The sequence below is a fragment of the Dyadobacter tibetensis Y620-1 genome (assembly GCF_000566685.1).
In the GTDB taxonomy this organism is placed as follows: Bacteria; Bacteroidota; Bacteroidia; order Cytophagales; family Spirosomataceae; genus Dyadobacter; species Dyadobacter tibetensis.
In genome coordinates this window covers 1-230,686 of sequence record NZ_AZQN01000003.1, presented here as the reverse complement: position 1 = coordinate 230,686, position 230,686 = coordinate 1, and the positions used below count along the sequence as shown (strand labels likewise).

Annotated in this window: 196 protein-coding genes and 1 tRNA gene (1 of these 197 cut by a window edge); 115 read left to right on the top strand and 82 right to left on the bottom strand. The window is 44.3% G+C overall.

From position 1 onward, the window contains the following. Nucleotides 1–1,436 carry the 5' portion of a sensor histidine kinase gene (locus X939_RS0108025; protein WP_025762744.1) on the bottom strand. The gene continues 361 nt to the left of window position 1, outside the view, so the window shows 1,436 of its 1,797 coding nt (coding positions 1–1,436); it begins with the start codon at nt 1,434–1,436; its stop codon lies beyond the left edge, outside the window. A 199-nt stretch (nt 1,437–1,635) separates the two neighbouring features. On the opposite strand from X939_RS0108025, the gene X939_RS22940 reads away from it, so the two are divergent. From X939_RS22940 to X939_RS0107950, 15 genes are all read left to right on the top strand, one after another. Continuing rightward, nucleotides 1,636–2,445, top strand: a complete 810-nt coding sequence (locus X939_RS22940; protein WP_025762743.1) for a T9SS type A sorting domain-containing protein — start codon at nt 1,636–1,638, stop codon at nt 2,443–2,445. A gap of 155 nt (nt 2,446–2,600) precedes the next feature. Then, complete coding sequence (locus tag X939_RS0108015) at nt 2,601–3,167, top strand: adenylate kinase (protein ID WP_025762742.1); 567 nt, start codon at nt 2,601–2,603, stop codon at nt 3,165–3,167. 33 nt (nt 3,168–3,200) lie between these two features. Then, nucleotides 3,201–4,205, top strand: a complete 1,005-nt coding sequence (gene obgE, locus X939_RS0108010; protein WP_025762741.1) for a GTPase ObgE — start codon at nt 3,201–3,203, stop codon at nt 4,203–4,205. A gap of 85 nt (nt 4,206–4,290) precedes the next feature. Beyond that, complete coding sequence (locus tag X939_RS0108005; protein WP_025762740.1) at nt 4,291–7,488, top strand: T9SS type A sorting domain-containing protein; 3,198 nt, start codon at nt 4,291–4,293, stop codon at nt 7,486–7,488. Between the two features lie 155 nt (nt 7,489–7,643). Continuing rightward, nucleotides 7,644–9,770 carry a T9SS type A sorting domain-containing protein gene (locus X939_RS0108000; RefSeq protein ID WP_025762739.1) on the top strand — a complete coding sequence of 709 codons (2,127 nt, stop codon included), beginning with the start codon at nt 7,644–7,646 and terminating at the stop codon, nt 9,768–9,770. 197 nt (nt 9,771–9,967) lie between these two features. Continuing rightward, nucleotides 9,968–10,342, top strand: coding sequence for an NADH-quinone oxidoreductase subunit A (locus X939_RS0107995; RefSeq protein ID WP_025762738.1), 375 nt, complete (start codon nt 9,968–9,970; stop codon nt 10,340–10,342). Between the two features lie 31 nt (nt 10,343–10,373). After that, the gene (locus X939_RS0107990) at nt 10,374–10,916 is read left to right on the top strand and encodes an NADH-quinone oxidoreductase subunit B (protein ID WP_025762737.1); all 543 of its coding nucleotides are present in this window, start codon (nt 10,374–10,376) and stop codon (nt 10,914–10,916) included. 5 nt (nt 10,917–10,921) lie between these two features. Further along, the gene (locus tag X939_RS0107985) at nt 10,922–11,422 is read left to right on the top strand and encodes an NADH-quinone oxidoreductase subunit C (RefSeq protein ID WP_025762736.1); all 501 of its coding nucleotides are present in this window, start codon (nt 10,922–10,924) and stop codon (nt 11,420–11,422) included. A 23-nt stretch (nt 11,423–11,445) separates the two neighbouring features. Further along, nucleotides 11,446–12,672 carry an NADH dehydrogenase (quinone) subunit D gene (gene nuoD / locus X939_RS0107980; protein ID WP_025762735.1) on the top strand — a complete coding sequence of 409 codons (1,227 nt, stop codon included), beginning with the start codon at nt 11,446–11,448 and terminating at the stop codon, nt 12,670–12,672. 58 nt (nt 12,673–12,730) lie between these two features. Further along, on the top strand, nt 12,731–13,228 hold the full coding sequence (gene nuoE / locus X939_RS0107975) for an NADH-quinone oxidoreductase subunit NuoE (protein WP_025762734.1): 498 nt from the start codon (nt 12,731–12,733) through the stop codon (nt 13,226–13,228). Nucleotides 13,229–13,260: 32 nt separating this feature from the next. Then, nucleotides 13,261–14,601, top strand: a complete 1,341-nt coding sequence (nuoF, locus tag X939_RS0107970) for an NADH-quinone oxidoreductase subunit NuoF (RefSeq protein WP_025762733.1) — start codon at nt 13,261–13,263, stop codon at nt 14,599–14,601. 108 nt (nt 14,602–14,709) lie between these two features. Continuing rightward, nucleotides 14,710–15,825 carry an NADH-quinone oxidoreductase subunit G gene (locus X939_RS0107965; RefSeq protein WP_025762732.1) on the top strand — a complete coding sequence of 372 codons (1,116 nt, stop codon included), beginning with the start codon at nt 14,710–14,712 and terminating at the stop codon, nt 15,823–15,825. A gap of 41 nt (nt 15,826–15,866) precedes the next feature. Beyond that, nucleotides 15,867–16,946: an NADH-quinone oxidoreductase subunit NuoH gene (nuoH, locus tag X939_RS0107960; protein ID WP_025762731.1), complete on the top strand. Its 1,080-nt coding sequence runs from the start codon at nt 15,867–15,869 to the stop codon at nt 16,944–16,946. Nucleotides 16,947–17,049: 103 nt separating this feature from the next. After that, on the top strand, nt 17,050–17,643 hold the full coding sequence (locus X939_RS0107955; protein ID WP_025762730.1) for a NuoI/complex I 23 kDa subunit family protein: 594 nt from the start codon (nt 17,050–17,052) through the stop codon (nt 17,641–17,643). A 42-nt stretch (nt 17,644–17,685) separates the two neighbouring features. Then, nucleotides 17,686–18,204 carry an NADH-quinone oxidoreductase subunit J family protein gene (locus X939_RS0107950; RefSeq protein ID WP_025762729.1) on the top strand — a complete coding sequence of 173 codons (519 nt, stop codon included), beginning with the start codon at nt 17,686–17,688 and terminating at the stop codon, nt 18,202–18,204. Between the two features lie 274 nt (nt 18,205–18,478). Here X939_RS0107950 and X939_RS0107945 read toward each other — a convergent pair whose 3' ends face one another. The 4 genes from X939_RS0107945 to X939_RS0107930 all read right to left on the bottom strand — a co-directional run bounded on the left by X939_RS0107945 (nt 18,479) and on the right by X939_RS0107930 (nt 24,595). Beyond that, complete coding sequence (locus X939_RS0107945; protein WP_025762728.1) at nt 18,479–19,795, bottom strand: DASH family cryptochrome; 1,317 nt, start codon at nt 19,793–19,795, stop codon at nt 18,479–18,481. 195 nt (nt 19,796–19,990) lie between these two features. Then, nucleotides 19,991–22,882, bottom strand: a complete 2,892-nt coding sequence (gcvP, locus tag X939_RS0107940; RefSeq protein WP_025762727.1) for an aminomethyl-transferring glycine dehydrogenase — start codon at nt 22,880–22,882, stop codon at nt 19,991–19,993. Between the two features lie 195 nt (nt 22,883–23,077). Further along, nucleotides 23,078–23,293: a hypothetical protein gene (locus X939_RS0107935; protein WP_025762726.1), complete on the bottom strand. Its 216-nt coding sequence runs from the start codon at nt 23,291–23,293 to the stop codon at nt 23,078–23,080. 45 nt (nt 23,294–23,338) lie between these two features. Beyond that, the gene (locus X939_RS0107930; RefSeq protein WP_025762725.1) at nt 23,339–24,595 is read right to left on the bottom strand and encodes a metallophosphoesterase; all 1,257 of its coding nucleotides are present in this window, start codon (nt 24,593–24,595) and stop codon (nt 23,339–23,341) included. Between the two features lie 159 nt (nt 24,596–24,754). Here X939_RS0107930 and X939_RS0107925 point away from each other — a divergent pair, with 159 nt between their 5' ends. Continuing rightward, complete coding sequence (locus X939_RS0107925) at nt 24,755–24,973, top strand: hypothetical protein (RefSeq protein ID WP_025762724.1); 219 nt, start codon at nt 24,755–24,757, stop codon at nt 24,971–24,973. A gap of 11 nt (nt 24,974–24,984) precedes the next feature. Here the strand turns inward: X939_RS0107925 and X939_RS0107920 are convergent, their stop codons facing one another. Continuing rightward, entirely contained in the window at nt 24,985–25,536 is a 552-nt protein-coding gene (locus X939_RS0107920) for a YqgE/AlgH family protein (protein ID WP_025762723.1), read from the bottom strand. Between the two features lie 136 nt (nt 25,537–25,672). Here X939_RS0107920 and X939_RS0107915 point away from each other — a divergent pair, with 136 nt between their 5' ends. After that, nucleotides 25,673–26,191 carry a gamma carbonic anhydrase family protein gene (locus X939_RS0107915; RefSeq protein WP_025762722.1) on the top strand — a complete coding sequence of 173 codons (519 nt, stop codon included), beginning with the start codon at nt 25,673–25,675 and terminating at the stop codon, nt 26,189–26,191. A 39-nt stretch (nt 26,192–26,230) separates the two neighbouring features. Here X939_RS0107915 and X939_RS0107910 read toward each other — a convergent pair whose 3' ends face one another. Then, on the bottom strand, nt 26,231–26,860 hold the full coding sequence (locus X939_RS0107910; RefSeq protein ID WP_025762721.1) for a DedA family protein: 630 nt from the start codon (nt 26,858–26,860) through the stop codon (nt 26,231–26,233). A 52-nt stretch (nt 26,861–26,912) separates the two neighbouring features. Further along, nucleotides 26,913–28,784 (bottom strand): ABC-F family ATP-binding cassette domain-containing protein, encoded by a 1,872-nt coding sequence (locus X939_RS0107905; protein WP_025762720.1) that lies wholly within the window; start codon nt 28,782–28,784, stop codon nt 26,913–26,915. Between the two features lie 133 nt (nt 28,785–28,917). Between X939_RS0107905 and X939_RS0107900 the strand changes: the two genes are divergently transcribed. From X939_RS0107900 to X939_RS0107890, 3 genes are all read left to right on the top strand, one after another. Beyond that, nucleotides 28,918–29,904 (top strand): formylglycine-generating enzyme family protein, encoded by a 987-nt coding sequence (locus tag X939_RS0107900; RefSeq protein ID WP_025762719.1) that lies wholly within the window; start codon nt 28,918–28,920, stop codon nt 29,902–29,904. A 29-nt stretch (nt 29,905–29,933) separates the two neighbouring features. Next, complete coding sequence (locus tag X939_RS0107895; protein ID WP_025762718.1) at nt 29,934–31,277, top strand: Gfo/Idh/MocA family oxidoreductase; 1,344 nt, start codon at nt 29,934–29,936, stop codon at nt 31,275–31,277. Nucleotides 31,278–31,367: 90 nt separating this feature from the next. Continuing rightward, nucleotides 31,368–31,559 carry a hypothetical protein gene (locus X939_RS0107890; protein WP_025762717.1) on the top strand — a complete coding sequence of 64 codons (192 nt, stop codon included), beginning with the start codon at nt 31,368–31,370 and terminating at the stop codon, nt 31,557–31,559. Here the strand turns inward: X939_RS0107890 and aroC are convergent, their stop codons facing one another. Further along, on the bottom strand, nt 31,560–32,651 hold the full coding sequence (gene aroC, locus X939_RS0107885; protein WP_025762716.1) for a chorismate synthase: 1,092 nt from the start codon (nt 32,649–32,651) through the stop codon (nt 31,560–31,562). Nucleotides 32,652–32,656: 5 nt separating this feature from the next. Beyond that, on the bottom strand, nt 32,657–34,051 hold the full coding sequence (locus X939_RS0107880; protein WP_025762715.1) for a BatD family protein: 1,395 nt from the start codon (nt 34,049–34,051) through the stop codon (nt 32,657–32,659). Nucleotides 34,052–34,164: 113 nt separating this feature from the next. Between X939_RS0107880 and X939_RS22190 the strand changes: the two genes are divergently transcribed. Continuing rightward, a complete protein-coding gene (locus X939_RS22190; protein ID WP_044198818.1) occupies nt 34,165–34,359 on the top strand; it encodes a hypothetical protein in 195 nt (64 codons plus the stop codon). Nucleotides 34,360–34,437: 78 nt separating this feature from the next. On the opposite strand, the gene X939_RS0107870 is transcribed toward X939_RS22190, so the two are convergent. The 7 genes from X939_RS0107870 to X939_RS0107840 form a co-directional block, all read right to left on the bottom strand. After that, nucleotides 34,438–36,144, bottom strand: a complete 1,707-nt coding sequence (locus X939_RS0107870; protein ID WP_052353443.1) for a tetratricopeptide repeat protein — start codon at nt 36,142–36,144, stop codon at nt 34,438–34,440. Between the two features lie 92 nt (nt 36,145–36,236). Further along, the gene (locus X939_RS0107865; protein WP_198034379.1) at nt 36,237–37,184 is read right to left on the bottom strand and encodes a substrate-binding domain-containing protein; all 948 of its coding nucleotides are present in this window, start codon (nt 37,182–37,184) and stop codon (nt 36,237–36,239) included. 12 nt (nt 37,185–37,196) lie between these two features. Next, nucleotides 37,197–37,409: a hypothetical protein gene (locus X939_RS0107860; RefSeq protein WP_025762712.1), complete on the bottom strand. Its 213-nt coding sequence runs from the start codon at nt 37,407–37,409 to the stop codon at nt 37,197–37,199. A gap of 2 nt (nt 37,410–37,411) precedes the next feature. Continuing rightward, nucleotides 37,412–38,236 (bottom strand): energy transducer TonB, encoded by an 825-nt coding sequence (locus tag X939_RS0107855; RefSeq protein WP_025762711.1) that lies wholly within the window; start codon nt 38,234–38,236, stop codon nt 37,412–37,414. 36 nt (nt 38,237–38,272) lie between these two features. Further along, on the bottom strand, nt 38,273–38,851 hold the full coding sequence (locus X939_RS0107850; protein ID WP_025762710.1) for an ExbD/TolR family protein: 579 nt from the start codon (nt 38,849–38,851) through the stop codon (nt 38,273–38,275). A gap of 27 nt (nt 38,852–38,878) precedes the next feature. Beyond that, complete coding sequence (locus tag X939_RS0107845) at nt 38,879–39,508, bottom strand: ExbD/TolR family protein (RefSeq protein ID WP_025762709.1); 630 nt, start codon at nt 39,506–39,508, stop codon at nt 38,879–38,881. Nucleotides 39,509–39,567: 59 nt separating this feature from the next. Continuing rightward, nucleotides 39,568–40,407: a MotA/TolQ/ExbB proton channel family protein gene (locus X939_RS0107840; RefSeq protein ID WP_025762708.1), complete on the bottom strand. Its 840-nt coding sequence runs from the start codon at nt 40,405–40,407 to the stop codon at nt 39,568–39,570. Between the two features lie 578 nt (nt 40,408–40,985). Here X939_RS0107840 and gatC point away from each other — a divergent pair. Further along, nucleotides 40,986–41,273 (top strand): Asp-tRNA(Asn)/Glu-tRNA(Gln) amidotransferase subunit GatC, encoded by a 288-nt coding sequence (gene gatC, locus X939_RS0107835; RefSeq protein ID WP_025762707.1) that lies wholly within the window; start codon nt 40,986–40,988, stop codon nt 41,271–41,273. 10 nt (nt 41,274–41,283) lie between these two features. Here gatC and X939_RS0107830 read toward each other — a convergent pair whose 3' ends face one another. The 3 genes from X939_RS0107830 to ruvX form a co-directional block, all read right to left on the bottom strand. After that, on the bottom strand, nt 41,284–42,075 hold the full coding sequence (locus X939_RS0107830) for an amidohydrolase (RefSeq protein WP_025762706.1): 792 nt from the start codon (nt 42,073–42,075) through the stop codon (nt 41,284–41,286). 75 nt (nt 42,076–42,150) lie between these two features. After that, nucleotides 42,151–42,738 (bottom strand): peptide deformylase, encoded by a 588-nt coding sequence (gene def / locus X939_RS0107825; protein ID WP_025762705.1) that lies wholly within the window; start codon nt 42,736–42,738, stop codon nt 42,151–42,153. A 44-nt stretch (nt 42,739–42,782) separates the two neighbouring features. After that, the gene (ruvX, locus tag X939_RS0107820; protein ID WP_025762704.1) at nt 42,783–43,196 is read right to left on the bottom strand and encodes a Holliday junction resolvase RuvX; all 414 of its coding nucleotides are present in this window, start codon (nt 43,194–43,196) and stop codon (nt 42,783–42,785) included. A 190-nt stretch (nt 43,197–43,386) separates the two neighbouring features. On the opposite strand from ruvX, the gene recJ reads away from it, so the two are divergent. Further along, a complete protein-coding gene (gene recJ / locus X939_RS0107815) occupies nt 43,387–45,108 on the top strand; it encodes a single-stranded-DNA-specific exonuclease RecJ (RefSeq protein WP_025762703.1) in 1,722 nt (573 codons plus the stop codon). 21 nt (nt 45,109–45,129) lie between these two features. Then, the gene (lptB, locus tag X939_RS0107810; RefSeq protein WP_025762702.1) at nt 45,130–45,861 is read left to right on the top strand and encodes an LPS export ABC transporter ATP-binding protein; all 732 of its coding nucleotides are present in this window, start codon (nt 45,130–45,132) and stop codon (nt 45,859–45,861) included. A gap of 91 nt (nt 45,862–45,952) precedes the next feature. Here the strand turns inward: lptB and X939_RS0107805 are convergent, their stop codons facing one another. After that, the gene (locus tag X939_RS0107805; protein WP_025762701.1) at nt 45,953–46,336 is read right to left on the bottom strand and encodes a helix-turn-helix domain-containing protein; all 384 of its coding nucleotides are present in this window, start codon (nt 46,334–46,336) and stop codon (nt 45,953–45,955) included. Nucleotides 46,337–46,702: 366 nt separating this feature from the next. Here X939_RS0107805 and X939_RS23590 point away from each other — a divergent pair, with 366 nt between their 5' ends. The 13 genes from X939_RS23590 to X939_RS0107715 all read left to right on the top strand — a co-directional run bounded on the left by X939_RS23590 (nt 46,703) and on the right by X939_RS0107715 (nt 62,313). Beyond that, complete coding sequence (locus X939_RS23590) at nt 46,703–46,927, top strand: hypothetical protein (protein ID WP_131694725.1); 225 nt, start codon at nt 46,703–46,705, stop codon at nt 46,925–46,927. 107 nt (nt 46,928–47,034) lie between these two features. Next, the gene (locus X939_RS0107800) at nt 47,035–47,694 is read left to right on the top strand and encodes a hypothetical protein (protein WP_025762700.1); all 660 of its coding nucleotides are present in this window, start codon (nt 47,035–47,037) and stop codon (nt 47,692–47,694) included. A 470-nt stretch (nt 47,695–48,164) separates the two neighbouring features. Beyond that, the gene (locus X939_RS0107790) at nt 48,165–48,893 is read left to right on the top strand and encodes a hypothetical protein (RefSeq protein WP_131694726.1); all 729 of its coding nucleotides are present in this window, start codon (nt 48,165–48,167) and stop codon (nt 48,891–48,893) included. Between the two features lie 17 nt (nt 48,894–48,910). Next, nucleotides 48,911–50,140: a TlpA family protein disulfide reductase gene (locus tag X939_RS0107785; protein ID WP_025762697.1), complete on the top strand. Its 1,230-nt coding sequence runs from the start codon at nt 48,911–48,913 to the stop codon at nt 50,138–50,140. A gap of 100 nt (nt 50,141–50,240) precedes the next feature. Further along, nucleotides 50,241–51,059, top strand: coding sequence for a glycosyltransferase (locus X939_RS0107780; protein WP_025762696.1), 819 nt, complete (start codon nt 50,241–50,243; stop codon nt 51,057–51,059). A 62-nt stretch (nt 51,060–51,121) separates the two neighbouring features. Then, nucleotides 51,122–51,940: a glycosyltransferase gene (locus tag X939_RS0107775; protein ID WP_198034378.1), complete on the top strand. Its 819-nt coding sequence runs from the start codon at nt 51,122–51,124 to the stop codon at nt 51,938–51,940. Nucleotides 51,941–52,103: 163 nt separating this feature from the next. Further along, nucleotides 52,104–54,599 (top strand): peptidase domain-containing ABC transporter, encoded by a 2,496-nt coding sequence (locus X939_RS0107770; RefSeq protein WP_025762694.1) that lies wholly within the window; start codon nt 52,104–52,106, stop codon nt 54,597–54,599. Nucleotides 54,600–54,704: 105 nt separating this feature from the next. Next, nucleotides 54,705–54,932, top strand: coding sequence for a hypothetical protein (locus X939_RS0107765; RefSeq protein ID WP_025762693.1), 228 nt, complete (start codon nt 54,705–54,707; stop codon nt 54,930–54,932). A gap of 140 nt (nt 54,933–55,072) precedes the next feature. After that, nucleotides 55,073–56,443: a TlpA family protein disulfide reductase gene (locus tag X939_RS22935; protein ID WP_025762692.1), complete on the top strand. Its 1,371-nt coding sequence runs from the start codon at nt 55,073–55,075 to the stop codon at nt 56,441–56,443. A gap of 616 nt (nt 56,444–57,059) precedes the next feature. Then, complete coding sequence (locus tag X939_RS22180) at nt 57,060–58,235, top strand: HlyD family efflux transporter periplasmic adaptor subunit (RefSeq protein ID WP_198034377.1); 1,176 nt, start codon at nt 57,060–57,062, stop codon at nt 58,233–58,235. Between the two features lie 602 nt (nt 58,236–58,837). Continuing rightward, a complete protein-coding gene (locus tag X939_RS0107740) occupies nt 58,838–59,293 on the top strand; it encodes a hypothetical protein (protein ID WP_025762690.1) in 456 nt (151 codons plus the stop codon). Between the two features lie 678 nt (nt 59,294–59,971). Further along, on the top strand, nt 59,972–61,306 hold the full coding sequence (locus X939_RS0107725) for a WG repeat-containing protein (RefSeq protein ID WP_044198813.1): 1,335 nt from the start codon (nt 59,972–59,974) through the stop codon (nt 61,304–61,306). 434 nt (nt 61,307–61,740) lie between these two features. After that, nucleotides 61,741–62,313, top strand: a complete 573-nt coding sequence (locus X939_RS0107715) for a TMEM175 family protein (RefSeq protein ID WP_229236028.1) — start codon at nt 61,741–61,743, stop codon at nt 62,311–62,313. Between the two features lie 37 nt (nt 62,314–62,350). Here the strand turns inward: X939_RS0107715 and X939_RS22170 are convergent, their stop codons facing one another. The 3 genes from X939_RS22170 to recO form a co-directional block, all read right to left on the bottom strand. Beyond that, on the bottom strand, nt 62,351–65,059 hold the full coding sequence (locus X939_RS22170) for a T9SS type A sorting domain-containing protein (RefSeq protein ID WP_025762685.1): 2,709 nt from the start codon (nt 65,057–65,059) through the stop codon (nt 62,351–62,353). Between the two features lie 433 nt (nt 65,060–65,492). Further along, nucleotides 65,493–66,197, bottom strand: a complete 705-nt coding sequence (locus X939_RS0107705) for a hypothetical protein (RefSeq protein WP_025762684.1) — start codon at nt 66,195–66,197, stop codon at nt 65,493–65,495. Nucleotides 66,198–66,264: 67 nt separating this feature from the next. After that, nucleotides 66,265–66,960, bottom strand: a complete 696-nt coding sequence (recO, locus tag X939_RS0107700; protein WP_025762683.1) for a DNA repair protein RecO — start codon at nt 66,958–66,960, stop codon at nt 66,265–66,267. 308 nt (nt 66,961–67,268) lie between these two features. Between recO and X939_RS0107695 the strand changes: the two genes are divergently transcribed. Continuing rightward, entirely contained in the window at nt 67,269–69,161 is a 1,893-nt protein-coding gene (locus X939_RS0107695) for an amidophosphoribosyltransferase (RefSeq protein WP_025762682.1), read from the top strand. A gap of 156 nt (nt 69,162–69,317) precedes the next feature. Continuing rightward, nucleotides 69,318–70,904, top strand: coding sequence for a bacillithiol biosynthesis cysteine-adding enzyme BshC (gene bshC / locus X939_RS0107690; RefSeq protein ID WP_229236027.1), 1,587 nt, complete (start codon nt 69,318–69,320; stop codon nt 70,902–70,904). Between the two features lies 1 nt (nt 70,905). On the opposite strand, the gene X939_RS0107685 is transcribed toward bshC, so the two are convergent. From X939_RS0107685 to X939_RS0107675, 3 genes are read right to left on the bottom strand one after another with little or no spacing between them, the layout of a single operon-like run. Continuing rightward, a complete protein-coding gene (locus X939_RS0107685) occupies nt 70,906–71,949 on the bottom strand; it encodes a hypothetical protein (RefSeq protein WP_131694727.1) in 1,044 nt (347 codons plus the stop codon). Beyond that, the gene (locus X939_RS0107680; RefSeq protein WP_025762679.1) at nt 71,909–72,511 is read right to left on the bottom strand and encodes a hypothetical protein; all 603 of its coding nucleotides are present in this window, start codon (nt 72,509–72,511) and stop codon (nt 71,909–71,911) included. The genes X939_RS0107685 and X939_RS0107680 overlap by 41 nt, the downstream gene beginning before the upstream one ends. A gap of 48 nt (nt 72,512–72,559) precedes the next feature. Further along, a complete protein-coding gene (locus X939_RS0107675; protein WP_025762678.1) occupies nt 72,560–73,120 on the bottom strand; it encodes an RNA polymerase sigma factor in 561 nt (186 codons plus the stop codon). Nucleotides 73,121–73,309: 189 nt separating this feature from the next. Here X939_RS0107675 and X939_RS0107670 point away from each other — a divergent pair, with 189 nt between their 5' ends. Then, complete coding sequence (locus tag X939_RS0107670; protein WP_025762677.1) at nt 73,310–74,536, top strand: 4-hydroxy-3-methylbut-2-enyl diphosphate reductase; 1,227 nt, start codon at nt 73,310–73,312, stop codon at nt 74,534–74,536. 51 nt (nt 74,537–74,587) lie between these two features. Here X939_RS0107670 and X939_RS0107665 read toward each other — a convergent pair whose 3' ends face one another. The 11 genes from X939_RS0107665 to X939_RS22165 form a co-directional block, all read right to left on the bottom strand. Then, the gene (locus X939_RS0107665; protein WP_025762676.1) at nt 74,588–75,241 is read right to left on the bottom strand and encodes an SDR family oxidoreductase; all 654 of its coding nucleotides are present in this window, start codon (nt 75,239–75,241) and stop codon (nt 74,588–74,590) included. A gap of 587 nt (nt 75,242–75,828) precedes the next feature. Further along, nucleotides 75,829–76,275, bottom strand: coding sequence for a DMT family transporter (locus X939_RS0107660; protein ID WP_025762675.1), 447 nt, complete (start codon nt 76,273–76,275; stop codon nt 75,829–75,831). Between the two features lie 36 nt (nt 76,276–76,311). Beyond that, a complete protein-coding gene (gene nuoK / locus X939_RS0107655; RefSeq protein ID WP_025762674.1) occupies nt 76,312–76,623 on the bottom strand; it encodes an NADH-quinone oxidoreductase subunit NuoK in 312 nt (103 codons plus the stop codon). Beyond that, nucleotides 76,616–77,140 carry an NADH-quinone oxidoreductase subunit J family protein gene (locus X939_RS0107650; RefSeq protein ID WP_025762673.1) on the bottom strand — a complete coding sequence of 175 codons (525 nt, stop codon included), beginning with the start codon at nt 77,138–77,140 and terminating at the stop codon, nt 76,616–76,618. The genes nuoK (X939_RS0107655) and X939_RS0107650 overlap by 8 nt, the downstream gene beginning before the upstream one ends. Before the next feature lie 24 nt (nt 77,141–77,164). After that, entirely contained in the window at nt 77,165–78,760 is a 1,596-nt protein-coding gene (locus X939_RS0107645) for a 4Fe-4S binding protein (RefSeq protein WP_025762672.1), read from the bottom strand. A 94-nt stretch (nt 78,761–78,854) separates the two neighbouring features. Continuing rightward, a complete protein-coding gene (locus X939_RS0107640) occupies nt 78,855–79,469 on the bottom strand; it encodes a thioredoxin family protein (RefSeq protein WP_025762671.1) in 615 nt (204 codons plus the stop codon). A 66-nt stretch (nt 79,470–79,535) separates the two neighbouring features. After that, nucleotides 79,536–79,991, bottom strand: coding sequence for a methylglyoxal synthase (locus X939_RS0107635; RefSeq protein ID WP_025762670.1), 456 nt, complete (start codon nt 79,989–79,991; stop codon nt 79,536–79,538). A gap of 38 nt (nt 79,992–80,029) precedes the next feature. Next, nucleotides 80,030–81,274 carry a glycosyltransferase family 4 protein gene (locus X939_RS0107630; RefSeq protein ID WP_025762669.1) on the bottom strand — a complete coding sequence of 415 codons (1,245 nt, stop codon included), beginning with the start codon at nt 81,272–81,274 and terminating at the stop codon, nt 80,030–80,032. 33 nt (nt 81,275–81,307) lie between these two features. Next, on the bottom strand, nt 81,308–83,188 hold the full coding sequence (locus X939_RS0107625) for a heparinase II/III family protein (RefSeq protein ID WP_198034376.1): 1,881 nt from the start codon (nt 83,186–83,188) through the stop codon (nt 81,308–81,310). A gap of 43 nt (nt 83,189–83,231) precedes the next feature. Next, the gene (locus tag X939_RS0107620; RefSeq protein WP_025762667.1) at nt 83,232–85,355 is read right to left on the bottom strand and encodes a bi-domain-containing oxidoreductase; all 2,124 of its coding nucleotides are present in this window, start codon (nt 85,353–85,355) and stop codon (nt 83,232–83,234) included. 164 nt (nt 85,356–85,519) lie between these two features. Next, nucleotides 85,520–85,858: a DUF6686 family protein gene (locus tag X939_RS22165; protein WP_044198983.1), complete on the bottom strand. Its 339-nt coding sequence runs from the start codon at nt 85,856–85,858 to the stop codon at nt 85,520–85,522. A 185-nt stretch (nt 85,859–86,043) separates the two neighbouring features. Here X939_RS22165 and dctA point away from each other — a divergent pair, with 185 nt between their 5' ends. The 7 genes from dctA (at nt 86,044) to X939_RS0107580 (ending at nt 96,155) form a co-directional block, all read left to right on the top strand. After that, complete coding sequence (gene dctA / locus X939_RS0107610; RefSeq protein ID WP_044198980.1) at nt 86,044–87,315, top strand: C4-dicarboxylate transporter DctA; 1,272 nt, start codon at nt 86,044–86,046, stop codon at nt 87,313–87,315. 99 nt (nt 87,316–87,414) lie between these two features. After that, a complete protein-coding gene (locus X939_RS0107605) occupies nt 87,415–89,148 on the top strand; it encodes a M3 family oligoendopeptidase (protein WP_025762664.1) in 1,734 nt (577 codons plus the stop codon). Between the two features lie 76 nt (nt 89,149–89,224). After that, nucleotides 89,225–89,476, top strand: coding sequence for a hypothetical protein (locus X939_RS0107600; RefSeq protein ID WP_025762663.1), 252 nt, complete (start codon nt 89,225–89,227; stop codon nt 89,474–89,476). A 302-nt stretch (nt 89,477–89,778) separates the two neighbouring features. Next, nucleotides 89,779–90,738 carry a hypothetical protein gene (locus X939_RS0107595; RefSeq protein ID WP_025762662.1) on the top strand — a complete coding sequence of 320 codons (960 nt, stop codon included), beginning with the start codon at nt 89,779–89,781 and terminating at the stop codon, nt 90,736–90,738. Nucleotides 90,739–90,856: 118 nt separating this feature from the next. Continuing rightward, nucleotides 90,857–91,699: a universal stress protein gene (locus X939_RS0107590; RefSeq protein WP_025762661.1), complete on the top strand. Its 843-nt coding sequence runs from the start codon at nt 90,857–90,859 to the stop codon at nt 91,697–91,699. A 216-nt stretch (nt 91,700–91,915) separates the two neighbouring features. Then, entirely contained in the window at nt 91,916–94,681 is a 2,766-nt protein-coding gene (locus tag X939_RS22160; RefSeq protein ID WP_025762660.1) for a chitobiase/beta-hexosaminidase C-terminal domain-containing protein, read from the top strand. Further along, nucleotides 94,647–96,155: a sulfatase family protein gene (locus X939_RS0107580; RefSeq protein ID WP_229236026.1), complete on the top strand. Its 1,509-nt coding sequence runs from the start codon at nt 94,647–94,649 to the stop codon at nt 96,153–96,155. The genes X939_RS22160 and X939_RS0107580 overlap by 35 nt, the downstream gene beginning before the upstream one ends. A 132-nt stretch (nt 96,156–96,287) precedes the next feature. Here the strand turns inward: X939_RS0107580 and X939_RS0107575 are convergent, their stop codons facing one another. Together X939_RS0107575 and hpt are read right to left on the bottom strand one after the other, a co-directional pair. After that, nucleotides 96,288–97,688 carry an MBL fold metallo-hydrolase RNA specificity domain-containing protein gene (locus X939_RS0107575; protein ID WP_025762658.1) on the bottom strand — a complete coding sequence of 467 codons (1,401 nt, stop codon included), beginning with the start codon at nt 97,686–97,688 and terminating at the stop codon, nt 96,288–96,290. A 240-nt stretch (nt 97,689–97,928) separates the two neighbouring features. Then, the gene (gene hpt / locus X939_RS0107570; RefSeq protein WP_025762657.1) at nt 97,929–98,474 is read right to left on the bottom strand and encodes a hypoxanthine phosphoribosyltransferase; all 546 of its coding nucleotides are present in this window, start codon (nt 98,472–98,474) and stop codon (nt 97,929–97,931) included. A 109-nt stretch (nt 98,475–98,583) separates the two neighbouring features. Between hpt and X939_RS0107565 the strand changes: the two genes are divergently transcribed. Then, nucleotides 98,584–99,873: a tetratricopeptide repeat protein gene (locus tag X939_RS0107565; protein WP_025762656.1), complete on the top strand. Its 1,290-nt coding sequence runs from the start codon at nt 98,584–98,586 to the stop codon at nt 99,871–99,873. Between the two features lie 49 nt (nt 99,874–99,922). Here X939_RS0107565 and X939_RS0107560 read toward each other — a convergent pair whose 3' ends face one another. Both X939_RS0107560 and plsY read right to left on the bottom strand, forming a co-directional pair. Next, nucleotides 99,923–101,284 carry a dipeptidase gene (locus X939_RS0107560; protein ID WP_025762655.1) on the bottom strand — a complete coding sequence of 454 codons (1,362 nt, stop codon included), beginning with the start codon at nt 101,282–101,284 and terminating at the stop codon, nt 99,923–99,925. 95 nt (nt 101,285–101,379) lie between these two features. Then, nucleotides 101,380–102,027, bottom strand: coding sequence for a glycerol-3-phosphate 1-O-acyltransferase PlsY (gene plsY / locus X939_RS0107555; RefSeq protein ID WP_025762654.1), 648 nt, complete (start codon nt 102,025–102,027; stop codon nt 101,380–101,382). A 482-nt stretch (nt 102,028–102,509) separates the two neighbouring features. On the opposite strand from plsY, the gene X939_RS0107550 reads away from it, so the two are divergent. Further along, a complete protein-coding gene (locus X939_RS0107550) occupies nt 102,510–103,538 on the top strand; it encodes a glycosyltransferase family 9 protein (protein ID WP_025762653.1) in 1,029 nt (342 codons plus the stop codon). 358 nt (nt 103,539–103,896) lie between these two features. Here X939_RS0107550 and X939_RS0107540 read toward each other — a convergent pair. The 3 genes from X939_RS0107540 to X939_RS22155 form a co-directional block, all read right to left on the bottom strand. After that, nucleotides 103,897–103,967, bottom strand: a tRNA-Gln gene (locus tag X939_RS0107540). Between the two features lie 65 nt (nt 103,968–104,032). After that, entirely contained in the window at nt 104,033–104,911 is an 879-nt protein-coding gene (fabD, locus tag X939_RS0107535; RefSeq protein ID WP_025762651.1) for an ACP S-malonyltransferase, read from the bottom strand. 118 nt (nt 104,912–105,029) lie between these two features. Continuing rightward, entirely contained in the window at nt 105,030–107,867 is a 2,838-nt protein-coding gene (locus X939_RS22155) for a T9SS type B sorting domain-containing protein (RefSeq protein ID WP_229236025.1), read from the bottom strand. A gap of 616 nt (nt 107,868–108,483) precedes the next feature. On the opposite strand from X939_RS22155, the gene X939_RS0107525 reads away from it, so the two are divergent. The 3 genes from X939_RS0107525 (at nt 108,484) to X939_RS0107515 (ending at nt 112,096) form a co-directional block, all read left to right on the top strand. Beyond that, nucleotides 108,484–109,155 carry a succinate dehydrogenase cytochrome b subunit gene (locus X939_RS0107525; RefSeq protein ID WP_025762650.1) on the top strand — a complete coding sequence of 224 codons (672 nt, stop codon included), beginning with the start codon at nt 108,484–108,486 and terminating at the stop codon, nt 109,153–109,155. Between the two features lie 104 nt (nt 109,156–109,259). Next, nucleotides 109,260–111,248, top strand: coding sequence for a fumarate reductase/succinate dehydrogenase flavoprotein subunit (locus X939_RS0107520; RefSeq protein WP_025762649.1), 1,989 nt, complete (start codon nt 109,260–109,262; stop codon nt 111,246–111,248). Between the two features lie 95 nt (nt 111,249–111,343). Beyond that, nucleotides 111,344–112,096, top strand: coding sequence for a succinate dehydrogenase/fumarate reductase iron-sulfur subunit (locus tag X939_RS0107515; protein WP_198034401.1), 753 nt, complete (start codon nt 111,344–111,346; stop codon nt 112,094–112,096). Nucleotides 112,097–112,179: 83 nt separating this feature from the next. Here X939_RS0107515 and X939_RS0107510 read toward each other — a convergent pair whose 3' ends face one another. The 5 genes from X939_RS0107510 to X939_RS0107490 form a co-directional block, all read right to left on the bottom strand. Next, on the bottom strand, nt 112,180–112,548 hold the full coding sequence (locus X939_RS0107510) for a DUF1801 domain-containing protein (RefSeq protein WP_025762647.1): 369 nt from the start codon (nt 112,546–112,548) through the stop codon (nt 112,180–112,182). Between the two features lie 74 nt (nt 112,549–112,622). Continuing rightward, on the bottom strand, nt 112,623–113,243 hold the full coding sequence (locus X939_RS0107505; RefSeq protein ID WP_025762646.1) for an OmpH/Skp family outer membrane protein: 621 nt from the start codon (nt 113,241–113,243) through the stop codon (nt 112,623–112,625). A 390-nt stretch (nt 113,244–113,633) separates the two neighbouring features. Beyond that, entirely contained in the window at nt 113,634–113,993 is a 360-nt protein-coding gene (locus tag X939_RS0107500) for a hypothetical protein (protein WP_044198807.1), read from the bottom strand. A gap of 1 nt (nt 113,994) precedes the next feature. Then, nucleotides 113,995–116,451 carry a penicillin acylase family protein gene (locus X939_RS0107495; protein WP_025762644.1) on the bottom strand — a complete coding sequence of 819 codons (2,457 nt, stop codon included), beginning with the start codon at nt 116,449–116,451 and terminating at the stop codon, nt 113,995–113,997. Between the two features lie 45 nt (nt 116,452–116,496). Then, entirely contained in the window at nt 116,497–117,228 is a 732-nt protein-coding gene (locus tag X939_RS0107490; RefSeq protein ID WP_025762643.1) for a copper homeostasis protein CutC, read from the bottom strand. Nucleotides 117,229–117,744: 516 nt separating this feature from the next. Between X939_RS0107490 and X939_RS0107480 the strand changes: the two genes are divergently transcribed. Both X939_RS0107480 and X939_RS0107475 read left to right on the top strand, forming a co-directional pair. Next, the gene (locus X939_RS0107480) at nt 117,745–117,966 is read left to right on the top strand and encodes a DUF2795 domain-containing protein (RefSeq protein ID WP_025762642.1); all 222 of its coding nucleotides are present in this window, start codon (nt 117,745–117,747) and stop codon (nt 117,964–117,966) included. A gap of 195 nt (nt 117,967–118,161) precedes the next feature. Further along, nucleotides 118,162–118,812: an AlbA family DNA-binding domain-containing protein gene (locus X939_RS0107475; protein WP_025762641.1), complete on the top strand. Its 651-nt coding sequence runs from the start codon at nt 118,162–118,164 to the stop codon at nt 118,810–118,812. Between the two features lie 47 nt (nt 118,813–118,859). Here the strand turns inward: X939_RS0107475 and X939_RS0107470 are convergent, their stop codons facing one another. Together X939_RS0107470 and X939_RS0107465 are read right to left on the bottom strand one after the other, a co-directional pair. Then, entirely contained in the window at nt 118,860–119,210 is a 351-nt protein-coding gene (locus X939_RS0107470; protein WP_025762640.1) for a DUF3127 domain-containing protein, read from the bottom strand. Between the two features lie 82 nt (nt 119,211–119,292). Continuing rightward, nucleotides 119,293–120,432, bottom strand: a complete 1,140-nt coding sequence (locus X939_RS0107465) for a cystathionine gamma-synthase (RefSeq protein ID WP_025762639.1) — start codon at nt 120,430–120,432, stop codon at nt 119,293–119,295. 144 nt (nt 120,433–120,576) lie between these two features. Between X939_RS0107465 and X939_RS0107460 the strand changes: the two genes are divergently transcribed. From X939_RS0107460 to X939_RS0107440, 5 genes are all read left to right on the top strand, one after another. Beyond that, on the top strand, nt 120,577–121,263 hold the full coding sequence (locus X939_RS0107460; RefSeq protein ID WP_229236024.1) for a VTT domain-containing protein: 687 nt from the start codon (nt 120,577–120,579) through the stop codon (nt 121,261–121,263). 126 nt (nt 121,264–121,389) lie between these two features. Further along, the gene (locus X939_RS0107455) at nt 121,390–122,973 is read left to right on the top strand and encodes a sodium:solute symporter family protein (RefSeq protein ID WP_025762637.1); all 1,584 of its coding nucleotides are present in this window, start codon (nt 121,390–121,392) and stop codon (nt 122,971–122,973) included. 40 nt (nt 122,974–123,013) lie between these two features. Beyond that, a complete protein-coding gene (locus X939_RS0107450) occupies nt 123,014–123,976 on the top strand; it encodes a dihydrodipicolinate synthase family protein (RefSeq protein ID WP_025762636.1) in 963 nt (320 codons plus the stop codon). Between the two features lie 116 nt (nt 123,977–124,092). Further along, nucleotides 124,093–124,647, top strand: a complete 555-nt coding sequence (locus X939_RS0107445) for an RNA polymerase sigma factor (protein WP_025762635.1) — start codon at nt 124,093–124,095, stop codon at nt 124,645–124,647. 82 nt (nt 124,648–124,729) lie between these two features. Then, nucleotides 124,730–125,602 (top strand): AraC family transcriptional regulator, encoded by an 873-nt coding sequence (locus tag X939_RS0107440; protein WP_025762634.1) that lies wholly within the window; start codon nt 124,730–124,732, stop codon nt 125,600–125,602. On the opposite strand, the gene X939_RS0107435 is transcribed toward X939_RS0107440, so the two are convergent. Then, a complete protein-coding gene (locus tag X939_RS0107435; protein ID WP_374754294.1) occupies nt 125,603–126,031 on the bottom strand; it encodes a DoxX family protein in 429 nt (142 codons plus the stop codon). 224 nt (nt 126,032–126,255) lie between these two features. After that, nucleotides 126,256–127,719, bottom strand: a complete 1,464-nt coding sequence (locus tag X939_RS0107430) for a pseudouridine synthase (protein ID WP_025762632.1) — start codon at nt 127,717–127,719, stop codon at nt 126,256–126,258. Between the two features lie 284 nt (nt 127,720–128,003). Here X939_RS0107430 and X939_RS0107425 point away from each other — a divergent pair, with 284 nt between their 5' ends. Beyond that, on the top strand, nt 128,004–129,953 hold the full coding sequence (locus X939_RS0107425; protein ID WP_044198804.1) for an acetoacetate--CoA ligase: 1,950 nt from the start codon (nt 128,004–128,006) through the stop codon (nt 129,951–129,953). A 159-nt stretch (nt 129,954–130,112) separates the two neighbouring features. On the opposite strand, the gene X939_RS0107420 is transcribed toward X939_RS0107425, so the two are convergent. Then, nucleotides 130,113–130,745, bottom strand: coding sequence for a hypothetical protein (locus X939_RS0107420; RefSeq protein ID WP_025762630.1), 633 nt, complete (start codon nt 130,743–130,745; stop codon nt 130,113–130,115). Nucleotides 130,746–131,040: 295 nt separating this feature from the next. Then, on the bottom strand, nt 131,041–131,634 hold the full coding sequence (locus tag X939_RS0107415) for a Crp/Fnr family transcriptional regulator (protein WP_025762629.1): 594 nt from the start codon (nt 131,632–131,634) through the stop codon (nt 131,041–131,043). Nucleotides 131,635–132,381: 747 nt separating this feature from the next. Here X939_RS0107415 and X939_RS0107405 point away from each other — a divergent pair. The 4 genes from X939_RS0107405 (at nt 132,382) to X939_RS0107390 (ending at nt 136,842) form a co-directional block, all read left to right on the top strand. Continuing rightward, nucleotides 132,382–134,076, top strand: coding sequence for a S41 family peptidase (locus X939_RS0107405; protein WP_025762627.1), 1,695 nt, complete (start codon nt 132,382–132,384; stop codon nt 134,074–134,076). A 20-nt stretch (nt 134,077–134,096) separates the two neighbouring features. Further along, a complete protein-coding gene (locus tag X939_RS0107400; RefSeq protein ID WP_025762626.1) occupies nt 134,097–134,849 on the top strand; it encodes an SDR family NAD(P)-dependent oxidoreductase in 753 nt (250 codons plus the stop codon). 72 nt (nt 134,850–134,921) lie between these two features. Next, a complete protein-coding gene (locus X939_RS0107395) occupies nt 134,922–135,584 on the top strand; it encodes a FadR/GntR family transcriptional regulator (protein ID WP_044198800.1) in 663 nt (220 codons plus the stop codon). Between the two features lie 25 nt (nt 135,585–135,609). Next, on the top strand, nt 135,610–136,842 hold the full coding sequence (locus X939_RS0107390) for an MFS transporter (protein ID WP_025762624.1): 1,233 nt from the start codon (nt 135,610–135,612) through the stop codon (nt 136,840–136,842). A gap of 92 nt (nt 136,843–136,934) precedes the next feature. Here the strand turns inward: X939_RS0107390 and X939_RS0107385 are convergent, their stop codons facing one another. Continuing rightward, complete coding sequence (locus tag X939_RS0107385) at nt 136,935–139,496, bottom strand: zinc-dependent metalloprotease (protein WP_025762623.1); 2,562 nt, start codon at nt 139,494–139,496, stop codon at nt 136,935–136,937. A gap of 101 nt (nt 139,497–139,597) precedes the next feature. Next, complete coding sequence (locus tag X939_RS0107380) at nt 139,598–140,533, bottom strand: Ppx/GppA phosphatase family protein (protein ID WP_025762622.1); 936 nt, start codon at nt 140,531–140,533, stop codon at nt 139,598–139,600. A gap of 158 nt (nt 140,534–140,691) precedes the next feature. Here X939_RS0107380 and rpsU point away from each other — a divergent pair, with 158 nt between their 5' ends. The 10 genes from rpsU to X939_RS0107325 all read left to right on the top strand — a co-directional run bounded on the left by rpsU (nt 140,692) and on the right by X939_RS0107325 (nt 152,407). Beyond that, complete coding sequence (gene rpsU, locus X939_RS0107375) at nt 140,692–140,886, top strand: 30S ribosomal protein S21 (RefSeq protein WP_025762621.1); 195 nt, start codon at nt 140,692–140,694, stop codon at nt 140,884–140,886. 108 nt (nt 140,887–140,994) lie between these two features. Continuing rightward, nucleotides 140,995–141,867, top strand: a complete 873-nt coding sequence (locus X939_RS0107370) for a tyrosine-type recombinase/integrase (protein WP_025762620.1) — start codon at nt 140,995–140,997, stop codon at nt 141,865–141,867. A gap of 66 nt (nt 141,868–141,933) precedes the next feature. Further along, entirely contained in the window at nt 141,934–144,519 is a 2,586-nt protein-coding gene (locus X939_RS0107365) for a phosphoenolpyruvate carboxylase (protein WP_025762619.1), read from the top strand. A 229-nt stretch (nt 144,520–144,748) separates the two neighbouring features. Beyond that, the gene (locus X939_RS0107355; RefSeq protein ID WP_025762618.1) at nt 144,749–145,204 is read left to right on the top strand and encodes a MarR family winged helix-turn-helix transcriptional regulator; all 456 of its coding nucleotides are present in this window, start codon (nt 144,749–144,751) and stop codon (nt 145,202–145,204) included. A gap of 258 nt (nt 145,205–145,462) precedes the next feature. Further along, nucleotides 145,463–146,194, top strand: coding sequence for an SIMPL domain-containing protein (locus X939_RS0107350; RefSeq protein ID WP_025762617.1), 732 nt, complete (start codon nt 145,463–145,465; stop codon nt 146,192–146,194). A gap of 195 nt (nt 146,195–146,389) precedes the next feature. After that, nucleotides 146,390–146,716 carry a YtxH domain-containing protein gene (locus X939_RS0107345; RefSeq protein ID WP_025762616.1) on the top strand — a complete coding sequence of 109 codons (327 nt, stop codon included), beginning with the start codon at nt 146,390–146,392 and terminating at the stop codon, nt 146,714–146,716. Between the two features lie 312 nt (nt 146,717–147,028). Next, on the top strand, nt 147,029–149,842 hold the full coding sequence (locus X939_RS22930; RefSeq protein WP_025762615.1) for a response regulator: 2,814 nt from the start codon (nt 147,029–147,031) through the stop codon (nt 149,840–149,842). A 210-nt stretch (nt 149,843–150,052) separates the two neighbouring features. Then, the gene (locus X939_RS0107335; protein ID WP_025762614.1) at nt 150,053–150,814 is read left to right on the top strand and encodes a hypothetical protein; all 762 of its coding nucleotides are present in this window, start codon (nt 150,053–150,055) and stop codon (nt 150,812–150,814) included. A gap of 108 nt (nt 150,815–150,922) precedes the next feature. Beyond that, nucleotides 150,923–151,441 (top strand): phage tail protein, encoded by a 519-nt coding sequence (locus X939_RS0107330; protein ID WP_025762613.1) that lies wholly within the window; start codon nt 150,923–150,925, stop codon nt 151,439–151,441. A 30-nt stretch (nt 151,442–151,471) separates the two neighbouring features. Further along, on the top strand, nt 151,472–152,407 hold the full coding sequence (locus tag X939_RS0107325; RefSeq protein ID WP_025762612.1) for a T9SS type A sorting domain-containing protein: 936 nt from the start codon (nt 151,472–151,474) through the stop codon (nt 152,405–152,407). Here the strand turns inward: X939_RS0107325 and X939_RS0107320 are convergent. Further along, entirely contained in the window at nt 152,404–153,936 is a 1,533-nt protein-coding gene (locus X939_RS0107320) for a DNA recombination protein RmuC (RefSeq protein WP_025762611.1), read from the bottom strand. The two genes, X939_RS0107325 and X939_RS0107320, sit on opposite strands and share 4 nt — an antisense overlap. A gap of 62 nt (nt 153,937–153,998) precedes the next feature. Further along, nucleotides 153,999–155,171: a cytochrome-c peroxidase gene (locus X939_RS0107315; RefSeq protein WP_084299438.1), complete on the bottom strand. Its 1,173-nt coding sequence runs from the start codon at nt 155,169–155,171 to the stop codon at nt 153,999–154,001. Between the two features lie 364 nt (nt 155,172–155,535). Here X939_RS0107315 and X939_RS0107310 point away from each other — a divergent pair, with 364 nt between their 5' ends. Continuing rightward, nucleotides 155,536–156,141, top strand: coding sequence for a TetR/AcrR family transcriptional regulator (locus tag X939_RS0107310; protein WP_025762609.1), 606 nt, complete (start codon nt 155,536–155,538; stop codon nt 156,139–156,141). A gap of 205 nt (nt 156,142–156,346) precedes the next feature. Next, on the top strand, nt 156,347–157,849 hold the full coding sequence (locus tag X939_RS0107305) for a lipopolysaccharide biosynthesis protein (RefSeq protein WP_025762608.1): 1,503 nt from the start codon (nt 156,347–156,349) through the stop codon (nt 157,847–157,849). 9 nt (nt 157,850–157,858) lie between these two features. On the opposite strand, the gene X939_RS0107300 is transcribed toward X939_RS0107305, so the two are convergent. After that, nucleotides 157,859–158,605, bottom strand: coding sequence for an ABC transporter ATP-binding protein (locus X939_RS0107300; RefSeq protein WP_025762607.1), 747 nt, complete (start codon nt 158,603–158,605; stop codon nt 157,859–157,861). Between the two features lie 21 nt (nt 158,606–158,626). Then, entirely contained in the window at nt 158,627–159,355 is a 729-nt protein-coding gene (locus tag X939_RS0107295) for an MlaE family ABC transporter permease (protein WP_025762606.1), read from the bottom strand. Nucleotides 159,356–159,417: 62 nt separating this feature from the next. On the opposite strand from X939_RS0107295, the gene X939_RS0107290 reads away from it, so the two are divergent. The 3 genes from X939_RS0107290 to X939_RS0107280 all read left to right on the top strand — a co-directional run bounded on the left by X939_RS0107290 (nt 159,418) and on the right by X939_RS0107280 (nt 163,424). Then, a complete protein-coding gene (locus X939_RS0107290) occupies nt 159,418–160,128 on the top strand; it encodes an SDR family oxidoreductase (protein WP_025762605.1) in 711 nt (236 codons plus the stop codon). A gap of 75 nt (nt 160,129–160,203) precedes the next feature. After that, the gene (locus X939_RS0107285) at nt 160,204–161,112 is read left to right on the top strand and encodes an ROK family protein (protein WP_025762604.1); all 909 of its coding nucleotides are present in this window, start codon (nt 160,204–160,206) and stop codon (nt 161,110–161,112) included. 278 nt (nt 161,113–161,390) lie between these two features. Then, a complete protein-coding gene (locus X939_RS0107280) occupies nt 161,391–163,424 on the top strand; it encodes a sialate O-acetylesterase (protein ID WP_025762603.1) in 2,034 nt (677 codons plus the stop codon). A gap of 10 nt (nt 163,425–163,434) precedes the next feature. On the opposite strand, the gene murB is transcribed toward X939_RS0107280, so the two are convergent. Then, complete coding sequence (gene murB / locus X939_RS0107275) at nt 163,435–164,442, bottom strand: UDP-N-acetylmuramate dehydrogenase (RefSeq protein WP_044198796.1); 1,008 nt, start codon at nt 164,440–164,442, stop codon at nt 163,435–163,437. 121 nt (nt 164,443–164,563) lie between these two features. Here murB and X939_RS22925 point away from each other — a divergent pair, with 121 nt between their 5' ends. Both X939_RS22925 and gmd read left to right on the top strand, forming a co-directional pair. Continuing rightward, nucleotides 164,564–165,130 carry an SPOR domain-containing protein gene (locus tag X939_RS22925; protein ID WP_025762601.1) on the top strand — a complete coding sequence of 189 codons (567 nt, stop codon included), beginning with the start codon at nt 164,564–164,566 and terminating at the stop codon, nt 165,128–165,130. A 34-nt stretch (nt 165,131–165,164) separates the two neighbouring features. Then, the gene (gene gmd, locus X939_RS0107265; RefSeq protein WP_025762600.1) at nt 165,165–166,277 is read left to right on the top strand and encodes a GDP-mannose 4,6-dehydratase; all 1,113 of its coding nucleotides are present in this window, start codon (nt 165,165–165,167) and stop codon (nt 166,275–166,277) included. A gap of 87 nt (nt 166,278–166,364) precedes the next feature. Here the strand turns inward: gmd and X939_RS0107260 are convergent, their stop codons facing one another. Further along, entirely contained in the window at nt 166,365–166,808 is a 444-nt protein-coding gene (locus X939_RS0107260; RefSeq protein WP_044198795.1) for a thioredoxin family protein, read from the bottom strand. 317 nt (nt 166,809–167,125) lie between these two features. Here X939_RS0107260 and yihA point away from each other — a divergent pair, with 317 nt between their 5' ends. The 5 genes from yihA to X939_RS0107235 all read left to right on the top strand — a co-directional run bounded on the left by yihA (nt 167,126) and on the right by X939_RS0107235 (nt 171,311). Beyond that, nucleotides 167,126–167,734, top strand: coding sequence for a ribosome biogenesis GTP-binding protein YihA/YsxC (gene yihA / locus X939_RS0107255; RefSeq protein ID WP_025762598.1), 609 nt, complete (start codon nt 167,126–167,128; stop codon nt 167,732–167,734). Between the two features lie 164 nt (nt 167,735–167,898). Continuing rightward, entirely contained in the window at nt 167,899–168,369 is a 471-nt protein-coding gene (locus tag X939_RS0107250; RefSeq protein WP_052353424.1) for a DUF5606 family protein, read from the top strand. Nucleotides 168,370–168,444: 75 nt separating this feature from the next. Continuing rightward, nucleotides 168,445–169,104: a deoxyribose-phosphate aldolase gene (gene deoC, locus X939_RS0107245; RefSeq protein ID WP_025762596.1), complete on the top strand. Its 660-nt coding sequence runs from the start codon at nt 168,445–168,447 to the stop codon at nt 169,102–169,104. Next, a complete protein-coding gene (locus X939_RS0107240) occupies nt 169,101–170,228 on the top strand; it encodes a glycosyltransferase (protein ID WP_025762595.1) in 1,128 nt (375 codons plus the stop codon). The genes deoC and X939_RS0107240 overlap by 4 nt, the downstream gene beginning before the upstream one ends. A gap of 138 nt (nt 170,229–170,366) precedes the next feature. After that, complete coding sequence (locus tag X939_RS0107235; RefSeq protein ID WP_025762594.1) at nt 170,367–171,311, top strand: 3-oxoacyl-ACP synthase III family protein; 945 nt, start codon at nt 170,367–170,369, stop codon at nt 171,309–171,311. Nucleotides 171,312–171,366: 55 nt separating this feature from the next. Here the strand turns inward: X939_RS0107235 and X939_RS0107230 are convergent, their stop codons facing one another. Continuing rightward, nucleotides 171,367–173,361: a M1 family metallopeptidase gene (locus X939_RS0107230; protein WP_025762593.1), complete on the bottom strand. Its 1,995-nt coding sequence runs from the start codon at nt 173,359–173,361 to the stop codon at nt 171,367–171,369. A 137-nt stretch (nt 173,362–173,498) separates the two neighbouring features. Between X939_RS0107230 and meaB the strand changes: the two genes are divergently transcribed. Continuing rightward, the gene (gene meaB / locus X939_RS0107225) at nt 173,499–174,491 is read left to right on the top strand and encodes a methylmalonyl Co-A mutase-associated GTPase MeaB (protein WP_025762592.1); all 993 of its coding nucleotides are present in this window, start codon (nt 173,499–173,501) and stop codon (nt 174,489–174,491) included. A gap of 95 nt (nt 174,492–174,586) precedes the next feature. After that, nucleotides 174,587–175,063: a lipocalin family protein gene (locus X939_RS0107220; protein ID WP_025762591.1), complete on the top strand. Its 477-nt coding sequence runs from the start codon at nt 174,587–174,589 to the stop codon at nt 175,061–175,063. A gap of 32 nt (nt 175,064–175,095) precedes the next feature. On the opposite strand, the gene X939_RS0107215 is transcribed toward X939_RS0107220, so the two are convergent. Continuing rightward, a complete protein-coding gene (locus X939_RS0107215; RefSeq protein ID WP_025762590.1) occupies nt 175,096–175,530 on the bottom strand; it encodes a YybH family protein in 435 nt (144 codons plus the stop codon). A gap of 211 nt (nt 175,531–175,741) precedes the next feature. On the opposite strand from X939_RS0107215, the gene X939_RS0107205 reads away from it, so the two are divergent. After that, nucleotides 175,742–176,620: a diacylglycerol/lipid kinase family protein gene (locus tag X939_RS0107205; protein ID WP_044198792.1), complete on the top strand. Its 879-nt coding sequence runs from the start codon at nt 175,742–175,744 to the stop codon at nt 176,618–176,620. A gap of 25 nt (nt 176,621–176,645) precedes the next feature. After that, complete coding sequence (locus X939_RS0107200; RefSeq protein WP_025762588.1) at nt 176,646–176,981, top strand: translation initiation factor; 336 nt, start codon at nt 176,646–176,648, stop codon at nt 176,979–176,981. A gap of 77 nt (nt 176,982–177,058) precedes the next feature. Here X939_RS0107200 and X939_RS0107195 read toward each other — a convergent pair whose 3' ends face one another. Next, nucleotides 177,059–177,532: a DUF8785 domain-containing protein gene (locus X939_RS0107195; RefSeq protein ID WP_025762587.1), complete on the bottom strand. Its 474-nt coding sequence runs from the start codon at nt 177,530–177,532 to the stop codon at nt 177,059–177,061. A 66-nt stretch (nt 177,533–177,598) separates the two neighbouring features. Further along, nucleotides 177,599–178,840, bottom strand: coding sequence for an ABC transporter permease (locus X939_RS0107190; protein WP_025762586.1), 1,242 nt, complete (start codon nt 178,838–178,840; stop codon nt 177,599–177,601). A gap of 224 nt (nt 178,841–179,064) precedes the next feature. On the opposite strand from X939_RS0107190, the gene ggt reads away from it, so the two are divergent. Further along, the gene (gene ggt, locus X939_RS0107185) at nt 179,065–180,834 is read left to right on the top strand and encodes a gamma-glutamyltransferase (RefSeq protein ID WP_025762585.1); all 1,770 of its coding nucleotides are present in this window, start codon (nt 179,065–179,067) and stop codon (nt 180,832–180,834) included. 127 nt (nt 180,835–180,961) lie between these two features. Then, nucleotides 180,962–182,764: a response regulator gene (locus X939_RS22140; protein ID WP_025762584.1), complete on the top strand. Its 1,803-nt coding sequence runs from the start codon at nt 180,962–180,964 to the stop codon at nt 182,762–182,764. Between the two features lie 11 nt (nt 182,765–182,775). Here the strand turns inward: X939_RS22140 and X939_RS0107175 are convergent, their stop codons facing one another. The 3 genes from X939_RS0107175 to X939_RS0107165 form a co-directional block, all read right to left on the bottom strand. Then, on the bottom strand, nt 182,776–187,437 hold the full coding sequence (locus X939_RS0107175) for a hypothetical protein (protein ID WP_025762583.1): 4,662 nt from the start codon (nt 187,435–187,437) through the stop codon (nt 182,776–182,778). A 72-nt stretch (nt 187,438–187,509) separates the two neighbouring features. Further along, nucleotides 187,510–188,343, bottom strand: a complete 834-nt coding sequence (gene prmA, locus X939_RS0107170; protein WP_025762582.1) for a 50S ribosomal protein L11 methyltransferase — start codon at nt 188,341–188,343, stop codon at nt 187,510–187,512. 153 nt (nt 188,344–188,496) lie between these two features. Then, a complete protein-coding gene (locus X939_RS0107165; RefSeq protein WP_025762581.1) occupies nt 188,497–190,311 on the bottom strand; it encodes a glycosyltransferase family protein in 1,815 nt (604 codons plus the stop codon). A gap of 228 nt (nt 190,312–190,539) precedes the next feature. On the opposite strand from X939_RS0107165, the gene X939_RS0107160 reads away from it, so the two are divergent. Beyond that, nucleotides 190,540–192,108 (top strand): glycoside hydrolase family 10-like protein, encoded by a 1,569-nt coding sequence (locus X939_RS0107160; protein ID WP_025762580.1) that lies wholly within the window; start codon nt 190,540–190,542, stop codon nt 192,106–192,108. A 76-nt stretch (nt 192,109–192,184) separates the two neighbouring features. After that, nucleotides 192,185–193,402 (top strand): NADH-quinone oxidoreductase subunit D, encoded by a 1,218-nt coding sequence (locus X939_RS0107155; RefSeq protein WP_025762579.1) that lies wholly within the window; start codon nt 192,185–192,187, stop codon nt 193,400–193,402. A 61-nt stretch (nt 193,403–193,463) separates the two neighbouring features. Here X939_RS0107155 and X939_RS0107150 read toward each other — a convergent pair whose 3' ends face one another. The 8 genes from X939_RS0107150 to X939_RS0107115 all read right to left on the bottom strand — a co-directional run bounded on the left by X939_RS0107150 (nt 193,464) and on the right by X939_RS0107115 (nt 201,483). Then, complete coding sequence (locus X939_RS0107150; protein ID WP_025762578.1) at nt 193,464–194,858, bottom strand: NAD(P)(+) transhydrogenase (Re/Si-specific) subunit beta; 1,395 nt, start codon at nt 194,856–194,858, stop codon at nt 193,464–193,466. Between the two features lie 38 nt (nt 194,859–194,896). Then, nucleotides 194,897–195,178 carry an NAD(P) transhydrogenase subunit alpha part 2 gene (locus tag X939_RS0107145; protein WP_044198955.1) on the bottom strand — a complete coding sequence of 94 codons (282 nt, stop codon included), beginning with the start codon at nt 195,176–195,178 and terminating at the stop codon, nt 194,897–194,899. 53 nt (nt 195,179–195,231) lie between these two features. Continuing rightward, nucleotides 195,232–196,374: a Re/Si-specific NAD(P)(+) transhydrogenase subunit alpha gene (locus X939_RS0107140; protein ID WP_229236023.1), complete on the bottom strand. Its 1,143-nt coding sequence runs from the start codon at nt 196,372–196,374 to the stop codon at nt 195,232–195,234. Between the two features lie 223 nt (nt 196,375–196,597). After that, nucleotides 196,598–198,130 (bottom strand): Do family serine endopeptidase, encoded by a 1,533-nt coding sequence (locus tag X939_RS0107135; protein ID WP_025762575.1) that lies wholly within the window; start codon nt 198,128–198,130, stop codon nt 196,598–196,600. Nucleotides 198,131–198,380: 250 nt separating this feature from the next. Beyond that, nucleotides 198,381–198,812: an Hsp20/alpha crystallin family protein gene (locus X939_RS0107130; protein ID WP_025762574.1), complete on the bottom strand. Its 432-nt coding sequence runs from the start codon at nt 198,810–198,812 to the stop codon at nt 198,381–198,383. Between the two features lie 377 nt (nt 198,813–199,189). Then, nucleotides 199,190–199,936, bottom strand: a complete 747-nt coding sequence (gene rnc, locus X939_RS0107125; RefSeq protein WP_025762573.1) for a ribonuclease III — start codon at nt 199,934–199,936, stop codon at nt 199,190–199,192. Between the two features lie 13 nt (nt 199,937–199,949). After that, complete coding sequence (gene fabF / locus X939_RS0107120; protein WP_025762572.1) at nt 199,950–201,203, bottom strand: beta-ketoacyl-ACP synthase II; 1,254 nt, start codon at nt 201,201–201,203, stop codon at nt 199,950–199,952. Nucleotides 201,204–201,246: 43 nt separating this feature from the next. Beyond that, complete coding sequence (locus tag X939_RS0107115; RefSeq protein ID WP_025762571.1) at nt 201,247–201,483, bottom strand: acyl carrier protein; 237 nt, start codon at nt 201,481–201,483, stop codon at nt 201,247–201,249. A 229-nt stretch (nt 201,484–201,712) separates the two neighbouring features. Between X939_RS0107115 and kdsA the strand changes: the two genes are divergently transcribed. The 5 genes from kdsA to X939_RS0107085 all read left to right on the top strand — a co-directional run bounded on the left by kdsA (nt 201,713) and on the right by X939_RS0107085 (nt 206,706). After that, complete coding sequence (kdsA, locus tag X939_RS0107105; RefSeq protein ID WP_025762570.1) at nt 201,713–202,525, top strand: 3-deoxy-8-phosphooctulonate synthase; 813 nt, start codon at nt 201,713–201,715, stop codon at nt 202,523–202,525. Continuing rightward, nucleotides 202,522–203,223, top strand: a complete 702-nt coding sequence (locus tag X939_RS0107100) for a phosphatase PAP2 family protein (RefSeq protein WP_025762569.1) — start codon at nt 202,522–202,524, stop codon at nt 203,221–203,223. The genes kdsA and X939_RS0107100 overlap by 4 nt, the downstream gene beginning before the upstream one ends. 74 nt (nt 203,224–203,297) lie before the next feature. After that, entirely contained in the window at nt 203,298–203,759 is a 462-nt protein-coding gene (locus tag X939_RS0107095; protein WP_084299356.1) for a GyrI-like domain-containing protein, read from the top strand. 11 nt (nt 203,760–203,770) lie between these two features. Further along, nucleotides 203,771–204,307 (top strand): DNA-3-methyladenine glycosylase I, encoded by a 537-nt coding sequence (locus X939_RS0107090; RefSeq protein ID WP_025762567.1) that lies wholly within the window; start codon nt 203,771–203,773, stop codon nt 204,305–204,307. Between the two features lie 215 nt (nt 204,308–204,522). Further along, nucleotides 204,523–206,706, top strand: a complete 2,184-nt coding sequence (locus X939_RS0107085; protein WP_025762566.1) for an ArnT family glycosyltransferase — start codon at nt 204,523–204,525, stop codon at nt 206,704–206,706. 1,043 nt (nt 206,707–207,749) lie between these two features. Here X939_RS0107085 and X939_RS0107075 read toward each other — a convergent pair. Both X939_RS0107075 and X939_RS0107070 read right to left on the bottom strand, forming a co-directional pair. Further along, a complete protein-coding gene (locus tag X939_RS0107075; RefSeq protein ID WP_229236022.1) occupies nt 207,750–208,508 on the bottom strand; it encodes a glycerophosphodiester phosphodiesterase family protein in 759 nt (252 codons plus the stop codon). 581 nt (nt 208,509–209,089) lie between these two features. Next, nucleotides 209,090–210,007, bottom strand: coding sequence for a PfkB family carbohydrate kinase (locus X939_RS0107070; protein ID WP_025762563.1), 918 nt, complete (start codon nt 210,005–210,007; stop codon nt 209,090–209,092). Nucleotides 210,008–210,289: 282 nt separating this feature from the next. Between X939_RS0107070 and cysS the strand changes: the two genes are divergently transcribed. The 11 genes from cysS to X939_RS22135 all read left to right on the top strand — a co-directional run bounded on the left by cysS (nt 210,290) and on the right by X939_RS22135 (nt 223,076). Then, entirely contained in the window at nt 210,290–211,792 is a 1,503-nt protein-coding gene (gene cysS, locus X939_RS0107065) for a cysteine--tRNA ligase (RefSeq protein WP_025762562.1), read from the top strand. Between the two features lie 5 nt (nt 211,793–211,797). Further along, nucleotides 211,798–212,322 (top strand): DUF192 domain-containing protein, encoded by a 525-nt coding sequence (locus tag X939_RS0107060; protein ID WP_025762561.1) that lies wholly within the window; start codon nt 211,798–211,800, stop codon nt 212,320–212,322. Further along, nucleotides 212,306–213,331 carry a M28 family peptidase gene (locus tag X939_RS0107055; protein WP_025762560.1) on the top strand — a complete coding sequence of 342 codons (1,026 nt, stop codon included), beginning with the start codon at nt 212,306–212,308 and terminating at the stop codon, nt 213,329–213,331. The genes X939_RS0107060 and X939_RS0107055 overlap by 17 nt, the downstream gene beginning before the upstream one ends. Nucleotides 213,332–213,343: 12 nt before the next feature. Next, a complete protein-coding gene (locus X939_RS0107050; RefSeq protein ID WP_025762559.1) occupies nt 213,344–213,568 on the top strand; it encodes a DUF2905 domain-containing protein in 225 nt (74 codons plus the stop codon). A gap of 290 nt (nt 213,569–213,858) precedes the next feature. Further along, a complete protein-coding gene (gene glpK / locus X939_RS0107045; protein ID WP_025762558.1) occupies nt 213,859–215,358 on the top strand; it encodes a glycerol kinase GlpK in 1,500 nt (499 codons plus the stop codon). A gap of 132 nt (nt 215,359–215,490) precedes the next feature. Beyond that, the gene (locus X939_RS0107040) at nt 215,491–216,312 is read left to right on the top strand and encodes a 3'-5' exonuclease (protein WP_025762557.1); all 822 of its coding nucleotides are present in this window, start codon (nt 215,491–215,493) and stop codon (nt 216,310–216,312) included. A 147-nt stretch (nt 216,313–216,459) separates the two neighbouring features. Continuing rightward, nucleotides 216,460–216,813, top strand: a complete 354-nt coding sequence (nuoK, locus tag X939_RS0107035; RefSeq protein ID WP_025762556.1) for an NADH-quinone oxidoreductase subunit NuoK — start codon at nt 216,460–216,462, stop codon at nt 216,811–216,813. Nucleotides 216,814–216,916: 103 nt separating this feature from the next. Continuing rightward, entirely contained in the window at nt 216,917–218,833 is a 1,917-nt protein-coding gene (nuoL, locus tag X939_RS0107030; protein WP_025762555.1) for an NADH-quinone oxidoreductase subunit L, read from the top strand. A 48-nt stretch (nt 218,834–218,881) separates the two neighbouring features. Then, a complete protein-coding gene (locus X939_RS0107025) occupies nt 218,882–220,327 on the top strand; it encodes a complex I subunit 4 family protein (protein ID WP_025762554.1) in 1,446 nt (481 codons plus the stop codon). 50 nt (nt 220,328–220,377) lie between these two features. Next, complete coding sequence (locus X939_RS0107020; RefSeq protein WP_025762553.1) at nt 220,378–221,775, top strand: NADH-quinone oxidoreductase subunit N; 1,398 nt, start codon at nt 220,378–220,380, stop codon at nt 221,773–221,775. 149 nt (nt 221,776–221,924) lie between these two features. Continuing rightward, the gene (locus X939_RS22135) at nt 221,925–223,076 is read left to right on the top strand and encodes a UDP-N-acetylglucosamine 4,6-dehydratase family protein (protein ID WP_025762552.1); all 1,152 of its coding nucleotides are present in this window, start codon (nt 221,925–221,927) and stop codon (nt 223,074–223,076) included. An 80-nt stretch (nt 223,077–223,156) separates the two neighbouring features. Here the strand turns inward: X939_RS22135 and X939_RS0107010 are convergent, their stop codons facing one another. Further along, nucleotides 223,157–223,942 (bottom strand): L-fucose dehydrogenase, encoded by a 786-nt coding sequence (locus X939_RS0107010; protein ID WP_025762551.1) that lies wholly within the window; start codon nt 223,940–223,942, stop codon nt 223,157–223,159. 412 nt (nt 223,943–224,354) lie between these two features. Between X939_RS0107010 and X939_RS0107005 the strand changes: the two genes are divergently transcribed. The 5 genes from X939_RS0107005 to X939_RS0106985 all read left to right on the top strand — a co-directional run bounded on the left by X939_RS0107005 (nt 224,355) and on the right by X939_RS0106985 (nt 229,088). Then, entirely contained in the window at nt 224,355–225,128 is a 774-nt protein-coding gene (locus X939_RS0107005; RefSeq protein ID WP_025762550.1) for an alpha/beta fold hydrolase, read from the top strand. A 112-nt stretch (nt 225,129–225,240) separates the two neighbouring features. Beyond that, nucleotides 225,241–225,906, top strand: a complete 666-nt coding sequence (locus X939_RS0107000; RefSeq protein ID WP_025762549.1) for a CBS domain-containing protein — start codon at nt 225,241–225,243, stop codon at nt 225,904–225,906. Nucleotides 225,907–226,015: 109 nt separating this feature from the next. After that, a complete protein-coding gene (locus X939_RS0106995) occupies nt 226,016–226,891 on the top strand; it encodes an NAD kinase (RefSeq protein WP_025762548.1) in 876 nt (291 codons plus the stop codon). Between the two features lie 69 nt (nt 226,892–226,960). Next, complete coding sequence (locus tag X939_RS0106990; protein WP_025762547.1) at nt 226,961–227,971, top strand: dipeptide epimerase; 1,011 nt, start codon at nt 226,961–226,963, stop codon at nt 227,969–227,971. Nucleotides 227,972–227,978: 7 nt separating this feature from the next. Next, nucleotides 227,979–229,088 carry a PLP-dependent aminotransferase family protein gene (locus X939_RS0106985; RefSeq protein ID WP_025762546.1) on the top strand — a complete coding sequence of 370 codons (1,110 nt, stop codon included), beginning with the start codon at nt 227,979–227,981 and terminating at the stop codon, nt 229,086–229,088. Nucleotides 229,089–230,686: the final 1,598 nt, after the last annotated feature.

The window sequence follows — 230,686 nt, the reverse complement described above, 5'->3', positions numbered from 1 at the left end:
GCTTCCAAACTCAGATTTACAACTCCATTTTTTCTTTCGATCTGCATCGACAAGCTATTGAGCGCCTGGGTAAGCAACTCCTGCACCGAAACATGCTCCATGTTGAGTTTCACCTCCCCCTTGTCCAGCATGGCCATTTGCAAAACCTTCTCAACATGAATGCCCAACCGTTTGTTTTCTTCTTGAATAATACCCAGGTACCTCCCCATTCTGGATTCAGCAGGAGTAGGTGCCTGTCCTTCCACGTTTTCATGCGCCATGTCCACAGCCAGGCCTATGGTAGAAATAGGCGTTTTGAGTTCATGGGTCATATTATTGATAAAGTCGGTTTTGATATCCGACATTTTCTTTTGACGAATAATAGTGGACACAGCCATATAGAAACAGGCCATGACGATTAATATTAATGCTCCGGAACCTCCAAAAAGCATCCCCATATTGCTAAGTATATATTTCTCCTGATCGGGGAAGTAGACCATCAACATGTTCTGGCTAGGTGCCATTTCATTTGGGAACAGGGCAGCTTTATACGACCTAGCCTGCCATTCCGGTGCATTCATTTGGGTGGTCGCCAGAACGAAATCCTTAGGGTCTGCATTTTGAACGGCAAATTCGAAGGGAATGTCAATTCCATTCTCTCGAAATTCCTTTCGCAATAGTGTATCTAAAAGAAAGCGATTAACACGCTCCTGAATAGGCCTTTTGGTATACATCAAATCCTGCATGACTTCGCGGAGTAGGCCCACCCGATCGGGCTCTATTGTCGGGTGGCTAGTAAGAGGCAAGGCAGAAGCCTTTTTTTTCAATGGCTTATTCCTCGTGGCAGATTCTGAACTTCGTTGCTGCCTAAGGGCAGGAGTAGGCTCCTTTTCCTTTCCTGCGAAGGCATCCGAAAATGCCTTTCCCAACTTGCGCTCATCATCCATTCGTCGCCGGACAAATTCGTCCATACCTGCAGCGCCAAATCGCTGGGCCTGGAAAAATTCATCCATAATTTGTTGCTGGAACTCGGCCAGGATTCTAAAATTTGGGCTGAGCACGTCGGTGGGTACCGACTCAGTGACGATCTCATAATGAATCTCCTCCCCATGAGGCCCCATAATAACCTTATACTTGGCACCCGGTTGAGGGTCCGTTCGGGTATCAGCAGGCACAGGTTTGTCTTTGGGTTGCTGCAAGGGCGTTTGTTTTAATGTGGCAATCCTGTCTAAACGGTTTTTTTGTTGCTCACTGTCAATTCGCTGTTGCAGCAGATACATCATCTCTTGTTTTTCCAGCCGATGTACAACCTCCTGCACCGACTCTGCCACCTTGTGGTTGAACTGATCATGCCGTATGTCCATCGCCTCCTTGATCCAATACCATTGAAGTCCTACCAGACCAAACATAGCCAGACACATCAAACCTATTATAATTTGTATTTTCCTTTTGGTCATATAATTTTTTGGCTTATCGGTGCAACGTTGAAGGGTACTGTTTCGTCTTTGCAACGCCCTTCTACTCTTCACGCTCAGAACAAATTTAAAGCCAATTGGTACCAAAGCACAGCATTTAACAAATTTTAACAGGACTGCATATCAATCGGTTAACCACTTTAAGTAAATTATTGTCTCATCTATCATTCGATTTACAATTATGAAAGCCTTACAATTTAGTCGGAACCTGGTATCAGGACTTAGCCTGGCTCTTATGGCTATGGTGTACCCATCCCAAGCTCAAGAGAAAACGTCTTCCAAAACAAAGATTAATATCCGGATTACGGAAGAACTAGATGGTCGGTCTAAGGAGATTGTCAGGGAGTACAGCCTCTCTGATCTGAATCATGAACAAAGGGAGGAGCTCATCGAGCAGATTTTAGACTCGATAGACCAAAAAAGGGGCGCCAAAAGGGCTTCAATAGACTCTAGCGAAATGGCCAAAAATAAGAATCGCATGGAAGAACGTCGAAAACTTCATGTCAACCGCCGAATTTTTGGTCCAGAAGAAGAGGATAGTTTCGTGTATCACTGGGAAAATATGGAAAGAGATCTGGAACGGATCTCAGGCGATATTGAAAACAGAATGATGCATTTAAAACGAGACTTTAGTCCAAAAGCAAGGGCACTGATGAAGGAGATGGAGTCTTGGGGAGAACGGTTTGAAAACAGAATAGGCGATATAGGAAAGGATGAAGTAAGCACGGCAAGCATGGTAAAGGGTCTGAGTATTCACCCCAATAAGCCTCATAACGGCGTAATTAACCTACGTTTCCAGACCCTTCATAAAGGGGATGTCCACATACGTATAACCGACACCAAAGGTAAGGAAGTAGGTGAGCGGGTTATAAAAGATTTTGAAGGAGAATTTGTAGGGCAAGTACCCATCAAAAAAAACACGCATGGGACCATATTTGTAATGGTAACCATGGGTGAAGATGGAAGCGTACGCCGAATGGTTATACCCTAGCCCTTCCCATTTTCGTACTTAAAGAATCCCCGTGCACCAGCTTGTATGGGGATTTTATTTTAAAATATTGAATGATAATTAGCTGACAAAGACTAAGAATTGTATTTTTGCCGAAAACAACCATCATTTGCGACACCCAATCTTAAGAAGATACTATGCTCAATCTTATTCTTTTTGGCCCTCCAGGGGCTGGGAAAGGCACTCAAAGTGAGAAGATCATTGCCCAATACCAACTAATCCATTTGTCTACTGGCGACTTACTCCGTTCCGAAATACAGCAAGGGACTGACCTAGGCTTAAAGGCAAAAACCCTGATGGACCAAGGGTTACTCGTGCCCGACGAAGTGGTTATTGGCATGATTGAAAACAAGCTTAAAGAAAATCGTCAGGCAGCAGGATTTATCTTCGATGGTTTTCCTCGTACAGTAAAACAAGCAGAGGCCCTCGATACGTTATTGACTTCTTATGGGGAATCAATTCAGGTAATGATAGGTTTAGAAGTGACAGACGAGGAGTTACTCGCGCGACTGCTCAACCGTGGAAAAACCTCTGGTCGACCAGATGATCAGAATGAGGACTTGATTCGTAAGCGCATACAAGAGTACAATTCAAAGACCACGCCAGTTGCCGACTACTATCGTTCTCAGGACAAATATGTAGCGGTACAGGGTATTGGAGAAATTCAGGAGATATTCCAAGCCATCACAGCGGCCATAGGCTAGGCCAAGTTACTTTTTATTACCAAAAACAAAATAATGGCTTCTTCAAATTTCATCGATTACGTAAAAATTAATGTCAAATCGGGTGCCGGGGGAGCCGGCGCATTACACTTCCGCCGCGAGAAACACGTGGAAAAAGGGGGACCCGATGGAGGGGATGGAGGAAGAGGAGGACACGTAATCCTGAAAGGAAATTCTCAACTCTGGACGCTGTTACACCTTAAATATACCAAACATGTTAAGGCATTTAACGGAAAAGCAGGGGAAGGAGGACGCCGTACCGGGTCTGAAGGAAAAGACATTATTTTAGAGGTTCCCTTAGGGACCATTGCCCGCATGGCCGAAACCGGCGAACAGGTCTGCGAAATTACAGAAGATGGTCAGGAGATAATATTACTAAAAGGAGGCCGCGGAGGAATGGGCAACGACCATTTTAAATCGGCCACCAACCAAACGCCACAGCATGCTCAGCCTGGCGAGCCTGGTGGTGAAGAATGGGTGATACTGGAGCTGAAAGTCCTTGCGGATGTCGGCCTGGTAGGATTCCCGAATGCTGGTAAGTCCACCTTGCTAGCAGCCGTTTCTGCAGCCCGGCCCGAAATTGCCGACTACCCTTTTACTACCCTGGTGCCTAACCTAGGGGTGGTGCCATACCGAGATTTCCGCTCCTTTATTATGGCAGACATACCTGGTATCATTGAAGGAGCCTCTCAGGGCAAAGGGCTTGGAATACGTTTCCTGAGACATATAGAAAGAAACTCCATTCTTTTATTCATGGTACCCGCCACCAGTGAGGATATTATGGCCGAATACCAGACCCTCCTGCAAGAGCTTAACTTGTATAATCCCGAATTACTGGATAAAAACAGGATTCTGGCCATTACGAAAATGGACACAATAGCTGAAGACGATCGACCAGCCCTCAAGGCCCAATTGCCTTCAGAGTTAACTATTCACTATATTTCAGCAATAACCCAAGAAGGAATTGAACAATTAAAGGATGCGATATGGAATCGCATCAATCAGACGTTAGACGCATAATAAGTTTTTTGCGGTAAAGACAACCATTTCCTCTTACTTTGGTGTCACCCAAGAAATACTTTTAAAATTGCCGTTTACCGTAGCCATGAAAATAACTTTACCGATTGTATTAAAGATTGTTCTATTCTGTATTGCTATAAGTCTAGAGTCTCTTGGCCAGATTAGTATCAATTATCCAATGGACCGGCTGGTGGTTCAGAGAAATAGTAATAACCGAGCGACAATCCGGGTGAGTGGAAGCTTCAAACAGCATATCGACAAAGTCGAGGCAAGGCTTGTTGCCCTTCAAGGTGGTTCGAATATCGACTGGCATGTGCTTCAAAATAGTCCTCAGGGCGGTTTTTTCGAAGGAAGTATAGAGGCCTTTGGTGGTTGGTATAAATTGGAGGTAAGGGGTAAGAATGGAGCCTCCGATGTGGGCATGGCAACAGTAGAGCATGTAGGAATCGGAGAGGTATTTATTGTCAGTGGACAGTCCAATGCCCAGGGATACGACCAATACGGCAGCCCCGAAGTTACTGATGACCGTGTAAACACGGTTAATTTTGATAATATCAACGACAGTGGGGCATCTGGCCTTCCCTACCCACAGTTCAGTCATCTGGATACTCATTCCAAAATCTCGCCCCGAGGCCTGTCGGCATGGGCCTGGGGAGCTCTTGGCGACAAGCTGGCCCAAAGACTGAACGTTCCCATCCTGTTTTTCAATACCGGCTACGAGGGTACACAGGTACGCACCTGGAGGGAGAGCATCTCCGGAACGGCGTACTCGCCTTATGCCCCATATCCTTATTCCCCAAGTGGGATGCCCTTCATCAATTTAAGGTGGGTCATGCAGTACTATATTCCCATCACAGGGCTTCGGGCAGTGTTATGGGAGCAGGGTGAAGCGGATAATTATTTTGCGAATCACCCTGAATTTGCCACCACCAGCGATAAATATGCCCTGGACCTTAAAGCGGTAATAGAAGCTAATAGGAGGGAAAGTGGGAAGAATGTCTCTTGGATGATATCGCTAAGTAGTTACGACAACAGCAGAGGGGTCAATCAAATGGTAAGAAATGGTCAGTTACAAGCTATCAGCACCAGCACCAATACATTCCAAGGGCCAGATACTGATATCATTCAAATTCCCAGAGACAATACCTTCAACCGAGGCGATGGAGTTCATTTTACTGATGGAGGCATTAGCCAATTGGCCCAGGCTTGGAATGCCAAGTTGGATGATGCATTTTTTAATAGTTCCATTCCTCATCCCGCCGTTGGGCCATTAAGTGTCTCAGTGGCCTGTTCCGGAAGTTCCCTCCGACTTACCGTCACCAACTCCGGATACAGTGCACATAGCTGGAGCAACGGGCAGGCAGGAACCAATATTACGGTTGGCAATGGGAGCTTCCGCGCCAAGGCCCTCGATTCTTTTGGCAATTATATCTTTTCGCCCGAAATCATTATTTCTGAAGCTATCCAAGGGCCTAAACCTACTATCAGCATAGAGGGAAGCAACCCAGTATGTTTGGGCAATACGGCCACCTTAATTTCAAGTGCTACAGATGCTATAAAATGGAATACCGGATCGACCTCGCCCCGTTTGCCTGTGACGGCCAGCGGGCAATATACCGTGACTTCCCAAAGTGTCTATGGTTGTGAAAACACTTCAGATCCTTATCAGATTACCATACTTACGTCACCCCTTCCAGCCAAACCATCCATTCAGGCTGGTGGAGCCACTACATTTTGCGAGGGGGGGTCGGTTACTCTTCAGTCTTCCAGCAGCCTAAAAAACGTCTGGTCTAATGGAGCCACTTCAGCCAGCATCCAAACTTCGCAGTCGGGAACCTTTACGGTAAAAGCCTTAGATAATGTGGGCTGTTTTTCTCCTGAATCAGACCCCGTTACCGTCAAGGTGAATCCCAACCCCGCCAAGCCACAAATTGCCTTGAGCCGAAATCCTAATTTTTGTGAGGGTGAAACCTTGGTGCTTACTTCAAATTATGATTCGGGAAACCTGTGGAATACCGGTTCTACCTCCAAAGCAGTTACTACAACCATTTCCGGTACATTTTCTGTAACGCAAACCGACATCAATGGCTGCAAGTCGGTCTCTGACGTGATTACCACCAAGGTAAATCCACTTCCAGCGACCCCTTCTATCGTCTCACTTAAACCTACTACGTTTTGCGAACGCGATTTTACGTTATTGCAAAGTACCCCCGCATATATTTACGTATGGAGTAACGGCTCCAACAACCCCGAGATTGCTGTTTACGAAAGTGGAGATTATACCATTTCTGCCAAGGATGCCAATGGTTGCATTTCTCCTCCGTCGGCGGTTACTAAGGTGGTAAAAAACCCCCTCCCCCCCCGTCCTAGCATTACTGCTTCGGGTCCGACTACGTTTTGCGCCGATAAGACCATCACCCTGCAGGCCCCATCGGCTACAGCATACAAGTGGAGTTCAGGACAGAGCACGGCTTCCATAGCCGTTAATAATACTGGGAGCTTCTATGTACAGACACTCAATGAATATAATTGCATTTCCGATCCAAGTAGCACCATTAATACCAGAGCACTGGCCCTCCCCCCCGCCCCAGTAGTGACTCTGGAAGGCCCTGCGACCTTTTGTGCGGGAGACCAAACCCGGCTGGCGGCTCAGCCCGCAGGTAATATAATCTGGAGCGACGGTCAGACTCAGCCTGTCGTTTCTATAGGGCAGTCAGGGACCTATACTGCTCGACTTATCGACACGCAAGGCTGTTATTCCGTTGCTTCCAACAGCGTAACTATCGACGCAAAACCTGCCCCCACCGTTCCCGAAATCAGACAGGTAGGCGTATATACGCTCCAAGCTGAAAATAATTTACACTCAGGGATATTTAATTGGCAGAAAGATGGGAAACCCCTTAGCCAAACCAGTATCTCCATCAAATCTGCAGAGTCAGGGGTATTTCAAGTAAGCAATAGTATCGTGTATTCTCCACAACTTACTTGTAGTTCCGCCTTATCCGAACCCTTTACCTTTGTAGCCACCGTGAATGCAGGTGAGATGATCATCTACCCCAACCCCATGGTTTCGGACAACCTGACCTTGGAGACCTGGCACGACTTGTCCAATGCGACTATACAGATCATAGATTTACGCGGAATTGTTCACAAAACCATACAAATTCAGGAATTAAAAACGCAACAATTTATTAGAGTATCCGATCTCTCGGCTGGCACCTATCTCGTTCGGGTTTTGTCGGATAATTACAGTGGGGTAAAGAAGTTTGTCGTAGCGCGGTAGGCATTCTGTTTTTCCGCATAGGTAAAAAAACGGAATAGTTATATTATAGCCGAAATAATCTATTAAATTTGCATTCGTTTGACTGCTTCCAGCCAAATGAATTTCCACCTAATTCTTTCTGAATATGAGAGATTTTACTTGTTCAATCATTTCCAATGCGCACTAAATTAATCCTTCAGATTACGGCAAAGGCCCTGCTTTTGTTACTAATTATTCCCGTATCAGTGTATGCTCAGTTGAAAATCACCTATCCTGCTCCCAGAGCAGTTTATCAGCGGGATATCACCGGACAAAGATCCGTTCCAATTTCGGGAACTTTTAGTATTGAGATGGACAAAATAGAGGTTCGCGCCGTTCCGGTGCTCCTGGGACAAGGTGTAGAACGACCCTGGCAAACCTTACAACTAAATCCGGCCGGGGGTGTCTTTAAAGGAGATATTACCCTATATGCCGGTTGGTACACCATAGAAATCAGAGGTAGTAAGGCAGGTACCATAGTAGCACGGGACGTATTGGAACGTTTGGGGGTAGGCGAAGTTTTCCTGATCGCTGGCCAATCCAATGCCCAAGGACTTAAGAAATACCCCGGACCGGGCGCCACTGACGACCGGGTAATTTATATCACCAATGGCACCAACGATGAAACCGACCGTCTTACCGACCCTGCTCCTCCGGCTTTTGCCAAGATCAATACGGACCTGGACTTTATGTCTCCCAGAGGACAATCGGCATGGTGCTGGGGCCTTTTGGGCGACAGGCTGGTCAGTAACCTGAATGTACCCGTACTTTTTATCAACACAGCCTGGGAAGGAACGAGTGTTATCAACTGGTCGGAAAGTGCAGACGGGAAAGACACCTACAATCGTTACGGTGGATTTAAATATCCGCCCAAAATGCCTTATGCCAATTTAATGATATCCGCCCGCAATTATGCCAATCAGTTTGGCGTTCGGGCCATTCTGTGGATGCAAGGAGAAACGGATGCTGCCAAAGGAACCACAGCCACGCAGTATCGGGAAAGCCTGCAACGTATTATCGATAAGATTCAGTCCGACACAGGCAAGCGGATTACCTGGGTAATTGCCAGGACCTCCCGGACGTCGGAACCGGAGTCGGCACCGGCCCAGGCGTATCCGCATATAGTTGCAGCCCAAAATGCTGTAATAGACACCCCATTCAATCCGACCTTTCCGGGACCCGAAACGGATCCATTGGTTCCATTACGTCTGCCCGACCATACCCATTTCGTAGGCGTGGATGCGCTGACGATATTGGCAGATGCCTGGTACAACAGTTTAAATGCCAAGTTTTTTGCAGAAGCGCCACCAGTGGCACCTTCCCCTGTACCCCAAATTACGGCCAAATGTGTAACGGAAAATAATGCCGTGACGATTTCGTTGCCAACTGGATTCTCTTCCTATTTATGGAATACTGGAAGTAGCAGCAGCTCTATACGCGTTACCGCTGCGGGAACGTATTGGGCTACTGTAAAAGACGCCAATGGCAACTCGACCCTCTCCCCGGTGGTAGTATTGGAAAATAATGCCAAACCTGCCACCCCTTCGATTCTACCTCAGGGTCCACAACAGGCCTGTGCCGATTCTGCCTTTACCTTTTCTGTGGCTCCTGCCAACGATATCTTCAATTGGTACAATCAGGCCGACAACAGCATCGTTTCAAGCGGATTGGTAGCTAAACTTACCGAGTCTGGAAATTATTATGTAAAACGTCAGAACATATTTGGATGTGTTTCTGAGAGCTCAAATGCAAGCTCACTGACCATACATCCTAAAATCCCTACCCCAACTATTGCATCGTCTGGGCCTTTCTCTATCACAGCCAGTATCGACTTGCCAGGCCTTAATGAGCAATATGTCTGGCAGCGCCCAGGTATAGAAACGGATACCACTGCAACCATTATAAAGGTATTGAAATCGGGCAAGTATACCGCCAAGGCGAAAGTAGATTTCGTTCTTAACAATCAAACACTTACCTGTTACTCCGATACGGTCAGCAAGGAATTCAAGACCAATGACCAAAATGAAGTAGTGATTTATCCCAACCCAAGCCAAGACTCCTTCGTGTATGTTGAGGCTAGAGACGATATTAAATCGGCCGATATTACCCTGTTCGACAGTAAGGGCCGTGCCGTAAAAAACATCACCACCCCGGTCCTCAACAGTAGGGCCGAGTTGAATGTCTCCAACATGCCCGCGGGAAAATATATCATCAGAGTGGTGGGAGAAGGACAGAGTATTACCAAACAAATCGTCATTCGATAAGCCTTTTGATAGTATAATTTTCAAATAAGCTCCGTAATTTCGGGGCTTATTTAGCATGATACTAATTAGACAAAAGAAAAACAGCAGAATTTGATTGATAAATTTCCAGCCACTAACTTTGAAAGGGTATAGAATAACCCAACGAAGTGGTTGGTAAATGGACTCCATCACTTCTCAGAAAGCCAACCATTAGCAATATGAATAATACCTATTTGCCCTCGGACTACCTGCCTATTCTGGTACAGTTTATCCTTGCCGCTGGGTTTATCGGCGGCACGATGATCGTCACGCACCTTATTGGGCCCACCCGTAAAAGCAAACTGAAGGACGACCCTTTCGAATGCGGAATTGAGTCGGTAGGGGATGCCCGGACTCCGATATCGGTAAAGTACTTCCTGGTAGCAATCCTCTTCGTACTTTTTGACATAGAGGTGATCTTTATGTACCCTTGGGCAGTAAATTTCAAGGAGTTGGGAATGTTTGGCTTTGTAGAGATGTTAGTTTTTATGGCACTCCTACTTTCTGGCTTTTACTACGTCATTAAAAAAGGCGTACTTAATTGGGAAGAATAGGGGCAGTATCAATCAAGAACTCAAGAAAATTATGAAAGAAGTAACCATAGCAGAAGCACCCCAAGGACATAGCGGATCAGGATTTTTTGCGACCTCTTTCGACGAAGCAATCGGATTGGCCAGAAGTTATTCCCTTTGGCCCCTACCCTTTGCCACGTCATGTTGCGGAATCGAATTCATGGCTACCATGGGCGCGCATTACGATATATCCCGTTTCGGATCGGAGCGGCCCAGTTTTTCTCCTCGCCAAGCCGATTTGCTAATGGTGATGGGCACCATTGCCAAGAAGATGGCTCCCGTGGTGAAGCAGGTTTACTTGCAGATGGCCGAACCCCGCTGGGTTCTGGCAGTAGGTGCCTGTGCCTCTAGCGGTGGTATTTTTGATAGCTATAGCGTATTACAAGGCATAGACCGTATTATTCCGGTAGATGTGTACGTGCCAGGCTGCCCGCCACGCCCAGAGCAGATCATCGATGGCTTGATGCAAATTCAGCATTTGGCTCAAAATGAAAAATTACGTCGTCGTAACACAGACGAGTATCAGGAATTACTCGCCTCATACAATATTCAATAGTCGTTATGCTTAGCAATCAGGAAGTAGCAGAGGAGCTTTTAGGGAAATTTGGCAGCCAGGTTTTCGATTTCGAAGAACCCTATGGACTGCTGACCCTCTCGACCACCCGAGAGGAAATCCTTACCGTTCTTGAGTTTATCAAAGAACACAACCATTTTCAAATCAGTTTTCTGACCGACCTCACTGGCGTACAGTACCCCGATAAGACCGGCCAGGAATTTATGGTTGTTTACCACCTTCATAGCTTTGTTCACAACTTTAGGATACGAATTAAGGTTTCGATTCCCGAAGCAGACATTCACATCCCTACCGTGACGGGCCTTTGGGAGAGTGCCAACTGGATGGAACGCGAGACTTACGACTTCTATGGTATCCTTTTCGACGGTCACCCTAATTTGAAAAGGATTCTGAATATTGAAGAAATGGATTATTTCCCAATGCGAAAAGAGTATCCGCTCGAAGACGCTACCAGGGAAGACAAAATTGACGCACTTTTTGGCAGATAATGCTCACCATATAGTTTGAAACTATGGCAGATATTGAACTTCTACCGCATCAAGTCCCGGCTAATGCGGAATTACCCGAACTGGTTGAGGAACTCACCACGCTGAACCTCGGCCCTACCCACCCGGCTACCCACGGAATTTTTCAAAACATTCTGAAAATGGATGGAGAAAAGATCGTATCCGGGGAGCAGACCATCGGTTATATTCATAGGGCTTTTGAAAAAATAGCCGAAAGACGCCCGTACTACCAGATTACCACTCTTACCGACCGGATGAACTACTGCTCTTCCCCGATTAATAATCTGGGCTGGCATATGACCATGGAGAAATTTCTGGAAGTACAGGTTCCCAAACGCGCCCAATATATCCGGGTAATAATGATGGAACTTGCGCGTATTTCCGACCATATCATTTGCAACAGTATTCTGGGCGTAGATACAGGCGCCTTTACAGGGTTCCTGTATGTGATGCAGAAGCGGGAAGAAATATATGAGATCTATGAAGAAGTATGTGGGGCTCGGCTTACTACCAATATGGGTCGATTGGGCGGCATGGAACGCGATTTATCCCATACTGCTGTCCAAAAGATCAAAGACTTTATTAAAACATTCCCCCCCGTTCTCCGAGAACTTGAAAAACTCCTGAACCGGAACCGGATCTTTATGGATCGTACCATCAAGGTTGGGGCCATATCTACAGAAAGGGCTCTCTCTTATGGTTTCACTGGGCCCAATCTACGGGCGACGGGATTGGACTACGACGTCCGGGTAATGAATCCTTACTCTTCATACGAAGATTTTGAGTTTGATATCCCCGTAGGACAACACGGCGATACATATGACCGATATATGGTACGGAATGAGGAGATGTGGCAAAGCTTAAAGATCGTGGAGCAGGCCATCAATAACCTTCCCGAAGGCCCCTATTATGCCGATGCTCCAGAATATTATCTTCCTCCCAAAGATGAGGTATACAACAGCATGGAAGCATTGATCTACCATTTTAAAATTGTCATGGGAGAAATCGATGCCCCGGCAGGAGAAATTTACCATGCTGTAGAAGGTGGTAACGGTGAGCTGGGCTTTTACATGATCAGCGACGGAGGTCGGGCACCTTACCGACTGCATTTCCGCAGGCCAAGCTTTATCTATTACCAAGCGTACCCTGAGATGTGCAAAGGAAGTTCCTTATCGGATGCCATCCTGACCATGAGTAGCCTAAACGTAATTGCCGGAGAGCTCGACGCCTAAATTATTTTTTGAACTGTCGACCTTCGAAGATATAAAAATTATCAAGTTTTAGAATAAAATGACCGATACTCCAAATACCGTGGCCTTTACTCCCGAGCGGCTCGTAAAAGCCCAAGAGATGATCGCCCGTTACCCTGAAGGCCGCCAAAAATCGGCCCTCCTGCCTATCTTACACCTCATGCAAGAGCAGATGGGCTGGGTGAGCAGCGAGGCCATGGACTATGTGGCCGAATTATTGGACATCAAGCCTGTCGAGGTGTATGAGGTAGCGACTTTTTATACCATGTTCCATTTGGAACCTGTAGGAAAACATGTGATCGAGTATTGCCGCACAGGCCCTTGTTGCCTGATGGGCGGCGAAGAGGTGTACGCACATCTGCGTCAGAAGCTGGGCATAAACCCAGGTGAGACCACTACTGACGGTAAATTTACCATCAAAGAGGTAGAATGCCTGGCGGCTTGCGGCTGGGGTCCCGTTTTTCAGGTAAGAGAAAAATATTATATGAACCTTACCAATGAGAAAGTAGACGAAATTATTGACGAACTGAGCAAATAAGGCGAGTCAAAGGCAGTTAATTAAATCCTGAAATGGCTAGAAAAATATTAACAGAACATATCAACGTACCCGGCATCGAGACTTTCGAAGTCTACCGAAAGCAGGGTGGGTATACCGCTGTTGAAAAGGCAATTAAAACCATGACTCCTGAGGAGGTGGTAGAAGAAGCGAAAAAATCAGGCGTAAGAGGCCGAGGAGGTGCAGGCTTCCCCATGGGTATGAAATGGGGGTTTCTGGCTAAACCCGAAGGCGTGCCCCGTTATCTGGTTTGCAACGCTGACGAGTCGGAGCCCGGAACGTTTAAGGATCATTATCTTATGAAAATGATCCCGCATTTGCTTATAGAAGGTATGATCGTTTCCAGCTTTGCACTGGGTGCCAACAAGTCTTTTATCTACGTCAGAGGCGAATTGATGTATGTGATACATATCCTGGAGAAAGCAATAGAAGAAGCCAAAGCACAGGGTTTCTTAGGCAAGAATATTCTGGGATCGGGCTACGACCTCGAGCTGGTAGTTCAGCCTGGAGGTGGGGCATATATATGTGGAGAAGAGACTGCCCTGCTGGAATCACTGGAAGGCAAACGAGGCAACCCGCGTAATAAACCACCATTCCCTGCGGTAAAAGGTCTTTACCAATGCCCTACTGTGGTTAATAATGTGGAATCTATCTCCAACATGCCATGGATTATCAATAATGGTGGTGAAGCTTATGCCCAGATAGGCGTAGGGCGGAGCACCGGGACCAAGCTTATTTCCGCTTCGGGTCATATTCAAAAACCTGGTGTATACGAGATTGAGCTAGGTTTGAGCGTAGAGGAATTTATGAACTCCGATGAATATTGTGGTGGGATCCGTAAGGGACATCATCTTAAAGCTTTAGTAGCTGGAGGATCGTCTGTACCCATCCTACCCGCCAACCTGATAATGAAAACGGCCAACGGCGAAGACCGGCTTATGAGCTATGAATCACTATCTGACGGTGGATTTGCTACAGGGTCCATGTTAGGATCCGGAGGCTTTATTGTGTTCGACGAAACGGCCTGTATCGTTAAAAACACATGGAACTTCTCCCGGTTTTATCACCACGAGTCCTGTGGACAGTGTAGCCCCTGCCGGGAAGGAACGGGATGGATGGAGAAGGTTTTACACCGAATCGAACATGGCCACGGAAGCATGCATGATGTAGATCTGCTGGTGGATATCACAAAAAAAATTGAAGGTAATACCATCTGCCCCTTAGGCGATGCCGCCTCATGGCCAGTGGCGAGTGCCATTCGTCATTTCCGTGACGAATTCGTTTGGCATATCACCCATCCATCCGAAGCGAGTGCTCCGGGTGCTGTATACAGAGGCGATATGGCCTTGGTTTAGCAATCAAGCCCTACATTGTGTAAATTTGCTGTTGAAGCAAAAACTAACTGAAATAGATCATGGGGCTGCGGGGTTATGTAACACTCCCCCCTGTACAATATAAATGGCATGGAAGAGACAAAACCGCAATTATTTAAAATAACCTTTGATGGTATCGAGGTGGAAGTGGAACCAGGGACTACCATCATGCAGGCAGCCCGGAAAATAGCGGAAGCCGATGAGAGCCAGGCAGCTATTGTGCCCCCAGCCATGTGCTATTACAAACCCCTTCCCGCCTCGGGTGGTAAGTGTAGGGCCTGTTTGGTGCGCGTGGCTCAGGGCTCGGCCAAGGATACACGCCCGATGCCCAAGCTCGTACCCTCCTGTATTACACAGGTACAGGATGGCATGGTGGTAGAAAACACCACGAACGAAGCCGTACTTGAGGCAAGAAAAGGGATTGTTGAATTCTTGCTCATCAATCACCCCCTGGATTGCCCCGTATGCGACCAAGCAGGAGAATGCCATTTGCAAGATTTTGCTTTCGAACATGGTTCGGCAAAAACCCGCTACGAAGAGGAAAGAAGAACCTTTGAGAAGGAGGACATCGGCCCTTTTGTACAGCTGCATATGACGCGTTGCATCCTTTGCTACCGCTGTGTATACACGGCCGACCAGATTACCGAAAAAAGGGAACATGGGGTAATGAATCGAGGCGATGCTTCAGAAATCAGCACCTATATTAAAAAAAGTATTGATAACGACTTTTCCGGAAATATCATTGATGTTTGTCCGGTAGGTGCGCTGACCGATAAAACATATCGATTCAAAAACCGGGTATGGTTTAGCAAGCCCGAAGATGCCCACTGCAATTGTGATAAATGTTCGGGAAAGGTAACATTATGGTACCGCGGCGATGAGGTGATCCGGGTAACGGCACGAAAAAACACCTGGGGAGAAGTAACCGAATTTATCTGTAATACCTGCCGGTTTGAAAGGAAGAAAACGAGCGATTGGGTTCTGGAAGGCCCTACCAAAGTAAAAAGGAGTTCGGTTATTTCTGCAAATAAATATCGTTCTGACCTGGTCAAAAAGCCTGACTTTGCTTTGAAACTAGCAGCTACCCAGTTCAAAAATATCGATGACTCACGTCCTTATATCACCGATCCGGAGACGATCAGGAACCAGAGCATAGAAAATAACGACAAGGCCAACCACCGTTCACTGCTCAATCAGAATAATTAAACTTTAAAAAGGAAATTTAAGCTTCCTACTTAAGAGACAAAATGGAATTAACCGTATTTATCATCAAATCGATTACCATCCTGGTAGTTTTTGCTCTGACTCTGGTCATAGCCATGTACTCTACATGGGGAGAACGTAAGGTAGCCGGATTTATTCAGGACCGTGAAGGCCCTAACCGAGCGGGTTGGGGAGGCTTGTTGCAACCTTTAGCCGATGCGGGAAAGATGTTTTTCAAGGAGGATTTCATCCCGGCCATGGCCAGCAAATGGTTGTTTATAGCCGGGCCTAGCTTAGCCATGCTTACCGCCCTTCTGGCAAGCGCCGTGATCCCTTTTGGCTCTACAGTCCGCTTCAATGGAGTGGAGGTGCCTCTGCAAGGCGTGGAGTCCAATATTGGCATTTTATATGTTTTTGGCGTAGTGGCCCTAGGGGTATACGGAATCATGGTGGGAGGCTGGGCCTCCAATAACAAGTTTTCTCTGCTTGGTGCCATCCGGGCCGCCTCTCAAAATATTAGTTATGAAATAGCGATGGGGCTCTCGCTAATTGCCGTTCTGATGATGAGTAGTTCTCTTTCGCTGGGAGAAATTGTCTCTCAGCAGCATGGCGGTAACTGGAATATTTTCTATCAGCCATTGGGCTTTATTATATTCCTCACCTGCTCCTTTGCCGAATGTAACAGGGTTCCCTTCGACTTACCGGAATGTGAAACTGAGCTGGTAGGAGGTTATCATACGGAATATGGGAGTATGAAGCTGGGCTTTTATCTTTTTGCCGAATACATCAATATGTTTATTTCATCGGCCATCATTTCTACACTGTATTTCGGTGGATATAATTACCCTGGTATGGACTGGGTTTATACGCAGCTAACCAGCGCATTGGGCACAGGAATGGGTCATAATATCGCTACCCTTATAGGAACTGCAGTATTCTTTGGTAAAGCCATATTCTTTATCTTCTTTTACATGTGGGTACGCTGGACAATCCCCCGTTTCCGTTACGACCAGCTGATGAATTTAGGTTGGAAAAAACTAATTCCATTGGCTGTAATTAACATCATATTGACTGCGGCAGGAATTCTTTTTCTAAGGCCTCTGATCGATCAAATACTGAACTAATTCTGCGCTAGAAGGACTTTTAAGTAAGGACCTTTAAGTAGATGAAACCGAATCTGATGCTAGGGCTTAAGGCCTAATGCACAACCAATAAAAAGACATTGCCATGCAATTGACCAATCGCTCAAAGCAAGTAAGCAATAAAGAAATGACCCTGATGGAGAGGGCCTATCTACCGGCCATCGCCACCGGATTGGGTATAACCATTAAGCACTTCTTTTCCAAGAAAGTCACCATACAATACCCCGAGGTAAAACGATATCTAGGCCCGGTTTTCCGTGGACGCCATATTCTCAAACGGGATGCAGACGGGCGGGAACGCTGTACGGCCTGCGGGCTCTGTGCAGTGGCATGCCCCGCTGAAGCCATTTCCATGGTAGCTGCCGAGCGAGAAAAAGGGGAAGAAAATCTGTACCGTGAAGAAAAATATGCCGCAGTGTATGAAGTCAATATGCTCCGTTGCATTTTCTGCGGCTTATGCGAAGAGGCCTGCCCCAAGCAGGCTGTCTATCTGCGGCACGATGAGTTTGTACCTGTATTCACCGACCGAGATCAAGTAATTTGGGGGAAGGATTTATTGGTCGAGGACATGAATAATCGATATACCCGTGAGGCATGGACGAAAGAGGAAGCTCTTGCCCTGGATATCAAACGCGCCAATGGCGAACCTACCAATGTAACGCCAAGAGCGGTGCCCTGAACCTATACAACCTAATCTGGCAGACCTTTATTTAAAACCGATATGAATCCGTCTATTTCATTTTTTTACTTTCTTTCCTTTCTCACCATTCTCAGTGCATTGATGGTGGTGATATCGAAGAACCCGATCCACAGCGTTCTGTACCTGATTCTTACATTTTTTAGTATTTCCGGGCATTATATCTTACTCAACGCTCAGTTCATCGCTGCTGTAAACATCATCGTTTATGCGGGGGCTATCATGGTACTCTTCCTGTTTGTAATCATGTTTTTGAACCTAAAACAGGATCAGGCCGACTCAAAGGCCAATCTAACCAAAATTGCCGCTACAATTGTTGGCGGTACGGTCTTCGTAATCTTATTTGGAGCTTATCGCAAAACGACCCTTCCTGCTGTCGACACGGCGAATTATAACTCACAAGTCGGTATGATTGAGAATCTGGGACATTTGCTGTTCAAAGAATACTTGCTACCTTTTGAACTTATATCTATCCTACTCCTGATTGCCATGATTGGTGCCGTGATGTTGGGTAAGAGGGAAATAGGAGAACGACATTTCTAACTGCACAACATAAAAAACTTGGATAAAAAAAGGCGGTTTACCTGATGGTGGATCGCCTTTTTTCCTTATAACGAGAATTCTGCACGAGAAATAAAATCACCCACGAGATTTTTCCAGAAGTGGAGAAGCCATGGAACGCAGACGTTTCATCTGGAATGACCCTATATTTTCACAGGATGGATGCGCTAGCCTAGCATACGCTTTCCGGTGTCAGTCACCAAAATGCCTCCTGCGGATGATCACTCGGCCAGGATCCAATAAAAGCTCCAGCTTCTTAAGACCTATCAGACGCAGCGTCTTCTGGCTGAAGCCATAAACCTCGATATTTCCCATCTGGATCATAGGTCTGAGCCTGTAGTTCAATATTGAACGCCCTATCAGGTCGGGGATCGTTGCCTACACCGGCCACATATGCCCAGTTGCCCCAATTATTACATGGGTTATAGTCCACCAATTGCGCTTCAAAATATGCGGCACCGTAGCGCCAGTCCTGACGAAGGTCGTGACAGAAATAGCTAGCAACATTTTGTCGGCCCCTGTTGCTCATATATCCTGTACTGTTAAGCTCTTTCATATTAGCATCCACAAAGTCTACCCCTGTCTCCCCATTCTTCCATTTCTCAAAAATTGCCGTATCCAATGGAAAGAGCTCAACAGCCTTTTTCTTTATCCCTTCTTGACGGAAATACCGATTGCGGTATTTCTTCATCATAAAGCGAAAATAATCCCGCCAGATGAGCTCAAATATTAGCCAGTACGTTGATGGATTCGCTTTATGAGTGGATTCAAATTCTTTTATGGCATAATATATCTCCCGGGGTGAAAGGCAACCCTGAGCCAGCCAGGGGGAAAAACGGGAGGAATAATTGTCTCCCAATAACCCATTCCGGGTTTCTTTATAGGTAAGGATGGCCTTCGTTTCAAACAGATAAGCATTTACCCGAGCTAAGGCTGGGCTCTCCCCTCCCTGCATACGAAAGGCCCCTCTCCCATCATATACGGGCTCTTCAAGGCCCAGTTGCATTAGTGTAGGCAGAGAAGCAGGAGGTAAGGCCGGACAGGGTATGTCAATGGGGCTTGCAAACACGGGGCGTATAAGGGTATCTCGTTCAATTTTCTTACGGAACGTGGTAAACACATCGGGAATATCCTTCATGGCGAATGGCAGGTCGAGCGCATGATAAAGGGTGCTCGTACTATAAGTTTCCAAGTAGCACCCCACTTTCCAGAGCGCCGCTTCCACCGCATCTTCGGTACGTTTCTCTTCGTAAGCAACTTCTTTTTTTGCGAAGATCTTCTGAGCTCCATATTCCCGGGCCACTTTGGCCAGCACCTCTGCCGGATTCCCCCTGGCAACGATGAGGCCTGCACCCAAATTCCGCAGATTAGCTTCCAAATCAGCAACTGATTCCAGAATAAATTGTGCCCTGAAAGCTCCGGTCTTCTGAGTCCCATATGATGTTAAACGAAACTGACGCATATCAAAACAAAATACAGGGATTACCTCATCACTTTGCTCGAGGGCTCTTATCAGCGTTTCATTATCATGTACCCTTAGGTCGGTTTTAAACCATACTATCGATCTTCGCATCGCACTGTCTCTGATTATTAACCTCCAACACTATATTAACAATGCCCTTATAGGCATAGTTTCTTCATCAAGCTCTACTAAAGTAATACTTCTTGAGATATAATAATGTCCCTTACCATTGTATTAAACTAAAAAAGAGAGACAAAACCAGGTTTTGTCTCTCTTTTTTAGTTTAATTTTTTTTCACTTAGCTTGTTATACCTCCGCATCGGCATAGGCCTCCACGGGTATACAGGCACAGATCAGGTTCCGATCACCAAAAGCACTATCGACTCTACTCACACTAGGCCAAAACTTATTGAATCGCAGATGAGGTAGTGGAAAAACGGCTTTCTCACGGCTGTATGATCGGGCCCAGGCCTCATCCATCACAACGCGCATGGTATGGGGGGCATTTTTAAGTACGTTATCTTTCCGATCGGCCACCCCGGTTTCCACCTCTTTTATTTCATTACGGATGGCAATCATGGTATCGCAGAAACGATCCAATTCCGCCTTCGACTCCGACTCTGTAGGCTCTATCATCAGGGTACCTGCCACTGGGAACGACAAGGTAGGGGAATGGAAGCCATAATCCATCAGTCGCTTGGCCAGATCTTCGGCTTCAATACCTACAGCTTTGAAAGCACGGCAATCCAAAATCATTTCGTGCGCACAACGCCCATTGGTTCCGGTATAAAGTACGTCGTAGTGATCTCTAAGTCTTTCCTTAATATAATTAGCATTCAAAATGGCAAACTTAGTAGCGTTGGTCAAGCCCTCTGCCCCCATCATTGCGATGTAAGCGTAGGAAATGGTCAGAATGCTTGCGCTGCCATAAGGTGCTGCCGATACGGCTCCTGCTTCTCCGTTTTCCAAATGCTCGGGTAGCTTATTATAACTCACATGGCTTGGCAAGAAAGGCACCAGATGTTCGGCCACTCCAATAGGGCCAACGCCTGGTCCACCCCCGCCATGCGGAATACAGAATGTCTTATGCAAATTGAGATGGCAAACGTCAGCACCGATAGAGGCAGGACTGGTAAGTCCTACCTGGGCATTCATATTCGCACCATCCATATAGACCTGTCCACCATGTTGGTGAATTAATTCGCATATCTCAATGATGCTTTCTTCATATACCCCGTGCGTAGAGGGGTAGGTCACCATCAGGCAGGCTAGACGATCGGCATATTGCTCCGATTTAGCCTTCAAATCCGCCACATCGATATTACCACGCTCGTCACATTTAGTAACCACTACCTTCATCCCGGCCATTACAGCCGAAGCAGGGTTGGTACCATGCGCAGAGGCAGGAATCAGGGCCACGTCGCGGTGCTTATCGCCTCGGCTATGGTGATAGGCCCTAATGGCCATTAAGCCGGCATATTCTCCCTGGGCACCCGAATTAGGCTGGAATGACATGGCCGCAAAACCCGTTATCTCACATAGCCATGCATTCAGTTCAATGATGAGCTGAGCATAACCACCCACTTGAACCGTTGGGGCAAATGGATGAATATTGCCAAATTCCGGCCAGGTTAGAGGAATCATTTCCGCCGTTGCATTCAGCTTCATGGTACAACTACCTAGGGATATCATGGAATGTACCAGGGAAAGATCCTTATTTTCCAGCATCTTCAGATACCGCAACATTTCGTGCTCCGTATGGTGGGTATTGAAAACTGGATGCGTTAGAAACTCTGTTCGGCGAATTAAATGCTCGGCAATATTAGCCTCTACGAATTCGTCAATCACCATTTCTCCGGAGAAGCCCGAAACCTCTGCAAAAATATTTAACAGATCGATAACGTCCTGAAAAGTTTTAGACTCATCGATGGAGACACCAATGGTGCCATCCTCATTATAGCGCAAATTCACACCCCATTTTTCGGCCTGCTCTTTGAGCTTGGGTCCAAGGGGAGTTTGAATGGTAACGGTATCGAAATACTGGTCGGTTAGAACCGTATAATGAAACTGCCGAATGGTCTCAACAAAGAGTTTGGTAAGGCCATGTACTCTAAGTGCAATATTTTTAATTCCTTCTGGACCATGGTATACGGCATAAGCAGCGGCAATTACTGCCAGCAAGACTTGTGCTGTACAAATATTGGAGGTCGCTTTTTCTCTGCGGATATGCTGTTCGCGGGTTTGCAGGGCCATCCTAAGGGCCCGGTTGCCCTCTGCATCCACCGACACGCCGATGATACGGCCCGGGATACTGCGCTTATATTCGGTACGGGTAGCAAAGAATGCCGCGTGAGGGCCACCATAACCCATGGGTACCCCGAAGCGCTGGGCGGATCCCACGACCGCATCGGCGCCCATCTCTCCCGGCGATTTCAGTAAAGCGAGAGCTAACAAATCGGAGGCTGTAGCCACCAATACTTTCGACGCGTGAGCAGTGGAAATAAAGTCTGTATAATCGATCACCTCACCGTTGCCGGCAGGATACTGAAGTAGAACTCCGTATAGATTTTCATCGGTCAGATCCAAGGTCTTATGATCCCCTACGACCACGCTAATACCCACGGGAGTAGCCCTGGTGTGGATTAAGTCCATGGTATGAGGATGGCATAGCTCAGATACAAAGAAGACGTTGGCCGTTTTCTTTGTAGAGGGTCTTAAGGCATAAAACATGGTCATGGCCTCCGCTGCAGCAGTAGCTTCATCCAATAATGAGCCATTGGCAATTTCCATCCCGGTGAGGTCGGTTACCAAGGTTTGGAAGTTGAGCAACATTTCCAAACGTCCCTGGGCTATCTCTGCCTGGTAAGGCGTATACGCAGTATACCAGGCCGGGTTTTCCAGAATATTTCTGAGAATAACATTCGGGGTAATCGTATCATAATAGCCGGCTCCGATATAGGATTTAAACGGCAAATTCTTTTTGGCAATTTTTTTTATCCCTTGAAGAAAAGCTTGCTCGGTCTTAGGTTTTGGCAAGTTTAAGGGTCTTTGAAGCCTTATCGCCGCGGGAACAGTTTGATCGATTAACTCGTCTAAACTAGAAACCCCTATAACTTCCAACATGCCTTTTAATTCCTCATCGTCTTTTCCATGATGACGATTTTCGAAGATATCCTGGTTCTGAAGATTAATTTTCATTAAGGTTGGCTAACAGTGCCGAAATTAGATGGTTAGAAAACACAAAAGTAAGCAAAAGCAACCAAATCTTTATGAGTTGGATTACTTTGCTTACTAGGGAGTGCACAAGTAATTATTCACTCCTTTTAATAAATGAAAAAATATAAAGTCTATAGTATTGATAGAAAGCCGCATATTCAAAGCAGGTAACCAGCCTTATTTATTAGGGCATCCACAATCAGATTTACGCTTAAAAATGCCCAAGAATTTTTTAGACTTGGGCTTTTTGTAGCCTTTGTATTTTTTACGTTTCCCCAGGGTTTGCTCCGACTGAGCAGGAAGGCTATCGATGGTAGCCAATACTGGAGCCTGAAAGGTTAGTAATAGAATCAGCGTGAAAGTAGGTATCATAATCTTTTTTAGCTGCTTCATTATTGATATGTCTTAAGTTTAAAAAATATTAACACTGGAATTGAATTATCCCCTTACGAGCTCCATAATAGTTATTTCGGGAAGTATGCCTACCCTCCCCGGATAACCCAGGTAGCCAAATCCACGATTCACATAGATATATTGATCTTTCTCCTGATACAGTCCGCCCCATTCTTTGTAACGATATTGCACTGGACTCCATTGTATTCCTGGTAGCTCAACACCAAACTGCATACCATGGGTATGCCCGGCAAAGGCAATGTCTATATCAGTATATTTGGGAAGGACTTGCGATCGCCAGTGGCTTGGATCATGAGAGAGCAAAAGCTTCACTGGAAAATCTTCGCTGCCGGCATACGCCTTTTCCAGGTTGCCATACTTGGCAAAATTTCCGGCGCCCCAGTTTTGAATGCCAATCAATCCTATTTCCTCCCCATCGACACGTATCGCACGGTTTTCATCCAACATCAGGTTCCAACCTAATAGGCCATGCGCCTTCTTAAGATCGTTCAGGTTGTTTATTTTCTGTGTATCTGACCCCCACTTTACATAATCTCCATAATCGTGATTCCCTAAAGTAGAGTGAACGCCTAGGGGTGCTTTTAGTTTATCAAAAATATGAATATACTCCTTTACCTCCTCAGCCCGATCATTCACCAAATCGCCAGTAAAAAAGGCAATGTCTGGTTTCTCCTTCATCAACATTTCTATTCCTCCTTTTACCGCAGTCTTATTGAAAAAACTACCAGAATGAATATCAGATAATTGTGCTATTTTGATTCCATCGAAGGCTTTGGGAAGGTTTTTTAGGCTAACCTTTACCCGGCGGATCCGGTAATCATGAGCACCGGAGATAATACCAAATGCGAAAGTGCCCATCAAACCGGCTCCTGCGATCACAGCCGTTTGAGCCAGGAATTCCGAACGGGGAATTACCTTTTCATTATCGCCCCCCACATTTCCCGTTGAAGAAGGGAAAATATATCCCATTACCCATTGTAACGTTCTTCTTAGCTCATCTATAAGGAGAATAACAACGGCCAGCAGTTTAGAAAGATATGGTACGGTAATAAATGTAATGACGAATATCCTCACATTTTTACTGAAGATATCCGGGGGAAGCAGCTGAATGGCAAGATAAGCCATCAGGGTGAGACCCGTAAATACCCAATAGCCGATTCCAATCCCTCGCTGCCAGGAAGTAGACAGATTGCGAATGGCGAGACGAAGCCCGGTCCAGACATACCAGTCTATGGTCAATAATATCAGTCCTAAGACTACAAAAACTAAAGTACGATTCATAATTATACGCTTTCTATCGATTTATAACGTCGCGCCTACGCTTCTCGTTCAGCCTAGCAGATAAAAAGTAGAAAAGCCCTTTATATAAAGAAATATGCTGTTTAAATGTATAAATCTTCGGATATTCCCCGAACTTTGTGGTAAACTAATCATGAATCCATGGAATTCGATTTTAAAAGATATCATATACGCTCCATAAATGCTGCGGACGGTAAGGAGCGGGCCGCCATCAATCAGGAATTGAAAGATCTGTATAATAGTCTGACGGAAGAGCAGCAAGATGAATTCAATCGGCAACTACAACATTTTCTTAGCAAGGAGGTTGGACGAATCAAATCGGACTATGAATCGGTAAGTGGTCTGGATCGTGCCAATTAGCCTCTCTCGTACTAATTAAGACGAGGATCGACAGGGTAATGGGCAATAGAACGATATTCTCCGCCCATATTGCGCAATACCTCCCTCCAAAAGCTATTCGCTGGCGTATCGAAAAGAAAGTCAGGAGAAGTTTTGGTTATAATCCAGGACTCTGCCTCAATTTCATCCTGGAGTTGCCCTCTACCCCAGCCGGAGTAACCAATAAAAAAACGGATATCGGAAAGGGATAAAGTGTTCATATTAAGCATGATTTTTACTTTCTCGAAATCACCACCCCAATGTAGTCCCTCCATAATTTCTACTCCTTCGTCTATTAGATCGGGGCGTCGATGAATAAAATGTAAGGTGTTTTTTTCTACCGGCCCTCCCAGATAAAGGGGAACATCCTGATATATGGATTCGTCGATTACATCTCCCAAAAATACATCCGTCATTTGATTGAGGACGAAACCAAAACAACCGTCAGCAGTGTATTCACAAATCAGAACGGCTCTGCGTTCAAAATTCGGGTCGCCAAGATAGGGCTTGGCGATTAATAAACTTCCTTTGCTAACCTGCTGCATCAATCGATTCGTTTAGTTTCGGTTCCTACAATAAAACCCAATATATTTATTTTTATTTTAACTTATCGGGTCCAAGGCCCCTTATTTGTAATTTTTCCTATATAAATAGCATTAAAACCCATTACTCTTTTAAAATATGGCTCTTATCAAATCAGTTCGGGGAAAAACGCCCATTTTTGGAGAACAGGGCTGGCTAGCCGAGAATGCGACTATCGTGGGCGACGTGGAATTCGGTTCGCATTGTACTGTATGGTTCAATGCCGTGGTAAGGGGCGACGTCAACAGCATCCGTATCGGACACCACAGTAATGTTCAGGATGGCGCCGTCATACATTGCACCTATCAACGACATGCTACCATTATCGGCAATTATGTTTCGATTGCTCATAACGCTATTGTGCATGGGTGCACCATCGAAGACCATGTGTTGATAGGCATGGGATCTATTGTGATGGATGGAGCAGTAATCGGGACCGGGGCCATCATCGCTGCCGGAGCCATTGTCACCCAAGGCACCAAGGTGCCACCCGGCACCATCTACGCAGGGAATCCAGCCAAGTTTTTAAAGAATGTATCTACCGAACTTAAGGAGGCGATTGATCGTACCGCCAACAATTACATTACCTATTCGGGATGGTTTAAGGAAGATAATTAAACAAAAAGCCGTCGGAACAGGCCTTCCAACGGCTTTTTGTCATTTCATTTCTTTACGAGCGTTCAGGTAGCCCTTCACCACTGTGAAGGTAGTAATGGCCAGGAAGAACAGTATAATATAGTGTACATAGTCCACAATCCAGGGGAAACGCTCTCCAAACAAAAAGCCCCCCCCCGTTAGTAAACCAATCCAGATGGCGGCCCCTGCCACGTTATTGAACAAGAAAGAAGGGAATTGCATTTTTACAAGACCGGCCAATATGGGAGCGAAGGTCCTGACAATAGGGAGAAACCGGCTGATTATGAGTGTTCGGCTTCCATAGCGTATAAAATATTCCCTTGTAGTTTCCAGGTGTTTTTTCTTAAAAAATAACGAGTCTTTACGGTTTTCAAAGAGGCCGCTAAAATATTTGCCAAAGATATACCCTACCAATGAGCCAAGCACGGCTGCAGTAAACATGCATATTAATAAAATAGCAATGGGCACTTTCAAGATACCGGTTCCACAAAAAACTCCAGCAAGAAAAACCAGATAATCGCCCGGAAGAAAAAAGGCGAAAAACAATCCATTTTCCGCAAATACAATAAGCGTTATAACCATGAGGCCGCCCGTGCGAATGAGCTCCTCAGAATTGAGCAGATATTGAAAAAACTCTATTACCGAATTCATGATAGAAATATTAGGTACTACTTAGGAGCGTTCCGAACCGAGAAAATCAAAGTTAAACATTTTCCGATAGCTCCAGCCACCTTAGTTCTTTATCCTCCAGGGCTGCACTGATTTCCTCGACTTCCTTAGCCCATTGGGTAAGTTCCTCATGACTCCCCCCTTTATTAAGTCGATCGATAGCCTCAGCCTTCTTCTTTTCCAACTGAGCCATTTCGTCTTCCAAACCTTCGTATTCCTTTTGTTCCTTATAGCTAAGCTTCTTTTTGGCAACTGTCGGCGCAGGTGCTTCTACAACAGGGGTGGCCACTACCGTCTCTTTCATTGGGGCATTTTTTTGTTCCTGCTTGGTCTCTTCCTGGTAGTCTCTAAGCTCGGTATAATTACCAGGGAAGTCGCTAATTTTGCCCTCACCTTCGAAAACGAATATATGTTCTACCAGGCGATCTAAGAAATATCGGTCGTGAGAAACGATCATAAGACAGCCAGGGAATGTGGCCAAGAATTCTTCAATTACGTTCAGGCTGCTAATATCTAAATCGTTGGTTGGCTCATCCAGAATCAGGAAATTGGGCTCTTTCATTAGAATTAGTAAGAGCTGCAACCTTCTCTTTTCCCCCCCACTAAGTTTAGCCACGAAATCATACTGTTTTTCGGGGGTGAATAAAAATGCCTGAAGCATATGCGTTACTGTCACCGTTTCACCGGTTCCAAGGCGCACCACTTCGGCCACATCCTTCACTACATCGATTACCCGCTGGTTATCATCGAAGACCATGTCCGATTGCCGGTAATAACCAAAGTTCACTGTCTCTCCCGTTACTACCTTCCCCTTATCAGGCTCTAGCTCACCCATTATCATATTGAGTAAGGTAGACTTACCCATACCATTCTTTCCTACTATTCCTATACGATCGCCGCGGCGGAAAGTGTATTCAAAATCGCGGATCAATTGACGATCCCCAAACCCTTTGCTTACATGTTCAAGTTCTACGATTTTACTTCCTAATCGTGAAGTACGCACGTTCAATTCTAACTGGGTATCTACTTTCTTTTGACTGGCTTTTTCCTTTAGCTCTTCGAAGGCGTCGACCCGATATTTGGCCTTTGTCCCTCTGGCCTTAGGCTGTCTACGGATCCAGTCCAGCTCTTTCCGCATCAGGTTACGAGCCTTATCTATCCCGGCAGCCTCGATTTCTTCCCGTTCTGCTTTTTTTTCTAAAAAGTAAGAATAGTTGCCTTTATAAGTAAAGGCGGAACCGTTATCTAATTCAAAGACCTGGTTACATACTGTATCCAGGAAGTAACGGTCGTGGGTAACGACCAATAAAGTAGTGTTCTGCGTATTCAAATAATTCTCCAGCCACTCCACTGTGTCCAGATCAAGATGGTTGGTAGGTTCATCTAGGATTAGTAAGTCTGGTTCTTCCAGAAGCACTTTGGCCAGCGCTACTCTTTTTCGCTGCCCTCCAGAGAGTGTTCCATAGAGGCTCTCGGTTTGGTGAATTCCCAACCGTCCTAAAATTTCTTTGGTTCTCGATTCAAAATCCCAGGCGTTGAGACTATCCATATCCTCCATAAGCTCCATCATAGCGTCTTGGTCATCAGCCTCCAAAGCCTGTTCATATTTTTTAACGACCTGGGCTACAGGATTGGAAGAAGAAAAGATAACATCCATTACCGCCATACCTTCATCAAAAGCCGGGCTTTGATCTAGATACCCTACCCTGATATTCTTCCGAACACTCACCGAGCCTTCGGAAGCAGGAAGCTTTCCCGTCAAGATATTCAGAAAGGTCGTCTTACCGGTTCCATTGGTACCAATCAAGGCCACTTTATCCCCTTTACTGATGCCAAAATTAATATTTTTAAAAAGCCATTTGTCGGCAAATGACTTAGAGATATTTTCTGCTGAAAGATAATTCATGTAATAAAATCTGATTCTGTTTGTGCAAAGGTAGGATAGTTATCAAAGAAAAAATTCGTTTTACTAAGGTAAAAACGATAATATTGTTTCTTATTTTAAGTTAGTTGCGTCATATTGAACACATCCAATTATCATGTACAAAAAAATCCTAATCCTAATCCCTTTAACGTTTTTAAGCACCTTTTCATTTTCCCAAACCAAAGACTTTAAAAATTACACCCAAAAAATTGGGGGTAGTCCACAAGTCTATGACATGGTGGCAATCAAAGGCGGCGAGTTTATCATGGGAAGTCCTGCCACCGAGAAAGGACATGAATCCGACGAAGGCCCACAGCATAAGGTTAAAATAGAACCTTTCTGGATGGGCAAATATGAGGTTTCCTGGGACATCTACGATCTTTATTCTTTCAAAAACATGGAGAAAGAAATGGCGGCACGTCATCCTGATCCTGAGAAGAGTGTCGTAAAAACAGATGCCAGTACCCGTCCAAGCCCCCCTTATGTAGATATGTCTTTCGGAATGGGCCGCGAGAAATATCCAGCTATTAACATGACTCAGTATGCGGCCATATACTTCTGTAAGTGGTTATACGATAAGACTGGCATCTTCTATCGCCTACCTACCGAGGCTGAATGGGAATACGCCTGCCGCGCTGGAAGCCAGACTGCTTATTCTTTCGGCAACGATCCCGCCAAATTGGACGAATATGCCTGGTATAGTAAAAACAGCGATGGTTCCTACAAAAACATTGGTCTTAAAAAGCCCAATGCCTGGGGACTGCACGACATGCACGGTAACGTAATGGAATGGACTTTAGACCAATACCTGCCCGACTATTACAGTAAAAAACCTGCTGGCGAGAAGTTTGCTCCTGTAACAGAGCTTTACCCTACTGCAGTACGTGGTGGCTCCTGGGACGACGATGCAGAAAATCTAAGAAGTGCTGCCCGAACGGCTTCCAAGCCCGAGTGGAAAATTCTTGATCCACAATTGCCAAAAAGTGAATGGTGGATGACTAGTGCTTCTTTTGTAGGATTTAGAGTAGTTCGCCCCCTAAAGACGCCTTCTAAGGAAGAAATCGAAGCGTACTACAATCCACCTTTGATTGAAGACTATTGATCTAACCAAAATCACTAACCTTAACTATCATGAATCAGAACAGAAGAGACTTTTTGAAAGCCACGGGAGTCATCGCCGGGGGCGCTATGTTGAACCCCATTACGGGTAAAGCCTATAATAGCTCTGTTGACGACGTAATTCGTGTAGCCCTGATTGGCTGCGGGGGTCGCGGAACTGGCGCTGCTGCCCAGGCTCTTAGTACGGCCCAAAACGTGCAGGTGGTAGCCATGGCCGACGCCTTCCAAGATCGTCTTGACAATTCATATCAAAACCTCACGGCCAAAAAATACAAAGATGCGGCGGGTAAAGAGGTTGATATTAAAACAAAAGTAAACGTTCCTGACCACAACAAATTTGTCGGTTTCGATGCCTACAAAAAAGCCATTGCCCTTAAAGAGGTAGATGTGGTCATTTTAGCCACTCCTCCTGGCTTTCGCCCCTGGCACTTCGAAGAAGCTGTCAAGAATAACAAACAAGTCTTTATGGAGAAGCCTGTAGCTACCGATGCTCCTGGGATTCGTAAGGTCCTGGAAGTTGCTCAGGAAGCCAAGCGTAAGAAGCTGAACGTGGTAGTTGGGTTACAACGTCATTACCAGGCCAATTACCGCGAGGCCATTCGCCGAATCCAGGACGGTGCCATAGGTGATATCGTAGGAGGGCAGGTTTACTGGGTAGGAAGTAGCCCTTGGGTACGTGAGCGCAAGCCAGAATATACCGAGATGGAATATCAAATGAGAAACTGGTATTACTTCAACTGGCTATGTGGGGACCATATTTTGGAACAACATGTACACAATATTGATGTGGCCAATTGGGTAAAAGGAAGCTACCCGGTGGAAGTTCAGGGCACCGGAGGTCGCCAGGTGCGCGATGGAAAAGAATATGGTGAAATTTATGACCACCATATCCTGGACATGGTTTACGACGATGGTACCGTAATTTCCAGCCAGTGCCGACAGTTTCAGGGTACTTGGAACCGCGTAGACGAGGCATTTGTCGGCACCAAAGGTCGTATCGACAGCTTCGATGGTAAGAAGACCATTCTAAAGGATTACAAAGGGAATGCCATTTACAGCCATAATGGCCAAAACGATAAAAATCCTTATCAGGTAGAGCATGATGAGCTATTCGCTGCGATTGCCAAAGGAGAATTTAAATTTTCGGACGCCGAGAACGCTGCCAAAAGTACGATGACCGCACTGATGGGACGTATGGCCACCTATTCTGGTAAGCTTATCAAATGGGAAGAGGCATTAAATTCAAAAATTAATTTATTCCCGGAGACGTTAGCATGGGATGCTAAGCCTAAGGTTTTACCCGATGCAGATGGATTTTATCCGGTTGCGATTCCTGGAAAAACTCAGGTAATCTAGATTTTTGCTCAATAACAAAAAAACGGAGGAGCAAATTGCTCTTCCGTTTTTTTGTTACCTTCACTTTATAATCATCCTATCACTAAATTCGTGAATTTTAATTTTGGTAATTCCATCACCCTACTTATTGCAGGTTTAATGGTGGTCATTATTGGCGTAGTTTTTAATATGAAAAGTGAGTCAATAGGAAATCCCGTAATCTTCGGGGGGCTAGCGCTCGCTTTTATAGGCAGCATCTGTGTGGTTTTGAGCCTTAATCACCGTCGCCGTCGGAACAAATGACTAAGAAATAACGGGAGCCTTAGCACTCAGGTTTCGCAAATAAAAATCAGCAAGGACTAAGGCCGCCATGGCCTCAACGATAGGAACGGCACGAGGCACCACACAGGGATCGTGCCTACCTTTTCCTTGAACGACGGCAATGTCTCCATGCTGATCCACACTCTCCTGGTCCTGCATAATGGTAGCTACAGGCTTGAAGGCTACTTTGAAATAGATATCAGCCCCATTGGAGATTCCTCCTTGAATACCACCGGAATGATTGCTTCTCGTACGTACAGCACCGGCATCATCGACAAAAAAGGCATCGTTATGGGCCGAACCTAACATGGCCACACCTTCGAAGCCTGAACCATATTCGAACCCCTTAACGGCATTGATGCTCAGCATACCTTTTCCAAGCTCTGCATGAAGTTTGTCGAAAACGGGCTCGCCCCAACCTGCGGGTGTTCCGGTAACGACGCAATTCACTACACCACCTATTGAATCTCCTTGTTTGCGTATCTGGTCAATATAATCAAACATTTGGCTGGCCATTGCGGGATCTGGGCACCGAACTGCGTTTCCCTCTGTCAGGCTTAGGTCTAACTCGGTATAGGGCTTTTCCAATTTCAGGGTCCCTACCTGGGACACATAAGCTTGAATATTCACGCCCATTCCTTTTAACAAGGTTTTGGCAATAGCACCTGCCGCTACCCTGGCGGCTGTTTCGCGGGCCGAGCTGCGCCCTCCCCCCCGGTAATCCCGGACTCCATATTTCTCTTGATAGGTATAATCAGCATGCGAAGGCCGGAACTGTGCCGATATATGAGAATAGTCCTTGCTACGCTGATCCTGGTTCCGTATAAGCAGGGCGATAGGCGTGCCGGTGGTTTTACCTTCAAACACACCTGAGAGCACCTCAAACTCATCTGCTTCCTTCCGCTGGGTGGTAATCCGCGACTGCCCCGGCTTGCGCCTGGTTAGCTCACTTTGAATAAAATCTGAATCGAAGTCTACACCCGCCGGGCAGCCATCAATAACGACCCCAATGCCCGAACCATGTGACTCTCCAAAGGTTGAAATATTAAATATCTTTCCGAATGTACTACCCATTGTATTTATTTTCTGAAAACCCAAACCATTACTACCAGCAATAAAATTACGACCAGATTGGAAAGGATTTTTACTATTTGAGAATAATTTATAAATGTCTGACTACTGTCCCGGGATTCTATGGAGTCATAGAGCCCGTTCGAACTTCCCAAAGATAGATTACCTAAGGAATAATCCTCACCCTTTACCTGTACTATTTTACTAGAACGGAGCGTGTCATACCGCGCTGCACGGGTATCGAAATAGACCCATTGAAAGTAACGGCTAAAGGGAAATGTCCCGTCTTTGCGGGGTACCACAAAATATTCAAATCCTTTTTCTCCAGAAACGGTTTGGGCCGTGCGGCTTACAACCTGACTTAATTCAGGAGGATAAAAGTCGAATGCAGCATTAGGCAAAATATCTGGGGCAGGAATCCCCACTATATTACCTTTCCCTACAATTTTAAATTGATATCGGACACTCTCTCCAGGAAAGACTTCTTCGCTCGAGAGCTGTTCCCGCAATTGATACTCTCCCACAGCTACCTGGTCTCGCAGCGGATGCGGAGGCAGGGGTTTCACTTCTATATTAAAAGCTTTAGAATAAAACTTCTCAATAATCTTCTTTTCTGTATTGACGGTGCCCTGCCTATCTACCACCAGCATACTAAGCGCTACTGAGGGAATACGGATATTCTCTAATTTGAGAGGGAAGAAATGCGCTCGATACATCTGATACTCATTATAATTTCTTTGCCTAATCTTTACCCTCCTTTTTACTATTTCTTCTATCCCCGTATTTTCCTCCCAACATCCCAGAGGCCTTACCTTGGCAAGAATCGCCTGAAGCTGCTCATTAAACTGATAAAATTCCATTTCTATGGGAGCATCTTCAGCTATATATAATGATATCCCCAAACTAAATCCTTCCCGAATATATACCGAACTTTTGTCGGCCCGTATGGCAAAAAATACCTGGTCGCCTGCCCGCTCATCGGCCGGTAATAGCTTATCGGGCATCACGACTCCTGCCGCATTTTCGTTTTCGGAAAATGTTACAGAAGTCTCCCCAGAGTGAAGCCGGGTTCCCAGCACTTGCAGGTCGAAAGATGGAATAACGTAACGTCCTGCTTTACTGGCATAATACTCCTGACTAATTTTCTGGACTACCAATTTTACACCATCCACCGTTTGATAAGAACTGGTAGCGGAAGTACTTCTTTTCTCCAACCCATCTATATCGGGAAATGCAATAGAAGGCCGCTTTTCAGAGTCTGTAAGCACCACGGAGATCGTTAAGGGCTCCGACAGTTTGATCAGCTTACCACTGAAAATAATTTTTGCATCAATTCTTTCCGGCTGAGCCCGAATAGTACAAAAAAAGAAAGAAATAATACCGGCTAAAATATATACTTTCATCAAATTATTTCGTTAAATTTATATTATTGAATGGATCAATACGATTTAACGCTTTCTAAGAGTTTATTAAGAGTCGATTTGTTTCATCCCTAAACCACAAAACTATAAAAACAATGGCCTCCATGCTTGAATACATTAAAATTATTCTGCAAAAGGTAAGTTTTGATCGTAGGTTGTTTGAGAAGGAGTTACGCAAGGCCATCAGAATGCTGATGCCTGCCGAAGTAAAAAGACTTAGATTATGGTGTTATGAAAACTACAGTGCCGTCCACCTTCCGGTACTCAACAGCTGTTTTACACTAACCTAGATGGTTACTTATCTTTAAATAACGAGAGGCCCCTTGGAAGTATCCAAGGGGCCTCTCGTTGTAAATTACCCTGGGGTATTATTTATTTTTGGTTGCGGTAGTAGCAGTGCTATCAGCCGTCATTCCAAGTGCTTCTTTTGCATTTACATTCCCCGGATCTATAGCCAATAGCTTTTCCCAGGTGGCTTTCGACTTTGCAGGATCGTTCAAGGTCGTCTGGTAATAAAAGGCCAAATAACCGTAAGCCAGCTTCAGATAACTGTTATACTTAGAAGGATCTTCATCCTTTTCGGCCAGTTCTACCAATTTCTCGTAGTAGGGCGCTGAAATACCTTTATCGATATTTTCCTGACGATCGTATGCATTATACAATGAGCTTGCTCTCCAGTAGTAAGCGAATGGCCAGTCTGGCGTCTTAGTAGTTACAACCTGGAAGCTAGAGTCTGCCGATAGGTAAAGCTCCTTTTTACGCTGAGCAATGGCTGCGCTGTCCATAGATCCTGCAGGGATTACCACGTTAGTGGCCTGCTGGAAATACGAAAGACCTAGATAAAAAAGGTCATTGGGAGTGGCTTTAGTAGTATCCAGCTCAATTCCCTTCTTGTAGGCAGGGGCTGCCTTCTTGAAGTCTTTTGCACCGTAATATAGAGCAGCAACCTCCTTATAGGTAGCAGCAGCATCGGCCGAACTCGTATCAATATCGGCGCCTTTCAGCATATACACCACACCAAGTGAATCATAACCTTTTCCTTCGGTCTCTGTCAAATTATAAGCGCGACCAAGATATTTATAGTCATCAGCAATTACCTTATCCGGAGCTATTTTGATGAATTCTTCAAGGTTTTCAATGGCCTTCTCAGGCTCATTAGTCTTAAAATAAGACCATCCATACATACGCTTCATGATAGGATCATCCGTACGACCTTTCAAATCGTCTAATAGCTGAATGGATTTCGAATAATCATCAGCTGTAAAGGCGAACTTAGAAGCTCTCATTTGCATATCTACGCTGGTGTTGCCACTCTTGGTAAGGTACAAATCGAAGTTCTCAGCCGCTTTTTTGTACTGTTGTGCAAGGAAGAACAACTCGGCCAGATCTTTGTAGGCAGGAGCGAAGTCAGGGTTGGCTTCAATTGCCTTCTTATAGTTTTCTAGGGCTAGGTTGTAATTCTTACCGCGAAGGTATACCTGTCCAATACGATTATGGGCTACAGCGTAATTGGGTTTCGCTGTAAGTGCATACTCATAAGCAGTAACAGCAGCTCCACCTTCATTACGCATCATAAGAGCATCACCCTTTACCAGGTAAGCATCTGCCAAAGAATTATCACGTTTTACGGCTTCGTCTAATAAACGAATAGCTTCAGCTGGATCACTATTTTTCTCAAATAACGTGTAAGCCTCACCAATCCGGTAAAGTACTTCTGCATCCTTCTTTTTCTTCTTTTCAGCCAGGTCAAAAAGCTCCTTAGCAGCGGCTTTATCGCCTTTACCAAGCGCCACCATACCTTGACCTACCATATTAAGATACGATTTTGAGTCCATTTCCAGACCCTTATCGAAGGCTTTTTTAGCTTCGTCCAGCTGATTGGTCTTTACGAAGTAATAACCTAGGTAAAACTGATTGTCTGCTGATGAGCCATCTGCTGCCAGTTTTTTAAACACTTCTCCCGCCTCCTTCTCTTTCTCACCATGAAGTAATGCAACTCCATCCTGAACAGATTGTGCGTGCACTCCCAGAAAGGACATAACCCCCAGGGCTACTAAAATTAATTTACTTTTCATCTTTTTGTACATTTTTTACCCGGTTAATTTAATGATAAAAAATTTGGTTATTCAATAACAAATTCCAAATGTAATAAATTGTGCAAGCAATTCTAAAAATTATTTCCAGTGGTAATCTCCAATTGTCTTGGATAAGGAGTAGTGGGCAACAATCCCATTTTCTGGATTATAAGGCCGCCTACGTCCCTGGCTATATAGGTCATCAGGCCACCACCAAGGCCCGAATACCCTTCTCTACTAATCAAATACAATTCACGATGCAGGGGGTATCGTTTAAATTCCAAGCCCCCTTGAAAAGGCTGAATATACTCTGAAATTTTCGCTGGTTGGTCGTTTTTAGCTATTCCCAGCACCCTTATGCCCCTGGAGAGCTCTACCGAACGCAGGGCCGTGCCGTCGCTAATCCAGTTGACACCTATAAAACCCAGGTACTTAGGATTCTGTCGTACCAACTCAATCACTTTCTCATTAGAACCCGCCGAGAGCACACGAAGATGGTCGATGGACTTCAGGTTGAACTTGTTCATAACGAAGTTCAGGTTACTGGCATTGATATTATCAAAAACAAGGGTAATGAGGCCAGTAGTATTACCATCCTGGAGCTCCTCCCAACTCTTGATTTTTCCTTCGAAAATACTTTTCACCTCTGAGAGTGTCATCAGTGTATCGGTATTTGCCTTGCTTACCAGCAATGCCAGGCCATCAGTAGCGATATGCTGAGCTTTTTGAAAACCCTTTTGAGATTTTATTATTTCCTTCTCTTTGTCATTAAGCTTGCGGGTGGCGAAAACCACACGTGCGCTGTCCTGCAAAAGCTGAAGGATCGCATTCTGCTCGGGCTTATAGTCTACCTTGAAATGCGCATTGGGATAAATCCCTTCATAGGCATTGGTAAGCGCATCTACGAGCGGTTTAAAGGATTCGTCCGACGCAATAGTTATCTCCCCACTTGTAGGATTATCCAGATGCGTCCGGTCATTACCACATGCGAGTAACATACCCGTCAGCCCTACCCATAAAGTCCTACTAATTTTATTCATAGAATTGCTACGCTAAGCCTTATATTTTCTCCAAGTCCTATAGGCCCTCAAGGCTCCATAAGCAATAAGTATGCCAGCAAATCCATATCGTGCCGGACTTCCGACTGGCATTAAGCTAAAAGACAAGGAGGAGAAGATCAAGTAGATCCCTCCTCCCGCATATGTTAATGCCATCAACACAGAGGCCAGATCAGTGATCTTCTCATGTAATGGTCTTTCCGACATGATTACTCAAGCTGGAAGTTGATAGGCAAGTTGTACTTCACACGTACAGCCCGGCCCGATTGCTTTCCAGGCTTCCATTTCGGCATGGCCTTTACCACCCTCATGGCTTCCTCGTCACAGCCGAAGCCCAATCCTTTCAATACGGAAACGTCTTGAATACTACCATCTACGTTTACAACGAAGGACAAGAAAACACGTCCGGATACGTTGGCACGAGAGGCTGCACTTGGATACTTGATATTCTTACTCAAGAACTTGTACATTTCCGAAGTACCACCTGGGAATTCAGGTTGCTGCTCAACGACTGTAAAGATTTTCTCAGGCTCAGGAGCGGCTTCCACCACGGTACCTTTGCTTGGAGCGGCTACTGCCTCCGGAGCTATAATCAGCTGGTTGGCATTAGGATCACCCTTTACTGTTTCATTGGCAACTACTGCTTCCTTGATTTCCTCTACGGTTGGAGGTGGAGTTTCGATAGGTACCTCTTCATCCTTTTTAACTTCAGGAGGCAGGAACTTCACCGTATTCACCTTCGGCTGCTCTACTGGCGGCGGTGGTGGCGGTGGCGGTTCCGCTGGGTCAATCGGCGGTGGTGGTATTTTCATCAAATCGACTTCAACCATCGGTGCTTCTTCTTCCTTTTCTTTCGACAGACTATCAATAATCGTCGGGGCAAACATGCCCAAAAGGAATAGTGCTGCACCTAAAACGGTAGCCTTTGTGACATCCGATCGGTATCCCTTACGGAGTGAAAACGCACCATACGCCTTATTTCGATCAGCAAACACTATGTCGTCTAGTGTCGCATTCGGGCCTAATTCTGCCATGGCGTTTAAATTATTAGGTTTAATATTCAATTACTTTTAGGGAGCTTCAATCTTATCTCCCAATACTTCTTTTTCTGAATCGGTCAGATTGTCTACCAAAGCATAACGTTTTGATTTGGTAATCGCCATCTCGTCCAACACGTCCACCAGATTTTTGTAGGTAGAGGCTACTGTAGGCTTAATTACTACTACAAAAGCTTCATTTCCTTTTTCATCCTTGGGGTTAGCGGCGTTGATCCTCTTCTGTGAATTAAAAATCACAGTGCGCAGATCGTAGCCGTAACGAGTGGTTCCAAGCTTGGCTTTCGCATCGTCATCATCGGATGCAATTCCGTCCAGGTAGTATACTTCATCGTCCCCACCCAAAAACAGGGTCAAAACTTTGGAAGCCTTTAATGGTTCGGTTTGTGCCTGTTCCTTGTCGTCGTTTTTATCGGGTACGGCAAGCGTCATGGAGGTGGGCTTGGACATAGTCGTCGCCAGCATGAAGAAAGTAATTAGCAAGAAAGCCAAATCCACCATGGGTGTCATATCGACCCGGGTCGAATGTTTTTTGGCCCTTACTTTACCATCTTCCTTACCACCGCCACCACCGCTTTCTTCAATTGCTGCCATGTTTACTCTTAGTTAATGATTAACAATTTATTCCTCGGTGGCCTCTTCTGAAGCATAGCCTGCAGGCGCTGCTTCACTTCCCGTAATCAAGTTAAACTTATTGATGTTCTGCGATTGCAGATTCGAAAGCACATCCTTGAATACCGGAAACTTCGCCAAATTATCCCCCTTCAGGGCGATTCTCAAACCAGGGTCAGCCTTACGAGCTGCATATACCCAATCCGCTAGTTCACTCGTTCCTGTAGAATCCACAGGAATCCCAGGCTGTTTTACAGCACCCATTTGGTCTTTGCTCATATTCAGCCATGCTTTCAATTGGTTCAATGGAAAGCCAAAACTGGTTTGGAGGGCAAACTTCGTTTTCTCCAAATCGGTAAAGGTCACTCCTTTAGTCTGAGCAATGTTGTCAAGCATTGCCACACGAACCGGCTGAGCATCCACGCCAAAAAAGACTTTACCTGCATTGTCTATACTTATGACCATAATCTTATCATCGGGTACCTTGATCTGCGAAATCGAAGTTGGAGTGTTAATCTCCGCTTCATTCGTCTTAAAGGTCGCGGTCATGATAAAGAAGGTCAGAAGTAAGAACCCTACATCCGTCATCGCCGTCATATCGGTATATGGCGCGTGCTTCTTAGGTCTTACTTTTCCCATAGCAAATATATAATTATTTTAGATATTAACGAAACTTACACATAAATAGTTTCAAACTATTAATAGTGCTCAGCAAAATTTGATTGAAGGCTCAAGCCAATTTCATCGATGCTGTAAGTAAGGTCGTCAACACGGCTATTCAAATAGGCGTAAGAAATGGTTGCGATAGCAGAGGTACCAATACCAAGTGCCGTGTTAATAAGGGCCTCAGAGATACCTGTTGCAAGTGCAGCTGAGTCAGGAGAACCAGAAGTACCCAAAGCGGCGAAGGCCTTGATCATACCGATTACCGTTCCTAGAAGGGCGATAAGAGTCGCAGCAGCTGCCAAGGTAGAGATAATGGTCAGGTTTTTCTGAAGCATAGGAAGTTCCAAAGTTGTTGCTTCTTCAATTTCTTTCTGAAGAGCTGCAAGTTTTTGCTCCTTATCCAATTCAGTTTCGGTAGTCAATTGTTTGTACTTCAAAAGACCCGCCTTGATAACGTTCCCAACAGATCCTTTTTGTCTGTCACATTCTTTGATAGCCTCTTCGATTTGGTTCTTGTCAAGCAGGGCACGAATCTTACGAACGAAGTTATCGATGCTTCCACTTCCGTTTGCTTTGGCTAGGGTAATCATACGCTCAATTGTAAATACGATTACAATTAAGAAACAGGTCATCAAGATCGGTACGATAGGCCCTCCCTTATAAACGATTCCGTAGTAATCACCATCGATAGGACCTTTGGCGTGATCGCCATCTTTAAAGTGGGAAGCATCTCCCAGGATAAAAATAAATACACTTAATGCAATAACAAATAAAACAGGGATTACTAACGCCGGATTGAGTCCGCCTTTGCCTTTTGTTGCTGCCGCAGCAGGCTTTGGAGCTGGTGCCGGGTTTGTTGCTTTCTTTTCCATCAGACTTACTTTTAAAGGTTAAATTGAGATTTTGGTTGTGAAATAAATAAAAGTTTTGGTTAAAATAGAGTTTTAGAAAATAATATTTTGATTTGGGTTATGTATTTACCTATCCTACAAAAGTATGGCTTTTCCTTTTAAATAAATGCAAGGGTTTTACAAGAAATTTTAATAAATATTTACTTAAATAAATTTGAAATAGAACTTTTCTCATTTGGAACAATACGTGATAATCAAAAAAAAGGAGGCCTAATTTACTAAGTACCAGATATTTTACCCTTTTATGAAATTTTCTTATAATTGTATTATTGTATATATTTATTGCCAGCTGAATTTTACTTCCATCATGTCAAACATCAAATCTAAGCATTGTGTCATAAAGACCCAATTTTAATAGAACTACTTTTAATAATAACTTTCTTTTGATTTGGCCGTCAGGGCTTATCGCCTCAAAAATATTACTCTCGAGCAATAGCAGTCCTTTACGCAAGGCCCTGAAGGTATTTGAAATTGCAAATTATGTGGTAATTTTGATGGAATCGTAATATTTCTGAGATATATAACAAAATAATAATACTATGAACATCGACTCGGAAACCCTGAACAAAATCGCCCATCTGGCCCGCCTAGAAATAAAACCCGAGGAGCAGCAAGCCCTTATGTCAAGCCTGGAGAATGTGTTATCATGGATGGAACAGCTTAACGAGGTGGACACCACCGGCATTGCTCCACTTACTCATATTACCGGAGAATCGAACCGGTGGCGAGAGGATGTGGCCCTCAACACCCTGAGCCGAAAAGAGGCCTTACAGAATGCTCCATCGAAAACGGATACCTATATGATGGTTCCTAAAGTGATTGAATAAGCTCAATGGCTTAATCTAATTGAAAAGAATCCGCATCTTTTAAAACAGGAAAGCTCGAACGAATTTCCTGGAGGGGTGCCTTTGTAATTTTGCCCAGGGCTGTTTTGTTCTGATCTTCCAGATCCTTTATGACTTTACCATCGAAGTCAATAAGGATGGAATCGCCCTGATGCCCTACTCCGTGTCCATCTTCCCCTATCCTATTGACTCCTGCTACATAACACTGGTTTTCGATAGCTCTAGCTACGAGTAAGTTACGCCAAGCTGCTGCTCGGGCAGCAGGCCAGTTGGCTACATAAACCAATAAATCGAAGGGGTCGTCGGGAATATTCCTGCTCCATACTGGGAAACGAAGATCATAACATACTAAAGGGGAAATTTTCCAGCCCTTCCAATTTACCATCAAGCGCTCATTTCCTGGGGTGAAATTTTCATGTTCTTTCCCCATACGAAACAGGTGCCGTTTATCGGAGGTCTCGATACTTCCGTCGGGGAAGACGCAAAAAATTCTATTATAAAAGTTCCCTCCTTCCGAAATGGACACACTCCCTATGATCAGTGCCTGAGTGCGCTGAGCCATTTGCCTGAGCCAACGGGTGCTGGTAAAGTTCATCGGTTCGGCAAAACGGGTATCCATGGTGAAACCGGTATTGAACATCTCAGGAAGTAGCAATAGGTCGAATTTCCCCTCAATTTCCGCAATTTTCTCCTCCAGAGAAGCTAGGTTGGCCTGCACATTTTCCCAGTAAAGGTCTGTCTGTACCAAGGCGACAGTCATTTCCGGTGAGGCTGCTGAATTCATAGTATAAGGGTTTAGTTGTTAAAAAAAACGCCGGATATACCGGCGTTGATCGTATGTACTTGGGGGAATTAATCACTATCTCCTCGAGGCAAATTTCATCCGGTAGTCCGAATCCACTTTGCCTTTCGATATATCAGAGAGTTTTTTCTTGATAAACTGTTTCTTAAGGGTAGGCAAATAATCTACAAAGAGTTTGCCAAGCAGGTGGTCGTACTCATGCTGAATGATGCGTGCTGCCAGCCCTTCATATTCTTCGATATATTCGTTCCATTCCAAATCACGGTATTTAATTTTGACTCTTTCAGGCCTAAATACTTCACCACGAATGCCTGGTATGCTCAAACATCCTTCCTCAAAACCCCATTCTTCACCATCTTGTTCTAGGATTTCAGGATTTACAAACACTTTTTTAAAGTCGGCAAGAGACAAGTCGGGCTCATCATCTTCATCGTCTTCGTCGGCCTCACTAAAAGGAGTACCATCCACGACAAACAAACGGATATTCATGCCTACCTGAGGTGAGGCCAGGCCCACTCCGCTGGCATTGTACATGGTCTCGAACATATTATCGGAAATTTCCTTCAAGTCGAACTCTCCCTGTTCAATAAATCGTGTTTCTTTTCTTAGAATCGGGTCGCCGAAGGCAACGATGGGATATATCATGGGTCTTGTAATAATAAGTTTTAAAAGTTTTTGAAGCCGGCCATCTAGCGGCGGCCTTCCATATAGGACTGCAAGATAATGGTAGCACTAATTTTATCGATATTTCCTTTTTCTCTCCTATCGCCCTTTTTACTACCACTTGCAATCATGGCTTGCAAGGCCATAGAAGAGGTGAAACGTTCGTCGTGTTCATGGATCGGTATTTCCGGAAATTTCTTACGAAGCAGCTTAATAAATGCCTTTACCCGGGCTGCGTTTTCACTCTCGGTATTGTCCAGCCTTTTGGGCATACCAACTATAAAAGCTTCTATCGGCTCTCGTTGGGCATATGCTACCAAATAGGATAACAAATCGTGTGACCGAACGGTTTCCAAAGCCGTGGCAATGATCTGCAAAGGATCTGTTACAGCTATTCCCGTTCTTTTGGAACCATAGTCAATAGCGAGCAAACGGGGCATGGTGTCAGTTTTTAATAAATATAGTTTTTACAGAATCTGGAATATCTAAGTTATAGATGCCCATGCATCTAAATTCAACCGGAATAACTCCAAATTCTTTGCAAAGATAAAAGGTTTCCTACAGCTTTCCCCGTTCATGTATGACCAATGGTTTTGAATGACATCATAATAATAGCATTATCTTTGTGGTATGATGGAGAAACGTTGGCTAGTAGCCCCCCAACTAAACGAAGAACAACAGAAAATTGCCGGAGAGCTCCGTGCCTCAATTAATGTAGGTGAAGTATTGGCCACCTTATTGGTACAACGTGGCCTGACCAGCTTTGATGAGGCCAAGGCCTTTTTCCGACCAGACCTCTCCCTGCTTCACGACCCATTTTTAATGCAGGATATGGATCGGGCCGTGGCCCGACTCCAGAAAGCATTCGCCAAAGGAGAAAAAATATTGGTATATGGCGACTATGATGTAGATGGTACGACCTCGGTAAGTTTGTTTTACGGATTTTTGAGCACTTTCTACGATCAGCTGGACTATTATATTCCCGACCGGTATACTGAAGGATATGGAGTTTCGTCCCAAAGCATCGAATGGGCGGCGGCCAACGGCTTCGGTCTTATAGTCACCTTAGACTGTGGCATCAAATCGGTAGACAAAGTCGAAGCGGCCAGCCGCCATGGCATCGACTTCATCATTTGCGACCATCACCGTCCAGGCGACGTACTACCGGCAGCAGTGGCCGTACTGGACCCCAAACGAGACGATTGCCCTTATCCTTATAAAGAGCTCACGGGTTGCGGGGTAGGCTTCAAATTATTACAAGCATTATGTATTGCCGAAAACAAAGATCAAACGCCTCTTTTCGACGCCCTGGATCTACTGGTCATCAGCATCGCTTCGGATATAGTACCCATCACAGGTGAAAACCGAATATTAGCTTACTATGGATTACAGCGTCTGAACACCTCTCCCCGTACCGGCATCAAGGAGCTTATCAAAATAGCGGGTATATCCGGCACACTGGACATTACCAATGTGGTGTTCGGACTAGGCCCCCGTATCAATGCTGCCGGGCGTATCAAGCATGCCAAAGAGGCCGTACGCCTCTTGCTCAGTGACGACCAAGAGGAAGCGGAGGCCTTTGCCGAAGAAATCAACCACCATAATCTGGATCGGCGCAAGTTCGACAGCAGCATCACCGAGGAGGCTCTCGGTATGATTGCCAACGACGACTGGCTCACCCAAGCAAAAAGCACCGTCTTATTCAAGGAAGACTGGCACAAGGGGGTAATCGGTATCGTGGCGAGTCGCTGCATAGAACAATACCATAGGCCTACCATCATCCTCACCCAGTCGCACGGAAAGGCTGCCGGTTCGGCACGCTCTGTCCCTGGCTTCGATGTGTATGAGGCCATAGAGGCTTGTGCCGATCTGTTGGAGCAGTTTGGCGGGCATACTTTTGCAGCAGGACTCACCCTGCCCGTAGAAAATATTCCTGCTTTCCGCAAAAGATTCGAAGAAATCGTAACTTCCCGTATACTGGCAGAGCAGCTCATTCCGTTAATCAACATCGATCTGGTGCTGGAACTGAAGGACATCAGCCCGAAATTTTATAATGTTCTAAAACAAATGGGCCCATTTGGCCCGGGTAATATGACCCCTGTTTTTGTATCGAATCGGGTAAATATCGTAGGCAAGCCTACCATTATGAAGGAGAAACATATCAAGTTTACCGTTCAGCAACCCGGCTCAGGAACCTTTACCGTCATCGCCTTTGGCATGGCCCATTATTATGCCCAACTCGTGAAGGGCGAACCCTTTTCGATCTGTTATTGTATAGAGGAAAATAATTTTCGCGATCAAGTCAGCTTGCAATTATTCCTGAAAGACATCAAATTTAGTGAAACCATATAGTGCCGACCAGCTCAACAGTCCATGATTCTAAAAACTGAAAATCTTGTAAAAAAATACGGTGCCCGATTGGTCAACGACAACGTCAGCTACCAAGTAGAGCAGGGAGAAATTGTGGGCCTCTTGGGTCCCAATGGAGCTGGGAAGACCACCTCGTTTTATATGGCTGTAGGTCTGGTAAAGCCGAACAGTGGGAAGGTGTACCTTGACGACATGGACATCACCAAACTACCCATGTACAAAAGAGCCAGGCTTGGCCTGGGTTACCTGGCCCAAGAGGCCTCGGTATTCCGAACGCTGACAGTTGAAGAAAATATCAAGGCGGTACTGGAAATGAGTGATTTACCCAAAAGCCGCCAGAAAGAAAAAGTGGAAGAGCTCTTGGAAGAATTTCACCTGGAGCATGTCCGCAAAAGCAAGGGCATGGTGCTCTCGGGGGGAGAGCGCCGACGTACGGAAATTGCCCGAGCCCTGGCCGTGGACCCAAAGTTCATCCTGCTCGACGAACCCTTTGCCGGGGTAGATCCCATTGCTGTAGAAGATATACAGAGTATTGTAGCCAAACTGAAGCATAAAAATATTGGAATACTCATCACCGACCATAATGTAAACGAAACCCTGTCGATTACCGACCGGGCTTATCTGCTTTTTGAAGGAAAAATTTTGAAACAAGGGACTGCCGAGGAGCTCGCCGCCGACGAGGTGGTACGCAGGGTCTACCTGGGACAGCATTTTGAACTAAAAAGAAAGGTATAAAACAATCAAGGATGGGCTATGGCCCATTCTTGGCCACAAAAAATCAAGCCGCACCTTCAAGAATTTTACCCTCAGCACCTCCGACAAGATCTTACTCGGAGCTTTGGGTCAGCGTGCTTTTCTGAATCATATGATTCAATCTCAGCAGTTCTTCCCTAATATCGGAATGTTCCACCGCAGTTAATTTGTCCTTGTGATTCTTGTAGAAGATGACCGCTTCCTTTAAATCGGGAACAGTTTCGGTGATCATCAATAATTCTTCCAGTGATATCTGCTCAAATAGAAAAGCCATTAAGGAAATAGGGCAGAGCCCTAGGGCCTCGGCCAAAGGAACGAAGTATTTGAAGGATGGATACGTTTTGTCAAGCTCCCAACTCACATAGGTATTTTGACCGATGCCAAGAAGATCCGCAAGCTCCCGTGTCGAAAAACGCCTGTATTGCCTCAACCGACGAAGTTTATGCCCTATTTTCATGCGTGTTGTGTGTTCTATTTTCCCTGTAGCTGAGTGTATACTATGCTAATATAAGTCACTTATATGGAAAAATCTGCCATGGGTTACCTAAAAATTATTATTCGGTCAAAAATTATAATTGAACCAATAATCGAGGCAAATTGCGCCAATTTTATGCACTATTCTTGTGTATAATTTAATTATACTTGTAACTCAAATGAGTTGTCTCATGCAAAAAACCATTTTATTCTTACCCGCCGCCATTCATATAAAGGACTTAGGCATTATTTTAACTGTTTTAAGCCAAAATATATAGAGCACACCCATTCCCTAAGGATTTTCGAAAGTCAGTAAATATATTTTTTAAACCTTAAATTATTAGAAATCATGAGTTTATCTAGTTTTAGTGCCTTTGCATTGACAAGGGCGGAAATGAAAAATGTTGTTGGGGGAAAAGTTGTTTGTACTGATTTAGGTACAACCACTGATCCAGAAGGATATTGTTATCATTTAGATTCTTGTCAACGAATCAAAAATAAAAAGGTAAAAGAAACTTGGGTTGTATGGACGAAAATATCTCCCTCAAAATGTAAATCTGAACCTATTCCATAATGTTTTTTTGCATATTTATTTTAAATAATTTACGGGGAATAGATTCATATTATCCGTAATGTTAATGGGATAATTTGCTTTTTTGATGTACCCTAATTTACGTAATCATGGCATTAAAACAGTCGATTCTAATTTTAACAATGACTATCCTTACTCTTTTCAATAGTTTTAGAGTGTTTGCTAAAATAAAATATAAGTATGGTGCCGACAATTTTAAAATCGAATCATATGTTTTTTTTAAAAAACACCGAATTCTTGTTGGAAGTATTCGAAATGATCTGAATCAATCGGGTGTAATGTTTGTAATTCCTATGAATACTTCTAATTGTATAAAATTAAAAAAAATTCAATTTTATACAATTCAAAAAGAAGGATTGACTCAAAGTTATCAAGTAAAAATATTCCAAGATTCGTTGGGGAGGCCGAAAGAACATGAGTTTTATACTAGTAGAATTAAAACTACCCATAAAAAAAGTGGATGGAAGAAATTCAAACTTCGTACTAGGATTACTGGAAACTTCTTTATCGGATTTGAGGTAAAACCTAAAAATTCGATTGGCGAACTAGAAATAGGTTTAATTAAAAAGGCTGATAAAGCTTACTTTTTTTCTAAAAGGGAAGATGTTGGATGGGACAAGCAATTATTAAAATTGCCTGGTAATAGTGTAAATCAGCAACAACAATTTGATATAGCAACTAAATATCAAACTATTCTCGATCAGCATATTGAATATCACTTTCCAGCAATTTTGGTAAAAATTCGTTGAATGAGCTTTTGCATTAGCGGAAATACCAACGCTTAATGTTATTATAAACTATCAAATTGACATATGTCAAAGATTTACAAGAGGGAAAATTGATGAATATATGCAGCTAAATAAACTGTTCAGTTTGCCTTGAATAGGTAAAAATTAAGAGTTTATCTAGTTTTAGTGCCTTTGTATTGACAAGAGCGGAAATGAAGAATGTTGTTGGGGGAAGCAATTGTTCCTGTAGTATGACTACAAAAGATGGTAGTCCTAATAGCACTGTAACATACGAGTGGTATTCTTCCTCAAACAGTTGTAGTGATGGTTCTGCCGGAGCCGCATATTGGGAAACAAGTAATGGAGATAGCGGATACACAAAAAGTTCAAGTGTTCCGTGCCAATAATATTTCCATAAACTTTCATTGTTCAATCTATCACCAGATTAATTCAAATAATCTGGTGATAGATCATACTAACTTATAATATATATGAATACTCTGCACATTCTTATACCGTATTTTTTATGTCTTATTTTAAACACGGCCATGGGCAGCACATTAAAACCATCTAAATATGAGTGTGATACAATTTTAGTGGAACGTATTGATGCGTCAGACTTTTTTATGTCTTATAAATTTAGTTCAATCAAAAACGATACGGCCGCTACCAATATAATTCAAAGGGAAGAAAAAAAATTCTTGACCAAAATGGGAATACCTTGGACAGGCTTAAGTAGGAATCAAACTGGATCTATTGCCAATAGGGATAGTTTACTCAAAAATTATGAACATATCATTGATCAACTGAGGGATTCACCTCACCTTATGCTTTATCGTCGATTTTGTTCAGAGTGGTTGGTAAAATATATCTGTGTTTCCAACCTCGAAGCATTTTACGATCTGAGTACTTCTAATAACAGACTGCTATTCTTCTTAAATGAAATGAAAATGAGTGAGAGTAGAAACATTGAACTTGTTTACACCTCCTTTCTAAAACTTCAGTATTGTAATAGTTATAAAAATATCTGTAAAAATTTGAACTATTTTTTACCCTATTATAGAGAAACATTACTAAAAAATGGCAATTACCTAAAGGAAGCAAAAAATGAATTTTCGGGTAGCTTGGAGCATATTTATCTAGAATTGGTAAAAAGACACATGGCAAAAGGAGAATACTTACGGGATTTAGAATTGATGCAAAGTGTCACTTGTAAATAATTTTTCCTACTTTGATTATGAAAAGTCACCTATTGATAATATTCCTGATATTTTCTTTTAATTCGGGACTGGTCATTGCAGATATAGTATCAGCAGACAGCATCCTTGTTCTCACCAATACAACTCCTCATAAGACCGATCCTACTAGGATAATAAAAGGCACAAAAATACAAGATTTAGACGCATTTAAAGGGATTCCTACGCAATGGGATCACTACTCGATCTATCAGCTATCTTTTCAAAATGACTCAATTGCAGATAGGGTCCCAAAGCATTCAAAGTTAAATGTCCTGAGCGGTCTATTAAAAAACGAGAAATATATCATTGCAGATTTAAATCGTGATAATGATTTTTCAGACGATGAAAAATTCGTTTTCCCTATTGTAAAAAGTGCCAGAAAAAAGGCAGTTGATGCTGTTGAAAATATTATGCTAGACTATGAGTATTTTCACAAAGCTATTTTCCGCCGAAAGGTTCCAGTTAAAATTCTTCCTTATGAACCACATTTTCTTTCGGCAATATCAACTGAAGAGTTTTTAGAAGTATATTTTGAAGTCACAAATACCAAACATGCTAATATAGAAATTGATGGTAAAAATTATAACCTCAGTTTTTCCAAATCAGGTGAGGTTGACGCCAATTACTCAAATACCCATTTTAAAATTACTGACAATGATGAGGAAACTAAATTAGCCGTTACCCCTGAACCTAAAATTGGAGATCCGTTCCGGCTTGGTGAGCGTTCAGTTACGATTAAGCATGTATCTTTTTTTGGTGATAGCCTACTTCTGAACATTGAAAAAGAGCCCTACACCTCCGGTATTCGACATCATAATCGATTACCGCAAGAAATCACCCATCTATTGAAAAGCAAAATCGAAGATTCCAGTTTTTTTGATCATGATTATATGCTAATTGATTTCTGGGGAAGTTGGTGCGCTCCCTGCATTCAGGCTATTCCCGACTTAAAGAAAATACATAGCCAATTTGGTGCTTCAAAGGTTTTAGGAATGGTAAGCATTGCATGGGAAAGGAGTAGGGACACCACAAAGCTTCAAAAGTTGATTAAGCAATATAATATGAATTGGCAACATGTGTTTGAAATTGGAGCAATTGACGATCCATTGGTACAACTGTTTCATATTGAAGCATTTCCGACAACCATTTTAATAGACAAGAATATGAACATTTTATACCGAGCAGAAGGATCTGATATGGTATCAAATGTTACCAATTTAATAAAATGATTTAGAATTAATTATAGATGTATAAGTCTCAATAATGGCTTCTTGTAATATTAGTTACATACCGTATTTAAAAATTGAACCATTTTCAAATAGCATGTAAATGTCAATAATAAAAATGTTGAAACCCGAATTCGAAACACTCCCGCTAAATAGCTCCTCTAATCTGACAGTCATTCTTACTATTTGGAAAAGAAACAATCTGCTGGAACAACTGGATTCATTATTTAGCCAAACAGTTAAGCCAAGTGTAATTTGGGTGATTCAGTGCGAGAATCATGTAAACATAAGTCAAATATTCAAATATTACCCCGAAATCAGTTACCTTAAGTCAAGTGTTGACTTGAAATATTTCGGCAGATTTTCATTTGCTCAATATGTAAAAACGAAATATGTGTGGATAGTCGATGATGATGTAATCCCAGGCAAGAAATGGATTGAAAAATGTCTTCATACCTCATCAAGAGGAGATTATATCATAAGTTGTGCAGGAAGAAGGATACCAAACAACTGCTATTTTCTTGGAACTCGAAATGAAATTGAAAAACACTATTTTGGAGATATAACACCTAGCTTTACGTTTCATTTTTGCAAAGAGAATACCCTTGTCGACTTTGGATGTAATGGTTGGTTTTTCCAGGCCGAGTGGATCAAAACATTTTGGCAAGTTCCGCCCTTGACGCTAGACATGTCAGAAGACATGCACCTTTCTGCGGTTTGTAAATTGAAATTAGATGTAAAAACGATTGTTTTAAGTCAAAATAACGAGGAAAATACGGGCAATTTAAAAATTGCCTACGGTCGAGATGAGTTTGCATCTTGGACCAAACGTGGATTTTATGAAAAAAGAGAGGAAGTCTTACATTATCTTATAGACAATTTAGGATGGAAACCAATTTTATGGAATAACAATTATAAATAGAATTTAAAATGAACTTCTATTCAATCAAATATTTTGTTCTAACGAATATTAACAATTTTCTGATGAGATTAGGCAAAATTAGTAGTAGTAAAAGAGTTAGAAATCCTATCGAATTGGACCGAAAAAAGGTATTAAGTAAAGTAAGTGAGATTATAGAAAACCAACATGGTATCCCAACTGTAACAATCATTACCCCCACCACTGGAAGTAAACATCTAAAAAAAGCGGTTGAAAGTATCCAAAATCAGAATTATAAAGACATTTTACACCTAATTGTTGTGGACGGTGAGCATAATTGGAATAATGTCCAAAAAACTATTAACCAACTAAATGCGCCTAATGTGAAGGTTATTATTCTCCCTTACAATACTGGTAAAAATGGAATGAATGGTCACAGAATATATGCATCAATGCCATATTTAATCAATTCTGAATATATTGGATTCTTAGATGAAGATAATTGGTATGAGGCAAATCATTTAGAAACACTAATCGAATTAATTACCAAATTCAATTTGGATTGGTCATATTCAATGAGAAATATTTTTACTGAGGATGGTGACTTCGTTATAGGGGACAATTGTGAAAGTATTGGTGATTATAAACCAATTTCAAATCAAAACAAACTGATAGACACTAATTGCTACCTAATAAAAAGAAACGAATTACTAAAATCAACACAATATTGGTATCACCCCCTTAAAGCAGATAGATACTTCTTCCATCATTTAAAGAAAAATTCGCCCAGTTTTAGATCAACTAAAAAGTTTACAGTTAATTATCGATTGAAGAATGATAAACCACTTTACCCAGATTTTTTCATTAATGGAAATGAAGTAATGTTAAAAAAATTTAATCATAAACTTCCTTGGCTGGTTTAATTTTATAAGAAACACCAAAACCTTTCCCCCACTACCGCCAACTCGATCAAATGGCCAGGATCGCCTGCCCGGTGGGCCCAACCTGCCTTCGTATGGTGGCAATGTATTTTGGATACTTAGTTGATTTTTTTAACTGACAGGGTAATTTTAATTTTATGCACGTATGAAGCCTTTCCCCCACTACCACCAACTCGATCAAATGGATTGCGGCCCCACTTGCCTTCGCATGGTGGCGAAGCATTTTGGGCGGCATTATACGGCGCAAACTTTAAGAGAAAGAGCCAATATTAGTCGGGAGGGGGTTTCGATGCTTGGCATTGCGGAAGCGGCTGAGATGCTGGGTTTTAAAACAGTCGGCGTAAAGGTAACTTTAGATAAACTGCTGGAAGAAGCCCCTTTGCCGTGCATCCTGCATTGGGGACAAAATCATTTTGTAGTTTTGTATGCCGTAAGCAATAGGCCGTATGCCCTAGGCAAAGGTCTTCTTGCGAATATTTGGGGAGGAAGGAAACCTGCTGTTGACCTACCCTTCGACTCCGCTCAGGGTACGGGTTCCGCTCAGGGTGACAGGGTGGATAGGGTTGCACCCTTCGACTCCGCTCAGGGTACGGGTTCCGCGCAGGGTGACGGCCCGACACACGGTGGGGTTAATCCTGCGCCGCAGGGGGAGATTTTCCGTATTGCTGATCCAGCGACAGGCCTTATCACTTATACCCGAGCGGAGTTTGAAAAGAAATGGCTGAGTACCCAGTCCAAAAATGCCAAAGAGGGTGTCGCCCTATTGTTGGAGCCCACTCCTAAGTTCTATCAGGAAGAGGGTGAGCCAGTGAAGGGATTGCAACTGGGACAGCTGATGGGCTACCTATGGCAATACAAAAAGTTGGTAATCCAGCTGGGGCTAGGCATGTTGGTGGGCAGTGGTCTGTCTTTGTTATTTCCCTTTCTCACCCAGTCGGTGGTGGATGTGGGGATAGGCACCCAAAACCTGTCTTTTGTCTATATTGTATTGGTGGCCCAAATGGTACTATTAATCAGTACCTCGGCCGTTGGCTTTCTTCGCAGTTGGATTTTACTACATATCAGCGTACGATTAAACCTGACCATCCTTTCTGAGTTTTTAGCCAAGCTCATGCGGCTACCCGTATCGTTTTTCGATGTCAAACAGTTTGGCGACATCATGCAGCGCATCGGCGACCATCACCGCATCGAGTCGTTTTTGACGGGTCAAACTTTGAGCGTACTGTTTTCACTGGTCAACCTCGTCGTCTATGGCTTCCTGCTTGCCTGGTACGATCTTTCCATATTTACTGTGGCCATCGGCGCTTCTTTCGTATATGCCTTATGGGTGGTGCTATTTTTAAAACAAAGGCGCAAACTAGATACCAAGCGTTTTGATATTTCGTCCAGAAACCAAAGCCAGATCGTACAGCTCATACAGGGCATGCAGGATATCAAACTGGCAGGTGCAGAAACGCCCAAACGTTGGGAATGGGAAAGAACGCAAGCCAGACTTTTCAAATGGAGTGTCAAAAGTCTGTCTCTTTCTCAAATACAGCAAACAGGTGCTTTACTGATTAACAATGGTAAGAATATTTTCATAACCTTTCTGGCCGCTAAGGCGGTTATCGATGGACAACTGACCTTAGGCGGTATGATGTCAGTAACGTATATACTAGGACAGTTCAACGCACCCATCGAACAAATGATTGGTTTTATGCAGTCATGGCAGGATGCACAAATTAGTTTGGAAAGACTCAATGAGGTACATAGTCTCGAAGACGAAGAACCCGCACATATCAAAACCCGCACGGAATGGGATCAAACCAAGGATATCCAAATCGAAAACCTAAGCTACACCTACCCCGGTGCAGGAAACGAACCGGTCTTGCAGGACGTAAATCTTTCGATATTTCATGGCAAAACAACCGCTATTGTGGGGACCAGCGGCAGTGGAAAAACAACACTCTTGAAACTATTATTAAGGTTCTACGAACCTAATAAAGGCAGTTTATTTCTAAACAACTCCAATGAAAATCCCCCTCTACACGATGGTCGAACCGTCGCATCGGAAGGGCTGGGGCCGAACTGGGCTACTGTGCGTTCTAGCGCTCACCGCAGCCCCATAAAATCCATTTCCCACCGAGCATGGCGACAGCAATGTGGCGTTGTGATGCAAGAGGGGTTCCTATTTTCGGATACCATAGCCCGGAATATTGCCATTCATGACGAAGTCATAGACCAGGAAAGGTTGTTTCAAGCCGCACATACAGCCAATATTCATACGTTTATAGAGTCACTGCCGTTAGGTTACCATACCAAAATCGGGGCGGAAGGGAATGGTATTAGTCAAGGACAAAAACAACGGATTTTGATAGCAAGAGCCGTTTATAAAAACCCCCAACTCCTGCTCTTCGACGAAGCGACTAATGCGCTGGATGCCAATAATGAGGCCGTGATCCTACAAAATCTGGCTTCGTTTTTCAAGGGGCGCACGGTGGTAGTGGTAGCTCATCGGTTGAGTACCGTTAAACATGCCGATCAGATTGTAGTACTGGAAACAGGAGTCATCGTTGAAAGAGGAACACATAGTGAACTGGTGGCCTTGCATGGGAAGTATTTTGAGTTGGTTAGTAATCAGTTGGAATTGGCGGCGGGGTAGATTAGGCGGCTGTCTGCGGTCAGCCATCAGACATTTGAGTTATTTTATTACTATGGATTTTCGAAAATCAGCAAATATACTTTTTAACTTAAATTGTTAGAAATCATGAGTTTACAAAGTTTTAGTACCTTTGCATTGACAAGGGCAGAAATGAAGAATGTTGTTGGGGGAGCCGATATTATATGCTATTTCACTGATAAAGCGAACAAAATTTCCTGGTCAGGTGATTGCGGGTCAACCAATATGGATGATTGTTTTTCTTATGCAGGAAAAGCTGCCAATGACTATAATACGAATGCTGGATATCCAGGAGTAGACTATCGTTGTGAGTAAATATAAAATTAATTAAACGAAGTCATACGAATGATCCCTCATTCGTATGACTTGTAAATTCTTCGCCGATGCATTTACTATATAAAGTTTTTTGTTTTGCAGTGCTATTATCTTACCCTGTTTTCGGTCAAAGTACCGTTATGATTTACTCAAATGAGAATGACGCCGTAGGTGAAATAGCGCATCACGAAGATATTTTCGGAAATATGTTTTGGGGGAAACTCCAGAATGACAGAATTATAGATGCTCCCTTTCCAATTACATTCACGTATACTGACGGACAAACGAGAAGAAATGTGTTGGTCATGCCAAACGATACGATCGTTCTTGGGCGTCATAAAACAGGAGGGCATTTGGAAGTAATGAATAAGGATAGCATTTACAATGCTCTGGTCTTACTTACAAAAGAGCCAGGTTTATCCACCGTGTATCATCCGGGTTTTGATATACACAAAACGGAAGATTCAGATTTTAAGCTGATTATCTCAACATTAGATTCCTGTCATTGGAAGCGAAAAGAGGTTGTTTCAAAATTTACTAAGAGTGATTCTGCATATAAATATACTTTGGAAAAGGAACTGGATTATTACCGTATCGTGGATCTTTTGAGACCGTATATTAGCGAAAATACCAATACACTAAATATTCCTAAATGGTATCAGGATACAATTAGGATAATAAAGGACACCGTAACAGATAAGGATTCATTATGGATGGGCGGAAAAGAATATCGGACTGCCATTGTCGCTTTAAACTCCTTCCTATGTAAGGATTCATTGAGGGGCGACGATCCGGCAAATAAATTTTATACCGAATTTAGCTCGGCTTTACTCAACTTTAATGGGATCCAACAAAATTATTTAATGGCATGGCTCTTACAAAAGTACAAGTGGCTGAATCTCCCAGATTTTCAGGAGTATTTAAATAGATTTTACGCAATATGTAGGGATAGGAACCTTTTGGCCTATGTGAAGGACAAAGTAGATAACAACAATTTTGAATACCCTAACAAAATATTAAAGTCAAAGCTAAAAAAACCTGATAATACCTATTCAAGTTGGGAGTCGGTATTAAATAAACATAAGGGTAAAGTAGTGATGGTGACGTTTTGGGCAAGTTGGTGCGGGCCATGTTACTATTATTTGCCATATCTAAAAAAAATAAAGACTCAATATGGCTCATCTGGGTTGGATATTATTAGTATATCCATCGATGAGGATGAAAAGAAATGGAAATCGGGACTTAAACTTTATAATGACAGATTTGGATCCAGCGAACATTATTTAACGAGAAAAAGCAAAAGGAAAGGTAGTCTTAGCCAATTTTTAATGACCAGTAGGTTAACTGAAACCGTTCCTTTGGCAATACCCAATTATGTTCTTTTGGACAGCACCGGAAAAATAATGGTTTCGAGAATGCCGTCGGCCGACGACGAACAAATACACAGAATATTGCAGGTACATATCCCTGAAATGCCAATAGACTCTATCACCATCGGAAAACTGGAATGATGATCTAGTTTTTGTAGGTTGATTCGACCATTTGCACAGTGCAATGGAATAAGTGTTTGTGAAATAGCTCACCTGCTCCGATGGGGAATATATTCATGTAAGATAAAACTGAGAAATTCAACCAATTTTAGCGTCGGAGTTATCATTACATTTAAAAGTACCATTAAGCCAAAATGGCACATCGATTCAGCTGATTCCGCTGATACCTCCTTGTCTTTACCAGCTACAATTGATTTAAAGTCAAATCAATCGGTTATACCCATTGGAGGCATACAAAGTATTGGTTCTGTGGAGATCTATGATGGTGCGCTAGATACGAAAGTAAGGATAATGAAAGACTTAGCTCTATTCCACCAGAGAGTGGTGGTTAAGCAAAAACCAATTAAAATTAACGCTTCCCTAAACTATATGTTGGTTAGGAAAGATGATGACGGCGGTATGGTAATTCACGCTAACTCTGAATTAAATAAAGTGATCAATTGAAATGATAGAAACAAAAATAAGTAATTCTACCACTACCCCATTCCCCGAACTGCACAGCGAGGAAGTACACGAAATTATCAGTCGTCCGCCTCATTAGCTGGTACGGTGGGGAATAACGTTGTTTTTTGGGTTGGTGATGATATTGATTGCCGCTTGCTGGCTGGTTCGTTATCCAGATATAGTACCGGTTCCGTTTACATTAACGGCGAGTAATCCGCCTCGTACCATGATCGTGCGCAGCGAAGGTAAGCTTACCAAGCTGTTGGTGAATGATGGCCAACAAGTGGAATCCGGACAGATTTTGGCATTTACGGAATCCACTGCGAATGCGGAACAAGTACTAGACCTTGAAAATCAGCTCAAGCACTGGAATAAAATCATTAGCCACGGTCAATGGAACTTGGCCAGAGAAGCCTCTATTGGAAACTTTGGCGCATTAGGTGAAATACAAAATGATTTTCAGAGTTTTACACTAAAACTCGCCGAACTAAAATCCTTTTTGGCAGGCGGTTTTTATCTTCAAAAAAGATCCCTACTTGAAAAGGATGTATCGGATTTGAAGCTGATAGAAAGCAATCTGATGGAGCAGCTGGAACTGCAAAAACGAGATTTCAAATTGGCTCAGGAGGAGTTCAATACGCAAGAAATGCTTTTCCAACAAAAAGTAATAGCTCCAATTGAATACAAACGGGAGAAAGCAAAACTTCTGGCGAAGGAATTCCCCCTTAAAAACCTAGCTGCTTCTTTGATACAGAGCGCCTCGTCGCAGACGGCCAAACAAAAGGAAATTCTGGAACTAGACAATGCCATTTCCGAACAGAAAAACAGCTTTCTTCAAACCTTACAGTCACTCCAAAGTAGTATTGCCTCCTGGAAACAGCGTTATATGCTCATTGCGCCGGTGTCTGGCCTAGTTTCCTTCTCTGGCCCTTGGACCGAGCAGCAGTTTTTGACCATTGGCCAAGAGTTACTGACCATAGAACCCATAGCCGGTCAACTCGAAGGGATTGTAAAAATTCCACAGGTTAATTTAGGCAAAATCGTGGAAGGACAAGAAGTATTGATAAAGTTAGATGGCTATCCTTACCGGGAGTTCGGAATGGTAACAGGAAGCCTTACCAAACTGTCGCAAACACCAGGGCGCGACAGTCTGTATTGGGGGTATGTTGCGCTCCCAAGCCAATTAACGACCCGGTATAAGCGTAAGCTAAGCTATCGCAACGGCATGAAAGGTACAGCAGAAATTATTACCGCAGACAAACGGCTTGCAGAACGACTTATTGCCACCATACGAGATGGAGGGAAATGAAAAATGTTGATGGAAGAGGCGACATTGTATGCTATTTCACTGATCAATTATACGAAATTTCCTGGTCAGGTGACTGCGGATCAACCAATATGTGCTCTTTCCGCTCAAAAATAAAACTGAACCAATTATCGAGGCAAATTGAGCGAATTTTATGCACTTTTCTTGTGTATAATTTAATTATACTTGCACCTCAAATGAGTTGTCTCATGCAAAAAACCATTTTATTCTTACCTACAGCCTTTCAATTAAAAGACCTAGGAAACATCGTAACCTTATTAAACCAAGCCAAGCATAGCACATCCATTCCCTAAGGATTTTCGAATATCAGTAAATATATTTTTTAAACCTTAAATTATTAGAAATCATGAGTTTATCAAATTTTAGTGCCTTTGAATTGACGAGGGCGGAAATGAAGAATGTTGTTGGGGGCTACGATTATGTATGTTGTAATGATATGAAATACTGCTTTGCAGATTTTAATGCAGCATATACCTATTGTAGCTCAACTTCGAGTTGTACTAAGTGCGTAGGATTTAATATTTAATTTATTTAAGCACTTTCATCATAAAGACGGAAAGTGCTAATTTTTAATCCTTTAAGCTATGTTAAAATTAAGAGCCTTATCAATTGTTTATGCTTTCGTCCTTCTGGCCTTTACTATTAGGATCGAAGAAGACATTCCCAATAATTCTTGGGAATCCGAATTGTCCATTAATCAAGTCATTTTTGAGACTAATATTATAAATGACTCCTTACTGGCTGATAAATACACTAAAGCTACCTTATTGATTTTAGACTCTCTTAATATATACCATTCCGATTCTTCGGATGCTGCCTATTTACTAAAGGGTAAAATTAGTACAGGGGCATGCTTTACCTCAATAATGAATACTGCTCCACTTGCTTATTGCATAAATATTAAACTTGTGAACTCAAAGACAGGAGCCTTATTTAGGGAAAGAGATATTTTTGTTAAAAACTACCCTGTTCTCTACAATTCTTCAAACCTGCATGATACTATGCTTTTGGCATTGACCAGCCTACTTAAAAACCAATGACTTGAATATCTTTTTTGGGCTTCGAAGGAAATGGCTCCTACCATTTCAACTACATCAACCTGTGTAAATCAAATGAAGTGCTCCATTTGATTTACATACCATATATCAAAAGTTATAGCCACTGATTCCAAAATCCTTAAGATTTCTGAATAAGAAAATGGAAAAAACAATGAGTCCCCCCCATTCCCCGAACTGCACAGCGAGGAAGTACATGAAATTATTAGTAAGCAAATCATACCCATTCCCTAAGGATTTTCGAAAATCAGTAAATATATTTTTAAACCTTAAATCCTTAGCAACCATGAGTTTTTCTAGCTTTAGTGCCTTTGCACTGACAAGGGCACAAATGAAGAATGTTGTGGGGGGAGGGGGACGGATATCGCTGTTTTTGCACCGGAGCAATGAGTGCTTGCTTTACTACAGCTGGCGAAAAGGAAGCGGGTTGGATTTGTAATGATAGCAATCAAGGTGGTGGGTGCACGGTAAGACCTGTTAAATTTATGGTTTACCTTAGAACAAACTTTAGGATAAACCCTAATAAAAGTATTCAAGCGTTACCTAAATAGAACCTAATATACAAATAACCTTACCATTGATTTAAACTTGACAAACGATTTAGACATCAGATTAAAGTAGTAAAAATTATAAGACAGAACAGGAGTTTTAATTTAAAACCGAATGGAAAATCAAATTATAAAACCACATTCACCAAAAGTGAATTTGTTGATTCTTGTTTTAATGTTGTCAAATTTCTATAATTCAAATGGTTTCTGCGAAAATTCAAATAAAGCACACGAATGGAGAAGTAATTACACCTCTGTAATTGAATCAGGGGGAGTTTTCATTGCACAAAAACGAACCACCTATTGTGGTATCCCCAAAACGTTCTTAGTGGACAGTAGCGGAAATAGGCTTACTCGTGCATACCGGGATATCGGTTTATTTAGCAATGGGTTAGCGGAATTTGTTGTTGCAAAAGATGATTCACAACCCTATGGAGTGCATGGCTACTTAAACAATAAAGGGAGTATTGTTATTGATCCAATTTATAAATCAGCAAGCAAATTTAGTAATGGTAGGGCATGGGTTATCGAACCAATTAAAGACCACTATGCCTTAAAGTATATTGACAATACCGGAAAATGTGTTTCTCAGCTTCCAACATATTTGTTCAAGAATGATTTTTTAATAAAAAATGCAATTGAGGCTTATTCCTGCGGCAATGAATCCGAGGAAACTTTATTTTGGCATAAGAATGGCAATATTTTGAATCTTTCTCCCAAATTAAATAGCTACTTAGAAAAGGAGATCAAAGAGAGAATTCACCTTACCGTTATTCATAATAATGGCCTATATGGACTAATTAATACACTAAAGATTCTAAAAATGCCGGTTATTTTGGAAGAGTTGGATATAGCTTATGATTATTCTACCAATCGCTTGCAACGAGCAAAGTATGATTCCCAATACGGATATTTAGATCGAAATACAGGCGATATTGCTATTTCCTTTCAGTTTTTGGATACCAAAAAGCCCACTTTAAACAGAATATGGGTTAAAAAAGGTAGTAAATGGGGGTGTATTAGTTATAATGGGGAATTGAAAATTCCTTACCAATATGATGAAGTCCAATCCTTTTCGGAAGACAATAGGGCGTCAGTTGGTGTCAATGGTCGATATGGTCATATTGATACTACGGGTGTAATAAAAACACCTTTAGTGTATGACTTTACTTCCTATTTCAATGACTATATTGCTGTTGTAAGAATGGATAATAAATATGGATATATTGATACTACTGGCCAATTGATTACAGAAATTAAGTATCATAAGGCATTTCCATTAAAAAATGGGTTTGGAATTGCAGAAAATAAATATTTTACATACAAAATTGATACAAATGGAACTAGGGAACTCATCAATATTTCCATAAACCTCAAGGCATTGTTAATTGTACTTCTTTTGCTTGTTATTCTCTATGGGAGTGGCTTCGTAAAACGCAAGATGTTATAGTACATATAAGTTCAGAAGGCAACCCTACTTTCGAAGGCGCTTATACAGCCTATTTCTTGGGGCACTTCTTACAGTGCTTCCCTTTCTTTTTATATTTCTCGCAGCATTTTTTAAAAACACAATCGTGGCCGTCAGCGATACTACGGCTCCACATTTCAGGCATCCCACATTCCGTTGCCGCCTCAGTCTGATTTAAAAGGTTCATTTGCTGTTATTTAGAATCAATGATACAAAGCTAAGCCCTATTTAGAATGATTCCAATAAAAATGGAATTTATTTTGATACAATCCAAATAATACCCTTAAGGGCCCTACTACCTGCATAAATTATATGATTGTTAGGTAAAAATCAGACCAAGTGCGTAAATATCAAATAATCCACTACTTTGGGGAATAATATCCCAGAATATCACATTAAAACTTTAATATAATTCTATGATGACCACTTCAAGACTTGAGGCTTTCAGCGATGGGGTGCTGGCGATTGTAATTACCATTATGGTATTGGAGCTGAAGTTACCCCATGGCGATAGTCTGAAAGACCTCCAACCACTAATTCCAACAATTATTAGTTATTTGCTAAGCTTTATATTTGTAGGAGTTTACTGGAACAATCACCACCATCTATGGCAAGCCGCAGAGCATGTGAATGGTAGAATACTTTGGGCCAACCTTCATCTGCTATTTTGGATTTCTTTATTTCCATTTACCACAGGTTGGCTAGGGGAAAATTTCAACTCTACCATTCCGGTGGCCTTATACGGGCTGGTACTTTTCATGGCTAGTTTAGCTTGGTATATACTTACAAAATTGGTAATAAAGCACGAAGGCATAGATTCCCCGGTAGGCATCGCCTTTAAAAACGACTATAAAACGGTGGCTACTATGGTAATCTACGCCTTGGCTATCGCTGCTGCTTTTTATGAACCTTGGATTAGCATGGCTATCTACGCCTTGGTAGCAGCACTTTGGGTGGTACCCGATAAAAGAATTGAAAAAATGATTTAGATATTTTCAATTCTCTTCAGATGCACCCGAAGTAAAATCAGAATATCAGGAGTCGTTCTACCGCTCTATGGCTGCCATTGGAAACGGATAACAGGTAATTTCCTTTTGTTATTGCAGACACATCGACACCCAATTCTCCCAGGCCTTGCGGCTGCTTATAGACCCGGTTAAGGATAGTCCGTCCTGAAAGATCAATTATCTGAACCCTCAAGAGTTGTTCGTTGGGATTGTTAATTTGAATACGAGCCAAGGATTCTACCGGATTTGAAACCAAGTGTATGCGCAATATTTGTGGGTCTAGGGCTGCAGTACGTATCCTTGAAAACTGGAACTTACCATCCCGATCTACCATCTTCAATCTATAGTAAAGCACTTGACCCAGGGGTGCCTGTAAATCTTTATAATGATATGTTCGGCTAGATCTGCCGGAATTTCCTCCTTCTATCCAAGCCAAATCGACAAACTCCTTCCCATCAACTGACCTTTCCAATTGATAGCCTAAAAAATTATCTTCCGTAGTAGATTCCCAGTTTAATACGATGGCATGAGGAAGAGCTTTTGCCGAAAAGGTTTTCAGCCCCACAGGTAAGGGTAATGGCTCCCCCTGTATCCAGGTCGCGGCACTATTGGCAGGCACCGTAACCCGGAGAGTTCCACTGGCAGACACTAAGGGAGTATCGGTGCTTGTACTTCCGGCAACACGTGTAAACACCTGACCTGCCTCTATCCCATTCCTCATGATTAGCGGAATTTCTACATCCATGGCTTCGTCGCTATAATTAACCAAGTTGAGAACCTCCTTCCCCCCCACGCTTCCACTTGCATTATTCTGATAGATAAGTGAACGCTTATAGCAACCACTATAATAGGTAATAGCCGGCCCGCCGAACTTGTTCAGATAGTCTATCCCCGTAGAGCCATGAATATAGGTCTTTAGCACATCGATCCATTCGTCAATTTGCGACTTTAACCCTCCCTCGGGCCATACCGGAAAATAGCTGAGCGTCTGCGGCTCACAGGTCACTCCATTCCAGGTTTGCACAGATTGGTTGTAGCCATAATAGTCGGGCCAGAAAATGGTAGGTACACCCAAATGATTATTTGTCAACATATAGGCATAGCTGTTGAGCGCATTGCCCCGATGATGTAGCAAGGAAGAACCATAGGTAGGGTTGGCATCTCTAAAGTCGTGGTTATTGGCCATGGTTACAACATTATTCCCACTAAAACCATTTCCATCGTGAAGACTACCGGTAAACACATTTCGGACGTCCCAGGCGGCTGGCTCATTACAATCCTGAGCTGTACTCACCCCATTTCCACCGTCAGTAGCTTTTTTGAGCACATCCCGTAGATTAAAATCAAAAACCTTGGGATTGAGTCCAGCCCCACCGCAAGCATTCAGTTTATCATAAACCTGGGACAACCAGGCTCCCTGGTCCCCCGGGTCTTGTCCGTACCATTCTCCTACCACCAGGCTTGGATCTTGTCCAGCAGCATGCATAGCGCAGAGCAAATCTCCTACGAAGGACGCCGGGAAATGCTTGATGGCATCCATACGCAGTCCTCTGATGCCCACTTCATTCCAACTCCATAAAGTCCAGTCAATTAGCTTTTGCTTGGTGTCTGGGTTCTGATGATCGTAGTCGTAGAAATAGTCCATGCTCTGCTGACTGTATTTGGGTCCCAGCGTGGTCTGGCTAACATCGGCTTCGGAATTCCCCGACCAATTGGGTCTAAAGTTGCTCCCATTCATGCAAGGTCCTCCCCCTGGAAGATCACAAAAATTGGTATAGGTCTGCGCACGAAGCTTATAATTGGGATTGAAGCCCCCGCCATTGGCGAACACGTTGCCGGCATCGGCAAGGTCACGCCCTGCCCCATTGCCAGCAGAGCCTTGGGGATCGTAATAAATCTTCCAGGGTCGATGGTTCGAATAAGCCTCGACATCCCCAGGATTAATGTTAATCATATAGATAATAAGTTCATCAGTGGGATTAAAATCGTCCGACTGAAGCGATATCTGGAATTCGTCATTATCCCCATCGCTATCGATGGTGACCTCATAATTTCTTCCAAGCTGTATAGGTAGCGCCGCACCTTGTTCCACAGCGACCAGATCGGGACCTATGACAGGAGACCACCTGGAACCTCCAATCTTGTTTGTGGTGACATACAACATATATTTACTGCCACTATAGGTCCCAGTCCTCGAGCTAATATTGATATAATAGTTTCCTATACCATTGCCTGCTGTTTCTCCCACAGGAAGCACCATACGATACCGATCGGAGGGCATGGAAAATTGATAGCCCGCAGCAACCGTATTACCCGCTTTGTGCAATATATAATCTAATACAGGATCATTGTTTTCAGGCGCGCCGCCATCGCGGTGATTGTAAATCATATCGCCTACGACTTGCATACCCGCTCCGGAAAAACTCGACACCATATCATAGATTTGCTGCTTGGAACCAAGAGGTGTCACTGTAGAGGCATCTCCAATATATAGATCCCGGGGATCATAACCTCCACTATTGGCCCCATTTCCTTGAAAGGGGGGTGTCCAAATATGTGTAAAACCAGCTCCAGCTAACTCCAAAGCTTTTAATGCCATGGTATCGGCCCAGGCAGCACCACATTGCGCCTTTGGAATATCGTAATAGAATCCTTGTATCATTACCTGTTGCCCCCAAACGGAGGAGCCGATCAGAAGGAATACCAAAATACGTAGATAGTGTCTCATAAGATACGATGCTCGTTTAAGTACTAATGAATAATTGAATGCTAACCCTCAGAATGGTCATATAATTTACTAAAATTATACCGACAAAACTACCAGCTTATTTAGTTCTTTTCGTACCACTTTTAAGCTTTCAAAAATATTGTTGGTCCGAGCTACGGATCTGATAAAACACTCATATACAGTATAGTGAAAATAAATACAGGGCACCACTTTATAAAATGGCACCTATTTTGTCATAATTATAATTAGAAAATCACCATTCGACACCTCCAGATAAATGTGGACGGGGTCCAAGGAGAAAAATCTGACTAGGATATACTTAAGCGACCATAATCCTCAGAAAGGAAGGTTCTTTTCTGGCTAAAAACGCAAAAGAGGCTGCCCTTTTGAGGCAGCCTCCATATCTAATCATTGATCGGTGTACACGCTGGTATTATTGTATCTTTTCCCAGACCTCATGTATAGCATCTCCTTTACTACTCTTGCCCTGATGATCCCATCGGCCATTCTCTAAACCCCAATCAAACTGCAAGCTGGCGCCCACCCGATTGTTATCTCTAGAGAAAAACTCGATCTTCTCAGTATACTTTCCATTTTCTATACGATAAGTTCCACCCCCTGTCCCATAAAAGCCTTTAACAGCCGGGTCTATAGCTATCCATTGGAACCTTGTGCCTGATAAAATTTTCAAAGTTTTGCGGGTACCTGACTGGTGGATTTTAACCAAATTACCCGAATCGCCTTGTACTCGTTCGGTGATATGCCAAGTACCAGCCATAGGAACATCCTTGGCATCATCAACAAGCATCCACACCCATGCATCCTTGTAACGCAACGTAAGAATTTTATCCTTGCGAGTCACTGTAAAATGAATGGGTTGTCCAATTTTGGTGGAATCAGCTGTATTGTACTCAGGAGTGTAAATCATTTGGTCGCCCTCCATGATGAAAGGTCCCCCTTCCGTACGTTCGAAGTATTTATTCAGTACACTGTAAGAGGCAATACTCAGATAATTGTCAGATACAATCATCATGGACGTGCTGCCCGTAGGCTCTTGCGATTTCCAGGCGCCCTTGGGCACTTGAGCATAAGCCAATTGAACCATAAGCAATAAAATAAGGGTAAGGTAAGGTTTCATTATTGTTTATTTTGGTTGAAAAAGAAATAGACTAAAAGCATGCCAGCTATACGCTCTGCCCTCTGGTTTATCGAAGAACCTCCCGAAGTACATCCAAAGATTTGAGCTCACCAATTCCTTCGATATGAATTTTATAAAAATAAATCAATTTTTCGAGCAAACTCGAACGACCTATCCTATCTAAGGGTATTTTTTCGTACCCTATCTGCTGAAGAATCATATTAACCACATCCTCCTGAGCTCGATTGGCCAAGTATGGGTAATGGTGTTGCTTCAATTCCAACTCTAATTCTCTCATACTTTCGATACCAAAGCCCAAGTACGAGGCATAATAGATCATAAACTGGATATGAAAATTTTCAAAACCTTCTTCCATATTATCCAGATGCAGAATAGACTGATATAGGAAATCGAAAAGGGGCTCATTCTGCTCCTCTTCTTTGAGGGTTTTTCCTAATATTTCGGTTAGGAAAAGTCCAATACTAGACTTAGCAATTTCGAAGGGAATGGAATGAAAGGGAACGAGGCACTTCATCTCTGAAATCCGATGCACTGAAGCTTGCTTATCCTTATGATAAACCACCATATCCAATAGAGTCAGGGGCTGAAATAAGGCAATTTTATTGCCCCGAGCTTTACTACTACGTACGCTGTTAACAATGTAGGACTGGATACCAAAGGATTCGGTATAAATTTTGGCAATAATAGACGTTTCACGAAACCGGATGTAACTGATAGCAATCCCTTTGGTTTTGTATAGCATAGCCCCTATAAATCTTAAATCCGCCTGGAAAGCAACAAAAGTTGCTCCTACCACCTACAAAGAAAAGAAGTAAGTAGCACAAAGCGCTATTTATTCTTAACAAATCCAAGATATGTCTGCTATCTAGGCTTTCCATAGCAGATTCTTAAATAATGTCCCCAATTTAATCCATTTATAAGGGAAAGGATTTGTACCTTTGCCGATGTTTTTCGAACTAAGAATATTATTTGTTCGTTAATAAATCATTAACAGACGGAGTACGTTTTTAAAACTTCAAACGGATTCAATTCTAACGCATAACGCGACATATGAGCGACGCAATTAAGCACGAGTGCGGTATAGCACTTATTCGTCTTAGAAAACCTTTCCAACACTACATCGATAAGTACAACACCCCCCTTTTTGCGGTGCATAAGCTGTCGGTAATGATGGAGAAACAGGTTAACAGAGGCCAGGATGGTGCCGGAGTGGCCAACATCAAAATTGATGTTCCACCAGGTAAGCGCTACATCAGCCGTTATAGATCGGTGGAACCCCAACCTTTAACGGACATATTCTCCAAAATTCACAAGAAATTCCGCAAGGGACTCAAAAACAATCGTGACAAGGCTAATGACGCCCAATGGCTGCAGGAGAATCTTGCTTTCACAGGAGAAGTGTGGCTCGGACATTTGCGCTATGGTACCCACGGAACCAACGAAGTGGAGAACTGCCACCCCATGCTGCGTCAAAGCAACTGGAGAAGCCGGAATCTGGTCATGGCCGGAAACTTCAACATGACCAATGTCGATGAATTGTTTGGAAAACTGGTTTCTCTCGGTCAGCATCCAAAGGAAAAAGTGGATACGGTGACAGTTATGGAGAAGATTGGCCATTTTTTGGACGAAGAAAATCAACGTGTTTTCGAACGCTTTAAGGGAATCTACGAAAACCCTACGCTTTCTAATGTGATCGAGGACAATATCGATTTGCAGCGTTTGCTCTATCGATCATGTCGCGATTTCGATGGAGGATATGCTATGTGTGGCCTAACGGGTTATGGCGCTTCTTTTGTTATAAGAGATCCGGCTGGCATCCGTCCTGCCTTCTACTATGCCGACGACGAGGTGGTTGTGGTGGCCTCGGAAAAACAGGCTATCAAGGCCGCTTTCAATGTAGAATACGGCCAAATCCAGGAAATAACCCCTGGCTCGGCCCTAATTATAGATAAAAATGGAGAGTATAACGAACTACCCGTGCTGCCCCGTTTGGAGCGTAGATCATGTAGTTTCGAAAGGATTTATTTTTCCCGTGGTACCGATCCTGATATCTATTACGAGCGTAAGCAACTCGGAAAATTACTGATCCCGCAGATATTAAAAGAAATAGATTACGATCTGGAAAACACCATATTCTCTTACATCCCCAATACAGCCGAAACGGCTTTCTTAGGGATGATCGAAGGCTTGGAAGAATATTTGGCAAAAAAACGCAAACAAGCCATCATGGATGGTATTCTGTTTGAAGAAGATTTAGAAAGGGTGCTTTCCTTCCGCCCACGGATTGAAAAGCTGGTAACCAAGGATGTGAAATCACGTACCTTTATTACCGCCGATGACGTTCGTGACGATATGGTTTCTAGCGTCTATGATACCACTTTCGAAGTGGTTCGTAAAAACGTGGATACCGTGGTGATTATTGATGACTCCATTGTGCGGGGGACGACCCTGGAAAAGAGTATTCTCACCATGCTCGATCGCCTGAACCCGAAGAAAATTGTGGTTGTCTCTTCTGCGCCACAGATTCGTTTCCCCGACTGCTATGGCATCGACATGTCGCGGATGAAGGACTTTGTGGCCTTCCGCGCTACTATGAAGCTGATAGAGGAACGAGAAATGGATGACTTGCGTGAAGAAGTGTATACCCAGTGTGTAACCGCTTTGGCCACAAAAAATCCGAATAATATCAATTATGTAAAGGCGTTGTATGACCCTTTCACCGACGACGAAATCTCTAATAAGGTTGCAGATATTATCAGGCCAAAAGGGCTGAACGCCGAACTATCGGTTATCTTCCAGACGGTTGAGAACCTGCATTTAGCTTGTCCGCAACATAGCGGTGACTGGTACTTTACCGGCAACTACCCTACTGAAGGTGGTAATAAAGTGGTGAATAAGGCCTATGCCAATCACCATGAAGGAAAACTTGTAAGAGCTTACTAATCGCATATTATAATTTGCAAAGAGCCGCTTATGCGGCTCTTTGCTTTTAAGTCTATCTCCTGATTTTTCAGGAATTGATCGGAGACTTGATCAGTTTTTCTGAACTTTAACGTTATTTGCTCGGTTCAATAAATTATCATTTAAATACGGATTGAATTGGATTCCTTATCAGCCACTGAAACGAAACCTTCCCTGACTGTTCTCCCTGTGGATTTGCGCAGTACAGGACAGTTCCCTACCCTACTCCTAGACTACCTGGATCAGAAACCCCAGGTTTCCAAATTTTACGAAACGTTTCCGACTTTGACTAATGCTTCCCATTCCATAGAAGCTCGGGCCCATTTCAATCCAGAAAACAGAAAGACCCTGGTGCAAGCTTTGCAGCGTCAATACAGCCATATACACACGGCACCAGACTTTAGTCCCCTTTTAGAAAAAAATACCTTTACCGTCACCACAGGTCATCAACTCAATATATTCACTGGACCCCTCTATATAATTTATAAGATAGTTACGACGATTAACCTGGCCCGTCAGCTAAAAAGGACCTATCCAGACCAAAATTTTATTCCGGTATATTGGATGGCTACAGAAGATCATGATTTCGATGAAATCGCCTCCTTCAATCTATTTGGTCGGACACACACCTGGAAAGGGCCGCATAGTGGAGCAGTAGGTCGTCTAAATCCCAAAGAGCTTGCGGACATAATCAAACAGCTCCCCGAAAAGCCCACGTTATTCAAAAAGGCCTACTTAGAGCAGGAGACTCTAGCCGATGCGGTGCGATGTTATATGCATGAATTGTTTGGGGAGGAAGGGCTAATCTGTCTGGACGCGGACGATGCCAGTTTGAAGGCATGCTTTCAAACGATCATAGAAGAGGAACTCAGGGATGCACCCGCAGCGGAAAGAGTGGCTCAAACATCCTCGGAACTTTCAAAATTGGGTTATAAGACACCCGTTTTCGCACGCGAGATTAACTTCTTTTACCTGGAAGACCAGCTTAGAGAAAGAATAATTAAAGAAGGTGAAACCTACAAAGTACTCAATACGGACCTGCAATTTAGTGAGGCGCAAATTATAGCCTTGTCTAAGGAATACCCGGAGCGCTTTAGCCCAAACGTGGTGATGCGACCCTTGTATCAGGAAGTCATTCTCCCCAATTTGGCCTATATTGGTGGCCCTTCCGAAGTACCCTACTGGATGCAACTCAAATCGGTATTCGATCATTATCGAGTTCCCTTTCCGATGCTGGTCCCCCGCAATTTTGCTCTTTACCTACAGGCCGATCAGCTTCAAAAGGCCAGGAAGCTTCAGATCGATCTCCCCGCCTTATTTCAGGATGAGGTAAGGCTAAGAAAAGATTATACCCAAAAGGCTTCGGAGCAACCTTTAAATCTGGTTCAGCAGAAACAGGAGATGACTCAAATCTTTGAAAGTATCGCAGTTCAAGCACAGGCGATTGACCCAACACTGGAGCCTACAGTACAGGCAGCGCTAGCCAGAATGCGCAAAATAATGGTTCAGCTAGAGGGTAGATTGGAGAAGGCTGAAGAGCGAAACCACAGTTCTGAAATCGAACAGCTGATCAGACTGAAAAAGAAACTTTTCCCAAAAGGGATGGCTCAGGAACGATACGATAACTTCATGAACTTTTATTTCAGCGACCCCGAGTTTATCCAAAAACTTTTTACTGTTTTCGATCCCTTGGATTTTAGATACTTGATACTCTCCGAGAAATAATCTACTTTTTGAATTCTACGTTTCCAAACCGACTATGGACCACTACTTTGGTACCAGAGCCGTCCCCTATCATTCCCTTATAACGTTTCACTTCATTAGGCTTGAGATTAGGCCCAGGCGACTGGGTAAAACGGGCGATGGAAGCGGGGAAACGAAAACTGCCATAGCTCACTTCTATGTCGAACCGATTGGCATCTGCAGGCACTACTACTGAAGAATAGGCGGCTTCTATCCTTATTTCCTCTGCCTTACTTCTAATGTCATCGATTCGAAAATCACCAGAGTATCGAAGACGGATATTCCCCTGTCCTCGGATAGTCCCGATACGCGCATTGGAATAATCGATATCGGCATCCAGAGTGGTGACATCTCCGATATGCATCTCTCCAAATTTATTACTTAGTTCCAGACTTTTTATATGATCAAGATGCAAGTCGGAATATTTGAAATCCATTTTCCCGGCTGCTACTCTACCCATTTTCGCACTACCATAGCTGACCTCTATCAGATTAGCAACATTTTCCAGATTATTGGTAAAAAAACCACCATATCGGCTGTCGATGGTAAGAGGGGCCTGAAATGATGGAATGTGCGTGTCCCCAAACTGGTTCTTGACGATTAACGCCGTTTCTTTGGGCATGCTTACCGTATAGTCGATTTGAATACTACTCTTGGTTCCTCGGCGGGGTCCGGCAAGATATCGGTTAGAGAAAGGATCTTTTCCTATGATCGTCTGGAGCATAATTTTTTCCCCCCGTCGCTCCTCCTGAATATTAACGGCCTCCAGATAAGCCATGGCTCTGGATTCGGAGGTGGCAATGGCGGTAATACGTATTTCGACACGGATACTGGGCTTCTCCCAAAGATTTACATTCACAGCTCCAAATTGATTGTCTACCGAAAGAATTTCGCCAGAACGTACCGTAAACTCCTTGGTAATCTTTCGGATTTTCTCTGTGTCCATCTCATCAGCATGCCCACCCGACCAGGCCATTACGGAGAGATTAGCTAACAGCAGCGCGATTGTCAATCTTATTATGGTCATCTTGAGTTTTGTTAAATCTTTTAAGAATATCTAGTTGTTGATTGAGCAGATCGATCTGCCACTGTAAATTCTGGATCATAGCTTCTAGCATCGCCTCTTGATTAGGCGCATGCCCAATCTCCGTCCTCAAGGAGCGATAACTCATCTCCAGCGCTTCTAAATCGGCCTTAAAGGCCGTCCTTAGTTCCGGATTGTCGCTGGTAAGTTTTATGATTTCATCGCGTTTTCTGTCAATTAGCCGGGTGTATTGGCTCACCTCCTTGGCATAGCTTGGCTGGCTTATGGCCACGGCAGGATGTTCACTGAGGCCATATTCTTGATTTAAATACACCAACATGCCTACGCCTATGGCCAACACTACCACCGCAGCGACTTTCAGACCGGTATTATTCCAGTTAAAAAAACCCTTAATAACCTTGCCTCCATTCTTGTTTTCCTGGGCTGGCAAAGATTGAGTTATTTTATCCCAGAGGGCTTCAGAAGGTTCTAACCTATCGAAATCCTCCCGATTGTCCCGCACAAAGCGCTCCAACCTATCTTTCTTATCTGATTTATCTTTCATTTTACTTATAAAATTTAATTCCAAACGACTGCTATCTCTCTGTCTCCCCTATTTCCCGCGCTGCTCTTTCAGAATTTCCAGCAATTTACGTTTAGCCCTAAGATACTGTGACCTGGAGGTAGATTCGGAAATCTGCAGCACCTGACCAATTTCCTCGTGGTCGTAGCCCTCAAATAAATACAGGCTTAAAACCACCCGGTAACCATCCGGCAGCTCTCCCATCGACTGTTGAATGCGCAGGACATCTAAAGGAACTGAATCTTGCTCCTCAACACTGGCCATTTCAGACTCTGGCTCATCCCAGTTCCCCAGCTCCACATATTCCATTTTTCGACTCCGCACCTGGCTCAAAGCCCTGTTGATCACGATCTGTTTAAGCCAAGCTCCAAAGGTCGATTGTTGCCGGAACTGTTCCAGGTTAGTAAACGCATCGACAAAGGCATCTTGCAGAGCATCTTCCGCTTCCCCCGAATGGTTCAATATCCGCATACAGACATTGAACATTGCCTTGGAGTAGCATTGATACAATTCATATTGAGCCTTCCGTTCTCCTCGCTTACACCGGGCTACCAGCTCGACATGCTGGTCGATATAGGTTCTTGATTTCAAGCTGTAGGTTTAGTTTTTTATCGTGTTTGAAACAAAGACTCTATTCAAAACGAAAAGTTGCATGGGGGAATAAAAATAAGTGCACAACCATCCGAACAAAGCCAGGATAAGGATTGTTCTTTTCATCAGGCCACGTATCTTTGACCGCCGGTACTGTATTACAGACACCCCCAAGAACGATCCATACCCATGAAGACCTTTGATATACCCGAGTTTTATAGAAGTCGAATCATCAGCCCTATCAAGGAACTTCGGCGCAAAAAAGATAAGCTTAAACGGGATTACAGCCCCACCTTACTTGATTTTGGTCCAGTACAATTTCTGATTGCCCGGCATTTTGGCTTCTGTTATGGGGTTGAAAATGCAATTGATATTGCCTATAAAGCTATTTCTGAAAATCCTGACAAAAGGATATTTCTGCTCAGTGAAATGATACACAACCCGGACGTAAACCGCGATCTGGTACAACGGGGCGTACAATTTATCATGGATACGGAAGGAGAACAGCTGATTGCCTGGGAAACCCTTCAGCCTGAGGATATCGTGATCGTACCTGCCTTTGGCACCACACTCGAAATTCAGGAGAAACTCAAATCACTGGGCATCAATTCCTATATATATGATACAACCTGCCCCTTCGTAGAAAAAGTATGGAACCGGGCCGCGCAAATAGGCGATAAAGACTATTCGATTGTGGTACATGGAAAGCCAAGTCACGAAGAAACCAGGGCTACTTTCTCTCACAGCAAGGCCGGAGCCCCGACTGTAGTAGTGAAAGACATGAAACAAGCCGAACTATTGGCGAAATATCTGACTGGTAAGCTCCCGTCAGCGCAGTTTTATATCGATTTCAAAGATCAGTTCTCGGAAGGTTTCGACCCTGAAAAGGATTTGAAAAGAATTGGAGTAGTCAACCAGACCACCATGCTGGCTTCGGATACCCAAGGCATTTCTGATTTTCTTAAAAATGTGATGATTCAACATTATGCTTTGAAACCGCAGGAAGTAGAGAGTCATTTTGCTAATACCCGGGATACCCTTTGCTACGCTACCAACGACAATCAAGATGCTACCTATGCCCTGCTGCGACATGAGGCCGACTTGGTGCTTGTTGCCGGAGGATATAACAGTTCCAACACCTCTCATTTGGTGGAGCTATGCGAGACAAAGTTTCCCACCTACTTCATTGAATCGGCACAAAAAATCCTTAGTCCAGCGCTTATACAGCACTTCAACATGCACGAAAAGCAAGAAGTTACTTCGGGAAATTATCTTCCTGCTACCACCCCGGCACGGATCATGCTGACCTGTGGAGCCTCCTGCCCCGACGCCATCGTAGAGGAAATTATGCTGAAAGTACTTGGATATTTTGACCACACACTGCCCATAGAAGAGGTCATTGCTGGGATAGAATAATGAGGTGATTTACACAATAAATCTACCAATGCTTGTGTCACCCGCACCACCCTATACAAGTTGGTGTTCATCACTTGCGATGTAGCGAATTTCTCTGCCTTCAAAAGGTTTTTCCATTTCTTCTACAATGGTTTTGGCAATATCCAAAGGCGACACCCAAGGTTCTTTAACGTCATCACCATAGCTTTGTACAATAGCCCCATCCGTCTTCATGCTCTGCATAAATCTGAAAAGGTTAGGATAAAAGGCTACAGGTCGCATAAATTTGATGGAGACGGCAGTAGGTAATTGATTCATCATATCCTCGACCCCTTTGTATACAGAAAGGCTACCAATACCTTTGTTAGTATGCGCTCCAATACTGCTTAAGTACACTACATTTTTTACACCAGACTCTTCCACAGCTAGTTTGTATTTACTGGCGATATGGTTGAACTCAGCTGGAAAATCAATACGCTTATCGAAGAGGTGACCAATCGCATTCCAAGCAATCATCAGGTAAACCGCATCAGCACCTTTAAATGTGTCGGTCAGAAAATCAACATCCTGCATACTGCCAATTGCGGCTGTTGCGCCAAGGGCTTCAATTTCTTTTTGTCTTTCGGCCTTACTGCTAATTACCGTCACCGAATGACCTTTTTTTACTAAACCTTGAGTGAGCGGGTTTCCAATACGACCCAATGAGCCTGTCAATACAATTTTCATATTTCTCAGATTTTAATTTGGAAATACAAAGTTCGTATCGTTGAATTTGTTGAATGTATGCTAATTGAGGATTTGTGTAGCCAAAATAAGAATGAAAGCTAAATATTTAGCCAAGATCGCTTTTTTACATTACAGCGTATCCGCTGGACAAATTCCAACTAGGATATATTAAAGTTTTGAGGGAGTAGCTCTTCGAGGTTACTTATCTCGGTGGATTGGAGGTTTTTGAAAACGAAGTTTAACTAGTCGTTTGGATTGACATTATGCTTTTTGCAGATAGCAAAGAAAGTAAAAATGAGGACTGCCCTTTGGGCTGCTTCATGGTTACCAGCAAATAGATACGGTGCGACGCCAGATGGGTAAAATGAACTCTGTTTGTTGTTAATTAATCATTCATTTTCTTTTTTCAATTTTCAAGTGCTAAAGAAAAATCTGGTTGGACATGTCAAGGGTGGCCGAGGCGCAAAGTAATTAATACATCCTTGTAATGGAAAGGCTACCCAGGACATTGGAAGAAAAGATTTGGACCTTATAATACGGAGGTCGGCCAGCGACAGACCCAAAGTGGCTGGTGCTATGGGGTGATCCTAATTTTTCACGATCAGATAGACCCCGATCACTAAAAAAACGGCCCCTGCTATGCGGGGAAGCGTGATAGGATGCACCTCAAAACCCTGAAAACCGAAATGGTCGATGGTCATGGCGGCGGCCATCTGGCCTGCCACCACCAAGCAAAGCATACTGGCTGGCCCTATGTCCCGCACAATAAATATGACAGTAAGCACGTAAAAGGCACCACATAGCCCCCCCAAATAACGAGTCCAGGGTACCTGCTTCATTTCTTGAAGAGTAGGCACCGGATATTGATTAAACAATAAAAAGACTGTAGAGAGTATAGTCAGCCCGCTAGCAAAAGAAATAATGGCCGTTAATATAGGATTACCTACCGATTCGCGTAACTGCGCATTGACTCCGGATTGAACCGTATTAGAAATCCCTATGAGAAAGGCTAGAAAGAGGAAAATAAGCTGCATTATGGATGAATCTGTTTCATATTTTTCAAGATTCGATTAACTTTTTAGCTCATCGATCCGATCGGGCTCCACAGTATTGAACTGACCATATACTCGCAAAATTATGGCCAATGCCACAGTAATTTCTGCTACCGCTACCACGATCACAAACAAGGAAAAGAGTTGTCCGCCAAGCCTTTCCGGATCATGTCGGCTAAAAGCTACCAAATTAAGATTGACTGCATTTAGCATAAGCTCTATGCCCAGGAGTATCCCGATTAAATTTTTCTTGGTGATGGCTACGGCCAAACCAATGCTAAACAAGGCGGCTGCGACGATCAAAAAATGAATTAAAGGAATATTACTCATGTGTGGGATTACGGTTCAAGGCCAGATAGGCAGCTCCTACCAGAGCTACCAACAAAAGGATACCGGCAATTTCAAATGGTAACAGATGCGAGGTCATCAATTCGACTCCTATGGTTTTGATGGTCGACTTACTAAGATTTACGTTTCCTGCAATCCGGAAGTTAGCAGAAAGAATAACATAAGTAAAAAAAAGAAAGCATAAGAGCGCAAGAGCGAAGCCAGGAAAACGTCGACCCGATTCAGCCATGATACGGTTAGAGGTAGAAGAATGAGCCCCTTTATTGGTCTGCTGGGTAAGCATAATCCCGAAGATTAGTAGTACCAGTACGCCGCCTACATAAATCATAATTTGGGTAACAGCCAAAAAGTCAGCACCTGCCAGTACATATAAGGCTGCCACGCCAAGAAAGGTCAAAAACAAGGAGAATGCCGAATAGATTAAATTTTTTGACAATAAAATAAACAAAGCCGAAGCTATAGCCAGGAAAGCAAAACCATAAAAAGCGATCAATTCCATATTTTTCTTATTCTATTAAAAGGCTTATTCCTCTTCCTTTTTAGGTTTAGGTTTCATCGTCGGGCGGAACGCTGGTTTAGGCTTGGGGGCTTCTTCCAGCTTAGGTGCCTCAGATGGAGGCACCGCATCCGCCGTCTTGGGCTTCATTGTCGGGCGGAAAGCGGGTTTAGGCTTGGGAGCTTCTTCCAGCTTGGGCGCCTCTGATGTAGGCTCCGCATCCGCCGTCTTCGGCTTCATCGTCGGGCGGAAAGCGGGTTTAGGCTTGGGAGCTTCTTCCAGCTTGGGCGCCTCAGATGTAGGCTCCGCATCCGCCGCCTTGGGCTTCATTGTCGGGCGGAAAGCGGGTTTAGGCTTAGGGGCTTCTTCTAGCTTGGGGGTATCCGATGTAGGCTCCGCATCCGCCGTCTTGGGCTTCATTGTCGGACGGAAGGCTGGTTTAGGCTTGGGAGCTTCTTCCAGCTTAGGTGCCTCCGATGTAGGTTCCGCATCCGCCGTCTTCGGCTTCATTGTCGGGCGGAAGGCTGGTTTAGGCTTGGGAGCTTCTTCCAGTTTGGGCGCCTCAGATGTAGGTTCCGTATCCGCCGTCTTGGGCTTCATCGTCGGTCGAAAAGCGGGTTTAGGCTTGGGAGCCTCTTCCAGCTTGGGTGCCTCAGATGTAGGTTCCGCATCCGCCGTCTTCGGCTTCATCGTCGGGCGGAAAGCGGGTTTAGGCTTATCGGGTTCCTCCACTTTAGGCTCTTCTCCTTTGTTTTCCGTTTCCACAGCAGCCTTTGGCTTATTTGTCGGGCGGAAGGCGGGCTTGGGTTTAACAGGTACTTCTGATTTGGAGTCCTCAGCTATATTTTCCGTATCAGGCGCCGATTGAGGTCTGGCCTTTGGCTTAAAAATGGGCTTAGGCTTCGATTCAGGGGCAGCCTCCCGGGGTTTCGGTATTGCCGCCTCGTCCCTTTCCAAAGCGGGCTCCTCCGTGGTTTTTGGCGCCGGTTTGGCTCCAGGTCTGAAAGCCGGCCTTACCGAGGCCTTTTCCGTTGAAGTAGGGGCAGCAGTTTGTTTGGCAACTTTGGCAGCCTCTTTCTCTTTCTGGAAATGTTCTAAAAGTGCCCTTTTCTCATCGGCAATCTCGGCAGAAATATTGGCATAATTATATACCATATCCCTCACATCAAACTCAGAATAGTCAAAGGTCTTGGTCATGGTCAGGCATTCCGTTGGGCATACCGTCGTGCAAAGGCCACAATAGCAACACTTGGCCATATCGATATCGAACTTAGCGGCATAAAGTCTGATAGGAGATCCATCTGAAGCCTTCCCCACTTCTTCTATTGCCTTAATAGGCTCAATGTCAATGCAGTCTACCGGGCACACCTTTGCACATTTATCACAGACAATACAATCGTCCATTTCGTTATGCAAACGATAACGGCCATTATCGGGTATAGGAATGGTCTCCAATGGATATTGCACAGTGACCATACCCGATTGGGTATCGTAAAAATCGTCTTTACTGATATCATTGGCAGATCTCCTGTTACGAGCCGCCAGAAAGTGACGCCAAGTAAGCTTCAACCCCGTCAGGGTCGTGCTAATGCCTTCCGATATATTTTTGAAATAACTCGACAACGTTGTGCTTAAGATTGATGAACAAAGCTATACCAGAATATCCCTAAGAGATTATCCTACCACAAAGATAGACTAATCTGATAAAAATAGAACCTTATGCCTCAACAGCTGTCAATAGATTCCGGATTTCCTGCTGTAGTGACATGGATTTATCGGCCAAATACCAGCGCTGTATTTTCTCCGCAAAGGCATCATGTCCCATTTCTGGATTGTTTTTGTACTCCATAAATAATTCATAGGTAGGCTCGGGACGAGGCCCCCAGGTAAATAATTCATTCTGCCGTACATCCACCGCAATAAGTTTGGGAATAGACCGCCCCCCATTAGTCAAATATGCATCCATAAAAGCCAGATTTTCGTCCCGAAGAATAAGTTTCAGGTTAATCAATGGATTTTCTTGAGCCAATACGGCCAGTACAGGAACATTTTGGGCTGCATCGCCACACCAGGCCTCCGTAATAATGTACCAATCCTGGGGCTCCTGGATTTCTCTTACTGCTTGAAGCAGTTCGTCTTCTAACTTCACTGTTTTATAAACCCGCTGCATGCGCGAGAGGTTTAGTCGCGTATAATGGCTTAGTTCTTCATTCTGAACAGGCCCACTGGTCATACCGGCCTCTACCAGTTTTTCTGTCATTGATAAATAATCGAGATAGGTGTAGGCCTTCCCTACCACCTCTGGGGTCAAAAGATGCGCAATATTTTTCAATGCTTAGTCCGATTGATGAAATACAAAAATAATCTATACGCAAAACCCCAACTACCTATTTTCCGTTCAGAACTTCCTGTTCAAATAAGTACTATAGTCAATCTGTACGGCAGTATAATCCTCATGCATCAAAGGGGATGTAAACAGGAAATCGGCGCTGGCCCGGTTAGAAGCTACAGGGATATTCCACACAACACAGAGCCTTAACAGCGCCTTAACGTCCGGATCGTGGGGTTGGGCCGACATGGGATCCCAGAAAAACACCAGCATATCGATTTTCTCTTCAGCAATCATGCCCCCCACCTGCTGATCGCCGCCCAGCGGGCCGCTCAACAGCCGATGAACGGTTTGACCTAATTTCTCCTCCAGGAGTTTTCCAGTTGTGCCCGTGCCATACAATTCATTTTTGGCTAGAAGTTCACGATTTTCCCAGGCCCAGTCAAGCAGCTCAGGTTTGCGGTTATCATGGGCCACTATGGCTATTCTTTTTCTAACAGGGATAGTTCGGGAGTCAACAATCATAGGAGCGCTTAAATTATTATTAGTGTAAAAAATCAACTTCACTTAGGGGTCGCAACAACCGACTGGATTCGGATGAGGTATTCCAATGCCAAATGCCTACGATTATAATACTTTTCTACATAATGATAGCCATTATCACCCCATATTTTTAGCTTTTCCCTTTCGGCCATACAGGCTCTGATCGTCGCTTCCATCCTTTCAGGTTCACGAATATCCACGTAAACACCCGCCTGAGCTTTTTCTATCAACTCTCTGGAGATTCCATCGATGGTCATCAACACCGGTATGCGGCAGGCCATGTAGTCAAAGGTTTTATTAGAAAAGATAGTGTGGAAAATAGGTAGAGGCTTTAGGGTGGACAAACCCATATCCGAAGCCATTATATATTCCATTACCTGCCTTTTAGGCAACGTGGAAATAAAACGAATATTTATAATACGACGGCGTTCGGCTTCCTCCATTAAGGACTCCTTTTCTCGTCCATCCCCTATCAAAAGTAAAAGAAATGGGGTATCCATTAGTTTTTCGGCCCAATTCAGAAGTACCCCAAGATTATTGGCCATGCCATGAGCTCCTACATAGACAACTACAAAACGGTCCTCTAAATCGTGCAGACTTCTAAACCGCTCCCGATGGAAAGATGGGACAAGCGCCCGAGTCAGCTCCAGGTCAGCGGCGTTAGGGATGCAGCGTATTTTAGAGGCCATTATACCCTTTCTTTCTAATAGCCAACGGCCAAATGCAGGAGTAAGGACCACCAATAAGCTGGATCGGTTGTATATCCACTTTTCCAAACGAAAGGCAAAACTGACCAATAAGCCTGGTTTTAATACTCCTATTTCAATTGCAGATTCAGGCCATAAATCCCGAATTTCAAATATGACTGGTACTCTCCTGAAAAAACCTAAAAAGACGGCTACCGTCCCTAAGACCAGAGGAGGAGATGTAGCGATTACCACATCGTATCGATTGCGGACACGGAATAGCCCGGCATAGCCGGCCAGAAAAGCGAAGCGTAAAAAACCCCATAATCGCTCCTTAAATCGTTTAGGAAAATATTTTTGACCTCTGCATCGGATTACACTAACCCCATCACCATTAATGCTTTGGTCCCAAAGGCTCTTTCTAACAGCCCCTGCTGAAACCCCCATATAATGCTGCCCTCCTGCCAGCACGGTAATACTATGCCCCTGCTGTACCCATATCCGGGCCATATCGTTCCAGCGACTCCCTCCGCCCTGCTGATCTTCCAGAAAAAACTGATGAATGAGAAGAATATGCATATATTTTCTATTCCAATCCGAAATAAATATCCACTAGGTCGCATTCCAGCTAATACAGGTTTTAAGATACCTTGACTTGGTAGTAAAAACCAGCTGTAGAGCAGACTCCATACTCCCATAATTCGAGGCATACCAGCCCCTCTCCTGATTGGCGACTATTATTTCGCCGGCTTCATCGAAAGAATCCATCCCCCAGTCCCTGCCATAACCTTCTCCAGGATGCCATATCTGTCTGATCTCCATGTCTTCGGGGACACCTTCCAGCCAATCTTCTACCCACCATTGAAGCTTGCCACAGGACTTGCTTATCATTCGTCTATGAATAATACGTCGATTCAGCTGCCTGAAACCCACGAAATAGCCGTAAAAAACGAAGGCATTAGAGGCTGCTTCATAACGCCATTCACCCGAACTTTCCTTGATCCACTGGCTCCAGACAAATCGTGGTCCTCTCAGCATCTGGTCGAAAGCATCGATTTGAACAGTGTTATGCGCCAGAGTCCCCCTGAAATACCGAGCTAATCCGGTACCTTCCAGATAGTTGAAGGTACCCGCATCCCTGAGAATATTTCTGCCATTAGCCCAAATATCCAGGTGTAAATTATCTGCCTGGTAGGGCCTGGTTGGATAGGATGCACAGCGTATAAAAGTACTGGACTGTGAATCCTTTAGTACAAAATAGCCACCATTTTTAAAATTAAATATTGCCGGAATGGAGTGTGTGACAGTTTTGGGCACAACGGGTTTGATCCCCCACCAAAAGTTATCCTCCTGCCACAGTCCCGCCTCATAAGAAATCTCCACCCCTAAAATTTGGGCTAAACTTGAAATTTGAGGTCGGTAGTCCCTGAAAGATGCCTGAGTTAGGGGGAAAAATAAGGCCCCATCCTGAGGCCCATAATGGGGCAACCAACCGGTAATACTGTCCTGCATAGCCATCATAAATTCAAGTGCTCGTTGGGCTTTATGGTATACATGAACAGAAAATGGGTCTTCATTAATCTCTCCAAGCCTCAGTGCCCAAGTCAATAACTGCAGCAAAACCCGATGGTAGTTCATCGAATGTTGAATATAGCTGCCGTCCGACTTAATTTGAAAATCGATTTCCTGTTCAAAGGTCGTTTTCCCATATTCTTTCCACCTGTTGCTACGCTTAAAAAATGGAAATAATATCCCAATACTATATAGAGCCAAGGCTTCTGTCAGTACATGGTTATTACGTACCAGTCGACGGGCATAAGACCGGTTCTCCCAGACATGATTCATCTGGTCGTCTATACTTTGGAGGATTATCAATAGAAGCGGTTCCTGAATACGGTTTTGATAAAATTTTACGGCAAAAATCCAGTTGAGTACCCGCAGCGAAATTTCCTGACTACACACCCAGTGGGGTCCACAATTCACCGGATTTCGTTTTATCCAATCGAGAATATGCGACAGGACTATGTTAAATTGATCGACACCGGAATGACGCTCATAGCGGATCAGATCGTACAGAAAAGTAAACCTACCCTTTTCCCATAAGTATTTAATGTCCCCAGCTTCCTGAGAAAATTCGGGAACCTCCGACCAATGCTGGTCTTCCCTATATCTATACCTGGTCTTCGGATGACTATGCCAGTCGTTAATCTGAAACCATTGGTCTACGAAATAAGGGTACTCATGATTCCTAATTTTAATTATCCGGCTCTCCAACTCCTTCAGCCTATCGGCAGTAATGCGATAAAAGAAGGGGTCCCCCACATTTGGAAAAGATGTTTTTGTTTGGAAAAATACCCCTAAATTTCCTTCCCACTCTTGCGTTATGAAAGGAGTTAGCTCAGAGGATGTTTTTTTGGGAAAACGCAGTTTTATTACTCCCAAATGGCGTTGTAGACCATACTGCAGTCGGAACAGGATATAAGTTAAACCCATATCCCTGATTATCTGAATCCATATAAAAAATTTATGGCCCATATCACTCTACTGGATTATGTTCTACCATGACCCATCGTCTTTCTCTAAAACTGGTAAGTGCTGCCAAGGAGGCGTAGCTGGTATTAAATAAATTGGCGGGAGGAATCAGAGGCGGAAGGCCAGATTTTATAACCCTTATCAATTGTCTGAATTGATTCCTGTGCCCTTTGTCCTGCTCTTTTTTAATGCTCGAAAATTGAGTAAGGCCGTAGGCTTTTAAGCTTCTAAAATCTTCCAGTAACCAAGTGCAATCCCCGCCAAAGACTTCAATCTTCTCCTTTGGGTAAGCCATAGATCCATTAGAGAAATAATTTAAAACCCCGGTGGAACCATTATGAAACTGAAGTAAAATGCTCACATTATCACTCCAGACGGATGCTTGATGTCCCAACGCCTGCATACAAACGGCCCTAACGAGGCTGTTTGTCAAAAATGACATCAGATCTATAAAATGACAGGCCTCCCCCAGAATTCGACCTCCCCCTCGAACAGGGTCCTGCACCCAGCTGCTCGCATCGACCCTTCCTGCATTCACAGTAACCACTATTTGCAGGGGTATAGCGGGTAGCATCTGTTTCAATTTCTCAACCAAGGGAGCAAAGCGGCGATTATAGCCGACATGTAATATTTTAGTTGAGGTCTGATAAGCAAGGGCAATCTGCTCCAGTTCCAGGACAGTCAGTGCCAGAGGTTTCTCTACAAAAACATGCTTGCCCGCCTCCAGAGCCTCTACAACCATTGGGGCATGCTGATAATGGCGGGTGACGATCAGTACCAAATCTAACTGAGGATCTGCCAACATAATTCTATGGTCAGATATTGGAGAGGGTATTTTGTATTTTTGCGCTAAACTGCTCGCAGATAGGCCATGAGCACTGGCGATATACTCAACCGAAATATCACTGAGAGCTGGTAGCAGCGTCATCCTGGTATACTGCCCTGCTCCAATAATCCCAATCCTTATTGTGGCTATTTCTCGTATATTAGCCGACCTATCCAGGGGAGGTGCAACGGAATCCTTATATTCGGGGAAGACTAATAAGTAGGCCCCTGAAGGCTTCCGATGCAAATCTCCATATATTCTGAGAAAATCCTTAAGAGCTACCTTAGCCGCAATTAGGGACTCCACCTCCAACTGTCCACTAGCAATCAGATGCATAACGGTCTGGAGATTGCGATGTTCGGTCCAGCGTACGTAGGCCAAAGGATAATCTAACCCATCTTCTTCATAAGCCGGATCGTACCGCCCGGGACCATAGGAACAAGATACCCGAAAGGACAGCTCTTTTTTATAGAAATCTGTACGCTGGAGCTGAAGGCCTACCTCACCAACCAAAATGATACGCCCCCCTTTTCTGCACATAGCCGCAGCCTCTTTCATCACCCCATCTGATGCGGTCTGAGCCGTGATGATCACTCCATCTGCACCTTGGCCATCCGTCATGGCTTTAACAGTAGCTTCTGGGCGAGCGTCCTGAGAAGAAACAGTCCGACAGCCACGCGATTTCGCCAAGGCCAGGCGAGACGGATTTGGATCCGTGCCTATTACAATACATCCATTAATAAGCAGTAAATCGGCGGTCAATATACCTATGAGTCCCAGCCCTATTACTACCACGGTTTCACCAAGTGTAGGGTTGAACATACGCAGTCCCTGCAGACCTATGGACCCAAGGACGGTAAAACTTGCCGCGGCGTCTGTAACTTGATCGGGAATTTTAACCACCAAATGGCGCGACACAGATACCAGCTCGGCATGAGGGCCATTGCTGGCTACCCGATCGCCCAGCTGAAGGTCTGTCACCCCCTCACCCAAGCCAACCACTACTCCTGCCTGGCTATAACCCAAACCTAATGGTTCATCCAGTCTATGCTTCACATTGGCCCAGGTAGGTCTTAGTCCATGCATTTTTATCTTCTTAATAACCTCCCCAAAACGTTCAGGCTGCATCAGAGCCCGGTGCAGCCAATTCGCCCTTCCAAATGCAACCAGCTTGCGCTCAGTCCCTACCGACACCAAGCTGCAAGTGGTCTGAATTAGCACCTGCCCGGGCGATACCCTTGGTTTGGAAACCTCCATCAGGCTGGTCTTTCCTGTACGTAAGTTTTGCGTCAGCTGCTTCATAGTTAAACACCAATTTATCAGGTTCACTAGGCATCCGGAACTTACTGTAATATAGGACTTTCTGACCAGAATAACGCAAAAAAAAAACCGATCACATCTGACCGGCCTTTTCTGACTACTATGGCGAAAAATTTACTATGGCTTTTAATTTAATTAGCTTACGGTCAGGCGATAATCCGGTCGATCTCCAGAGTTAGAAAAGTCTCCTGAAACATGTCTTTGATATCCTCAATCTCCGACTCTTTAAAGGTCAACATAAAATTGGGTATAGGAGAAGGCAGTACGATATCTTTCCCATTGGGCAATGCCTCACTAAGTCGGTATACACTCACCGATTCCTGTAGCATTTGGTAAAAGCCTCGTAAGCCTTCGTAGGAAAAAATAAATAAAGCGTTTCCGTAAACGAAGTTATAATGATCGCAACAGGCACACTGCCCTATGTAACCCTGCGAAGAAATCCCTAATATCCTCAGGGAGTTGGTATGCCGGTTCGATTTCATCATCTTCTCTTTTTTAATAGATACCTGATTTGAGTTGGTCACAAATATATTATTTTTATTTAGACAAATTATAAACAATTCAAATAAAATATATTCTCCGCGATTTACACACATCCTACCCTAAAATCTTTCCTATCTTGTTTTCATTCCTGAAAATGCCCTCAAACTCTCAGCCTATTGAAAATATTATGAAGTTAAAATCATTATTTACCAACCTCACCTTTTGGGTCATAACGGCCATTACTGCTGGCGCATTATTAGGGCATTATGTTCCTGATGAGGCGGTTAAAATGGATTTTCTAGGTAAGGGGTTTATTAATATCGTAAAGTTATTTATCAATCCCATCATCTTCCTGACCATCACGCTCGGTATTGTCGGCATGGGAGACCTCAAAAAAGTGGGTAAAGTAGGAGCAAAAGCCTTGCTGTACTTCGAGGTCGTGACCACCTTTGCTTTGATTATCGGCATCGTGGTCGCCAATTTGATTGAGCCCGGAAAAGGAGTCGTGACTAGCAATCTTGAGAAAGGCGATATTTCGGCCTATTCTGGCCCTATTCAGGATTTCAGTTGGTTACAGTTTTTCTTCGATAACGTCACCTTGCAGGTCCTTCTATTCTCAGTTCTTTTCGGAATGGGACTCAGCAAGTACGGAGGAAAACAACGTATCGTAAACGGACTTACATTCCTTTCTCGCTATGTATTCCGTGCCCTGCATTTGGTTATGATGCTCGCCCCAATAGGTGCATTTGGAGGGATGGCTTATACGATTGGGAAATATGGCATTCATACTCTGTTTCCTTTGGCTAAGCTCATGGGGACCGTATATGCTACAATGGCCATCTTTATCTTTGGAGTATTAGGGTTTATCTTGCGTTCATATCAGATCAGCATGTGGAGATTCCTAAAGTATATTCGGGAAGAGCTCTTAATTGTTTTAGGAACATCCTCGTCGGAGGCCGCTCTGCCCTCTTTAATGGAAAAGTTGGAGCGAATGGGATGCTCAAAGCCAGTAGTAGGCCTGGTGGTACCTGCAGGGTATTCCTTCAATCTCGACGGTACAACGATCTACCTTTCCATGGCTACGCTATTTCTGGCCCAGGTTTTTGATGTACACCTCAGTTTAGGCCAAATACTTTCGCTAATTGGCATACTTATGGTAACTTCCAAAGGAGCGGCAGGGGTTACCGGCAGCGGATTCGTCGTTCTGGCTTCCACCCTGACGGCTATCAAGGTAATACCACTGGAAGGGTTGGCGTTATTACTGGGGGTCGATCGATTTATGTCTGAAGCGAGAGCCATTACCAACTTTATAGGCAATGGGGTGGCGGCAATTTGGCTAGCCAATAACGAAAAAGAGTTTGACCGACAGAAAATGGAATATGCTTTTGCCAACGTTCAGGAAACGGAAGATATTCGGACCGATAACCTTACCGATGCCACGCAGCAACGTATCAAATAGAGCAAAAATCTCTATGGAAAAGCCAGCTACCTCTGCTTGCAGATTGGTAATTTTCCAACTTATCTTTGTTTATCCATTACTTTGAAATATACGATTAAAATGATAGAAAAAGAAAGCATAACCTTGCCCACGCGTCCAGAACGCAGGTTTATTGGTGAGGATTTCGACTTAAAAAAATGGGATGACGTGCAGCCCCTCATAGACAATCTTTTAAGCAGGGATATTAGCAGTGCCGACTCATTTAAAAAATGGCTAAGCGATCGTAGCGAGCTTGAATCTTACCTAAGTGAAAATTTTGCCTGGAGATACATCCGTCAGACTTGCGATACTGCCAATCAAGGGCTGGTGAATGCATTACAATTCTTCATTACCGAAATTCAACCTAAACTCGCAGAATATGGCAACCAACTCGATAAAAAAATCGTAGACAGCCCTTTTTGGAAGGAGATGCCCGAGGAAGGCTACCATATTGTGCACAGAAGCCTGAAGCGCGGAATTGAGATATTCAGGGAGGAGAATATTCCTGTTTTCACCCAGATGCAAACGGAAGAACGCAAATATGGAGCCATTGCAGGCGCCATGACTGTAACATTGGATGGAGAAGAAATGACCCTTCAAAAAGCCGCCGACCGACTTCAATCCACTGACCGTAGCATTCGGGAAGAGGCCTGGAAGGCTATTAGCGGGCGGCGATATGAGGATCATGAAAAACTTGACGATCTGCTCAATGAACTTGTCAAACTCAGAGATCAGGCCGGACGCAATGCCGGATTTGACAACTACCGGGACTATATGTTCGCAGCCATGGGCCGTTTCGACTATGGACCCCAGGATTGTTTCGATTTTCATGCATCGGTAAAAAAGGCCGTAGTACCCTTACTCGATGGAATGGCCCAGGAGCGCAAGAATGCTCTTCAAGTAAATGCGCTCCGTCCCTGGGACACCAAAGTTGATGCCAACGGACTTCCGGCTTTGAAACCTTTTCAGTCGGGCGAAGAATTACTAGACAAGACCATTCGCTGCTTCAGTAGGCTCGATCCCTTCCTGGGAGACTGTCTTCGTACCATGAAGGCTATGAATCACCTGGATCTGGAATCAAGGAAGGGTAAGGCTCCAGGCGGCTATAATTACCCCTTAGCAGAAATTGGCGTGCCCTTTATATTTATGAATGCGACCTCCAATCTACGCGACATGGTAACGCTGCTTCATGAGGGAGGCCATGCCGTACATTCTTTAGTTACCCGCGACCTGGCACTAAACGATTTCAAGCATACTCCTTCTGAGGTGGCTGAGCTAGCCTCTATGTCCATGGAGTTGATTACCATGGACTATTGGGACGAATTTTTCCAGGATGAGACCGACCTGAAGAGAGCTAAAATTCAGCATCTGGAATCGATCGTGGAAACCCTCCCCTGGGTCGCTACTATCGACAAGTTTCAGCATTGGATGTACGAAAATCCAACCCATACTCCAGCTCAGAGAACCAGTAAATGGGAGGAAATATACCATGACTTTACCGATTCGGTAATGGATTGGTCGGGCTTAGAAAGGTTCAGACAATATCTGTGGCAACGACAATTGCATATTTACGAGGTGCCTTTCTATTATATCGAATATGGCATTGCCCAATTGGGAGCCATAGGCGTTTGGAAAAATTATCGCGAAAATCCTAAAAACGGACTTGAAGGATACTTGAAAGCCTTAAAACTTGGCTATACGGCTCCGATAACGGAAATTTATGCCGCTGCTAACATTCCTTTCGACTTTTCTGAAAAGAACATTACTGAGTTGATTCAGTTTGTTCATGATGAATTGAAAGCACTAAAAAATTGATATTTCAAAGACAAACCATTTGGTGGTTAATGAAATGGCACCTATTTTTGCACTTGTTACTTAGAACGAAACAGAAATGAAATTATATAAAGCATTTGCTATTGTTGCCGGTATGGCCTTAATGACTTCTTGTGAATACCAGAAGTACAACAAAAAGGAATCGAAAGATTTAAACGCCGGAAATGAGTATGTATACGGTGTTAGCCCGGATAGTCTTCCTCGCCAGATGGCTAATAAATACGAGGCACAGCCAGAGCTGGACACCCGTGTGAATGCCATCCGCGAAAAACTATATGGCGGCGCTACTAGTGCTGTAGCCAAGCAATAGCTTAAGCTAATTCATCCATTTTACAAAAAAGAGCCTTTGGTGAAATACTATTGGCTCTTTTTTTTATACTAAGAACCCAGAAAGTGAGGCATCAGAAATGAGGTTAGAATTTTAAGATTCATGGGTAGATTCGAATCAAATCGCTGTTTAAAGATTAATAGCCTATTTATACTTTGCTATAACGACTTCTAGACCTGTGTGTTCGGCAGTTTATGTTTTATTCCTTAACAATTCCTTAACATAGGAAAAAAATTTAATCCCTCTCAAAAGCTTTCCTTTGTGGGATTATTACTAAACATAAAATGGAACTTTCAACCGTATTTATGTATTTGGGTTTCACATTATCAGCTTATTCAGTAGTGGGAAATGACACAATACAGACTCTAGGAACCTTTCTAAGTAGTAATGAGAGAAAGAAATGGTGGGTATTATGGCTTTTCGCCGCCAGCATCCTAACTGTCACCCTGCTTTACGGATATTATACTTCGGGTGGCGACGTCTCCTATGGCCGATTAGAAAAGTACAAACTCCCCGATCCATTTTCATGGTATTATGTCCTGCCCCCCATCATCTTAATGATCCTTACACGGACGGGTATACCAGTGAGCACCTCCTTTCTTATCCTAACGTTTTTTAATAATAAGAACCTGACGGATATGGTGCTAAAATCCGTCACAGGCTATGCAGTGGCTTTCGGAGCAGCAATCGTTCTATACTTAATTATTTCCAAATCCCTGGAAAAAAAGTTTATCGAGAACCCTATTACCTATAAAGAGGGTCAGGTCTGGAACACCTTACAGTGGTGTTCCACCGGATTTTTATGGTCTCAATGGCTTATTCAGGACTTTGCTAATATTTATGTATATCTGCCTCGTTCCCTCAACGTATGGCAGTTATTGTTTTCACTGGCGGTCATATTAATTATGCTTGCCGTTATAATAGCCGCCAAAGGGGGCGCCATTCAGAGCATTGTTCGCTCCAAAACCAATACAGTCGATATCCGCGCCGCAACGCTAATAGATTTCTCCTACGGTATAATTTTATTCTATTTCAAAGAGCTCAATAATGTTCCAATGAGTACGACATGGGTATTTATCGGTATATTGGCTGGTAGAGAAATTGCCCTTAATTTTGTGTTGAGGCGAAACTCCGCCAGAAAAGCTATGTTTATTGGCCTGGGAAAAGATTTAATAAAAGTATTAATCGGTCTGGTCGTGAGTATCGCTTTGGTGTATTTAGTAAAATTTGTCGCTACAATGTAGGTATGGGTCTGGCAAGCTTTTTTTGATCTTTAATAATGGCTATCTTGTTGAAGGCGGGAGCCTACAGAGTTCTTTAAGGTTTCCGACCCTCGCACTATAAATCTATTAACCAACTTCCATGAAAAGCATACTTTTCCCTACAGACTTTACCGATTTATCGCTCAATGCGTTCAGCTATGCTATGGCCTATGCCCAGAAATCGAATTCAAAGCTCATTGTCTATCATTCCTATGAGCCTAATGCCGAGATCCAGGAAAGCACAAAGGCCATCTATGACCAACTCGACATTCAAAATTTCAGGAAGAAAAAAGATAAATTTCCCCCTTTCGAAAAATTGATAGCCGAAAGTGAAGCCGGAGAGCTAAAAGTAAAATATGTGGTTCGGGAAGGAAGGTTTGTCGATACCCTAAAGGCTTATGTCGCCAAAAAAGAAGATAAGATCGATTTGGTGATTATGGGTACCCATGGCAATAAAAATAGCATTTTCAATATCTTTATGGAGACCAATACCGTCAAGATTCTGGAAGATATTAATAAACCCCTTATTGCCGTCCCGGAACGTGCTACTTTCGATGGATCCCTGGATAATTTTGCATTCCTGATCGATTACGACGAAGATGAAATAAAACCCCTGCAGCAGGTAATTGCGAAGACTCAGGAATTTGGCTCTCAGCTCCATGTTATCCACTTCGACCTAGCTCATAGCGAGTCCATCGTTCCACATATGGAACGTTTTAAAAGTTCCTTGGCCAGCGCCAATCTGGATAATGTAATCTTCTCTAACATCGACACCATCGATATTAAGAGAGCCCTGACCGCCTACTGCAAAGAAAACAACATCGATATTGTATGTTTGGTCAACCACAAACGCAATTACTATCAGCGCTTATTCTCTTATAGCCTCTCAGAAGAACTCCTGTATTTTCTGGATATTCCTGTTATGGCTATTTATGTGGACTAATATTTAAACAGATTTCTGCCTTCAAGCTCCGCAACATTTGGCCTTTATTTAGCAGCCCCGATAATGTTTTACGATAGCATGTAAAATAATTATCCCTAATGTTCTTACAAAAAATTTCTCTCTCAGCATGAGTGAACTCAGGGTTTCTTATGCTTTATGAGTCTTGAAATAGTAGTCTTATTTTATATATAAAAAGTCCATTTATCATACCCTGAAATGAGAAATATCTATTGGTCTATATTCCTGACAGCCCTCGCCTTCGAATGCTTAGCAAAAGATTTTTATGTTTCTCCACAAGGCTATGACAGTAACCCAGGCAGTATTTCACGGCCGTTTCTCACCCTTCAAAAGGCCACAGAAGCGAGTCTGGCCTATTTAAAACAGGAATCGGTGACGGTGTGGCTGCTAGACGGCACACATTATGTGAGCAACACCCTAATTTTAGACAATCGATTTTCCCCTGGCGAAAACAAACTGACGATTAGAGGGTATGGTAAAAATGTTTGGATAAAGGGATCGAAACAGTTGACTGGACTGAAATGGCGAGATTATAATAAAACAATCAAAGTTACCGAACTGCCTGAAAATGTAAATTTTGATCAGCTATTTATCAATAACCACAGCCAGATAAGGGCCAGGTTTCCTAATTACGACTATGACAACCCCTTACGTGACGGATCGGGATACCAGGAAGTTACGGGAGGACCAGATCAGCGATATGATACCTGGCTAGGATATGATTCCCTAAAATTTTCTACTAGGAAATGGAGCAACCCACAAACCGGGATTGTACATGCATTTCAAAGTCATAATTGGGGAAATATGCAATACAGAGTAAAAGACCGCGACTACGAAAATAATAAACTCCTTTTGGGAGAAGGCGGCTGGCAATTGCAGAGATCCTATGGAATCGGAAAGGGAAATACCGCCTCCCCATTTTATGTGGAAAACATTTTTGAAGAACTTGATTCACCCGGAGAATGGTTTCTCGATCAGCAGAAGAGTCTGTTATATTATTATCCAGCTGTAGGTCTGGATTTAGAGAATGCCACCTTCGAAGTCCCTACGGTCAAGGATATTATACAGATTAAAGGTAGTGCGGACAAGCCAGTACGCAATATTTCTATCCATAACATCAATTTTTCACAGGCTCGAAGCAGCTTTCTGGAACCCTATGAACCATTGGCAAGAGGCGATTGGGCGATTCATCGGGGCGGAGCCATATTCATGGAAGGAACCGAAAATTGCCAAATTGAAGACTGCAATTTTGAGCAGTTAGGCGGCAATGCCATTTTTATGAGTAGCTATAATCGGAATAACACCGTCAGAAGTGTCCGTTTCATGAAATTGGGTGAGAGTGCTATTTGCTTCGTAGGGATGCCTTCTTCTGTACGGTTTTATCAGACCTGGGATGATGCCGAAATTCATGGAAAAGATTGGGCTGAGATGCGCAAAGGAATGGACCTGAAGGCCGGCCCCAAATCGATCGACTATCCTTTTAACTGCGTGGTGGAAAATGCTGTCATTCATCAAATAGGTCTGCTGGGCAAGCAAACTGCCGGGGTATTTATTTCCATGAGTCATCAAATAAGAGCTAGCCATATAACGATCCATGATACCCCACGAGCTGGCATTTGTATTAATGATGGAACCTGGGGTGGGCATATTATAGAAAACTGCGACATATGGGAAACCGTAAAGGAAACCGGAGAGCATGGACCCTTTAATGCCTGGGGAAGGGAACGGCAGTGGACCCGCGGCTCCGGAGGTATGATCAAAGAATATGTACTTCTCGACGCAATCGATCCTGTTACCATCCGTAACAACCGTATTTCTAACTTTAGGAAAACGATCAGTGCCGGAAATTGGACCATCGACTTAGATGATGGATCAAGCAATTACGAGATTTATAATAATTTGAGCCTCGGCTCCACACTAAAACTTCGGGATGGATTTCTGAGGAAGGTATACAATAATATTATGGTTAGTCCGGTACCCCTAGGATGGCATGTTTGGCCGGAGCAATCCGACGATGAATTTACCAATAATATCGTGGTTATCGCTGGGACGGTTCCGGGCAAGGATATACCCACCACCACCTATATAGGCTCAATCAGAATGCCTACAGAATCTCTGTGGGGCAAAATACATGACCGGAATCTTTACTGGAATGTCAATACTAAAATACCCTACGTTCACGATAAAGTCGAATTTAATGACTGGAAAAAAGCCGGTTATGACACTCATTCCCTGGAAGCTAACCCCCTGTTCGTTAGTCCAGAGAAAATGGACTATAGGGTAAAGCCCAATTCTCCTGCCCTGCAGCTAGGATTTAAAAATTTTGCTATGGACAATTTCGGACATACCATGACAAAAATAGGCCCGTTTTGGAAAGAGTTTGAAAATAAAGCGTTAATTACAATACATGCTGACAAACGGGGCGGAACGGTATATTATACGACAGATGGCTCCACACCTACTGCTAAATCGAATAAATACATGGGTCCGTTTGAAATCAAAGAAAGCAGCTATGTGAAAGCGATCACGGTCGATAACCAGGGTGAGGAGATTGGTTTTGGTGATGAGGCATTTTACAAAAAGGTTAATAAGGTCGTATATCCGGCCTGGTTTCAAGCACTTATTTCAGGAAAGCAAAATCAGGTTATCAGCAACGTCAATAAAAGCGCTTCACTATTGGTAGATGGGTTGGTACTGATTAACATCCAGGATGAACCCGATCTGATTGATGCTTCGGGGGGATATAATTCGGGTAGTTTTATCGAGCAAATCGACAGCAGGACGGGTGATCACTGGAAAAAAGCGGGAATAAAAACAAATATGATTATTCAAGGCATTCAAAATGAGGAAATTAAAGATAACCAAGCATTTCAAAAAGCATTGAAAGAGTATTCAGGACAAACAGTTTCAGTTAAAATAGTTTATGGTTATGAAAACAAAATTTTTAATGTTCAACTTCCCTAAGCCTAGACTCTCCACGGGCATTTCTAAGTCGGTTATCCTTTCCATATTGGGCCTATTCCTACTAAGTATTCCTGGTTATACTCAGAAAAAGAGGCCTAATATACTATTTATTCTGGCCGATGACCAGTCGCCGTACGACCTAAAAGTTTATGATAAAACTTCAGCATTGATCACCCCTAATTTGGATAAGCTTGCTGCGGAAGGGATGGTATTTGATGCTGCCTATCACATGGGCTCCTGGATAGGAGCCGTATGTACGGCCTCCAGAACCATGTTGATGACTGGCCGATCGGTATGGAAACTCCCCCATAACGCCAATCCAAATCATAAGGACCAGGAGTTGATTCCAGCTCATTTGGAAGACCAGTCGATGGCTGCCCTTTTTAATAAGGCAGGTTATGCTACCATGCGCACATGTAAAAGTGGCAACAGTTATAAAGAAGCCAATCAAAAATTTACCGTCAATAAGGAAACGGTGAGTAGGGCCGGAAATGACGAAAATGGCAGTGCCTGGCACGCTGCACAGGTTTTGGATTACCTGACTGATAGAGAGGCTAATAAAGACGAGGCTCCTTTTCTAATTTATTTTGGATTTTCTCATCCACACGACCCCAGAAATGGGAAGGAAGGATTATTGGAAAAATATGGAGCGGTGAACCATAATGATCAAAATTCACTTCCTCAGATCAATAGTAAACAACCCGCTTTACCGTCTAACTACCTTGCTGCTCATCCCTTTTTCCATGGTCATCCACAGCTTCGTGACGAGGAGATGGTTTCGGGTGTGTGGAAAAATCGGGATGAAGGGACCATACGCAACGAGCTGGGCCGTGAATTTGCCTGTAGCGAGAATATCGACGATCAGATAGGGAAAGTTCTTTCCAAATTAGAGGAAATGGGCGAGTTGGATAACACCTATATTTTCTATACGGCCGACCATGGTATCGCTATCGGCAGACATGGTCTCATGGGTAAACAAAATCTCTATGAGCACACCTGGCGCGTTCCTTTTATTGTAAAAGGCCCTGGTATCAAAGCGGGAAAACGTGCAGAGGGAAACATCTACTTGATGGACGTATTACCCACTATATGCGATCTGGCCGGTATTGACCTGCCCAATACCATAGATGCCAAGAGTTTTAAGCCCGTTCTTTTTGACCAAAAGAAAACCATACGTGAGGTGATGTATGGGGTGTACAGTGGAGGTACCAAGCCGGGGATGCGTGCCGTAAGGCAAGGCGATTGGAAACTAATAAAATATGATACCATGGATGGCACAATTCGTGAAACGCAACTGTTTAACCTAAAAGAAAACCCTCATGAATATTTGTCAGAACATAGGAGAACAGACCCAATGGAAAACAATTTGGCATCCAATCCTAAATATGCTACAAAACTAAAGGAAATGGAAGGCCTGCTACAGGCCCAAATGAAGGAATATAAGGACCCTTATCAGCTCTGGGATCAAAAATAAATTCCTAAATACCAATTCATAAAATAAGAACGCGGGGCTGTTTATGATTCCTGAACAGAATTACAGTCTGCTTATCAAAATACCGGATCCCTTCCTAGCATTAGAATAGGAGGGCTCCGGTAAAAATCGGTTTTAACACTCTACGTTTTCAAAAGGGAATGGTATTTCAATATTTTGATATCCTTTCTCCTGAAGGTGGTACTTAAAGGCTATCTGGGTTTCGTAATCGCCATGGACCAAAAATATTTTTTTAACCCGAGCCGGATCCTGACATGAAAGAAATTCAATCATCTCCTGATAGTCACCATGCGCAGAAAAGGAGTTCATGACCGCAATTTGGCATTTCACAGGATATTTTTCTCCAAAAATATTTACCTCTGTCTCTCCTCTCTTCAAGGCTCCAGCGAGGGTATTATAGCCGGCATAGCCCACCAACAGAATAGTGCAGTCGGGGTTTTGTATATTATTGCGGATATGGTGTTTGATACGCCCTGCCTCTGCCATTCCAGAGGCCGAAATAATGATAGAAGGTTCGTTGGAATCGTTAATGGCAATACTATCTTTTACATCCGAAACATAATGAAGATTGGGAAAAGCGAAGGCATCTCCATCCTTTTCAATATAAGAGAGAATTTCAGGATTGAAGAATGGACTATTATCTTTCATTACCTTCGTGGCTCGTATAGCCAAGGGGCTGTCGATGTATACGGGTATACGAGGCAATAGCCCTTCACTCGAGAGCTGATCGAGGGCATATATCAACTCTTGTGTCCTATCCACCGCAAATGCTGGAATAATAAGCTTGCCCTTTCTCTTGACGCAGGTCTCGTCGACTATGCGCAGCAAATGGGCCTTCATATCCTGTTCTTTTTCGTGAAGACGATCTCCGTAAGTCGATTCACAGATTATATAATCGGCCTGGGGGAAAGTATCTGGCTTACGAAGAATACGATCGTCGGCACGGCCAATATCGCCGGTAAAGGTCAAGCGCTTAAATCCTCCAGCATCAGGTATACTCAGGTGAACAGCAGCACTACCTAACAAATGTGCTGCATCGGTAAGCATAGCAGACACTTCTTGATTTTTGCCCATAAAAAAAGTTTGTCCATAAGCCACCGGCTCTAGTAAAGAAAGCGTCTTTTGGGCATCCTCGGTGTTATAGAGCTCTTCAAGCAACGGACGGCCTTGCTTCTTTCGTCGCCGATTGATCCGTGCCAGGTCTTCCTCCTGAATATGGGCACTATCTAGTAGCATTATTCTGCAAAGATCTGCTGTTGCCGCTGTACAATAGATAGGACCCTGGAAACCTTTGCGCACCAGGCGCGGAAGCAATCCCGAATGATCGATATGTGCATGGGACAACACTACGTAATCTATTGCGTTCGGCTTAAAACCAAATTCTTCATTCAATTCATCGGTCTGTATCCCCTGGAAGAGACCACAATCCAGCAGAATTTTTGTCCCTGATTCGGTGGTTACAAGATGCTTGCTTCCAGTTACCGTACGGGCAGCGCCACAAAACTGTATTCTCATATCATCCTCTTGTCTAAGTCCTGTTCTAAAAAGGTAATCTACCAATTTAGAATAACATTACAAAGCAGAGTCACACCGATAAAGACCGAGTTGTGAAGAATTAAGTGATCTATATCCTATTCCTTATTTATTAATTTTGAAGGACTCCAGTATAGGTAACTAATTTCGTCCAGCTATCATGTTCCCGGGTGCTGCATGGCGTGTCTTGTGTAGGAAGCAGCAACCGGTATGGCTATGGGCTTACGCCTGACTGCTTATATCTTGTAAAACGTAAATAGCATTAAGGTTTCGGCCCAGCCCGTCGTAATCAAGACCATATCCTACGACAAATCTATTTTCGATTTCGAAACCAGCATATTCCAAGCTAACAGGTGCTTTTAAAGCCTCAGGTTTATGAAGCAGGGTAGCAACGGCTAAGGATTTAGGATTACTGGGCCGCAACTGGTTAAGTAATTGATTCATGGTGAGGCCTGTATCCACTATGTCTTCTATCACCACTACATCCCGTCCTGAAAGATTCTCTTGCAGACCCAGGATTTCCCGGACGTTGCCCGAGCTCTGAGTATTTTCATAGGACGCAAAACGTACAAAACTTACCTCACAAGACAAATCAAGGCGCTTGAGCAATTCTGAGGCGAACAAAAATGCACCATTTAACACCACAATAAAAATTGGTGTTTTCCCGTGGTAATCTTCGTTAATTTGCGCCGCCATTTCCCCGATTCGTTCCTCAATGATGGCTTGGGAAAGAAAAGGCCCAAACGTTTTATCCAATATCGTAACCATAATTTTATTTTATGAAGTCGCAAAATTAACCCTTATTTCAAAAACCTCGATGCGCGTCAAACGTAAATAGGGGAAAGAACGTTATAATTATCGGATTTCAATCAACCTCATGATCATACGATTTCAATTTCTCAAGACCATTCTACCCCTTCTCATGGTACTAGTCCTGTGGCAACAGGCTCTGGCTCAAACAGGAGATCCCCGTCCTTCCGAGGCAGCCTCCGAAGAGGGAAGGCTCTATTCTTCATCCGACCTGGACAAGCGCTACGATATGGTTATCAATAACCCGGGCGTCCAGATAGAGGCCACCGAGGCTATCAATTTATTGTATAACTACCAATTCGATGAAGCCGATATAGAGTTTCGTTGGCTTCGCTACCGCTATCCCGATCACCCCATGCCCCGGTTTCTGCTAGGCCTAGCCGAATGGTGGAAAATTGTCCCAAACACCGACATTGAAAAATATGATGACACCTTTCTAGCGCATATGGACTCCACCATCATATTGGCCGAGCGGCTACTCGACGCAGGAAAATACAAGGTAGAGCCGGCCTTTTTTCTTTCCGCCGCTTATGCCTTTAAGGGTCGTTTATATTCCGAACGTAAAAAATGGACTAAGGCCGCATTCGCAGGGAAAAAAGCCTTAAAATATTTCGAACTATGCAAAGGCAATGGAGACTTATCGCCTGAATTGCTCTTTGGCGATGGATTGTACAACTATTATGCCGAATGGATACCGAAGGAATACCCTATACTGAAACCCGTGTTGGCTCTTTTCCCTAAGGGTAATAAAAAACTTGGCCAGCAGCAGCTGCAAAAAGTAGCAAATAATGCCTTTTATACCCGGGTAGAAGCCCGGTACTTCCTTCTCCAGATTTATAGTATGGAAAATGAGTATAATCAAGCATATGAGCTGGCCAAATACATGTGGCAAACTTATCCTAATAATCCTTACTTCGAGCGTTATTTTTGCAGAACAGCCTTTGTAACAGGAAAAGCCGCGGAAGCGACTCAGGCGGCGGAGAACATTCTCAGTAAAATAGAGCGAGGAATGCCGGGATATGAAGGAGTCAGCGGTAGAAATGCAGCCTATGTACTCGGATACTATAATATGGGCTATTACAAAAACTATGATCTGGCCAGTAAATATTACCAGCAGGCCATAGATTTTTCCTTGCAAACAAAATCTACCAATGCCGGATATTACCTTTCCTCTCTAATTGGTATGGGGAAAATTGCAGAAATCCGAAAGGATTACGACGCAGCCTTACGTTATTATAAACTTGCCGATGACCGGGCTGACAAAAAATCAGGACAGGACCGGGATGCTAAAAAAGCTATTGAAAACCTGAAGAAAATAAAGAGAGAGCAGCGACGCAGCAGTCGCCGTAACCGATAAATATTGAGCCGTTATCCTACTGGATAACGGCTCAATATTTATTTCTTATTTATTTCTTCAACTGCGCATAATACTTGAAAAATAAAGGTATGGTTTCAATTCCCTTATAATAGTTGAAAAGTCCATAGCTCTCATTAGGGGAGTGCAAGGCGTCTATGTCGAGGCCAAATCCCATCAGAATGCTTTTCTGGCCTAACTCGCGCTCAAATAGTGCAACGATGGGTATGCTCCCCCCACCACGGGTTGGGATGGGCTTCTTCCCGAACGACTCCTCCATAGCCATCTCTGCTGCCTGATACTCTACCGAATCGGTGGGAGTAACATAGGGCAACCCTCCATGATGTGGTCGGACCTCCACTTTTACCGATGCCGGAGCTAAAGACTCAAAATGCTTGGTAAATAGGGCACATATTTCTTCATCTGTCTGATTGGGCACCAGACGCATTGAAATCTTAGCATTGGCTTTGGAGGGCAGTACTGTTTTTGCTCCTTCACCGATATAACCTCCCCATATGCCATTTACGTCCAGAGTGGGTCGTACTGAGGTACGTTCAATGGTACTGTAGCCCTTCTCTCCGGCCACGTCTCCCACGTCCAAGTCTTTCTTATACGCTTCCAGATCGAAAGGAGCAGCATTTAAAGCCGCTCGCTCTTCTACGGACAGATCGACAACCTGGTCGTAGAATCCGGGAACGGTAATACGTCCGTCGCTATCCGTCAGAGAAGAAATCATGTCGCACAGTACATTAATGGGGTTGGCTACCCCGCCACCATAGACTCCAGAGTGAAGATCGCGGTTGGGTCCTACTACCTCTACCTCTACATAAGTCAATCCGCGAAGTCCGGTTTCAATAGAAGGGACGTCATTGGCAATAATGCTCGTATCTGATATCAATATGGTATCGCAAGCCAATAGATCCTTGTTAGCGGTTACAAATGTCTCCAGATGAGATGATCCTACCTCCTCTTCACCTTCTATCATCATTTTGATATTACATGCCAGCGTATCGTTGGCAATCATGGTTTCCAGCGCCTTGATATGCATATAAAACTGGCCCTTATCATCGCAGGCACCACGCGCATAAATGCGATCATTCTTAATCACCGGCTCGAATGGAGGAGAATTCCACAGTTCATACGGGTCTGCTGGTTGAACATCATAATGTCCATAAACCAGGACCGTAGGCAGCGACGGGTCCACCATTTTCTCTCCATAGACAATAGGATGACCTGGTGTCTCAAATATTTCGGCCCGATCTGCTCCGGCATCCAGCATGCTCTTTTGAACAAAAGCAGCCGCTGCTTTCATATCTTCCTTAAACTTAGAATCGGCACTTACAGACGGAATCCGTAAAAGCTCCAACAATTCATTCAGAAAACGTTCTTTATTTTTTTCGATGTATTGCTTCATAGTATGGGTTTTAATTTTGACAAAAGCGAAGTTAAAAAAATAACCCCTCCGGTATCAGCAGAGGGGCAAGAATATTATTAGCGAGTCAGGTAAAATTAGGCTCGATTAGATTTCGGGAAAATATTAACGCGGTTCTCATTTCCATTCACCAATCGCACGATGTTCTTCTGGTGGGTAAGTACTACCAGGACGAACATAATAAAACCGAAAACGATCAGTAAAGGCTCTGGATGCCCAAACATACCGGCCCAGGATAATACAGGAAAAGCCAGGGTAGACAAAATTGAACTCAGGGAAACGTACTGGGATGCTACTAGCGTAAGAATGAAAATGGTGATACACACTGCCGCCAGCTCCGGATGAATTGCCAAAACCATCCCCAGTAAGGTGGCTATGCCTTTCCCCCCTTTGAAGCCTACAAAAACCGGGAAGATATGGCCAAAAATGGCGATTATACCAAATAGAATCTTAAATAGCAATAATTCTGTTTCTCCTATTGTATCCATGTAGAACAGCAGAGAAGCCAGACAAGTGGCCGTCCAACCCTTCAGCACATCGATAAGCATCACTATGGTACCAGCCCGCTTTCCGAGAACCCTGAAAGTATTGGTGGCTCCCGCATTTCCGCTACCATGTTTTCTGACATCGATTCCAAAATAACCAATCCCGTACCATACCGAACTCGGAATTGATCCTAGAAGATAAGCAGCAATGATTGTAAAAATAAATAAAGCAATGTTCATTTCGGTCATTATATAATTTTGCTAGGCTTGTTATTGTACTTTCGAAAGATTTTTTTGAATCTGAACAAGTACTTCCCAAATATACAAGAAGCGCAGCAGATTTCAAATCATTTTCAGCCCATAAAATTAAATTAAACTAGGGGTTATGTAATAATTTTTCTACACCAATTCACTGATTATAATACAATTAACAGGATAGGAAGCAAATCGTATTTTCCCATAAAAAAATGAGTCTCAAGGGAACCCTCCTACCTGATTTTTTGTCACTCCTTATAAACAGAACGGAGAAATACTGAAAAGATTGCAAAAAGGCCTTAAACGACATCTATAGAAGTTTGAGAACCCGGGTAATAGTAGGAAAGGCCTTCACACACCATCATTATTCAGCCCACCTGGGATAAGTTAATATCTTCCTAATACAGTATAGAGCAGATTTTAGCCATAAATCCAGATATTTGATTAGAAAATATTAAACAGTTTACATGCGTATTTTAATTACCAGAACGGATGCCATAGGAGACGTAGTTCTTACGCTTCCGGTTTGCGGTATCATCAAAAAAGCTATACCTGGGGCCCATATCAGCATATTGGCACGGCCTTATACCAGAGCGGTGATCGAGGTCAGCGATTCTATTGACGCTTTTGTTGACTACACTCAGCTGATGTCATTACCGGAGGATCAGCAATTGGCATTGTTAAAAAAATACAATTTTGATGCAATCATCCATTTGGTTACCCTGAAGCATATCAGCCAGTTGGCCCAGGAAGCAGGAATTGGAATACGAATTGGAACCGTCAGCAGACCTTATCATTGGCATACTTGTAACGAACTAATCTGGCTACGACGCAAAGCCTCAGATCTGCATGAGGCTCAGCTGCACTGTAAACTGATCCGTCCCCTCACCAAGATCAGGATACCGGATAAACTCTGGGAGTACTACCAATTCAGGCATTTTGAAACCTTGCCAGCTCCATTACAGCAGGCCCTGGACACAGACAAATTTCGATTCATCATCCATCCGAAGTCCAATAAAAATGCCTTGGAGTGGGATTTAGCTTATTTCTCAGCTCTAATTCGTCTGCTGGATCCAGAACGTTTTCAAATATATATCACCGGTTCAGAGGCAGAAAGTATCGAGCTACAACCCTGGATGAAGACCCTTCCCGAACATGTGGTGGATTTGACAGGTCGGCTTACCCTTTCTCAATTAATCTCCTTCATCAACGAAGCTGACGGGCTGCTGGCCGCTAGCACAGGACCTCTCCACCTCGCTGCTGCCTGTGGTATCCACACCCTCGGACTGTATCCCAATCAGCGTCCCAAACACGCTGGACGTTGGGGACCCATCGGCCCATTGGCTGAATACATACAAACGAAAACAGATACGCTGGATAGTATTAGCCCTGAAATGGTATTTAAACATATAACCTTGTGGAAGAAAAGAACTGTCAACAGCGGAGCAGGTCCAGATAGCAGGGAGCAAGGGTCCCAACGCAATATCAGGGAGTGATTAGGATGAATGGTATTTTTCTCTCTGTTCCCCGTTTTTTAACATTTCCAAAAATATCGTCCCTGCCGGAGGTTCTTCGGCAGGCGTAAGAACCTACAGCGATTCTGATTTTGGAATGGGAGAAGGAAAACTGGCATTAAGCTCAAAAGAAAATTAATTCAGTTGCCCCAAAAGTAACATGGTTCAGAATCCTATTCACCCCAAAAGTTTTGCTTTTGATCCCTCTCTTCCTGGTCCTTACTTTCAAATCTATTTGGAAGATATTTTGAAAAATGTGGGCTTATGGGGAGTTTTTTCGAAATTTGGCCACAAAAAAACCGCCCATACGCATCGTATAGGCGGTTACTACTTGTTTCTGTTGGCCGACAAGGACTCGAACCCTGAATAAGACAACCAAAATGTCCTGTGTTACCATTACACCATCGGCCAAAACCGTAATAGTGGTGCAAAAGTAATGGGTTGATTTGAATATGTCAAGTAATTTTAAAAAAAAATTAAATACTTTTTAATTCAACTCCAGAAGCGATCTTTTTAACCAGTCCTTGCAGCACTTTACCCGGTCCGCATTCAATGAAAATTCCGGCTCCGTCGGCCACCATATTCTCTACCGACTGCGTCCATCTCACGGGCGCAGTAAGTTGGGCAATCAGGTTTTCCCGAATTATAGCCACATCTGTAGCGGGAGAGGCATTAACATTCTGATAAACAGGACAGCGAGGAGCCTGAATATTAGCGGCATGAATAGCAGCAGCCAGCTCTTCCCGAGCAGGCTCCATCAGAGGGGAGTGAAAAGCCCCACCTACCGGCAATAGCAGGGCTCTTTTAGCACCAGCAGCCTTCAGTAGCTCACAGGCCTTTTCAACACCGGGAATGCTTCCAGAAATCACCACCTGACCGGGACAATTATAATTGGCAGCCACCACGATTTCATCTGTAATACCGGCACATACCTCCTCAATTACGGCATCTGGCAAACCCAAAATAGCCGCCATGGTCGATGGCTGCGCTTCACAAGCCTTCTGCATGGCGTCAGCACGCTGGGCAACTAGTTTAAGGCCATCTTCGAAGGATAGGGCTCCTGCCGATACTAACGCCGAAAATTCTCCAAGCGAGTGTCCAGCAACCATCTCTGGCTCAAATGTGTCGCTAGTAAGTGCCAAGATCACTGAATGAAGAAATATGGCAGGCTGGGTTACATTGGTCTGTTTTAGCGCTTCGTCGGTACCTTCAAACATGATATCGGAAATACGGAAGCCTAGTATGTCGTTTGCACGCTCAAATAGCGCCTTAGCAGCTTCTGAAGACTGATACAAATCCTGACCCATGCCTTTGAACTGAGAACCCTGACCGGGAAATACATATGCCTGTTTCATCTACAAATAGGTTGTTTACTTCGTTTCTTTAAAATAAATAGCCAGGTCGGCGATGCTGACCTGGCTACAAATAAACGATAAGGACATGAAAGATAAAAGACAATAGGCGGATCGAAGCTTACCTCAGGAGCTGCACCCAGCCTTTAATAGTGGTAGGCGTACCCCCTTGTTGGGTGGATTCAAAGTATACCTTTGCCTCATAATAATATTGTCCGGCTGCCAAATCTTTACCCGCATTAGTCTGTCCGTTCCAGTTTACATCGACATCCTTGGTATCGAATACCTGGGCTCCCCAACGGTTAAAGACCCGAAATTCTAAGGACTGAACAAAGGCGGGGCAATCCATGGGTTTAAACACATCGTTCTTTCCATCTCCATTCGGCGTAAATACATTGGGCAATACAAAAGCTGGGCAATTATTCTTGCATACAGTATTACTAGGGGCACTCTCTGTTCCAAATCCATTGACTGCCGTCACATAATAACATCCGGAGAGCGAGGTAAGACCACTATGGACAAATGTTGTTGACAACGGAGCAGGAGGCGCAGTTATGGTTTTGATCAGGGTAGGAGTTTCGTTTTCATAACGTGCATAATATACCTTATAAGCCGAAATATTCTGATCGCACTCCTTGCCTCCTACTTGCTGGGGATATTCCCAACTGAGATTATTAGCAAATGATACTGCAGAACAATAGGTGTCAGGACCAAGATTGTCACAGTCCAGAGGATCGATGGTCAATACGGGTGGGCAGGGCTTGGCCGTATCCGAAGCCGTAACACAGATTATTTGTGAGAAGTTATATAGCTTATCAGGCTTGATCTGACTATTATTATACGAACCAACCGTTTCTACCTTATAGCAATAGCTATCGGTGGTACTGATGGGGACATTAACGGTTCCATCGGCAGCATAGCGATCGGTACCGTCATCGGTATAGGTAAAAGTCTGAGCCCCGGTCACCGACACCTCTGCTATGCGGTTGAAGCTTCCGGGATTGGCCTTATCTTCCCGGTAAACCCGGTGAACCTGATTACTATTGCTCCAGGGAACTATGGCCGACCAATTCAGTCGGACATTCGAAGGTATGGCTGATCCTTGCTGAAGCCATACGGAGCTTGCAGGCTCCGTTACATCCAGCTTAGTAAGCGCCCCATTCTCGGTACGGTAGTACTCCAGCTGATAACGATAGGCATTGGCCTCCGTATTCAACCCTTTGTCCACAAAGAGGGTATCTGCAACCCCTGGAGTAAGATTGGTATTAATGGTAGCGATTCTGGTAAAATTGGTTCCATTTTGGCCCACCGCCCTATAGAGCTGATATTGCGCAGGCATACCGGCACTGGATGATGGTCGGATCCATTTGACGGTGATCTGGCCCGTAGTGGCATTGGTAATATCCACCGTAACATTAGTGATTACGGGCATCACCATAGGAAGTTGCAGGCAAAATTCGTCAGAAGCTACACTTTTCCCCCCACCGATGAGGCTTCCAGGTTCCGTAGGATTGGCCCCAGGACGTGGAAATACGGCTACCAGACGATAGCTATAAGACACCCCAGCACGAAGACCGGCCCCCTTATTATTGTCTAGAAACCCTGTTTCGTTAACCTCTACCCGGCCTACCTCCGTGTATCCGGAGCCGGCAGGAATACCGGAAATACAAACGTCTTCCGGCAAGGTAGTACAGCCTTCTTTTCTATAAATCACAATTTTTGCCCCCGGAATCTGGCATTTGTAAGAATCCCAGTTAAGCTGATAAGCTACTCCGGCGGGATCAGCGACCTCTACCCCTCTCAGATTTTGAGGTTTGGGCCCATACACACGCACATTCATCACGCCGAGATCAGCCAATTTTTTAAAAAGAGCTGGATTTGGAGAACCATCCGCTGGCCCATCTTCCACCTTAAATAGCACATCATAGGCCTCCTGCCGGATATGCCCACAGCTGGTTTGCCAGATAAAATTCCCCGACACTGACCCCTGGCTTCCTTGCTGAGCTACCGTAAATTTGGCAACCGGCGATGCCACCAAGGAAGCATCGTAAACACCCCCGGAAGAAGTTAAGGTGAGTTTATCCCCATTTTTATCCTGAGCAGTAATTTTCTGATTAATTATTGTCCCCGCCTCCACACATATCTCTGGCAATGGGTCGAGTACTGGTCGATCGTTCCGTGCCTCTTCCACGATTATCTGCATATCTCGCACAATCTGGCCTATAAGCACGCCATCGCGCCATTCCTCTACTACAAAAGCAACATTATAATAACCCTTTACCATAGGCGCATCCCAAACGAGGTCTCCAGTGATCGGATCCATGCTAAATTTGGCGGGACTTGCTCCGGTTTCAGTGTAAGAGGGAGAACCTTCCGGAACCACTACTAAATTAGGATCTTTATACTGCAAATTTATCCCTGCTCCATTTGTAGTTCCTCGTTGTGGCACGAACAAACGGTAAGCCAGGCTATCGCCATCGGCATCGTATGCGCCGGGATTATGGATATACCGTTGACCTACGGCGGCAAGATCAATGGGGGCATTCAACATCACCGGGGTTTGGTTCATTCCAAAACTCGCATTGATCTCCAGCGTAGTACTCACATAAAAGTTCAGGCTCTGAGTGGGTGGCGGGCCTATGTTTAATACATTATTATTACGGTTATCCTGTTCATAGGAAATTCGATATTTCCCCGCCGATGGAAAGGTATAATTTATCTTATAAATATTTTGGGTCGTATTATTACCGATATTGATAATATTCAAACGGGGAGCCGTAATAGGCCCATCTGAACCAATATAAAAATTCACATTATGTTGCAAGTCGGCTGCACCCTTTCCATTCTCCATGTCGAAATATGCAGTTAGCGTAATTTCATAAGTTAACGTAGATGAGGAAATACGTCGAGCCGTTAATTCCCCTGCCCTTACATGGGTTGCATACGCCTGGTGACTCATAAAGCCTGCCAAGATAATTAAAAGGAGGATTAGTGATTTGGAGAAAGACCGCATATGTTTTGATTGCTATATTGACATGGATAGAGAACCTGGGTATTATCCGGGGCATTCAACCCGAATCGGTCGAAAATTAAGGAATTATCATAGACCTACCCCTTCATTTTTCAAATTTGTATCATAAAAACGGAAAAAGTATCCTATGTAGTATCGTTTTAACTCGAGCATTATCGGATTATTTTTAAATAAGGGAACCGTTCTTCAGTGAGTATGTAACCGAACACGAAAATTTATGATGGATAAATACCAGCTTACTGATACAATCTTGTCATATTTTAGACTACGGAACAAGGACATAAATTGGCTCATGACCCATTCGCCTGACTCCTGAGCCTATCAAAAAAAGCTCAAAAACGGCTAAATTTTGAAATCCAGCCGTATTATAGAGTCATTTTCTTAGTTTTCCGGCATAAATATTTATTTATTCTTAATAATGATTATAAATAATATTTTACCCAATAAAAATGATTCTCTTTTATTGTGTTGGAATCGTTTGTGACATACCTTTGAAAGGTTATAAATGTACCTTTTTTTTGCACTAAAATCATACATGATTGTTATGTCGTGGTTTACACAAACGTTGACGAGTTCTATTGGTAAGAAGCTCATTATGTCCCTCACAGGGCTCTTTTTAATCAGCTTCCTGGTGATTCATGCCACCATTAATGCCATGATTTTTTACAATGATGGAGGGGAGACCTTTTCCCACTGGGGCCATTTCATGGGCACCAATCCCATCGTTCGTACCTTAGAGATCGGACTTGTTCTCGGTTTCCTTTTTCACATTTACGATGGTTTGATGCTTACCAAAAACAATCGGGAAGCCAGACCGGTAAAATATGCATCTCGAAATGCCAATGCTAACAGCACCTGGTATTCAAGGAGCATGGGACTGTTAGGAACATTAATCCTGATTTTTTTGGTGGTCCATACCTCACATTTCTGGATTCCCAACCGAGCCAATCAGTTTTCTACTGGTGAAGAGCTAGACCTGTACAATATGATGCTTGAGATTTTTCAAAATCCCTGGGTCGTATTGCTTTATGTAGCGGGTTGTTTCTCTTTATTCTGGCATTTACTGCATGGCTTCAAGAGTGCGTTCCAGACTTTGGGACTCTATCACATCAAGTACAACGGCCTGATTTCGTTTGTGGGAGTTGCTTTTTCCATTGTCGTGCCTCTACTTTTTGCATTAATGCCTATAGCAATGTATATGGGCTGGGTACACTAATATCCAGGGCTGGGAATTTTGCAGAGGAGTTTTCCTGCAGGAGAACCAGAAACCGATCCAGTTGATTTCTTAACTTTTTTTGATCAATTAATAATACAATATATATGGCAACGTCACCTCGTCTGGATGCCAAAATACCTGAGGGCCCATTGGAAACGAAATGGAGCAAATATCGCTCATCGGTCCCCTTGGTCAATCCAGCTAATAAACGTAACCTTGAAGTAATCGTAGTCGGTACTGGCCTAGCTGGTGCGTCGGCCGCTGCCACCTTAGCCGAGCTGGGCTATAAGGTCAAAGCCTTTTGCTTCCAGGATTCACCTCGCCGGGCGCACTCTATTGCCGCTCAGGGGGGAATTAATGCTGCTAAAAATTATCAAAACGATGGGGACTCGATCTATCGACTCTTCTATGATACTGTAAAAGGTGGAGATTATCGCTCCAGAGAGGCTAATGTCCATAGACTTGCCGAAGTTTCCGGCAATATTATAGACCAATGTGTGGCACAAGGTGTTCCCTTCGCCCGCGAATATGGAGGCTTGCTTTCTAACCGTTCTTTTGGCGGTGTTCAGGTTCAACGTACCTTTTACGCTGCCGGCCAAACCGGTCAACAACTACTTCTGGGGGCATACTCAGGCCTTCAACGTCAGGTAGGAATGGGAACGATACAGATGTACAACCGTCACGAAATGTTGGACATCGTAAATATCGACGGAAAGTGCCGCGGTATTATCGCCCGTAACCTTATCACAGGAGAACTTGAGCGCCATGCAGGTCATGCCGTTTTGCTGTGTACTGGTGGTTATGGGAACGTATTCTACTTGTCGACCAACGCGATGGGAAGTAATGTTACGGCAGCATGGAAGGCCCACCGCCGTGGAGCTTTCTTTGGCAATCCCTGCTTCACACAAATTCACCCGACCTGTATCCCCGTTTCCGGAGAGCATCAGTCGAAGCTTACCCTGATGTCCGAATCGCTTCGTAACGATGGACGGATCTGGGTACCCAAGAAAAAAGATGACAACCGCCCAGCCAATGCCATTCCTGAAGATGAGCGTGACTACTACCTGGAAAGAAGGTACCCTGCCTTTGGTAACTTGGTGCCTCGTGATATAGCCTCCCGCGCAGCCAAGGAGCGTTGCGATGCAGGTTATGGGGTTGGTTCTTCTAAGCTTGCTGTTTATCTGGATTATTCCGCAGCTTTCCAGCGCTATGGCATGGGCGAAGCCAATAAAAATAATATTAGCAATCCTTCACAAGAAGATGTGATCAGCTGGGGAAAGGCAGTCGTAAAGGAAAAATATGGTAACCTTTTCGATATGTACAAGCAGATTACCGGGGAAGATCCTTATGAGGTACCCATGCGAATCTATCCTGCCGTGCATTATACTATGGGAGGACTTTGGGTAGATTACAACTTGATGACCACCGTTCCAGGCTTATATGCCTTGGGAGAGGCCAATTTCTCTGACCATGGAGCTAACCGCTTAGGTGCTTCCGCCCTGATGCAAGGATTGGCCGATGGATATTTTGTAATCCCTTATACTATAGGGTCTTATCTTTCCAACGAAATTCGTACTGGAAAGATATCTACAGATCATCCCGAATTTATCAAGGTTGAAGCGGAATCTAAGGCCCGAATCGAAAAACTTATGAATATCCAAGGGACTACCTCTCCCGAGATGTTCCATCGTCGCCTGGGTAAGATCATGTGGGATAAATGTGGTATGGCACGTAATGCCGAAGGCCTCAGCCAAGCCATCACAGAAATCCGCGCCCTAAGGGAAGAATTTTGGAGAGATGTACGCGTGATGGGCAAGGTGAACGAATTCAACCCAGAGCTTGATAAAGCCAACCGTGTTGCCGACTTCATCGAACTCGGTGAACTGATGTGTATCGACGCTTTAAACCGAAATGAATCCTGTGGAGGCCACTTCCGTGAGGAATACCAAAGCGAAGAAGGGGAAGCCCTTCGGGACGACGAAGACTACCGCTATGTAGCGGCCTGGCAATATAAGGGTACCGAAGACTGGGAACTTCATAAAGAAGAACTCATCTACGATAATATCAAGATTGCCCAGCGTAGTTATAAATAATGCTGATTAATAAATCTTTCAGCTCCATAGCTGAAGGACTATCCCATACAGTTAATTGATAATCATTAACTATTTCAACAATGAGTGAAGGAAACATGCGTCTTACACTAAAAGTGTGGAGACAAAGCAATGAAAATACAGCCGGTAGTTTTGAAAATTACCAATTGGAAGGCATCTCTCCGGATATGTCGTTCCTAGAAATGTTTGATGTACTCAACGAGCAGTTGGTAGAAGCGAAACAGGATCCTGTCGCCTTCGACCACGACTGTCGGGAGGGGATTTGTGGGATGTGCTCCATGCACATCAATGGACAGCCTCACGGACCGTTGCAAGGGGTAACCACCTGCCAGCTACATATGCGCTCCTTTAAAGATGGCGACACCATCGTGGTAGAACCATGGAGAGCCGGCTCATTCCCGGTAATCAAGGACTTGGTAGTGGACCGCGACGCCTTTGACCGCATCATTTCTGCCGGAGGATTTGTGTCTGTAAATACAGGAAACGCTCAGGATGCCAATAACCTCCCTGTTCCTAAGGAAGCTGCCGATGACGCTTTTGCCGCGGCAGCCTGTATTGGTTGCGGTGCCTGTGTAGCGGCATGTAAAAATGCTTCCGCCATGCTTTTCGTTTCCGCGAAGATATCGCAGCTGGCTTTGCTACCACAGGGGCAGGTAGAGCGGAAGATCAGAGCAGAGAAAATGGTGGCTCAAATGGATGCAGAGGGCTTCGGCGCCTGTTCCAATACTCAGGCCTGTTCGGCAGAGTGCCCCAAAGGAATCACCTTCGATAATATTGCGCGCATGAACCGCGAATACTTAGGAGCGAAATTATCCTCTACCAATGTGTAGTAAGGCATAATATCGATCATATGTCTAACAAAGGGATGGCTAACGACCATCCCTTTGTTGCTTTAAGGCCCCGTCTGTTTAGCCTATTTCACCTTGATATGACCATCATAATAAAGTTTTAAGCCTTCCCCTAAGACCTCTGTCAATTCATCTAAAGGAAGATCCTGCCAGGGATCTACACGATAAACCTTCATACGAGTCCTATCCCCTTTTTCCAAAGCTGGATGTATTAATCTGTTTCCTTCCACCATCAGAATATAGGGGTCATTTGTCTTTTTGTCCGTCCACAGGTAACAAAACATTTTATTCCTATAGCAAAAACAGGGCATACCATATTTCTGCGTTTCCGTGATCTGATCATCCTGTTCCAGAATTATCTGGCGAAGCGCTAGCAGGCATCCCTGCACCGGCTCAGTCTTAGAATAATAAAATGACTCAATATCGGATATCATGGCTATCTTATTGTATAGAACGAAAAAAAACCGACGTAATAACGCCGGTTTTCAGTTCCAGAATTTCTGGATGACTACTTCTTTTTGGTTGAATCAGCAGCAGCAGGCTTGCCTTTGCTAGCATATTCCTTATTAAGTCCTTCAATGATTTTCTTAGATACGTCCAGGTCAGGATTTGCAAAGAGAATACCTCCACCAAGCGAATAGCCCAACACATATTCATATCCATTTTCATCATTGTATTTCTCGATATACTCGCGGATATTTTTATACAATTCTTCGTTTTTCTGAGCCTCATCCTGAGCTAGTCCCTGGGCTGCCTGGTCGCGATAAGCCATTAGATCCTGTTGTTTTTTCATCAACTGAGCCTCGGTAGAACGAGCCTGATCTGGAGTCATAGTTTGTGCTTTTTTCTGGAAAAAGGCCACTTCATTCTGAAGAGAGCGTCCCTTCTGATTAAGTTCATTTTCAAGTTGGAAGTTTTTGTTTTCCAATTCTTTCTTCGTGTCCTTGAAAAAATCGTAATTCAGTAAAAGCGAGTCTACTTGAACATACACGGTCTTGCGTCCGGCCACCACACCACCATCGGCGGATGCGCTGCCCATACCTGGCTTGCTAGAAAAATGTAAGAAAAATAACACCGCCACGGCAAGGGTTAACACGATGTTCCAGATTAAGGAAGTATTGTTGTTCACGTTTTTTTAAAGGTTTTGTTTTACAAAGAGCGGCAAATATAAGGATTCTCTTTAATAGTCAAGGAAAAGCTCCCCCTAATGTCCTTCAACCCATCATTTTTTTTAGCCTCAGGGCTTAAAATATTGATTCTCTGAATACCTTCACCCGCGATCCTCATGGGATCTTTTTCCTGGCAAACTATTTTTCCCGCCTACCGACTCTCCGGATTTGTGTTCATCGATATAAAAATTGGGGAACCACCCTTATCCTTACCCATTCAAATAGGATTCAGAGTTCAATTCTGCCCAAACTCGAGAAGTTGCAAAAATCTGATCCTATTATGGCCTCTATGGGAGCTGACCGTATTTCCCAGCTGCTATTGGCAAGAGATCTCATTTCGCTATCAGATTTTAGACTATCCTTTCCCTTTGAAAAAGATTTTTGATGGAATAGCCAGCCATGCCTGCCAGTCCAGCCATGAGTCCACCTATTAAGCCTGTCAAAACTACAAGGAGGGTGGCGTTAGGCAAGCGAAATACCTGGGTAATACGTTCAGATATGGCTCCCCCCGACTCTATATGCTGATAGCCACTATACAGGAGCCAAAGTAGAGCTACAGCTAAGAAACTACTCAAAAAAGCCGCAAGATAGCCTGAAGGGCGCCATATATGCACCAGAAAAGGCACCAGCGCTATGACCCACCAGGGAGCCAGGAGTTGGCTGACACCAGCCAAGATCAGAACCAGAAGAAAATTCAGAAATCCTTGCATATTATTTTTTGTTAAAAATCAATTTGCTTGCCAACCGGTCGCTTTGCTGTTCAGCAGTCTCCAGGAATAATAATTCGTTGAGCTCTCCTTTCACCCATTTGTCCAGCATATTGAGGTAATACGGACTGCCCGGATTGCCCGACTGCCCCCCTGGGTATATACCGTAGCCTCTAGGCTTAGGGCCCAGCTCTACCACCATACGCCAGCTCGGACCATGGGTAGTGGTAATGGCGTTCACAATGCTGGAGCCTCCCCCCGTACTGAGCACTCCGGAGTCGAAGGGCCCAAGTTGCTTGCTCAAATGCTTAATATTAGTAGCTTTCACCTTACTCCAGGCCCATTCCGGACTCAAAGGACCATGCGCATGGGTAAGCGTTTCGAGAGAGGCTCTAAAACTATTTAGAACAATATCATTCATCGTCTCTTTCTGGGGCGTACGCCGATCGTCAAACCAGGAAGCATCAGGTTCGTTAAGCAGTAGGTATAGCGTTCGATCCCGGGATGGATACCGCATGGGCAATTTTTGCCCCCCAAACTCATCCTCCCAAATCGATTCCCGTAATTGGACAATCCAGGTTTCAAAGATGGCTGCCCCAATGGAAGCAGGACTGTTTACCAGGTCCCAAGCTTCCAGCGCATTGGCAGCCGCTTTTTCTGACGGGGCACCGGGATTATTTTTTAGTATATCCAGCAAACGAGGGAGTATGGAGCGAGCCAACACGCTAAAATTATCCGTTTGTAACAGCCTCAAACTATCTCCAGTGGCCTGTTTCATTGCATCCAGTCTTTCGTTGATCCGTATACCTCTTTCGGCTGGGGCAAACTCCCAATTGATATAGTATGGGTAACTAGGATCGGTCGAGGACTGATTAGCAGAGCTAACATAACCGCGAGGAGGATTTTTCACATAGGGGTTCTGCTCAAATGGAATCCAATCGTTCCAATCGTCGGTAGGATTGGTACCGTCGAGAACAAATTTTCCTTGGTTTTTATATTTTAAAGGGAATTTGCCATTTACAGTTATGGCAATATCTTTCTTGTTGTCAGCAAATATGAAATTCTGAGCCGGCCCCACATAATGGGAAAGGGCCTGACGGTAATCTTCGAAATTTTTTGCTTTATTGAGCTGATAAAAAGTTTGAAAGCTATTGCCTGCCTCACGCCCTATCCATCGGGTAGAATAATAAGTAGGAGTTCCCAGACTATCCGTTTCACTAAAGACGGGTCCATGATGGGTATAAACCACTTTAAGAACCCTGGGCTCAGCCTCATCTTTTACCTGAATCTGCTCTTCGCGGAATTGAGTCCTCTTCCATTGGTTGTCGTGCCAGTATTCACTTTGTGTCTCATCCCGAAAACGAATTTTATAATAATCGAAGACATCGGCATCTACATTCGTCACGCCCCAGGCAATATCTTTATTAAAGCCTATAATCACACTGGGTATGCCGGGAAGGGACACTCCATACACATTCAGACCCGGTGCATGCAACTGAACCTGGTACCATATGGATGGCAAGGTAAGTTCCAGATGGGGATCATTGGCCAGAATGGGATACCCCGTCAAAGATTTTTCTGCCGATATAGCCCAGTTATTGCTCCCTACCCCTTCCACTTTAGGGGCCACTGGCTCGAGGGGGTGCAGTTTCCCAGATCTTTGAACCAGAGTGTCGGAGTGATGAAGGCTGGGCGTGCCGACGGGGATGGGTAGGCGCTTAAAATCCCATGCAGTCCCTGCCGGGATAATGGGGCTTTCCTGAAGAAGTGGGTAATCGGGAAATAAATTATCCAGTACTTCCTGACCATATTCTTTAAGTATATGCGACATTTTTACGTCATCGGAGCGCCCGGCCAATGTCAGGGTCATCTGTTCTAACATATACATCGTATAAATGGGCTTCCAGTGATCGGGAGCATAACCTAGGAGTTTATATTCCACTGGGTAATCCTTCGGTTTCAGTTGATCGATATACGCATTAACACCGGCCGTATAACCCAAAAGGGCTTCCCTGCTCCGCTTATCGCTCATTGCAACTTTAAAATTACTTTCAGCACCAAAGTTCATACCCATTCTTCTGTTTTTCTCGTCCATAGCCAGAGTAGCAGGTCCGAGCACCTCCGAAAGTCGCCCCGAGGCAGCTCTTGTCTGAAGATCCATTTGCCACAAACGATCTTTGGCCGTTACAAAGCCCTGGGCAAAAAACAAGTCAAAGTCATTTTGAGCAAAAATATGGGGAACTCCCATGTCATCGTATCGCACCGTTACGACATCTCTCAGGCTGTCCGAGGATATGCTGATTTCCGTGTCTTTTTCATAGGCACGCTCCCAGTTTTGCCAAAAACCGGTAAAAGGGCTAAGGAACCCTCCTAACGCTGGAGCGGGGCCCCATCGGACGCTAAGGACATAAAAAAAACTGACAGCAAGAAGCAGGGAAACAATCGCTTTGACAAATTTCATATTTTAAAGGCTTTGGCGAATGACACTAACAATATAAACGTTCTATCAGGCTGAAACTACTTGGACAATCGCTTCAATCTGGGCCAGATCACTATACATCACCGAACGCTCATCGGGTATATCTCCTGCCATTGATACCTTTTCCGGGAAGTACGATTGCCGCCCGGGCCTAAAGGCTTTGGCCGTCAGATGCAAAGCATCTACTCCAGCATCCTTAAGTTGAAGAGCGTTTTCAGCATTTACACCGGCTCCGGCCATTATTTCTATCCTACCTGCCGAAACCTTGGCAAGTTGGGAAAGTACATCTATTCCTAAAGCTGCAGTGGCGTGAAGACCCGAGGTCAGGATACGCTCTGCGCCGGTGCTGATCACTGCCTCTAAGGCTTTCAACGGATCCGGCGTTAGGTCGAATGCCCGATGAAAAGTCACTTTCATTGGACTGGCATATTCTACCAAAGCCTTCGTACGAGCTATATCGACCTGCCCGTCAGGCATTAACAATCCCAGAACAACGCCATCGGCTCCCAATTTTTTGGCTAGGGCAATGTCCCGTCGCATAATTTCTTCTTCAAATACATCATATACAAAATCCCCACCCCGGGGGCGTATCATTACATAAATCGGTATTTGAATATGCTGCCGAACGAGTTCAATAAGTCCTGCACTGGGGGTAGTTCCGCCTTCACCCAGGCCTGCACAAAGTTCTATTCTACTGGCTCCTCCCTCCTGGGCATTGATGCAGGACTCTAAGGAATAGGCACAGATTTCTATGGTCATCATATTGTTATTTTGGAAACGATGGGTTATGTACAAAGATGAATAATTATTTGGATAGCCCGAAGTATATGAAAGCTTAGAGCCTATTTAAATTCTAATATTTGGACTGCTTAAGGTTAATTTTATAACGAAACTCAGGCCTGTAATCCAATGACAGCCCAGACCAATTGGAAAAAATTTTTAACGCAATGGCATCCAAAAAATAAGAAAAACTATTTTCTGGATAATTTTAAAACCTCTTTTAAATACATTTTTTTCGAATTCCCGTACCTCCCACTCCCATACTTTAGGGTAGGAAGAGCCTGTTTGCTCAGTAGAGATGTCGGCTAAAAAAATATTAAGAAAAATTAGAGCCATAACCCATTATAATACAGACACTTATAAAAAGTAAAAAAAATCAAAATTTTTAAATGCAATTATTTTTATTTTTTTTGGTTAGAGACTATTAAAGGATGCATTTTTTTTTACTTTTGCACTCCTAAAATCAGTAAGTAACTCTTTAATAGGCTAAATAATATGTACTGGACACTCGAACTTGCATCATATCTTGAGGATGCTCCTTGGCCAGCTTCGAAAGACGAGCTAATTGACTTTGCAATTAGAACAGGTGCTCCCCTGGAAGTGGTAGAAAACCTTCAGGAACTTGAGGATGACGGACAACCTTACGAAAGCATTGAGGAAATTTGGCCGGACTATCCGACCAAGGATGACTTCTTTTTTAATGAAGACGAATATTAGATAGATAGCGGCACCATTCGGTGCCGTTTTGCTTTGGGGACCAGTGCATTCATAGGAATATGGAACCTCATAAGGAAAATTTTATTTCAATTTAAAAACAAAAAAAAGTACCTTGTTAGTGATAAACTACGGCGTATAGGCGTCTTTTCAGCGATTTTAGTGCCATTAAACCCGGATTTTTATCCATTTAGAGCAATGGAACTTCGATTATTAAAAGAATTGGTCAAGAAGGGTGAGAGTCAGCATCTAGAATTCAAATTGAAGTCTAGCCACCCTGAAAAGATTGTCCGTGAGATCGTAGCCTTCGCCAATACCCATGGAGGCAAGCTTATGGTCGGGGTTGGCGATGACATGCGTATTAAAGGACTCAAGGACATCGCCGAGGACGAGTTCATCCTGTTTCGAGCGATAGAAAAATTAATTTTTCCTAAACTCGAATACCAGAGCGAACGCGTGGCCATTGGTTCCGATATGGAGGTTTTGGTAATTCACGTTCCCAAAAGCCCGGATAAGCCGCATTATGTGGTAGATGCTACCGGGGAAAGAAAGGCCTACGTTCGTGTGGCCGACAAATCCATACAGGCTAGCCGGGAGATGAAAGAGATCATGCGTAGAGGACGGCATGGTCAGGATGTTCGTTTCCAATACGGAGAAAAGGAGAAAAAGTTAATGGAGCTTCTGGATTCAAAACAGTCAGTAACCGTAGATCTATTTGCTACCTTTGCTGGAATTCCCCGGCGCATGGCGTCCAACACCCTGGTGGTAATGGTTCTGGCAAGAGTGCTGGAAGTCCACCCCCGTGAAATGCTGGACCAGTTTACCATGGCCATGCTGCCAGGACGCTAGCAGATAAAAAAAATCTGCAAACCTTTCAGCTTGCAGATTCAAGTTATTTAGAAAGGAAGATCGTCCGACTCATCTTCCGTAAAGGTAGTGACAGGTGGAATAGGGGCTCCTCCCGATGAGGCCGGCGCTCCAGCACCACTTTTCTCTACTTTCCAGGCTTTCACTTCCGTATACCACCTGGAATTATATTCCCTGCTTTCGATATCGACGGAAGCTGTTACGGTGTCATCCACCTGAAGAGCAGCCTGATCTATTTTATCGCCCCATAAAGAAACACATACTTTTTTAGGATACTGCGAAGGGATTTCTATAACGAACTCCTGCTTGCGCCATGTTCCATTCTTACCCTGGCCCGACACTTCTGGCAACAAGGCGATAACGGTTCCTGTTAATTCCATATTTAGTTTTAATAAATTGTTACAAATTTCGAGAGGTCAAAAGTACAAGATTTGAGTTTCCGAATCAACCATGTACCCGGCATTATGCTATAGCTCTTTCCAGATCCCCCAGCAAATCTGCAATATCCTCTATGCCTACACTCAGGCGAATCAGTCCATCGCTAATACCCATGGCTTCCCTTTCTGCCTTGGGCACGCTCCCATGGCTCATGCTTGCCGGATGAGCACAGAGCGACTCCACTCCTCCCAAGGATTCCCCTAGTGCGAACAACTCAAGACCTTTCATAACCCTAAGCGCTTCTTCATAACGCTGATCCTTAAGTTCGAAGGAGACCATACCACCAAAATCGCGCATCTGTCGGCTGGCGAGAGCATGACCAGGGTGCTGAGGAAGGCCCGGATAGTAGACAGCCCCTACTTTTGGGTGCAGGTCGAGCCAATGGGCCACCTTCATGGCATTTTGTCCATGCCTTTCCATTCGCAAAGCCAAGGTTTTAAGTCCCCGCAGTACCAAGAAACAATCCTGAGGCCCTGGAACGGCACCCGTCGTATTCTGAACAAAAGCGAGCCGTTGCGCCAGCTCATCGTCGTTGGTAATCAGCGCCCCCATAATCACATCGGAATGCCCTCCCAAATATTTCGTCGCCGAATGCATTACCAAATCTACCCCTATATCCAGAGGGGTTTGCAAATAGGGTGAGGCAAAGGTATTGTCCACGACGGTAATAATCCCCCTATTCTGGCAATGCTTTACTACCGCCTCCAGATCAATAATTTTAAGCAGGGGATTCGTAGGCGTTTCCATCCATATCATCTTCGTGCCCGGGCCTATATGAGTATGGAGAGCTTCTGCGTCCGTAAGATCTACGAATCGAAAAATTACCCCCATAGGCGCATATATCTGATTCATCAAACGGTAGGTACCCCCATAGATGTCGGCAGTAGCTACTACTTCATCTCCAGGCTTCAAGCTTCTCAGGGCAGCATCTATTGCCGCCATTCCCGACCCAAAACATAAGGCATGACGACCATTTTCCAAGGAGGCCAAGGCCGTTTGAAGGGCAGTTCTTGTGGGATTATGGCTCCGCGCATAGGTATATCCCTTATGAACACCCGGACCTTCCTGAACAAAAGTGGAGGTTTGGTAAATAGGTGGTATGATGGCACCGGTGGACGGGTCAGGTTCCATTCCTGCATGAATAACTTTGGTAGCAAATTTCATAGGCATCTTACATTCTACGTTTTTGATCTAACGATCTTGTTCTAATAATATCCGTACTTTGGGTATATTTGGTTTTTTATAAAAACAACTATATCCTTTCAGTAACCTTCACCGTCCTGAAAGTAGTAAATAATACCTAAGATTTTGGCAAAATCCCCACGCACTTCCATCCCGGCACCTATAATTATCAGCATCCTGATGACCGTTGTCCCACTGTTTGCGACTTCAGCACTCACCGCCTGGGCAGTGTCTGAAGAGAGCCTGGTATCTGGCTGGAACACACAAACCTGGTTGATGGTCACTACCCTTCTAACCCTAACCTCGGCAGTGGCCCTTACGCCTCCCACCTTTCTGGCCTTGGTATACGGGTATTTTATGGGTCTAATAGCTATTCCCTATCTCATTGCGCTCAATCTTTGTGCCATAGGCCTAGTCTATCTATTTGCACTTTTTTTCGATGCTGGCACCACTATGCCTTATCTTATTAAAGCTTTTCCCAAGGTGGAAGGACTGCTGACCCGATTCAGAGCAAATCAACTACGCCTCATCTTCTTCGCCAAATTATCTCCTATCCTACCATTTGCGGTGACCAACTTGTTCTTCGCCATTGCTGGAGCGCGATTAACCCAAGTCATATTAGGAGGTACCCTGGGAATGATTCCTCGTACGATTCTGGCGGTCTGGATCGGAAGTGAAGCCCAAGATATTCAATACCTGCTCGATCATCCCCAGGAAGGCTTAGCAAGTAAGCTAATAACAATCGTCCTGCTTATCATTTCGAGTCTGGGAATCAGTTTTTTTCTTCGGGAGAAAAAAATTGCGGAAAATTAGCAGCTTTACTATCCAGGAAATAGCATACTTGATAATATCGTACAATAAAAGGCCACTAATCGCTATAAATGCATTGGCAATATCCTTTTTATTTGTAAAATAATTATACGAACAACCCTGGTAGCAATGAACTCCCTTCCCTTAATAGACTTGCTGATCGTAATAGCCTACCTAATCGCTATGGTATTGGTCGGACTGTACTTTTCTAGAAAGAATACGACAGCCGACCAGTTCACAAAGGCCTCTGGAAATATTCCCGGCTGGGCTATTGGGATTTCTATTTACGCCACCTTTCTGAGCAGCAATACCTTTCTTGGAGTCCCAGGAAAGGCCTACGGAAGCAACTGGAACTCCTTTGTATTTAGTCTGTCCATGCCCCTAGCGGCCTGGGCAGCCACCAAATATTTCATACCCTTTTACCGAAATTCCGGTGAAGTGTCGGCCTACACGCATCTGGAGCATAGATTTGGAGCCTGGGCAAGAACCTATGCTGTGGTATGCTTCTTGTTAACACAGTTGGCCCGGATGGGATCTATATTCTTCGGAATTGCACTTAGCTTACAAGCCCTTACCGGCTATCCCATGGCTATGATCATGATCGTGGTGGGGATATCCATTGTCGTATATACGGTAATGGGAGGCATGGAAGCGGTTATCTGGACCGAAGTAGTTCAGGGAGTCATCAATACCATTGGGGCACTGGCCATATTATATCTGGTCGTCGACAGCATGACAGGTGGCATTCCTGCCATTATAGACATCGGCAAGGACAACGACAAATTCAGCTTGGGAACCCTGTCTCCGGATTTTGTCCAGTCCTCCTTTTGGGTGGTCCTTCTCTATGGCTTTTTCATGAACCTCAATAATTTTGGCATGGATCAAAATTATGTTCAGCGTTACCATACCACCGGTTCCATCAAAGAGGCTGCCAGCTCGGTATGGCTTTGCGTTTACATCTACCTGCCCGTTTCCCTATTATTTTTCATGCTCGGATCCTGTCTTTTCGCCTATTACGAAAGCAACCCCGCGCTCTTAGAGCCTATCCGTATGGCTGCGGCCACTGAGCGATTGCCAGGAGGAAGCCCAGCCGCAATTTCGCAGCTGGCCTCAACACTGACCGCCGAAGACTATGGCGACAAAGTGATGCCCCATTTTATGGTCACAAAGGTTCCTGTAGGATTATTGGGGCTAATTGTAGCCGCCATTATGTCAGCCGCAATGAGTACCATAAGCTCGGGCATGAACGCTTCGGCAACTGTCTTCTCTGTCGACATTTATCAGCGTTATATCCAACCCGATGTCACTCCCAAACAATCGATGAAACTACTCTATATAGCCACCACCGTCTTCGGATTGCTAGGAATGCTTACCGGCATAGCCATGATTGGTGTAAAGAGTGTATTAGATATATGGTGGCTGCTATCTGGAATCTTCGCCAGTGGAATGCTAGGACTGTTCCTGCTCGGCATTATTTCTCGAAATACCAGGAATACGGAGGCGCTTATTGCTACCATTATCGGGATCATCATCATCGTCTGGATGACCTTCTCTCCCCAGCTCACCGATGAATACGCCTACCTGCGAAACCCTCTCCATCAGAATATGATCATGGTCGTTGGCACGCTTTCGATCTTTCTAATAGGAATCCTGCTCACCCGATTTAAAAAAACGAAAGAGCCAGTTGGGGAAGCAGTAGGAGAAGAAATATAAATGATACCCTTACCATATTTTATTCAGGACCACAAATATCATGTCAAACTCAAGTAATCCCTCCGCTATCATTCTACCCAAAGGCTTTATCCCCGTAATGCTAACCCCATTTCTGGAATCGGGCGACATAGACTTCCCCGGCCTGCGTGCCCTTACAGAAATGTATTTGAAAGCGGGTGCAACCGGTCTATTTGCCAATTGCCTTTCCAGTGAAATGTACGAGCTAAGTCCTGAAGAGCGAATTGCCATTACCCGTACCGTCATAGATCAGGCCGCAGGGCGGGTCCCTGTAGTGGCTACCGGTACTTTTGGTGGCCCTATTACCGAGCAGGCTCAGTTTGTCAAAGAAATCTTCGCAGAAGGAGTGCAGGCAGTCATTGTGATTACGGGCCTGATCGCTTCTGAGGACGAATCAGATGAAATATTCCTGACGAGAATGAAGGAACTAATGGCACTTACCGGCGATATCCCTCTGGGATTTTACGAATGCCCTGTCCCCTATAAAAGATTGATCAACAGCTATATTCTTTCGGAATTGATGCCTACCGGGCGACTGGTATATCATAAGGATACCTGTTTGGACTCGGAAGAAGTGTCGAAACGTATTGCCATCGGAAATGACGAGAATTTTGGTCTTTACGATGCCTATATGGTCAATGCAGAAAGTTCTCTACGAGCGGGAGCTGCTGGGTTGTCTTGCATTCAAGGTAATATATATCCCGAGCTTATCACTTGGATCTGTAACCATTACCAGGACGAAAACAAGACGTTGGAGAGAGAAAAGGTAAATGCATTTTTCGTCAAAACCATGGACCTGGTTCATACGGCCTATCCTACCATTGCCAAATATAGTTTACAGAAGAAGGGTTTACCGATTAGCCTGTTTACACGCCGGGAAGTAGAACCCCTGACCGACGACTTAAAGCAGGCTATAGACACCTTGCTTACAGAGGCAGATGATCTACTTCAGGAAATTGGAGCCTCAGCCGTAGTAGTATCCTGAAATGCTGAGGCCTTTGGGTGAGTGAGAACCATTGAATATCCCACCCACCCATGGCACCATACTTAGACACAGCCGAAAGAAATTGAGATTTTCAAATATCCTTATTCCTAAACGCTATGAATTTCCCTAATCAGAACATCCTCATCCGAGTTACCCAAGGTGACGAAGCAGCTTTTTCCCAGCTCTACGTGCATTTCAGAATGCCTGCCGTCAAGTTTTGCACTTCCTTACTGAAAGATGTAGACGAGGCTGAAAATGTTACACAAGAAGTATTCGCTAAAATCTGGGATAGACGAAGCCAAATCAAACCTGAGCACAGTTTTCAATCCTATTTATTCGTTAGTCTGCGCAACCAGATTTTCGATCAGTTTAAGAAAATAGAGAAAGATCAGCGCCTGCGAAGTCAGTATCTCGAGAATATCAGTTTGCTTACCGACGACGATGGAGAGGACCAAGACGCCCATATACAAGCGATGCATAGCGCCATTGACGACCTACCCCTGCGAAGAAAACAGATTTTCAAGCTTAACTTCGAGGAAGGAAAGTCATACAAAGAAATTGCCGACTACCTGAATATTTCTACCAATACGGTAAAGAACCAACTGATTAAGGCCAGACAAATCTTGAGAGAGAAAATCGGCTATGGAGCAGCGCGTTTTTCAGGTGGCTGACCTGAAAATCAACAACCTGCATTTCAAAACCATTAGAAACAACCTACTTGCTGTCTTATATAGGTAAATTCCATTTATCATTATGAAGCCGCATTTCCATAGGGTACCCATCAAATCACAGAATTCTTTCAGCATCCGCCACGAGAAGAATTCTGGCTTTGGAACAGTATGGCATTATCACCCCGAGTTGGAGTTGCATTTCCTGGTTAAAGGGAGAGGAGTGCGCTTTATAGGAGACGACATCTCCAATTTTTCCGACGGTGAATTAATTCTTCTGGGCGAAAATCTTCCTCATACCTGGCGTGTGGAAGAGGGTAGTGATAAATCGGAAATTGAATTGATCATTATCCATTTCCTTCCCGACTGCCTCGGAGCCGACCTGCTGCAGCTTCCGGAAGCCTACTTGATTCCGAAGTTATTTGAAAAGGCAAAAAAAGGGTTGGTAATACATGGAGAAACCCGAAGCCAAGTGGTCGATCTGATGCGCAAGGCTGTAAATGCCCAAAACTTGGAAAGACTTATTGCCCTACTTTCTATTCTGAAAATCCTGGCCGAGAGCCAGGAGACTTCCATCATCGCTTCGGCCCATGCATTCTATAAGTCCAACGACAGCGAGACTTTGAGACTCAATAAAATATATGCCTACACACTCACCAATTATAAGAAAGATATTAGCCTGCAGGATGTGGCTTCCCTGGCCAATCTGGGTGTGACATCCTTTTGTCGGTATTTCAAGATGATGACGAAAAAAACCTATAACGATTTTCTGGTGGAAATCAGGATCAGCCATGCCTGCCGGTTTCTGATAGAAGACCGGCTGCCGACTGAAGTAATTTGCTTTGAATGTGGGTTCAATAATGTTTCTAATTTTTATAGGCACTTCAAAAAGGTTACTGATATGACGCCTCTGGAGTACAAACGCAAATTCCTGAAAGTCACCCCTGAACTGATCTGATCAATGATCATGTTTACGCATATACTCGTCCATCGACAGACGACCAGACCCTACCACAATGAATAAAACGATCAGGAGTAGGGTGACTAGGGAAAGCCACAACTCCGAGTTGAGGTAGGAAAATCCCATGCGTAAATTCACAAAGAAAACGGCCGTAACAAGAATAGGCAGCTGGAAGGCGGCTGCTAACCGGGTAAGTACCCCCAAAGCGATCATTAACCCACCGAAAATATGCGCAAAGGCCACGTAATGCACTGCCGTTACCGTCCATAACTGAATATCCAAATTGGAAACCAGCTCCATAACCCTTTGCGTGTCACTTATAAAACTTATTCCTTTAAAGAATAGAAGAGCCCCTAGCCCGATGCGGAGGAAGTCTAGCCAAGCTGGATGGTGCGTATCCCCCCAATGTCCGATTCTGTCGATCATATTCATAGCTTCTGAAAGGTTTGGTATGCAGAAATATAAGCATAAGAAAGGACAATATCAAGTAAAATATGGACTTTACAGTTAAAATTTTAGTACTATCTCAAGGCTGTTCTTCCCCTGAGGATGAAACATAAAATCATATATGACAAAAGGAGAGCCTGCATATATAGCGACTCTCCTCCTGAATTTTAATCTTAGCAATACGGCGATAAAAAAATTCGTCGTTACAGCATATATTTCAATTTGATTACTTCTCTTTCAAGCAAAAACCTCCATTTTCCTCTTGGAAGCTCCTTTTTGTTCAGTCCAGCAAATACGGTACGATCTAGTTTCTGAACTTCATATCCCAGGTGCTCAAACATCCGACGAACGATGCGGTTGCGACCACTGTGAATTTCCAGCCCAACGACCATGGCATCGGGGGTAACCAAACCCACCTCATCGGGGCGGATAAATCCGTCTTCTAACTCCAGACCATGTTTCAGCAGCTCAAAGTCCTCGGTCGTAATTGGCTTGTCCAATTCCGCTTGGTAGATCTTCTTAATTCCACTGGATGGATGGGTTAGCTTTTCTGCTAATTCACCATCGTTAGTCAACAAAAGTAGGCCTGTTGTATTCCTATCCAAACGCCCTACGGGGTAAACACGTTCGTCACAGGCTCCTTGGATCAGATCGAGTACCGTTTTACGTTCTTCCGGATCATCGGTGGTAGTAATATAGTCCTTCGGTTTGTTGATCAGGATATACACCATTTTTTCGGGGTTCAGGGCTTTCTTTCCGAATTTCACCTGATCGGTTCGCTTCACCTGAAAGCCCATCTCGGTGATGGTCTTACCATTTACTGATATCTGCCCTGAAGCAATGAGTTCATCCGCTTCCCGGCGGGAGCAAATTCCTGCATTAGCAATAAATCTATTTAAACGCAGGGTATCTGACTCTTCTGCTCCTTTACTTTTTTTTGTAGGCTTCTTATCGTCGTAGCGCGACAAATTATATTTTGGAGCAGCTTCCAGCCTTCCTACACGCCGCTCTTCACCGGAGACTTTGCCTTCCGAACGACTACCCAAGGAGGCTGCTGGTTGTTCGCCCCGGTCCCGGAAATTCTTCTGGAAGGGTTTTTTGCCTTCAGAATCTCTTTCCCAAGGCTTGCTATATGGTTTCTTGAAGTCTGATGCCCCTTCTCCCCGGTGTTCAGGTTTGCCAAAGCCTGCACGACGATCTTCATTACGACCCTTGTCGAAAACAGGTTTTCCAAATCGTTTTGGCGCACCATATCCCGTTCTGGCTCCGCCGGCCTGATCTTCTCGTTGCGGCCTGAAAGGCTTACCGCCTTCTTTCTTCTCGAAAGAACGATAGGGCTTGTCACGACCCGACTGATCGAAGGAGCGACGCTCATCCCGGCCTGAATCTGTAGAGCGGGTCCCCCGCTCCGCCCAAGGCTTGTCAAAAGACTTTGCCAAACCTTCCGGGCGACCTACTGCTGGCTTACCTTTGTATGCTCTAGCCTCTGCCGCCTCTCTGGCCGCCGCCACTCGTAAGCTGGATTTCTTGATGGTAGGCTTGCTGAAGCGACTTTCCATAGCCCAATCTCCACCATCAATGCTTTTCTTTTTTCTGCCACCTGCCGACCGGCCGGCTACCTGTCCCGACGCCTTAGCATCTTTTGGTTTTTCTGTTCTTTTTCTCATTAGGAATGCAGTATCACTACTGGATTTTTGTTCCTCTTAACAAATTTTAGTGCGAAATCGTGCTCCTGGTGATTTATTTCCACCCGGCCCGCACAGTCACGAACGTATCTGATGATCAGAGTACTACGTTTGATATTTTATTGAAATACAAAGATAGAATATTTTTTATTCAAATTAATCTGATGTAGATTATCCGAAACTTTATACCGATTCGTTTATAGTATTCATCAAAGAAAGCCTATTTTGGCAAGATGATATCTCCCCTTAACAGCAGGATGTGAATAATGTCAATACCTACACCTACAACAGCCTTATGGAAACCCGGCACTAACCTTACGGAGCATTCCAATTTAAAACGTTATATGGACTGGCTTTTTGTAAAAAAAGGCCTGTATTTCCGCAGTTATCAGGATCTTTGGGAATGGTCGGTTACCGACCTGGAAGACTTCTGGGAAAGCATGTGGCAATTCTTCAATATTAAGTCACACGAAGTTTATCTGGAAGTTATCAGCAGGCCTAAGTCGGGAATGATCGGCACAAAATGGTTTCGACGATCGAAACTAAACTATGCCGAGCATATCTTCCGGAATAAATCAAAAGGTAAACCAGCCTTACTGTTCCAGTCGGAAACCAGAGGACTCAGCCCCGTCACCTGGGAGCGGCTGGAGGCAGACGTTGCCGCAGTGGCGGCCTGGCTAAGGCAAATAGGCATCAAGCCGGGCGACCGGGTGGCTGCCGTCTTCCCCAATTGTCCTGAAGCCATCATAGCATTTTTGGCTACCAATGCAGTAGGAGCCGTATGGTCCTCCTGCTCGCCCGACTTTGGTGTGGCGGGCATAGCCGATCGTTTTCAGCAGATAGAGCCCAAAGTCCTATTTCTTTGCGATGGATACACCTATAATGGCAAGTCTTACCCCAGCACCACGCTTCAATTGGCCCTGGCGGAGGCACTACCCTCCGTCAATGATGTCGTATTTGTCAAAACTGGTGATTTTGGTCTCCAGCCAGAGCGCACTACCGCTTGGGAAGATATTTTACACTTTCCCCATCATGGTCTAGAGTTCGAACCCGTCCCTTTCGATCATCCTATCTGGGTTTTATACTCTTCGGGGACCACCGGGAAGCCCAAAGCCATCACCCATGGTGTGGGAGGGTGCTTATTAGAACATTACAAAGCCCTGGCCCTGCATCAGAATGTCAAACCCGGCGACCGATACTTCTGGTACTCTACCACCGGCTGGATGATGTGGAACTATGCCCTAGGCTCCATGCTTTGTGGGAGCACACTGGTCATCTACGACGGCGCACCCATGTACCCCTCGTCCCAGACATTATGGGCCCTAGCCGAGCAAGCCAAAATAACGCATTTCGGAAGTGGAGCCGCTTACTTTATTGCCTGCATGAAAGCCGGAGTGAGCATCGCCAACGACCAGCTAAAATCACTGGAAACCATAGGCTCTACAGGCTCCCCGCTAACGGCAGATGCCTATGAGTGGATCTATAAATTTGTAAAAAAAGATGTCTGGCTTATTTCCTTGAGCGGAGGTACCGACGTCTGCAGCGCATTCGTGGGAGGCAGCCCCCTCTTGCCCGTTTATGCTGGAGAAATACAGTGCCGCATGCTGGGCTGTAAGATAGAGGCCTACGACGAAAATGGACAACCGCAGCTCAATCAACTTGGCGAGATGGTCATCACCCAGCCCCTGCCCTCTATGCCTATTTATTTTTGGAATGACCCCAATCAAGAACGTTACCTTAGCAGCTATTTCGAAACCTATCCAAACATTTGGCGCCATGGTGACTGGATAAAAATTAACGACAGAGGGGGAGTAGTAATTCAAGGTCGCTCCGATACTACCCTCAACCGAGGCGGTGTACGCATTGGAACAGCTGAGATATATAGCGCGGTGGAAAGTCTGCCCCCCGTAAAAGACAGCCTGGTCGTCTATCTGGAGAAGTCCGATGGAGAAGGGACTATCTCCCTATTCGTCGTATTAAAAAAGGGGCACCAACTAACCGAAGAATTAAAGAAAACCATCAAGAACACCCTCCGCCAGCAATATAGCCCCCGGCACGTGCCCGATACCATAGAGGAGGTGGCCGACATACCCTATACCATCAGTGGCAAGAAAATGGAGGCACCGGTAAAAAAGATATTGATGGGGCAAGACCCGAAAACCAGCGCCAACTTAGCCACCATGCGCAATCCGGAGGCTTTGAATGGGTTTGTGTGAATAGTAAATAGCGGTCGGCTATCGGCTGTCGGCTTTTGGCGGTCGGCGGTCGGCGGTCAAATTCTTCTAGAAATAGATTTTCTAGCTGACTGCTGGTTACAAAACCCATTATGCCAAATTGGTCCTGATAACGGATTGTCCTTAAATAAAATCAAGGGGTTAAAACCGTCTTCCAATCGTAAAGGATAATTGTGGAAAAATGGTGTCTCCATTGGTATCCAGCTGTAAGCCCGTCGTGAGTCCTAGAATTATTTTTTGTTTGATGCTATAGCTGGCGAAAAGTTGTGAGAGTCCCCCGACGGAATAAGTTCGTTGGGGAGTGATATGTTCGGTGATAAAGATGGGTACTGGTAAGCCCGTTGCAATAGGGAACAGCATGGTTAAATCATCGGGAACCGAAGAGGACTGATATCGAAAAAAACCTCCCACTCGAATTCCCAAATCCCAATTTGTTTTTTGTAAAAAATGGTAGCCAATTTTCCCAACAAGCTGAGCCCCTGCAGTGGTATATCGGTAAGACAAATCATGAACCTCGCCGTTATCTTCCGTAACCAATAGAAGATCTGATCCATCGTGTATGGTTGTACCTATTTCAGTAGACCAAGATAATTTTTTTCGAAAATATTTTTCATATTCTACCCCTAGTACTAAACCCTGAACATCGCCAGTCCCATGTCTTCCTCTTCCGATATTGAACCTCAGTGATTCGTTTGGAATTAAAGGAGCATTCTGGGAAAAGGCCAGATGGACATTGCAGAATGCAATGAATAAAAGCAATAGGTTTTTTTTCATAAAAATAGATAAAAGGCAGTGGCCGTATAAAAGCCAGTACCGGGTACAGGATTGATTCTAATAAAATTTTCTGCTGAAATTCATATTAGCTATCTGATAAATTTGAGGTATTGACCGGGTGATTATAAATTCGTACGGATGGTGCCCTGACGGGTAGTGAATACTGGACATTAGTTGCTATATCCATTATTTAACTGATTCACCTAGGCTTTGCTTATTTTAAACGTAAACCTAAAAAAGTGGTCTTCCAAAAGCACGACAACTTTCTTAACCTAGGTTGATTCATGTATCTACATCAATATGTAGCATTATCGTCATCATTTTTTCTTGCAAATTTTCTTCGAATACGTGAAAGATGAGTGGGTGTAACGCCCAGATAACTGGCGATATGCTGCATTTTTACACGATTCGAAAGGTTCTTATGTGTTTTAATAAAGTCTTCATGACGTTCATAGGCAGTTTGCATATAGTATCCCTGCATTCGCTTTTCTGAAATACACAAGCGATTTTGAAGAATACCAAATGCCCTTTCATAGAGTTCTGGAAATTCATCCAACAACTGCTGGTAATCTTGTCTGGAAATTTGGTAAAGAGCTACGGGTGAGCAGGTTTGAATATATTCTGGAGATGGCTTACCGTATAAAAAGCTTTCTGTCGAAAAAATAAAATTCCCCTCGGAAGCAAACCAGTTGGTCCATTCCATTTCGTATGACCGGTAATAACAGCGAACAACCCCTTTTTTAATAAAATATAGATGTTCTTGAAATTGACCAGGAGAAAGAATGGTTTCAGATTCTGCCAATTCTATGATGGTCATTTTTCGAAGAATAGCTTCACATGCTCTTGAGCTCGCAAAATTTTGAAAATCAAAATTGACTAATTCTAACATCGTGTGGATGAATGATAATTTTGGAAATTTTTATACAGAAAACGTTCTTACACATATTTGAAAAATTTTGCAGGTGGCTAGCACATTTGCAATCCAAGACTTCAATAACCCAAATGCATGTTCAGCCACCTTACTAGTATCAACAATCCAAAGTAGTTAATTATTTAATGATCTATTATTTATTTTAATTATCCCATAATATAATATTTAACAGGCATCTCCTAAATACCATAAATACTCAGCCATAGTATTTCATTTGGGAGGATCAAACCCTTTCAATACAATTGACTAAAATGGTACGAGTCAGATGTCATGCCTAAGTTAGAAAGACCAGCCTTATGGTTAAATGCTCTTGATAGGTCGAGTGCGCATATAAAACGGAATCTGAATCGCACAGTCTGGAGGTATGCCTAATGAAGTGACACAGAGAATGCACCATTTCACTGTTTGTATTGTTGAAAAAATGTCAACAAATAACCAGATCAGCAAAAAAACCATCAAGGACGAGCCAAAAGAGCAGTTCAGCTTCAGGTATAAGCCCCTTGCTTTTGAAGTCAATAAAGATAGAACCATAGTTAAAAATATTTTGACGAGCCAAGACCCGAAAATGAGCGCTATCCAGGTCCGTTGGAGGGATCCCATTTCACCGAAATCATTCCTTTCCACGACCCTATCCATCTAAGCTTCTGTTGCAATTCTTGACCCTTTTTCGTTAATTCACAATATAAAAAGCGCATCAAAAGACCAATGAAAAACGAGGACACCAAAACACCAATAAAAAACAGCCCCTATGTGGTGCGTTTACCGATTATTATGGGCCTTACCCTTGCCGCCGGGATTTTGTTGGGAAGTACTTTTTTTAGTGGCAGTAAAAATATGAAGGAAGTTGCCCGTGGCTACTCCAAGTTTCGCGAAGTGCTAATGCTTATCGAAAATAATTATGTAGACTCGGTGAATACCGAAGAGCTTGTCGACTACTCTATTACCAAAATGTTGGAGAAGCTCGACCCACATACTGCCTATTTCAATACAGAAGAAGCCACCGCAGCACGTTCCCAGCTCGATTCGGGCTTCGATGGCATAGGCGTCGAGTTTAATATCTATAACGACACGGTTTACGTGGTGACCCCTCTAAGTGGTGGTCCCTCAGAAACCGCCGGCATCCTGAGCGGAGATAGAATTATCAAAGTCAACGGAGAACCCTTGTCGGGACCCGGGGTTAGCAATGCACTGGTATTTAAGCTATTAAGGGGCAAAAGAGGCAGTAAAGTAGAACTTCAGATAGAAAGGGTAGGTCTTAAAGAGAATATGAAATTTGCCGTAGTTCGCGACCGAATCCCTACATATTCGGTAGATGCCGCTTATATGGTAGACAAGGAAATCGGATATATCAAAGTAAGCAGGTTCTCGGAAACTACATACGATGAGTTTAAATCGGCTATGACTAAGTTACAGGCAGATGGGCTCCAGAAACTCATTCTGGATCTTAGGGGCAATCCGGGAGGATATATGGAACGTGCTACCAGCATGGCCGACGAATTTATAGATGGTAAAAAGTTACTCGTTTACACCAAGGGAAAGGATGCGAGATTTGATAAGAGAACGGAAGCCCATGTAGATGGAATATTTGAAAAAGGCCCCGTGATTGTTTTGATGGACGAAGGCAGTGCCTCCGCTTCTGAAATTCTGGCCGGAGCATTGCAAGATCATGATCGTGCCCTGGTGATTGGCCGACGCTCCTATGGTAAAGGATTAGTCCAGATGCCGGTGAAACTAGCCGATGGATCCGAACTGCGTCTGACAATCTCTAGGTACTATACTCCAAGTGGCAGGAGCATTCAAAAACCCTACGAAATGGGTAAAGGAGAGGATTATAGCCAGGATCTTTCACATCGATACGAAAGTGGTGAACTATTTAATGTAGACAGTGTAAAGCTGGACACGTCTAAGATCTACATGACCGATGGTGGACGTAAGGTTTATGGTGGGGGTGGTATTATGCCTGACATTTTCGTTCCTCGTGATACCTTAGCCAATAGTAAGTATCTGTTTGAACTTTATGCAAAGAATATAATCCGTGAATATGCCCTCAAATATGCGAATGAGAACAGTAAAAAACTTGCGGCCTCAAGTTTTGAGAATTATCTAGCCAATTTCCAGGTTTCTGAATCGATGATGAAGGAAATGATTGCGGATGCTACCAAAGCAGGTATAGAATTTAAACCTACTGAATTCAGTCGCTCTCGCTCAGTAATTGCCACCCAAACGAAGGCCATAATCGGGCGTTATGTATGGGGACGAAGCAATAAGGGTGGTCTCAATAATGAAGTATACCGTGTGCTGAACCCATCGGATAAGATATATCAAAAAGCAATTCAACAGTTTGGCCAAGCCTCAGCCCTTGAAGCCGGAAAATTTAGTAGCCTAAAGTCCAAAAACTAATTCTCGAAAATACCCTCCTTATGGCACGTATCGCATTCATTACCGGAGCAACCTCCGGAATCGGCCAGGCCACGGCTACCCTATTCGCTCAAGCAGGAATTGACCTTATTCTTTGTGGGCGCCGTCAGGATCGGCTCGACGCCCTTAATCAATCCTTTTCTAATACAGTTAAAGTACTTACCCTCTGCTTCGATGTCCGTGATCGGGAAGCCATAAACGCGCAAGTCAGCGCTCTTCCATCAGAGTGGAAAAATATCGATATATTAGTGAATAATGCGGGCAATGCCCATGGTCTGGGCACCTTGGCAGATGGAGATACTGACGATTGGGATCAAATGCTGGACGGCAATGTAAAGGGACTTTTATACGTTTCGAAAGCCATTATACCTTTGATGCTTGAAAATAAACAAGGTCATATTGTTAACATTAGCTCAATAGCAGGAAAAGAAACGTATGTCAATGGCGTGGTGTACTGTGCCTCAAAGTCTGCAGTCGAAACCATTAGCCAGGGAATGCGTTTGGAATTAACCCAAAAGGGGATAAAAATTACCAACATTGCTCCAGGAGCCGTGGAAACAGAATTTTCAATGGTACGCTTCAAAGGTGATGCCGATCGCGCAGGACAGGTTTACCAAGGCTTCGAGCCCCTACAGCCTGAGGATATTGCCGATGCTATCTTGTATGCTGTCAATGCTCCTAAACATGTCACCATAGCGGATCTTACTATTCTGGCCGGCGCGCAGTCGGCCGCTACTACCATTCACCGATCCTAATTTCTACTTTTCTAAGACAATATCTGAATAATTCCTAACTTTGCAAACATCAGATGATATGATGAATAAGTGATGACTATCAAAAGACAGCGACTGGCCGATGAAGTGGCCGAGCAATTGACCTCACAAATCAAGGAAGGCCAATTTCTAATTGGCGATAAACTCCCCACAGAGCCCGCTCTCATGGAGATTTTTGGGGTGGGCCGATCTACGATTCGGGAGGCGATCCGCAATCTAAGCCATGCAGGATTGGTTCGTGTTCAGCAGGGCTTGGGCACTTTTGTGGAGCAGTCGGCGGCCAGTGAGACGCTTTCCGACCGGCTACTGCGGGCAAAGGGAAAGGACCTTAATGACGTAAGACAGCTTATTGAGCTTAAGATCGCAGAAAAGGCCGCTTCCAATCGGACTTTAGCGGATATAGAAGAGATGAGGCGGCATCTTCAGCAAAGAGATGAAATGGCTCAGGCCCATCAAGCGATCCGCTGTATTGAGGCTGACATTCAGTTTCATATGAGTATTGCACGAGCAGCCAAAAGTGAAATTATGCTCGATCTATATAAAACCATTGCGGGCCATTTGCAGGATTACTTCTTAGAACTATTTGCAGATACCGAAAAATTTATTGAAACGCAGAGGCTCCATGAAGATCTGCTGGATAGTATCATTGCTCAAGACCCCTATTTGGCCTGGCACGCTGCGGCCCAAATTACCGGTCAACCCGTTGCCAATATCTAATCATTACTCTGACCATATAGCCAATATGAACAGCCCTAAAAATTCCATGGCAGCCCCGATAGAGCCGCCGATCGCAGAGGCCCCCTCCACGGTATTCCCCATCCTTATTGCCCTCAGCTTTTCGCACCTACTCAACGATACCATGCAGTCCCTGATTCCTTCTATCTATCCGATGGTAAAGGATTCATTCCAGCTTAGTTTTTCACAAATAGGACTCATCACCCTCACTTTTCAGGCAAGTGCTTCTATTCTTCAACCCATTGTAGGGTTTTATACCGACAAACGTCCCCAACCTTATGCTTTGGCCGTAGGCATGTGTTTTACCTTACTCGGTTTGGTTTCTCTTTCTCTTGCCAGTAGTTTTAATATCATCCTGTTGTCGGTTGGATTAGTCGGGGTAGGTTCCGCCATTTTTCATCCTGAGGCTTCCCGTATTGCGCGTATGGCTTCTGGTGGCAGGCATGGGATGGCGCAATCCTTGTTCCAGGTAGGCGGAAACGCCGGTAGCTCCATAGGTCCTTTGCTGGCAGCCCTTATCCTGTTACCCTACGGGCGCTTCCAGGTAATTTGGTTCTCTTTGGTGGCCTTATTAGCCATTATCATTCTCTCAAAAGTAGGTGGCTGGTACCAACGAAATCAGCATTTAAACCTTGTAAAAAAGCCTTCGGCAGGCTCTGACGCCGTGACTCCAGGACTATCCAAGAAAACCATTATTTTTTCTATTTCGATTTTACTCGTTCTTATATTTTCGAAATACATATATATGGCCAGCCTCTCTAGTTATTACACATTTTATCTGATTCATAAATTTGGTGTAAGCATCCAAAACTCACAACTATATTTATTCGCTTTTTTATTTTCTGTAGCAGCAGGCACTTTTTTTGGAGGGCCCTTAGGCGACAAAATAGGCAGGAAATATGTGATATGGGTATCCATTTTGGGCGCGGCCCCCTTCGCTTTGGCCCTCCCTTATGTCAATCTTTTTTGGACAGGAGTACTGAGCTGCATCATAGGGCTTATATTATCCTCCGCATTTTCGGCTATTCTCGTCTATGCCCAGGAACTAATACCCGGAAAAGTAGGAATGATGGCAGGACTATTTTTCGGTTTTGCTTTCGGCGTAGCCGGAATTGCTTCGGCCGTTTTGGGAAATCTTGCCGACAGAACCAGTATAGAATATGTTTTCTGGGTCTGCTCATTTCTACCCTTGATAGGACTGATTACTGGATTTCTGCCCGATATAGAGCGAAGAAAGTAAAGCTACATCCTAGGAATAATAAAGGGGATCAAAAGCAGCCTGTGGCAACCTCTGATCCCCTTTTATTATTCTTTCAAAATGAATTCAACCCCTTATTTGGGATCCAAGGCTAATTTGATGCGTTGCTGAATATCCTGCAGATGATAACGCGTTAATTTGTCAGTCGTTTTAGGTAGAGCCGATTGAATGGCAGTACGTAACATTTCCAAGTGTGCTCGGGAAATAGAAGGCAGGTCCGTCTCATTCAAGTCTACCGTGCGGGTATTAAAACCATAAGTAACCCCTACTGGTATAGCATTAACGGTAGCTTTTCCCGGCTTCAACATATCAATCAGCTTTCCTGTGTATACCTTCTGAAGATTTCTACGGAATACATCAATAGATTTACCACCCTTCAACTCTGACCATATATCCTGCTCCAAATCGGCAAATAAGTCATCAAGCATATACTGCTTGCTATTCTGGCCGGTTTCTACCAAGCGTACGACCCTATCCCCTGCAAAGAGAGCGGTCAGCACATAATCCTGGATCGACTTAATGGCCTCCACTCCAGTCTCTGGTTTTATTTTTCCCAAAATGTCCTGATCCAACATCCATTGAGGAGTCTGAAACAGCTGGGTATTTAGAAACTTCACAGCTTCTTTTTGGCGATCTTTGGGCACCACGCTAAAAGTCTGATCTCCTGTATCATAAGTAGTCGGGGTATCATAGATCCCACCAACATTTTTAATTACATGGCCTAGGTAACGGCGGTATTGGGTAACTACGTTACCATACAGCTCATCTAATTCCTTATATGATTCTCCATCTTCCTTACTCCAGGCAACCAGGTTGGGCACAATGCGTTTGAGGTTTTCTATCCCGTATGCCGAGGCTTTCATGGCGTTGTCTCCAAGGTCTTCCGTTTGGTAGCGAGGATCGTAGGGGCTTATCTCTGTCCCAAAACGAAGTCGGGGATTTTTGTATGCCTCTTGCGTCATTTTATTGAGGATAGCCTGGGTTTCCTTAGGACCTTTGTCATCGAAATAGCTATAACCCCATTGAATTGCCCATTTGTCGTAGTCTCCTATTCGCGGAAACAAATCAGAAATACCATCTTCTGGCTGGGCTACATAATTAAATCGCGCATAATCCATGATGGAAGATGTGTGCCCGTTTTTGGCTATCCACTCTTTATCGCGTAATTTCTCTACGGGCGTAGCTGAGCTAGCCCCCATATTATGACGGAGCCCAAGGGTATGACCCACTTCATGCGAGGACACGAAACGAACCAACTCACCCATTAAGTCATCATCAAAATCTTTTTGACGAGCCCGAGGATCTACAGCAGCAGCCTGAATAAGATACCAGTTACGAAGAAGGCGCATTACATTATGATACCAGCCAATATGACTTTCTAATATTTCACCAGTACGTGGGTCGTGAACATTAGGTCCATAGGCATTTTGAATATCTGCAGCAAAATAGCGGATTACGGAATAACGTGCGTCTTCCAGGCTCATAGTCGTATCGCCTTCCGGCCAATATTCCCCACGGATTGCATTTTTCCAGCCGGCTTTTTCAAAGGCAGACTGCCAGTCATCAACCCCCATTTTGAGGTACTTCCTCCATTTTAGGGGAGTAGCGGGGTCAATATAATAAACGATAGGTTTTTTAGGCTCTATTAATTCTCCTTGACGCTGGCGGGCAGCATCCTCCTCATTTTTAGGCTCCAGCCTCCACCGGACAGCAAACACATCGTTGTCCGATTTTTGGGATTCCTCACCGAATACAGCATACTGATTGGCAAAGTAGCCTACCCTGCTATCAAACAGCCTTTTCTGCATAGGCTTCGAAGGAAGCAGAATAAAGGAGGTATTCATTTCGAAGGTTACCACTCCTGCATCCCGGCCGGCAGGCAGATACTTTCCTATCTGCGGCGCCGGAGAAGTTGAAAGGGTAGGTGGAACGACCGAAAAGGTCTTCACAGTCCTGATTTCTGTATTGATAGGATAAGTGCTGATTCTTTCGATATAGGAGGCTTCTTTCTTAAATCCTCCCAGCTTATGAAGCTGCTTTTTGATGGGATCTACAGAAAATGTCTGGTTATCCGCATTAAAAAGGTCGGTGACTTCAATAACAGATGATTTTTTATTTTCGCCAGGCCCGTATGCCTTGATCTCAAAAGCGCCTATTATAGGATCTGAATTGGAGTTTCTTACGGCTTGGAAGATGGGTTTGGTACTGTCGGCACTGGACATTACCAGAGTGACTGAGCGCAACAAAATCTGATCTGCCGGCCCTTTCTCCCATCGAACCATTTGTCTGTTCACCTCTTCGCCCCCAAAAATTCCCCCACCCGCAGGCGTTTTGGAATATCGGGTTACCGACATAAAGTCGCGATGCATCAGGCTGTCGGGAATTTCAAAATACCATTTGTCCGCCACTTTATGTACGGTAATTAGCCCCTTTTGTGTCACGGCTGTGGAGTCGATGATTTCTTTGAAGGGCTTGGGTCCCTTTTTCTTTTCATCTTTCGCCTTTTCCTTTGGGGCAACAGTGGCTTTCTCTGCTACTTTAGCCTCCTTTTTCTTCTTTTTCTTTTGGGCAAAGGAAGGTTGCATGATGCCGCATAGCAATGCCATGAGCAAAAGCATTCGGAAATTTTTTTTCATAAAAAATTTGATTGGTTATTCGGTAGTTTAGTTGTTGACAAAAATATAGTTTCCGCTCAAATAGAAATAGGAATTTTAGATGAACGGTGACAAAAAACAGGTTATTGCTCGAGCAACTGTGCCAGAACTCCCTCTTTCAGAGCATAGCGGGAAACTTGTATTTCCTTAAGCTCATAGGTTCTAATCAGATAATCGATCAGACAGGAGGCTACCACGATCATATCGACACGCAGGGAAATCATACCCGGTATGGCCATACGTTCCTGGTGGCTCCCTGTTAAAATTTTAGAAAATGTACTATAAAAACTCTCTAAACTAAGGGGGAAATCCGTGATTTCCGGGGCTGGGGGTTGATTCGTTCTGGCATAAAAATCGATATCGATCAGCGTATCGAAGGTACCCGAAGAGCCTACAAGCTTCTTGGGTGCATACTGATGGATGGCATTGGCCAGAGAAACCAAATTCTCATCGAAATAATGATATAGCCTTTTCCTGTCCGACTCTGTCATGGGGTCTTTTCGCATAAACTTCTCCATCATCCTCTGCCCACCTATTTCGAAGCTCTGCTTCCACAGGACCTGATTTTGATTGCCGATGATAAACTCTACACTTCCTCCGCCAATATCCATGATCAGAGAAGGCTCTTCTCCCAGCTTCGCCCCCTTTCGCACACCATGGTAAATATATTCAGCCTCCCGAAGCCCGTCGATTACCGTAATATCAATTTTATGCCTTAAATAAATTTTTTCCCGAAATTCTTCCTGATTATCGGCATTGCGAATAGCACTGGTACCAAAAGCGAAGGTACGCTCCCGGGCAACCTGAAATTTATCGAGCTGTTCCCGAAAATAACCCAGAGTAGTGAGTGCCCGCTCCGTTGCTTCCGGGGTGATTAAATTCTGGTTAATACCCCCTAATCCAATGCGAACAGGGAAACTTTCATGGAAAAGCGTTTCAACCTGCTCCTGCTTTTTTTCAACAATCAGTAAATGAAAGGTATTGGTACCTAAATCGATTATGCCCCAGCGGGTATTCATAAAAATAGAAATAAAATTAACGCAGCTCGTTAATAAAGCCGAATATGCAAAAATAACCTAATTTTTAACAACTTATAATTTGACTTTCTGCTATATATCTATTTTCTTTGCAGTCCAATTTGAGAATCCAATTCAAAGAACATTATATTTATATAAGCATGCTGATCATAAACATCAAAGACAACGAATCGATTGACCGCGCACTTAAGCGTTACAAGAAGAAGTTTGAAAGAACCGGTACTATGCGTCAATTACGTTCACGTACAGCTTTCCAGAAACCCTCTATCAAACGTCGGTTCGAAGTTTTGCGTGCTGTTTACAAAGAAAAAACTTACGGGCATCTCGAAAACTAGTTTTCGATCATAATGTTCTAATGGTTTATATGGGATAATTATATCCTTTCAAGACATACAAAAAAGGGCTATTTTGAAAAAGATAGCCCTTTTTTGTATGTTGTGGGCATGATCCAGAAATTCATCGACTTCCTACGCTTCGAGAAGCGCGCAAGCCCGCATACCATCAAAGCCTACCAAACTGACTTGGAGCAGCTGGAGGTTTTTTTATTGGAGCAGTACGAATCCAAACAGCCTGAAAGAGCAGAATCGGTTATGCTCCGCTCATGGATAGTTTCCTTAATGGAACAGGGGGCCAACCCCAGTTCGGTCAACCGGAAAATCGCCTCCCTTCGATCATTTTATTCTTTCTTAAGAAGAAGAAAAATAATTGACAAAGATCCTGCCCAGGTTCTGGTGACCCTGAAAACGAGGAAACACCTTCCTGAATTCATTGAAGAAAGAGCCATTGAGCAGCTTTTCGACGAAGAGGAATTCCCTGACGATTTTACCGGAATCCGGGATCTCACGGCCCTGGAGCTACTCTACGGAACAGGTATCCGCCTGTCCGAGCTTTTGGGAATTCGACTTTCCGATATCAATCTTTACGCGCATACGCTTCGGGTTCTAGGCAAAAGAGGAAAGGAGCGCATTGTACCCTTAACAGGCCCCCTCCTTAAGATTCTGCCTATTTATCTCGAACAGCGCGCCCCCACAGAGCCTACCGATCGGCTGATTATTACCGACTCGGGCAAGCCTGCCTACCCCATGTTCATTCAAAGGATGGTCAGGAAGCACCTGGCTGTAGTCACCACCCTGGACCAGAAAAGTCCACATATTCTACGACATAGTTATGCCAGCCACCTGCTCAACAGAGGCGCCGACTTAAATGCTATTAAAGAACTTTTAGGACATACCAATTTGGCAGCTACGCAGATTTACACCCATAATACTATTGAAAAATTGAAAAAATCGCATCAAGAAGCACATCCAAAGGCTTGAAACCAAAATTTTCAGGTATATTTGTTTCTGTTGCTTTTCTCCAAAATTAAATTTTGTCACTCCACCATGAATAATAGTTTCCAGGACGCAGTAGTTACGAAATATAATATATTCAACAGCCTTTTCCTGAGTTTACCCTATCGGGGTGTATTCCAAACAGGCTCCTTGTTGCCCATTCTTACGCAACAAAGTGAGGTAGGTTTTCAGGAAGGGAAGTCGCCCAAGCAAATTATTGAGCACTTCTTCGAAGAATTGCTTGATACGGCCACTCCCAAGGAAAGATTGGATCTACTTTTTGCATTCATTCAATACATAGAGCGGCAGGTCGTACTTTTCGATTCGGTCGAAGACGCCGCCTTCGATCAAACCCACGACCTTACTGGCAAGGGATCTGTAGTTTATCTGGCTGAACGGGTGGATAATGAGGCTACCAAAAAGAAACTTCTCGCCAAACTCCAAGATTATAGCGTTCGCATTGTTCTTACGGCTCACCCTACCCAATTTTATTCGGGCAAGGTGCTGGGAATTATGAACGATCTGGAGGATGCCATTAAGAAGAATGATTTTACAGAGGTAAATCAATTACTTCTGCAACTGGGTAAAACTGCTTTTATTAATCATGAAAAGCCTACTCCTTTCGATGAGGCGGTAAGTTTATGCTGGTTTTTAGAAAATGTTTATTATGATGCTATTCCTACTATCATCACCAAACTCATCAAGGGGTTGGGCATGAGCGTACATGACTGGCCTTATAATAACCTGTATCGCTTAGGCTTCTGGCCCGGGGGTGACCGCGATGGCAACCCCTTTGTTAATGCAGAAACCACCCTGAAGGTAGCCGCACGTTTGAGAGAAACGCTACAACGAGCCTATTATCGGGATATACGGAATCTGAAACGTCGCCTTACCTTTAAGGGAGTAGACGAGGCCATTGCTTTGGCTGAAAGAAAGATGAACTCGACGATCTTTGGGCCTGTGGAAGAGGGCTATGCCAATGCCCAGGAGCTTATAGATGAGCTACTCGCTGCACGGGAAGTGTTGACAACCAAACACCAGGGACTTTTTGTAGAGTTACTAGACAACTTTATTTTGAAGCTTAACACCTTCGGATTCTTCTTTGCAAGCCTAGATGTCCGTCAGGATAGTCGTAAACATGGAAAAGCCTGGGAAGATATCTTGAAGCGCCTGGAGAAAAAAATACCGCTGATGAAATACAGCGATTATGAGAATTGGGACGAAGCAAAAAAAATAGACTTACTACTTACCTTAGACATTCCACTTCGGGATGAAGATTACGAAGACGAGACGACCAAGGATATCTTAGGTTCTATCCGCTCTATCCAGTCCATACAAGCTACAAATGGAGAAAAAGGTGCTCATCGTTATATCATAAGTAACAGTACTTCGGCGCTTAATGTAATTCAGGTGGTGGCACTGGCCAAAAACCTGATCGGTAACGAAAGAAAAGAAATAGCTCTAGACGTAGTTCCTCTGTTTGAAACCGTTGACGACCTTGCCAATGCAGAGCAAATCATGCGCACACTCTATGAGAACGACTATTACCGGGCACATCTGACGCGCAGGGAAAATCACCAGACGATTATGGTCGGCTTTTCTGACGGCACCAAAGACGGAGGTTACCTGCGGGCTAACTGGTCGATCTACACGGCCAAGGAAGCTCTCACGCGCATCTCCAGAGAGTACGGCATCAAGGTCACCTTCTTCGATGGCCGTGGAGGACCGCCAGCGCGTGGAGGAGGCAATAGCCATAACTTCTATTCGTCTCTGGGACAAGATATCGAGGACAAAGAGATTCAGCTAACAGTGCAAGGGCAAACTATCAGCTCCAATTATGGTACGGTCACGACGGCCATGTATAATCTGGAACGGTTGTTTACGGCAGGCCTAGAAAACAGTATATTCCGTGACCGGCCTAAGGATACGGACCTAAATGAGGCCGATAAAGAGCTGATAGAAGAAATGGCTGCCGCCGCTTATGAATCTTATCTAGGTTTAAAAAATCATCCCAAATTTGTCCAGTATCTGGAAAAAAAGACGCCGTTACGCTTTTATGGGCTCTCTAATATTGGCAGCCGCCCTACCAAACGGGGCTCGGGTGACGAAGGTTTGAAATTCGAAGATCTAAGGGCTATACCTTTCGTAGGCTCTTGGGCGCAGATGAAGCAAAATGTTCCTGGTTTCTACGGTTTTGGGTCCGCTATTTCCCAGCTGGAAAAAGAGGGCAAGATGGAGGCTATTAAAAAGCTCTATACTAAATCCTTGTTCTTCCGGACTCTGATCGAAAATTCGATGCAGTCTTTATCTAAGGCATTTTTTGAGGCCACTAAATATCTGCGCGAAGAAGAAGAATATCAGGAGTTCTGGGATAAAATGTATGATGAATTCCAGCTCACCCTAAAGACACTATTAGAGGTATCGGGCCAGGTAGAACTTCTGGACAGTAATAACATCACAAAAATCTCCATCAAAACACGGGAGCGTATTGTTTTGCCGTTAATCACGATTCAGCAGTATGCCCTACAGATGTTGGCAGAGGACCCCAAATCTTTACCGGTAGAGGTAGAGGTATACAATCAACTGATTGTGCGGGCCATGTTTGGCATCATCAATGCTGCTCGTAACTCGGCCTAGTCTCCGGACTCATAAAAAAGACCTTCCGGAGGAAATTCCTGGAAGGTCTTTTTTGTGGATTTCCCTACCACCATTTGCTCCGAAGAGTACGATATTAAATCCTGGATCCTGAATTTTATACGTATTAACGACGTATTTCACCATAACTTTTATTTACAATAGTTAGTAGACCAATAATTATCATGCCTTTTATTGGATAGAAAATTATCATAGGTTCAACACCAAGCACATGACACATCACTCCGACCAAAGAGCCTATTTTTTTAAAATAGACACCACCATTAAGAAAATCCGAAATGCCCTGCAAAAGAGGCTGACCGACTCCGGATTCGATCTTACCGTGGATCAATGGGTCTTAATTGACCACATTTTCAGGCAGAACGGCATTAGTCAAAACGAACTTGCGGAGCTGACTTTCAAAGATCCTCCTACCGTTACCCGCATCATCGATATTCTCCAGAAGAAAGGACTGGTGGAGCGAGGCCTGGCCATAGGCGACCGGCGAAAGTTCAGACTCACCCTCACCGATGATGGAGTAGCCATATACCATGCGGCCTTTCCAGTAGTCGCCGAGATCCGACGCAAGGGCTGGGGTAGTCTCAGCGAAGCAGACTATCAACATTTTGTCCGAATCATGGACTCTATATATCAAAACTTCGCCGAACCAACGGGCAAAAAAGCTTAGCCTCAAGAGAGTGACTTTTAACGAGTTACTCTCTTTAATTTTTATGGTTAACAAACCTTAACAATTTACAAGCCGCTCCTTCTTAGTATAATTCTAAACCTTTGTATTAGGTTTACATCTAATTACAAGTTGATGCATCATTTCTCTATCGAAGGTTTGAGTATCAATTTTGTATCTATTAGCCATGAATCACTTTCAATGTGCTTGGCCGGCCTTACTTACCGGCTAAGCATTGAAAGTAGTTAAACACAGAAACACATGCACAAATTAATCATTGCCGCCTTTTTAGTTTTTAGCGGGGTAACAGCCCCCGCCTTTGCGCAGACAAGCCATCAAGAAGCAACTTCCAAACGTAAAATCAATGTATCAGGGAAAAGTGAGATGGAAGTTGTACCCAACCAGCTCTTTTTTAATATTACCCTGAGAGAGTACTTTGAAGACGAAAAAAACCAGAAGAACAAAGTACTTATTTCTAATTTGGAGAAGCAATTGATAAAGTCCATAGAAGCTGCCGGATATAGTCAAAAGGACCTGTCCATTACCCAAGTTGGAGGATACCAGTCGGCTGACGAAAAAAAGAAAAAGCCTGCCAGCTTCCTGGAAAACAAACGATATGAACTAATCGTAAGCAGCCCTCAGAAACTGGATCTTATTCTTTCAAAGATCGATGACCGAGCCATACAGTATGCCAATATTGCGAAGGTAGATCATTCAGACAAGGAGGAACTAGAAAAACAGGTAAAAATTCAAGCATTGAAAAATGCAAAAATTAAGGCCGAATATCTGGTAACTGCTTTGAATGGAAAACTTGGAGATGTTCTGGAAATAAATGAAGTAGACGGAGAGATTCAATATCCACAGGCAATGCTTGCCAGGGCCAATTTTCGCAGCCTTGCTGAGGGAGCACAACAGGATGTAACGGAAAGTGATATTGCCTACCAAAAAATTAAAATTAGTCATGTCGTTCAGGCTAGTTTTGAAATAAAATAAAACCACCCTTAACCGATCAAAAAGCTGCTGGAGTTCTTCAGTGGCTTTTTTATTTCTCCACGGAAGATACTTTTCAATTCCCCCGTCCTGGCAACGCCTCATTTCGCCTTCATAAACCTGACAATCAACAGGATAATCGTTTTTTTCTTATTAAAAGATTCCTATCTTTAGAGAAACCTTAAAGCTAATCTTGATATGAGCGTAAACAAAAAACACCTGGCTACCTTCATCCTGGGTGCAGCGGCAGGCGTTGCAGCACACAAATACCTGCAAACGGAAGATGGAGAGAAATTATTAAGCGATTTAAAAACGAAAGCCAACGACCTAAAATCAGAGGCAGAACAGGCCGTAGACAAGGCCCCAGAATATTTTGAAGAATTAAAAACAAAAGGTTCAGACCTACTAAAATCAAATTTTCCAGATGCGGAACAATTCCTTAAAGAACTGTTTGAAAAAATAACCGGTAAAGCACCTGACACTGATCCTGGCAACCAGCCAGCGGATCCAACACCCGCTTCGTAAGGAGACGCTTACACGCACGAAGGTTGAAGGAAAGCACTTCAACCTTTTTTTATGGACTTTTGGAATAATAATTTCCCATACGGCCAATTTCGGATCGTATTAGCGTAGTTGTTCTACTGGTATACCGCCATTTTACATTATATACGAACAATAATTTATAAAATTATTTCTATTTTTAGCTCACTTTTACTCCGTTACTACCCCTGGATGTCTTGGTCGAGCTTTCAAGTATGCCTATAAAGAGTTTACTAAAGGGTGGACGGAACGCTTCCAGGTAGTCTAATACTGCATTATTCTATCCCACTCTATGAAATGGTTCGGTATCTTTCTCAGATTCAGACTTTAGTATACATTAATCTCCTGATCCTATTTGCAGGCTGGCAGGGATATGCGCAGCCCATAGCCGTACCGCCTCAGTTATCTCGGTCCATCAATATTTCCATGAGCACCGAGCATTATGTCGACAGTTCTGGAACTCAGCCTTTCACTGAAATCAGAAAAGCAGCGTTTGGTAGAATCCAGACCCGTAATTTCAGGATACCCTTTTCTTCGAAAGTCCATTGGTTTAGTTGCACGCTATTGAATACGGACAGTATCGCTCAATCCGTGTTTGTGGAATGGACTAGTCCAGTCATAGAGCATATGGAACTTTATTACATTCACCCGGAATTGGGTGAAATACGCGCTCAGGCCGGGAATAAAATTGCCGATCATTTAAGATCTTACCCGGATATTCATCCTATTTTCCGGATAGAACTGGCCCCGGGCTTCCCTACCAAGGTATACTTCAAGAATCGAAATGATAGAGGATATCGCACCGATATTATGTTACATAACAGGGAGTTGCTGACAACAAAGCAAATCAGGAGTGCCAAGGTCATGGCCTTCTTTAGCGGACTTGTGTCTATTCGCTTATTTTTTGTATTACTCTTAGGAATCTTTGTCGTAAAAGAGCTGGCTTTTCGGCGTTACTCATTTATGATTACTCTCCGATCTCTGGGTTTTTGGGGTATTATCGGGGTCTTAGGCGCCTATTTCACCGAAGATCCCACTCTGCAAATTGTAATCAACTTTCTCAGTTATCACCTTTTACCCATTGGCTATTTTCTGCTAATAAAATCACTTCTTCCCCTCGAACGTTTTCCGGCATTTGTGAGAAAAGGGATCTCCTGCCTTATGATATTCAATGTAGTTTTGGGCCTAATCATCCTGTATGACTATCGCTGGCAGTGGCTCATGACAAGCATCTATATGGTACTTTTCTGCCAAATCCTCATTTTTGCCCTCTATATATTATCGGTAGCCAAAAAATATACCATCAACTGGTACTATTCAGCTCCCTTTCTACTCGGATTGAGCAGCTATTTCTGTTTATTGGTAAGTTTGGTAGGCTGGCTCAATTTCAGCTGGGTTTTCCATGCCGTCAGCTTCTTTTTTGTCAGTGAAATTTTCGTTTTTGGTCTCTTCCTAGGCAAAATTATTATCAATCATGATTTGGCCAGAAACAAAACGGAAAAAGCCTTGGAAGCCCATAAGCTTCAAACACAAAACCTCCAGGAGCTCGACCGTATCAAATCCGATTTCTTTGCCAATATATCACATGAATTTCGGACCCCCTTAACCCTCCTGGTCGGTCCACTTAAAGATCTACACGAGCGCCACCCCGACGAACCCATGTTCCCTCTGATGCAACGCAATGTGGAGCGCCTTCATAAACTAATCAATCAATTCTTGGATCTTTCCAAACTGGATGCAGGCCAAGTAGAACCTCAAATAGCGCATAACGACCTACCCGAATTCGTGGACAGGCTATTTGCTTCCTTTGAGTCCTTGGCACAAAGTAGAAATATTATTTTCCATCACGAGCAAAGCCATCAGCATCTACTGGCCTTTTTCGACGCTGATAAGCTGGAAAAAATACTCAGCAACCTGTTATCGAATGCCTTCAAGTTTACCTGCGAACAAGGTAGAATTAATGCAAGAGCCGTCTATACCGACCAATTCCTTCAGATTACCGTAGAAGATAATGGCATAGGCATAGCGGAAGACCAGTTACCCTTTATTTTTGACCGATATTTTCAGGGCCATTCCCAACAGTATACAGGTCCGGAAGGATCGGGTATTGGGCTTTCCCTATTAAAGGAACTCGTAATGGTACTCAAAGGAAATATATCTGTGGATAGTACGCTCAATAAGGGAACGATATTTACACTTCTGCTGCCCATAGATGCTGAGACTTGGCAAGACACGCTCAGCTGCCAGGACCAAAGCATTTCGACCCATGAATCCCCGACTGAACCCAGCCCCGATACGATAGAAATTAATGGGGAGGTACCGCTGATTCTACTGGTGGAAGACAATCCGGATTTAAGGCTTTATCTCAAGAGCATTTTTGAAGAACAATATGAAGTTATCCAGGCTCAACATGGAGAAGAAGGGTGGCAATTGGCCATTACACATGTTCCTGACATGGTGATTTCTGATATTATGATGCCCTTTATGAATGGAATTCAGCTTTGTGAAAAGCTCAAGTCCGACTCCCGAACGAGTCATATACCAATCGTTCTGCTAACGGCCAAAGCCAGCCTGGACGATCGGCTGCAGGGTTTAACCCATGGAGCTGACGATTACCTGGGCAAACCCTTCGACCGGAATGAGCTAAGAGCTAGGGTGCATAACCTGCTAGGTCTACGTCAACAACTGCAAGAAAAATATGGTATGATGCTCCGCGATAAATCGGAACGTGACATTTCGATCGATGAGATAAGTTTCGAAGGCAAATTTCTCCATAAGGCCATCGAAATTGTGGAATCCAACTTTCACGACAGTGGTTTCGATGTAACCCAATTCTGTGCTGCCATGCACATTAGTCGCAGCAACCTCCACCGTAAACTAAAGGCTTTAACCAACCAGTCGACCACCGAATTTATCCGTTCCCTTCGTATCTATCGGGCTGCCGCTCTTCTTCGGCAGGGCGAACTTTCTGTATCGGAAGTGGCCTATGCGGTGGGTTATGAAAGTTTGTCCTATTTCTCCAAAAGTTTTAAGGAGCAGATCGGTATGCTTCCTTCCGAATGGGCCCAACATGGCACTCCTCAAGAAGCCTCATCATCGGCTATAAAGTAGCTCCAGATCCCCTATACTGCCCTTTGGAACATAAGAGCTAAACCCAGAAACATGAGTTTCAACATTTGTTCGGGCTGCAGATACATTCGTTTTAAGCTTGAAACATGGGCATTAACCCTATGAAAGAATATGTCTATACTTTTGACCTATCCTTTCCTTCATTCATTTAGGAAAACCTTTCTCCTTTATTCATTTTAAACCATCATCGTTATGAGCACACAAAGCATCACACCGAATCTTACATTACCCTCCTTTCTGGATTCTGGTCAACAAATCGAAGGTTTTAAGTTATGGGTATCAATTCCAGCAAACGACGACACCGGCGTCATCATTGATAACGTTTTACCTGGCGACGAAATTTATGTTTACGACGCTTCAGGAATTGCATCGTTTAAAAAAACGAGCATGAAACTGGTAAAGGCGATCGTAGGAATTGCCAATGCCATTGCCGGCGACGTACTGATGGTGGCGACTGAAGGCGCTGCTGCACCATTTGTGGGGGCCTGGAACACGGCTTTGAAAGGTATAGGCGATGCGGTAGGCGATAGTGATATTTCCCATGGCCGCAGGGACATGTTTGGGCAGGACCCTGGTACCGGAGACTATGGCAAGAACGAAGGGGGGCTTATCGTATGCATGCCCGAATCACGCGGGGCTATTTATGCTTCTGACAGTTACCATCTGGCCGACGATAGCAAAAGTCAAGGTCGGAAGTATCAGTATTACAGCCAGGCTATCAAAGATAAAAATGCCTTTTTCCCCTGCCCCGTTCCTGACGGCCGCATGAGCGGGAAAGCCACCATTTCAGGAGCCGTTCACGTTCTGGCATTCGACTCAAACTTTCAGGATAATGCAGGCTCCTATAATGTAGGCCTGATAGTGGTTCGCGGGCTGCGTCCCAGCGGCCAGTCGACCGACTCCGTATACAGCAAACTAATGGGCGCAGGCCCTGCCGGAGGAGAAGGCTACTAATTCTTTAAAATGGCCTGTACCGAAAGTCAAGGGGCCGGGCCATTTTAATATAATCCCATTACAATCTTTAAAATCTATATATTTTTTAAGCATTTTACCTTTTCAGTTATGGATACTTACCTAGGCATGATCTGCATATTACCCTACAATTTTGTTCCCAGAGGCTGGGCCGCCTGTAATGGGCAATTACTGTCCATAGCCCAAAACTCCGCGCTTTTCTCCCTACTAGGCACTACTTATGGCGGTAATGGCGTGGAAACTTTCGGCTTACCCGACTTACGAGGAAGAGTCCCCCTAGGACCGGGAAGCGGGCCGGGCTTGCCCTACTATAAGGATGGCGAAAAAGCCGGTAGTCCTACCGTCACCCTCCTGAGCACCAATCTACCCAGCCATAGTCATATGTTGAAAGCTTCCATGAATCAGGCGGAAACAGCTAATCCTTCTAACGCATTGCTGGCCGCGGCCACCTTCGGCAATAACGCATACCTAGACGGTACTGCCAATACCACTTTGAATCCAGACTCTATAGGCACCACCGGTGGTAACTATCCTGTAAATATTATGCAACCTTTTATCGCTCTGCAATTCTGTATCAGTTTAGAAGGTGTTTTTCCTTCCAGAGGATAACGCTATCATTCGCTTTAAACTCAGGGAATCATGAACCGAACACGATCCATTTTGCTTACAATACTGATAGGGTATTTGATAGGTACAACGGGCATCCAGGCACAATCTGTCATCATTTCCGGAAGTTGTTTTTCCAGTCCTGTGACTCTAACAGAGAACACTGCTGGCACGGCAAGTACCGGTCGGATTTATTATGAAGGGATAGGGACCATAAATGGTACGCCAAATATCACCATTGCAGTTGCCTGGCATTCCTCCTTCAATTCCTGGTTTGTAAGACTGAATGGTGGAGCCCATTTTTATTATCAGGGGAACACGCCCCTTCCCCCCAATAATAACCATTATAATTGGGTGAAGATTAATGAAGGAGGGAATCTCACTTACTGTCCGAATGGTACCCCTATTAGTATCACAGGAGATGGTACGCAACATGACCCCCTTCCCGTAACTCTGGTCGCATTCTATTCTCAGACAACTGCAGGAAGGATTATGCTGAACTGGACCACCACCGAAGAGCAAAACAACGCAGGATTTGAATTAATGCGCTCGCCAGACGCTCAAATCTGGACTTCTGTTGGTTTTGTAGATGGAAAAGGGAGTACTTCCAGTTTGCAAGAATACAACCTGGAAGACCCGGAGCCTCTCCCTGGAATAAATTATTATCGTCTGACACAAATAGACCTGGACGGCAAAGGAACATACTCTCGGATCATTGCGGCGTCCTACGAAGCGACCGATAATGGCTATTGTTATCCTAACCCAACCGATAACAGCCTCCAGGTGAATCTACCCAATGGTCAGATAATCAAGCAAATTAACATTATTTCTAGGTTCGGCAAAAAGCTGCGATCCCTTGAGGGACCAGCAAATCAAGTCGAGGTAGGCGAGCTTCCCGCCGGTCAGTATATGCTTGAAGTCACTACCCGAACTGGGTTGCAAATAGTGGAAAGCTTTATCAAACGTTAAGGAATTTCACGTTCCGAATTCTCTATCAGGTGTTCGGGGATTGATTTCTTGGTCTTGAGTCCTAAATTTTTCAGTTTAGTAGCTTGCAGGACCAAGTTATCATTCCCGGTACTAAGCTGCTTATAGGCCTCCTGATATTTATATTGAGCCTTGTCGAGTTGAGCGCCAACATCCTGCATGTTCTGGATAAAAGCTGAAAACTTATCATAGAGCTTTGCACCTCTTTCTGCTATTTCCTGCGCATTCTGATTTTGATTCTCACGCTTCCATAAATCTACAATCAACTTTAAGGAAGTTATAAGATTAGTGGGGCTCAGCAAAAGGATTCGTCGATCATAGGCAAAATTCCATAAGTCGGCGTCTCCCTGTAGGGCCGCTATGTAGGCGGGCTCGCTAGGCACAAAAAGCATTACAAAGTCCAGTGCCCGGTCGTAATCATCATAACCCTTGGAACTCAAAGTGATAATATGATTTTTGATAGCCGTCACGTGGCTCTTCAGTTCTATTTGTTGTAGCTCCAGATCGGTGGTATTCAGATAACGCAGATAGGCGTTTAGAGAAACCTTAGAATCGATGATCACACTTCTGTTATCGGGATACTTAATAATAGCATCGGGTCTCATTTTTTTATTCTCATGTTGAGAAAGCAGCGCCTTTCCATCCCGATCGCTGAGCTCCTGTTCCATGAAATATTCCCTCCCCTTTACCAGCCCAGACTTTTCCAGGATATTTTCTAAAATCATTTCACCCCAACGGCCCTGGGTTTTGGACTCTCCTTTCAAGGCCCGGGTGAGGTTCCTTGCTTCTTCACCGATAAGTTGATTCAGAGCCGCCAATTCCTTGACTTTTTCCCCTAAGGAAAATCGTTCTTTGGATTCTTTATCGTAAACTTCATCCACCCTCGCTTTAAAAGCTTGGATATTCTGGCCCAAAGGCTCAAGAATGGTAGACAAGTTGTTTCGGTTTAGTTCGGTAAATTTGGCCGCTTTAGAATCCAGTAAACTGCTAGCTATTCGCTCAAATTCTAGATGGAATTTTTCACTCATCTTACCCATCTCCTCTTTTTGGAAATCCAGCTTTTCCTGCATGGAGGCGTTCTGAGATTGTGTCATTGCCAACTGCTGATAAGCAGCGTTGAGATCAGACTGTAACAGCTCTTTTTCATTTTTCAGAGCAGACAGTTCGTCGAGCTTTTCGGACAAGCTATTGCGTACCGACTGAATAGCCGCCTGGGCATAGGTTACTTTCTCACGAGCATCACTTAACTCGACCATAAGCCGATCGTTCTGCGCTCTAAGTCTATAAATCTCATCAGACTTATCCTTAAGCTGTCGGTCTAGCCCGTTCAGTTGCTGGGTACTCGTAGCCTGATAGGCTACATAGTCTCTCTCCAGCTGCCCAAAAGTCCGTTGGGCCTCTCTCTCCCGATCTTGCCCCTGTTGTCTTTGACGATTTATCGCCCATAAATAGCCCAAAAAAGCGCCCAATATAAGTCCTACCACTAGATAGGGTAAAAATGTTATTATCATATTCATCAATTATGTCATCCCCTTCCGGGTTTACCTCTCCCGGGTAAAGCGACTCTTTCCATTTAGATTCCCTTTACGGGAAGCCCACTAGGCACCTCCTCTGGAATACGCTTATCAAATTTGTCATCGTTGAGGGTGTTGAGAAATTCGACAATTCGAGATATATCTTTAAAATTCACCGTCATCTGCGTAGCCAAAGTATCGATTTGCCCTGGCACTACCCTCGGATGGAGCACCTTTCCCCCCGCTACATCTTCATAAAACATCAGCACCTGCTCCAAGCGGGCAAATTTGCCACTATGCATATAGGGTGCTGTATAGCGCAAGTTACGCAATGAAGGCGTACGAAAAGCATATTTCCCCTCGGCCCCCGAATCGACACGTACCCGATTAGGAGTATCGGGAACGCCTAGTACGTGGAGTTTATAATCGGAAAACATAGGCCCTGAGTGACATTTCGCACATCCGGTTTTCAGAAATAACTGCAGACCATCCTTTTCACTAAGGGATAGAGCCAAGCTATCTCCCCGCATGTAGGCATCGAAACGGGTGTTGGGAGCAATGAGCGTACGTTCGTAGCTGGCCAATGCTTTGGCCACATTCTGTGCCGACAGGGGCATACTATCCTCTTTAAATGCCCTTTCAAACATTTCCTGATAGGTAGGAATGGCTTTTAGTCTTAGAATTACTTCATCCAGGATCTCCTCTTCAGAAAAGTCATGCCCCCTCATCTCCTCCAAGGTTTTGATAGGTATTAAGGCCTGCTCTTCCAGACCCCGGGCTCGGTTATCCCAAAACATGGGGGCCTGTTCTGGCCGATATTGTCTATTATTTTGTATACCATTAAAAGCAGCATTCAGTACGGCCTGGGAATTTCTTAATACAAAAGGTATGGTATTTGGACTCCGAAATCGCCGTTTGCTACCTGTTCCCTCACCATTTACCCCAATTGAAGTTTCTAAAAATTCGGCATAATTAAACTCAGGTAAATGACAGGTGGCACAGGAGACCTCCCGATTTCCCGACAAGATGGGATCAAAAAAAAGCAGTCTGCCCAGTTCCACTTTTTCGGGGCTCCGGGGATTGTCGGTAGGATCAGGGGCCTCCAGTGGCAAAGCACCTAGGTCTGCCAGGGTCTCAACCACTTTTTCATCATTCACGGTTGCTGGTGTAGGCTGGCAGGAATCCAGGACTATTATCGCCAGACATAACCATATCCGATTTGTCAATATCATAAGGAAAGCCATTTTTCTTTTAAGCCCTCAATTTTACCTTTATACTGTTGCTGGACCATTACTTTCTATGAGAAAAGTCCAGGACTATTCCATTTTAATCCCTCTCCAAAGGTGCAGTACGACTAAACTTTTGTTAGACATGTCACTGCAATTGCCGTTAGCCGGTTACCTAAAAAAGTGAACTGACTTGCCATAATTAAAGAAAAAAGAGAAATTATTTAAATTTTAATCACTTTTTAATGTCGTATATCCCGATTTAATCAACCGTTATGGCGATATTGGTGACATATACAAAATGAAACCTATTTATTTAGTGTTCTGAAAAGTATCATTACCATAACAATTCAAGTTAAACGCAACCCACATGAAAGTAGAAAAAGTTAAAAAAAGAGACCGAGAGCGGACCAAAGGAAAAATTCTGAAGGCCGTCGGTGATGTTATTGAGCAGTATGGAACGGAGAAAGTAGGTGTGAACCTGATAGCTCGTACAGCCGGAGTTAACAAAGTTCTGATCTACCGATACTTCGAAAGTGTAGATGGTCTCATGGAGCAATATGTAAAGTCGGGGCTATATACCTCTACTTCTGCAGATGACTATTTGGATGATCTAGGCCCCATTGCACCCGAGGACGCAACTGACACCCTGGTAAAGGTTACAAAAACCTTTATGAGTGATATGCGCGAGCGCAAGGCCACCCGCGATTTGCTTCGTTGGGAAATTGGTACAGGCAAGCCCATGCTTTCGGATTCCCGAAATGCCAGTGCTCAAAATCTTATTAAAAAAATTGGGTCCCTGCCTAATTTTGAAGATACGGGAGCCCTAATGGCATTCTTATCGGCCGGGATTTATTATCTGACTATTTCAGCGGATTATCGTGACTCGATGATCGATGTTGACCTTAAGTCAGACGATGACTGGAAGCGCATTGAAGCGGTGTGTGAAAGGATTATCAGAAACATTGGCAAATAAAAACCAGACGCCTATTCAAGCATTTTACTTTTCTTAAGCATTATCAGTAATCAGGCGAATGTCCTCTCCACCCACGTGGTGGGAGGACTTTTTTTGTGCCTTCACTTAAAATATTTACGAGTTATGCACATCTTTGCTCATCCAAGGGAATTCCAGACTCCTGCCAGATCAATTTCAGAAAAGCCCCAATACGAATTTAAGCCGAATGAGTGTACTTAAGAAACTAGCCAGTGATACCGCCGTTTATGGAATTAGCACCATGCTGGGGCGTTTTTTGAACTATTTACTGGTAGCGCTTCACACCAAACTTTTCATGGCTGACGAGCTTGCCGTACAGGTACAGCTGTATGCCTATGCAGGACTCTCCTTGGTGCTTTACACCTTCGGAATGGAAACCGCATTTTTTCGCTTCGCCAGAAAAGAAGAAGATCGGCAGCAATATTATAATCTTATTCTAACGGCAGTAATTCTAGTCAGTAGTCTGGGCTCCGGTATCTTGATTCTGAATGCCAACCAGGTAGCTTCTTATATTCAATATCCGGAAAACGCGCATTTGGTCCGCTGGTTTGCCCTGATCATGGCCACAGATGCCATCGTTTCAATCCCTTTTGCCCGACTTAGGCTGGAAGGAAAAGGGAAGAAATTCGTCATCATAAGGGTGAGCAATATTTTAATCAATATCAGCTTGAATTTATTCTTCCTGATCATTTGCAGGGATATACATCAAGGGAAATATTTAGCTTTTCTTCAGCCCCTGATCGCTATCTTTTACGATCCAAGCCATGCTCCCGACTATATCATTATGGCTAACCTGATCGCCAACCTTTTATTCTTCTGGATGCTCAGAAAGGAATTTGCCGATTTCAGAATGGTATTGAACCGAAAAATTTTCAAACCAGTATGGGTATATGCCTATCCCATCATGATAATGAACGCTGCCGCAGTGCTCAATATGCTCTTCGACCGGGCCGTGATGCAATTTCTGCTTCCGCCCAACTTTTATCCAGGCCGTACTACTAAAGAGGCTATCGGTATATATGGGCAATGTTACAAACTGTCCATATTTATGAATCTGGCCATTCAGGCTTTTAAATATGCTGCGGAGCCATTTTTCTTCTCGAAGGGTGAAGATAAAAACGCCCCCCCCGTGTTTGCAAGAATCATGAAATTCTTCATCATCATTTGTGTGCTCATGTGGGTAGGAATTTCTATTAACTTAGATCTTCTGGCGGAGTTATTTCTGAAGCAGAAAATGTACCATGAAGCGCTCCCCATTGTGCCCTGGCTACTGGCTGGCTTTCTATTTTTAGGAATCTATTATAACCTAGCTGCATGGTTTAAACTCACGGACAAAACACAGTTTGGAACCTACTTCACCCTCACCGGCGCCACCGTTACCATTTTGGTGAGTGTTTTTCTGGTCCCTACTATTGGCTATCTGGGATTTGCCATCGCATTTGCCACCTCAGGGTTATCCATGGCTGCACTCTGCTATTATTTCGGACAAAAATATTACCCCGTTCCTTACGATTTAAAATCGGCCCTGGGCTATATTATAATGGGAGCAGTGCTGATCGCCATATCCAACCATTTCGACATAGCCCATCTGGGGGTTTCGGTAGGAATCCATATGCTCGTATTCTTGCTTCTGATAGCCCTCACCTACTGGAAAGAGATGAAGGCCCTACCCGCCCGGCTCCGACTTTAGCCTCCCAGGTCACGGCTCCATTTCTCTGAGTAACTTGTTAGCAAAAAGGAATTCGCGCAGTTCAGGAACTGTTGACCGAACGATATCTTCGTTTCCACCTTCCCAAAGCTTATCGCCCTGGTATAGGAAAACAATGTTCTGGCCAATTTCCATCACCGAATTCATATCATGGGTGATAATGACCGTGGTAATATCATATTCTTCCGTTATTTCCTGGATCAGCGCATCTATTTTGACTGCTGTAAGCGGGTCTAAGCCAGAATTGGGTTCATCACAAAACAGGTACATGGGATTCATTACAATGGCCCGGGCAATTCCCACCCTTTTCTTCATTCCTCCACTAATTTCGGATGGCATACGATTACCCGTCCCCTCCAGGCCTACTCTTTTCAGACAAGCGGCTACCCGGTCTTGTTTCTCATCCATGGGCTGGTTTGTAAGCATATCTAAAGGAAAGCGTACATTTTGCTCCACCGTCTGAGAATCGAACAAGGCTCCTCCCTGAAATAGGACACCCATTTCACGGCGAATGGCCTGTTGCACCTCCGCCCCACTCTCATAGAACTCACGCCCATCGTATAGCACCCTGCCCGAATCTGGCTTGATCAGTCCGATCATAGTCTTCATCAAAACACTTTTCCCGGTGCCGCTTCCTCCGATAATCAGATTCGTCTGCCCCTTTTGAAAAGTACTACTGACACCTTTTAAAACCGCCTTTTCGCCAAATGCCTTCTTAATATCTTGAATCTGGATCATTACTTTTTGGATTTATATTGCCTACAAAAGCATTTGTGCTAAGATAAAGTCGGCGATCAGAATGGCAATACAGCTATTCGTGACGGCTTGCGTGCTGGCCTTGCCCACTTCTAAAGCCCCCCCTTTAATATAAAATCCCTGAAAAGAAGAAATGGTGGCAATCAGAAAGCCAAATACAAATGGCTTAACTAGCATGAAAAATATATTATAAGGTACAAAGGAGTCACGAATTCCATACATATAATCCCGCTCTGTTATTACTCCCGTCAGGGTGCCGGCCATATATCCGCCTAGAATACCCAGAAAAGCAGACATGATCACCAGCATGGGAAAAGTGAACATAGCCGCAAGCACCTTAGGCAGTACCAAATAGGATGAAGAATTAATCCCCATGACCTCCAAGGCATCGATCTGTTCAGAAATACGCATGGTTCCCAACTCGCTAGCTATATTAGACCCCACTTTCCCCGAGAGAACAATACAGGTAATAGTAGGCGCCAATTCCAAGATCTCCATATCGCGAACAATAAGAGCCACAGTGGAGATAGGAATAATAGGACTTACCAGGTTGTAGGCCGTTTGAATACAGGACACGGCACCAATAAATGTAGAGACAATGGCGACAATAAAAATTGAGTTGACCCCAAGGCCCACGCATTCCTCCATAAAGCGCCTCCAATACACTGTAATTTTCTCACCCTTGGAGAATAAACTCCCTAGAAATATAAAGTATTTACCAATTACAGACATAGTTTCTTAATTCATTTCGATATTTTCGGGAAAATTAGGCAAAAAATAAAGCAAATAGAAAAATGAATCCATTACTAGTCCTCAGCGGGGGAACCAAAGGCATAGGAAAAGCGACCATTGAACGATTTTTGTCAGGGGGGTATGATGTAATTACCTGTGCCAGAAGCCAAAATGACCTGTTGGGCTTACAAAAGGAAATGTTAGTAAAGTATCCTCACCAAACCCTCAATTTTATCGTTGCCGACCTGTCTCTACCTGAGGATACCCAGCAGTTCATCCATTTCATCAAAAAGCAGGAGCGCCATGTCGATGTTTTAATCAACAACACAGGTATATTTGTACCTGGACAGATACATAATGAAGAAGAAGGGATTCTGGAAAAAACAATTGAGACCAATGTATACAGTGCATACCGTCTCACCAGAGGACTTATAGGCGATATGATGCAGTCTAAGCAAGGACATATTTTCAATATCTGTTCCACTGCCAGTATCATGGCTTATCCCAATGGCGGTTCATACTGCATCAGTAAGTTTGCTTTGCTGGGAATGACCAAGGTATTAAGGGAGGAAATGAAGCCATATAACATCAAAGTCACAGCCATTTTGCCCGGTGCAACCTATACCAATAGTTGGGAAGGGACGGACCTTCCTGAAGAAAGATTCATTTCTTCCAAAGATATTGCTGAGACAATTTGGTCGGCTAATCAACTGTCCAACAATGCATTAATAGAAGAAATACTCATTCGACCACAGTTGGGTGATCTGGATTGATTGTAATAAATTTTAGCAATTTGATTAAATTGCCGTATTTTTAAAATTATTTATTAAACCCGTATCTAATATTTCATGGAACAATATCTTGGTATAGACGTGGGCGGTACGAACGTGAAAATGGGTATCGTTGACGCTACAAATGGAAGAATCTCGAATTTTTACAGCCACGATACCGCAAGCTGGCGTACCTCAGGGCATTTCATAGAGCGCCTTGGCGACGCCATTTCCTTACAGCTTGTGGAGCACCCGGAAGTAAGCCGGGTAGGAATTGGAGTACCCGGGCTAATAACTAGAGATCGTACCACGCTCATCGAAATAACTGCTATTCCCGAAATAGATGGAATGACCATTGTTCCTGACTTGAAAAAACGTTTTCCAAACCATGATTTTTTCTTAGAAAACGATGCCAACGCAGCGGCCTTAGGAGAATATTATTTTGGTGAGGATAAACTACCTGAAGACTATATATTTGTAACCCTAGGCACTGGCATAGGTGGGGCTGCCATTATAGACAAAAAGGTATTTAAAGGAGGTGGTGGAAATGCCATGGAACCTGGTCATGTACCCTCTCGCTATGGTAGAGTATTGGAGCGAAATATAGGCAAAAAAGAGCTTCTCGACATGGCTAACGACATGCGAAGTAAATATACTGGCAATACCCAACTTCCTGCCGATGGCACGATCTCTACCACTGGATTGGTAGCAGCAGCTGCCAATGGAGACGAACTTGCCAAGCAAATATTCTCCGAAATGGGTTATATGCTTGCCGAAGGACTAGTCGCTATGATCCGAATCCTGGATATTACCACCATTCTGATTGGCGGCGGTATTTCTGCTTCTTTTGAGTACATTCTTCCTGCCATTACCGAGCGCTTCGAGTACTGGCTAACTCCCTACTATCTCAAAACCATTTCGATTAAAAGAGCGACCCTGGCCAACGATGCTGGCTTACTGGGCGCTGCTTCTCTATGCTTTGAATAAGAGTTACTGTCGTTTTAAGGACGAATTGTTTGCAGGCCTCATCGCCTGTAAATAATTCTATCCTAAAACCGCTTAAACACATACTCCCCACTTTGATCAACTTCTCAACAAAATTTTATCTATTCTGAATTTTGTTCGGTTCCCAACTCATATTTTTTGGAACAAATTCTAAGCTTGTTCCTTGACATTCTTTACTTTTGTAGGATTTACGCTGCGGAAGATTGTCTTGATGGTTTTTCCCAGGTATAGTTTTTCTAAAAACTGGCTATAAACCCTCCATGCCTGCACACCGTTCCTCCAAAATCCATCTAGGACTGCTGTCCTTGCTGTTATCTTTTCATCAACTTGCTTTCAGCCAAAACATAGGGTCATTCCATTTTAGTGCTTTGCCTGAGAATATGCAATTATTTGCCCGTGAGGCCAATAATGAGGCCCTGGTCACTATCGCCGGACGCAATACCGACCCTGAATACAAGGCTGTTTCCGTCATTACTCTGCGGCAAAACAGTCGCATAGGCTATAGTAGTCAGCCCTTGAATTATACCACAGGAAATGAAGCGAGTTTCGAGATCAAAACTAAAATCAAAGCGGAGCTTGCAGAATACAGTGTGGCCATATATGGCAAAAAATCCAATAATGACTCCAGCCTGATCGCCAGGCGGGATAGACTCGTAGCCGGGGATTTCTATATTATTTACGGACAGTCCAATGCAGTAGCTTGGGAGGTGGACTATACCTACCGCCACCCCTACGCCCGCACCATGGGTTTTGCCGCCAATGTAGGCAGGGCCTGGGGACTATCAAACGATCTGGGACCCAGGGTAGGCATATTTGGCATCGAATTTCAAAAGCATATTGCTGACCAATATCAGATTCCGACCTGCGTCATCAACGCCGCCCTTGCCGGCGCCTCCATTGAACAGCTGACTGTCAGGAACGAACAAAATCATTCCGACCCCTCTACAGCATACGGTGGCCTGCTCAACTACGCCCGGGAAACGGGACTACTTCCGCACCTTAGGGGCATTTTTTATTGGCAAGGCGAATCCGAGGCTTCCTCCGAAAATCCTTTGTCCTGGGCCCCTTCCTTCGATCGGCTGGCCAAACAGATGCTCGAAGATTACTCCATGGTTGAAAAAATATATGTATTCCAATTACCATTATTTGGAGGAGGAGCCTATGATGACCGCATTGGCGAGTTACGTGAGGCCCAACGGACCCTAAACAGGAAATACCCTACCATCCAGCCCTATGCCCCCTTGGGAGCTCCCGGTTGGAATGGCTTTCATTACGGCCTAGAGGGGTACCTGAAAATAGGAGAGGAACTCGCTGCCATGGCCGGGCATTTTCATTATGGAAAAACGAAGAAAGTAACCTCCCCAAGTCTGCAAAAAGCCTATTATTCTACCCCGTCAAAAGACGAAGTAACCTTAGTTTTTGAAGACTACCAACAGATGGTCTACCCCGGCGATACTTTGGTAACCAATATAGAAAGCAGCCAAGAGCCCCAGTCCATTTATGCAGTCAAAGATTTTTTCTATTTAAATAAAACCTGGAGGAAAACCCAAGCGGGAAGAGCCGAAAGCAATCGAATTATATTAAAGTTAAAAGAGGCGGGTCAGGACAGCCTTGTGAAATACCTGCCATCAAAATATCACCACGCAGGATTGAGCACGGCTCCTTGGGTATATTTAGGTCCCTTTCTGCGCAATAAAGAGGGCTTTCGAGCCTTTGCTTTTCACCATACGACCATTCACCCCTACGAGGATCTGGGAACTTTAAAACTGGCCATATCCGAACCCGGTGAAGAAGTAACCATAAACTGGAGTGCCGCACCGGATGTAAAAGGCTATCAACTGGATATATACTACACCATGGCAGGTGATACCATCCACCGGGCTATACAGCTGGCTGCAGATCAAACAAGCTATGTAGATGCTGAGGCACTTCAGGGGATTTCAGCTATTTATGGCATCAGAGCCATCCGCGAAAGGGTAGAAAGCACGATAACCTACGCATCCCATGTCAAAAAATCGGTAGACAAACTAGTCACCGGTATCCCGACCAGGGATATTGAAATTGTGGTATACCCCAATCCTGTAGATGGCATAGCCCATATTCGCTCGGAGCTTGTACCAATACACCGTATTCAATACCTTTCCCCGCAAGGGTCTTTGTTGGAAGAGCACCAATACCCGGGGCAACACCGGGTCGAGTTAGACTTAAGGAATCACCCAAATGGGCGTTACCTACTACGGATCTTTACGGATGAAGGTATATCCGTACACCCCGTCCTTTTATTGAACCCCTAAGAAATACGCCTTATATAAAGTTTACTTCCGGAGAGAGAAGGATTTGATAACGGTCCTGAACCGATTTTTGGATGCGAAAAGCCAAGGATTTAATATCCTCTCCGGCCCCTCCTCCATAATTGACCAGCACCAGTGCCTGGCGGTCGTGTACGCCAATGGAGCCCTCACGATACCCCTTCCATCCTGCCTGTTCGATAAGCCATCCAGCAGGGACTTTCATACCCAACCCGGTAGGATAGCCTGGCATGGTAGGATAGTTTAATTTAAGTTTATGAAAATGATCCAAGGTAATTTCTGGATTTTTGAAGAAGCTTCCCGCATTCCCAATTTTGGCTGGATCGGGTAATTTACTCTGTCGGATTTTTATTACGGCTTCACTTACTGCACGTAGACTGAGTGATTCATGGGGCTTTTCGTCTAATACTTTCTGTATATCTCCGTAAGAGATATTAAAATCGGGTTGCTTACTTAGCCTAAAGTTGACAGCAGTGATAAAATATTTTCCTTTTAACCGCTGTTTAAAAATACTCTCCCTGTAGCCAAACTGACATTCGGCGGCAGAAAATATCCTGAGTTGACCATCGGACCTGCTGATGGCTTCAACCGTTTCGATCACATCTTTGACCTCAACCCCATAGGCACCAATATTTTGCATGGGTGCGGCGCCTACCGTTCCCGGAATCAAGGAAAGATTTTCGACCCCGGCATAATTATGGTCTACACAGTATTGCACGAAGGCGTGCCAGCCTTCGCCAGCCCCCACCCTTAAATGCACCTCCCGATCGTTATCTTTCGTGATGGCAATGCCCCTTATCTGATTTAGGAGAACTAGTCCGGCAAAGTTCTGCGTGAAGAGCACGTTGCTGCCTCCCCCCAGCAAAAGTATGTTCACCTCCTTCCAGCGGTCGTCTAGTATAATATTCCGAAGGCCCTGTTCGGAATCTATTTTCATAAAATATTCTGATTTAACATCGATACCAAAAGTATTGTAGGCCTGTAAAGAAACGTCTGAGAGCATGGAGATACTAACTAGATAAATGAAGAGCCAAAGTTAACCATTTGATTCAAAAAGTACACCTTATGGTGATTCATGCATTTTTAGTTAAGTTTGCAAGTCAAATGAGCTTTTATTCATCACTATGTTCATCAATAAAAAGGTAATATATGCCATGCTATGGCTGGGAAGCTTAACCCTAGCGGGATGTGCAAAAAAAACCTATTTACGTAGCAGTTCTAATGTCCATACCGAAGATTTGTCTTCTGTCAGGCCACGATACGATTATCAGGAACCCGAAATAAAAGGAACATTTCTTCCTGGTAAAAATGACGATGAAACCGAACAAAAAGAACTGGCAGACAATCCGGACGCTGTTAATTCCCGGCTTGACAAGGCAGTGGAAGCCATGGTCCAGCAGAACAAATCTATAAAATATATTAACGGATTTCGAATCCAGCTTTATGTCGGGAATGTTCGCCAGCAAGCCGACGACGCCAAGTCTTACATTTACAGGATGTTTCCCGATCTGGTTCCTTATGTAACCTATTCTCAGCCCACCTACCGGGTGAAAGCAGGAGACTTTATGTATCGGGGCGATGCCCAATCTTTTCTTGATCAGATAAAAGATCAATATCCCTCAGCTGTGATACTTTCTGACCGAGTGGATATCAAGAAGAGCCTGATTTTAAACTCGCCCTACGAAAATTAAAACTTACACTATATTTTAACCATTAATTCTGAAAATGAAGAAGGCTCTAATTACAGGAATCACGGGTCAGGACGGCGCATATTTAGCCGAATTGCTTTTGGAAAAGGGATATGAAGTGCATGGCATCAAGCGCCGTAGCTCTTTGTTCAACACCCAGCGTATCGATCATATCTATGAAGATCCGCACGAGAAGAATCCCAAGCTCCACCTTCATTATGGTGATTTGAGTGACTCCACTAACATAATCAGGATCATTCAAGAGGTGCAACCCGACGAAATTTACAACTTGGGCGCTATGTCTCATGTGCAGGTAAGTTTTGAAGAGCCGGAATATACGGCTAATGTCGACGGCATTGGTACGCTACGAATTCTGGAGGCAGTCCGCCTGTTAGGTTTAACCAAAAAAACACGGATTTACCAGGCTTCTACCTCCGAACTTTACGGATTGGTTCAACAGGTTCCCCAGTCGGAGACCACCCCTTTCTACCCCCGTTCGCCCTATGCCGTAGCTAAGATGTATGGCTACTGGATCACGGTAAATTACCGGGAAGCTTACGATATGTTTGCCGTGAACGGAATCTTGTTCAATCATGAGTCTCCACTACGTGGTGAGACCTTTGTAACCCGAAAAATAACCCGTGCCGTAGCGCGTATCGCCCTGGGTCTTCAGGACAAGGTATATCTGGGAAATTTGGACGCACAAAGGGATTGGGGCCACGCCAAGGATTTTGTGGAAGCAATGTGGCTTATTCTTCAGCAAGAGAAAGCCGAAGACTTTGTGATAGCAACAGGAGTTACTACCCGCATTCGCGAATTCGTTAGAATGGCCTTTGCTGAGGTAGGTATAGAGCTGGAATTTACCGGGGAGGGTGTCCACGAAGTGGCTAAGGTAACCAGCTGTTCCAATCCAGAGTTTAAGGTGGAAATAGGCAGTGAAGTAGTGGCCGTAGATCCTCGCTATTTCCGTCCGACCGAAGTGGAATTGCTAATTGGAGACCCTACCAAATCCATGACTAAGCTGGGCTGGAAACCCAAATATGATCTGAAGGCTTTGGTCAACGACATGGTAACTTCAGATGTGGCTCTTTTCCGCAAAGATCGGCTACTTGAAAATAGCGGACACCGCGTTCCAAACTATTACGAATAAAATACTGAAGTAGGCGAGAGGCCGGATTATAGAAATACTGTATAATCCGGCCTTTTGCTTAATAAAATTGGAGTGATTAGTATAAGTCTAAAGGCTCTGCACCTTTTCCTTTTGAACCTGCTGGGCTACCTTAATTAAGGTTTCTGCTTTCTGATAACCAATGACTTCTTTCACTACCTTTCCATCGGGATTTATGAAAAATAAGGTAGGATATCCTTCCAGAGGGTACTTCTCGGCTAACATCAATCCTTCCCCACTTTCCATATCAAATTTCACATTGATAAAATCCTTATTAAAAACTTCTGCTACATCTGCTCGGGTAAAGACGTTCTTTTGAAGGAGTTTGCAAGGGCCGCACCAAGTGGTATAGGCATCAAAAAATATAATTTTATTCTCGGCTTTAGCCTTCTTGAGAATTGACGCCCAGGAACCGTTTATAAAAACAATACCGTTAGCGGGTGCTTCAGGCTCTTTTTCCCCGGAATTATCCCCTGCTCTGACGGTTATGCCCGTTCCTATTAAAGCAAGCATAACGAATAAAACACTTCTTTTTATAAAATCCATTCTTTCTATTGATAGTTTTAACATATGAATAACGCCACGACGGCTATTAACATACTAATTTACATACTTTTTTTGATCTCCCACTACAAGTAGGGCCACAGGGCCGCGCTTCCTGTCAGATTATAAATTCTTGCAATCTGTTATGAGACCAGAAAGCCTTAACTTTACAGCATCAAACATCAAACCAGCCAATGGGTGAACTTCAGGGCACAACAAGATATTAAGAGATTAACTCTTAATCTGCCTGGCGGAGCCCCTCCTGTGCTTAGAAGCCCTAAGTGATTATGAAAATACTAGAAGCCAAATATGTAATGAGTAATTCGGACTATCTGAAATGTCCGGAACCTAATATCCCTGAATATGCATTTATAGGGCGTTCCAATGTTGGAAAGTCATCCTTGATCAATATGCTGACCAATAAGAAAAATCTTGCCAAAACCTCACAACAACCAGGGAAGACACAATTGATCAACCACTTTAAGATAAATGATACCTGGTACTTAGTCGACTTACCAGGCTATGGCTATGCCAAAGTAAGTAAAGTGGAGCGGGAAAAATGGGAAAAGATGATTCACGATTATCTCCATATGCGAAGCAATCTGGTTTGCACCTTTGTTTTGGTAGATATCCGACACAAGGCTCTGGCTCCCGATTTGGAGTTTATGCAAAGTTTAGGCGAAGCAGGAATACCCTTTCATATTATCTTTACGAAAGGAGATAAATTGAAACCATACCAGATTGAAACCCAGGTAGAGGCCTACCGCTCCACCTTAGCAGAAATTTGGGAAGAAATCCCACCTTTATTCGTTACCTCTGCGGAAAAAAATCAAGGTGGTGAACCCATTTTAGAAACAATAGACTCCTATAATGAGTCGTTTCAGAGGATGGATTAAGTCAGACGGTTGTTTCAAGGTGAATCTTTCACTTATTTTACAACACAATCGGATGTATATAATTACGATCGGGCCCAGGACACATTTTGCTCCCCGGCTAGATTCATCTATTGAAAGTTATCAAGCATATAATCAAGTTTTAAAAACTAATTGCCTAGAAAGAGATGAGTGAACAAACAGAAATCAAGGGGATGGAATTGCTGAAGGATATCGCCAATGTATCCGGAAAAGGAGGCCTTTTCCGAATTCTAAAGCCGAGCCGCGCAGGTGTGATCGTGGAAAGCCTGGCCGAGCAGCCAGAAAAAACCTTGATTGGTCCGACTGCCAGAGTTTCGGTTCTAAAAGATGTTTCGATTTTTACGGATGGGGAAGAAGAGTCGGTGGCCTTGGCGGACGTTTTCTTGAAAATCAGAGAAGTTCATGGAGAGCAAGTGGAATTATCTGTAAAGACTGCTTCGGACAAAGAACTTCTTGAATTTCTGAACGAAATCCTTCCAGAATTCGACCGCAGCAAAGTGTATGTTTCTGATATTAAGAAAATTATTACCTGGTTCAACTTGCTTTCCAAATTCGTACCTGAGCTCTTCGAAGCTGCTGAAGTAGAGGCTGAAGATGCTTCTACCGAAAAAGAATAGGCACTACCAGAGTAATAATTTCTATAAAGCCCTGTCGGTCCTGACAGGGTTTTTGCATTCATCTACCTCTGTCTTATGCATCCACTGGCCCCTTTTATTGACCATTCATTATTGACTCCCACTGCCTCCGAAACCCAAATACGGAAGTTATGCGAGGAGGCTTGGATTTACCAAACAAAGGCCATTTGCGTTGCACCCAGCTATGTGGCTTATGTCACCGACATGATGGAGCACTGCCCGGTACCTATAGAAACAGCAACTGTCATAGGATTCCCCAACGGATACCATCTGCCCGAAGTCAAATTACTGGAAGCCCAGCGAGCCCTGGAGGAGGGAGCTACGGAGCTGGATGTGGTCATGAATATTTCGCGGTTTAAGTCCATGGCATATATAAGTGTAGCAAACGAATTATCCTCCATCATCGAATTAGCCCATGGACGGGACGCACTGGTCAAAGTGATTATAGAAACTGCATATCTGGACACTTTTGAGCTGCATACTGCTTGTGAAATATGCAGGGATATACGAACTGATTTTGTAAAAACCTCCACAGGCTTTGCTTCCGTAGGGGTCCAGGTGGAGACAGTAGCGATGATGAGGCAGTTACTTCCGCCAGAAATACAGATTAAAGCCTCGGGTGGGATTAAAACCAAGGCTCAAGCCCAAGCCTTCCTCGAAGCAGGGGCCACTCGAATTGGCACAAGTTCTACGGCATTAATCCTTAATGAAATATGACCACCAGGGTCCTGTTGTTGAGCACTATACATCCTGCAACCGATCCCCGTATTGTGTTGAAAATAGCCCCTGCCCTGGCACTACGCTACCAGGTATTTTGCTGCCTTCCGCATGCAAGGCTCAGTAGCAATCAGGATCCCATACAGTATATACCTCTACCCTACTTCAGGCTCCTTGTATTAAGACTTTTGATTACCCATGCATGGCTGCTTCTGCGTTGCCTAGCACTTCGACCGGGTATTGTACACATTTTTGTGCCCGAACTAATACCCATTGCCGCACTTTTCCGGCTTACCGGAGCACAGGTCATCTATGAGGTTCAGGAGGATCTTGCCAAAAAGTTTTCCATCAAGCGATACAACAAGGCCTATATCTTTCGATATATATGGGGAAAATGCGATCGATGGGCTCGAAACAACTTCTCTGTAATTTTTACAGAAGACGCCTATCTGGAGCATTACCAGCCCGCACATCAGGACTGGGCCGTAATACATAATTATGTGAGCCTGGAGCTACTGGACAATCCCAGTAAAGGCCCCCTGTTTCCCCCTCACTTCATTTACAGCGGTGTTATTTCTTGGGAACGATGCCTGGACGTTATGATAGAAGCTTTTACCATTTTGAAAATGGAAATTCCAGAATTCAAAGTACATTTGTTTGGAAAGCTGCAACTATCGGCCGAAAATAAGAAGCGCATCATGCGTAATAAATTGGTGAAAGAGCATTTTATATGGCATGGCTACCAGGATTTACGGCTAATTGCCCATCATGCCATTGGGGCTACAGCAGGGATTGCTTTGTTGCGGCCGGTAGCGGATTATCCAGAGTCTTTTAGCACCAAAATTTTTGAATACATGGCATGGCAACTGCCTGTGATCACCTCCGATTTTAAATTGTACCGGGATGTAGTTGAGTCACATCACTGTGGTTACTGTATCCCACCGGAAGACCCAGAGCTTTTGGCACGAAATTTGACTTGGCTCTGTTACAATCCCAAAACCGTGGTGCTACTGGGTAGCAATGGACGTAACGCAGCTCAAGCCCATTATAATTGGTATCAGGAAAAGAAAAAATTAATCCTTCTTTATGAAAAACTGGAAAAAAGACATTCCAATCGGGTCTAGCCCAAAAATATTGTATATTTATAGAACTTTAGCAGCATATAGTTAAATTCTTCAAATATTAAATACTACGATTTCTACGAAATATTTAACTTTCGAAACTAATTCAGAACTATAGTTTGCGAAGTCAACTTCCCAATCATGTATATTAATACAATAAGCCATTATTACCCAAGCCAAGTAATTGGCAACGAGCACTTTACCAAACTCAATAATCTATCCAGTGAATGGATATCAGAAAGAACAGGGATTTTTGAGCGCCGCAAGGCAGGAGAAGGCGAAAACACAGCCACCATGGCTAAGCAGGCCGTCGACATTTTAAAGGAGTCGATTCCCTATGACCTCAGCGAGATAGACCTGATTGTGGGGGCTACCTACACACCTTACGACACCATCGTGACTTTAGGTCATGCTATACAGCATCATATCCAGGTTCCGAATATCCCTGTTCTGAGCCTCTCTACAGCCTGTTCTTCCTTTTTGAACGCACTTGAGGTTGTGGAAGGATATTTTGCAATGGGCAAGGCCACGAAGGCCCTCGTAGTGGTTTCGGACCATAATACCGCTTATTATAATGAACTTGATACGGTATCAGGACATTTATGGGGTGACGGTGCCTCCGCCCTGCTAATCTCCAAAGAGCGGATAAGCGATGAGGATATGACCATTCAGAAGATCATAACAGGAGGTGCTGCCACCAGTGGAAAAGCAGTGGAGGCGGTAGTTCTTCGCCCCAATGAGCGTGGGGTAGTGATGCCTTTTGGCAGGGATGTCTTCCAGAATGCCTGTATTTTCATGCCAAAAGTGAGCAAGCAGGTGCTTGAAGCATGTGGACTGGGCATCGAAGACCTGGATTACCTCATTCCTCATCAAGCCAATCACCGTATTAGCCTGAACGTAATCAATACCTTAGGAATTCCGGCAGAAAAGTTAATTTCTAATATTCAGTATTTAGGGAATACCGGATCGGCAGGCTGTGCCATTGCCTTATCCGAAAACAGAGCTTCTTTCAAGAAGGGAGAAAATCTTGTCATTACCGTTTTTGGAGGCGGATATTCCTACGGAGCTATGCTTATAACCGTATAAGAATGATGTAAAAAAAACCTTGGGCGTTACTCCAAGGTTTTTTTTACATCATCTATTAGTTTAACTCTGGATCGTTAAAACTCATAGGTTTCCAGGTATTGTTCATCGGATTCATATCTGGAAGGTTATGGTCAGGGTCGATTACGACCGACCTAATGGGCTGGGTGGTGCTCGTTTTGAAGGTCCAGGTACCGCCTCGCTGCCAGACTTCTACAGGAAAGTCCATCCGTATTTTCTCTCCACTTACTTCTTCTATTTCTACCTTAGCCGGCATAGCCCACTGGTTTAAATTCTCTATCGTTATAATAGCACCATTCTCGGGATTCTGGTCGATATAGGTAACCTCCTTAACGGCTTGATCGAGGGTATAGTTTTCGAAAAACCATCCCTTCCAGAACCAACCCAGATCTTCTCCTGCAGCATTTTCCATGGTACGGAAAAAGTCGAAGGGAGTAGGATGCTTAAATGCCCATTTATGAACATAGGTTTTAAATGCGAAGTCGAAGCGCTCCTTACCTAGCACCTGCTCACGCAGCATGCGAAGGCCCAAGGCAGGCTTATAATAAGCTTCCCAACCCAGATTGGGCGCCTGTACGACATCGGGAATAGTCATAATTGGATCGGCATTGGGCCTAAAAATAATTGGCGCAAGTCGATGCATATTGTCCAGACGATTGTCGCTATATTCTCCATTATTAAAGGCTTCGCCGGCTAGAAAGTTGATAAAAGTATTAAAACCTTCATCCATCCATGCATATTTACGTTCGTTGCTTCCTACGATCATCGGGAACCAGTTGTGCCCAAATTCATGATCTGTCACACCCCATAAATCCCCTTTACGACTTTTACTACTGCAGAAAACAATTCCAGGGTATTCCATTCCTCCTACTATTCCCGCCACATTAGTCGCTACAGGATAAGTATATTCGTGAATATAGTTAGAATAAAACTCTATAGAGCCCTTCACATATTCGGTAGATCTACCCCAGCCATCGGCACCCCCATCTTCGGCACCATACACCGATTGGGCCAAAGCCGTTTTACCATTGGGAAGATTAATTCGCGCCGCATCCCAAACAAAGGCTTTGGAACTGGCCCAGGCGATGTCACGCGATTGGTTACATTTGAACTTCCAGGTTAGCGTACCTTCATTTTTGGGTCGGCTCCCAGGCTGCCCGACTTCTTCCGCTGTACGGATCATGACGGTGGCATCGCTTTTGGCTGCCTCGGCAAGTCTCTTACGCTGCTCCCCTGTGAGTACTTGGCTGGCATTAGTCAATTCCCCTGAACCGACTACAATATGATCCCAAGGCACCGTAACACTATATTCAAAATCACCATAGTCTAGATAGAACTCTCCAGCACCCAGGTATGGAAGTACATTCCACCCCTGCAGATCGTCATATACCGACATACGAGGATACCATTGCGCTACTTCATAAATTGTGCCTTTTTCCGTTTCTAGAGTACCCATACGATCTGAACCATATTCGGGAACTTTAAATGAGTAGGCTATGCGAATTTTGATATCATCCCCATTGGCCTTCATAGGCTTGTCGAGGCGTATTTGCATACGGGTGTCATTTACAATGAAATTGGCCGTGCGCTTGTCTTTTCCTTGCTGTACTTCTACCGATTGGATATCAATTCCTCCTTCGAATCCTGTATTTCCAAATCGTCCTCCAGTGATAGGGGTAGTTTTGCCTCCACGGCTATGGTTACTAAAGGCATTCTGATCGAGCTGAAGCCATAGGAAAGGCAGGTCTTCAGGGCTATTATTTTTATAGGTGATTTCGACTGTACCAAAAATACTATTTGCCTGGTCGTCAAGAGTTACATCAATTTTGTAGTCGGCGCGATTTTGCCAGTACTTTGGCCCTGGTGTACCACTTCCGGTACGAAAATCATTGCCTGGCTGATAGTTGAGCAATGGATTAAAAAGCACATGCGCATCATATTTTTCTTTTTTGGCCTCCTGGGCCATGGAAGGTGAGAAGCCCAGTATCCCTCCAATCAAAAGGAGATAAAGGCAAGGGTTCTTAATTTTCATGGGGTAAATAGATATTTTTATTTGGTTAAAGTAAACGAGCAATTTACTGATTTTAGCCTGTTTTTGATCGAAAAACTTCATAAGATTGTTAACGTTTACTAATTTTCGGTTTCCAGAATGTACCTAAAAACATGCCAATGCGCCCGCGACTCACCGTAGAACAGTACACAAATGGTATATTAGCCGGGGACCGGAGCCTGCTGAGCCAGGGTATAACCCTGGTAGAAAGTACGCTCGCCGCTGACCGGAAACTCGCCAAAGACCTGATTAATCACAGCATGCCGCATGCAGGTCATTCATTCCGGGTGGCCATAACCGGTGTACCTGGGGTAGGGAAAAGCAGTTTTATTGAGGCAATAGGTAGTAAAATCGTCGAGGCGGGCTATAAACTGGCCATTCTGGCTATCGACCCTTCCAGTAGCCAGTCTAGAGGGAGCATATTGGGTGACAAAACCCGCATGCAAGCCCTTGCTCAGGACCCCCGTGTCTTTATCAGACCGTCTCCTACCGCAGGGACCCTGGGCGGGGTAGCCCGAAGTACCAGAGAAACGATATTACTTTGCGAAGCGGCCGGTTTCGATTTTATAATAGTAGAAACCGTGGGAGTGGGGCAATCGGAAACGTTGGTAAAACAAATGACCGACTTCTTTATGCTCCTCATGCTCCCCGGGGCGGGCGATGAATTACAAGGAATTAAGCGCGGGATCATAGAGATGGTAGACTTAATGGTTATCAACAAAGCCGATGGAGCCAATGTCCTGGCAGCCGAACTAGCTGCCAAAGAATATCAAAGCGCTTTGCACTACCTTTCCCCCTCAGCCATCCCTCCCCAGGTCCGAATCTGTTCGGCACTTACTCATCAGGGGCTCGATGAAATAGTGAATTACCTGCAAGGTTATTATAATACTATTTCAGATAATGGACAACTGGGCCTTCAAAGGAAACGGCAGCAGGTAGCCTGGATGCATGCCTATCTCCAGCAACAATTTTCAGAGCTGTTTTATGAAAATAATTCGATAAAAACCAGAATAGAAGCAATAGAGTCGGGGGTAATGGAGGGGACTTTATGGCCGGTAGAGGCCGCAGAACTGCTCCTAAGTTTCTTTCATAACGAAAGAAAAACGCAGTAAGTAACCTAGGTCCAGCGAAAATTCCCGCGGCTAAAATTTATGATCATCAAATTCGTTCCCTTATATATCACGCTAATATTTTACTCATTCACACCATGATCAAACCGACACCCTTTCGCATCCTTTTTTCCCTTTCTTTATTATTTGCCAGTCTCATTCTAGTCTCCTGCAAGGACAAAGAGGAGCCTGCAGCCAAGGATAATAATGAAATAGTCGGAAGCTGGAAACTTAGCGCAGTAGCTCCCGCAACTTCCGGAGAAGTAATCCAGGAACTTGCCCTGCTTCCATCCATTGCGCCCTGCTACCTAGACCTTGTTTATGTTTATAAAGATGATAATACTGTATCTGTTTCCGGCTGCGACCAGGCCACGAATGCCTTGAGTACGTTTGGGCTGCTTAATGTCGGTAGCTCCACAAAATGGAAGGTAGAAAACGGCAGACTGGAAATCAAAAACGACTCTAATACCCAATCTTTCGCCTTAACGCAAGCAGGCGATAAAATGTCGATGATCGTGGTTCTAGACCAGACCAATACCAAAAAAAATGTGCTGCTATCGTTTGAAAGGCAGTAAGATCGCCGGCTCCTGACCCTTAATCATACGCGTCAGGAGCTGGTATGGTCGCATACGATCAGCCACTGGCCTTTAATTTTCCTCCACAAAAGGGTAAAGTAGCCGCTGGCATCACCCTTTTGAGGTCGGGCCAAATGAAACTTCCCTACTATAAACGCCAGGTCAGGAGCTGGAAAATTAATCTCCTGATAGGTAAAAGCCAAGGTACCCATGGTTTCTCGGTCGGGATAGCGTCTTAGATAATTTTCATAAGTTGCCTGATAGCCATAGGTAATGCCCGATCTCCCTACAAACATTAAAGAATCGGAAGGCCAATAGGCTTGCATAAACGCATCTATTTTACCCGCATTCCAATCTATAACCTGCCGGTCTAAAATGCCGATTATCTGTCGTTGATCGACTTCCTGTTGAGCCGAGCAAATCGATATGGAACTCAACAGAACAAGGTATAACAAGGTGTTTCTCATATTTTTTACGGATTTTTGCATAAGTGCTCTCCTGCTAAGAAGTTCGGAGAACCCAATATATACCGAAAATTACCGCTTCAAAAACCCTGATAGCATGTTCGATCAATTTTTCAAAAAACTGGACAGACAGAAATACCCCTTCATTGACGGGATATACTATTTGTTTATCATTGTATTTATTCTCCTCCTGTTTTTATTTTTCGCCTGACCTGTGGACCAACCTTCATATCTTTTTGTTTTAAATCCGAATTCAGGGACGGCAACAGGCAAGAATGCGACGATGCTGTCAAAATTAATCGAGCAAATAGCCCAGGAAAAGCGCGTACATGCCCAAATTGTTTATACTGAAGCCCAGGGTCATGCAATAGAACTGGTCCAACAGCATCTGCCCCTTCGTAAATGGTCGGCAATAGTGGCCATTGGAGGCGACGGTACTATGAACGAAATTGGCAGTACATTGGTCATGGGAGATGTACCCATGGGCATAATACCAATGGGCTCGGGCAATGGACTTGCGCGGCATCTGGGCATTCCCTTGTCCACTACTGCCGCCTTGAACCGTCTTTTTAGTGGGAAACCACTACGTATCGATAGTGCCTTACTCAATGACATACCCTTCTTTTGCACGGCGGGAATAGGCTTTGACGCTTATGTGGGAAGCTTATTCAGCGTTCAAAAGCAAAGAGGACTATTAACCTATATGAGAGTCTCTTTCGATTCCTATTGGAACTACAAACCGCAACAATTTGTGCTGAATGGAGAAAGCTTAGAGGCTTTTTCTATTACCATTGCCAATGCGGGGCAATATGGAAATAATGCTTGGATTGCACCTCAGGCTAACCTTCAGGACGGCACATTGGATATTTGTACCATCCAACCGTTCCCCAAATGGTATGGGGCAGTGCTGGCCAACAAATTATTTGCCAAGACTTTACAAAGCTCTCGCTACACCTCCTATCAACGCGTGCAAAACACCCGCATCGATACCGATCGTCCCGCTCTGGTGCATTATGATGGTGAACCCCTTCAACTGGATACCAACAGGATTGACATTAAAATCAGGCCAGCGAGTATTTCAATTATTTGTTAAACTTTAAGACACAACAAACAGGAATATGTCTAAGAAAAACAGATCCGGAATCATCTATTCCACGAATCCCGATTTTGAATATAACGATGACAGCCCCCAGGAGGAAAGCACACTCCCGGCAAACCAGCAGGATTTGCGAGTATGGTTGGAAAGAAAAGGGGGAGGGAAAGTGATAACGGCCATCAAGGGCTTTATAGGCACTGAAGATGATCTGGCGGCCCTGGGCAAACTTATCAAAAATCATTGTGGAACCGGAGGAACTGTAAAGGACCATGAAATTCAGATTCAAGGAGACCACCGAGACAAGATTCTAGCCTGGCTTTCGAGCAAGGGTTATAAGGCCAAAAAGGCGGGAGGCTGAAACCAAGGACGGGCATCGGTCTTCACCGATACCCGTCTCCCAAGTCTTGGTCAATTTAAAATCTGGGGCCTAGGCCCTTATAATACCATAGAGGTATCGATCTCTGTAGGTGCTGGCAGAGGCTCAGGGGCTTCTGGAGCCTGCGGTGCAGAAGGCTCCAAAGGAGGGAATCCGCTCCGTGTATTAAGCAGAAGGTCTACCTGGGTCACAAAATATTTGGTCTCTCCATTCCAAGGAAGCTTAAAAAACTTCTCTTCATAAGTCAGGGACACCCTTGTGCCATTCTTAATTGCCTCCTCAAGGTTCGCAATGGCCTCTTCATTTTTGGGACTAACCGAAAACTGCCATTCTGCGGCATTCATAGTCCCATCGCCCTCATACATACCTCCGATGCGAAGCTCTCCTTCGTAGGTCTTGAACAAATACCCCTTCTTACTTAGCTTATTAACAAACCCCCCTCTTTTTCCTTCACTATAATAGCCGAAGGAGATATAATACAATACTCCAAACACGATTGCAAGGAATATCAACAAGTATGTCCATTTTTTCATGGTTCAAAAAGTCTATTTAGTGAATGTAAGCGAACTTCGGAAATACTAGCCATTTTTGCAAGCGAATTATTTTGCTCTGATGGCAGTAACAGGATCCATTCTAGCGGCTAACAGGGCAGGGATAATTCCCGACAACACGCCAATCACCGACGATACTCCTAGCCCCAATATAATATTTCCTGGTGTAAGAATGATCTTTAACGAACCTAAAGACAAGAAAGTGAGCAGGTAAACCAAAAATATTCCTACCAATCCACCAATAAGACTTAACATAACGGCCTCAAACAAAAACTGTGTCAAGATAGAATAATTTTTGGCACCCAGGGATTTCTGAATACCGATCAGGTTGGTCCGTTCCTTTACCGAGACAAACATAATATTGGCTATCCCAAAACCTCCTACTAAAATAGAGAAACTACCAATGACCCACCCGGCAAGCGTTAACACAGAAAATATTCCCGATACCGCCTGAGCGGCCGCTTCGGGTCGATTCAGGGAAAAGTTATTTTCATCCCTTGGTTTTAACCCTCTTTTGGTTCGCATCAGGCCAATCACCTCCGCCTCAACTTCTACGAGCCCCTTGTCTTCTGCAAATCCCTTCACTACAATATCGGGGTCTGGGCGTCCCGATTGAAACATTTTTGCAAAGGCCGTATAGGGGATCAGACATTTTTTGTCTGGGGTACCACCAAAGTCTACCAGACTTTCCCCCACCCTTTCCTGGACTCCTATGACCGTAAATTTGCGCCCCGCTAGCTTAAATACCTTTCCTTCGGGTTCCTGGCCCGGGAACAAGGCATCGGCTATATCGGCACCGATAATGGCCACATTCCGGGCATTATTGGTTTCCAGAGGGATAAAATAGCGCCCTTTGTCCAGAGACACTTCCGATATCTGATCAAATTCGTATGAAACTCCTTGGATCAACGCTTCATAGCTATTAGAACCATTTTTAACGGTAACATTTCCTTTAAAATCCATTACCGCTACTGCAGCAGCCTTGTCAAGATTATCGTATAGGTATTCATATTCGGCATTAGAGGGATTGGGCCATTGAAAATATTTCCACCATTGATATTCTCCACCAAAACCCCAGGGCCATTTTTGAACATAAATAACCCCTTCACCTATGGAACTAAGGCTATCACGTATGCTCCGCTCCAAAGAATCGACTATAGTAAAAACGGCCACAATGGCAAATATCCCCACCGTAACACCCAATAAAGACAAGGTGGTTCGGGTGATATTAGACTTCAAGGCCTGCCAGGCAAACCGTAAACTTTCATATATCTGGCGTAAAAATTTCATTCCGGATGCGATTGGTTATGTTGGTCCCGTTAAAGAATTGAAAAGGTACAATGATTGCCGTTCGATGAAAAACAATTTGGGATAGATGGCAAGAATTCCGTTTAAAATGGAAGAAACAACAATATAATTTTAAGTTTCCAAGGAATTCTTTAAAATCCTCAAGTCATTATACATTCTTGGATAAAGATTTATTAAATTAAGTCCAAAATAATAACCCCCTCTACATGAACCTACGTCTCTCTCTATTTTGGCTATTTTCGGCTTTGGTTGTTACCGACTCCACTGCACAGCAAACGGTAAAGGAATCTACGGGGGTCTATCAGTTTCTGACCGACGACCCCAATCAGAAGCCCTTCTATAATGACAGGAAAGGGGTAGCAGCAAAAAACGGGCTTGTGGCCTCGGCACACCCTGCTGCCTCTGAGGTAGGCATGGAGATATTAAGGGCGGGAGGCAATGCAATAGATGCAGCCGTTGCCGTGCAATTCGCCTTGGCGGTTGTTCACCCTTCTGCAGGAAATATTGGGGGAGGTGGATTCCTGGTGTTGCGTACCAGCGAGGGTAAGAGTATCAGCATTGATTTTCGGGAGAAAGCCCCAGCCAAAGCCCATGCCGATATGTACCTTGATAAGGATGGACAGGTGATACCCAAGCTAAGTATACTAGGCCGCCTCGCTTCTGGTGTACCGGGCTCAGTGGCCGGAATGGCAGAAGCTCATGCAAAATATGGCAAGCTCCCCTGGAAACAGGTACTGCAACCCGCTATCGATCTGGCAAATAATGGCGTGGTGCAAACGGCCAAAGAAGCAAATGGCCTGAATATTATTAAAAAGAAAATATTGGAGCTTAATCCAGGGACATCCTATTTCCAAAAGGCTTCTGGAGAAGCTTGGAAAGAGGGAGATTTGCTGATACAAAAAGATCTAGCCAAGGTGCTTCAGCGGGTTCAAAAAAAGGGTAGTGCAGGTTTTTATAAGGGAAAAGTAGCTAAAATGCTGGTCAAGGAAATGAACCGAATGGATAAGGGCATCATTACCAAGAAAGACCTAAGCGGCTACCAGGTAGCATGGAGAGAACCCGTGATAGATACATACAAAGATTATCAGGTCATTTCCATGGCCCCTCCCTCCAGCGGCGGGATCGCCCTGGTACAACTCCTGAAACTCGTGGAGCCCTATCCTCTTAAAAGATGGGGCTGGCATTCCGATTCCACCATTCAGGTAATGATCGAAGCAGAAAGGCGGGTGTATGCAGACCGCGCTAAGTTTTTGGGAGATCCGGACTTCGTTAATATACCTACTAAAACTTTGACTGACAAGGAGTACCTCGCTCAACGTTGGAAAGACTTCACCTTTAGCAAGGCCACCGACAGCAAGGATGTGGATGGAGGCAGTATTCCTGGTTATGAAAGCATGGAAACTACCCATTTTTCGGTGGTAGACAAGGATAGAAATGCCGTGTCAGTGACTACTACACTCAACGGGGGATATGGAAGTATGGTAGTTGTAAAGGGCGGAGGTTTCTTAATGAATAATGAAATGGATGATTTCAGTCTAAAGCCTGGAGTACCGAATATGTTTGGCCTTATCGGTAATAAAGCCAATGCCATAGCACCGGGCAAAAGAATGCTCTCTTCCATGACTCCTACCATCTTGGAAAAAAATGGAAAATTATTTATGGTCGTAGGGACTCCTGGAGGCTCAACCATCATCACCTCCGTTTTTCAGACTGTGCTCAATGTCATAGAACATGGCATGTCCATGCAGCAATCTGTGAATGCCCTCAAGTTTCACCACCAATGGCTTCCCGATCTCACTTTATTCGAAGCCAACGCTTTTTCCGGCAAAACCATTACTTCGCTTCAACAAAAAGGTTACCAACTGGAAAAGCTTACCAACACCCTCGGGAGAATGGACTGCATTCTGGTTGGGGACGATGGTTGGCTGGAAGGTGGATCGGACCCCCGTGGGGACGATACCAGCATAGGATATTAAGTATCAGGCAAAAAGAATATAAATTAATAAAAGTAAATACTACATCATACCTAATATTTATTCTATTTTTGCGAGATACACAAGCCGTTTTGTAATACTGCCTCTTATATCGTAGCCCATTAATACTTTGAATTTTTCTGCTACTCCTAAAAATGAAGGATCAAAATCGACCTGGCCCCAGGAGATTGAAGATCAAACCAGACGTGGAGACCGACTACTAGCATTTGGCTATATGATCAGTTATCCACTGATTTCAATATTATACCTGCTCGAAGAAATCCCCGATCTGACCACCATATTGGGACTTCAACTTCTGTGTAGCGCACTGATTGGCGTCCTGATATATTTTCATTTCCGAGGCCATCTCCGTGCAACGGTACTATCTCTGGCCAGCAGCCTGCTCGTCATATTTTTTCATTCCATTAAAATGGCACTGTTTTCGGAGCAGTCTTTTGCGGAACTGAACATGTATCTTTTCTTTGCCTTAATATTTACTATCCTGATCGTTAAATGGACATTATTTCAAGCGATCATTAATACAGTGCTTACTATAATTCTGATCAACGGCAGCATTTGGGTTCACGACCATAGCGACTATGGGCTCTTTATTCGCGAAGGTGGAATTTTCTTTTTTATTGCCCAGATTATGTTCCCTTTCATCGTGCATTTTCGCCGCCAGTATGAGTCTAACCGGCAATACTATCTCCAGACCTTACAGCGCAAAAACGATGAACTTAACCGCCAGATCAGCATAGCCCAGGAAGCTACTGCAGCCAAGTCGGACTTCCTCTCCATGATGAGCCATGAGATACGTACGCCACTGAATGGAATCGTAGGTATTATTCATATTTTGGAAGAACAGGGGATGAAAAATCAGGCTCAGCAAGAGATGCTTACTACTCTGCAATATTCCTCCGACCATCTAATGGCCGTGGTAAACGATATTCTTGATTTTAACAAAATCAATTCTAATCATGTGATTTTGAATCCAAAGCCTTTTAAGCTTTACGATTTTTTAAACGAATTAAAGAAATTCGTACAACCCAAAATTGATGAAAAAAAACTAAATCTTATTTACGCCATCCCCCCTGATCTTCCTTCCGTGCTGATGGGAGACTCGGTACGCTTAAATCAGATTTTAACCAATCTGGTTTTCAATGCAATCAAGTTTACCGAAGCGGGATTCGTAAAACTTTTGGTAGAAGAAAAAGATAGGGGGGCGGACTATATTCTCTTGCATTTTGAGATTAATGATTCTGGTATTGGCATCCCAGAGCCCGACCAAGCCACCATTTTTGATATCTTTACTCAAGCTCATAACGACACGAATAAAACAAATAGAGGATCTGGGCTAGGACTGGCAATCACCAAAGAGCTTCTCCGCCTATTCGGCAGTGAAATCCGGCTAAAAAGTATAGAAAATATGGGTTCTTCTTTTTCCTTTGACATTCGTTTTGCCATTTCTTCGTCTACAACTGAGACCCCACCAGCAGCCGTAAAGTCTAACCCCTCCAAAGTATCCAGCTCTTACGCTCATATCCTGGTGGTAGACGATAGCGAGGTTAACTTATTTGTAGCGGGCAACCTGCTTAAAAGGATAGGAATTCAATATGACACGGCAAGCAATGGTTCCGAAGCCATTGAAAAATTTAAAATTCACGGATACGATCTCATATTCATGGATTTAAAAATGCCGGTTATGAACGGATTTGAGGCTACTGCCACCCTACGTAATATCGGCGTTCAGATACCTATCATCGCCCTCACGGCCTCAGCCTTTTCTGATGAGCGCGACCATGCCCTGGCAAGCGGATTTACCGATTATCTGATCAAACCATTTTCTCCACAAACCTTTCAAAATGTGCTCTTTACCTATCTCCGAACGGAAGAAAAAAGCAGTATAGGTATAGACACAGAAGGTCGAGGCTAGGCCACCACTTTCTAAAACCCTTCTGCCTGTTCCACCTTCTTCTTCTCAGCAGCTGGCGCCGCTTTCTTTTTCACTGTTTTTACATTCTTGACGCGTTTCATAGCGGGCTGATAGTTATTATCAAATTTCCGGAGAAAGGTTTCTTTCTCCTCTATACCGAGAGAGATCAGGGTCATTTTCGATTTGCCCCCTTTCACCGACATCATTTTATCATTAAAATCCATTACCGACGAAATCACGCCTAACTCTTCGAACCTATAATCGAAAAAGTACCATACATCAGGGGAGGCCTCCAGGTATAGGCTAAACTCATCCCCTTCAATCCCCCTTCTGATTTCCAGAGCGCCTTCCATTTGAGCATTAATATTATTTTTCCCAAAATGAGACACCCCAATTGGACCTTGGGAAAAGTAGGCCTGATGTGCGGCTGACCATTGCAGATTCACATTCGACAGTACTATGGCTGCATCTAATAAAGGCGAAGCCGTAAAAAGTGGTTTATAGGCGGCTGCCGAAAGCTTTTCAAACTCGGTGGTGGCCTTCTCACCAATAAAAGCGACCAGCTTGTTATGCAGCTGATCCGGATCTTCATCCGCTCCCGTACTATTTTGCTCCTCCAGGTTCACCTCAACGATTTTGGTCGCTAGGGGCTGCAAAACGGGCTCAAGTGCCGTCATATGTAATACTAAAAGGCTGTTCATAGAAAATTTGGAACTGTCTACCTGAGCAGTTACAATGCCCGAAGAAGCCAGCCATGGCGAGGGTACCAATTTCAACGGACCGGTGAATAGCGCTTCTCCACTTTGATCGTCAAAATGTAAGGCTTGAGCCTCATCTACAAGACCATCGGCCCCTGGGGGCGGTTGTACTTTAAAAGCCTTGGCATCTTCATCATAGGACAAGGCTCCCTTGGCCAGATAAATATCGTCGTCGCCATCAGACTCTTTGGGCGATAAGAAGCTCATATACATCCCCCGGCGCTCATTATAGTGCAGCCCCACGGTCAGCGGGATTTCATGTTCATTTTTCAACTCTGGATTGACAGGGATCGTAATCATCTCTCCAGGTTCTTCCTGATATTTAATCCAGGAGCTCTGAAAATCCTTTCTAAACTTAATGACAGGTTTCACGAAACCATCAAGTTTTAGGGAAGGCTCGTAGGCGACCAGATTGATTCCCCCTTTAAATTGAATGCGCGGCGAGAGAAGTAGATTCTCTTGCTCGGTAATATCGGCTCGGGCGGTGGTATAATATTTAACGGGGGCCGTATTTTTTCCATCGGTCCGTCCTCGTTTGTCCAGGGCTGGCTCTATCTCCCGCAGTTCGAAATTTTGCATCTTGATATTAAAGGTATCCTGACGCGCTGTTATGTATTGATAGGTGGCCGATCCCTCAAAGTGATTTCGAGAATCGATGCGAATATTTGCATCACGAAGCCGGTGAGATGTATTGAGAGTATCGATTTCGATATGGGCATTGGTCATGGCACTGATTCTTCCTTTTTCATCAATGCTCACCACACCTTTGGGAGGAATAATTTTAACATCTGCCGTTCTGATAAACGGCACACCTTTTACGTTCAGAGATACCTTATCTATATCATATAAAGCTTCCGCTCCTTCGAAAGCGAGGCCCTCCTGATCTGCCGAGGTGGAGGTGTAAACGGAGGTCTCTCCCAAGCCTTTCATTAGAATCGTCTTCTTATTCATATCCCAGACGGCTGTGCCTATCAGCGTCTGATAGGAGGCAGTAGGAATCTCCATCCCCGAGGAATCGGAATCGAAGCCGCTTTTATCGGTACTAAACCGGGCTATGCCCGTTTTGGAATTAAAATCAATATTGACATGATTCCCTGTCAAGAGTTTCTTCCCGGCTTTTTCTCCTTGACTGTTGATAAAAAATACGGATCGATTTGCCAGAAACCCTTCTTTATTAAATTTGATATCATGGGAGGTAATTTCAGAATCGGCCCTGCGCAATACTCCGTTCCCATATAATCCGGAGGATTTAAGCAGCAGACTCCCTTCCAGATTTGTAGTGGCCTGATATAAAGAAAATGATTTTCCTTTGGTGGTAATGAACATACTATCGGCATCGGGAAACCAATGCATGTCATATTCTTTAATGTCTACAGCGGGGAAATAGCCTTTTCCTATTGTACCTTCCTTTATGCTGGCGGAGGTGCCTGTGGCGTAAACGGAGTCTGCTCCTAGCACAATCCGTTCCGCTGGCATTTGGGCAGCCAGGTATTTCAACACGGCTTTGGACTGCAAGCCCCCGTTATCCAACTTGAGTGTGTCGGTAAATTTGGCAATAGCTTTTCCATTATAAATTTTGGTATCCTGTACAGGCATTTTATATTCGAAACCCAATGAATTATCGGGCATGCTCTTCAGGATGGTCTTGATAGGAGGCAAAATACCATTAGAATTAAAGGTACCATCGAATATAACGTCCCGCTGATCAAGCCCATCCATATCAATCTTCGGGATTTTGAAAAACACTTCCTTAGGATAGACCATTTCGCCTCGCTCTGGCTGATCGAAATAGACTAGCATCCCATCTTTTACCACGATTCGGGGAGTTCCCTTACCCTTTTGCTTACCCGATTTGTTTTTGGGATCGCTAAGATAGAAAGTCCCTCCATTTTCATATTTTACATGGGCTCCTACCTCGCTCTTTTGTCCCTTTACATATTTTTCCCTGGGCGTAAAGGTGATAGAATCCTTGGGTGTGACATCTACAAAAAACTGATCATAATTAAATTTAAGCCCTTGCCCCCGGAATTGATAATTGGCAGAAACCAATTGGCCATTCAACGACAGGCTTCTATTGCGACCAATGACCACTTTCTTATCTGCAGGAACTCCATAGATATTTAAACTGTCGCTGATTACAAACCGGGATACGCCCCGTACGGTGAGCAGAGTATCGGGCAGATAAATAGAGGCATTGGCCATATCTTCCGTAGAAGTATACTGGGATGTAATCCTGAAGTTATCGTAATCTGTCCTTTCCAAATTGGCAAGGATATATAGCACGCCCTTCTTACTAATGGCAAATTCATCGGTAGCTTTATTATAAAGAAAATAACCCTCTAGCTGAAGTCGTTCGAGGGTACGGCGCATGATCTTAGGATTTTGTTTATACTTCGCCGCCAACTCTTCGGCCAAAAATGCCGACTTTTTCTCTGTTTGGGTATAATTGGCCGCCAGGAGTAAAGGTTGAAACCCAAACTCTTTAGCAATGGCAGTAAAGCGCTCCTTTTTAAAATAATCGAACGACTCCAAGGTAATGGGGACCACTTCTTTTCCATTAATTCTATAAAACTCTACGGTCTCCTTGGGCAGATTCCAGCGCATGGCCTGTGCCCAGATATCCATTTTATGATAGGTATCTTTATAAGGTAGCGAGGCATATTCCGTTTTCTCCGCCCTTCCCAGGCGCAGCTGACCTTCCAGATCGTTATACTTAAAGGCTACCCCAGGGTGATATAAGGAATCGGACCCCAAGGGCATAGAAAAATAAGCCAAAGGGGCTGCAAATACCGAATCCATTAATTGAAATTTAGTACTACGGGCCATAAAGGCAGGCTTATCCTTGAAGCTTACCTGAAGCTGAGAGGGTTCCCCACTGAGTGAAGCACTAAACATATCGCTGCCAATAAGGGCGAAGCCTCCTTTATATTTCAAACTCGGACTCCCAAATTTTAGACGCGCATCGGTGCTATTGGAGACGAATCGTGGGTATTGAGAAGGTTGATTTTTTATTTTTTTCACCCCCCGGTATTCCAGCTTTCCCAGGATAGGGCTTATAAGTTTCCCGTCGTGGTGCATGGTGACATTTTCGGCAACCAACTTGGGTTGAGCTATGTTAAATGCATATGCTCCTAACACGACATATACCCCCTCTTCGCCCACAGAGGCCCAGGTAAATTTACCATCAGCGCCCACAAAAACACCGAGTTCGAGGGATAGCATTCCCGTGGAAGGGCCAAATACTACTGAATCGCCAGCTGTAACCATGGCGAAAGTTGCATTGCTTAGCTCCATAACGGCTCCAGTAACGGCGGGCAAAGGGGTCGACACCGGTGAAATAACCAGATTGGTGTCAAGTGGACTGTCCCAACTCTCCTCAGCAGCCAACTGCTCAGCTTGTTTATTAGCCTCTTGTTTGCTGGTACTGTCGACCCGGAAGCTGAAGTTCCCATCCAACAGATAAAGGGAATTATAATTAGAAGAATATAGCTTGCCTGAACTAGCAAAAACCAGACTATTTTCCAGAATTTTCTGAAACCCCTTTCCATCTGTTTGCACGCCGGCCCGCCGGCTCATGTCCAGAAACCCATCCAAAGCAGCGGGTTGGTTTTTTGCAAATGCCACAACATTCCGGAGGATCAGGTTCATTACAGGGCCTGCCTTTTGCCCACGTCCCACCTGGGTTTTCACCAGCTCCATAAATTGCTTCTGCTGAGCCGTGTTCATTCCTCCGGACCAAACACTATCTATCTGGTTAACAGCCTGAATATATTGTGGATTGCGGCTGCCGGTCATCATCTTCTTGAGTTGAAGCATAAACTGATCGGCATCGCCCGAATCTTGCTGCCCCCCCTGCGCATGGGCCGATACCACCGTTCCAATTATTAAAGCAATACAGAATAATATTTTCTTCATAGCCATCATACATATCCAGGCCGCAACCGTTTGGCGGCCAACAGCAAAAAAACGACAAAAAGGGGTTTTAAATTATATTTTTTCGAATACGACGGTTGCCCATTGGTTTCTGGACTGAGTTCGCAATACTTTCAGCCCATTGGCCAGTCCACAGCTTTCTATATCCGGACGATCATGTTCATAGAATCCTGACGTCACCAACCAGCCGCCCGGTTTCAGATGACTTACGTATGCAGGAATTTCTGCCAAAAGTATATTACGGTTGATATTAGCCAGGATTCCTCCGAACATCCGCTCAGGGCTTACATCCTTAATGGTTCCTTTTATTACTTCAGAATCGGCCGGGAGTCCGTTCATGGCAAAGTTCTCCATCGAGTTTTCCACAGCCCATTCGTCGATATCAAAGCCCAGCAGATCGGTAGCACCTAGCTTGTGAGCAAGCACCGCAAGAATGCCTGTGCCGCAGCCTACATCCATTACTGCTACATCCTGGTGGGGTAGAGATAACTGTTCGTTCATCACCAGCCAGGTAGTTTCGTGGTGCCCCGTCCCGAACGACATTTTAGGCTGTATAAGCAAATCGTAGGTAAAGGAAGGATCAGGATCGTGAAATACGGCCCGAATCCGGATATCTCTACCCACTTCAATTGGTGCATAGCTATTTTCCCATTCTTCGTTCCAGTTTCGGCGCTCCATCAGCTTCCATCCCGAGGTAATCTCTGTAAGCTCCCGGTATTTCTCCACAACTTCTAGCAAGCTTACTTCCGAAAAGAGCTCTTCCTGGATATAAGCAAGCAAACCATCGTCAGTTTCGACAAAAGATTCATAGTCAATATTTCCCAGTTCAGCCATTAATATTTCGCTGAAGTCCGACTCTACCTGTATACTAACCTCTATGTAGTTCATGCTTTGTTTAGATAAAACGTATTTTGCTGTGAAGGTGTCGATTTTTTTTAGGAAACCAAAAACTAAACCAGCAGTGTTCCCGTTCTTGGAGACACAAAAAACCCATGAAGCCTAGGGGCTTCATGGGTACAAAATTGAAAGCGATTTAAGGCCTTAGGGCTTTTTCCTTTTAGTAGCCAGATCATGAGCCGTGTCGTAGTACGAGCGAAGATTCATCCAATCGAACACATCGGAAATGTTTTCAACACGATTACGCTGCATAATGCGGTCTCTACGCTGCATTTTTACGAATTTAAAGAGTATTTCTGCCATTTGATCCGCTGCCTGCGAATAGGTCTGCGACTTGCGGTTAATAACATAGATACCTCTGTTCTCAAAGTCCCGCATGATCTGCATGATATAATCCCCAAATCCTGACAAGTCGCTGGTCACTGTAGGTACCCCGCGGACTACACATTCCAAAGGGGTATATCCCCAAGGCTCATAATAACTAGGAAAAACCCCTAGGTGACAGCCTCTGACAAATTGCCCGTAATCCAATCCAAATAGAGGATTTGTGGAGGAAATAAAGTCGGGATGGTAGACAATTTTTACCCTGTCACGCTCATTATTGACCAGATTAGCCTTATGGCAAAAATCCGTTATTCCGTCGCCCTGTTTCAGATCGTGGGTCACGAAAGCGGGAAGCTTATCGGTCTTCCAGGATTGAATGGTTCGACGAAGGCGAAGGCGCCAATATTCATCTACAAAATTATTGAGGTCGGGCATACGGTGGTCTGCAGCAGATGCCGTAGCCAGAAATAGCTTCTCTCCTACTTCCTTCTCGATGGCCGTACAAGTTTCCTGAAGCTCGTTAAGAACGGCCCGCGATTGCAAGACGTCCGAATTAATAGAAGTATAAGGCTGTTTGGTGACAATAAACATCACCACGGTGGTGTCCATATTAGCCTGCACCATTTTCCAGTTTAAGCGTGCGAGTGCCTCCAGGGTAAGGTCATAGCCCTTATTACTATATTCATACCGGCCGGAGGTAAAGAAGTATAGCGTCTTATCCAAGTCAAAGGAGTAACTTGGAAAGAAATGCCCCATCACAAATTCATGGATACGGTCCTTATATTTCAAATGAAGGTTTTGAAACTCGTGCACCGCCTGAAAGCGCATAACATTTAGACCGTTGGGAGTAACCAAGTCTGGGGCCCTGCCCAAAAATACTTCACATTCCTTGGCTGTAACATCGCTTACTGTGGTAAGCACATGGGCACTCTGGGCCGCTTGGCGTTCCACTGAGGCCTGGGCCACAATACCATAGTTACGGGCCTCCTGTTCCCAATCGAAAAATGGAAGCTTGCTATAGAAGCCATCCACATTTTGTGCCAGATATCGTCCCAGCATTGTGGCGTGGGTGGTAAAGGTAGTTGCTACTTTTACCCCATCTTTCTTCAAAGATGGCAGACCACTGCTGGCCATCCACTCGTGAAACTGAGCTCCTATTTCCTCTCTTTTCGCATTATCCTCGGCGTATTCAGTCAAAAAAACACGCACCATCTCCCCAAAGCACAGGGTTTGATCTACGAGTTCTTCTACATTAATGGTAGAGATTCGGTGGTCTTCCCACAGATTGAACTTGATGGTATCAAGCTGAGAGGCTATGCTTTCTAAATCGAATAGTATGACCCGGGGCTTTCCTGTTACGAGCCAAAACCCGTAATGAACCACGAATCCCATCTCACGCATTCGTTTAACGGTCCTACCCGCTGGGGTGTCCTCCAAGTCGTGAATCGCTTCGAATTCGGAGGCTGCTTTCTTTTCGAAATAAGGGCCTAGCAAGAAGTAATTCTCCTCCCATTTTTCGACCATTGCCGGAACCTTCGTTCGAATAACAGTATATATTCCACCTACTTGATTGCATATCTCCCATGCAACTTCAAAGAGTACATTTTTTTTAGTGGTTTTTACAAATGGTTCCAATATCGGATATCAGTTTAAATCGTTATTGCAGTTCAGTGAAGTAATAAAAATTTGTGCTAAGACACAATAATTCCTTGTAATTACACAATAATTATCCAGAAAAATAAACTAGAATTACAATTGTTACGTAATACTTAGCCCGGTTTCACACAAATTGCGGCTACAGTCGGCTAAATATGAGGCAAATTACGTTACTTTGATCACACTAACATTGGCATTTGTTTACTTGTGAAAAAAATAAAAAATATTTCTATAAATACCATTCTCAGTTTCATCTTATTAGTTGCATGTAGGGCACAAAGTACCGATGTCGCCCCTGAATTTCCCCCAAAAAGAGAATTTCGTGCGGTATGGATTGCCACTGTCGATAATATTGACTGGCCAAGTAGCAAGAATATGCCTCCTGATGAGCAGCGGGAGGAGTTTACTCAGCTCTTGGACTTCCATAAACAAGTAGGCATGAATGCCGTTTTTGTACAGGTACGGGCTGCCGGCGATGCCTTCTATGCCAAAAGCCCCGAGCCTTGGTCGGAGTGGCTTACCGGGCGCCAGGGCCGCCAACCCTATCCGCTGTGGGATCCAATGGAATTCATGCTTCAGCAAACCCATAAGCGAGGCTTAGAATTTCATGCCTGGCTAAATCTGAACCGCTTGGTTCATAAGTCTTCTACCAGCGTTTCTTCGGAAAACATAAGTATGAAGCATCCCGACTGGATCCTTAGTTACGATGGGTACAAGCTTTTTAATTTTGGATTGCCGGAGGTTCGCCAATTTATTACGGATATGACCGTCAACGTAGCCCGCAACTACGATGTGGATGGCATTCATTTTGACGATTATTTTTACCCTTATGCGGCTCCCGGCCAAGTCATTCAGGATGAGGACACTTTCCGCAAATATGGACAAGGGTTCTCTTCTAAGGCCGACTGGCGAAGGCATAATATCGATTTACTGGTAAAGCAGATTCATGACGCCCTACAGGAACTCAACCCCCGACTCAAATTTGGTATAAGCCCCTTCGGCGTTTGGCGCAACCGCAATGTTGATCCAGAAGGTTCGGGAACCCAGGGTGGGCTAGCATCCTACGACGACCTATTTGCTGATAGCCGCAAATGGGTAAAAGAGGGGTGGGTGGATTATATTGCACCGCAAATCTACTTTTCCACAGGATTCAAAAAAGTGCCTTTCCGCAATATGGTAGACTGGTGGGCCGACAACTCATTTGGAAAACATTTCTATGTTGGCGTGGGGGCCTATAGAATAGGGCCCGTCGATAAGGACAAAAATTGGGACGACCCCAATCAGCTTCCAACTCAGATCGATTACCTTCGCAAGAATGATAGCCATGGAGCGATTTTCTTTAGCTCCCGCTCTTTAAAAAAGAATCAACTTGGTTTTGTAGATTCCTTGAGGCAAAATTACTTTAAGTACCCTGCCCTGGTACCTACTATGCCTTGGAAAGACCGTGTTCCCCCATTGAGCCCCAAAAGTCTGAAAGCCACTTTAATGGCCAATGGGCTAGAGCTTTCCTGGGAAAAGCCCGATCCCGCTTCCGATGGCGACCAGGCTTGGTATTATGTAATTTATCGTTTCAGTCCAGAACAGACCCCCACGGCACATGATCCCCGCAATATCGTCGGGATTTGCTACGAAGGAGAAAGGTTTATGGATAAGCATGTAAAAGCTGGGGAAAAATATGTTTATTTTATAACTGCTGTCGATCGCCTTCATAATGAAGGCCGTCCCATTGGCCCCTTGCGGGTTGAAGTTCAGGAACAGCGCCTTCTCAAGTTCTGATTCTGGGAAGTCCAGAACTGGGATCAAAAATTTTATTACCCTATTATTTTTTGTCTTTCCCATGACCCCAAAGCCTATGCAGTCTACTGTACAATATCAATATAAACCCGAGTACCTGCAAACCTCGGTCCCTACCAAATATAAACCAGAAGACCTGAAGGTGCAGGAGATGGTACTCAATATCGGCCCTCAACACCCTTCTACCCATGGCGTTCTTCGACTGGAGGTGGTAACGGACGGAGAGGTAATCGTCGATGTGATTCCTCATTTGGGGTATTTGCATCGCTGCTTCGAAAAACATGCCGAATCCCTACCCTTCAACCAGATCATCCCTTATGTAGACCGGATGGACTATGTGGCGGCTATGAATTCGGAGCATGCCTATGTCATGGGAGTAGAACGCATGCTGGGAATTGAAAATGATATCCCCCCTCGTATACAGTATATCCGCGTAGTGGTGGCAGAACTGAACCGATTGGCCTCTCATTTTGTGGCTCTGGGCACTTATGCCATGGACATAGGAGCCTATACCCCCTTCCTATGGATGATGCGCGACAGGGAGCAGATCCTCCGTCTTCTTGAATGGGTTTCTGGCGCCCGTATGCTCTATAACTATATTTGGGTGGGCGGATTATTTTACGATTTACCCGTAGGTTTCGAAGAAAGATGCCTGGAGTTTGTCAAATATCTCAAACCTAAATTGACGGAACTACAGCAACTGGTGGTCGATAATAAGATATTTATTCAGCGGACCGCCAATGTGGGCGTACTACCCCTGCCCGTAGCCATCAACTATGGCTGTACAGGGCCGATGCTGCGGGGATCTGGCCTGCGCTACGACCTGCGAAGGGTAGAAGGCTATGGAGCCTATCCTGAATTGGACTTCGACATACCCATTGGTGAGGGCAAAATGGGCACTACCGGCGACTGCTGGGACCGCACTTGGGTGCGGGTAATAGAATGCTGGGAGTCGGTAAAGATTATTGAACAAAGCCTGGAAAAGTTAACAGGACAGTATAAGCGTACTCCCGACTTCGACCCGCAGGCGTATGTGCCCAAAAAGATACGCCCTAAGGCTATGGACTTTTATATACGGGCGGAGAACCCAAAAGGCGAGTTAGGATATTTTTTCCGTACAGATGGCCGTTCCGACATCCCGGTTCGCTGCAAGGCTCGGGCCTGCTCTTTCAATAACCTGTCGGTAATAGGAGAGATATCAAAAGGAGCCCTAATCGCCGACCTAGTCGCCATAATAGGCTCTATCGATGTGGTCATGGGCGAAGTAGACCGATAAAAAAACCGGCAGAGCCCAAAGGGTTTCTGCCGGTCCGAACCTGGTTATCTGTGTGCTGATACTAAAGCTCCTTAAGCTCTCCTACCATTTTCGTAAGTGTAGATTTGGCATCTCCAAAAAGCATCAGACAGTTAGGATATCCAAATAATTCATTTTCGATACCGGCATATCCAGCAGCCATAGAACGCTTGCTGACAATCACCGTACGCGCCTTGTCGACGTTTAATATAGGCATTTCGTAAATCGGACTCGCCGGATTAGTGCGTGCTGCAGGGTTAACTACATCGTTGGCACCCACAACCAGCACCACGTCGGTATTGCTAAAATCATCGTTGATATGATCCATTTCCACCAATTTGTCATAGGGAACATTGGACTCCGCCAGAAGAACGTTCATATGGCCCGGCATACGTCCCGCTACGGGATGAATAGCAAATCGTACATCTACGCCTTTGCCTTCTAGAAGATCCATCATTTCCCGCACCACGTGTTGCGCCTGTGCTACTGCCATGCCATAACCAGGCACAATAATTACCGAAGAGGCAGAATCGAAAATCATTGCGGCTTCCTCAACTCCTACTTCCTTAATCACCATATCGCTAGCCGAAGGACCACTTCCACCCGACCCCGATTTGGCGCCAAAACCACCGAGCAAAACGCTCACTAAGGAGCGATTCATCGCTTTACACATAATTTGCGTCAGTATAATACCCGAGGCTCCTACCAGAGCACCCGTAACAATCAGTACGCTATTATTGAGTACGAAACCGGTCGTACAGGCCGCCATCCCCGAATAGGAATTCAGCAGGGAGATAACCACCGGCATATCTGCCCCTCCGATTGGGATTACGACGAGTATACCCAGCACCAGCGACACCACGCCCATCACCACCATGGCCACGATGGAGCCCGTCTCGATCGCTACTAATACTCCGCAGACTACGGCTATCGCAAAAAGCAATAAGTTCAGAGCATGTTGCCCATTAAAGACAATGGCATTTCCGCTTATTTTGCCACTTAATTTACCGTAAGCCGTAAGAGACCCGCTGAAGGTAACCCCACCAATAAGAACAGAAAGCAAGATGCTAACAATGGTAATGGTATCGGTGCTCATGGATGGCTGCTCTACAGCGCGCGTCCAATAGTCCGAAAAAGCAACGAAGAGAGAGGCAATACCACCAAATCCGTTAAAAATAGCCACCATTTCTGGCATTTGAGTCATTTCAACCCGGCGCGCCCAGACTAACCCGATGGCCCCTCCCAGGAGCATGCAAGCTAGGATTTCGACTGGGGTAATCAGGCCCGATTTGACGAGCGTGGCCACTACTGCGAGCAGCATGGCAAAGGCAGAAATCATATTCCCTTGCCGGGCTTCCTGCGTACGATTTAATTTTTTAATACCTACAATGAAAAGTATTGTGGCGATGAGATAGGTAACTTGTATGATAATATCCATGGATGTTAAAAGCAGTTTGAAGGATAGCTAAAGAAGAATTACTTTTTCTTTTTAAACATTTGTAACATGCGGTCGGTGACGGCATAGCCTCCTACGACGTTGATCGTAGCAAAAACAAGGGCGACCATACCCATGTATTTACTGTATTCTCCTTCTTGAATACAGAGTATTGCACCAACAATAGTGATACCGGAAATTGCATTGGAACCCGACATTAGGGGCGTATGCAGCGTTGGAGGAACTTTGGCAATTAGTTCAAAACCGCAATAACTGGCCAACACCAGGATATAAAGTAAAAATATAAAATTCTCGATTGACATGATGGTATGCTTAAATGGTGGAATGATGATATCATCGGGGACTGCCCTGGACTTCAAACTTTGGCCTTAGCTAATATCTCCTTGGTAAAGTCATGAACCAGTGCCCCCTGGTGGGTGATAAGGCTTCCCCTGGTAACCTCTTCGTCCATCTCCCATTTAAAGCCTTCAGAGGTAGCCAAATGAAGCAGAAGGGTAGAGATATTTTTAGCATAAAGCTCACTGGCATTCACGGGTAATAAGGAGGGCATGTTGGGCGCTCCTATTATGGTAACCCCATGAGCTACTACCGTTTCACCGAAAACACTAAGTGCGCAGTTTCCTCCCGACTCTACGGCCATGTCGACGATGACGGAGCCAGGTTTCATCAGTTTCACCATTTCCTCGGTGATTAAGACGGGTGCTTTTTTACCGATAACCAATGCAGTCGTAATAGCAATATCGGCCTCTTTAATACGCTGTTTGATTAATGCCTGTTGCTTTTGAAGATAGTCGGCCGAAACTTCTTTGGCATAACCACCTTCAACCTGCACGCCTTCGGCTCCTTCAACGGTCAGGAAGCGTCCACCCAGAGACTCTACCTGTTCCTTGGTCTCGGCACGTACATCGGTTGCCTCCACAACGGCTCCAAGCCGCTTGGCCGTGGCGATGGCCTGTAGACCCGCTACCCCTGCCCCAAACACCAGTACCCGGGAAGGGGTAATGGTTCCGGCCGCAGTCATCATCAGCGGGAATATTTTACCCAAAGCATTGGCTCCTAACAAAACAGCCTTATAACCTGCCAGGTTGGCCTGAGAGCTAAGTGCATCCATTTTCTGAGCTCGGGAAATACGCGGAACGGCATCCATTGAAAATGCAGAAATTCGGCGGGCATTTAGCTGTTCCAGCACCTCGGGAATGGTATAGGCGTATAGATAGGCGATCAGCACCGATCCTTCCTTCATATAAGCAACCTCTTCTAATGTAGGTGCATTCACCTTTAAGACAATTTCGGCCTCAGCGAGAGCGGCCTGAGCCGTCGAAACAATTTCAGCACCAGCCTCCACGTAGGAAGCATCCGAAAAATAGGACTGCTCGCCTGCTCCAGTTTCCAGGGTGCAGGTAAAGCCTGATTTGACCAGCGATTTCACCAAGGAAGGTGTAAGAGCCACCCTTCTCTCAAAGGCTTTGGTCTCTTTTAAAACGGAAATTTTCAACACGATAAAATATCAAATAGTGAACTGTACTATTGTAGAGGACGATAAATCAAGTATTTACTCTTAACCCCATGACTAATATTTTAAGGTATACCCCTGCTTCTGGAGACTGTTTAGGTTGTTAACAGGGAGCCGTTTTCGATAACAGTGCGACTGCTTCAACTTTTAGCCCATAAAAAAAGCCCGAAGCAAGTGCTCCGGGCTAGGATGATTTATCATCTGAATATTACAATCGGAAACCGAAGGAGAAGACATCATATGGAGAGTCCAGGTAAAGTCCTTCGAACTGTACCATAGAATCTTCCTTGCCAGCTAATGCACTCTTCAGTTCCTTTACGCTGTTTACTGCACGTCCATTCACCTTGGTGATAACAAAACCAGGTTCTACTCCAGTACGAGCTAGCTTCCCTCCGGTTACGGAGGCAATTTTTACACCTCCATTATGCTTATAGCGGCTGAGTCTTTCCCGTTCTGCCTTGCTCAGGTCAGAAAATTCACCCCCTAAAACGGTCATAACCTCGGCTACTTCATCCTTTTTAAGGATTTCAGACCCACCGGTACGATTCCTTAGTGTTACGGTAATTTCCTTCTCCTTGCCGTCACGATTCACGGTCAGATTCACCTTATCCCCAGGTTTGTGCAAACCGATGGACTGTTGCAGTTGAGGGATTGAATGGATCTCACGTCCATCTACTTTCACTATGACATCCCCTTTATTGACTCCACCAGCCTTCGCAGCGCTATTTTCGGTAAACTCACGTACATATACTCCATCCGACACCTTTACCCCATATTCTTCAGCCTTCTGGCTATCCAGATCTCCGAGGGATATTCCCAGATAACCTCTTTGAACGGTTCCATATTTAATGAGGTCTGTAGAAACTTTTTTTACAATACTAGAGGGTACCGCAAACGCGTAGCCTGCAAAACTTCCGGTAGGACTGGCTATGGCCGTGTTTATGCCCACCAGCTCCCCTTTTAAGTTTACCAATGCTCCCCCACTATTTCCAGGGTTCACAACTGCATCGGTTTGAATAAAGGATTCCAGTGGTGAGTCATCATTCTGTAGAGAGGCCGGGGTAGCATTCTGATACCTACGACCCGACCCAATAATACCAAGCCCGCGACCCTTAGCACTTACAATACCCGCTGTTACCGTAGATTCCAGGTTAAAAGGATTACCCACGGCTACTACCCATTCTCCTACCTTGATGGCATCTGAGTTCCCTAAAGTTATGGCGGGAAGATCCTTAGCCTCAACCTTAATAACAGCAATGTCCGTAGAAGGATCAGTACCGATTACTTTAGCCCGGAACTTAGCTTTATTATGCAGCGTTACCTCCACTTCCTGAGCACCTTCAATCACGTGATTATTAGTAACAATATATCCATCTCCACTAATAATCACTCCTGATCCTGTACCTACTGATGGCTGCGGACTGCGACCCCCGCCTCCAAATTCCTCACCAAAAAAATCACGGAGAAAATCTGGAAACTGTTGCTGACCTCTGGAGGACTGCTGCCGGGATATAGTCGATTTGATATGCACAACTGTAGGCGTGGTGGCTTCAGCAGCATATACAAAGTCACCAGGGGACCCAGCAGGGGCACCTGCCGACGTAAACTGAGCCAGGGAGCTCCCTTGGGCTTCTTTTAATATTACGTCAGTTTCATTATCATTTAATAGTTTGAATCCGGCTAAGGTTGTGGCACTCGAAAGAAACCCAACCAATACCAGAGCCTTCCAATTTGTTTTCATATTTTTCGTTGGGGTTTAAATTTTCTAAAACTATAACGTCAAACTCTGCGCATTATATTCCTTACTTAGTGGCGTTTAACATAATTTAACATGATAAACGTAGGCAAAAATCATTCCATATGCCTGTCATTAAGATACTTGACCTTCTTGTCCTCCAGACTTTGGCGTTAAAGAGGCCCAAAGCCTAAAATAGGGTGCTATTTTATAAAATAACACCCTATTTAAAAAATTAATTGCGCAAAGTTTTCCCTTACTGAATTTCAATTTCCCGGGCGGGCTTCTCTTTAGCCTCCTCCTTCTTGGGTAAGTTCACCCGCAGAATTCCCGCTTCATAGGTAGCTGAAATCTTATCCCCGTCGATGCTCTGGGGCAGATTGAACGAACGCTCAAAGGATTTTAAAGTATATTCCCGTCGGGTATACTTCATCTCTCCATCCTGGTTTTCTTCTTCTTTTTGCAGGGAAATGGTCAATACCTGACGCTCTAAATTTAACTTGAAATCTGATTTCTGAAAGCCCGGAGCCGCAAGCTCAATCAGAAAACTTTCCTTACTTTCCAAAACATTGACAGCCGGATGCTGAGGGGCGATTCCCGCATTACCAAACTCTTTAAAAAGTTCTTTTCCTAATACAGTGTTTAGATATCCAGGAGTCGAAAAATGCGATTTTACTAATGTGCTCATGATATGAAATGTTTTATGTTTAATTACCAATTGAATCCTTTTGTCAGGATATATGGCATTATTCAACTTCCATACCATTAACAAGAAACCATAATTTATATGCCATTATGTCATATAAATATGCAATACTAGCACAATTAATGACATATTGTCGTTAAATGATAAACTCTCCTCATCTGAATGCGCCAAGAAGAGCAGAGATGATGCGGGAGTTCGACTGCCGATTATGGGCAGTGAACAGCCTAAGATGGATTGTAGAAATGGATCCCTGCATAAAAACGGATCCCTGCATAAAATGATGTAGGATTCAAAAGGCCCAAAACTCCGCACATCTCCATGGAGTAACCGGGAAGCTGGCTTTGTTCGATTACGGAGAGCTATCTGAGCTCGAGCAATCCACAGGCTTTTTCAGAGGCCGACTGTTCCGCCTTCTTCTTGGTAAAGCCATTGCCTTGGGCGAAGGGCTCGTCATTGACAAGGATTTGGGAGATAAATTCGCGGTGATGGCGTGTACCACGTTCTTCTAATATCTCGAAGCGAATATCTTTCCCTTCCCGTTGCGCCCACTCGATGATGAGGCTTTTGAAGTTAATATTATTCTGGATGATACTCTCCAGATCGTAGTGGGTAAGGAGTTTACCAATAATAAAACTGCGGGTAAAGCGAAAACCCTTGTCAAGATAGATAGCTCCCAGGAAAGCCTCAAGCGCATCGCCATACATAGAAGACCGGGGCGACATGCCTCGATGGTTTCCATCATACTCAATCAGCTTATCTAAACCCAGTTTGCGGGAAATCTGGTTAAGCGATTCCCGGTTTACTATTCTACTGCGAATTTCGGTAAGGAATCCCTCATCCTTATATGGGTATTTGGTAAAGAGGAATTCGGCTACCACCATACCCAGCACGGCATCACCTAAGTACTCCAGACGCTCGTTAGACTCACGAAAGCCCTGGATAGCCGTTTCCCGAGATGCAGAAGTATGCAAAAAAGCAAGCTGATAGACACCCAGGTTAGAAGGGCGCGCGCCAATCACATGAGCAATCGACTCCTTGAATACCTTATCTTCAGCCCTGCCTGGGCTAAAAAGTGCTAGTATCGGTTGAAGAATTCGTTTGGTCAAGATATTAAAGTAATCAGCTTTCTAATTTTTTGAAAATAACGGAAGCATTATGTCCACCAAATCCAAAGGTATTGCTCAAAGCGTAGTTAACCTGTCTTTTTTGAGCCTTATTAAAGGTAAGGTTCAAATCAGGATTTATGGTAGGATCAGCCGTAAAGTGGTTGATAGTAGGAGGAACAATCTGGTCCTGAATAGCCATAATACAGGCTGCAGCCTCAATTGCCCCGGCTCCACCCAATAAATGTCCGGTCATGGACTTGGTAGAACTGATATTAATTTTTGGAGCATGATCTCCAAAAAATTGCTCAATAGCCTTCAGTTCCTGAGGGTCACCAAGCGGTGTAGAGGTACCGTGGGTATTAATATAGTCGATTTGCTCAGGCTTAATACCAGCACTCTCGACCACATTTTTAATGACATTATAAGCTCCCAGCCCATCGGGATGTGGGGCTGTGATATGATAGGCATCGGAAGACATGCCAGCACCCACCATTTCAGCATAAATTTTTGCACCGCGTGCCTTTGCATGCTCATATTCTTCGAGAATAATGGCGGCACCACCTTCTCCCAGTACGAAACCATCCCGATCCTTATCGTAAGGTCTTGAGGCCGTTTGAGGAGAATCGTTACGCTCCGAAAGGGCTTTCAGGGCATTGAACCCACCCACTCCGGCGCAGGTAACTGCGGCCTCGGAACCACCCGAAATACAAACATCCATCATGCCTAACCGAATATAGTTAAAGGCATCTATAAGGGCATTGGTAGCCGAAGCACAAGCCGAAACAGTAATGAAGGTAGGCCCTCTAAAGCCGTGACGAATAGACAACACCCCAGAGGCGCTGTCTGCAATCATCTTCGGAATAAAGAAGGGATTAAACCGGGGGGTCATGTTGTTGGCAGCGAAGTTCAAAACCTCATCCTCAAAGGTTTTTAACCCTCCGATTCCTGAGCCCCAGATAACACCGGCTTTGTCGAGGTTTAGCGAACCTTCGCCAAAGCCGGCGTCTTTCATGGCCTCATCAGAGACAATAACTGCATACTGCGTGAAAGGATCCATTTTACGGGCTTCCTGACGCGGAATGTAATCGTGAATGTCCAGACCTTTAACTTCACAGGCAAACTTAGTACGGAACTTTTCGGCATCGAACCTAGTGATAGGTGCGGCACCGCTAACGCCGGCTACTAAATTTTTCCAGTAGGTAGAAACATCATTGCCAATGGGTGTTAATGCACCCATTCCTGTAATTACAACTCGCTTAAAACTCATAAAAAGGGACTGAAGAGAAACATGTTATTGGTTTGGACGGGAATTACTTCACGTTTTCTTCCAAATATGCTACAGCCTGACCAACTGTACCAATGTTTTCGGCTTGATCGTCAGGGATAGATAGATTAAATTCCTTCTCAAATTCCATGATCAATTCAACGGTATCTAGAGAGTCTGCTCCCAAGTCATTTTGGAAGTTAGCTTCTTGCGTTACTTCCGACTCTTCAACGCCAAGTTTCTCGACGATAATTTGCTTAACTCTTTCTGCAATTGCTGACATTTTGTAAACACATTTTGGTTAAAATCGCAACAAAGAAAGATATTTAAGATCACTTTGTCAAAAATTTTTTGGTTCCATTATTTTTATTGCCCGATGATAGCAAAAAATAAAAAAAAGCTAAACCATTCGTTAGGGCCATTATGTACCAAGAAATCGTCTAAAAGTGCTCGTAACAAGCGGGATTAGCGTACATTCGCAAAACTTTTTAATTTACTGAAACAAGACACAAATGTTGGATATTCCCAAATTAAAAAATCAGGATTCGCCTCAATTCATCCTTATGGCAGGCCCTTGCGCTATAGAAGGCCGGGATATGGCCCTGCGCATTGCCGAGCAAATTGCAACCCTGACCAACCGACTCAAAATACCTTATATTTTCAAAGGTTCCTACCGAAAAGCCAATAGAACCAAGGTAGATTCCTTCACAGGGATAGGGGACGAAAAAGCCCTAAAAATCCTAAAAGAGGTGGGCGATACTTTCGGCATACCCACCGTTACCGACATTCATGAGTCGCCCGAAGCAGCCATGGCTGCTGAATATGTGGACGTATTACAGATTCCTGCATTTTTGTGTCGACAAACAGAGCTACTAGCCGCGGCTGCCGCAACAGGAAAAGCCGTCAACGTCAAGAAAGGTCAATTCCTATCTGGGGCCTCCATGCGCTTTGCAGTAGACAAAATAAAAGAGACCAACCCTGCGGCTCCAGTCATGCTCACCGACCGTGGTAATAGCTTCGGATATGGCGACCTCATCGTAGACTTTCGCAACATTCCAGAAATGCGCTCATTTGAGGTGCCCGTGATTATGGATTGCACCCATTCCTTACAACAGCCAAACCAAGCCTCTGGGGTAACGGGAGGCAAGCCCAAACTAATCGAGACCATTGCTAAAGCGGCTATCGCTGTGGGTGCCGATGGTTTATTTATAGAAACCCACCCCAACCCCTCAGAAGCCAAGTCGGATGGGGCTAATATGCTTCCCCTGGATCAGCTGGAAGCTTTATTGGAAAAGTTGGTAAGGGTCCGGGAAGCTATACGATGAAGTCGCTCATGGACACAGCCCCTGGAGGCCATTCCACGTCCTTAGGTTTGCTATGGTCCCTGTTGCTGTGCCTGATGCTGCTTGGAGGAGGACATGCCCAGGCCCAGGCCGACTCCACCCTGTGGGTAGTAAAGCCCATGGATGCGATTCCCCCTGCTACGCTTGCCATGGCCAGCCTGGTGGTGCAGGGTAAGATAAGCCGCCAGCTCAACGATCGGGTCTATGACGCCCACCCCTCCTTCCATACCAAGGCCGACGACTATCTGGTGTGGGCGCCGGGAGTGGTCAGCTTGGGGTTGGCTGCGGCCGGTGTAAAAGGGAAGCACGATTTGGGCGACCAGGTCGTACTGGCTATATTATCCAATGTGATCGCACAGGCAGCCACCCAAAGTTTGAAGCGCCTGGTAGACAAGCAACGCCCTAATGGAAAAGACTATCAATCCTTCCCTTCCGGCCACAGTGCTACAGCCTTTACCAATGCACAGCTTTTACATGAGGAATATGGGCAAAGAAGCGTACTGTATAGCATTGGTGGATACGGAACAGCCTCTGCAGTTGGTGCCCTGCGGATTATGAACCATGAACACTGGCTCTCCGATGTGTTGATGGGTGCTGGTATAGGCATTGCGGCTACCAAGGTCGTATACATCAGCTACCCCTGGTTAAAAATGAAGGTCAAACAAATTAGAAAAAAATAAAAATCCACTACTGACATAGGGTTGTCAGCAGTGGATTTTTATTTTGTGGCCAGATCTAAATCAAATTATTAGCCATGAATATATCGTATAGCCCCCCAATGTCCGTTTTATGTTTTGTCACTAAAACCAATCTTAAAGGTCTGGGCGCCTACGTGAGAAACGTAGCGAAAGAACTTTACAAGGTCGCCGCAAATACTGGCTTAGAAGTAGTAGGTCCGGTTTACTGGATTTATAATGGGGTCGATGGGCATCCGGATACGGAATTTACCCTTACCATTGCCATTCCCATCACCCCACCCGAAGAGCCATGGCAGGCCGGCCCCTTTGAAATAAAAACCCTCCCCGCATTTCATTATAAAGCGCAACGCCTGCAGGGCTCCTGGGAACTGCTGGGCCCCACCTATGGCTCCATGTTGGAGCAAATCCAAATAAAGGGCCTTCAACCCAGCGGCATTAACAGAGAATTATATTTGCGAATGGATTTCCAAAATCCAGACAACCATATCACCGAAATCCAAATTGGACTGAATCCTTAAAATCCTCGAAGATGAGTTACTGTGAATACATAGCGAATAACCATTCCGATCATCCCGACTACATTCTAAACAAGGCCTATCATGACCATCAGTATGGGTTTCCCATCCAGGATGACAACGAACTTTTTGGCCGATTCCTATTGGAAATCAATCAGGCCGGCCTGAGCTGGACCCTGATGCTACGTAAACAGGATAATTTCCGGAAAGCTTACGATGGATTCGCTATTGACCGTATAGCACTTTACGAGGAAACCGACCGCCAACGCCTTATGCAGGATGCAGGCATAATACGCAACCGGTTAAAAATTAATGCGGCCATCGTAAATGCCCAGAAAATTGTCCTGCTCAAGGAAGAGTTTGGCTCTTTTAAAGGATGGTTGGATGCCCATCACCCCCTTGATAAACCCGAATGGATGAAGCTGTTTAAGAAAACCTTTAAGTTTACTGGCGGGGAAATCGTAAACGAATTCCTTATGAGTACGGGCTATCTTCCCGGGGCCCATCAACCCGACTGCCCGGTTTACCATCACATCCATAGTCTCTCATGATTTTTTTTCGGTTATTAGACAAAAATCTATTTAAAATAAAAATCATTCTATTTTGTATTAAATCAGTAATTACCGTTGAATAAGTTCGTACGTTATATCTAGGTAATATAGAGATTATATAGCCAATTAAGAATTATCTTTGTTCCATTAGTCACCACCGATAAATCTAATGGAGATTGGGTGGTACACCCCGTAACACAAGATCTTATATCAGCATGAGCATACTTTTGGTTCTTTTATCGACAATGCTTACAATGCTGCTTTTACAGTTATATCAGCGAGATGAAGGCACTCAAGGCCGAACCCTTTGGCGAAATTCCTTTCTAAAATCCCTGCTCATCCATGCCCTGCTGATATATTTAGTAAACGAATTACTTTCGTATTTCGGGTCTATTAATCGTAGTAATATCTTGGCGTTTTGGGTCGTATTGGCAGTAACAGAAGCCCTTCTTCTGATAAGATTTTCGATTCAGCAGGAAGATTGGAGAAAGTTCTTCAGCTATTTAATAGAAATGAATAGCATCTTTAAAAGCTGGAATAGTTCGGAGCGATTGATTCTATTTCTGGCTATCTGTGTGTACCTTATCCCTATCGCTATCCTAACCTATGTGGTTCCCCCCAATAACTATGACGGGCACAGCTATCATTTAAGCAGAATTGTGGAGTGGATCAGCAACGGTAACCTCGATCACTTTCCTACCCGCCATATTCAACAGCTCTACCATAATGTCTTTGCAGAATATCTGGTTTTGCATACCTTTTTACTTTCGGGCAGCGACCGCTTTGCAGGTTTCGTTCAATTTACCGCTTCATTAGGCACATTCTGCGCCATAAGCCTGATTGCTAAAAGTTTTGGGGCTCATAGATCTACACAAATACTTGCTGTTATTTTTATGCTCACACTCCCCGCGGGCATCATGGAAAGCAGCACCGTGCAAGTTGATTATGTGGCTTGTTTCTTCATTTGTTGCTTTATCTACTTCGGGTATCTGGCCGTCCGTCGCTTTTCTGCTAGTGCCATATTTTTTATGGCCATTTCTCTAACTTTAGGGGGCTTCTCCAAATACACCATACTCCTCCTCGCCCTACCCTTTTGTATCTATTTTGGCCTTCAATTTCTAAAAAAATATCAGATAAAAAGAGCGAGCCTGATTCTGATAACTATCCTCACGCTGTTTATTTTAGTTTTTTCTCCTTTTCTAGCCAGAAACTATCAGTTTTTCGGCCACCCCATGCATCCTATGGCCGACACGGGTCTGGAGATAGAAAAGCTTTCTACGGACCAGATCTCCCTTCAGGGTGCAGTTTCTAACGTCATGAAAAATGCAACCCTACAGATGGGGCTTCCTAATAATGATTTTAATCTCAGAGTAGCCTCTTTGGTTCAGAATGCCCATCAATTTTTAGGTTATACTGTAGACGATCCCCGATTTAGCAATGATACTTTTCAGGTCCGGTATGTAGTGCATGAAGACATGATTCCTAATACCCTGCATTTTGTAATCCTGCTGGGCAGCTTTATTTTTTTAACTTTTTCAAAGGGCTATGGCCGGTTAAAATGGTTTAGTATTCTGATTCTACTTGGGTTCATTTTGCTATGTACTTTTTTAAAATTCCAATTATGGAGCACCCGAACCCAAATGCCCATTTTCGCCTTAGGCTCGGTGGTAGTGGCGAGCATGTTCGGTAAATATGCCCCGAAGACGAAGTCGATGCTTGCCCTATTTTTACTCCTGGCGTCATGCTCTTTTGTCCTGGCCAATCCAAGCAAGCCCATACTTCCTCTTAAGTATTATTCCAAAAAGTTACTCCTACATATACCCATTGCCGTATGTCCCCAAAATGACAGTCAAAGACAGGCAGTGCAGGAAAAGCTAAGCACTTTTTACACCAGAAACCCCGCTTTCGAAGACTGTCTTCAGCTCCTTAAGCAACCCAATACTATCGATCGCCGTTATATTTTTAATGTTCTGGATTCCATAGGATATTTCGATCATATCAAAAAGGAGACTATTTTCAAATTGGACCGGACTGCACTTTATTTCCTTAACCATACGGCGAACGGAGAAAAGTACCGCCCCCTTATGAACCATATTCAAGGTACAGATCAGAAAATAGGGCTACTATTTGACGGCAATTATGGCTTTTACCATTATCTATCCAGTATCCAGGGAGACACCTTTCGTTTTGACCAAATGAAATATATAGGATACAGACCCCGCTATAAAGAGCTGGTCAATGCCAGCAAGCCCTTTCATTATGCGTATATCCTTGGCGACGACCGTAATATGCTAGGCCCTTACTACGAAAATAAACTGATCGATACCGTCTATTATTCCCAGGACTTTTATCTGGCGAAACTCAAAAGGACTTCAGAATTGAAGTTTTATTATCCCTGAGAAATTCAATTAGAGATTAACCACTATTTATTACAAATTTTATATCCTATTAATTACACTTTGGAATTGCAACAATAAACCGCACAACGGGTTAAATAATCAGATAGGAGCCAAAACAGTTCAATTGCCTGAAGATTATCTGAACATCAAATTTAACAATTGCCTTTTTGAAGGCAATACTAAGGTGCACTATGAATCACAAATTGGAAACGGGGTTAGATATATTAATGGTAGATTTACTTATCAGGAGAATAGATTTTACTCGATAAAGATCATCGGTGCTAAGAATCACACATTTGACAGTTGCGAATTTGGGAATGCAATTCTAACATCCTAATAATAAATTGACTCAGAACATACAGATGTAAAAATATTCATATTGAGAATTCGAGATGTTTGGATCTTAGATTCCGGCCCGATTTAAATGAATTTCTCGACTTACCGTATGCCGCAAATGTCAGGAGACAGTCCTGGCATTTTGAAAGTACAACTATGCACTGTAATCGAAGGCTTATTATATCGAACGATGGTGAGAAGATAAAATTAGTTAACAACGCAATGAGGGAGTTGGGATATGTTTTCGACCTCCAAAACATAACTGGGCTTCGGTTTCACGGCAACGTCGTTATTAAATCACTAACAACGACAGGAATCTTGAGAGGAAATGTAAAATACTTCGAACTCAGTAACAACTCAATTCCTGGAAATTCTTATTACGTAGCTAATGGACTCGTTCCTGCACTTTTTCTCAGAAACACAGATAACGCGTACGGCAGAATATCCGACAATATGATCTATTAATATCCTATATCTACCACGACGGGAGCTCATAATGGGAACGGAACAGGCTAATACAGAGAACATATTAGCATTTCCAACAACATAGGTGTAACAAATAATAAAACTTATGTGTTTACAAACTCAGAAGCTTTTCAGTTTAATTAAGGGCTAAAAATTTGTCAGTTAGCTATATAAATAAGGAGCAAGCGACAGCCCAACCTGTCGAATAGAAAGAGTATCAGAATAACTAAATTCCCTAGATCCTACCGTTTTTCTAAATAATGAACAAGTTTTTCGGGATGATCGGTTTGTAGACCATCCACGCCCAATGCGAGGGCCGGCTGCCAGGAAGCTTCGTTTTCCTCCTTTTGCTGTACATCTAGCCATACTTGCAGCCCTTTTTGATGGGCAAAGGCCAGAAGCTGGGGATCACGGATATTGTCGAAAACTTTGATCGTCATTTGACTTAAAAACTTTTCGAATTCGACTACCGTCTGTACATTCTCCGGAAGACTGGTCATTAAGGGAACCTCGGGGGCGATATGGCGCCATGCGTCATACTGCTCCGCCTTATTGAGGTATACGACCACCTGTTTTTCCATTCCAGCGGCCCGAATCTGCCTCCAGGTCTGGGCCACATCGGCATCTTTAAAATCAAGATACAGATTAATTTTGCCCTTGCAGGCAGCTAAAATCGCTTCGAAATCCGGAACTCGGTGCGGTCGTTTGTTTTTATTAAATACCCGTAAGGTCTGGATTTCACTCCAGCTCATTTGCTTTACACTTCCCTTGCCATTGGTGGTACGGTCTACGGTGCCATCGTGCATGGCCACCAGATGACCGTCCTTGGTAGTTCGCAAATCCACCTCCACGTAGTCTGCTCCGGCTTGTATGGCGGCTTTGGTAGATGCAACCGTATTCTCGGGTTGTTTTAGGTGGTTGCCCCTATGAGCAATCACCAGAGGAGTATGCCGGGACATTGGCAGGAAAGCCTGAGCAGCCACATCAGAAATGTACGTCAAAGAAATCAGTAAAAGGTATAATAAAGCAGAATGGGACATCAAATATATATGGTTGGTTGCAATCTTAAATTATACCCTTGCCACCTAAGAAAAGGCTATTTCCTGAGAGGTCATTGGAGGATAAACCTGTAAGTGATACCCTAAGAAACAACTATCCAATGCTTCAGAATGTGTATCAGAAGGACTATGCAATCCTCGAAAGTGGAGAAGTCATTAATAGTAACCTAGTCGTGACGGGAAATGGATTTGTAGTAAATAAATAAGGAAAAACATTCCAGTTCAGGGCAAGTGTCACATGGATCAATCAGTGCGTGAGATAGCTCGTCGTAGGGTATTAAACGAACTTACTTCCCTGGCCTTCGACAGGCCTTTAGACAGAGACAACACTGAGCCTTCGACAAGCTCAGGTTGACATACCTCTTTGGGAGCCTTCGACAAGCTCAGGCTGACAAGGGACATGCTCAAAACTAACAGCGATAGGGGTCATAACAAACAATGTGCTCGGGCCAGCCCTTTTATCAACAAGAAAGCGAACCAGAGTGACTCTAGTTCGCTTTCTTGTTGATTAGTAAAACCTAGGCTTAAACGATTTCGAAGCTGGATAGATTTACAAACTGCTGAACACGTTCTTTAATTTCTTCCTGAGTTAGGTTGATAAGTCTTTCTGTTCCGAATTTTTCAACACAGAAAGAAGCCATGGCCGAGCCATAAATGATGGCACGCTTCATGTTATCGAATGAGATATCGTCGGTGCTGGCAAGATAGCCTATAAAACCTCCTGCGAAGGAGTCGCCTGCACCTGTTGGATCAAAGACTTCTTCCAATGGTAGCGCTGGTGCAAAGAAGATACGATCGGCCTGGAACAAGAGGGCCCCATGCTCACCTTTTTTTATTATGAGGGTCTGAGGACCCATCGCCATAATCACTTTAGCAGCCTTGCGCAGGGAATATTCTCCGGAAAGTTGGCGAGCCTCTTCGTCGTTGATGGTTAAAACATCCACCAGTTTCAATACCGCCTTCAGGTCGTCCATGGCAATGTCCATCCACAGATTCATGGTATCGAGCATGACCAGCTTAGGACGCTTAGCCATGCGCTCAATAACGAGTTTCTGAGTAGCAGGAACTGTGTTGCCCAGCATCAGATATTCTGTAGTTTGATACGACTCGGGAATGGTGGGGTCGAAATGCTCCATCACATTTAGCTGCGTCTCCAGGGTGTCCCGGGTATTCATATCTTCGTGGTAACGTCCAGACCAAAAGAACGTTTTCCCGTCGGCTACGATCTCTAAACCTTCGGTGTCCACACCGTGATCTTCAAGCAAGCCAATCATTTCCTTAGGGAAATCGCCACCTACAACGGCAACCAGATTATTCCCTTTGGTAAAATAAGAGGCAGATAGTGTGATGTAAGTTGCAGCTCCGCCAATAATCTTGTCTGTTTTGCCAAAAGGCGTTTCCAGGGCGTCAAATGCAACGGACCCAACTGTCAATAGACTCATATGGTTATAATATTAATGTGTAGATTGTTCTGTAATAGTAATCTGCGAAGATAATGAAAACCATATAATTGCTGATTTATTAAGTGGATTATAAATGAGAGTACCAATCAATCCTGTCTTATTTGCTATTTTTGTCCTGAAACCAGTTTTCTCCTACTTTGGATAGCTGCTCTCCCTCGTGAGCGCCGGAGAGTTTTGGAATCAAAAAGAAACTAAAGAAGCTTGTAAAGGCGTTTCAAAGCCTGTACACATTTTAATACCAATAGAAATTAGGACAACCAAATGGCCGAAACCAACACCCAGCCGCTAAAAATATTCAATACCCTTACGCGTAAGAAAGAACTTTTTGAGCCTATCGCTGCCCCCTATGTAGGCATGTATGTTTGCGGGCCTACCGTGTACAATAACGCTCATTTGGGAAATATCCGCACTTTTATGTCCTTCGACATACTTTATCGATACCTGCAGCATATCGGGTACAAGGTCCGCTATGTCCGCAATATCACCGATGTGGGCCATTTAGTGGGTGATGGAGACGTTGGAGAGGACAAAATTGGCCGAATGGCCAAACTAGAAAAACTGGAGCCTATGGAGATAGTCCAGCGTTATACTAACGATTTTCATGAGGTTACTGCCTTGTTTAATCTACTTCCTCCCAGCATAGAGCCTACGGCAACCGGACATTTGATAGAGCAGATAGAGGCCGTAACGGCCTTGATTGAAAAGGGCTTGGCCTACGAGTCGAATGGATCGGTATATTTTGATATTACAAAATACAATGAAGGTGGACAGGACTATGGCAAGCTTTCCGGTCGCATATTAGAAGATCTTCTGAACGAAACCCGGGAGCTCGATGGCCAGTCCGAAAAGCGCAATCCTTTGGATTTCGCATTATGGAAAAAGGCCAGTCCAGAGCATATCATGCAATGGGACTCCCCCTGGAGTCGCGGCTTTCCGGGCTGGCATTTGGAATGTACCTGCATGAGTACCAAATACCTAGGAAAGCAATTCGACATACATGGGGGTGGCATGGACCTGAAATTCCCTCATCATGAATGCGAAATTGCTCAGGCTAAGGGACTGACTGGCCAGGATCCGGTGCGCTACTGGATGCACACGAATATGTTGACCGTTAATGGGCAAAAAATGTCTAAGTCCCTTAATAACTCCTTCCTGCCAGCCGAGCTAGTAGCCGGGAGCCACCCCCTGCTCGACCAGCCTTATAGTCCTATGACCGTACGCTTTTTTATGATGCAGAGCCAATACCGAAGCACCCTGGACTTCTCTAATGACGCCCTAAAAGCAGCGACAAAAGGTTATAAAAGATTGGCCAACGGAATGAGAACCGCCCGTATGCTGGCCTATAATGCCGACGAGGCTATAGCCCTTGATGAGAAAAAAATAGCAGATATAGAGAAGACCATTGCGGGATTTTACTCGGCAATGAATGATGACCTAAATACCTCTGTTGCAATTGGGCACCTTTTCAATTTATTGAAATATGTGAATATGCTGGGCTTAGGACAACTTAATGCCGCTGCCTTAGGGGAGGCTACCTTTCAAGATCTGATTGCCCATTTCACAATATTTTCTGAAAATATACTGGGCCTCAAAGAAGAAAAGTCGGAAGGAGATGCCGTCCTAGAGGGCATGCTCAACTTATATCGGGAATACAAGCTCGTTCGAAACTACGAGAAGGTCGACGAAATAAGGGCCTATTTCAAAAAGCAGGGGCTGGTAATACGAGATACTAAGGAAAAGATTGACTGGGCTTACGAGGAATAGATTTTATGAGAAACCGCCCTGTTATTTTTGCCAGAATTCTACTCCTGATCGTCGTACTAGCGGGGTTGGCTTATATAGCTGTACCATTTATCAACCCTTCCTTTCACAACGATTCGGCCCGTTTGCCCCATGCGGAAAGCGCGGCGTCTGGTCCTACCTTTAAAAAGCAAGGGGATTTATGGTTTTTAAAGAATGGTCAGAAATTAAAACGTATCGATATAGAGTTTGCGGCTACTGCGGAGGCACGAAACCTGGGATTGATGTATCGCACTTCACTCCCCGACTCGGCTGGTATGCTATTCGTTTATGAAGAAGCCGCTCCAAGGGTATTTTGGATGAAAAACACTTATATTCCTCTGGATATTATCTATGTGGGTGCGAATAAAAAAATCGTATCTATATCCAAAAATACGAGTCCGCATTCCGAAGAAAATATAGCTTCTGAAGCTGCGGCACAGTTTGTAGTAGAAGTTAACGCCGGATTTACAACAAATCACCAAATAGAAGTAGGAGATGTCATTTCATTTTAAAATCATAAAAACCGGGATCCTTGGGGGCATATTCTCGGCCCTGACATTATTTCAAAGCTGTCAGAACCATAACAGCTCGGAACAGACCAGTACGCAAGAGGCAATCCTGGTGCAGGCCCCTAATTTTGATAGCGATTCGGCCTATCACTTTGTACAACGGCAGGTGGACTTCGGACCCAGGGTTCCTAACACGGCCGCCCATGTTGCTTGTGGCAATTATCTGGCAGAAAAATTACGATCATATGGTTTGGAAGTTACTGAACAAAAGTTTAGCCCTACCACCTACGATGGCACCAAACTAAAGGCACGGAATATCATAGGCAGCTTCAATCCGAAAGCTAGCAAACGCATATTATTGGCGGCTCATTGGGATTCACGCCCCTATGCCGATGAAGATTCGGTAGCTACCAAAAAACCAGTGCCCGCTGCCAATGATGGAGCCAGTGGTGTAGGAGTACTTTTGGAGGTGGCCCGGGTGTTGGCAGCTCAGCCATCAAAACCTGAAATCGGTGTAGACATCATATTTTTTGATGCTGAAGACTGGGGGAACTCTCAGGAAGCCAGCGACGAATATGGTGGCTTTTGCTTAGGCTCACAATATTGGGCTTCGAATCTACACCAGCCGGGATATACTGCATTCTTTGGGGTCTTGCTGGACATGGTAGGAGCAAAAGGTGCTACATTTCAGAAAGAAGGATACTCCATGCAACTGGCCGGAGAAGTGGTGAAATCAGTATGGAATACTGCCGGTCAACTCGGATACAGCAATTATTTTATCGATCACCGGGGCCCTGCCATTACCGATGACCATTTACCGGTAAACAGGGTTGCTAAAATACCGATGATCGACATCATTCACACCCGACAAAATAACCCTGCTCATACGTTTTTCGATGAGTGGCATACCACTCAGGACACGATGGAGCAGATCGATCCAAAAACTTTAAAAGCAGTAGGCCAAACACTTATTCAAGTCCTCTACCAGGAAGCTGAGCCCGCAGTACTCTAAACAACCTTAAAGATGTCTCAACATACGGCAAGGTACCTCATGATTCTGGGTCTGCTTCTTCTGATAGCAGGAGCTATTTTCTATTTTTGGGGCAATAAATTCTCCTGGTTAGGACGCCTACCAGGAGATATCAGGATAGAACGAGAGGGTTTTAAACTGTATATCCCGCTTGCTACCATGTTGCTATTAAGCGCCCTATTAAACTTCGTACTCTGGCTTATAAGGAAAGTGCTCTAAGCGGGAAGCTATAGGCAATGAGCCCTGGCATTTTCTTGCAAAGCAACACCCACTACCCTTGGCTATCTTCGTCCTCCCTATAATCAGAAAGAAGAAGGTAATGGAAATTACGGTTCAAACGCGCTCTTCACTAGCATGTACCGACAAAAGTTAGGGATACACAGCCAATAGTCAACTGCTGATAACCTTCTAGTCCTCAAAAAAGACGATGAGCCGCTTCCAATTTGTTGTATCGGATAATATTCTTTTATTTACTGCAAAATTAAATAAAAGCTATCCATAATACCATTATGTCAAAATATATAGCGGCCATAGACCAGGGGACCACCAGCACCCGTTGCATTCTTTTTAACCACCAAGGTACCATCGTGTCGGTAGGCCAGAAGGAGCATCGGCAAATTTATCCCAAGGCTGGCTGGGTGGAACATAATCCCGATGAGATTTGGAAAAACACCTTGGAGGTTATGGCACTGGCCCGAATTAATGTATCGGCCACAGCAGCCGATATTGCCGCCATCGGCATCACCAATCAGCGAGAAACCACAGTAGTTTGGAATAGAAAGACAGGCAAACCCTATTATAATGCGTTGGTCTGGCAGGATACGCGTACAGCCGCTTATGTCACTCAATACGAAAAAGAAGGTCGTCTCAATGATTTCAGAAATATTACGGGATTACCCATATCCACCTACTTTAGCAGTTTGAAGCTAAAATGGTTGTTAGAAAATGTCGACGGGCTCAGAGCTGCAGCGGAAAGAGGTGAGGCTATTTTTGGCAATATGGACACTTTTTTAATCTGGCACCTCACGGGAGGGCCACAAGGAGGAATTCATGTTACGGATGTTAGCAATGCCAGCCGTACCCAATTGATGGATTTGCGAACCCTAGCCTGGGACGCTACCATGCTGGCAGAGTTTGACATCCCTCAATCCATGCTTCCTTCCATTAAAAGTAGCAGCGAAATTTACGGCTATGTGCATAATGAAGTGTTGCCCGGCGTGCCAGTAGCCGGCGATCTGGGCGACCAACACGCCGCTTTGGTGGGTCAAATCTGCTTCGAGCCGGGTATGGCCAAAAATACGTATGGTACGGGCTGCTTCCTGGTAATGAATACGGGCAATGAAATTAAAATGTCGGAGAACGGACTTTTAACGACTCTGGCCTACAAATTTGGCGATCAACCCGCTCAATATGCCTTGGAAGGGAGTGTTGCGGTAACAGGGGCACTCGTTCAATGGCTCAGAGACAATCTGGGTATAATAGAAAAAAGCAGCGATATAGAGTCCCTGGCCAAAACGGTAGAGGATAATGGAGGAGCATATTTTGTACCGGCCTTTTCGGGACTGTATGCACCCTATTGGCGCAATGACGCCCGGGGAGTAATAGCAGGTCTCACACGCTATGTCAACAAGGGACATATTGCCAGGGCGGTGCTTGAAGCCTCAGCATATCAGACCGCCGATGTCGTGCAGGCCATGCAGCAGGACTCGGGTATTCCATTGGCTTCTTTGCGGGTAGATGGGGGGATGGTAGCCAATGAACTTCTGATGCAATTCCAGGCTGACATTCTCAATAAGCAGGTAGTTACCCCTGCCATCGCCGAAACCACCGCTCTGGGCGCTGCCTATGCAGCGGGACTGGCTGTTGGCTATTGGAAAAATATGGAAGAGCTTAAGCAAAACTGGGCGATAGCACATACCTGGAACCCTAGTATGGACGATCCTACCCGCAAGGAACTCTACAGGGGATGGAAAAAGGCCGTTACCAAGTCTTTCGATTGGGTCGACTAGGATCCAGGAGGCATAGTTATATAGATTTCAAGGACTTTTTTACCGGAAATGTCTCTTGGAATCTATATAAACTATCTGCTGATTTGCTCTGTCTGCCCGTATACCGTAACTTCGCCGCCATAAACAATTCCTATGAGTGATCTTACGCATACCCTTCGGCTGAAAAAACCACTGGCCATATTTGACCTGGAAACCACAGGTGTAAACATCGTACGCGATCGTATTGTGGAAATTTCCGTGGTAAAAGCCTTGCCCAATGGTACAACAGAGATAAAAACAAGGCGGATTAATCCAGAAATGCCCATTCCTCTGGAAAGCAGCCTTATTCATGGTATCTACGACGAAGATGTCAAAGATGCTCCTACCTTCAAGTCTATCGCTAAAAATCTGGCCTCCTTTTTAGAGGGCTGCGATTTGGGTGGTTTCAACAGCAACCGCTTCGACATCCCCCTTCTGGTAGAAGAATTTTTACGTGTAGGCGTTGATTTTGACATGAAAAATCGCCGTGCTATCGATACTCAGAGGATATTTCATATGATGGAGCCCCGCAATTTGGGGGCAGCCTACAAGTTTTACTGTGGCAAAACATTGGAAAATGCCCATAGTGCTGAGGCCGATACCATTGCTACCTTTGAGGTGTTACAAGGACAAATCGCTAAATATGAAGGGGTGCAAGTCGTAGATGAAGACGGAAACGTTACCGAACCCATTCAGAATGATATGGCTGTCTTACATGCCTTGACTGCCTCCAATCAGATAGATTTTGCTGGTAGAATGATTTTCAATCAGAAAGGAGAGGAAATTTTTAATTTTGGTAAACATAAGGACAAGCCCGTTTTAGAAGTGCTTCAAAAAGAGCCTTCATTCTATGACTGGATGATGAAATCGGAATTTCCTTTGGATACCAAGCGAAAACTAACCGAAATAAAATTGCGTGCTTTGACCCAACGCTGAGGGGTTAAAGGATTTTAACTTGGTACAAACTCGATTTTATATCTATTTTTGTCCTCAAGATCGAAAAGCGCCCGCCGGAAGCAGATTTCCGGGTGAAATAAAATATTTGAATCGTACAAACAGAGTATCCAACCAGGCAAATTTTCTATGTTCCCGAATCCAAGTCTTCCAGAGGTCATCATACCGGAGGTTATTCAAAGCATTCCACTACAAAGCTACCTGCTACTGGCAACTTTACTCTTTGTAATTGGCATTATTGGGGTCCTTACCAGAAAGAATGCCATCGTCATATTTATGTCGATAGAACTTATGCTAAACGCTGCCAATCTTTTGCTGGTAGCCTTTTCAACCTATCGCTCCGACCCTTCCGGGCAGGTTTTCGTTTTCTTTATTATGGCTGTGGCCGCAGCGGAAGTGGCCGTTGGACTGGCTATTATCGTAATGATATATAGAAATACCCGGAACACAGATACAAGTTTCTTGAATAAATTGAAATGGTAATACAGGCCACTGAGCTCGTATTAGCCCTTTCATACCTAATGAAATAATTTGAAACAAACCTGAAACGTACCGATCCACAGGTCTTTTAGCATCATAGATAAACATGTCCGCATCATTATTCTTTCTGATTCCCCTCTTACCTCTCCTCGGTTTCTTAATCAACGGGATGGGTTTCCCCCATATTCCTAAGAGTCTGGCCGGAATATTGGGCACGCTGACCGCCGTAGGGAGCTTCCTGCTCTCTTTATTCGCCTTCAATGCTTTTGTGGCCGAAGGTAGTCAACCGATGGTATATCATCTGTTTGACTGGATTAGCGTAGGCACTCTCAACATTCCTTTTGCCTTCCAGGTTGACCAGCTTTCCCTGCTCATGTTACTTATCATCACGGGTGTGGGTTCGCTCATTCATATATATTCCATGGGGTATATGCATGATGACGCAGGCTTTGGAAAGTTTTTTGCTTACCTCAACCTCTTTTTGTTTTTCATGCTGTTGCTCGTTATGGGCTCCAATTATGTCATAATGTTCATAGGCTGGGAAGGAGTAGGGTTATGCTCGTATTTGCTGATCGGATTTTGGAACAAAAATAACAGTTATAATGATGCGGCTCGTAAGGCCTTTATCATGAACAGAGTGGGTGATCTGGGCTTTTTGCTCGGAATCTTTACCATTATCGCCACCTTCGGGACCGTGGAATACACCGAAGTATTCCGTCAGGCCACCGGATTTCAGGTAGGTGACCCTATCATGGTCACCATCACCCTGCTACTTTTTGTAGGAGCAATGGGTAAGTCGGCTCAGATTCCCTTGTATACCTGGCTACCCGATGCCATGGCAGGCCCTACACCTGTATCAGCCTTGATTCACGCCGCAACCATGGTCACAGCCGGTATCTATATGGTAATTCGGTCCAACGTGTTGTATTCCCTGTCTCCAGGCACACTCGAAATTGTGGGCATCATCGGAGCAGCAACCGCCTTATTTGCCGCTTCTATAGGACTTTTGCAAAATGACATCAAAAAAGTATTGGCCTACTCTACGGTAAGTCAACTTGGTTATATGTTTATGGGGCTTGGCGCTATGGCCTACTCTGCCTCTATGTTCCATGTAATCACCCATGCCTTCTTCAAAGCCTTATTATTCCTGGGTGCAGGAAGTGTCATTCATGCAATGTCCAATGAGCAAGATATACGTGCCATGGGAGGGCTTCGCAAGAAATTGCCTATTACATTTCTTACCTTCCTCATCGCCACCATCGCCATCTCAGGAATTCCACCTTTCGCTGGTTTCTTTTCGAAAGATGAGATTCTGGCCCATGTCTTTGAGCATAACAAACTCCTGTGGGTTCTGGGCGTTCTGGGCTCACTGATGACCTCATTCTATATGTTCCGTCTCTTGTTTCTTACCTTCTTTGGAACGTTCAGGGGTACTCAAGAGCAGGCGCATCACCTACACGAATCACCAGCTAGCATGACCATTCCATTGATAATTCTGGCCGTGCTTTCTGCCCTGGGTGGTTTTATTGGAGTTCCGGAAGCCCTTCATGGATCCCATCAGCTTGCTGCCTTTATGAGCCCACTATACGATGCCTCCCGACTGGTTAACCCGACAGCATTCCTGCCTACTGCCCTGTCGCATTCGGAGGAATATCTGCTCATGGGTGTCTCTGTAGCTGTGGCCCTTATTTCTGCCGCTACGGCATATGTTATGTATGTCAGCAAAAATAATGTTCCAGAGCCAGAAACTGTCGAGAAATCGGGCCTTCAAAAATTGGTCTATAACAAATATTATATCGACGAACTCTATGACGCTGTTTTTGTAAAACCCATCAAAGCCCTCTCCAACCTTCTTTATAATTTCGGCGAATTCCTGATCGATCTTGTGGTCAATGGATCTGTGAAACTGATAGGTATGGGATCGGCACTCTTAAAAAAGACGCAGACTGGCTCAGTGGGCGATTATGTGTTCGCCATGGTACTGGGCATTGTAGCCTTATTATTCTGGAAGCTTTTACTTTGATTTTAACCCATCGCTCTTCATCATTTTGTTGACCGTACTCTTGAAAATATGTTGACTCTATTACTGATACTCTTACCATTAGCCGCCGGAATCATCACCTTGCTGTCGGGTGCTCAGCTGGCCAAAAAGGTGGCCCTCGTCAGCGGACTCGCCGTATTGGCCCTCGCCGTTTATGTATGGCTCCAATTCGATCCCAGCTCGGGCACTCAATTTTCGTATCGGTACAACTGGCTGATGAATGGAAGCATCCTATTTGCCGGAGGCATGGATGGTATTAGCCTCGTATTAGTACTACTAACCACCTTCCTTACGCCCCTAATCATTTTATCGGCATTCAATCATGAATATAAGAATAGCTCTACTTTCTATGCGCTGATTCTCTTTATGGAATCGGCCCTGGTAGGGGTCTTCACTGCGACGGATGCATTTCTTTTCTACCTCTTTTTTGAGGCAGCTTTGATTCCTGTATACTTCTTAGCAGCAGTATGGGGGGGTGAACACCGGCTAAAAGTGACCCTTAAGTTCTTTATCTATACAATTTTTGGTAGTCTGTTTATGTTCGTGGCTCTGGTATACCTTTATTTCCAGACACCGGGTGAGCACTCTTCTGCCATTAGCGCCCTATATGCCCTGGACCTTAGTCCTCAAGCACAGGGCTTTATCTTCTGGGCATTTTTCATTGCTTTTGCCATTAAAATGCCTCTTTTCCCCTTCCATACCTGGCAACCTGACACCTATACAGAATCGCCCACACCAGCAACCATGCTTCTTTCAGGTATTATGCTCAAAATGGGGGTTTATGGTCTAATACGGTTATTGCTGCCCATCGTTCCTTTGGGGATGGATGAATGGGGCTTGCTGGCAATGGTACTTTCTGTGATCGGAATCATTTACGGATCTATTATTGCCATCCAGCAAAGTGATATGAAGCGACTGATTGCTTACTCCTCCTTTGCTCACGTTGGTCTTATGGCCGCCGGGGTATTTTCCGTATCGGCAAACGGGCTCCAAGGGGCCCTAATCCAAATGCTGGCCCATGGAATCAATGTCGTTGGATTATTTTTTATTATCGATATCATCTATCTCCGCACCAAAACCCGCTATCTGGATCAGTTAGGAGGTATCAGCCAGTCATCGCCCAAATTAAGCATCATGTTTATGATACTTTTATTGGGGAGTGTTGCCCTACCCCTTACCAATGGTTTTGTAGGAGAGTTCCTTTTACTTTCCAGTGTCTTTCAATACGACAACTGGATCGGTGCTGTTGCAGGGCTTACCATCATCCTGGGATCGGTATATATGTTGCGACTCTTTCAAAAGGCTATGTTCGGACCTAAATCCAAATGGGCGGAAGACTTTTACGACCTTACCTTAAATGAAAAAGCCGTACTCCTTCCTTTAGTGATCATGGTATTCTGGATAGGTATCTTCCCTAATACATTTTTGAAAATTACCGAGCCAGCAGTGAACCAGCTCCTTACTTTAGTGAAGTAAAACGAGTGCTGTTGTATTTATAAAAAATGATAAAACGATAAATAATAAATATGTATCCCATTATCCTGTTATCAGTCCTTGGAGTTGTAACATTATTTTTAGGTTTTTCAAAATCCAAAAATGTGCTGTTGCCGTCCACACTGATGTTCCTTATCATTGCGCTTATAGGTAATTTCCTAGAATGGAACCAAGGCCCGTTACTGTACTTCTACGACATGCTACGGGTAGATAATTTATCTCTGGCCTTCAATGGAATTGTACTCGCTTCTGCTTTTATGATCGTTGCCATTTCGGGAGGCTTCCAGAACGATGCCGACTCCGAGCCCGCAGAATATTATGCACTAATGCTCCTATCTCTGGTGGGTGCCATTATGATGATTGGCTTCCAACATATGATTATGCTCTTTATAGGTGTAGAAATCCTTTCGATTGCCATGTATGTGCTTACCGGTAGCAATAAAAGAAATTTACGTTCTAATGAGGCGGCTTTAAAGTACCTTTTGATGGGGGCCTTTGCTACGGGCTTTATGCTTTTCGGAATCACGCTGATCTATGGAGCTACAGGTTCGTTTAACCTCACCCAAATACAGGCATATGTCACCACTGCCAATGTCGCAGCTCCTTCCTACCTATTATATGCCGGACTACTTCTGCTATTAATTGGTATGCTGTTTAAGGTATCAGCAGCACCTTTTCATTTCTGGACGCCGGACGTCTACGAAGGTGCCCCAACTATCTTTACGGCCTATATGTCGACGATCGTGAAAACGGCTGGCTTTGCTGCCTTATACCGACTGCTGGATCATACCTTTGCCGGAGCCTATAGTTACTGGTGGATTGTGTTAGCAATCGTTGCCGTTCTTACACTCATTGTAGGAAATATAGGTGCAGCTGGGCAAAGCAGCTTTAAGCGAATGATGGCTTATTCTGGGATAAGTCATGCCGGCTATCTCTTGATTGCCGTAACGGCTATCTCTCAGCCTTCACAAAGTGCTATCGTTTTCTATTCCATAGCCTACTCTCTGGCTACCATTTGTGCCTTCGCCGTACTCCTTCTGGTTTCTCGCGAAAAAGCCAACAATCAGCAACTTGGCGAAGATTACGATGCATTCAATGGCTTGGCAAAGAAAAATCCCTTACTGGCGTTCGTTATGACGGTTTCCATGCTTTCATTAGCTGGTATCCCTTTGACCGCCGGCTTTTGGGGGAAATTTATGATTTTTAGCAGCGCTGCCGATCGTGGTATTATATGGATCACCATCATCGCTATTCTGATGTCTACCGTAGGTATTTACTACTACTTCCGGGTGATCCTGGCATCCTACCTCAAAGAGGGTGACCTTACAGAGATCCGGGTAGCTCCCATATTTAAGGCGGTCATGGTTTTTGCTACCGTTCTAACCATTTTATTTGGTCTGGTACCAGGCATATTCGAGGGATTAATTTAACAGTATTTTTTTAACCATCAACGAAAAAAGCCCTCAGCATCCTGTGGGCTTTTTTCGTTGATGCCCTGCTCTAACCCTCCATTTTCTTATTTGAATCTATATAATTTTTAACTAAATTACATAGCACATAATAACTAAATAGGTAAGATATGAAAACTTTCAGGAAGGAGCCCACCCATTATTGTCCTCAACAATTATGGGACGATTTCGATCTGGAAGCTCTCCTCAACCGTCCTACAGCCAGACTTAGCCCTGAAAAATTACCTACTCATATCCGAGGGCAATGTGTGCTGCTTACGGGTGCAGCGGGCTCAATAGGCAGTGAACTAGCTTTGCAGCTAATACGCATGCAACCTAAACATCTCTATCTTCTAGATCAGTCCGAATCAGGACTTTACTATCTGGATTTACGTATAAAACAATTAGAGTCCCGCTGTAATTATGGTTTGTTGGTAGCCAATATTTGCGACACCTTGCGAATGGAAGGTATTTTTGAACACATAAAACCTGAAATGGTTTTTCATGCTGCCGCATACAAACATGTTCCATTGATGGAAGAGCATCCCTACGAAGCAATCCAGACGAATGTAATGGGAACTAAAATCCTTGCTGACTTGAGTATCCAATATGATGTTACAGATTTTCTTTTCGTATCGACTGACAAGGCCGTCAACCCCGCCAATGTGATGGGAGCAACCAAAAAATATGCAGAACAATACCTTCAAGCCTTGCAGGCCACCTATAGCCATAAAACCAGGTTTATTATAACCAGATTTGGCAATGTCATGGGCTCCGTAGGGTCCGTGATACCGCTATTTCTAAAACAAATTAAGGAAGGGGGGCCTATCACCATTACCCATCCGGATATGTATCGCTATTTCATGACCATTCCCGAAGCCTGTCAGTTGGTGCTGGAATCTAGCGCTATGGCAGAGGCTGGACAAATTTATATGTTCGATATGGGAATGCCCGTAAGTATCCTTCGCATAGCTCAACAAATGATATTGCAGACTGGCTTAGAACTTGAAAAAGACATCCAGATCAAATACACCGGCTTAAGACCGGGTGAAAAATTATGGGAGGAGCTGCTAAATCCATATGAAACATCGGTAACGACAGTTCATCCAAAGATAATGACAGTTCATCAACGGGGAGCCTGTGTGTTAGTTGATACTGTATCTATCGAAACCCTCATCAATCTGGCAGCTCATCATCAGACTAAAGCGGTTCTGGAGATGCTCGAACAACAGGTGCAGGGCTTTCACGCTTATCATCCTCCAGCAGTATCCCCGCCTGACTAGCATCGCAACAATTAATGCCAGTCTTCGCAGAAAGTAGGTATTCCGGAAAATCTGGCATTATCAAAAAACAACTTAAAGACCTAGTCGGTGATGGCCCGGTCAAGATGTACATATCCCCCATCTACATGAATTAATTGCCCTGTAGTATGGCTGGAACGCGGAGATAAAAGAAAAGCAGCCATATTAGCGATCTCTTCTTCCGTAGTCATCCGTGATTCTAATGGGATCTTTGAAACAATGGATGCTAGCTTTTCTTCTGGATTGGGCAGTGTTTTAATCCATTTGTCATACAGGGGTGTATAGCACTCGGCCACGATGATGGCATTTACCCGGATGCTATAAGGTAATAACTCAACAGCCCATTCGCGGGTAAGGGCGTTGCGCCCCCCATTGGCAGCTGCATAGGCAGAAGTCCCCCCCTGGCCAGTTTCCGCCGTCTTAGATCCTATATTGAGAATGGCTCCTTTCGACTTCTTAAGTTCGGGCAGAGCATGATGAACTATAAGGTAATAATGAATAAGGTTGCTATGTAAGCTCTGTACAAAGCGCTCGTATGAACCATTCTCTAATCCTACACCGTCATTGACACCTGCATTATTGACTACTGCATCTATACGTCCGAAATGATCCACGATCTGGGCCACTACCTGCTGGCAGGCTTCGGGCTGCGATAATTCTCCCACAAACTGATGGGCACGATAGCCTTTAGCTACAATTTCTTCAACGGCCAGATTATTATCATTTTCATTCCTTCCTATAATAACTGGAATAGCTCCTTCGGCGGCCAGGACATCACATATGCCCCGTCCTATCCCTTTGGCTCCGCCCGTAACAATAACAACCTTGTCCTTCAGTTCTAAATCCATATACTTATCGTTTCTTTATTTGACGCTTTGGAAATTTTCTATTCTCTATTCTTCCAAAGTTCTATTTTTTTTAAATCCTTTTAAAAAAATACTTTCGTAAATTAAAGCCTGGTAGGTCCCTGTTTTACCTTCTATTTATAACTTTGATCAGGATAGAGCTGACTACCATTACCGGATAATAATTGCACCATTCTATGTTAATTGCGTTCTAAACAGTAATTTAATATAATATTTACAAGAAAATAATATTGAGGAATTGTCCTTAATGCTTTATAAAAAACAAAATTTTAACTAGTTTTGTCTACCAACCGAAATCTACACTAGATTCTTTGATGAGTGATATTGAATTAAAATTGAGCTCAATGGATATTTTAGTCATGTTTTCGTTTACATGTTAACCTCATTGAAGAGAATGAAATATTCAGTACATGCCGAGGGCAGGTTTCGATATATCGACGAAGGAAAAGGGGATACTCTCCTATTGTTGCATGGGTTATTTGGTGCCCTCAGCAACTGGGACGGCATCATAGAGCATTTTTCTAATCAATATCGGGTTCTGATCCCTGTATTACCGATTTATGAATTACCTCCTCGCGAGGCGGGTCTGGAGGCCCTTTTGCAATACCTAGAAGAATTTATAGCCCAAAAAGAACTGACTAACCTCACTGTGGTGGGAAATTCCTTAGGTGGCCATGTAGGTTTGCTCTATACACTTAAGAACCAAAGTAATGTGGTACGTCTGGTACTGACAGGAAGCTCTGGGCTGTTTGAAAATTCTATGGGTGGATCCTTCCCGAAGCGTGGCAGCTATGAGTATATCAAAGAAAGAGTGGCGTATACGTTTTACGATCCTGCAGTAGCCACTAAGGATCTGATCGATGAGGTTTTTGAAACGACCTCAAGCATACCAAAATGTATGAGCATCGTGGGCATAGCCAAATCGGCCCAACGCCATAATCTGGCTAAGGATCTGCATCAAATACAGGTACCCACTCTTTTGGTATGGGGACTTAATGATACCATTACGCCTCCGCATGTAGGTTACGAATTTAATCGACTCATTGCTGGCTCCGAGCTGCATTTTATTGATAAATGTTGCCACGCTCCCATGATGGAACACCCCGATCAGTTTAATCTGATTCTTGAGAATTTTCTCGAAAAAACAATAGCAATGAATTCCTTATAGATATAATTAGAGCCTCCGGGCTCTTTTTTCGCTTCATTACTGTTCTATACTTAAGAAAATTTGACTCTTATTCATTTTTTTTCATAGATTAGGACAAACAAGAGCGAAAGATATGATTGCCAACACACTCATTAACCCCATCATCCCCACCTTGAAACCTTCAGACCCTATCAATATGGCGCTGGAGTGGATGGATGATTTTGGGATAAAACAACTGGTGGTGGTAGAGGATCATACCTTCAAAGGAATTGTCTCAGAAGTCCTCCTTTTCGACGCCAGCGATACCTCCCTACCTATTTCCAGCATCGTACTGCAGCATCATGACGTATTCGCGGCGGAAGATCAGCATGTTTATGAGCTATTGAGCATGATGCAGGAATTTGGCCTCCGCGTCATTCCCGTTTTAGCATACGACCGGCAGTTTGTAGGTTGCATATCCCGTGACGACCTGGTTACAAATTTTGTGGCCATGCTTGGCATTAAAGAAAAGGGCGCTATTATTGTATTGAAAGTCGCTGAATTAGATTACTCGTTGACGGAAGTAAGCCGACTGGTAGAATCCAATGGCACCAAAATCTTAAGCAGCATGTACAATACGGGGGATCCGTTAAATCCAAATCCTCTGCTGACCCTGAAGCTAAACAAGACCGAGATCAATCCCGTAATTGCTACTCTGGAACGTTTTGGCTATGAAATCGTGGAGGCTCACGCCAACGACCCCATTAAAAATATGGATCAGGAGCGTCTAGACCTGCTACTGCGCTATCTGGCAACATAAAAATCCGCCCAACGCGACAGGAGCTCTCTCAAAATGATGTGCCGTATTTTTGAAAAGTAATTTTTGACCGTATCTTTCGGGCCAAACCAACTCACCTAGATTTTCATTTATGAAAATTGCTATACACGGCCGAAATTTTAACGATTCCGCACGCCCTTTTATTGAAAACATGTTTTCTGAATTGGCCAAGCGAAATATTGAAATACAGCTATCCAATACCTTTCGCGAATTTTTGGATAAAACTGGTGTTGCTCACCAGACCGAATTGGTATACCATAGCCCCAAAGAGTTGTTCGACCCCAGACTAGTGGTAAGCATGGGCGGAGATGGTACACTTTTGGAAACAATCTCCCATATAGGTCCCAAACAGATACCTACAATAGGTATCAATGTTGGACGATTGGGCTTTCTAGCAACCGTTCCCCCCGAACGCATCTCCGATATGATTACTGCGTTGGAAGCCGGGCAATTCAAAATTGACGAAAGATCCCTGGTCAGTGTGGAATCTAATGTGGATATGTTCAATGGTCTTAACTTCGGACTGAATGACTTTACCATTACCAAGACAGATACCTCTTCGATGATTACCGTGCACACGTATCTCAATGAAGAATTTTTGAATTCGTATTGGGCCGATGGACTTATCGTCTCTACCCCTACCGGTTCGACGGGCTACTCCCTAAGCTGCGGAGGCCCAGTGCTGGTCCCTCACTCTCAAAGTTTTATTATTACGCCTATCAGCCCACATAACCTGAACGTAAGGCCTCTGGTGGTAGAAGATAATGCGGTAATACGTTGCGAAGTAAAGAGTCGAAGTAGCAACTTCCTAGTCTCCCTCGATGCGCGCTCGTTCATCGCCGATGAACATACCCAAATTACAGTCAGAAAAGCCGATTTTTCGGCCCGATTGATAAAAATGCTGGACGATAGCTTCCTGAATACCCTTCGAAATAAATTGTCCTGGGGGTTGGATATGAGAAATTAATTACGGCAAAATTATTGTATACTTGTCATGGTAAAGAGCGTTTCTGATATCAACAAATATGTATAATCCATGCAAGTCCTATTTCATCCCATAGACCTTCCCTTAAAACATACCTTTACAATCGCCCACGATTCCCGGGATATGCAGCGTACCTTAATAGTCGAGCTTCGGGATGGTGACATCCAGGGCTTCGGCGAGGCGACGGCGAATCCTTATTATGGTATCACGATCGACAATATGATCGAAGCCCTTACGGGGGTTACCGATATGATTGAATCAGGAAACTTCGATAGTGCTGAATCTTTGTATAAGCTCGTAAACCCCAATCTTACCCACAATTCTTTTGCTCAATGTGCCTTAGACGAAGCGGCTCATGATTTTTTTGCAAAGAAAAATGGACTAAAACTCTACCAAAGCTGGGGGCTTTCTATCGATAACAACCCCTTGACTAACTATACCATTGGTATAGACAGTGTAGAGAAAATGGTAGCCAAAATGAAGGAACTGCCATGGCCTATCTACAAAATAAAGCTGGGAACTGCCGATGACCTGAGAATTGTCCGGGAACTTCGTGCCAGCACCGACTCTATCTTCCGGGTAGACGCCAACTGTGCCTGGAGTGCGGAGCAAACTTTACAATTCGCCCCTGAGCTTAAAAAATTAGGGGTAGAGTTTATTGAACAACCCTTAGCGGCAGACGATATAGCAGGAATGCGCAAGATACACGGCCAATGTGCCCTTCCCATCATCGCTGACGAGAGTTGCATTTTGGAAACAGATGTAAAGGCTTGTCACGGATTATTTGATGGAGTAAATATTAAGCTTACCAAATGTGGGGGGCTTACCCCTGCCCGAAGAATGATAGCAGAAGCCCGATCTTTGGGAATGAAGACCATGGTGGGGTGTATGACGGAGTCTAGCGTGGGTATTTCCGCCATCGCACATCTCCTGCCGCTACTCGATTATGTAGATATGGATGGCTCCTTATTGATCGCTAATGATCCAGCCACAGGCGTTACCTTCGACTACGGTAAGATAATGTATGCCGAGGAGAATGGAACTGGGGTCCGGATGAAATAAAATAGCTATGATTTTTCAAACCAATCATCTGCCAGGAAGAAATGTAACGCTTGAAGATGGAAGCACTTGCCTTTGGTTTGGTGGTACCGATTACCTTGGGCTTGGCCAGGATCCCTTCTTTCTATCCAAGCTTCAGGAGGGCATGCAGACCTTTGGAACCCATTATGGTAGCTCGCGACAGGGAAGCTTGAGAATAAAGATATATGAAGAGGCCGAAAGTGCACTGGCTCTGTTCGCCCAGGCTCCCGCCTCCCTTACCCTATCATCGGGCATGCTAGCTGGTCAGCTCGTTCAGCGGGAAATAACAGACCTTGCCAGAGCTGCAGCCAACGACAAGGCAGGTTGTTTGCCTGTCCGTTATCATTATGCCCCTGCAGTTCACCCTTCCCTATGGGGCGCTGAGTATCTTCCCTGTACTCAAGAATGGAACCATTGGGCTCAAAGTACTATTCGAAAAATAGATGAAGATTCAGAGATGATTCATCTTATTTTTACCGATACCATTCGCTCACCTTGGGTTGAATCGTTTGACTTTAGCCTCTTTGAGGGGCTACCATATAACTCCCGTATATGGCTCATCGCCGACGACTCCCACGGTTTAGGCGTTTTAGGAGACAATGGAGGTGGCGTATACCGGAGACTGAAACAACATTTTTGCAATAATTTAATTGTAATAGGATCATTAAACAAGGCACTAGGAATCCCTGCAGGGGTTATATGGGCCTCAGAATCCTCTGTAGCCAGGCTACGCCAGAGTCCTTGGTTTGTAGGCGCGTCTCCCGCCCTGCCCGCCTATCTTTTTGCCCTCATTTCACTTCTTAAACAAGGGCATTTTAACAATTGTCTGATGTCGCTTCGAAATAATATAAATTACTTTAACAAGCTCTTCCAACCTGATACCTTGTTCTGCCACCTGGCCGACTATCCTGTATATTGCAGCATTCATACTGCCCTATTTGATTATCTTTTGCAATACCAGATTATGGGTACCTGCTTTTCTTACCCTAATCCACACGATCCCCCCGCCCTTCGATTGGTAATATCTTCCCAACACCTTCCCGAAGATCTTGAAAAACTAGCTTTCTATTGTCAGGCCTATGAAATAGAATGTTTATAATCCATATATTTTATGACCTAGGTACTATCACATTAAGCTTTAACTTTTAACCTTTAACTTTCAAACTTTAACGCTTTAGGCTGTAGGCAATAGGCGCTAGGCTTTAAGCCCCGCACTTATAACCGCCTGGCGAACCGGCTTTAACCTTTAACGCTTTAGCTTTTTAACCTTTAACTTTTAACTTTTACGCTTTAGGTTGTAGGCGTTAGGCATTAGGCGTTAAGCCCAGCGATTTTAACCGCCTGGCGAACCGGCTTTAACCTTTAACGCTTTAGCTTTTTAACCTTTAACTTTTAACTTTTACGCTTTAGGTTGTAGGCGTTAGGCATTAGGCGTTAAGCCCAGCGATTTTAACCGCCTGGCGAACCGGCTTTAACCTTTAACGCTTTAGCTTTTTAACCTTTAACTTTTAACTTTTACGCTTTAGGTTGTAGGCGTTAGGCATTAGGCGTTAAGCCCAGCGATTTTAACCGCCTGGCGAACCGGCTTTAACCTTTAACGCTTTAGCTTTTTAACCTTTAACTTTTAACTTTTACGCTTTAGGTTGTAGGCGTTAGGCATTAGGCGTTAAGCCCAGCGATTTTAACCGCCTGGCGAACCGGCTTTAACCTTTAACGCTTTAGCTTTTTAACCTTTAACTTTTAACTTTTACGCTTTAGGTTGTAGGCGTTAGGCATTAGGCGTTAAGCCCAGCGATTTTAACCGCCTGGCGAACCGGCTTTAACCTTTAACGCTTTAGCTTTTTAACCTTTAACTTTTAACTTTTACGCTTTAGGTTGTAGGCGTTAGGCATTAGGCGTTAAGCCCAGCGATTTTAACCGCCTGGCGAACCGGCTTTAACCTTTAACGCTTTAGCTTTTTAACCTTTAACTTTTAACTTTTACGCTTTAGGTTGTAGGCGTTAGGTTTTTTTTGCTACTAAGATACCACCCCTAACGGGGCGGAAATAATGAAAGGATAGCGATTTAGGGTGTAGGCAGTAGGTTATAGGCTGTAGGTGTTAGGCGTTAGGCCCAGCGATTTTAACCGCCCGGCGAACCGGCTTTAACCTTTAACCTTTAGGTTATAGGCGTTAGGTTGTAGGCGTTAGGCGTTAGACCCAGCCCATTTAATCGCCCGACGGACCGGCTTTAACCTTTAACGCTTTAGCTTTTTAACCTTTAACTTTAACGCTTTAGCTAATTCCCATAATCGGCAATAATGACAGCATCTCGAAGCCTACGGCCCAGGGCCGACCGACGATAACCCAAGCCGTTTATGATAACTAAGATGTCACCCCGATGGGGCTCTAATGTCAACCGGTCATTTTTTTTTGCTACTAAGATACCACCCCTAACGGGGCGGAAATAATGAAAGGATGGCGATTTAGGCTGTAGGTTGTTGGCGTTAGGCTGTAGGCGTTAGGCAATAGGCTTTGACGCTTTAGCTAATCCCTATCTCCTAACTCCTTTAACCTATTGAGACAATAGGCCCAGCACTTTTAACCGCCCGGCGAACCGGCTTTAACCTTTAACTTTTAACTTTTACGCTTTAGGCTTTAGGCAATAGGCGTTAGGCGTTAAGCCCCGCGCTTTTAACCGCCCGGCGAACCGGCTTTA

Excerpts from the sequence above, each read along its gene's own strand:
- X939_RS22940 (WP_025762743.1), top strand. The coding sequence starts at position 1,636 with ATGAAAGCCTTACAATTTAGTCGGAACCTGGTATCAGGACTTAGCCTG.
- X939_RS0108015 (WP_025762742.1), top strand. The coding sequence starts at position 2,601 with ATGCTCAATCTTATTCTTTTTGGCCCTCCAGGGGCTGGGAAAGGCACT.
- obgE (WP_025762741.1), top strand. The coding sequence starts at position 3,201 with ATGGCTTCTTCAAATTTCATCGATTACGTAAAAATTAATGTCAAATCG.
- X939_RS0108005 (WP_025762740.1), top strand. The coding sequence starts at position 4,291 with ATGAAAATAACTTTACCGATTGTATTAAAGATTGTTCTATTCTGTATT.
- X939_RS0108000 (WP_025762739.1), top strand. The coding sequence starts at position 7,644 with ATGCGCACTAAATTAATCCTTCAGATTACGGCAAAGGCCCTGCTTTTG.
- X939_RS0107995 (WP_025762738.1), top strand. The coding sequence starts at position 9,968 with ATGAATAATACCTATTTGCCCTCGGACTACCTGCCTATTCTGGTACAG.
- X939_RS0107990 (WP_025762737.1), top strand. The coding sequence starts at position 10,374 with ATGAAAGAAGTAACCATAGCAGAAGCACCCCAAGGACATAGCGGATCA.
- X939_RS0107985 (WP_025762736.1), top strand. The coding sequence starts at position 10,922 with ATGCTTAGCAATCAGGAAGTAGCAGAGGAGCTTTTAGGGAAATTTGGC.
- nuoD (WP_025762735.1), top strand. The coding sequence starts at position 11,446 with ATGGCAGATATTGAACTTCTACCGCATCAAGTCCCGGCTAATGCGGAA.
- nuoE (WP_025762734.1), top strand. The coding sequence starts at position 12,731 with ATGACCGATACTCCAAATACCGTGGCCTTTACTCCCGAGCGGCTCGTA.
- nuoF (WP_025762733.1), top strand. The coding sequence starts at position 13,261 with ATGGCTAGAAAAATATTAACAGAACATATCAACGTACCCGGCATCGAG.
- X939_RS0107965 (WP_025762732.1), top strand. The coding sequence starts at position 14,710 with ATGGAAGAGACAAAACCGCAATTATTTAAAATAACCTTTGATGGTATC.
- nuoH (WP_025762731.1), top strand. The coding sequence starts at position 15,867 with ATGGAATTAACCGTATTTATCATCAAATCGATTACCATCCTGGTAGTT.
- X939_RS0107955 (WP_025762730.1), top strand. The coding sequence starts at position 17,050 with ATGCAATTGACCAATCGCTCAAAGCAAGTAAGCAATAAAGAAATGACC.
- X939_RS0107950 (WP_025762729.1), top strand. The coding sequence starts at position 17,686 with ATGAATCCGTCTATTTCATTTTTTTACTTTCTTTCCTTTCTCACCATT.
- X939_RS0107945 (WP_025762728.1), bottom strand. The coding sequence starts at position 19,795 with ATGCGAAGATCGATAGTATGGTTTAAAACCGACCTAAGGGTACATGAT.
- gcvP (WP_025762727.1), bottom strand. The coding sequence starts at position 22,882 with ATGAAAATTAATCTTCAGAACCAGGATATCTTCGAAAATCGTCATCAT.
- X939_RS0107935 (WP_025762726.1), bottom strand. The coding sequence starts at position 23,293 with ATGAAGCAGCTAAAAAAGATTATGATACCTACTTTCACGCTGATTCTA.
- X939_RS0107930 (WP_025762725.1), bottom strand. The coding sequence starts at position 24,595 with ATGAATCGTACTTTAGTTTTTGTAGTCTTAGGACTGATATTATTGACC.
- X939_RS0107925 (WP_025762724.1), top strand. The coding sequence starts at position 24,755 with ATGGAATTCGATTTTAAAAGATATCATATACGCTCCATAAATGCTGCG.
- X939_RS0107920 (WP_025762723.1), bottom strand. The coding sequence starts at position 25,536 with ATGCAGCAGGTTAGCAAAGGAAGTTTATTAATCGCCAAGCCCTATCTT.
- X939_RS0107915 (WP_025762722.1), top strand. The coding sequence starts at position 25,673 with ATGGCTCTTATCAAATCAGTTCGGGGAAAAACGCCCATTTTTGGAGAA.
- X939_RS0107910 (WP_025762721.1), bottom strand. The coding sequence starts at position 26,860 with ATGAATTCGGTAATAGAGTTTTTTCAATATCTGCTCAATTCTGAGGAG.
- X939_RS0107905 (WP_025762720.1), bottom strand. The coding sequence starts at position 28,784 with ATGAATTATCTTTCAGCAGAAAATATCTCTAAGTCATTTGCCGACAAA.
- X939_RS0107900 (WP_025762719.1), top strand. The coding sequence starts at position 28,918 with ATGTACAAAAAAATCCTAATCCTAATCCCTTTAACGTTTTTAAGCACC.
- X939_RS0107895 (WP_025762718.1), top strand. The coding sequence starts at position 29,934 with ATGAATCAGAACAGAAGAGACTTTTTGAAAGCCACGGGAGTCATCGCC.
- aroC (WP_025762716.1), bottom strand. The coding sequence starts at position 32,651 with ATGGGTAGTACATTCGGAAAGATATTTAATATTTCAACCTTTGGAGAG.
- X939_RS0107880 (WP_025762715.1), bottom strand. The coding sequence starts at position 34,051 with ATGAAAGTATATATTTTAGCCGGTATTATTTCTTTCTTTTTTTGTACT.
- X939_RS22190 (WP_044198818.1), top strand. The coding sequence starts at position 34,165 with ATGGCCTCCATGCTTGAATACATTAAAATTATTCTGCAAAAGGTAAGT.
- X939_RS0107870 (WP_052353443.1), bottom strand. The coding sequence starts at position 36,144 with ATGAAAAGTAAATTAATTTTAGTAGCCCTGGGGGTTATGTCCTTTCTG.
- X939_RS0107865 (WP_198034379.1), bottom strand. The coding sequence starts at position 37,184 with ATGAATAAAATTAGTAGGACTTTATGGGTAGGGCTGACGGGTATGTTA.
- X939_RS0107860 (WP_025762712.1), bottom strand. The coding sequence starts at position 37,409 with ATGTCGGAAAGACCATTACATGAGAAGATCACTGATCTGGCCTCTGTG.
- X939_RS0107855 (WP_025762711.1), bottom strand. The coding sequence starts at position 38,236 with ATGGCAGAATTAGGCCCGAATGCGACACTAGACGACATAGTGTTTGCT.
- X939_RS0107850 (WP_025762710.1), bottom strand. The coding sequence starts at position 38,851 with ATGGCAGCAATTGAAGAAAGCGGTGGTGGCGGTGGTAAGGAAGATGGT.
- X939_RS0107845 (WP_025762709.1), bottom strand. The coding sequence starts at position 39,508 with ATGGGAAAAGTAAGACCTAAGAAGCACGCGCCATATACCGATATGACG.
- X939_RS0107840 (WP_025762708.1), bottom strand. The coding sequence starts at position 40,407 with ATGGAAAAGAAAGCAACAAACCCGGCACCAGCTCCAAAGCCTGCTGCG.
- gatC (WP_025762707.1), top strand. The coding sequence starts at position 40,986 with ATGAACATCGACTCGGAAACCCTGAACAAAATCGCCCATCTGGCCCGC.
- X939_RS0107830 (WP_025762706.1), bottom strand. The coding sequence starts at position 42,075 with ATGAATTCAGCAGCCTCACCGGAAATGACTGTCGCCTTGGTACAGACA.
- def (WP_025762705.1), bottom strand. The coding sequence starts at position 42,738 with ATGATATATCCCATCGTTGCCTTCGGCGACCCGATTCTAAGAAAAGAA.
- ruvX (WP_025762704.1), bottom strand. The coding sequence starts at position 43,196 with ATGCCCCGTTTGCTCGCTATTGACTATGGTTCCAAAAGAACGGGAATA.
- recJ (WP_025762703.1), top strand. The coding sequence starts at position 43,387 with ATGATGGAGAAACGTTGGCTAGTAGCCCCCCAACTAAACGAAGAACAA.
- lptB (WP_025762702.1), top strand. The coding sequence starts at position 45,130 with ATGATTCTAAAAACTGAAAATCTTGTAAAAAAATACGGTGCCCGATTG.
- X939_RS0107805 (WP_025762701.1), bottom strand. The coding sequence starts at position 46,336 with ATGAAAATAGGGCATAAACTTCGTCGGTTGAGGCAATACAGGCGTTTT.
- X939_RS23590 (WP_131694725.1), top strand. The coding sequence starts at position 46,703 with ATGAGTTTATCTAGTTTTAGTGCCTTTGCATTGACAAGGGCGGAAATG.
- X939_RS0107800 (WP_025762700.1), top strand. The coding sequence starts at position 47,035 with ATGGCATTAAAACAGTCGATTCTAATTTTAACAATGACTATCCTTACT.
- X939_RS0107790 (WP_131694726.1), top strand. The coding sequence starts at position 48,165 with ATGAATACTCTGCACATTCTTATACCGTATTTTTTATGTCTTATTTTA.
- X939_RS0107785 (WP_025762697.1), top strand. The coding sequence starts at position 48,911 with ATGAAAAGTCACCTATTGATAATATTCCTGATATTTTCTTTTAATTCG.
- X939_RS0107780 (WP_025762696.1), top strand. The coding sequence starts at position 50,241 with ATGTCAATAATAAAAATGTTGAAACCCGAATTCGAAACACTCCCGCTA.
- X939_RS0107775 (WP_198034378.1), top strand. The coding sequence starts at position 51,122 with ATGAGATTAGGCAAAATTAGTAGTAGTAAAAGAGTTAGAAATCCTATC.
- X939_RS0107770 (WP_025762694.1), top strand. The coding sequence starts at position 52,104 with ATGAAGCCTTTCCCCCACTACCACCAACTCGATCAAATGGATTGCGGC.
- X939_RS0107765 (WP_025762693.1), top strand. The coding sequence starts at position 54,705 with ATGAGTTTACAAAGTTTTAGTACCTTTGCATTGACAAGGGCAGAAATG.
- X939_RS22935 (WP_025762692.1), top strand. The coding sequence starts at position 55,073 with ATGATTTACTCAAATGAGAATGACGCCGTAGGTGAAATAGCGCATCAC.
- X939_RS0107740 (WP_025762690.1), top strand. The coding sequence starts at position 58,838 with ATGTTAAAATTAAGAGCCTTATCAATTGTTTATGCTTTCGTCCTTCTG.
- X939_RS0107725 (WP_044198813.1), top strand. The coding sequence starts at position 59,972 with ATGGAAAATCAAATTATAAAACCACATTCACCAAAAGTGAATTTGTTG.
- X939_RS0107715 (WP_229236028.1), top strand. The coding sequence starts at position 61,741 with ATGATGACCACTTCAAGACTTGAGGCTTTCAGCGATGGGGTGCTGGCG.
- X939_RS22170 (WP_025762685.1), bottom strand. The coding sequence starts at position 65,059 with ATGAGACACTATCTACGTATTTTGGTATTCCTTCTGATCGGCTCCTCC.
- X939_RS0107705 (WP_025762684.1), bottom strand. The coding sequence starts at position 66,197 with ATGAAACCTTACCTTACCCTTATTTTATTGCTTATGGTTCAATTGGCT.
- recO (WP_025762683.1), bottom strand. The coding sequence starts at position 66,960 with ATGCTATACAAAACCAAAGGGATTGCTATCAGTTACATCCGGTTTCGT.
- X939_RS0107695 (WP_025762682.1), top strand. The coding sequence starts at position 67,269 with ATGAGCGACGCAATTAAGCACGAGTGCGGTATAGCACTTATTCGTCTT.
- X939_RS0107685 (WP_131694727.1), bottom strand. The coding sequence starts at position 71,949 with ATGACCATAATAAGATTGACAATCGCGCTGCTGTTAGCTAATCTCTCC.
- X939_RS0107680 (WP_025762679.1), bottom strand. The coding sequence starts at position 72,511 with ATGAAAGATAAATCAGATAAGAAAGATAGGTTGGAGCGCTTTGTGCGG.
- X939_RS0107670 (WP_025762677.1), top strand. The coding sequence starts at position 73,310 with ATGAAGACCTTTGATATACCCGAGTTTTATAGAAGTCGAATCATCAGC.
- X939_RS0107665 (WP_025762676.1), bottom strand. The coding sequence starts at position 75,241 with ATGAAAATTGTATTGACAGGCTCATTGGGTCGTATTGGAAACCCGCTC.
- X939_RS0107660 (WP_025762675.1), bottom strand. The coding sequence starts at position 76,275 with ATGCAGCTTATTTTCCTCTTTCTAGCCTTTCTCATAGGGATTTCTAAT.
- nuoK (WP_025762674.1), bottom strand. The coding sequence starts at position 76,623 with ATGAGTAATATTCCTTTAATTCATTTTTTGATCGTCGCAGCCGCCTTG.
- X939_RS0107650 (WP_025762673.1), bottom strand. The coding sequence starts at position 77,140 with ATGGAATTGATCGCTTTTTATGGTTTTGCTTTCCTGGCTATAGCTTCG.
- X939_RS0107635 (WP_025762670.1), bottom strand. The coding sequence starts at position 79,991 with ATGATTGTTGACTCCCGAACTATCCCTGTTAGAAAAAGAATAGCCATA.
- X939_RS0107630 (WP_025762669.1), bottom strand. The coding sequence starts at position 81,274 with ATGCATATTCTTCTCATTCATCAGTTTTTTCTGGAAGATCAGCAGGGC.
- X939_RS0107625 (WP_198034376.1), bottom strand. The coding sequence starts at position 83,188 with ATGGGTTTAACTTATATCCTGTTCCGACTGCAGTATGGTCTACAACGC.
- X939_RS0107620 (WP_025762667.1), bottom strand. The coding sequence starts at position 85,355 with ATGAAGCAGCTGACGCAAAACTTACGTACAGGAAAGACCAGCCTGATG.
- X939_RS22165 (WP_044198983.1), bottom strand. The coding sequence starts at position 85,858 with ATGATGAAATCGAACCGGCATACCAACTCCCTGAGGATATTAGGGATT.
- dctA (WP_044198980.1), top strand. The coding sequence starts at position 86,044 with ATGAAGTTAAAATCATTATTTACCAACCTCACCTTTTGGGTCATAACG.
- X939_RS0107605 (WP_025762664.1), top strand. The coding sequence starts at position 87,415 with ATGATAGAAAAAGAAAGCATAACCTTGCCCACGCGTCCAGAACGCAGG.
- X939_RS0107600 (WP_025762663.1), top strand. The coding sequence starts at position 89,225 with ATGAAATTATATAAAGCATTTGCTATTGTTGCCGGTATGGCCTTAATG.
- X939_RS0107595 (WP_025762662.1), top strand. The coding sequence starts at position 89,779 with ATGGAACTTTCAACCGTATTTATGTATTTGGGTTTCACATTATCAGCT.
- X939_RS0107590 (WP_025762661.1), top strand. The coding sequence starts at position 90,857 with ATGAAAAGCATACTTTTCCCTACAGACTTTACCGATTTATCGCTCAAT.
- X939_RS22160 (WP_025762660.1), top strand. The coding sequence starts at position 91,916 with ATGAGAAATATCTATTGGTCTATATTCCTGACAGCCCTCGCCTTCGAA.
- X939_RS0107580 (WP_229236026.1), top strand. The coding sequence starts at position 94,647 with ATGAAAACAAAATTTTTAATGTTCAACTTCCCTAAGCCTAGACTCTCC.
- X939_RS0107575 (WP_025762658.1), bottom strand. The coding sequence starts at position 97,688 with ATGAGAATACAGTTTTGTGGCGCTGCCCGTACGGTAACTGGAAGCAAG.
- hpt (WP_025762657.1), bottom strand. The coding sequence starts at position 98,474 with ATGGTTACGATATTGGATAAAACGTTTGGGCCTTTTCTTTCCCAAGCC.
- X939_RS0107565 (WP_025762656.1), top strand. The coding sequence starts at position 98,584 with ATGATCATACGATTTCAATTTCTCAAGACCATTCTACCCCTTCTCATG.
- X939_RS0107560 (WP_025762655.1), bottom strand. The coding sequence starts at position 101,284 with ATGAAGCAATACATCGAAAAAAATAAAGAACGTTTTCTGAATGAATTG.
- plsY (WP_025762654.1), bottom strand. The coding sequence starts at position 102,027 with ATGAACATTGCTTTATTTATTTTTACAATCATTGCTGCTTATCTTCTA.
- X939_RS0107550 (WP_025762653.1), top strand. The coding sequence starts at position 102,510 with ATGCGTATTTTAATTACCAGAACGGATGCCATAGGAGACGTAGTTCTT.
- fabD (WP_025762651.1), bottom strand. The coding sequence starts at position 104,911 with ATGAAACAGGCATATGTATTTCCCGGTCAGGGTTCTCAGTTCAAAGGC.
- X939_RS22155 (WP_229236025.1), bottom strand. The coding sequence starts at position 107,867 with ATGAGTCACCAGGCGTATGCAACCCATGTAAGGGCAGGGGAATTAACG.
- X939_RS0107525 (WP_025762650.1), top strand. The coding sequence starts at position 108,484 with ATGTCGTGGTTTACACAAACGTTGACGAGTTCTATTGGTAAGAAGCTC.
- X939_RS0107520 (WP_025762649.1), top strand. The coding sequence starts at position 109,260 with ATGGCAACGTCACCTCGTCTGGATGCCAAAATACCTGAGGGCCCATTG.
- X939_RS0107515 (WP_198034401.1), top strand. The coding sequence starts at position 111,344 with ATGCGTCTTACACTAAAAGTGTGGAGACAAAGCAATGAAAATACAGCC.
- X939_RS0107510 (WP_025762647.1), bottom strand. The coding sequence starts at position 112,548 with ATGATATCCGATATTGAGTCATTTTATTATTCTAAGACTGAGCCGGTG.
- X939_RS0107500 (WP_044198807.1), bottom strand. The coding sequence starts at position 113,993 with ATGCAAGGATTTCTGAATTTTCTTCTGGTTCTGATCTTGGCTGGTGTC.
- X939_RS0107495 (WP_025762644.1), bottom strand. The coding sequence starts at position 116,451 with ATGAAATTTGTCAAAGCGATTGTTTCCCTGCTTCTTGCTGTCAGTTTT.
- X939_RS0107490 (WP_025762643.1), bottom strand. The coding sequence starts at position 117,228 with ATGACCATAGAAATCTGTGCCTATTCCTTAGAGTCCTGCATCAATGCC.
- X939_RS0107480 (WP_025762642.1), top strand. The coding sequence starts at position 117,745 with ATGTACTGGACACTCGAACTTGCATCATATCTTGAGGATGCTCCTTGG.
- X939_RS0107475 (WP_025762641.1), top strand. The coding sequence starts at position 118,162 with ATGGAACTTCGATTATTAAAAGAATTGGTCAAGAAGGGTGAGAGTCAG.
- X939_RS0107470 (WP_025762640.1), bottom strand. The coding sequence starts at position 119,210 with ATGGAATTAACAGGAACCGTTATCGCCTTGTTGCCAGAAGTGTCGGGC.
- X939_RS0107465 (WP_025762639.1), bottom strand. The coding sequence starts at position 120,432 with ATGAAATTTGCTACCAAAGTTATTCATGCAGGAATGGAACCTGACCCG.
- X939_RS0107455 (WP_025762637.1), top strand. The coding sequence starts at position 121,390 with ATGAACTCCCTTCCCTTAATAGACTTGCTGATCGTAATAGCCTACCTA.
- X939_RS0107450 (WP_025762636.1), top strand. The coding sequence starts at position 123,014 with ATGTCAAACTCAAGTAATCCCTCCGCTATCATTCTACCCAAAGGCTTT.
- X939_RS0107445 (WP_025762635.1), top strand. The coding sequence starts at position 124,093 with ATGAATTTCCCTAATCAGAACATCCTCATCCGAGTTACCCAAGGTGAC.
- X939_RS0107440 (WP_025762634.1), top strand. The coding sequence starts at position 124,730 with ATGAAGCCGCATTTCCATAGGGTACCCATCAAATCACAGAATTCTTTC.
- X939_RS0107435 (WP_374754294.1), bottom strand. The coding sequence starts at position 126,031 with ATGATCGACAGAATCGGACATTGGGGGGATACGCACCATCCAGCTTGG.
- X939_RS0107430 (WP_025762632.1), bottom strand. The coding sequence starts at position 127,719 with ATGAGAAAAAGAACAGAAAAACCAAAAGATGCTAAGGCGTCGGGACAG.
- X939_RS0107425 (WP_044198804.1), top strand. The coding sequence starts at position 128,004 with ATGTCAATACCTACACCTACAACAGCCTTATGGAAACCCGGCACTAAC.
- X939_RS0107420 (WP_025762630.1), bottom strand. The coding sequence starts at position 130,745 with ATGAAAAAAAACCTATTGCTTTTATTCATTGCATTCTGCAATGTCCAT.
- X939_RS0107415 (WP_025762629.1), bottom strand. The coding sequence starts at position 131,634 with ATGTTAGAATTAGTCAATTTTGATTTTCAAAATTTTGCGAGCTCAAGA.
- X939_RS0107405 (WP_025762627.1), top strand. The coding sequence starts at position 132,382 with ATGAAAAACGAGGACACCAAAACACCAATAAAAAACAGCCCCTATGTG.
- X939_RS0107400 (WP_025762626.1), top strand. The coding sequence starts at position 134,097 with ATGGCACGTATCGCATTCATTACCGGAGCAACCTCCGGAATCGGCCAG.
- X939_RS0107395 (WP_044198800.1), top strand. The coding sequence starts at position 134,922 with ATGACTATCAAAAGACAGCGACTGGCCGATGAAGTGGCCGAGCAATTG.
- X939_RS0107390 (WP_025762624.1), top strand. The coding sequence starts at position 135,610 with ATGAACAGCCCTAAAAATTCCATGGCAGCCCCGATAGAGCCGCCGATC.
- X939_RS0107385 (WP_025762623.1), bottom strand. The coding sequence starts at position 139,496 with ATGAAAAAAAATTTCCGAATGCTTTTGCTCATGGCATTGCTATGCGGC.
- X939_RS0107380 (WP_025762622.1), bottom strand. The coding sequence starts at position 140,533 with ATGAATACCCGCTGGGGCATAATCGATTTAGGTACCAATACCTTTCAT.
- rpsU (WP_025762621.1), top strand. The coding sequence starts at position 140,692 with ATGCTGATCATAAACATCAAAGACAACGAATCGATTGACCGCGCACTT.
- X939_RS0107370 (WP_025762620.1), top strand. The coding sequence starts at position 140,995 with ATGATCCAGAAATTCATCGACTTCCTACGCTTCGAGAAGCGCGCAAGC.
- X939_RS0107365 (WP_025762619.1), top strand. The coding sequence starts at position 141,934 with ATGAATAATAGTTTCCAGGACGCAGTAGTTACGAAATATAATATATTC.
- X939_RS0107355 (WP_025762618.1), top strand. The coding sequence starts at position 144,749 with ATGACACATCACTCCGACCAAAGAGCCTATTTTTTTAAAATAGACACC.
- X939_RS0107350 (WP_025762617.1), top strand. The coding sequence starts at position 145,463 with ATGCACAAATTAATCATTGCCGCCTTTTTAGTTTTTAGCGGGGTAACA.
- X939_RS0107345 (WP_025762616.1), top strand. The coding sequence starts at position 146,390 with ATGAGCGTAAACAAAAAACACCTGGCTACCTTCATCCTGGGTGCAGCG.
- X939_RS22930 (WP_025762615.1), top strand. The coding sequence starts at position 147,029 with ATGGTTCGGTATCTTTCTCAGATTCAGACTTTAGTATACATTAATCTC.
- X939_RS0107335 (WP_025762614.1), top strand. The coding sequence starts at position 150,053 with ATGAGCACACAAAGCATCACACCGAATCTTACATTACCCTCCTTTCTG.
- X939_RS0107330 (WP_025762613.1), top strand. The coding sequence starts at position 150,923 with ATGGATACTTACCTAGGCATGATCTGCATATTACCCTACAATTTTGTT.
- X939_RS0107325 (WP_025762612.1), top strand. The coding sequence starts at position 151,472 with ATGAACCGAACACGATCCATTTTGCTTACAATACTGATAGGGTATTTG.
- X939_RS0107320 (WP_025762611.1), bottom strand. The coding sequence starts at position 153,936 with ATGATAATAACATTTTTACCCTATCTAGTGGTAGGACTTATATTGGGC.
- X939_RS0107315 (WP_084299438.1), bottom strand. The coding sequence starts at position 155,171 with ATGATATTGACAAATCGGATATGGTTATGTCTGGCGATAATAGTCCTG.
- X939_RS0107310 (WP_025762609.1), top strand. The coding sequence starts at position 155,536 with ATGAAAGTAGAAAAAGTTAAAAAAAGAGACCGAGAGCGGACCAAAGGA.
- X939_RS0107305 (WP_025762608.1), top strand. The coding sequence starts at position 156,347 with ATGAGTGTACTTAAGAAACTAGCCAGTGATACCGCCGTTTATGGAATT.
- X939_RS0107300 (WP_025762607.1), bottom strand. The coding sequence starts at position 158,605 with ATGATCCAGATTCAAGATATTAAGAAGGCATTTGGCGAAAAGGCGGTT.
- X939_RS0107295 (WP_025762606.1), bottom strand. The coding sequence starts at position 159,355 with ATGTCTGTAATTGGTAAATACTTTATATTTCTAGGGAGTTTATTCTCC.
- X939_RS0107290 (WP_025762605.1), top strand. The coding sequence starts at position 159,418 with ATGAATCCATTACTAGTCCTCAGCGGGGGAACCAAAGGCATAGGAAAA.
- X939_RS0107285 (WP_025762604.1), top strand. The coding sequence starts at position 160,204 with ATGGAACAATATCTTGGTATAGACGTGGGCGGTACGAACGTGAAAATG.
- X939_RS0107280 (WP_025762603.1), top strand. The coding sequence starts at position 161,391 with ATGCCTGCACACCGTTCCTCCAAAATCCATCTAGGACTGCTGTCCTTG.
- murB (WP_044198796.1), bottom strand. The coding sequence starts at position 164,442 with ATGCTCTCAGACGTTTCTTTACAGGCCTACAATACTTTTGGTATCGAT.
- X939_RS22925 (WP_025762601.1), top strand. The coding sequence starts at position 164,564 with ATGTTCATCAATAAAAAGGTAATATATGCCATGCTATGGCTGGGAAGC.
- gmd (WP_025762600.1), top strand. The coding sequence starts at position 165,165 with ATGAAGAAGGCTCTAATTACAGGAATCACGGGTCAGGACGGCGCATAT.
- X939_RS0107260 (WP_044198795.1), bottom strand. The coding sequence starts at position 166,808 with ATGCTTGCTTTAATAGGAACGGGCATAACCGTCAGAGCAGGGGATAAT.
- yihA (WP_025762598.1), top strand. The coding sequence starts at position 167,126 with ATGAAAATACTAGAAGCCAAATATGTAATGAGTAATTCGGACTATCTG.
- X939_RS0107250 (WP_052353424.1), top strand. The coding sequence starts at position 167,899 with ATGAGTGAACAAACAGAAATCAAGGGGATGGAATTGCTGAAGGATATC.
- deoC (WP_025762596.1), top strand. The coding sequence starts at position 168,445 with ATGCATCCACTGGCCCCTTTTATTGACCATTCATTATTGACTCCCACT.
- X939_RS0107240 (WP_025762595.1), top strand. The coding sequence starts at position 169,101 with ATGACCACCAGGGTCCTGTTGTTGAGCACTATACATCCTGCAACCGAT.
- X939_RS0107235 (WP_025762594.1), top strand. The coding sequence starts at position 170,367 with ATGTATATTAATACAATAAGCCATTATTACCCAAGCCAAGTAATTGGC.
- X939_RS0107230 (WP_025762593.1), bottom strand. The coding sequence starts at position 173,361 with ATGAAAATTAAGAACCCTTGCCTTTATCTCCTTTTGATTGGAGGGATA.
- meaB (WP_025762592.1), top strand. The coding sequence starts at position 173,499 with ATGCGCCCGCGACTCACCGTAGAACAGTACACAAATGGTATATTAGCC.
- X939_RS0107220 (WP_025762591.1), top strand. The coding sequence starts at position 174,587 with ATGATCAAACCGACACCCTTTCGCATCCTTTTTTCCCTTTCTTTATTA.
- X939_RS0107215 (WP_025762590.1), bottom strand. The coding sequence starts at position 175,530 with ATGAGAAACACCTTGTTATACCTTGTTCTGTTGAGTTCCATATCGATT.
- X939_RS0107200 (WP_025762588.1), top strand. The coding sequence starts at position 176,646 with ATGTCTAAGAAAAACAGATCCGGAATCATCTATTCCACGAATCCCGAT.
- X939_RS0107195 (WP_025762587.1), bottom strand. The coding sequence starts at position 177,532 with ATGAAAAAATGGACATACTTGTTGATATTCCTTGCAATCGTGTTTGGA.
- X939_RS0107190 (WP_025762586.1), bottom strand. The coding sequence starts at position 178,840 with ATGAAATTTTTACGCCAGATATATGAAAGTTTACGGTTTGCCTGGCAG.
- ggt (WP_025762585.1), top strand. The coding sequence starts at position 179,065 with ATGAACCTACGTCTCTCTCTATTTTGGCTATTTTCGGCTTTGGTTGTT.
- X939_RS0107175 (WP_025762583.1), bottom strand. The coding sequence starts at position 187,437 with ATGAAGAAAATATTATTCTGTATTGCTTTAATAATTGGAACGGTGGTA.
- prmA (WP_025762582.1), bottom strand. The coding sequence starts at position 188,343 with ATGAACTACATAGAGGTTAGTATACAGGTAGAGTCGGACTTCAGCGAA.
- X939_RS0107155 (WP_025762579.1), top strand. The coding sequence starts at position 192,185 with ATGCAGTCTACTGTACAATATCAATATAAACCCGAGTACCTGCAAACC.
- X939_RS0107150 (WP_025762578.1), bottom strand. The coding sequence starts at position 194,858 with ATGGATATTATCATACAAGTTACCTATCTCATCGCCACAATACTTTTC.
- X939_RS0107145 (WP_044198955.1), bottom strand. The coding sequence starts at position 195,178 with ATGTCAATCGAGAATTTTATATTTTTACTTTATATCCTGGTGTTGGCC.
- X939_RS0107135 (WP_025762575.1), bottom strand. The coding sequence starts at position 198,130 with ATGAAAACAAATTGGAAGGCTCTGGTATTGGTTGGGTTTCTTTCGAGT.
- X939_RS0107130 (WP_025762574.1), bottom strand. The coding sequence starts at position 198,812 with ATGAGCACATTAGTAAAATCGCATTTTTCGACTCCTGGATATCTAAAC.
- fabF (WP_025762572.1), bottom strand. The coding sequence starts at position 201,203 with ATGAGTTTTAAGCGAGTTGTAATTACAGGAATGGGTGCATTAACACCC.
- X939_RS0107115 (WP_025762571.1), bottom strand. The coding sequence starts at position 201,483 with ATGTCAGCAATTGCAGAAAGAGTTAAGCAAATTATCGTCGAGAAACTT.
- kdsA (WP_025762570.1), top strand. The coding sequence starts at position 201,713 with ATGTTGGATATTCCCAAATTAAAAAATCAGGATTCGCCTCAATTCATC.
- X939_RS0107100 (WP_025762569.1), top strand. The coding sequence starts at position 202,522 with ATGAAGTCGCTCATGGACACAGCCCCTGGAGGCCATTCCACGTCCTTA.
- X939_RS0107095 (WP_084299356.1), top strand. The coding sequence starts at position 203,298 with ATGAATATATCGTATAGCCCCCCAATGTCCGTTTTATGTTTTGTCACT.
- X939_RS0107090 (WP_025762567.1), top strand. The coding sequence starts at position 203,771 with ATGAGTTACTGTGAATACATAGCGAATAACCATTCCGATCATCCCGAC.
- X939_RS0107085 (WP_025762566.1), top strand. The coding sequence starts at position 204,523 with ATGAGCATACTTTTGGTTCTTTTATCGACAATGCTTACAATGCTGCTT.
- X939_RS0107070 (WP_025762563.1), bottom strand. The coding sequence starts at position 210,007 with ATGAGTCTATTGACAGTTGGGTCCGTTGCATTTGACGCCCTGGAAACG.
- cysS (WP_025762562.1), top strand. The coding sequence starts at position 210,290 with ATGGCCGAAACCAACACCCAGCCGCTAAAAATATTCAATACCCTTACG.
- X939_RS0107060 (WP_025762561.1), top strand. The coding sequence starts at position 211,798 with ATGAGAAACCGCCCTGTTATTTTTGCCAGAATTCTACTCCTGATCGTC.
- X939_RS0107055 (WP_025762560.1), top strand. The coding sequence starts at position 212,306 with ATGTCATTTCATTTTAAAATCATAAAAACCGGGATCCTTGGGGGCATA.
- X939_RS0107050 (WP_025762559.1), top strand. The coding sequence starts at position 213,344 with ATGTCTCAACATACGGCAAGGTACCTCATGATTCTGGGTCTGCTTCTT.
- glpK (WP_025762558.1), top strand. The coding sequence starts at position 213,859 with ATGTCAAAATATATAGCGGCCATAGACCAGGGGACCACCAGCACCCGT.
- X939_RS0107040 (WP_025762557.1), top strand. The coding sequence starts at position 215,491 with ATGAGTGATCTTACGCATACCCTTCGGCTGAAAAAACCACTGGCCATA.
- nuoK (WP_025762556.1), top strand. The coding sequence starts at position 216,460 with ATGTTCCCGAATCCAAGTCTTCCAGAGGTCATCATACCGGAGGTTATT.
- nuoL (WP_025762555.1), top strand. The coding sequence starts at position 216,917 with ATGTCCGCATCATTATTCTTTCTGATTCCCCTCTTACCTCTCCTCGGT.
- X939_RS0107025 (WP_025762554.1), top strand. The coding sequence starts at position 218,882 with ATGTTGACTCTATTACTGATACTCTTACCATTAGCCGCCGGAATCATC.
- X939_RS0107020 (WP_025762553.1), top strand. The coding sequence starts at position 220,378 with ATGTATCCCATTATCCTGTTATCAGTCCTTGGAGTTGTAACATTATTT.
- X939_RS22135 (WP_025762552.1), top strand. The coding sequence starts at position 221,925 with ATGAAAACTTTCAGGAAGGAGCCCACCCATTATTGTCCTCAACAATTA.
- X939_RS0107010 (WP_025762551.1), bottom strand. The coding sequence starts at position 223,942 with ATGGATTTAGAACTGAAGGACAAGGTTGTTATTGTTACGGGCGGAGCC.
- X939_RS0107005 (WP_025762550.1), top strand. The coding sequence starts at position 224,355 with ATGAAATATTCAGTACATGCCGAGGGCAGGTTTCGATATATCGACGAA.
- X939_RS0107000 (WP_025762549.1), top strand. The coding sequence starts at position 225,241 with ATGATTGCCAACACACTCATTAACCCCATCATCCCCACCTTGAAACCT.
- X939_RS0106995 (WP_025762548.1), top strand. The coding sequence starts at position 226,016 with ATGAAAATTGCTATACACGGCCGAAATTTTAACGATTCCGCACGCCCT.
- X939_RS0106990 (WP_025762547.1), top strand. The coding sequence starts at position 226,961 with ATGCAAGTCCTATTTCATCCCATAGACCTTCCCTTAAAACATACCTTT.
- X939_RS0106985 (WP_025762546.1), top strand. The coding sequence starts at position 227,979 with ATGATTTTTCAAACCAATCATCTGCCAGGAAGAAATGTAACGCTTGAA.